Annotated in this window: 209 protein-coding genes and 4 tRNA genes (1 of these 213 only partly in view); 108 read left to right on the top strand and 105 right to left on the bottom strand. The window is 59.4% G+C overall.

Annotated elements, in window-relative coordinates; genetic code table 11:
• The 4 genes from AD669_RS23755 to AD669_RS23740 all read left to right on the top strand — a co-directional run.
• Positions 1 to 1121: the 3' portion of a sigma-54-dependent Fis family transcriptional regulator gene (locus AD669_RS23755; protein WP_053124204.1), read on the top strand. The gene continues 790 nt to the left of window position 1, outside the view; the window shows 1121 of its 1911 coding nt (coding positions 791–1911); the start codon falls outside the window, past its left edge; it ends in the stop codon at positions 1119 to 1121.
• A gap of 196 nt (positions 1122 to 1317) precedes the next feature.
• Entirely contained in the window at positions 1318 to 2667 is a 1350-nt protein-coding gene (mpl, locus tag AD669_RS23750) for a UDP-N-acetylmuramate:L-alanyl-gamma-D-glutamyl-meso-diaminopimelate ligase (protein WP_008083666.1), read from the top strand.
• Complete coding sequence (gene ubiX, locus AD669_RS23745) at positions 2664 to 3311, top strand: flavin prenyltransferase UbiX (RefSeq protein ID WP_053124202.1); 648 nt, start codon at positions 2664 to 2666, stop codon at positions 3309 to 3311. The genes mpl and ubiX overlap by 4 nt, the downstream gene beginning before the upstream one ends.
• Positions 3304 to 3588, top strand: a complete 285-nt coding sequence (locus AD669_RS23740) for a YceK/YidQ family lipoprotein (protein ID WP_053124200.1) — start codon at positions 3304 to 3306, stop codon at positions 3586 to 3588. Before ubiX ends, AD669_RS23740 begins: the two co-directional genes overlap by 8 nt.
• A 127-nt stretch (positions 3589 to 3715) precedes the next feature.
• On the opposite strand, the gene AD669_RS23735 is transcribed toward AD669_RS23740, so the two are convergent.
• The 3 genes from AD669_RS23735 to AD669_RS23725 form a co-directional block, all read right to left on the bottom strand.
• Positions 3716 to 4357 (bottom strand): oxidoreductase, encoded by a 642-nt coding sequence (locus tag AD669_RS23735; protein ID WP_053124198.1) that lies wholly within the window; start codon positions 4355 to 4357, stop codon positions 3716 to 3718.
• Between the two features lie 27 nt (positions 4358 to 4384).
• A complete protein-coding gene (locus AD669_RS23730) occupies positions 4385 to 6112 on the bottom strand; it encodes a C13 family peptidase (protein WP_053124196.1) in 1728 nt (575 codons plus the stop codon).
• Positions 6113 to 6214: 102 nt separating this feature from the next.
• Complete coding sequence (locus AD669_RS23725) at positions 6215 to 6670, bottom strand: MaoC family dehydratase (protein WP_034153755.1); 456 nt, start codon at positions 6668 to 6670, stop codon at positions 6215 to 6217.
• Between the two features lie 191 nt (positions 6671 to 6861).
• On the opposite strand from AD669_RS23725, the gene AD669_RS23720 reads away from it, so the two are divergent.
• The 3 genes from AD669_RS23720 to AD669_RS23710 are packed head-to-tail and all read left to right on the top strand — an operon-like array spanning position 6862 to position 8541.
• Complete coding sequence (locus AD669_RS23720; protein WP_053124194.1) at positions 6862 to 7224, top strand: CidA/LrgA family protein; 363 nt, start codon at positions 6862 to 6864, stop codon at positions 7222 to 7224.
• Positions 7224 to 7940 carry an LrgB family protein gene (locus AD669_RS23715; protein ID WP_053124192.1) on the top strand — a complete coding sequence of 239 codons (717 nt, stop codon included), beginning with the start codon at positions 7224 to 7226 and terminating at the stop codon, positions 7938 to 7940. The genes AD669_RS23720 and AD669_RS23715 overlap by 1 nt, the downstream gene beginning before the upstream one ends.
• A gap of 10 nt (positions 7941 to 7950) precedes the next feature.
• Positions 7951 to 8541, top strand: coding sequence for an LON peptidase substrate-binding domain-containing protein (locus tag AD669_RS23710; protein ID WP_053124190.1), 591 nt, complete (start codon positions 7951 to 7953; stop codon positions 8539 to 8541).
• 7 nt (positions 8542 to 8548) lie between these two features.
• Here AD669_RS23710 and AD669_RS23705 read toward each other — a convergent pair whose 3' ends face one another.
• From AD669_RS23705 to AD669_RS23690, 4 genes are all read right to left on the bottom strand, one after another.
• A complete protein-coding gene (locus AD669_RS23705) occupies positions 8549 to 10243 on the bottom strand; it encodes a hypothetical protein (protein WP_053124188.1) in 1695 nt (564 codons plus the stop codon).
• 29 nt (positions 10244 to 10272) lie between these two features.
• Positions 10273 to 13749: a calcium-binding protein gene (locus AD669_RS23700; protein ID WP_256218935.1), complete on the bottom strand. Its 3477-nt coding sequence runs from the start codon at positions 13747 to 13749 to the stop codon at positions 10273 to 10275.
• A gap of 425 nt (positions 13750 to 14174) precedes the next feature.
• Complete coding sequence (locus AD669_RS23695; RefSeq protein WP_053124184.1) at positions 14175 to 15491, bottom strand: bifunctional DedA family/phosphatase PAP2 family protein; 1317 nt, start codon at positions 15489 to 15491, stop codon at positions 14175 to 14177.
• Between the two features lie 115 nt (positions 15492 to 15606).
• The gene (locus tag AD669_RS23690; RefSeq protein ID WP_053124182.1) at positions 15607 to 16302 is read right to left on the bottom strand and encodes a DNA-3-methyladenine glycosylase; all 696 of its coding nucleotides are present in this window, start codon (positions 16300 to 16302) and stop codon (positions 15607 to 15609) included.
• Between the two features lie 177 nt (positions 16303 to 16479).
• On the opposite strand from AD669_RS23690, the gene AD669_RS23685 reads away from it, so the two are divergent.
• The 13 genes from AD669_RS23685 (at position 16480) to AD669_RS23625 (ending at position 29003) form a co-directional block, all read left to right on the top strand.
• A complete protein-coding gene (locus tag AD669_RS23685) occupies positions 16480 to 17751 on the top strand; it encodes a glutamate-5-semialdehyde dehydrogenase (RefSeq protein WP_053124180.1) in 1272 nt (423 codons plus the stop codon).
• A complete protein-coding gene (gene nadD, locus AD669_RS23680) occupies positions 17720 to 18442 on the top strand; it encodes a nicotinate-nucleotide adenylyltransferase (RefSeq protein ID WP_053124178.1) in 723 nt (240 codons plus the stop codon). Before AD669_RS23685 ends, nadD begins: the two co-directional genes overlap by 32 nt.
• Positions 18443 to 18514: 72 nt before the next feature.
• A complete protein-coding gene (gene rsfS / locus AD669_RS23675; protein WP_053124176.1) occupies positions 18515 to 19009 on the top strand; it encodes a ribosome silencing factor in 495 nt (164 codons plus the stop codon).
• A 9-nt stretch (positions 19010 to 19018) separates the two neighbouring features.
• Complete coding sequence (gene rlmH / locus AD669_RS23670; RefSeq protein ID WP_003185785.1) at positions 19019 to 19486, top strand: 23S rRNA (pseudouridine(1915)-N(3))-methyltransferase RlmH; 468 nt, start codon at positions 19019 to 19021, stop codon at positions 19484 to 19486.
• Positions 19487 to 19496: 10 nt separating this feature from the next.
• Positions 19497 to 21392: a penicillin-binding protein 2 gene (gene mrdA, locus AD669_RS23665; protein ID WP_053124174.1), complete on the top strand. Its 1896-nt coding sequence runs from the start codon at positions 19497 to 19499 to the stop codon at positions 21390 to 21392.
• A gap of 31 nt (positions 21393 to 21423) precedes the next feature.
• Positions 21424 to 22527, top strand: a complete 1104-nt coding sequence (gene rodA / locus AD669_RS23660) for a rod shape-determining protein RodA (RefSeq protein WP_053124173.1) — start codon at positions 21424 to 21426, stop codon at positions 22525 to 22527.
• Positions 22528 to 22544: 17 nt separating this feature from the next.
• Positions 22545 to 23555 (top strand): lytic murein transglycosylase B, encoded by a 1011-nt coding sequence (mltB, locus tag AD669_RS23655; protein ID WP_053124170.1) that lies wholly within the window; start codon positions 22545 to 22547, stop codon positions 23553 to 23555.
• The gene (locus tag AD669_RS23650) at positions 23555 to 24568 is read left to right on the top strand and encodes a septal ring lytic transglycosylase RlpA family protein (RefSeq protein ID WP_053124168.1); all 1014 of its coding nucleotides are present in this window, start codon (positions 23555 to 23557) and stop codon (positions 24566 to 24568) included. Before mltB ends, AD669_RS23650 begins: the two co-directional genes overlap by 1 nt.
• A 190-nt stretch (positions 24569 to 24758) precedes the next feature.
• The gene (locus tag AD669_RS23645) at positions 24759 to 25916 is read left to right on the top strand and encodes a D-alanyl-D-alanine carboxypeptidase family protein (RefSeq protein WP_053124166.1); all 1158 of its coding nucleotides are present in this window, start codon (positions 24759 to 24761) and stop codon (positions 25914 to 25916) included.
• Between the two features lie 85 nt (positions 25917 to 26001).
• Complete coding sequence (locus tag AD669_RS23640; RefSeq protein ID WP_039761816.1) at positions 26002 to 26277, top strand: DUF493 domain-containing protein; 276 nt, start codon at positions 26002 to 26004, stop codon at positions 26275 to 26277.
• Positions 26277 to 26924: a lipoyl(octanoyl) transferase LipB gene (gene lipB, locus AD669_RS23635; protein WP_038361904.1), complete on the top strand. Its 648-nt coding sequence runs from the start codon at positions 26277 to 26279 to the stop codon at positions 26922 to 26924. The genes AD669_RS23640 and lipB overlap by 1 nt, the downstream gene beginning before the upstream one ends.
• 25 nt (positions 26925 to 26949) lie before the next feature.
• Positions 26950 to 27948, top strand: a complete 999-nt coding sequence (gene lipA, locus AD669_RS23630; protein ID WP_161806657.1) for a lipoyl synthase — start codon at positions 26950 to 26952, stop codon at positions 27946 to 27948.
• A 107-nt stretch (positions 27949 to 28055) separates the two neighbouring features.
• Positions 28056 to 29003 (top strand): LD-carboxypeptidase, encoded by a 948-nt coding sequence (locus AD669_RS23625; protein WP_053124162.1) that lies wholly within the window; start codon positions 28056 to 28058, stop codon positions 29001 to 29003.
• 87 nt (positions 29004 to 29090) lie between these two features.
• Here AD669_RS23625 and AD669_RS23620 read toward each other — a convergent pair whose 3' ends face one another.
• The 5 genes from AD669_RS23620 to leuS all read right to left on the bottom strand — a co-directional run bounded on the left by AD669_RS23620 (position 29091) and on the right by leuS (position 35191).
• On the bottom strand, positions 29091 to 30413 hold the full coding sequence (locus tag AD669_RS23620; protein WP_053124160.1) for a lytic murein transglycosylase: 1323 nt from the start codon (positions 30411 to 30413) through the stop codon (positions 29091 to 29093).
• 61 nt (positions 30414 to 30474) lie between these two features.
• Positions 30475 to 30639: an alternative ribosome rescue factor ArfA gene (arfA, locus tag AD669_RS23615; protein ID WP_053124158.1), complete on the bottom strand. Its 165-nt coding sequence runs from the start codon at positions 30637 to 30639 to the stop codon at positions 30475 to 30477.
• 175 nt (positions 30640 to 30814) lie between these two features.
• Positions 30815 to 31852 (bottom strand): DNA polymerase III subunit delta, encoded by a 1038-nt coding sequence (holA, locus tag AD669_RS23610; RefSeq protein WP_053124156.1) that lies wholly within the window; start codon positions 31850 to 31852, stop codon positions 30815 to 30817.
• A gap of 39 nt (positions 31853 to 31891) precedes the next feature.
• Complete coding sequence (gene lptE / locus AD669_RS23605; protein WP_053124154.1) at positions 31892 to 32497, bottom strand: LPS assembly lipoprotein LptE; 606 nt, start codon at positions 32495 to 32497, stop codon at positions 31892 to 31894.
• An 87-nt stretch (positions 32498 to 32584) separates the two neighbouring features.
• Positions 32585 to 35191, bottom strand: a complete 2607-nt coding sequence (gene leuS / locus AD669_RS23600) for a leucine--tRNA ligase (RefSeq protein WP_053124153.1) — start codon at positions 35189 to 35191, stop codon at positions 32585 to 32587.
• A 254-nt stretch (positions 35192 to 35445) separates the two neighbouring features.
• On the opposite strand from leuS, the gene AD669_RS23595 reads away from it, so the two are divergent.
• Complete coding sequence (locus AD669_RS23595; RefSeq protein WP_053124151.1) at positions 35446 to 35769, top strand: hypothetical protein; 324 nt, start codon at positions 35446 to 35448, stop codon at positions 35767 to 35769.
• A gap of 104 nt (positions 35770 to 35873) precedes the next feature.
• Positions 35874 to 36635 carry a YdcF family protein gene (locus AD669_RS23590; protein WP_053124148.1) on the top strand — a complete coding sequence of 254 codons (762 nt, stop codon included), beginning with the start codon at positions 35874 to 35876 and terminating at the stop codon, positions 36633 to 36635.
• Positions 36636 to 36723: 88 nt separating this feature from the next.
• Here the strand turns inward: AD669_RS23590 and lnt are convergent, their stop codons facing one another.
• The 5 genes from lnt to miaB all read right to left on the bottom strand — a co-directional run bounded on the left by lnt (position 36724) and on the right by miaB (position 42208).
• Positions 36724 to 38247, bottom strand: a complete 1524-nt coding sequence (gene lnt, locus AD669_RS23585; RefSeq protein WP_053124146.1) for an apolipoprotein N-acyltransferase — start codon at positions 38245 to 38247, stop codon at positions 36724 to 36726.
• Positions 38248 to 38264: 17 nt separating this feature from the next.
• Complete coding sequence (locus AD669_RS23580) at positions 38265 to 39104, bottom strand: HlyC/CorC family transporter (protein ID WP_007909641.1); 840 nt, start codon at positions 39102 to 39104, stop codon at positions 38265 to 38267.
• Between the two features lie 5 nt (positions 39105 to 39109).
• The gene (gene ybeY, locus AD669_RS23575) at positions 39110 to 39604 is read right to left on the bottom strand and encodes an rRNA maturation RNase YbeY (protein WP_053124144.1); all 495 of its coding nucleotides are present in this window, start codon (positions 39602 to 39604) and stop codon (positions 39110 to 39112) included.
• Positions 39597 to 40595: a PhoH family protein gene (locus AD669_RS23570; protein ID WP_053124142.1), complete on the bottom strand. Its 999-nt coding sequence runs from the start codon at positions 40593 to 40595 to the stop codon at positions 39597 to 39599. Before AD669_RS23570 ends, ybeY begins: the two co-directional genes overlap by 8 nt.
• Before the next feature lie 284 nt (positions 40596 to 40879).
• Positions 40880 to 42208 (bottom strand): tRNA (N6-isopentenyl adenosine(37)-C2)-methylthiotransferase MiaB, encoded by a 1329-nt coding sequence (gene miaB / locus AD669_RS23565; RefSeq protein ID WP_053124140.1) that lies wholly within the window; start codon positions 42206 to 42208, stop codon positions 40880 to 40882.
• Positions 42209 to 42341: 133 nt separating this feature from the next.
• Here miaB and AD669_RS23560 point away from each other — a divergent pair, with 133 nt between their 5' ends.
• Positions 42342 to 42671, top strand: coding sequence for a DUF1820 family protein (locus AD669_RS23560; RefSeq protein WP_003185742.1), 330 nt, complete (start codon positions 42342 to 42344; stop codon positions 42669 to 42671).
• A gap of 176 nt (positions 42672 to 42847) precedes the next feature.
• Here AD669_RS23560 and AD669_RS23555 read toward each other — a convergent pair whose 3' ends face one another.
• From AD669_RS23555 to AD669_RS23540, 4 genes are all read right to left on the bottom strand, one after another.
• Positions 42848 to 43402, bottom strand: coding sequence for a tetratricopeptide repeat protein (locus AD669_RS23555; RefSeq protein ID WP_003228518.1), 555 nt, complete (start codon positions 43400 to 43402; stop codon positions 42848 to 42850).
• 225 nt (positions 43403 to 43627) lie between these two features.
• The gene (gene hemL, locus AD669_RS23550) at positions 43628 to 44911 is read right to left on the bottom strand and encodes a glutamate-1-semialdehyde 2,1-aminomutase (protein WP_053124138.1); all 1284 of its coding nucleotides are present in this window, start codon (positions 44909 to 44911) and stop codon (positions 43628 to 43630) included.
• A gap of 17 nt (positions 44912 to 44928) precedes the next feature.
• Positions 44929 to 45552, bottom strand: coding sequence for a thiamine phosphate synthase (gene thiE, locus AD669_RS23545; protein WP_008081079.1), 624 nt, complete (start codon positions 45550 to 45552; stop codon positions 44929 to 44931).
• 18 nt (positions 45553 to 45570) lie between these two features.
• Positions 45571 to 46368: a hydroxymethylpyrimidine/phosphomethylpyrimidine kinase gene (locus AD669_RS23540; RefSeq protein WP_007909650.1), complete on the bottom strand. Its 798-nt coding sequence runs from the start codon at positions 46366 to 46368 to the stop codon at positions 45571 to 45573.
• 345 nt (positions 46369 to 46713) lie between these two features.
• Between AD669_RS23540 and AD669_RS23535 the strand changes: the two genes are divergently transcribed.
• The 4 genes from AD669_RS23535 (at position 46714) to AD669_RS23520 (ending at position 53192) form a co-directional block, all read left to right on the top strand.
• A complete protein-coding gene (locus AD669_RS23535; protein WP_053124136.1) occupies positions 46714 to 49068 on the top strand; it encodes a hybrid sensor histidine kinase/response regulator in 2355 nt (784 codons plus the stop codon).
• Between the two features lie 95 nt (positions 49069 to 49163).
• Positions 49164 to 50813 carry an acyl-CoA dehydrogenase family protein gene (locus tag AD669_RS23530; RefSeq protein ID WP_053124134.1) on the top strand — a complete coding sequence of 550 codons (1650 nt, stop codon included), beginning with the start codon at positions 49164 to 49166 and terminating at the stop codon, positions 50811 to 50813.
• A 170-nt stretch (positions 50814 to 50983) separates the two neighbouring features.
• Positions 50984 to 52483, top strand: coding sequence for an AMP nucleosidase (gene amn, locus AD669_RS23525; RefSeq protein WP_162130776.1), 1500 nt, complete (start codon positions 50984 to 50986; stop codon positions 52481 to 52483).
• A 73-nt stretch (positions 52484 to 52556) separates the two neighbouring features.
• Positions 52557 to 53192, top strand: a complete 636-nt coding sequence (locus tag AD669_RS23520; RefSeq protein ID WP_053124132.1) for a pseudouridine synthase — start codon at positions 52557 to 52559, stop codon at positions 53190 to 53192.
• Here AD669_RS23520 and AD669_RS23515 read toward each other — a convergent pair.
• Both AD669_RS23515 and AD669_RS23510 read right to left on the bottom strand, forming a co-directional pair.
• Entirely contained in the window at positions 53187 to 53396 is a 210-nt protein-coding gene (locus tag AD669_RS23515; RefSeq protein WP_003228500.1) for a DUF2788 domain-containing protein, read from the bottom strand. The two genes, AD669_RS23520 and AD669_RS23515, sit on opposite strands and share 6 nt — an antisense overlap.
• Positions 53397 to 53662: 266 nt before the next feature.
• Positions 53663 to 54142: an Lrp/AsnC family transcriptional regulator gene (locus tag AD669_RS23510; protein WP_008081091.1), complete on the bottom strand. Its 480-nt coding sequence runs from the start codon at positions 54140 to 54142 to the stop codon at positions 53663 to 53665.
• Between the two features lie 447 nt (positions 54143 to 54589).
• Between AD669_RS23510 and AD669_RS23505 the strand changes: the two genes are divergently transcribed.
• Positions 54590 to 55705 carry a DUF6515 family protein gene (locus tag AD669_RS23505; protein WP_053124130.1) on the top strand — a complete coding sequence of 372 codons (1116 nt, stop codon included), beginning with the start codon at positions 54590 to 54592 and terminating at the stop codon, positions 55703 to 55705.
• 27 nt (positions 55706 to 55732) lie between these two features.
• Here the strand turns inward: AD669_RS23505 and AD669_RS23500 are convergent, their stop codons facing one another.
• Both AD669_RS23500 and AD669_RS23495 read right to left on the bottom strand, forming a co-directional pair.
• On the bottom strand, positions 55733 to 56641 hold the full coding sequence (locus AD669_RS23500; RefSeq protein ID WP_053124129.1) for a cation diffusion facilitator family transporter: 909 nt from the start codon (positions 56639 to 56641) through the stop codon (positions 55733 to 55735).
• 12 nt (positions 56642 to 56653) lie between these two features.
• On the bottom strand, positions 56654 to 57073 hold the full coding sequence (locus AD669_RS23495; protein WP_008081098.1) for a hypothetical protein: 420 nt from the start codon (positions 57071 to 57073) through the stop codon (positions 56654 to 56656).
• A gap of 362 nt (positions 57074 to 57435) precedes the next feature.
• Between AD669_RS23495 and hrpB the strand changes: the two genes are divergently transcribed.
• On the top strand, positions 57436 to 59955 hold the full coding sequence (hrpB, locus tag AD669_RS23490) for an ATP-dependent helicase HrpB (RefSeq protein WP_053124123.1): 2520 nt from the start codon (positions 57436 to 57438) through the stop codon (positions 59953 to 59955).
• A gap of 25 nt (positions 59956 to 59980) precedes the next feature.
• Here the strand turns inward: hrpB and AD669_RS23485 are convergent, their stop codons facing one another.
• The 9 genes from AD669_RS23485 to AD669_RS23445 form a co-directional block, all read right to left on the bottom strand.
• Positions 59981 to 61174 carry a hypothetical protein gene (locus AD669_RS23485; protein WP_053124121.1) on the bottom strand — a complete coding sequence of 398 codons (1194 nt, stop codon included), beginning with the start codon at positions 61172 to 61174 and terminating at the stop codon, positions 59981 to 59983.
• Positions 61175 to 61287: 113 nt separating this feature from the next.
• Positions 61288 to 62574: an aminotransferase class V-fold PLP-dependent enzyme gene (locus tag AD669_RS23480; protein WP_082341491.1), complete on the bottom strand. Its 1287-nt coding sequence runs from the start codon at positions 62572 to 62574 to the stop codon at positions 61288 to 61290.
• Between the two features lie 80 nt (positions 62575 to 62654).
• A complete protein-coding gene (locus AD669_RS23475; protein WP_053124120.1) occupies positions 62655 to 63551 on the bottom strand; it encodes an EamA family transporter in 897 nt (298 codons plus the stop codon).
• A 31-nt stretch (positions 63552 to 63582) separates the two neighbouring features.
• Complete coding sequence (locus tag AD669_RS23470) at positions 63583 to 64812, bottom strand: acetyl-CoA carboxylase biotin carboxylase subunit family protein (protein ID WP_053124118.1); 1230 nt, start codon at positions 64810 to 64812, stop codon at positions 63583 to 63585.
• 31 nt (positions 64813 to 64843) lie between these two features.
• Positions 64844 to 66175, bottom strand: coding sequence for an acetyl-CoA carboxylase biotin carboxylase subunit family protein (locus tag AD669_RS23465; RefSeq protein WP_053124116.1), 1332 nt, complete (start codon positions 66173 to 66175; stop codon positions 64844 to 64846).
• A gap of 59 nt (positions 66176 to 66234) precedes the next feature.
• Entirely contained in the window at positions 66235 to 67587 is a 1353-nt protein-coding gene (locus tag AD669_RS23460; protein WP_053124113.1) for an acetyl-CoA carboxylase biotin carboxylase subunit family protein, read from the bottom strand.
• 15 nt (positions 67588 to 67602) lie between these two features.
• Complete coding sequence (locus AD669_RS23455; protein ID WP_053124111.1) at positions 67603 to 68355, bottom strand: hypothetical protein; 753 nt, start codon at positions 68353 to 68355, stop codon at positions 67603 to 67605.
• 88 nt (positions 68356 to 68443) lie between these two features.
• Positions 68444 to 68740 (bottom strand): 2Fe-2S iron-sulfur cluster-binding protein, encoded by a 297-nt coding sequence (locus AD669_RS23450; RefSeq protein ID WP_053124109.1) that lies wholly within the window; start codon positions 68738 to 68740, stop codon positions 68444 to 68446.
• A 94-nt stretch (positions 68741 to 68834) separates the two neighbouring features.
• The gene (locus tag AD669_RS23445; protein ID WP_053124107.1) at positions 68835 to 70097 is read right to left on the bottom strand and encodes an MFS transporter; all 1263 of its coding nucleotides are present in this window, start codon (positions 70095 to 70097) and stop codon (positions 68835 to 68837) included.
• Between the two features lie 149 nt (positions 70098 to 70246).
• Between AD669_RS23445 and AD669_RS23440 the strand changes: the two genes are divergently transcribed.
• The gene (locus tag AD669_RS23440; RefSeq protein ID WP_053124106.1) at positions 70247 to 70702 is read left to right on the top strand and encodes a helix-turn-helix domain-containing protein; all 456 of its coding nucleotides are present in this window, start codon (positions 70247 to 70249) and stop codon (positions 70700 to 70702) included.
• Positions 70703 to 70723: 21 nt separating this feature from the next.
• Here AD669_RS23440 and AD669_RS23435 read toward each other — a convergent pair whose 3' ends face one another.
• Positions 70724 to 71638, bottom strand: a complete 915-nt coding sequence (locus AD669_RS23435) for a LysR family transcriptional regulator (RefSeq protein WP_053124104.1) — start codon at positions 71636 to 71638, stop codon at positions 70724 to 70726.
• Positions 71639 to 71859: 221 nt separating this feature from the next.
• Between AD669_RS23435 and AD669_RS23430 the strand changes: the two genes are divergently transcribed.
• From AD669_RS23430 to AD669_RS23415, 4 genes are all read left to right on the top strand, one after another.
• On the top strand, positions 71860 to 73350 hold the full coding sequence (locus AD669_RS23430) for an aldehyde dehydrogenase (RefSeq protein WP_053124102.1): 1491 nt from the start codon (positions 71860 to 71862) through the stop codon (positions 73348 to 73350).
• 351 nt (positions 73351 to 73701) lie between these two features.
• Positions 73702 to 74688 carry an ABC transporter substrate-binding protein gene (locus tag AD669_RS23425; RefSeq protein WP_053124101.1) on the top strand — a complete coding sequence of 329 codons (987 nt, stop codon included), beginning with the start codon at positions 73702 to 73704 and terminating at the stop codon, positions 74686 to 74688.
• Between the two features lie 10 nt (positions 74689 to 74698).
• Positions 74699 to 75502 carry an ABC transporter permease gene (locus AD669_RS23420; RefSeq protein ID WP_008081110.1) on the top strand — a complete coding sequence of 268 codons (804 nt, stop codon included), beginning with the start codon at positions 74699 to 74701 and terminating at the stop codon, positions 75500 to 75502.
• Positions 75490 to 76326: an ABC transporter ATP-binding protein gene (locus AD669_RS23415; protein WP_034153794.1), complete on the top strand. Its 837-nt coding sequence runs from the start codon at positions 75490 to 75492 to the stop codon at positions 76324 to 76326. The genes AD669_RS23420 and AD669_RS23415 overlap by 13 nt, the downstream gene beginning before the upstream one ends.
• Positions 76327 to 76424: 98 nt before the next feature.
• On the opposite strand, the gene AD669_RS23410 is transcribed toward AD669_RS23415, so the two are convergent.
• Positions 76425 to 77504 (bottom strand): endonuclease/exonuclease/phosphatase family protein, encoded by a 1080-nt coding sequence (locus tag AD669_RS23410; RefSeq protein ID WP_053124099.1) that lies wholly within the window; start codon positions 77502 to 77504, stop codon positions 76425 to 76427.
• 75 nt (positions 77505 to 77579) lie between these two features.
• Entirely contained in the window at positions 77580 to 78254 is a 675-nt protein-coding gene (locus AD669_RS23405; RefSeq protein ID WP_053124097.1) for a YciC family protein, read from the bottom strand.
• 178 nt (positions 78255 to 78432) lie between these two features.
• Between AD669_RS23405 and AD669_RS23400 the strand changes: the two genes are divergently transcribed.
• The 5 genes from AD669_RS23400 (at position 78433) to AD669_RS23380 (ending at position 83108) form a co-directional block, all read left to right on the top strand.
• Positions 78433 to 79179 (top strand): DUF2076 domain-containing protein, encoded by a 747-nt coding sequence (locus AD669_RS23400; protein ID WP_053124095.1) that lies wholly within the window; start codon positions 78433 to 78435, stop codon positions 79177 to 79179.
• A 263-nt stretch (positions 79180 to 79442) separates the two neighbouring features.
• On the top strand, positions 79443 to 79922 hold the full coding sequence (locus AD669_RS23395; protein WP_053124094.1) for an NYN domain-containing protein: 480 nt from the start codon (positions 79443 to 79445) through the stop codon (positions 79920 to 79922).
• A gap of 22 nt (positions 79923 to 79944) precedes the next feature.
• A complete protein-coding gene (locus AD669_RS23390) occupies positions 79945 to 80550 on the top strand; it encodes a PolC-type DNA polymerase III (protein WP_053124223.1) in 606 nt (201 codons plus the stop codon).
• 232 nt (positions 80551 to 80782) lie between these two features.
• On the top strand, positions 80783 to 81718 hold the full coding sequence (gene yedA, locus AD669_RS23385; protein ID WP_053124092.1) for a drug/metabolite exporter YedA: 936 nt from the start codon (positions 80783 to 80785) through the stop codon (positions 81716 to 81718).
• Between the two features lie 52 nt (positions 81719 to 81770).
• Positions 81771 to 83108 carry a DEAD/DEAH box helicase gene (locus tag AD669_RS23380; protein ID WP_053124090.1) on the top strand — a complete coding sequence of 446 codons (1338 nt, stop codon included), beginning with the start codon at positions 81771 to 81773 and terminating at the stop codon, positions 83106 to 83108.
• A gap of 86 nt (positions 83109 to 83194) precedes the next feature.
• Here the strand turns inward: AD669_RS23380 and AD669_RS23375 are convergent, their stop codons facing one another.
• Both AD669_RS23375 and AD669_RS23370 read right to left on the bottom strand, forming a co-directional pair.
• Entirely contained in the window at positions 83195 to 84442 is a 1248-nt protein-coding gene (locus tag AD669_RS23375) for a TIGR03862 family flavoprotein (protein ID WP_053124221.1), read from the bottom strand.
• A 293-nt stretch (positions 84443 to 84735) separates the two neighbouring features.
• A complete protein-coding gene (locus AD669_RS23370) occupies positions 84736 to 85656 on the bottom strand; it encodes a histone deacetylase (protein ID WP_053124086.1) in 921 nt (306 codons plus the stop codon).
• Between the two features lie 83 nt (positions 85657 to 85739).
• On the opposite strand from AD669_RS23370, the gene AD669_RS23365 reads away from it, so the two are divergent.
• The 3 genes from AD669_RS23365 (at position 85740) to AD669_RS23355 (ending at position 87874) form a co-directional block, all read left to right on the top strand.
• A complete protein-coding gene (locus tag AD669_RS23365) occupies positions 85740 to 86309 on the top strand; it encodes a GNAT family N-acetyltransferase (protein ID WP_053124084.1) in 570 nt (189 codons plus the stop codon).
• Between the two features lie 105 nt (positions 86310 to 86414).
• Positions 86415 to 87284, top strand: coding sequence for an acyl-CoA thioesterase II (gene tesB, locus AD669_RS23360; protein ID WP_053124082.1), 870 nt, complete (start codon positions 86415 to 86417; stop codon positions 87282 to 87284).
• Complete coding sequence (locus AD669_RS23355; RefSeq protein WP_053124080.1) at positions 87281 to 87874, top strand: HAD family hydrolase; 594 nt, start codon at positions 87281 to 87283, stop codon at positions 87872 to 87874. Before tesB ends, AD669_RS23355 begins: the two co-directional genes overlap by 4 nt.
• Before the next feature lie 79 nt (positions 87875 to 87953).
• Here the strand turns inward: AD669_RS23355 and AD669_RS23350 are convergent, their stop codons facing one another.
• The 5 genes from AD669_RS23350 to AD669_RS23330 all read right to left on the bottom strand — a co-directional run bounded on the left by AD669_RS23350 (position 87954) and on the right by AD669_RS23330 (position 93467).
• Positions 87954 to 88904, bottom strand: coding sequence for an alpha/beta hydrolase (locus AD669_RS23350; protein WP_053124078.1), 951 nt, complete (start codon positions 88902 to 88904; stop codon positions 87954 to 87956).
• Positions 88905 to 89795 (bottom strand): neutral zinc metallopeptidase, encoded by an 891-nt coding sequence (locus AD669_RS23345; protein ID WP_053124076.1) that lies wholly within the window; start codon positions 89793 to 89795, stop codon positions 88905 to 88907.
• Positions 89796 to 89915: 120 nt separating this feature from the next.
• Positions 89916 to 90764, bottom strand: a complete 849-nt coding sequence (locus AD669_RS23340) for a neutral zinc metallopeptidase (RefSeq protein ID WP_053124074.1) — start codon at positions 90762 to 90764, stop codon at positions 89916 to 89918.
• A gap of 146 nt (positions 90765 to 90910) precedes the next feature.
• Positions 90911 to 91744 (bottom strand): aldo/keto reductase, encoded by an 834-nt coding sequence (locus AD669_RS23335; RefSeq protein ID WP_053124072.1) that lies wholly within the window; start codon positions 91742 to 91744, stop codon positions 90911 to 90913.
• Positions 91728 to 93467 carry an FAD-dependent oxidoreductase gene (locus AD669_RS23330; RefSeq protein WP_053124070.1) on the bottom strand — a complete coding sequence of 580 codons (1740 nt, stop codon included), beginning with the start codon at positions 93465 to 93467 and terminating at the stop codon, positions 91728 to 91730. The genes AD669_RS23335 and AD669_RS23330 overlap by 17 nt, the downstream gene beginning before the upstream one ends.
• 177 nt (positions 93468 to 93644) lie before the next feature.
• On the opposite strand from AD669_RS23330, the gene AD669_RS23325 reads away from it, so the two are divergent.
• The 4 genes from AD669_RS23325 to AD669_RS23310 all read left to right on the top strand — a co-directional run bounded on the left by AD669_RS23325 (position 93645) and on the right by AD669_RS23310 (position 97525).
• Positions 93645 to 94421 (top strand): IclR family transcriptional regulator, encoded by a 777-nt coding sequence (locus tag AD669_RS23325; protein ID WP_053124068.1) that lies wholly within the window; start codon positions 93645 to 93647, stop codon positions 94419 to 94421.
• A 227-nt stretch (positions 94422 to 94648) separates the two neighbouring features.
• Positions 94649 to 95710 carry a Gfo/Idh/MocA family protein gene (locus AD669_RS23320; protein ID WP_053124066.1) on the top strand — a complete coding sequence of 354 codons (1062 nt, stop codon included), beginning with the start codon at positions 94649 to 94651 and terminating at the stop codon, positions 95708 to 95710.
• 2 nt (positions 95711 to 95712) lie between these two features.
• Entirely contained in the window at positions 95713 to 96528 is an 816-nt protein-coding gene (locus AD669_RS23315; RefSeq protein ID WP_053124064.1) for a sugar phosphate isomerase/epimerase, read from the top strand.
• Positions 96529 to 96646: 118 nt separating this feature from the next.
• Entirely contained in the window at positions 96647 to 97525 is an 879-nt protein-coding gene (locus AD669_RS23310) for a DMT family transporter (protein WP_053124062.1), read from the top strand.
• Positions 97526 to 97652: 127 nt separating this feature from the next.
• On the opposite strand, the gene AD669_RS23305 is transcribed toward AD669_RS23310, so the two are convergent.
• On the bottom strand, positions 97653 to 98990 hold the full coding sequence (locus AD669_RS23305; protein WP_053124060.1) for an MFS transporter: 1338 nt from the start codon (positions 98988 to 98990) through the stop codon (positions 97653 to 97655).
• Between the two features lie 359 nt (positions 98991 to 99349).
• Between AD669_RS23305 and quiC the strand changes: the two genes are divergently transcribed.
• Positions 99350 to 101251, top strand: a complete 1902-nt coding sequence (quiC, locus tag AD669_RS23300; protein ID WP_053124058.1) for a 3-dehydroshikimate dehydratase QuiC — start codon at positions 99350 to 99352, stop codon at positions 101249 to 101251.
• A 101-nt stretch (positions 101252 to 101352) separates the two neighbouring features.
• Positions 101353 to 102030 (top strand): TetR/AcrR family transcriptional regulator, encoded by a 678-nt coding sequence (locus tag AD669_RS23295; protein ID WP_053124056.1) that lies wholly within the window; start codon positions 101353 to 101355, stop codon positions 102028 to 102030.
• Positions 102031 to 102108: 78 nt separating this feature from the next.
• Here AD669_RS23295 and AD669_RS23290 read toward each other — a convergent pair whose 3' ends face one another.
• The 4 genes from AD669_RS23290 to AD669_RS23275 all read right to left on the bottom strand — a co-directional run bounded on the left by AD669_RS23290 (position 102109) and on the right by AD669_RS23275 (position 106050).
• Positions 102109 to 102963: a shikimate dehydrogenase gene (locus AD669_RS23290; protein ID WP_053124054.1), complete on the bottom strand. Its 855-nt coding sequence runs from the start codon at positions 102961 to 102963 to the stop codon at positions 102109 to 102111.
• A 5-nt stretch (positions 102964 to 102968) separates the two neighbouring features.
• On the bottom strand, positions 102969 to 103409 hold the full coding sequence (gene aroQ / locus AD669_RS23285; protein WP_008084592.1) for a type II 3-dehydroquinate dehydratase: 441 nt from the start codon (positions 103407 to 103409) through the stop codon (positions 102969 to 102971).
• Positions 103410 to 103678: 269 nt separating this feature from the next.
• Complete coding sequence (trmA, locus tag AD669_RS23280) at positions 103679 to 104758, bottom strand: tRNA (uridine(54)-C5)-methyltransferase TrmA (RefSeq protein ID WP_053124052.1); 1080 nt, start codon at positions 104756 to 104758, stop codon at positions 103679 to 103681.
• Positions 104755 to 106050, bottom strand: a complete 1296-nt coding sequence (locus tag AD669_RS23275; protein ID WP_053124049.1) for an NCS2 family permease — start codon at positions 106048 to 106050, stop codon at positions 104755 to 104757. The genes trmA and AD669_RS23275 overlap by 4 nt, the downstream gene beginning before the upstream one ends.
• Before the next feature lie 260 nt (positions 106051 to 106310).
• On the opposite strand from AD669_RS23275, the gene AD669_RS23270 reads away from it, so the two are divergent.
• Both AD669_RS23270 and AD669_RS23265 read left to right on the top strand, forming a co-directional pair.
• Positions 106311 to 106715, top strand: a complete 405-nt coding sequence (locus AD669_RS23270) for a DUF4879 domain-containing protein (RefSeq protein ID WP_256218938.1) — start codon at positions 106311 to 106313, stop codon at positions 106713 to 106715.
• A 66-nt stretch (positions 106716 to 106781) separates the two neighbouring features.
• Positions 106782 to 107333 (top strand): DJ-1 family glyoxalase III, encoded by a 552-nt coding sequence (locus AD669_RS23265; protein WP_053124046.1) that lies wholly within the window; start codon positions 106782 to 106784, stop codon positions 107331 to 107333.
• Positions 107334 to 107338: 5 nt separating this feature from the next.
• Here AD669_RS23265 and AD669_RS23260 read toward each other — a convergent pair whose 3' ends face one another.
• A complete protein-coding gene (locus tag AD669_RS23260) occupies positions 107339 to 107626 on the bottom strand; it encodes a HigA family addiction module antitoxin (RefSeq protein ID WP_053124043.1) in 288 nt (95 codons plus the stop codon).
• A 136-nt stretch (positions 107627 to 107762) separates the two neighbouring features.
• The gene (locus AD669_RS23255) at positions 107763 to 109001 is read right to left on the bottom strand and encodes an MFS transporter (RefSeq protein ID WP_053124041.1); all 1239 of its coding nucleotides are present in this window, start codon (positions 108999 to 109001) and stop codon (positions 107763 to 107765) included.
• Positions 109002 to 109603: 602 nt separating this feature from the next.
• Between AD669_RS23255 and AD669_RS23250 the strand changes: the two genes are divergently transcribed.
• From AD669_RS23250 to AD669_RS28285, 3 genes are all read left to right on the top strand, one after another.
• Positions 109604 to 111049, top strand: coding sequence for a cytochrome ubiquinol oxidase subunit I (locus AD669_RS23250; protein WP_053124039.1), 1446 nt, complete (start codon positions 109604 to 109606; stop codon positions 111047 to 111049).
• A 3-nt stretch (positions 111050 to 111052) separates the two neighbouring features.
• Entirely contained in the window at positions 111053 to 112060 is a 1008-nt protein-coding gene (gene cydB / locus AD669_RS23245) for a cytochrome d ubiquinol oxidase subunit II (RefSeq protein WP_053124037.1), read from the top strand.
• A gap of 76 nt (positions 112061 to 112136) precedes the next feature.
• On the top strand, positions 112137 to 112304 hold the full coding sequence (locus AD669_RS28285) for a DUF2474 domain-containing protein (RefSeq protein ID WP_082341490.1): 168 nt from the start codon (positions 112137 to 112139) through the stop codon (positions 112302 to 112304).
• 79 nt (positions 112305 to 112383) lie between these two features.
• Here the strand turns inward: AD669_RS28285 and AD669_RS23240 are convergent, their stop codons facing one another.
• Together AD669_RS23240 and AD669_RS23235 are read right to left on the bottom strand one after the other, a co-directional pair.
• A complete protein-coding gene (locus AD669_RS23240) occupies positions 112384 to 113508 on the bottom strand; it encodes a class I SAM-dependent methyltransferase (protein WP_053124035.1) in 1125 nt (374 codons plus the stop codon).
• A 175-nt stretch (positions 113509 to 113683) separates the two neighbouring features.
• Positions 113684 to 114394: a LuxR family transcriptional regulator gene (locus AD669_RS23235; RefSeq protein ID WP_053124034.1), complete on the bottom strand. Its 711-nt coding sequence runs from the start codon at positions 114392 to 114394 to the stop codon at positions 113684 to 113686.
• Between the two features lie 320 nt (positions 114395 to 114714).
• On the opposite strand from AD669_RS23235, the gene AD669_RS23230 reads away from it, so the two are divergent.
• Positions 114715 to 115491, top strand: a complete 777-nt coding sequence (locus AD669_RS23230; RefSeq protein ID WP_053124031.1) for a ferredoxin--NADP reductase — start codon at positions 114715 to 114717, stop codon at positions 115489 to 115491.
• Between the two features lie 43 nt (positions 115492 to 115534).
• Here the strand turns inward: AD669_RS23230 and mscL are convergent, their stop codons facing one another.
• Entirely contained in the window at positions 115535 to 115951 is a 417-nt protein-coding gene (mscL, locus tag AD669_RS23225) for a large-conductance mechanosensitive channel protein MscL (protein ID WP_053124026.1), read from the bottom strand.
• A gap of 286 nt (positions 115952 to 116237) precedes the next feature.
• Between mscL and radA the strand changes: the two genes are divergently transcribed.
• Complete coding sequence (gene radA, locus AD669_RS23220) at positions 116238 to 117605, top strand: DNA repair protein RadA (protein WP_053124219.1); 1368 nt, start codon at positions 116238 to 116240, stop codon at positions 117603 to 117605.
• Positions 117606 to 117706: 101 nt separating this feature from the next.
• On the opposite strand, the gene AD669_RS23215 is transcribed toward radA, so the two are convergent.
• Positions 117707 to 118075, bottom strand: coding sequence for a PilZ domain-containing protein (locus AD669_RS23215; protein ID WP_053124024.1), 369 nt, complete (start codon positions 118073 to 118075; stop codon positions 117707 to 117709).
• Between the two features lie 160 nt (positions 118076 to 118235).
• Between AD669_RS23215 and AD669_RS23210 the strand changes: the two genes are divergently transcribed.
• From AD669_RS23210 to yjiA, 3 genes are all read left to right on the top strand, one after another.
• Complete coding sequence (locus AD669_RS23210) at positions 118236 to 120302, top strand: carbon starvation CstA family protein (protein ID WP_053124022.1); 2067 nt, start codon at positions 118236 to 118238, stop codon at positions 120300 to 120302.
• Between the two features lie 15 nt (positions 120303 to 120317).
• On the top strand, positions 120318 to 120515 hold the full coding sequence (locus tag AD669_RS23205; RefSeq protein WP_003228401.1) for a YbdD/YjiX family protein: 198 nt from the start codon (positions 120318 to 120320) through the stop codon (positions 120513 to 120515).
• A 124-nt stretch (positions 120516 to 120639) separates the two neighbouring features.
• Entirely contained in the window at positions 120640 to 121611 is a 972-nt protein-coding gene (gene yjiA, locus AD669_RS23200) for a GTPase (protein ID WP_053124020.1), read from the top strand.
• Between the two features lie 101 nt (positions 121612 to 121712).
• Here the strand turns inward: yjiA and AD669_RS23195 are convergent, their stop codons facing one another.
• The 6 genes from AD669_RS23195 to morA all read right to left on the bottom strand — a co-directional run bounded on the left by AD669_RS23195 (position 121713) and on the right by morA (position 130850).
• A complete protein-coding gene (locus tag AD669_RS23195; protein ID WP_053124017.1) occupies positions 121713 to 122423 on the bottom strand; it encodes a GntR family transcriptional regulator in 711 nt (236 codons plus the stop codon).
• Positions 122424 to 122442: 19 nt separating this feature from the next.
• Positions 122443 to 123147 carry a FadR/GntR family transcriptional regulator gene (locus tag AD669_RS23190; RefSeq protein WP_053124015.1) on the bottom strand — a complete coding sequence of 235 codons (705 nt, stop codon included), beginning with the start codon at positions 123145 to 123147 and terminating at the stop codon, positions 122443 to 122445.
• Positions 123148 to 123232: 85 nt separating this feature from the next.
• Complete coding sequence (locus tag AD669_RS23185; protein ID WP_053124013.1) at positions 123233 to 124546, bottom strand: C4-dicarboxylate transporter DctA; 1314 nt, start codon at positions 124544 to 124546, stop codon at positions 123233 to 123235.
• 329 nt (positions 124547 to 124875) lie between these two features.
• On the bottom strand, positions 124876 to 126129 hold the full coding sequence (glyA, locus tag AD669_RS23180) for a serine hydroxymethyltransferase (protein WP_053124011.1): 1254 nt from the start codon (positions 126127 to 126129) through the stop codon (positions 124876 to 124878).
• Positions 126130 to 126339: 210 nt separating this feature from the next.
• The gene (locus AD669_RS23175; protein WP_053124009.1) at positions 126340 to 126822 is read right to left on the bottom strand and encodes a hypothetical protein; all 483 of its coding nucleotides are present in this window, start codon (positions 126820 to 126822) and stop codon (positions 126340 to 126342) included.
• Between the two features lie 179 nt (positions 126823 to 127001).
• On the bottom strand, positions 127002 to 130850 hold the full coding sequence (morA, locus tag AD669_RS23170) for a cyclic di-GMP receptor MorA (RefSeq protein ID WP_053124007.1): 3849 nt from the start codon (positions 130848 to 130850) through the stop codon (positions 127002 to 127004).
• Positions 130851 to 131135: 285 nt separating this feature from the next.
• Between morA and ettA the strand changes: the two genes are divergently transcribed.
• Together ettA and gdhA are read left to right on the top strand one after the other, a co-directional pair.
• The gene (gene ettA / locus AD669_RS23165) at positions 131136 to 132800 is read left to right on the top strand and encodes an energy-dependent translational throttle protein EttA (protein WP_008078577.1); all 1665 of its coding nucleotides are present in this window, start codon (positions 131136 to 131138) and stop codon (positions 132798 to 132800) included.
• Between the two features lie 349 nt (positions 132801 to 133149).
• Positions 133150 to 134487 (top strand): NADP-specific glutamate dehydrogenase, encoded by a 1338-nt coding sequence (gene gdhA, locus AD669_RS23160; RefSeq protein WP_053124004.1) that lies wholly within the window; start codon positions 133150 to 133152, stop codon positions 134485 to 134487.
• On the opposite strand, the gene AD669_RS23155 is transcribed toward gdhA, so the two are convergent.
• From AD669_RS23155 to AD669_RS23140, 4 genes are all read right to left on the bottom strand, one after another.
• The gene (locus AD669_RS23155; protein WP_053124002.1) at positions 134484 to 134978 is read right to left on the bottom strand and encodes a GreA/GreB family elongation factor; all 495 of its coding nucleotides are present in this window, start codon (positions 134976 to 134978) and stop codon (positions 134484 to 134486) included. The genes gdhA and AD669_RS23155 overlap by 4 nt on opposite strands.
• Before the next feature lie 70 nt (positions 134979 to 135048).
• Positions 135049 to 135405, bottom strand: a complete 357-nt coding sequence (locus AD669_RS23150) for a hypothetical protein (protein ID WP_053124000.1) — start codon at positions 135403 to 135405, stop codon at positions 135049 to 135051.
• A gap of 213 nt (positions 135406 to 135618) precedes the next feature.
• Entirely contained in the window at positions 135619 to 137472 is a 1854-nt protein-coding gene (locus tag AD669_RS23145; protein WP_053123998.1) for a DUF4105 domain-containing protein, read from the bottom strand.
• 264 nt (positions 137473 to 137736) lie between these two features.
• The gene (locus AD669_RS23140) at positions 137737 to 138225 is read right to left on the bottom strand and encodes a DUF3015 domain-containing protein (RefSeq protein ID WP_007909797.1); all 489 of its coding nucleotides are present in this window, start codon (positions 138223 to 138225) and stop codon (positions 137737 to 137739) included.
• 300 nt (positions 138226 to 138525) lie between these two features.
• Here AD669_RS23140 and AD669_RS23135 point away from each other — a divergent pair, with 300 nt between their 5' ends.
• Both AD669_RS23135 and AD669_RS23125 read left to right on the top strand, forming a co-directional pair.
• The gene (locus tag AD669_RS23135; protein WP_053123997.1) at positions 138526 to 140964 is read left to right on the top strand and encodes a Lon protease family protein; all 2439 of its coding nucleotides are present in this window, start codon (positions 138526 to 138528) and stop codon (positions 140962 to 140964) included.
• Between the two features lie 325 nt (positions 140965 to 141289).
• Positions 141290 to 141604, top strand: a complete 315-nt coding sequence (locus AD669_RS23125) for a hypothetical protein (RefSeq protein ID WP_053123993.1) — start codon at positions 141290 to 141292, stop codon at positions 141602 to 141604.
• A 36-nt stretch (positions 141605 to 141640) separates the two neighbouring features.
• Here AD669_RS23125 and AD669_RS23120 read toward each other — a convergent pair whose 3' ends face one another.
• Positions 141641 to 143470 carry a hypothetical protein gene (locus AD669_RS23120; RefSeq protein WP_053123991.1) on the bottom strand — a complete coding sequence of 610 codons (1830 nt, stop codon included), beginning with the start codon at positions 143468 to 143470 and terminating at the stop codon, positions 141641 to 141643.
• A gap of 159 nt (positions 143471 to 143629) precedes the next feature.
• Here AD669_RS23120 and AD669_RS23115 point away from each other — a divergent pair, with 159 nt between their 5' ends.
• The 3 genes from AD669_RS23115 (at position 143630) to AD669_RS23105 (ending at position 145298) form a co-directional block, all read left to right on the top strand.
• Positions 143630 to 144118, top strand: a complete 489-nt coding sequence (locus AD669_RS23115) for a TIGR00645 family protein (protein WP_053123989.1) — start codon at positions 143630 to 143632, stop codon at positions 144116 to 144118.
• A gap of 134 nt (positions 144119 to 144252) precedes the next feature.
• Positions 144253 to 144558: a DUF6482 family protein gene (locus AD669_RS23110; RefSeq protein WP_053123987.1), complete on the top strand. Its 306-nt coding sequence runs from the start codon at positions 144253 to 144255 to the stop codon at positions 144556 to 144558.
• A 122-nt stretch (positions 144559 to 144680) separates the two neighbouring features.
• A complete protein-coding gene (locus AD669_RS23105; protein WP_008078561.1) occupies positions 144681 to 145298 on the top strand; it encodes an FKBP-type peptidyl-prolyl cis-trans isomerase in 618 nt (205 codons plus the stop codon).
• Positions 145299 to 145417: 119 nt separating this feature from the next.
• On the opposite strand, the gene AD669_RS23100 is transcribed toward AD669_RS23105, so the two are convergent.
• The 3 genes from AD669_RS23100 to AD669_RS23090 form a co-directional block, all read right to left on the bottom strand.
• Positions 145418 to 145675: a hypothetical protein gene (locus tag AD669_RS23100; RefSeq protein ID WP_053123985.1), complete on the bottom strand. Its 258-nt coding sequence runs from the start codon at positions 145673 to 145675 to the stop codon at positions 145418 to 145420.
• A gap of 208 nt (positions 145676 to 145883) precedes the next feature.
• Positions 145884 to 146225 (bottom strand): zinc ribbon domain-containing protein YjdM, encoded by a 342-nt coding sequence (locus AD669_RS23095; protein WP_053123983.1) that lies wholly within the window; start codon positions 146223 to 146225, stop codon positions 145884 to 145886.
• 144 nt (positions 146226 to 146369) lie between these two features.
• Positions 146370 to 147338 carry a polyprenyl synthetase family protein gene (locus AD669_RS23090; protein WP_053123982.1) on the bottom strand — a complete coding sequence of 323 codons (969 nt, stop codon included), beginning with the start codon at positions 147336 to 147338 and terminating at the stop codon, positions 146370 to 146372.
• Between the two features lie 240 nt (positions 147339 to 147578).
• Between AD669_RS23090 and rplU the strand changes: the two genes are divergently transcribed.
• The 5 genes from rplU to AD669_RS23065 all read left to right on the top strand — a co-directional run bounded on the left by rplU (position 147579) and on the right by AD669_RS23065 (position 151336).
• Positions 147579 to 147893: a 50S ribosomal protein L21 gene (rplU, locus tag AD669_RS23085; RefSeq protein WP_003176051.1), complete on the top strand. Its 315-nt coding sequence runs from the start codon at positions 147579 to 147581 to the stop codon at positions 147891 to 147893.
• A 34-nt stretch (positions 147894 to 147927) separates the two neighbouring features.
• Positions 147928 to 148185 carry a 50S ribosomal protein L27 gene (gene rpmA, locus AD669_RS23080; protein ID WP_003176049.1) on the top strand — a complete coding sequence of 86 codons (258 nt, stop codon included), beginning with the start codon at positions 147928 to 147930 and terminating at the stop codon, positions 148183 to 148185.
• Positions 148186 to 148378: 193 nt separating this feature from the next.
• On the top strand, positions 148379 to 149602 hold the full coding sequence (gene cgtA / locus AD669_RS23075) for an Obg family GTPase CgtA (RefSeq protein ID WP_053123980.1): 1224 nt from the start codon (positions 148379 to 148381) through the stop codon (positions 149600 to 149602).
• A gap of 137 nt (positions 149603 to 149739) precedes the next feature.
• Positions 149740 to 150858: a glutamate 5-kinase gene (proB, locus tag AD669_RS23070; protein WP_053123978.1), complete on the top strand. Its 1119-nt coding sequence runs from the start codon at positions 149740 to 149742 to the stop codon at positions 150856 to 150858.
• A gap of 10 nt (positions 150859 to 150868) precedes the next feature.
• Positions 150869 to 151336 (top strand): CreA family protein, encoded by a 468-nt coding sequence (locus AD669_RS23065; protein ID WP_053123976.1) that lies wholly within the window; start codon positions 150869 to 150871, stop codon positions 151334 to 151336.
• A 181-nt stretch (positions 151337 to 151517) separates the two neighbouring features.
• Here the strand turns inward: AD669_RS23065 and rpsT are convergent, their stop codons facing one another.
• Positions 151518 to 151790: a 30S ribosomal protein S20 gene (gene rpsT / locus AD669_RS23060; RefSeq protein WP_003228351.1), complete on the bottom strand. Its 273-nt coding sequence runs from the start codon at positions 151788 to 151790 to the stop codon at positions 151518 to 151520.
• A 252-nt stretch (positions 151791 to 152042) separates the two neighbouring features.
• On the opposite strand from rpsT, the gene murJ reads away from it, so the two are divergent.
• The 6 genes from murJ (at position 152043) to ispH (ending at position 159615) form a co-directional block, all read left to right on the top strand.
• A complete protein-coding gene (murJ, locus tag AD669_RS23055; RefSeq protein ID WP_053123974.1) occupies positions 152043 to 153581 on the top strand; it encodes a murein biosynthesis integral membrane protein MurJ in 1539 nt (512 codons plus the stop codon).
• 129 nt (positions 153582 to 153710) lie between these two features.
• Entirely contained in the window at positions 153711 to 154649 is a 939-nt protein-coding gene (ribF, locus tag AD669_RS23050) for a bifunctional riboflavin kinase/FAD synthetase (protein ID WP_053123972.1), read from the top strand.
• Between the two features lie 13 nt (positions 154650 to 154662).
• The gene (gene ileS / locus AD669_RS23045) at positions 154663 to 157494 is read left to right on the top strand and encodes an isoleucine--tRNA ligase (RefSeq protein ID WP_053123970.1); all 2832 of its coding nucleotides are present in this window, start codon (positions 154663 to 154665) and stop codon (positions 157492 to 157494) included.
• Positions 157487 to 157999 carry a signal peptidase II gene (gene lspA, locus AD669_RS23040; protein ID WP_053123968.1) on the top strand — a complete coding sequence of 171 codons (513 nt, stop codon included), beginning with the start codon at positions 157487 to 157489 and terminating at the stop codon, positions 157997 to 157999. The genes ileS and lspA overlap by 8 nt, the downstream gene beginning before the upstream one ends.
• A 7-nt stretch (positions 158000 to 158006) precedes the next feature.
• The gene (fkpB, locus tag AD669_RS23035; protein WP_172680162.1) at positions 158007 to 158444 is read left to right on the top strand and encodes an FKBP-type peptidyl-prolyl cis-trans isomerase; all 438 of its coding nucleotides are present in this window, start codon (positions 158007 to 158009) and stop codon (positions 158442 to 158444) included.
• 226 nt (positions 158445 to 158670) lie between these two features.
• Entirely contained in the window at positions 158671 to 159615 is a 945-nt protein-coding gene (gene ispH / locus AD669_RS23030; RefSeq protein ID WP_038361699.1) for a 4-hydroxy-3-methylbut-2-enyl diphosphate reductase, read from the top strand.
• On the opposite strand, the gene AD669_RS23025 is transcribed toward ispH, so the two are convergent.
• The gene (locus AD669_RS23025; protein WP_053123964.1) at positions 159572 to 160141 is read right to left on the bottom strand and encodes a GspH/FimT family protein; all 570 of its coding nucleotides are present in this window, start codon (positions 160139 to 160141) and stop codon (positions 159572 to 159574) included. The two genes, ispH and AD669_RS23025, sit on opposite strands and share 44 nt — an antisense overlap.
• Positions 160142 to 160271: 130 nt before the next feature.
• Here AD669_RS23025 and AD669_RS23020 point away from each other — a divergent pair, with 130 nt between their 5' ends.
• From AD669_RS23020 to thiO, 7 genes are read left to right on the top strand one after another with little or no spacing between them, the layout of a single operon-like run.
• Positions 160272 to 160745: a GspH/FimT family pseudopilin gene (locus AD669_RS23020; RefSeq protein ID WP_053123962.1), complete on the top strand. Its 474-nt coding sequence runs from the start codon at positions 160272 to 160274 to the stop codon at positions 160743 to 160745.
• Positions 160742 to 161191: a type IV pilus modification protein PilV gene (gene pilV, locus AD669_RS23015; protein ID WP_053123960.1), complete on the top strand. Its 450-nt coding sequence runs from the start codon at positions 160742 to 160744 to the stop codon at positions 161189 to 161191. The genes AD669_RS23020 and pilV overlap by 4 nt, the downstream gene beginning before the upstream one ends.
• Entirely contained in the window at positions 161188 to 161901 is a 714-nt protein-coding gene (locus AD669_RS23010) for a PilW family protein (protein WP_053123958.1), read from the top strand. The genes pilV and AD669_RS23010 overlap by 4 nt, the downstream gene beginning before the upstream one ends.
• An 11-nt stretch (positions 161902 to 161912) precedes the next feature.
• Positions 161913 to 162392, top strand: coding sequence for a PilX N-terminal domain-containing pilus assembly protein (locus AD669_RS23005; RefSeq protein WP_053123956.1), 480 nt, complete (start codon positions 161913 to 161915; stop codon positions 162390 to 162392).
• Positions 162379 to 165462 carry a pilus assembly protein gene (locus tag AD669_RS23000; protein WP_053123954.1) on the top strand — a complete coding sequence of 1028 codons (3084 nt, stop codon included), beginning with the start codon at positions 162379 to 162381 and terminating at the stop codon, positions 165460 to 165462. Before AD669_RS23005 ends, AD669_RS23000 begins: the two co-directional genes overlap by 14 nt.
• A 15-nt stretch (positions 165463 to 165477) precedes the next feature.
• Positions 165478 to 165879 (top strand): type IV pilin protein, encoded by a 402-nt coding sequence (locus AD669_RS22995; RefSeq protein WP_053123953.1) that lies wholly within the window; start codon positions 165478 to 165480, stop codon positions 165877 to 165879.
• Between the two features lie 57 nt (positions 165880 to 165936).
• On the top strand, positions 165937 to 167037 hold the full coding sequence (thiO, locus tag AD669_RS22990; protein ID WP_053123951.1) for a glycine oxidase ThiO: 1101 nt from the start codon (positions 165937 to 165939) through the stop codon (positions 167035 to 167037).
• A gap of 89 nt (positions 167038 to 167126) precedes the next feature.
• On the opposite strand, the gene AD669_RS22985 is transcribed toward thiO, so the two are convergent.
• From AD669_RS22985 to AD669_RS22970, 4 genes are all read right to left on the bottom strand, one after another.
• Positions 167127 to 168473, bottom strand: coding sequence for a sigma-54 dependent transcriptional regulator (locus tag AD669_RS22985; RefSeq protein WP_053123950.1), 1347 nt, complete (start codon positions 168471 to 168473; stop codon positions 167127 to 167129).
• On the bottom strand, positions 168470 to 170056 hold the full coding sequence (locus tag AD669_RS22980; RefSeq protein ID WP_053123947.1) for a PAS domain-containing sensor histidine kinase: 1587 nt from the start codon (positions 170054 to 170056) through the stop codon (positions 168470 to 168472). Before AD669_RS22980 ends, AD669_RS22985 begins: the two co-directional genes overlap by 4 nt.
• Entirely contained in the window at positions 170046 to 170285 is a 240-nt protein-coding gene (locus AD669_RS22975; protein WP_053123945.1) for a PP0621 family protein, read from the bottom strand. The genes AD669_RS22980 and AD669_RS22975 overlap by 11 nt, the downstream gene beginning before the upstream one ends.
• 127 nt (positions 170286 to 170412) lie before the next feature.
• Positions 170413 to 171429 carry an outer membrane protein assembly factor BamD gene (locus AD669_RS22970; RefSeq protein ID WP_053123943.1) on the bottom strand — a complete coding sequence of 339 codons (1017 nt, stop codon included), beginning with the start codon at positions 171427 to 171429 and terminating at the stop codon, positions 170413 to 170415.
• A gap of 151 nt (positions 171430 to 171580) precedes the next feature.
• Between AD669_RS22970 and rluD the strand changes: the two genes are divergently transcribed.
• From rluD to AD669_RS22935, 7 genes are all read left to right on the top strand, one after another.
• Positions 171581 to 172543, top strand: coding sequence for a 23S rRNA pseudouridine(1911/1915/1917) synthase RluD (gene rluD / locus AD669_RS22965; protein ID WP_034153865.1), 963 nt, complete (start codon positions 171581 to 171583; stop codon positions 172541 to 172543).
• Entirely contained in the window at positions 172540 to 173262 is a 723-nt protein-coding gene (pgeF, locus tag AD669_RS22960; RefSeq protein WP_053123940.1) for a peptidoglycan editing factor PgeF, read from the top strand. The genes rluD and pgeF overlap by 4 nt, the downstream gene beginning before the upstream one ends.
• 130 nt (positions 173263 to 173392) lie before the next feature.
• A complete protein-coding gene (clpB, locus tag AD669_RS22955) occupies positions 173393 to 175957 on the top strand; it encodes an ATP-dependent chaperone ClpB (RefSeq protein WP_053123937.1) in 2565 nt (854 codons plus the stop codon).
• A 297-nt stretch (positions 175958 to 176254) separates the two neighbouring features.
• A tRNA-Asn gene (locus tag AD669_RS22950) sits at positions 176255 to 176330 on the top strand.
• Between the two features lie 9 nt (positions 176331 to 176339).
• Positions 176340 to 176416, top strand: a tRNA-Pro gene (locus AD669_RS22945).
• Between the two features lie 5 nt (positions 176417 to 176421).
• Positions 176422 to 176497 (top strand) — tRNA-Lys (locus AD669_RS22940).
• Between the two features lie 94 nt (positions 176498 to 176591).
• A tRNA-Pro gene (locus AD669_RS22935) sits at positions 176592 to 176668 on the top strand.
• Positions 176669 to 177059: 391 nt separating this feature from the next.
• Here the strand turns inward: AD669_RS22935 and AD669_RS22930 are convergent.
• The 4 genes from AD669_RS22930 to AD669_RS22915 form a co-directional block, all read right to left on the bottom strand.
• Complete coding sequence (locus AD669_RS22930) at positions 177060 to 178358, bottom strand: NAD(P)/FAD-dependent oxidoreductase (RefSeq protein WP_053123935.1); 1299 nt, start codon at positions 178356 to 178358, stop codon at positions 177060 to 177062.
• A gap of 63 nt (positions 178359 to 178421) precedes the next feature.
• Positions 178422 to 178595, bottom strand: a complete 174-nt coding sequence (locus AD669_RS22925; RefSeq protein ID WP_007909875.1) for a DUF3094 domain-containing protein — start codon at positions 178593 to 178595, stop codon at positions 178422 to 178424.
• Between the two features lie 51 nt (positions 178596 to 178646).
• The gene (locus AD669_RS22920) at positions 178647 to 179174 is read right to left on the bottom strand and encodes an MOSC domain-containing protein (RefSeq protein ID WP_053123933.1); all 528 of its coding nucleotides are present in this window, start codon (positions 179172 to 179174) and stop codon (positions 178647 to 178649) included.
• The gene (locus AD669_RS22915; RefSeq protein ID WP_008078503.1) at positions 179171 to 179797 is read right to left on the bottom strand and encodes a DUF1780 domain-containing protein; all 627 of its coding nucleotides are present in this window, start codon (positions 179795 to 179797) and stop codon (positions 179171 to 179173) included. Before AD669_RS22915 ends, AD669_RS22920 begins: the two co-directional genes overlap by 4 nt.
• Before the next feature lie 180 nt (positions 179798 to 179977).
• On the opposite strand from AD669_RS22915, the gene AD669_RS22910 reads away from it, so the two are divergent.
• Positions 179978 to 180667, top strand: a complete 690-nt coding sequence (locus AD669_RS22910) for an energy-coupling factor ABC transporter permease (RefSeq protein ID WP_053123931.1) — start codon at positions 179978 to 179980, stop codon at positions 180665 to 180667.
• Positions 180668 to 180694: 27 nt separating this feature from the next.
• On the opposite strand, the gene yacG is transcribed toward AD669_RS22910, so the two are convergent.
• Genes yacG through pilB form a run of 5 tightly spaced genes read right to left on the bottom strand, consistent with a single transcriptional unit; the run spans position 180695 to position 185303 of the window.
• The gene (gene yacG / locus AD669_RS22905) at positions 180695 to 180895 is read right to left on the bottom strand and encodes a DNA gyrase inhibitor YacG (protein WP_053123929.1); all 201 of its coding nucleotides are present in this window, start codon (positions 180893 to 180895) and stop codon (positions 180695 to 180697) included.
• Complete coding sequence (gene coaE / locus AD669_RS22900) at positions 180892 to 181515, bottom strand: dephospho-CoA kinase (protein WP_053123927.1); 624 nt, start codon at positions 181513 to 181515, stop codon at positions 180892 to 180894. Before coaE ends, yacG begins: the two co-directional genes overlap by 4 nt.
• On the bottom strand, positions 181512 to 182384 hold the full coding sequence (locus AD669_RS22895; protein WP_053123925.1) for an A24 family peptidase: 873 nt from the start codon (positions 182382 to 182384) through the stop codon (positions 181512 to 181514). The genes coaE and AD669_RS22895 overlap by 4 nt, the downstream gene beginning before the upstream one ends.
• 1 nt (position 182385) lies before the next feature.
• A complete protein-coding gene (locus AD669_RS22890) occupies positions 182386 to 183603 on the bottom strand; it encodes a type II secretion system F family protein (protein ID WP_053123923.1) in 1218 nt (405 codons plus the stop codon).
• 2 nt (positions 183604 to 183605) lie between these two features.
• Complete coding sequence (gene pilB / locus AD669_RS22885; RefSeq protein WP_053123921.1) at positions 183606 to 185303, bottom strand: type IV-A pilus assembly ATPase PilB; 1698 nt, start codon at positions 185301 to 185303, stop codon at positions 183606 to 183608.
• A gap of 226 nt (positions 185304 to 185529) precedes the next feature.
• On the opposite strand from pilB, the gene AD669_RS22880 reads away from it, so the two are divergent.
• Together AD669_RS22880 and AD669_RS22875 are read left to right on the top strand one after the other, a co-directional pair.
• A complete protein-coding gene (locus AD669_RS22880; RefSeq protein WP_053123919.1) occupies positions 185530 to 185973 on the top strand; it encodes a pilin in 444 nt (147 codons plus the stop codon).
• Between the two features lie 385 nt (positions 185974 to 186358).
• A complete protein-coding gene (locus AD669_RS22875) occupies positions 186359 to 186709 on the top strand; it encodes a BON domain-containing protein (RefSeq protein ID WP_053123917.1) in 351 nt (116 codons plus the stop codon).
• A gap of 238 nt (positions 186710 to 186947) precedes the next feature.
• On the opposite strand, the gene AD669_RS22870 is transcribed toward AD669_RS22875, so the two are convergent.
• From AD669_RS22870 to dksA, 15 genes are all read right to left on the bottom strand, one after another.
• Positions 186948 to 187244, bottom strand: a complete 297-nt coding sequence (locus tag AD669_RS22870) for a DUF2845 domain-containing protein (protein WP_053123914.1) — start codon at positions 187242 to 187244, stop codon at positions 186948 to 186950.
• On the bottom strand, positions 187244 to 190195 hold the full coding sequence (locus tag AD669_RS22865) for a DUF748 domain-containing protein (protein ID WP_053123912.1): 2952 nt from the start codon (positions 190193 to 190195) through the stop codon (positions 187244 to 187246). The genes AD669_RS22870 and AD669_RS22865 overlap by 1 nt, the downstream gene beginning before the upstream one ends.
• Positions 190196 to 190395: 200 nt before the next feature.
• A complete protein-coding gene (locus AD669_RS22860) occupies positions 190396 to 191412 on the bottom strand; it encodes a class I SAM-dependent rRNA methyltransferase (RefSeq protein ID WP_053123910.1) in 1017 nt (338 codons plus the stop codon).
• Between the two features lie 162 nt (positions 191413 to 191574).
• Entirely contained in the window at positions 191575 to 192444 is an 870-nt protein-coding gene (locus AD669_RS22855) for an oxygenase MpaB family protein (protein WP_053123908.1), read from the bottom strand.
• Positions 192445 to 192495: 51 nt separating this feature from the next.
• Positions 192496 to 194433: an acetate--CoA ligase gene (acs, locus tag AD669_RS22850; protein WP_053123906.1), complete on the bottom strand. Its 1938-nt coding sequence runs from the start codon at positions 194431 to 194433 to the stop codon at positions 192496 to 192498.
• Between the two features lie 230 nt (positions 194434 to 194663).
• Complete coding sequence (gene pgi / locus AD669_RS22845) at positions 194664 to 196328, bottom strand: glucose-6-phosphate isomerase (protein ID WP_053123903.1); 1665 nt, start codon at positions 196326 to 196328, stop codon at positions 194664 to 194666.
• Between the two features lie 437 nt (positions 196329 to 196765).
• Positions 196766 to 197626: a pantoate--beta-alanine ligase gene (gene panC, locus AD669_RS22840; protein ID WP_053123902.1), complete on the bottom strand. Its 861-nt coding sequence runs from the start codon at positions 197624 to 197626 to the stop codon at positions 196766 to 196768.
• On the bottom strand, positions 197623 to 198423 hold the full coding sequence (gene panB, locus AD669_RS22835) for a 3-methyl-2-oxobutanoate hydroxymethyltransferase (RefSeq protein ID WP_053123900.1): 801 nt from the start codon (positions 198421 to 198423) through the stop codon (positions 197623 to 197625). Before panB ends, panC begins: the two co-directional genes overlap by 4 nt.
• 445 nt (positions 198424 to 198868) lie before the next feature.
• The gene (gene folK / locus AD669_RS22830) at positions 198869 to 199354 is read right to left on the bottom strand and encodes a 2-amino-4-hydroxy-6-hydroxymethyldihydropteridine diphosphokinase (RefSeq protein ID WP_053123898.1); all 486 of its coding nucleotides are present in this window, start codon (positions 199352 to 199354) and stop codon (positions 198869 to 198871) included.
• 4 nt (positions 199355 to 199358) lie between these two features.
• Positions 199359 to 200762, bottom strand: a complete 1404-nt coding sequence (locus AD669_RS22825; protein WP_053123896.1) for a polynucleotide adenylyltransferase PcnB — start codon at positions 200760 to 200762, stop codon at positions 199359 to 199361.
• A 735-nt stretch (positions 200763 to 201497) separates the two neighbouring features.
• Positions 201498 to 202934: a sigma-54 dependent transcriptional regulator gene (locus AD669_RS22820; protein ID WP_053123894.1), complete on the bottom strand. Its 1437-nt coding sequence runs from the start codon at positions 202932 to 202934 to the stop codon at positions 201498 to 201500.
• A 22-nt stretch (positions 202935 to 202956) separates the two neighbouring features.
• Positions 202957 to 205911 (bottom strand): sensor histidine kinase, encoded by a 2955-nt coding sequence (locus tag AD669_RS22815; RefSeq protein ID WP_172680160.1) that lies wholly within the window; start codon positions 205909 to 205911, stop codon positions 202957 to 202959.
• Entirely contained in the window at positions 205895 to 206071 is a 177-nt protein-coding gene (locus AD669_RS28500) for a hypothetical protein (RefSeq protein ID WP_003176118.1), read from the bottom strand. The genes AD669_RS22815 and AD669_RS28500 overlap by 17 nt, the downstream gene beginning before the upstream one ends.
• A 77-nt stretch (positions 206072 to 206148) precedes the next feature.
• A complete protein-coding gene (gene gluQRS, locus AD669_RS22805; RefSeq protein ID WP_053123890.1) occupies positions 206149 to 207045 on the bottom strand; it encodes a tRNA glutamyl-Q(34) synthetase GluQRS in 897 nt (298 codons plus the stop codon).
• Between the two features lie 213 nt (positions 207046 to 207258).
• Entirely contained in the window at positions 207259 to 207702 is a 444-nt protein-coding gene (gene dksA, locus AD669_RS22800; protein ID WP_053123888.1) for an RNA polymerase-binding protein DksA, read from the bottom strand.
• Positions 207703 to 208037: 335 nt separating this feature from the next.
• Here dksA and AD669_RS22795 point away from each other — a divergent pair, with 335 nt between their 5' ends.
• Positions 208038 to 209210, top strand: coding sequence for a pyridoxal phosphate-dependent aminotransferase (locus AD669_RS22795; RefSeq protein WP_053123886.1), 1173 nt, complete (start codon positions 208038 to 208040; stop codon positions 209208 to 209210).
• Positions 209210 to 209923, top strand: a complete 714-nt coding sequence (gene sfsA / locus AD669_RS22790; RefSeq protein ID WP_053123883.1) for a DNA/RNA nuclease SfsA — start codon at positions 209210 to 209212, stop codon at positions 209921 to 209923. The genes AD669_RS22795 and sfsA overlap by 1 nt, the downstream gene beginning before the upstream one ends.
• On the opposite strand, the gene AD669_RS22785 is transcribed toward sfsA, so the two are convergent.
• Entirely contained in the window at positions 209920 to 210237 is a 318-nt protein-coding gene (locus tag AD669_RS22785) for a Rieske (2Fe-2S) protein (protein WP_053123881.1), read from the bottom strand. The genes sfsA and AD669_RS22785 overlap by 4 nt on opposite strands.
• Positions 210238 to 210402: 165 nt before the next feature.
• On the opposite strand from AD669_RS22785, the gene AD669_RS22780 reads away from it, so the two are divergent.
• The 4 genes from AD669_RS22780 to AD669_RS22765 are packed head-to-tail and all read left to right on the top strand — an operon-like array spanning position 210403 to position 213949.
• Complete coding sequence (locus AD669_RS22780) at positions 210403 to 211275, top strand: hemin ABC transporter substrate-binding protein (protein WP_053123879.1); 873 nt, start codon at positions 210403 to 210405, stop codon at positions 211273 to 211275.
• A 50-nt stretch (positions 211276 to 211325) separates the two neighbouring features.
• A complete protein-coding gene (locus AD669_RS22775) occupies positions 211326 to 212309 on the top strand; it encodes an iron ABC transporter permease (protein WP_172680161.1) in 984 nt (327 codons plus the stop codon).
• Positions 212309 to 213076: a heme ABC transporter ATP-binding protein gene (locus AD669_RS22770; RefSeq protein WP_053123876.1), complete on the top strand. Its 768-nt coding sequence runs from the start codon at positions 212309 to 212311 to the stop codon at positions 213074 to 213076. Before AD669_RS22775 ends, AD669_RS22770 begins: the two co-directional genes overlap by 1 nt.
• Positions 213077 to 213097: 21 nt before the next feature.
• Positions 213098 to 213949, top strand: coding sequence for a ChaN family lipoprotein (locus AD669_RS22765; RefSeq protein ID WP_053123874.1), 852 nt, complete (start codon positions 213098 to 213100; stop codon positions 213947 to 213949).
• A 233-nt stretch (positions 213950 to 214182) separates the two neighbouring features.
• Here AD669_RS22765 and AD669_RS22760 read toward each other — a convergent pair whose 3' ends face one another.
• The 4 genes from AD669_RS22760 to AD669_RS22745 form a co-directional block, all read right to left on the bottom strand.
• A complete protein-coding gene (locus AD669_RS22760; protein WP_053123872.1) occupies positions 214183 to 214977 on the bottom strand; it encodes a Crp/Fnr family transcriptional regulator in 795 nt (264 codons plus the stop codon).
• A gap of 5 nt (positions 214978 to 214982) precedes the next feature.
• Complete coding sequence (locus AD669_RS22755; RefSeq protein ID WP_053123870.1) at positions 214983 to 215255, bottom strand: TfoX/Sxy family protein; 273 nt, start codon at positions 215253 to 215255, stop codon at positions 214983 to 214985.
• Between the two features lie 284 nt (positions 215256 to 215539).
• On the bottom strand, positions 215540 to 215884 hold the full coding sequence (locus AD669_RS22750) for a pentapeptide repeat-containing protein (RefSeq protein ID WP_053123868.1): 345 nt from the start codon (positions 215882 to 215884) through the stop codon (positions 215540 to 215542).
• Positions 215885 to 215975: 91 nt separating this feature from the next.
• A complete protein-coding gene (locus tag AD669_RS22745) occupies positions 215976 to 217532 on the bottom strand; it encodes a bifunctional aminoglycoside phosphotransferase/ATP-binding protein (protein ID WP_053123866.1) in 1557 nt (518 codons plus the stop codon).
• Between the two features lie 117 nt (positions 217533 to 217649).
• On the opposite strand from AD669_RS22745, the gene mrcB reads away from it, so the two are divergent.
• The 3 genes from mrcB to AD669_RS22730 are packed head-to-tail and all read left to right on the top strand — an operon-like array spanning position 217650 to position 221075.
• Positions 217650 to 219974, top strand: coding sequence for a penicillin-binding protein 1B (gene mrcB / locus AD669_RS22740; RefSeq protein WP_053123865.1), 2325 nt, complete (start codon positions 217650 to 217652; stop codon positions 219972 to 219974).
• 16 nt (positions 219975 to 219990) lie between these two features.
• The gene (locus AD669_RS22735) at positions 219991 to 220740 is read left to right on the top strand and encodes a hypothetical protein (RefSeq protein ID WP_053123863.1); all 750 of its coding nucleotides are present in this window, start codon (positions 219991 to 219993) and stop codon (positions 220738 to 220740) included.
• On the top strand, positions 220740 to 221075 hold the full coding sequence (locus AD669_RS22730; RefSeq protein WP_053123861.1) for a YqcC family protein: 336 nt from the start codon (positions 220740 to 220742) through the stop codon (positions 221073 to 221075). Before AD669_RS22735 ends, AD669_RS22730 begins: the two co-directional genes overlap by 1 nt.
• 157 nt (positions 221076 to 221232) lie before the next feature.
• Here AD669_RS22730 and AD669_RS22725 read toward each other — a convergent pair whose 3' ends face one another.
• Entirely contained in the window at positions 221233 to 221649 is a 417-nt protein-coding gene (locus AD669_RS22725) for a DUF4124 domain-containing protein (protein WP_053123859.1), read from the bottom strand.
• Between the two features lie 398 nt (positions 221650 to 222047).
• Here AD669_RS22725 and AD669_RS22720 point away from each other — a divergent pair, with 398 nt between their 5' ends.
• The 6 genes from AD669_RS22720 (at position 222048) to msrQ (ending at position 228036) form a co-directional block, all read left to right on the top strand.
• On the top strand, positions 222048 to 223772 hold the full coding sequence (locus tag AD669_RS22720) for an acetolactate synthase 3 large subunit (RefSeq protein ID WP_053124217.1): 1725 nt from the start codon (positions 222048 to 222050) through the stop codon (positions 223770 to 223772).
• Positions 223773 to 223774: 2 nt separating this feature from the next.
• A complete protein-coding gene (gene ilvN / locus AD669_RS22715) occupies positions 223775 to 224266 on the top strand; it encodes an acetolactate synthase small subunit (protein WP_003176102.1) in 492 nt (163 codons plus the stop codon).
• A 48-nt stretch (positions 224267 to 224314) separates the two neighbouring features.
• A complete protein-coding gene (gene ilvC / locus AD669_RS22710; RefSeq protein WP_053123857.1) occupies positions 224315 to 225331 on the top strand; it encodes a ketol-acid reductoisomerase in 1017 nt (338 codons plus the stop codon).
• Between the two features lie 147 nt (positions 225332 to 225478).
• The gene (gene pssA, locus AD669_RS22705; protein WP_053123855.1) at positions 225479 to 226336 is read left to right on the top strand and encodes a CDP-diacylglycerol--serine O-phosphatidyltransferase; all 858 of its coding nucleotides are present in this window, start codon (positions 225479 to 225481) and stop codon (positions 226334 to 226336) included.
• A gap of 63 nt (positions 226337 to 226399) precedes the next feature.
• Entirely contained in the window at positions 226400 to 227413 is a 1014-nt protein-coding gene (gene msrP / locus AD669_RS22700; RefSeq protein WP_053123853.1) for a protein-methionine-sulfoxide reductase catalytic subunit MsrP, read from the top strand.
• The gene (gene msrQ / locus AD669_RS22695) at positions 227413 to 228036 is read left to right on the top strand and encodes a protein-methionine-sulfoxide reductase heme-binding subunit MsrQ (protein WP_053123851.1); all 624 of its coding nucleotides are present in this window, start codon (positions 227413 to 227415) and stop codon (positions 228034 to 228036) included. Before msrP ends, msrQ begins: the two co-directional genes overlap by 1 nt.
• Positions 228037 to 228579: the final 543 nt, after the last annotated feature.

The raw sequence follows: 228579 nt of genomic DNA, 5'->3' as shown, positions 1-228579 counted from the left end.
GGCTATTGGGGAAACCGGTCGAGGCGTTTTTCGATTGTTCGCTGGATGAGTTGCTTGGCCGCGCCAGCGCGAATGCCAGCGCCAGTTGGCCGCTGCGCACCCGTGACGGGCGCCATCTGTTTGCTGTGTTGCGCGGTGAATCGCGTAAACCCGCGCCGCTCATGCCGCTGGCAAAAATTATCGAAGCGCCGCGCCTGTCCGGGATTTGTCTGGGTGACGCCGCGCTGCAAGCGGATTTTCGCAAAGCACTGCGCGTGTTCGAGCGGGATGTGCCGCTGCTGATCAATGGCGAAACCGGCTCGGGTAAAGAAGCCTTTGCCAAAGCTGTACATCAAGCCAGTCAGCGCTCGGACAAAGCTTTTGTCGCGCTCAACTGTGCGGCGATTCCTGAAAGTCTGATTGAAAGCGAGCTGTTCGGTTATCGCGGCGGCAGCTTTACCGGCGCAAGAAAGGATGGCATGCGCGGCAAGTTGCAGCAGGCCGATGGCGGCACGTTGTTCCTCGATGAGATTGGCGATATGCCGTTGGCCTTGCAGACGCGTTTGTTGCGGGTGCTGGAGGATCGGCAGGTGGTGCCGATCGGTGGCGAACCGGAATCGGTCAACGTGCGCATCATCAGCGCGACGCACCGCAATCTGTTGGCGCGGGTTGAGGACGGCAGCTTTCGCGAGGATTTGTATTACCGCTTGAACGGGCTGGAAGTGGCGCTGCCGGCGCTGCGTGAACGCAGTGATAAATCGCAGTTGCTGGATTTTCTGCTGGCCGAAGAGGCGGGCGGCGAACCGATTCTGATCGAAGAGCCGGCGCGACAGGCGTTGCTGGCGTTCAACTGGCCGGGGAACGTGCGGCAGTTGCGTAATGTACTGCGCACGTTGGCGGCGTTGTGTGATGAAGGGCGGATCGGGGTGGACGATTTGCCGGCGATGATTCGGCAGGTGCGCCCACCAGTGGTGGAGTCCGCTCTGTCCGAGCAACCACTTGAAGATGCCGAACGATTGGCGTTGCTCAGTACACTGGAGCGCACGCGCTGGCATATGACCCACACCGCCGAGCAACTCGGCGTGAGTCGCAACACCCTCTACAGAAAGCTGCGCAAACACGGCATCGTCCGAACTGCATAAATCCCCCTGTAGGAGCTGCCGAAGGCTGCGATCTTTTGATCTTGTTATTTTCAAGATCAAAAGATCGCAGCCTCGTTGCACTCGTCAGCTCCTACAGGTGGGGTAGTGATCGTGGTGGTGGGTGATGGTGATCACCTAAAGAGTGCGATTTCCCCCTCCCTACGCTAACCTGCGGCCATGTTTTACGAGGTCGACTATGCACATTCATATTCTGGGTATCTGCGGGACTTTCATGGGCTCGATGGCGGTTCTGGCCAAAGAGCTGGGCCATCACGTGACCGGCTCCGACGCCAACGTCTATCCGCCGATGAGCACGCAGCTTGAAGCCCAAGGCATTCAACTGACGCAAGGTTACGACCCGGCGCAACTCGATCCGGCACCGGATCTGGTGGTTATCGGCAATGCCATGTCGCGCGGCAATCCGGCGGTGGAATATGTGCTGAACAAAGGCCTGCCGTACGTTTCCGGCCCGCAGTGGCTGGCTGATCACGTGCTGCAAGGTCGCTGGGTGCTGGCGGTTGCCGGCACGCACGGCAAAACCACCACCAGCAGCATGCTCGCCTGGGTGCTGGAACACGCCGGCATGAGCCCGGGTTTCCTCATCGGTGGTGTGCCGCAGAATTTCTCGGTGTCGGCGCGACTGGGCGGCACGCCGTTCTTCGTGATCGAGGCTGACGAGTACGACAGCGCGTTCTTCGACAAGCGCTCGAAATTCGTTCACTACCGTCCGCGCACCGCGATCCTCAATAACCTTGAGTTCGATCACGCCGACATCTTCCCGGATCTGCCGGCGATCGAGCGGCAATTCCATCACTTGGTGCGCACCATTCCGAGTGAAGGCCTGGTCATCCATCCGACCACCGAGCCTGCCTTGCAGCGGGTGATCGAAATGGGTTGCTGGACGCCGGTGCAGACCACCGGTGCTGGCGGCCAGTGGCAGGTCAAACTGCTGAGTGAAGATGGCTCGGCATTCGAAGTAATGTTCGAAGGCGTGTCGCAAGGCACTGTCGAGTGGGAACTGACCGGCCAGCACAACGTTGCCAACGCCTTGGCAGCTTTGGCAGCGGCGCGGCATGTTGGCGTGGTGCCATCGATGGGCATCGCCGGTTTGAGCGCGTTCAAAAACGTCAAACGTCGTATGGAGAAAGTCGCCGAAGTGCGCGGCATCACCATTTACGACGACTTCGCTCACCACCCGACCGCCATCGCCACGACCCTCGACGGCCTGCGCAAACGCATCGGCGATGCTCCACTGATCGCGATCATCGAACCGCGCTCCAACTCGATGAAGCTCGGCGCCCACCGTGACGGCTTGCCGGCCAGCGTGGTCGATGCCGACCAAGTGATCTGGTACGCCCCGGCCAACCTCGGCTGGGATCTGGCTGGCACCGCCGCGTTGTGCACCGTGCCGTCGATTGTCAGCGATTCGCTGGAAGGCATCATCGAACGCGTGAAGAGCCAGGCCCAGCCCGGCACGCACGTGGTGATCATGAGCAACGGCGGCTTCGGCGGCCTGCACGGCAAACTCGCCGAGGCGCTGCAATGAACACTTTTTCGCAGGGCAACGGCCCGGAGCGCATCACGCTGGCGATGACCGGCGCCTCGGGCGCGCAGTACGGTTTGCGTCTGCTCGATTGTCTGGTGCGCGAAGATCGCGAAGTGCACTTCCTGATCTCCAAGGCTGCGCAGTTGGTGATGGCCACCGAGACTGATGTCACGCTACCGCCGAAACCGCAGATGATGCAGGCGTTCCTCACCGAATACACCGGGGCGGCCGCCGGGCAGATCCGTGTGTATGGTAAGGAAGACTGGATGTCGCCGGTGGCTTCGGGCTCTGGCGCACCGGCGGCGATGGTCGTGGTGCCGTGCTCGACGGGCACGTTGTCGGCGATTGCCACGGGCGCCTGCAACAATTTGATCGAACGCGCTGCGGATGTGACGTTGAAGGAGCGTCGCCAGTTGATTCTGGTGCCGCGTGAAGCGCCGTATTCGAGCATTCATCTGGAGCACATGCTCAAACTGTCGAACATGGGCGTGACCATTCTGCCGGCGTCGCCGGGTTTCTATCACCAGCCGCAGACGATTGATGATTTGATCGATTTCGTTGTAGCGCGGATTCTCAATCTGCTCGGTATTCCACAGGACATGCTGCCGCGTTGGGGTGAGCATCATTTGAGCAGCGATGAATAAGCTGCTGCTGATCGGGCTGGTGGTGTTGCTGACCGGGTGCGCCACGGCGCGCACCTTGGATGCGGCGAAACCGGGCGCGCCGGTGGTGTACTCCGGGACGCGGCTGGATTTGTACGCGATGAATGGCGGGTGCTGCGCGATGGATCGGTTCGGGGCTGAAGCGCCGAGCTATCCGGGGGTGGATCTGCCGGGGAGTGCGTTGCTCGATACGCTGTTGTTGCCGTTGTCGCTTCTTACCGTGATCGGCGTGAGTTTTCAGGCAACAGGCGGATTGTAGTTAGACAGATCGTTCCCACGCTCCGCGTGGTAACGCCTCCGGTGACGCTCTGCGTCACGCTTTGGGACGCAGAGCGTCCGTGGCTGCATTCCCACGCAGAGCGTGGGAACGATCATGCGGCGGAAGATTATTTGCCTAACTTGCGCAAATCATCCGACTCAATCACCCGAACCCCGTCCTGTTCTTCCAGCGCCAATCGCCACATCGCCCGCGCCAGTTGGCACGCTTCGATGCCGCGATATTTACCCGGAATCAGCTTCGACAACGGCCCGGCCAACTGCTCGGCCAGACGCGGCTCCGTGCGTTCGCCAAGCAACAGCGAAGGCCGGCAAATGGTCAGCTGCGGCCAGTCCTGCGCGCGCAGTGCCTGCTCCATTTCGCCTTTGACGCGGTTATAGAACACCGATGACTTCGGATCCGCGCCAATCGCGCTGATCACGATCAGATGCCGCGCGCCCATCTCCCGCGCGCGCTTGGCAAACGCCACGACCATGTCCAGATCGACCGCGCGAAACGCCGCTTCGGAGCCTGCCTGTTTGATCGTCGTACCGAGGCAGCAATAGGCGATATCGACGCGGCCGCTGAGCTGCGGCAGAAACGCCTGTGGATCGCCGACCGGGTTTTCCAGGTGCGGATGTTCCGCCAATGGCCGGCGCGACGGGGCGAGCACGCGAGAAATCGTTGGCTCGTTGAGCAAACGGTCGAGTAGATGTTCACCGGTCAAACCGGTGGCTCCGGCAAGCAATACGTGCTGAGGCGTCAAGTACATAGTGTCTCTCCCTTGATACTGTTCAGCTTAGTTGCTCTTTGTCGCTCCGTCGTTCAACGCAGCACTTTGCAAAGCTTTTCTTGCTTGTTGTTTGCGCAGCGTTTGCCAGTGCGACAGCACGGTTTTCGGCGCCCAGATCTGCGGCTCCGAGGCTTCGAAATTGTCCGCCAGTTCACGTTCGGCGACGGTGGCCTTGGCCAGTTTGAAGGCTTGCTCCAGATCATCGGTCTGGTTCAGTGCCTGGGCGAACAGTGCATCGCCGAAGTAGGTGAAATTGGCCTCTTCCGAGCAACCGAAGGACACCCGATCGGCGCGCGAGGCGGTCATGATCAGCGTGCGTTCGTCTTTCAGCGCCGGGATGAAACCGCCGGAGTAGCACGAGGAAATCACGATGATTTTGTCGCGGTTTTTCAGCGGCGCGAGCACAGCGGCGAGTTCGTCAGCGGGCAAGTCGGCCAGTTCCATGCGCGGCTGGTCGAGCACCAGTTCATGTTCGGCGGTGCCGTGGCTGGTCAGGTAGATAAACAGCAGATCTTCCGGGCCAGTACGTTCAGCGAGGGTTTGCGCGGCACGACGCAGGTTCTCGCGGGTGGCCATCGGTCGGTCGGCGAGGTGGTCGCGATGGTTGACCAGACGGATCTGGCCATAAGCACCGAACCGCGTGCGGAGCATATTGGCGACGAAGTCCGATTCGCGCAGGAACACGCTTTGCTTGCCGTCGCCGCCGAGAGTCAGCGTGTACAACTCGACTGCTGGCGTCGACGCCGGGATGGCGGCCAACGCTTCATCGAGCAAACGGCCCTGAGCGAGCAAACCGAGTTCGAGGGTGTCGGGCAACAGCTTGCCATCGGCGTCACGCACGCGCTGGCCGTTGATCCAGGTGCCGCTCATGACGCTGCCATCGGTCAGCACCAACGTGCCGCGCCCTGCGTAGCTGTCGTTGTCGAAACCGCCGATGTAGAAACTGCCATCAGACAGATTCAAACGGCCCGGCCCGCTGAAGCGCCAATCGCTGAACGAGCCGATGTAATGGCTGCCGTCGGCGCCGATCAGTTCGCCCTTGCCGGTCAGCGCGCCTTCTTTGAACTGGCCGAGCCAGACATCGCCGTCAGCGTTTTCGTAGCGGCCCTTGCCGTGCAATTGATTGTTCTTGAAGCCGCCGACGTAGATGTCACCGTCAGCGCTGTTGAACGTGCCGTTGCCTTCCAGCTGACCGTTGACGAAATGCCCGCTGAACGTGTTGCCGCTGGAGTCGCCGCGCTGGCCTTCGCCGTTGGGTTTGCCGTGGGCGAACTGGCCTTGATAGGAGCTGCCGTCGTCCATTTCCAGACGACCGAGTCCGGAATACTGGTCTGCCTTGAACTCGCCACGGTAGGTCATGGCGTTTTCTTTCAGAGTGCCTTCACCGTCGCGTCGGCCCTGTTTGAAACCACCGGTGTAGCTGCTGGCGTTGGTGGTCAGGCTGCCCTGACCGTCGAACAGCCCTTGCTGGAACTGGCCGCGATAGACCTCGCCATTGCTGCCGTGCCATTCGCCCTGACCATGCCACTGACCTTTGTCGAATTGCCCGGCGTACCAACTGCCATTGGGATAATCGACGCGCCCCTGACCTTGCAGCAAGCCATCGACCAGTTCGCCACGATAGCGTCCGCCGTCCGGCAGGCGCGCATCCGGGGGCAACAGCGATTCGCCGTCGCCGCACGCGGTGAGCATCAGGGTCAAGGCAATGGGTGCGAGGGAAGCGAGTGAGCGCATAGCGGGATCCGGGCAATTAGGCGACCGAGTATGCCGCAGCTATGCGTCGCATATATAGAGACGTGACGCGAAACAGCGTGCGCTGCTTCGCATCCGGAACGCTTAGACGAAGCAGAGCGACAGTGGCTCAGCGATATAGGCCGGTTTGTCCGAGCCTTCTATCTCCAGCGTTGCCGTTGCTTTGAGCAGCCATTGGCCGGGTTTTTTCTCGGTCACTTCGCCCAGATCGACCTTGAGCCGAACTTTCGAATTGACCTTCACTGGCTGGATGAAACGCACGCTGTCCAGACCGTAGTTGACGACCATCTTCACGCCTTGCGGCAGGACGAGGATGTCTTCCATCAATTTCGGGATCAGCGACAACGACAGGAAACCGTGGGCAATGGTGCTGCCAAATGGCGTTTGCGCGGCTTTGACCGGGTCGACGTGAATGAACTGATAATCCCCGGTGGCTTCGGCGAACAGGTTGATGCGCTCCTGATCGATGGTGAGCCATTCGGAACGTCCGAGTTCCTTGCCGACATAATCTTTGAGCTCTGCAACTGGAACGTAGGGCATTGAGACTCTCCTTGGGTTCATCGGTTTTATAGTTTTTCAGGTGGGGGATTTGACCGCCCTGCGAACCACTGTAGATCAACATGGCAATTTGCTCCGGTCAACTGACCATGCTTTTGGCGAATGCCGATCCATAGCGCAGGCGTGCTTATAATGCCGGCGATGAACGGGAGAGAGACGGGGAGAGAAGTCGGATGTTGTTACGTGGCCTGACCATGCTGGTGCTGTTTCAATTGCTCGGCACGGCACTCAATCATTTGCTGTTGCCGGTGCTGCCGGGGCCGATTATCGGCCTGCTGCTGTTGCTGATCTTCCTGATCATTCGCGGTGAAGTCGGCGAACCGCTGAACCTCGCGGCCGGCAGTCTGCTGCGTTATCTGCCGTTGCTGCTGGTGCCGCCAGCGGTGGGGGTGATGGTGTATGCGAGCGACATTGCCGCTGATTTTTGGGCAATCGCCGGTGCGCTGGTGTTGTCGCTGGTGTTGTCGATGGCCTTCGCCGGTGTGCTGATGCAGCGCATGGTCAAGCGTCACACGCCGCCGTCGGAGGAGTCCTGATGCTCTTCGATTGGCAAGGTGCCTGGGCCTCCGTAATCCATCATCCATTGTTCGGCATCGGCATCACCCTCGGCGCCTATCAACTGGTGCTGGCGGCGTTCGAGAAAACCCGCTGGATCTTTCTGCAACCGGTGCTGGTCTCCATGCTGTTGGTGATTGGCGTATTGGTCGGCTGCGGCCTGACCTACGCCGAATACCGCAAGAGCACCGAGATCCTCAGCATTCTGCTCGGCCCAGCGACCGTGGCACTGGCGGTGCCGCTGTATCTCAACCTGCGGCGCATTCGCCAATTGTTCTGGCCGATTTTTACTACGCTGGTGATAGGCGGGGTTGTCGCTACGGGCATGGGCGTGCTGTTGGGCTGGTGGTTCGGCGCTGAGCACATGATCTTGATGACCATGGCGCCGAAGTCGGTGACCTCGCCGATCGCCATGCTGGTCGCCGAACAGATCGGCGGCGTCGCGGCGCTGGCGGCGGTGTTTGTGTTGATCACCGGGGTGATCGGAGCGATCTTCGGCCCGGCGCTGTTGACCCGTCTGGGCGTACACAGCCCCGAAGCGCGCGGCATGGCGCTGGGCATGACCGCCCACGCGGTCGGCACCTCGGTGGCGTTGCAGGAAAGTGATGAGTGCGGCGCGTTTGCGGCGCTGGCGATGAGTCTGATGGGCGTGGCCACGGCGGTGTTCCTGCCGTTGGCGGTGTCGATGGTGGTGTAAGGAAATGTCTATGAGTCTGCCGCTTTTCCCGCTGAACACAGTGCTGTTTCCCGGCTGCAACCTCGACTTGCAGATCTTCGAGGCGCGCTACCTCGATATGATCGGCCGCTGCATGAAGCAGGGCGGCGGTTTCGGCGTGGTGTGCATTCTGCAGGGCAGCGAAGTCGGGCTGGCGCCGGAGGGCTATGCGCTGGTCGGTTGCGAGGCGCGCATCACCGATTTCCAGCAACAGGACAACGGCTTGCTGGGGATTCGCGTGCAGGGCGGGCGGCGTTTCAACGTGTTGCGCACTGAAGTGCAGCGCGATCAGTTGATTCTTGCCGACGTCGAATGGCTCGACGATGAACCCGAGCAACCGCTGCAGGACGAGGACGCCGATCTGGTCGCGCTGCTCAAAGCGCTGGCCGAACACCCGATGGTCGAAGCGCTGAACATGGGCACTGACGCGCTCGGTCAGCAGTCGTTGGCCAATCAGCTGGCGTATCTGCTGCCGTTCGCCGAAGAAGACAAGATCGATCTGCTGCAACTCGACGATCCGCAACAGCGACTGGATGCGATCCAGGCGCTGCTTGATGAGTTGCAGGGCGAGTTGTTTGCCTGACGTTCGATTATTCCGGCCAGACAATATCGTTGGCGAACCAGTCTTTCCCGGCAGACAAGATCAGCACGGGCTTACCAGCCTTCGCAACGGCGTCAATCAGTGCATCGTATTCGCGCTGGTTGTTAACCCCGCTGTGGGTACGCGCTTCAATCTCGCTGCCCCAATCGCTGCTCTGGGCTTCGGCAGCCACGTCGTCTACCTTGGCCGCGCGAGTGAACGTCGAATCGAGTAGCCAGAGCCGTTGCGATGGAATACCGCTTTTGGAGGTTGAGATCAGTGCCTCCAACTCGTCGTCAGGAAACCAGGCGCCCTTGTCCAGTGCCGCCCGATTGAGTAAGTGGTTTTCTTCATTGAGAACCACTTCCATCCCTCGCGTATCGATAATGTAAGAGAACACGAATTGCTGATCGTGACGTTTCGTTTCGTAGTTGCGCTCCGAGTCCAGATCCACGTCTGATGCGTCGGACCAATCGTCATCGGATTGACCGGAGTCGTTATCGGACTCGCCCGGTTTCTTTCCTGGATACTTATTCTTCTGATTGTTGTAGCGCAGGTATTCCGGATCAGGAGCATCGGTGCCTTTACCCGCATATGTCTTGACTGACTCCAGGCTGACCGTTGCACTGATTGGTTTGGCCGTCGTGGCCCCGCGTGGATGTTTCAAGCGCGGCAGCATTCGCCCGTCGTTATAGAACTCAAAGGACGTGCGCTCATCGGCCCTGAATAAAGCGGGGATGTCGGTTCGATACAGGCAGTCGTTTGCATTGCGCAAATAGCCGGTTTTGGCGAGAAAGGCGTCGAGAAACGCAGGGCTGACACTTTTATCAAAGTCCACCAGATGGCTATGCGATGATCCGTTTCTCACGGACAGAAGCAGGGGTTCGATTTCTGCATACAACGGGTCTAACCGGTTCGGAGCAGTTGTATCCATCGAGCGCAACTTGTGCTGGTTGGCCCAACTTGGCATCTCACCGGGATTGAGGTTCAAGTCGTCGTGTAACCGCACATGTTGTCCGGGCGAAAGATTGTAAGAGCGCAGATGTTCGACGCGCTGGCCGTGAGTCATGTGCGGGTACAAGCCAACCAGAAAGTTGCCTGTCAGTCGGGAGGTTGCCTCATTCACCGACACCGGCGAGTCGCGTAGTTTTTTATTCGGTACTGTTGAATCGCTGTCGTCGACAACGGGAACGGGATGTTTCGATGGCTTTGATGACTCAACGGGTGCGGCCAGTCGCCAGGTGGCTTCGCCGCTATTTTTGACCAGTACCGGGCCGGGTGGCAGCTTCTTGTAGAGATCCATTACCCGATACTCACCCGTGGCGCTATCAAGCGTCACGTGCACGGTGCCTATGCCCTCGATGTCGGCGAATCCACGCCCGACCACATAGCGAATGCCCTGGTCATCGGCAGCGCCCATGTTGCGCAGCAAGGCCGGGTTCAACAGGTAACGGTGCAGTTCATGGGAGAGGGCGGGTTGAGCGCTGTGAATATCGGTGATTTCAACACTCGATGGGCCTGGGCCATTATCGGCAACACTCATCTGAGGCTGGCGGTCGCCATCGGGTCTACGGATGCCGGTCAATTGTGGCTGATGGAGCAATGGCGGATTGGCGTCCGCGCGGACTCGGTTAGATCCCGGATCAAATTGCGTCGGTACTCTTGTTTTCGGGCTGTTGGGGGGCGCAGGGGGTTTCGGTCGCATGGGGTCATTCCTTGACAATTGAATAGCGCTCAGGCGCGTGATTGCTTTTCGGCTAACGACAAATCCTGAATGATCAGGTGTGCAGCGGTGATAAGGCGTGCCGGATCGCTGCTGATCTGCCAGCGGCGAGTGTCAGCGTTGTAAACAATCTGTCCTGGTGTGGAATCCGTCAGTCGAATGTTCTCAATGTGCACTTCATCACTCTCGAGATCATCCTGCTGTTTGTGCTCTTCGATCAGCGCAACAATTGCCTGAGGCGATACACAAGCCAATGCATTGATGGTGTGCAGACCGATAACTTCAAACAAGGCGTTGATCCGATAACGATGTCCGGCAGAAACAAACACATCAACACTCTCCAGGGGTAGTGCCGGGTCGCTGCTGTCTGGCAGATGAATATGGATACTGCCGATCTTCAACAGGTTGTTGCTGATGCTCAGTTGGCCGCGGGTGATCTTTTCTGGCAATTGCTGTGTGTGGATCTCCCAGGTCGAAGACCCCGTCAGCCTGGCATCGACCGCCTTGGTCGATAACCGAATGGACATGTTGCTCGCCGGGTAGATTGCGTAGTGCGCTGACCTGCCTTCCAGTGCATAAACGGCGGTGTGCGGTGCGGATCGGAAGTCGATACGTTGCGCGCTGTTCTTCAGCGTTCGCTGGTCGAGTGCTGGTTGGACGAAGGTGTATTTCCCGGCACGCTTACGCAGCGATTCGCGTGTTTGAATCGTGTGGTAACCGGCTTTTTTTGCATCTTCCCGATAATTGTTATGAGGGTAATCGAGGTGGTAGGAAACGCCGTCGCGCATGACCAAAATGAACGTGTGATCAAGCTGCCAAGGCGAGGCCAGAATGCCGGCACCCATGTCGACTGTCTTGTTGGTCTGTTCACTCATCGCGCCGAACAGCGAGAGCAGCCCGCCTCCTTGAGTAAAGGTAAGGGTGAAGTGCAGGCTTTCATAACTCAGTAATGTGTAGGCGCCTCGCTTCGTTGTCTCCACGATGTAACTGGCCCTGACTTCATCTATTTCCGTACTGTCGTAGTCGACATACAGCGTGCTGTGAGCAATTGCGGGGCGTTTGCTTGCCCGCAGGGTGGTGTGACGGGTATCGCGTGAAACGTAGTAGTACGAATGCGGACTGTTCGAGACAGTCTGTTGGCGGTCGTGTAACAGGAATGGCGATGTTTTGCTGACACCTGCGTTAATGACGACGGCGTCGAGTGTGTGCTCCATCAGATCCTCGGTATCGACTGGCCAGTCCGGTTGCAGGTGGTAGCCCTCCTGTGTGACGAAAAGCCATTTGTCGTTGAGCAGCCTGCGCTTGCCATTGATCGTCTGGAACACCGCTTCGATCGTCAGAGTGCGCTGCGACACTTGCGGGTCTTCGTCACGCAGGCTCTCGATCACCAGCGAATTGCCACGGACGTACCAGCGCTGGATCGCCTCCAGTTGCACGCCGAGGTACACGGTGCTTTGTTCCTGATCGTCATCGGTGATCGACACATCGAGGCTCATCGGGTCGATGTGATAGATGTCGGCTCCGCTACCGCCGTTGACACTGGCGTGGGTGCCCCGGATTGAAATCTGATCATCGCCGGCACCAGCATCGATATGGTCTGCACCGTTGGCAGTAATGATGTCTGGTTTGTCCGAGCCGGTTACCCGGTTGGCTGCGCCGGCCAGGGTTTCGACTCTTTCTATGGAGTCGAAAGTCGAGTGTGGAACGGGTTCGGCTGCCTTGTCGGATGAGCGCAAGCCGAGCTTGCCGTTCTTCAGGTCGAAGTCGTAACCGATGTAGTCCGGGGCACCAGGCTTGGGCTCCTGGTGGATGTGTTTGCCTTGTAGCCACAGAAGATCAGTGCCGTCGCCGCCGCTCAAGTGGTTGACCCGGTTCGGGGCCGAGGTCAGTCCTGCAGAACCCGCCTGAAAGAGAAATGAATCATCTTTGTCACCGCCGCTGAGGCGTTTTTCACCGGCGCCAAAGTTAAAGTGATTGGACTTGTTTCGCACGCCGTAAACCCGGTCGTCACCTCCCCCCAGGTTCCACAGCACGCCTTTGGCCGGGTCGCTCTGCACACTGATAATGTTGGCGTCGGCGGATGGCAGACCGTCCCTGGCATCGTAGATATCGTCGATTTCATGTATGACTGGCGTATTGACGGTCAGGTAGGCCGATTCACCGCTGTCCTCGTCCCACTGGTGTTTATAGACACGGGTCGGCTGCAGATGAACTTCGAACCGGCCAATCACCACTGAATCGACACTTTCTTTCAGTTCGTTTTTGAGCCAACTGAGGCTGCTGCTCTTGAGTGCCTTTTCGTAGTCGCTGTAAGTCTTGGCCGCGGTAAAACGATCCATGACCTCTGCGTCCTGTTCTTGCCCGGTAAAGGCGAACCAGCCGGCGCGCCAGCGTTCATTGAGCGTCAACTCGATGTAGTCGTCCATGTCATCGACCACTCGGGCCGCGCCGTAGATACGCGCGCCGACAATCAGGATCGCGGCAGCGGCAAGGCCGACCGGGCCAGCGCTTTGAAAACCCATCAGCGCAGCGGCGCCGAGCATGAGTGAGAGCCCGGCACTGAATACACTCAAGCCACCGGTGACGTACAAATCCTGAGCTTCTTTGCCCTCGGCTTTGGCTGCATCGCTGAAAGACTTGATGGCCGTATACAGGTCAAAAGGCAGCGTCAGCACGCTGGCGATCAGCCCCGCGCCGCGACACAGCCATTTGCCCATGCTGGTCTTGCCGAATTGTTCAAAGGCCAGGGCGCCTTGGCGCAGCATCTTGTCGCCGGTTTTGGTCAGGGCATATTCCAGGCCCAGTGAGCCTATCTCCGCAACGCCGCCGCCGATATTGATCAGCACCTCAGCGGTATCACCTTTCTTCAGAGCGTCGATGCTGCCGATGTAGGCACTGTACAGGCCATAGGCTTGCAGGCCCGCGCCCATGCTGGTCATGCCGCGACTTTTGGTTTTGTTGACCCAGGTTGGCAAGTGCTCGGGTAACGGGCTGCGGTGGATATCCAGGCGTTGGGTCGCGGTTAGCAGATTGCTGATTTTGCGGAGTGGGTCGGTAGCGGTGCTCGAGGGAAGATCTCGCAGCAGTGGCGCCGCATCTGAGGAGCGCTGCGTGACGATTTCATAAAGCAATTGCGGTATTCGCTGGCGGTCTTGCGCATCGACGGATTTGATTCGTTGCTCGATCTGAACCGAGTCGAGTTCCAGAGCGTCGGTAAAAGTCTGGGAGGGCTCGGAAAAATAGGTGTCAGCCGCTGTAATGAGCTCGCCGCTGACTCGTGCTCCAAGCGCCTGAAGTTCCTGGCGGCTGACGGTCAACTCTCCAAATCGAAGCGGTCCGAACAATTGATCCAGATCTCTCAGGCTGGGTTGATTGCCAAGATAGGCGCCCGCCTGCGCAGTCGATGGCGTCGCTTCAGTGTCGATGTCGGAAATGGTTATTGGCGCTGCATGACTAGTTTCAGCGCGGGTTGTAAAGGGTTCGGCCAAAATCGATACTCTGTTGTGATGTGTCGATGGAATCTGACACGAAGAGCAGCAGGCTTCATTGGTAATTGTTTTTCTGGTTGTATTGTTGAATCTTGTATTGTGTTTGAAGTGGTTTGTTTAGTGTTTTTCAATTAGTTTGAAGTTTGGCTTGCTCGGCGCAAGTTTTTATCGATGGTGAAAGTAAGTTGATGTTTTATAACAATGAGAAGGTGTCTTGCAGTTGTATTGCAAAAAGTTTGATGGCGATGTGTGAATCTTGATTTGACGGCGGATAACACGGGAGGAAAGTTGCATTCCTGATTTATTTGAATGATAGATAAGCCTGTCTTTAAGCTGCGATCAAACGACGCCGGGCACTATGCTTGCAAACCTGTGCCCGTGTCGTTTGTTTTTGGTACTTGGCTGTTGTTGACGTCTTCTGCCATTTAGTACGAATAACGCAGCAATGTATGTGGCAAATGCCGCAATACAAAGAAACCGAACAAAGCGAGCATCGCCGGCAGAACCAGCCACCAGACCTTGAACGGCATGGCATTCAGCGGCTCTTTACGCTGGCTCAACCACAACCCCGCCGCACACACGCACGCCGCGAGCATCGCGCCGGCGAGAATGTCCGTCGGCCAATGCGCCCCTAGATAAACCCGCGACAAGGCAATCGACAGAGCCGGAATGCAACCGACAAAGAGCCAGGTCAGGCGCATGCGTGGCGGTTGGCCGCGACCAGCCAACACCGCGAGCACCAGAAACAGCGCGAACGACCCCGACGCGTGGCCGCTCGGCATGCTGTAACTGGTCAGCGGATCACTCAGTACTTCCGGACGCACCCGGGCAAAAAACATCTTGGTGCCGGTATTGAGCATCGCTGTGCAGAGCAACACGCCGCCGGCAAAGATTGCCTGGCGCCATTGCCGGCACAGCAGCAACAGACCGGTGAGCAGGGCGCTGAACATCAGCATGTTGCGGAATTCGCCGATCAGGGTGAACGTCACCGCGATCTCATCGAGCAGCGGCTGGCGGTGTTCCTGCACCAGCGTCATCACGCCTTGGTCGAGCGCCGTCAGGTACGGGTAACCAATGAACAGGCCAATCAGAATCAACAGGCTCATGCTGCTGATCCAGATCGTCGCGCGGCGATGGCGGCGCAGGCTGCTGTTGACGCTGAGGCCGACCATGACCGCAATGCTTGCCGCGACTATCCCGGCCTGTAGCCAGAAACCTTCCGGCAGCGGCAGACGAATCGCCGCGCCAGTGGCCCAGCCTGGCAGCAGATAGGCGACGCTCCAGCCGGCGGCGGCCAGCAGGCTGACAGCGGCAAAGCGCGGGAACGGCATGTCGCACATGCCGGCGACCATTGGCAGCATTGGTCGCAACGGGCCGATAAAGCGACCGACCAGCAGACTGGCGATGCCATAACGCTGGAAATAGCTTTCTGCGCCCGCCATCCATTCCGGGTGATGGCGCAAGCCCGGCAGACGGCGGATGTTCTGGTGGAAGTGGCGACCGAGGAAATACGAAATCGCATCGCCGAGAATCCCGCCGAGGAAACCCAGCAGCAAGGTTTCGCTCAACGACAGCGCACCGCTGCCGGCCAGTACGGCCACGGCAAACAACAACACCGTGCCGGGCACGATCAATCCGGCAATCGCCAGGCATTCCACGCAGGCAACAATGAACACCGCTACGGCCAGCCACTGCGGATTGGCCGCCAGCCAACCGGTCACGCTATCGAGCCATGGGCCCATACCAAAAAACTCCAAACCATTGATGATCCCCTGTAGGAGCTGCCGAAGGCTGCGATCTTTGTTTTTAAAAGATTAAAAGATCGCAGCCTTCGGCAGCTCCTACAGGGGTTTGTGTTTACAGCAAAAAATAATCCCGGCCTTCGACCTGACCGCGGCGCAGCGGGTTCCGCGTGCACCATTGCGCATAAGCGGCGTCGACAAAGCGGTACATCAGGTGTTCGTCACGGCCATGGGGGATGCCCAGTCGCGTGGTTTGAATAATCTGCGAGGGCGCCGGGCCGGTGTCTTCGACCAGAATCAGTTCATGATCGAAACGCTTGGCGTCCCACATCGGCACCTTCAACCCCAGCGCCTTGCACAGCAAAGTCTGCCCGGCACAGAGCTTCTGCGACGGTCGCGCACGCCCTTGAGCGTCAGGATTGTTCAGCAGCATCTGCGCCAGGCTCGCCGGCCCGCTGACTTCATCGACCCACGGATAGGCCGATTTGATCAGCACCGCATTGCCCGGCCCTTGCGCGCTGAAGTTCAGCGAGTCGCCACCACGGGCGTAATACATATAGATGTGTCCGCCATCCAGAAACAAAGCCTTACGCTTTTCCGTGTAGCCGAGCGAGGCATGGCTGCCTTTTTCCGCGCAGTAATAGGCTTCGGTTTCGATGATCCGCGCGCTCAGCCACAGACCGCTAACGCGATGGCGAATGACTTTGCCGAGCAGATCCTTGGCGAGGACTTGTGCGTCACGGTCGAAAAAAGCGTCGGCAAGCCCCGCAGGCTGGCGCTCGGCGCTGGCGCGAACAGTCAGGTTGGACATGGCAAGCGATGTTTATCCGGGCTGATGAGGTCGTGATGATAACAATTCAATGCTTAATTACGGCTGAACGTCGGCAAATTGCAGTCCATTTCGACCATCCGCCTGTCACCGCTGTTAGTCCCGGGACGCGACAGCTATAATCTGCCGCTTTCCTCTTTGCCAAGACCCCAGCAGACCATGACTGAGTCCGTTCTTGACTACATGACCCGATTGGGTCGCGCCGCCCGCGAAGCTTCCCGGGTCATCGGCCGTGCCAGCACCGCGCAGAAAAACCGCGCCCTGCAGGCTGCTGCCAATGCCTTGGACGCCGCTCGCGCCGAGCTTGCTGCAGCCAATGAGCAGGATCTGGCCGCCGGTCGCGCCAATGGTCTGGAACCGGCACTGCTGGAACGTCTGGAACTGACCCCGGCGCGCATCGACGGCATGATCGTCGGTCTGCGTCAGGTGGCAGCGCTGCCGGATCCGGTCGGCGCGGTCCGTGACATGAGTTTTCGCCCGTCGGGCATTCAAGTCGGCAAGATGCGCGTGCCGCTGGGCGTGATCGGGATCATCTACGAGTCCCGGCCCAACGTGACCATCGATGCCGCCAGTCTGTGCCTGAAGTCCGGGAATGCGACGATTCTGCGTGGTGGCTCCGAAGCGATTCACTCCAACCGGGCGATTGCCACGTGCATTCAGCGCGGTCTGGCCGAGGCCGAACTGCCCGCCGCCGTGGTGCAAGTGGTCGAAACCACCGACCGTGCCGCCGTTGGCGCGATGATCGCCATGCCCGAGTACGTCGACGTGATCGTGCCGCGCGGTGGCCGTGGCCTGATCGAACGCATCAGCCGCGATGCCCGTGTGCCGGTGATCAAACACCTGGACGGCATCTGCCATGTTTACGTGAGTGCCCACGCCGATCTGGCGAAAGCCCAGCGCATTGCCTTCAACGCCAAGACTTATCGTTACGGTATTTGCGGTGCGATGGAGACGTTGCTGGTCGATCAAACTGTTGCGAAGGATTTCCTGCCAGCGATGGCTGCCCAGTTCCGCGAAAAAGGCGTCGAGCTGCGTGGCTGCGAGCGCACCCGGGCAATCATCGAAGCGGTCGCGGCCAGCGAAGAAGACTGGAATACCGAATATCTGGCGCCGATTTTGTCGATCTGCGTGGTCGACGGGCTGGATCAGGCAATTGAACACATCAACCATTACGGCTCGCATCACACCGACTCGATCGTCAGCGAAAACCTCGCCGACACCCGCCGGTTTGTGGCGGAAGTCGACTCGGCGTCGGTGATGATCAACACCCCGACGTGCTTCGCCGATGGATTTGAATACGGATTGGGTGCCGAGATCGGCATTTCTACTGATAAGCTGCACGCCCGCGGCCCGGTGGGCCTCGAAGGACTGACCTGCGAGAAGTACATCGTGGTCGGTGATGGCCAGTTGCGCGGCCAGGCGACGGTCTGAGTTGACCGACCTCGACCTGACCACGGTGCCCGCCGGCAGCGACGTTCGACCTCAACGCATTGGCGTTCTGGGCGGTACGTTCGACCCGGTGCACATCGGCCATTTGCGCGGTGGGCTGGAAGTCGCCGAAGCGCTGGCGCTCGACGAGTTGCGCTTGATGCCGAACGCGCGGCCACCGCATCGCGGCATGCCGCAGGTGTCGGCGCAGGATCGGCTGGCCATGGTTGAATGCGCAGTGGCCGGCGTGCCGCCACTGGTGGTGGACGCCCGTGAGTTACAGCGGGACAAGCCGTCCTGGACTATTGATACCCTGGAGTTGATGCGCGCCGAAATGCCCGCCGAGACCCAGGTTTTTCTGCTTTTGGGCTGGGACGCATTTTGCGGCCTGCCCACTTGGCATCGCTGGGAAGAGTTGCTCCAGCATTGCCACATCCTGGTGCTACAGCGCCCGGACGCCGACAGCGAACCGCCGGATGCCTTGCGCAACCTGCTGGCAGCGCGTTCGGTGAGCGACCCGCTGGCCCTGAAAGGGCCGAGCGGACAGATTGCATTCGTCTGGCAGACACCGCTCGCGGTTTCCGCCACCCAGATCCGTCAACTGCTGGCCAGCGGTAAGTCGGTACGTTTCCTGGTGCCCGACGCGGTCCTGGCCTACATCGATGCGCACGGTCTATACCGTGCGTCGAACTGAACAAGGCGTGCTTCACTGATACGAATCACCGTGTCCCCAAGCCGCCGAATACACGAGCAAAACGAGTTTTATATGACTGACAAAGACGTAAGCAAAGTTAAGCGCAAAGGCACGTTCAAGAGCGCACCGCTGCCGGTCGAAGTAAAAACCGGCCCAGAGCTGGCTGGCGAAGAGCTGGTAAAAGTCGCTGTCGCTGCCCTTGAAGACGTCAAGGCGCAAGACATCCAGATCCTGGATGTTCGCGACAAGCAAAGCATCACCGACTTCATGATCATCGCCACCGGTACCTCCAACCGCCAGATCGGCGCGATGCTGGACAAGGTTCGCGAAGCGGTCAAAGCCCAGGGCGTCAAGCCATTGGGTGAAGAAGGCAAGGGCGACAGCGACTGGGTTCTGCTGGATATGGACGACGTGATCGTGCACATGATGACCGCCTCGGCGCGTCAGTTCTACGACCTGGAGCGTCTGTGGGCCGGCGCCGAGCAAAGCCGTGCGGCGGATGCCAAGCACCACAGCCCGGAAAACACCCACGAGCATTTCACCAAGCTCAACAAAGACCAGCTGTAAGGGATTGCTGTGCGACTGCGCCTGATCGCCGTCGGTTCACGCATGCCTAAATGGGTGGAAGAAGGCTGGCATGAATATGCCAAGCGTCTTCCTTCCGAGCTGGCGCTGGAACTGGTGGAAATTCCGCTCAACACCCGTGGCAAGAATGCCGACGTGGCCCGCTTCATCCGTCAGGAAGGCGAAGCCATGCTGGCCAAGGTCGGGCCGAATGAGCGAATTGTGACCCTCGAAGTCCATGGCAAGCCCTGGAGCACCGAGCAGCTTGCGGTCGAACTCGATCGTTGGCGGCTGGATTCGCGCACGGTCAATTTCATGGTCGGTGGCCCGGAAGGGCTGGCGCCGGAAGTCTGTGCCCGCGCTGATCAACGCTGGTCGTTGTCGCCGCTGACGTTGCCGCACCCGCTGGTGCGGATTCTGATCGGCGAACAGTTGTACCGTGCCTGGACCGTGCTGTCCGGTCACCCTTACCACAAGTAATCCTGCCCTCATGTCTCAGCCGATCCGCATCAAGGACCACGAAAAGGACGCACGCCTGGTGCGTAGCCGCGTCGTGTTCGGGGCCGTGGCGATTGTGCTGTTGATTGGCGTGTTGATCGCGCGGCTGTATTACTTGCAGGTGATCCAGTACGACTATCACTCGACGCTCTCGGAAAACAACCGCGTCCATGTGCAGCCCATTCCGCCTACGCGCGGGTTGATTTTCGACCGCAATGGCGTGGTGGTGGCGGACAACCGTCCGAGCTTCAGCCTGAGCATGACGCGCGAGCGTTCCGGCGACTGGCAGCAGGTGCTCGACGTCATCGTCGAAGTGCTTGAGCTGACGCCGGAAGACCGGGTGATTTTCGAGAAGCGCATGCGTCAGGGGCGCCGGCCGTTCGAGCCAGTGCCGATCCTGTTCGAGCTGAGCGAAGAACAGATCGCCCGTATCGCGGTGAATCAGTTCCGTCTGCCCGGCGTCGAAGTGGTGGCGCAATTGGTCCGTCACTATCCGCAGGGCGCGCATTTTGCGCACTCGGTGGGTTACATGGGGCGGATCAACGAGAAAGAGCTGAAGAGCCTCGATCCGGTCAACTACAGCGGCACCCACCACATCGGCAAAACCGGCATCGAGCGTTTCTACGAGCCGGAATTGCACGGTCAGGTCGGTTACGAAGAAGTGGAAACCAACGCCCGTGGCCGCGTGTTGCGCGTGCTCAAGCGTACCGATCCGATTCCCGGCAAAGACATCGTTCTGAGCCTGGACATCAAACTGCAGGAAGCCGCCGAAGCTGCACTGGGCGGTCGTCGTGGCGCGGTGGTGGCGCTCGATCCGAAGACCGGCGAAGTGCTGGCGATGGTCAGTCAGCCGAGCTTCGACCCGAACCTGTTCGTCACCGGCATCAGCTTCAAGGCTTACGCCGAGTTGCGCGATTCCATCGACCGGCCGCTGTTCAACCGCGTACTGCGTGGTCTGTACCCGCCGGGCTCGACGATCAAACCGGCGGTGGCGATTGCCGGCCTCGATTCCGGTGTGATTACGGCGTCGAGCCGAGTGTTCGACCCGGGTTATTACATGCTGCCCAACTACGATCACAAATACCGTAACTGGAACCGCACCGGTGACGGCTTCGTCGACCTCGACACGGCGATCATGCGTTCCAACGACACCTACTTCTATGACCTGGCGCACAAGCTCGGCATCGATCGGTTGTCGGCTTACATGAACAAGTTCGGCATTGGCCAGAAGGTCTCGCTGGACATGTTCGAAGAATCCCCCGGCCTGATGCCATCGCGCGAATGGAAACGAGCGACGCGCAAGCAGGCCTGGTTCCCGGGCGAAACCCTGATTCTCGGGATCGGCCAGGGCTACATGCAATCGACCCCGCTGCAACTGGCGCAAGCCACCGCGCTGGTCGCCAACAAAGGCATCTGGAACCGTCCGCACCTGGCCAAATCCCTCGAAGGGCAGAAACCGGTGGACGAAAACCCGATGCCAGACATTGTTCTGCGCGATCCGTCGGACTGGAACAAGGTCAACCACGGCATGCAGCAGGTGATGCATGGCGCGCGGGGGACTGCGCGTAAAGCCGCGATCGGCGCGCAATACCGCATTGCCGGCAAGTCCGGTACCGCGCAAGTTGTGGCGATCAAGCAGGGTGAAAAATACGACCGCTCCAAGGTTCAGGAGCGCCACCGCGACCACGCCTTGTTCGTCGGTTTCGCCCCGGCTGACGATCCGCGAATCGTTGTTTCGGTGATGGTCGAGAACGGCGAGTCCGGTTCCGGCGTTGCCGCGCCCGTGGTGCGTCAGGTCATGGACGCCTGGCTGCTCGATCCCGAAGGTCGATTGAAGGCCGAATACGCCAGCCCAATCAGTGCGGAGGCTACGGCCCGTGATGAATAATTTTGATCGCATGCTCTCTAGCGAGGATGTGATGCGTCGTCGTGCGACGTTGCTGCAACGTCTGCACATCGATGGCCCGTTGTTGATTCTGTTGCTGATCCTCGCCGCCGGCAGCCTGTTCGTGCTGTATTCAGCGAGTGGCAAGAGCTGGGATCTGCTGGCCAAACAAGCCACCTCGTTTGGCATCGGCCTGGTGTCGATGATCGTCATCGCCCAGCTCGAACCGAGGTTCATGGCGCGTTGGGTGCCGCTCGGTTATGTGGTCGGGGTGGTGCTGCTGATGGTCGTGGACATCATGGGCCACAACGCCATGGGCGCAACGCGCTGGATCAACATCCCCGGGGTGATCCGCTTCCAGCCCTCGGAGTTCATGAAGATCCTGATGCCGGCGACCATTGCCTGGTACCTGTCCAAACGCACGTTGCCACCGCAACTCAAACACGTCGGTATCAGTTTGATGCTGATCGGTGTGCCGTTTGTGCTGATCGTCCGCCAGCCTGACCTGGGGACTTCGCTGCTGATTCTCGCCGGCGGCGCTTTCGTACTGTTCATGGGTGGCTTGCGCTGGCGCTGGATTCTCAGCGTGCTGGCGGCGGCGATTCCGGTGTCGGTGGCGATGTGGTTTTTCATCATGCACGACTACCAGAAGCAACGGATCCTGACGTTCCTCGACCCGGAAAGCGATCCGTTGGGCACCGGCTGGAACATCATTCAGTCGAAAGCGGCGATCGGTTCCGGCGGCGTGTTCGGCAAAGGCTGGCTGCTCGGTACCCAGTCGCACTTGGATTTTCTGCCGGAAAGCCACACCGACTTCATCATTGCCGTACTGGGCGAAGAGTTCGGCCTGGTGGGCATCTGCGCGTTGTTGCTGATCTATTTATTGCTGATTGGCCGGGGGCTGGTGATCACCGCTCAGGCGCAAACGCTGTTCGGTAAATTGCTTGCCGGTTCGTTGACCATGACGTTTTTTGTTTACGTTTTCGTCAACATCGGTATGGTCAGTGGCCTGTTGCCGGTTGTAGGGGTGCCGTTGCCGTTCATTAGCTACGGAGGAACTTCGCTGGTGACGCTGCTGTCAGCGTTTGGGGTTTTGATGTCGATCCATACCCATCGCAAGTGGATCGCACAGGTTTGAATAAGGTGAAGAGTTCAATGCAAGTAATGCGTGGCTGGGCGACTCGATGCGCGCCGTGGGTTGGCCTGGTTGGCCTCCTTGGGAGCGTGCAGGAAGCGCTGGCCGGCGAATACGAAGGCTCACCTCAGGTGGCCGAGTTCGTCGGTGAAATGACCCGCGATTATGGTTTCGCCGGTGAACAACTGATGGGTGTGTTCCGCGAGGCGCAGCGCAAACAGTCGATTCTCGACGCCATCTCCCGACCTGCCGAGCGGGTCAAACAGTGGAAAGAATATCGCCCGATGTTCATCACCGACGCGCGCATCGCCCGTGGTGTGGACTTCTGGCGTCAGCACGAGGCTACGCTGGCCCGTGCCGAGCAGGAATACGGCGTGCCGGCACAAGTCATCGTGTCGATCATCGGCGTCGAGACCTTTTTCGGACGTAATACCGGTAATTTCCGGGTGATCGATGCCTTGTCGACGCTCGGTTTCGACTATCCTCCCCGTGCCGAATTTTTCCGCAAGGAACTGCGTGAATTCCTGCTGCTGGCGCGTGAGGAACAGGTCGATCCATTGACCCTCAAAGGCTCGTATGCCGGGGCGATGGGCTTGCCGCAGTTCATGCCGAGCAGCTTCCGCGCCTACGCGGTGGATTTTGACGGTGACGGCCACATCAATATCTGGAACAACCCGGATGATGCGATCGGCAGCGTTGCCAGCTATTTCAAGCGTCACGGCTGGGTCGCGGGTGAGCCCGTGGTCAGCCGCGCCGATGTGCGGGGCGAGCAGGTCGATGAAGGCCTGACCACCGGCATCGAGCCGACAAAAACGGTCGGAGAGTTGCGGGCGCTGGGCTGGTCAAGTCATGATGCGCTGCGCGATGATATGCCGGTTACTGCATTTCGCCTCGAAGGCGAGAACGGCCCTGAATACTGGATGGGCCTGAAGAATTTCTACGCGATCACGCGTTATAACCGCAGCGTGATGTACGCCATGGCCGTACATCAACTGTCTGAACAGCTGGTACAAGCACGGGGCGTCAAGTAATGCAGGCATTGCCTAACAATATACCCCTGAAGCTGGTGGCCTTCGCTGCGTTGGCAGTATTGGTCGCCAGTTGCACGACCAGCCGTTCGCCGACGCCGAAAACAACCTCATCCACTGCTGTGCGTGCGCAGCCGGGTCTGGACATCAACCGTGCGCACAAAGACGGCGCACCGTGGTGGGACGTCGATGTCTCGCGCATTCCCGACGCCACACCGACCCTGCACACCGGCCCGTACAAGGCCAACCCGTACACCGTACTGGGCAAAACCTACTTCCCGTTGCAGGAATCCAAGACCTACGTCGCGTCTGGCACGGCGTCCTGGTACGGCACCAAGTTTCACGGTCAGAACACCGCCAACGGCGAGGTCTACGACCTGTACGGCATGAGTGCCGCCCACAAGACATTGCCACTGCCAAGTTACGTTCGGGTGACCAACCTGGACAATAACCGCACGGTGATTCTGCGGGTCAATGACCGTGGGCCGTTCTATTCCGATCGCATCATCGACTTGTCCTACGCCGCCGCGAAAAAACTCGGTTACGCCGAAACCGGCACTGCGCGCGTCAAGGTCGAAGGCATTGATCCGCAGCAATACTGGGCCGCCAAAGGCCGTCCGGCACCGCTGATGCTCAACGAGCCGCAGGTCGCGCAGAACAGCGCGCCGGTGATCACGGCCTCGGCCGGCACCGTCGAGCAATGGACGCCGCCACCACAGCAACATGCCTCCGACACCGTACCTGTGCCGATGAGTGCAAAAAAAAACGCTTCTGCAACAGCAACTGGCCAGTATCTGCAGGTGGGCGCGTTCGCCAACCCGGACGCTGCAGAACTCCTGAGGTCGAAGCTCAGCGGGATGGTGAGCGCTCCGGTGTTTATCAGCTCGATCGTGCGCAATCAGCAGACCCTGCATCGGGTTCGCCTGGGGCCGATCGGCTCGCCGGGTGAAATTGCCCAGGTGCAGAACAGCGTGCGCCTGGCCAACCTTGGTTCGCCAAGTGTGGTCACTGAATAAGTAGCAACGTAGAACTTGATTGACGGTTCACCAGCGATTGGGGGGTGAACCAGGTTGTTGGCTCGTCGAAGAACAAAAGCCCGGCAAGGGTGACTGGAGTGAGCAACTGAACCCGCGATGGCCCGTTAGAAAGCCATCTGATTAAATTTTGTCCGCAAGGGCAGTTTCCATTAGCGATTTCGAGAGACGGATGAACATCACCACCTTTGCCAAACGCCTGTGTCTGCTAGTCCCGCTGCTCCTCTCGCCAGCCGCCTTCGCGGCCGAGATGATGCCGTCGCCACCACAACTGGCCGCCAAAGCCTACGTTCTGATGGACGCCAGCAGCGGCAACGTGCTGGTAGAGAACAATGGTGACCAGCGTCTGCCACCGGCCAGCCTGACCAAACTGATGACCGCGTACATCGCGACCCTGGAAATCCGTCGCGGCCAGATCGGTGAAAACGATCCGGTGACCGTCAGCGAAAACGCCTGGCGCACCGGCGGTTCGCGGATGTTCATCAAGGTTGGCTCGCAGGTGACTGTCAGCGACCTGCTGCACGGCATCATCATCCAGTCCGGTAACGACGCTAGCGTCGCACTGTCCGAGCACATCGCCGGCAGCGAAGATGCATTCGCTGACCTGATGAACAAGACGGTCACCGATCTGGGCATGACCAATACCCACTTCATGAACCCGACCGGTCTGCCAAACCCTGAGCACTATTCGTCGGCTCACGACATGGCGATTCTGGCCCGCGCGATCATCCACGAAGACCCGGCTCACTACGCGATCTACTCGCAGAAAGAGTTCTTCTGGAACGGCATCAAGCAGCCTAACCGCAACCTGCTGCTGTGGCGCGACAAGACCGTTGACGGTCTGAAAACCGGTCACACCGACGAAGCCGGCTACTGCATGGTGTCCTCGGCTGTACGTGACGGCCAACGCCTGATCGCCGTGGTGTTCGGCACCAACAGCGAAGTGGCTCGCGCCGCTGAAACCCAGAAGCTGCTGACCTACGGCTTCCGCTTCTTCGAAACCCAGACCTTCTATCAGAAGGGCACCGAACTGGCTCAAGCCCCGGTGTGGAAAGGCACCACCAATCAAGTCAAGGCCGGCCTGGCTGAAGACCTGACCATGACCCTGCCAAAAGGCCAGCTGAAGAAGCTCGCTGCGAGCATGACCATGAACCCGCAACTGATCGCGCCAATCGCCAAGGGCGACGTGATCGGTAAAGTCGAAGTCAAACTGGAAGACAAGGTCGTGCACAGCGCTGACCTGATCGCTCTGGATGGCGTCGAGGAGGGTGGTATCTTCCGCCGCATGTGGGATAGCATCCGTCTATTCTTCTTCGGCTTGTTCAACTGATTTGTGTTGACCTGCATGGCCCCGCCCCGATCCGGTGCGGGGCCATGCGCGTTAACACGGCTTGCGCTCTAGAGGCCGTTACGCCATGACCGATACCGAAGTAAAGGCGCCAAAGATCGAATTCCCTGTAACGGATTATCCCGTTAAGGTGATCAGCGATACCGGTGTGGGCAACAAAGACAAGATCATCGACATCGTCAAAAAACACGCGACCATCAATGATGAGCGCATCGACGAGCGTCAAAGCACCAACGGCAAATACACCACCATCCAGTTGCACATCGTGGCGACCGATCAGGATCAGCTGTACAACATCAACAGCGAACTGCGGGCAACCGGTTTCGTGCACATGGTGCTGTGATGTCCGGCACGCTGGGCTTTCGTGAGCTCGGCCAGATGGCGTACGAGCCGGTCTGGCATGCCATGCAACGCTTTACCAACGAACGCGGCAGTGATGCCGCCGACGAAATCTGGCTCGTCGAACACCCGCCGGTGTTCACTCAGGGCCAGGCTGGCAAGGCCGAACACTTGTTGCTGCCGGGTGATATCCCGGTGGTGCAGGTCGATCGCGGCGGGCAAGTGACTTATCATGGCCCCGGCCAATTGGTCGCTTACCTGTTGCTGGATGTACGCAAGCTGGGTTTCGGCGTGCGTGATCTGGTCAGCCGCATGGAGCTTTGCCTGATCGAACTGCTGGCCAGCTACGGGGTAACCGCAGCGGCCAAGCCAGATGCTCCCGGCGTCTACGTCGACGGAGCGAAAATCGCTTCTCTGGGTTTGCGGATTCGCCACGGTTGTTCCTTTCATGGCCTGGCCCTGAACGTGGATATGAACCTGGAACCGTTTCGACGGATTAATCCCTGCGGCTATGCCGGGCTGGCGATGACCCAGCTGAGCGACCACGCAGGATCGATTGAATTTGCCGAGGTAAGTGCCCGGCTGCGCGCGCAGCTCGTCAAACACCTCGACTATGCTGAGCAGACGACCCTGACGGGCGGAATCGACTGATATGACTACTGATGCAGTGCAAACCATGATCCCGACGCTCGACGTGACCGAGCGCCCGGCCCCGCGTCCCAAGGTAGAAGCGGGCGTCAAGCTGCGCGGCGCCGAGAAGGTTGCACGCATCCCGGTAAAGATCATTCCGACCACCGAACTGCCGAAGAAACCTGACTGGATTCGTGTGCGCATCCCGGTTTCGCCGGAAGTCGACCGGATCAAGAGCCTGCTGCGCAAACACAAGCTGCACAGCGTTTGCGAAGAAGCGTCCTGCCCGAACCTCGGCGAGTGTTTCTCCGGCGGCACCGCGACTTTCATGATCATGGGCGACATCTGCACCCGTCGCTGCCCGTTCTGCGACGTCGGCCACGGTCGTCCGAAGCCACTGGACGTCAACGAGCCGGAAAGCCTGGCCATCGCCATCGCCGACCTCAAGCTCAAGTACGTGGTGATCACCTCGGTTGACCGCGACGACCTGCGTGACGGCGGTGCCCAGCACTTTGCCGACTGCATCCGCGAAATCCGCAAGCTGTCGCCGAACGTGCAACTCGAGACTCTGGTTCCGGATTATCGTGGCCGCATGGACGTCGCGCTGGAAATCACCGCCGCCGAGCCGCCAGATGTGTTCAACCACAACCTGGAAACCGTGCCGCGCCTGTACAAGGCTGCGCGTCCGGGTTCGGATTACCAGTGGTCGCTGACCCTGCTGCAACGCTTCAAGCAGATGATGCCGCACATCCCGACCAAATCCGGCCTGATGCTGGGTCTGGGCGAGACCGACGAAGAAGTCATCGAAGTCATGAAGCGCATGCGCGAACACGACATCGACATGCTGACCCTCGGCCAGTACCTGCAACCGTCGCGCAGCCACTTGCCGGTGCAGCGTTTCGTGCACCCGGACACCTTCGCCTGGTTCGCCGAAGAAGGTTACAAGATGGGCTTCAAAAACGTTGCGTCGGGCCCGCTGGTGCGTTCTTCGTATCACGCTGACGAGCAAGCGAAGCTGGTCAAGGCTGAGTTGATGGGTTCCTGATTCAGCGCTGAATAAAATGCCCGCCGTGGCTTTAAGTCCGGCGGGCTTTTTTTTGCCTGCTTTCCTGACTACTGTGTGCGCATGACTTCACACTGGGAGCCCCATGGATGACCGTTCGACCGACCCACAGCCTTTTTCCGCATAAACCCGTGCCGGCGCTGCCGTCAGAGGGCGTGATCGGCGTTATCGCGCCTGCCGGGCCGGGTGCGCTGGACAGCGACAAGGCTGTGCAGTGGATGCGCGCTCGCGGTTATGCGTTGAAGGTGTTTCCCGGCGTCTATGAAAAGGATGGCTATCTGGCTGGCAGCGATGAGGTGCGGCTTAACGATTTGCACGCAGCGTTCGCCGATGCCGAGGTCGATGCAATCATTTGCCTGCGCGGCGGCTACGGCACGCCGCGCCTGCTGGATCGGATCGACTACGACCTGCTCAGCCGAAACGCTAAACCCTTTGTCGGTTACAGCGACATCACCGCGCTGCACCTCGCGATCAGTCGTTACGCCGGGTTTGTGACCTTTCACGGGCCGCTGCTCAACGCTGACCTGCTTGGTGACAAAGAACCACCGACCGTGACGTCATTCTTCGCCATGCTGCGCGGTCAGTTGAAAGCGGGGAGTGTGCTCAGCCACCCGGTGGCTTACCCCTTGACCACGGTTGAGCCCGGCATTGCCCATGGGCGTTTGCTCGGTGGCAATCTGGCGATGATCGCTTCGACATTGGGCACGCCTTACGAAATTGATGTCGAAGGGGTGATTCTGCTGATCGAAGACATCAACGAGCCGCTGTATCGCATCGATCGCTTGCTGACGCAGATGCGCCTTGCCGGGAAGCTGGCGAGGTTGCGTGGGGTGTTGGTGGGGGATGTGGCGGGGGTGGATGTCGAGGCGTTGAACCGTTTGCTCAAGCAGACGTTCGAGCCTTTACGGATCCCGGTGTTGTCGGGGTGGCGCAGCGGGCATTGTGATCCGAACCTGACGTTGCCGATGGGCGCGCTGGTGCGGCTGGATGCCGGGAAGAAGGAATTGATGCTGGAGCAGGATGTGGTGACCCGATAAAGCAAAAGATCGCAGCCTTCGGCAGCTCCTACGGGGAACGCATTCCAATGTAGGAGCTGCCGAAGGCTGCGATCTTTTGATCTTGCTTTACTGTGTACGCAAGCTCTCAAGCAGCTTATGCGTCGGATACCCATCCGCCGGCCAGCCAAACGACTGCTGCGCACTGCGGATCGCCTTACGCGTGTTAGCGCCGATAATCCCGTCCGCCGTGCCCGCATCAAAGTTGCGCGCGCTCAACAGGTTCTGCAGTTCAATGCGCTCGCTGCGGCTGAGCGGCATGTCGTCTTTCGGCCAGGTGCCGTTGATCAAACCACCGCCACTGAAGCGCTCAGACAACAAACCGACCGCCAACGCATACGACGAAGAGTTGTTGTATTTGAGGATCGCGCGGAAGTTATCCAGCACCAGGAACGCCGGGCCACGATAACCGGCCGGCAGCAGCAGTGCGGCGGACAATTGCTCGGAGCCCGCCGGAGCCTGACCGCCATTCGGCAGAATCACACCCAGTTGGCGCCATTCAGCGACGGTTTTACGCATCGCACCGTCAGCCAGTGTGTAGTTGAAACCGTTCGGCAGTTGCACCTCGAAACCCCACGGCTGACCCCGCTGCCAGCCGGAGCTTTGCAGGTAGTGCGCGGTCGAGGCCAGCGCATCGGCCGGGCTGCCCCAGATGTCGCGGCGACCATCACCGTCAAAATCCACGGCGTGCGTGTTGTAGGTAGTCGGAATGAACTGGGTCTGACCCATCGCGCCAGCCCAGGAGCCAAGCATCTTCTCCGGCGTGATATCGCCCTGTTGCAGGATCTGCAGCGCGGCAATCAATTGCGCATGGGCAAAGCCAGGACGGCGACCTTCGTAGGCGAGGGTGGCCAGCGAATTGATCACTGACTTTGTGCCCTGGAACTGGCCGAAGTTACTTTCCATGCCCCACACCGACACCAGCGCCTGACGGTCGACGCCGTAACGCTGTTCGATGCTTTGCAGAATGTCGGCGTACTGATTGATCAGCGCCTGACCTCTGCGTACGCGCAACGGCGACAGCGCGCCATCGAGGTATTCCCACACCGGGCGGGAGAACTCAGGCTGGCTGCGGTCAGCGCGGATGATGCTCGCGTCGAAGCTGACGTTGGCAAATGCGCGATCGAACAGCTCAGGGCTAATGCCGGCGGCCAAGGCATCCTTACGGAAGCCTGCTTGCCATTCGGCAAAGGTCTGGGTCGGCTGAAGATCGAGAGGGTCGGCGGACGGCACTACCGGCGGGATAATCGCTGGGGCCGTGGCGACAGTGGCAGCTTGAAGAGGTTGCGCATCGGCGGCGGTGGGTTTTTCCGCGCAGGCGACAAGCAGGATGAAGCTGGAGGCAGCGATCAATTGGCGAACAGGCCAACGATGGGAAAGACTTAGGGGCATGCACAGTTCCAGGGGAAACGAGTCAAGTGCAGACCTTAACATGAGCAGGGGGTACTGCGCTTTAAGCAGCCAGAAAGTAAGAAGCCTCCCAGCTGTCAGACTGGAAGGCTTCGCGGCGGTAGCTGCCTTTACCCTTGGTTGGTCGTTCCTGGCGACTGCGGAACAGGGGCTGGGCGACGATGGATTTGGCCTTGTTGGGGCCATGCTTTGCTGGCTTTTTGCTCATGAGGGTTCTCTCATTGGGGTGGGTTTTGCGGGGGAAATAATCTGCCGATGTTGGGCGTCTGTCTATAGGGCAAATGTGGGCGCGCATTGTAGGAAACAAGAGCAAAAGATCGCAGCGTGCCGCAGCTCCTACAAGGATCGGTGTAGGAGCTGCAGAAGGCTGCGATCTTTTGCTCTTATTCAGCAGGCAGTGTCAGACGCTGTCCAGCCATCAACAATGCCAACCGGCTCAAGCTCATCCACGGCGAACCCGCCGCCTGGCCCTTGATCTGCGCATCAATGCGCTGAGCTTCCAGCAGCAACTGCGCCCAGCGTTGCGCCGTGTAGCGTTGCAGGGCTTTGCTCATCAGCGGTTTGCGCTTGTCCCAGACCGGCGGTTTCGCCTGACTGAAACATTTGTCCAGCGGCGTGCCCTGACTGTACTGCAGCGAGATATTGGCCAGCAGGCGCAATTCCCGCGCCAGTGCCCAGAGAATCACCGGCGGCTCGACACCTTCACCGCGCAAGCCTTCGAGCATGCGCAGCGCATGTGCCGGTTCGCCGTTGAGCACAGCGTCGGTCAGGCCGAACACGTCAAACCGCGCACTGTCGGCCACAGCGGCCTGCACGGTTTCAACGGTGATCTGTCCGCCTTCCGCCATCAGCTTGAGCTTTTCGATTTCCTGCGCGGCGGCGAGCAAGTTGCCCTCGACACGCGCGGCAATCAATTCGACCGCATCCTGACTGGCCGACAAACCGGCCTGCGACAGACGCTGACGAATCCAGCTCGGCAACTGACTGGCATCCACCGGCCAGATCTGAATGAACTGGGTCTGCTGGCCTTCGACCAGCGCCTTGCCCCACTTGGTTTTCTGCGCGCTGCCATCGAGCTTGGGCAAGCTGATCAGCAGCACCGTGTCTTCAGCGGGGCGCGAGCAATATTCGATGAAAGCGGCAGCGCCTTTGTCACCGGGTTTGCCCGACGGCAGACGCAGTTCCAGCAGGCGTTTTTCCGCGAACAACGACATGCTGGCACCGGCCTGCAACAGCGTACCCCAATCGAAATTGGCGTCGGCGGCAAAGACCTGGCGTTCGTCGAAACCTTGCTCGCGGGCAGCACGGCGGATGGCGTCGGCAGCTTCCTGACACAGCAGCGGGTCATCGCCACTGATGATGTAGACCGGCGCGAGGGCGCCTTGCAGGTGTTTACCGAGTTGGGCGGGGGCGAGCTTCATAAGAAAGGTCGAACGGGGCGCCTGAGCGCCCCGAACATCTTACTGCTGCGGTACTTCGAGCGGCGACTGACGCGGGGTTTCCGCTTCAGCTTTCTGCGCCGCTTCCAGGGCCTGGGCTTCTGCCTTGGCGCGGGCATCGGCGGTCGCCTGCAGTTGATCCAGTTGCGCCGGAGTCAGCTGTTGCAGGCGCAGCATCATGCGCTGTACCAGTTCGCGACGGGTTTCGCGACGGGCGTCGTTGGCTTCCTGATCGGAACCGACGAGGTTGTTGCCGTCGTGAATGAACACCTTCTGCACTTCAAGCTTGTCGCTCAGCAGGTTCAGATTGTTGGCGCCGAGAATGTCGTAGCTGAGCACGGTGCTCACCTGATACTCGCCGGTGGTGCCGTTACCCGAGTAGCTGAGGATGCGCTGGTTTTCCTGCTCGTTGGACAGGAACAGCTTGTACGGCGCGCCGGAAACTACTTTCACGCCGCTGGATTCCAGTACCTGGCGCAGTTGCGTCACGGTCTCGCCGTAAGCGTTACGGGCGCTCAGATCGAGTTCCTTGATCGCCAGTTCGTTGGTGCCGGTGCCGCGCAGCTGGAAACCGCAGGCGCTCAACAGAACGGCGAGGCCCATCACCAGCAGATTGCGTTTGATCATTGTGTTGCTCCCCTTGAAACCAGGTGGGCCGACCGTGCGGCCCGAAAGGTTTTACTTGGCGTCAGGCGAACCTGACGCCCGATCCAATTAGCTGGCGACGATGTTGACCAGTTTCCCCGGCACAACGATCACTTTACGAATAGTCAGACCGTCGACGAAACGCAAAACGTTTTCGTTGCCACGGGCTGCCGCTTCAACTTCTTCACGGGTGGCGCTGGCCGGCATTTCGATCTGGCCGCGCAGCTTGCCGTTGACCTGGATCACCAGGGTCAGGCTGTCCTGCACCAGCGCGCTTTCGTCCACGGCTGGCCAACCGGCGTCGATCACTGCATCGGCGTGACCCAGTTGATTCCACACTTCGTGGCTGATGTGCGGGGTGATTGGCGCCAGCAACAGCGTTACGGCTTCCAGACCTTCGTGAACCAGAGCGCGATCCTGTTCGGTGCCTTGGGCGGCTTTTTCCAGCACGTTCATCAGCGTCATCACCTGAGCGATGGCGGTGTTGAATTTGTGGTTCTGGCCGACGTCGTGGCTGGCTTGTTTGATGGCCACATGGATCGAACGGCGAACGGCTTTCTGCTCGTCATTCAGGCTGGCGATGTCGAGCTTGCCCGGCAGGCCCTGACCAACGTGGGCTTGCGCCAGACGCCAGACGCGCTTGAGGAAACGGTGCGAACCTTCAACGCCGGAGTCCGACCATTCGGCGCTCATGTCAGGCGGCGAGGCGAACATCATGAACAGGCGGCAGGTGTCGGCGCCGAACTGATCGATCATCGACTGAGGGTCGACGCCGTTGTTTTTCGACTTGGCCATTTTCTCGGTGCCACCGATTTCCACCGGCAGACCGTCGGATTTCAGCTTGGCGCTGATGACCTTGGCTTTGCTGTCACGTTCGAGTTCTACATCCGCCGGGTTGAACCAGGTGTAAGCACCGTTGGCTTCGCGACGATAGTAGGTTTCGGCGATCACCATGCCTTGGGTCAGCAGGTTCTTGAACGGCTCATTGGAACTCACCAGACCTTCGTCGCGCATCAGCTTGTGGAAGAAGCGCGCGTACAGCAGGTGCAGAATCGCGTGTTCGATACCGCCGATGTACTGATCGACCGGCAGCCAGTGATCAGCTGCGGATTTCTCCACCAGACCGCCTTCAAAGTGCGGCGAGGCGTAACGGGCGTAGTACCACGACGACTCGACGAAGGTGTCCATGGTGTCGGTTTCACGCTTGGCAGGCTGGCCGCATTTCGGGCAGCTGCATTCGTAAAACTCTGGCATGCGCGCCAGCGGCGAACCAGCGCCGTCCGGCACCACGTCTTCCGGCAGAACGACAGGCAGTTGATCTTCCGGCACCGGCACGTCACCGCACGCATCGCAGTGGATGATCGGGATCGGGCAGCCCCAGTAGCGCTGACGGCTGATGCCCCAGTCGCGCAGGCGGAACTGAGTGCGCGAGGCGCCCAGTTCTTTCTTGATCAGGGCGACTTCCATGGCGTCGAACGCGCCAGCGAAGTCGAGACCGTCGAACTCAGCGGAATTGATCAGCGTGCCGTGCTCGCCATAGGCGTCTTGCCACGGCGCAGGGTTGCTGTCGCCAGAGCTGGTACGCACGACCGATTTAACCGGCAGGTTGTACTTGTGGGCGAATTCGAAATCGCGCTCGTCGTGCGCCGGTACCGCCATCACAGCGCCGTCGCCGTAGTGCATCAGCACATAGTTGGCGACCCACACCGGCAGTTTCTCGCCAGTCAGCGGGTGCTCGACGAACAGGCCGGTCGGCAGGCCTTTCTTTTCCTGCGTGGCGACGTCGGCTTCAGCGACGCTGCCGCCCTTGCATTCAGCGATGAACGCTTGCAGCTCAGGGTTGTTTTTCGCGGCCAGGGTGGCCAGCGGGTGCTCTGCGGCCACGGCGACATAGGTCGCGCCCATCAGGGTGTCCGGACGGGTAGTGAAGACTTTGAGGGTGCCGGCTTCGCCGATCGAATCGACGTTGTACGGGAACTGCACTTCCATGCCGCGGGATTTGCCGATCCAGTTGCGCTGCATGGTCTTGACCTGTTCAGGCCAGCCAGTCAGTTCGTCGAGGCTCTCCAGCAGCTCATCCGCGTAGGCGGTGATCTTGAAGTAGTACATCGGGATTTCGCGCTTTTCGATCAGCGCACCGGAACGCCAGCCGCGACCGTCGATCACCTGTTCGTTAGCGAGAACGGTCTGGTCGATCGGATCCCAGTTCACGGTGCCGTTTTTACGGTAGATCACACCTTTTTCGAACAGGCGAGTGAACAGCCATTGTTCCCAACGGTAGTAATCCGGCTTGCAGGTGGTGACTTCGCGCGACCAGTCGACCGCCAGACCCAGGCTGCGCAGCTGGGTTTTCATGTAGGCGATGTTTTCGTAGGTCCACTTGGCCGGGGCTACGTTGTTCTTCATTGCGGCGTTTTCTGCCGGCATGCCGAAAGCGTCCCAACCCATCGGTTGCAGAACGTTCTTGCCGAGCATGCGCTGGTAGCGGGAGATCACGTCGCCGATGGTGTAGTTGCGCACGTGCCCCATGTGTAGCTTGCCGCTGGGGTAAGGGAACATCGACAGGCAGTAGAACGTCTCCTTGCCTGGCTGTTCACTGACTTCAAAGGACTTTTGCTCATCCCAGAACGACTGGGCGGCGGCTTCAATTTCACGGGGCTGATATTGTTCGTGCATGGCTACTTTTGTACTGGATAGGGGTGGCCTAATCCTCTTCAACGCAGGTTCCGGGGTTGGCCCGGACGAGCTGGAAGTGGAATTACAGGAAGCGCCGTAGCATACATGACCGCGCTTGGCCTAGGGAAACCCTGATTACAGCTACATGTCCCGCAATACTTGCGTCGGGGCCGTTGGTCGCGGCGTACAGCCGGTTTGTGCAGCGAAGCTAAGCTCTAACTGGGGAGTGAGTCTTATCTTCAATGAGGTGAGGGATGGTGGAGCAACGGCAAAAAAACGTGAATAAACCCGAGTTGTACGAGAGGTTGATCGACCGTCTGGGTATGGCCCTGGACGCAGTAAAAACCGCTGACCGGCTGCGCGACGAGCGCCCCCTGGAACTGGAATTGCGTGGCTTGAGCCCCGCTGAGTTCAAACTGGTCAAGGCCTATCTGGATCGCAGTGAGCGTGAAACGCACGGCTGCCTGTCACAAGCAGTGAAGCAGCTCGATGCAGCACATTCGGCCAAGGTCATCTGGCTCAAGGACAAGGCGCCCGGCAGAGACACCGTCAAAGTACGGGCTATGCAGGCCAAGTAAGCGCATGGCAGGTCAAGAAACGGATCTTTTTCAACGGGATCCCACCTACTGGTTGTAACGCGTTATTAACACTCTTAGGCTTCGGGCATCTTTGGAGATGCCCGATGCCCTTTCGCTATTTCATCAAACAACTTCTATTGCCGCCCGGCATTCTTTTGCTGCTGTTGCTGGCTGCGTGGTGGCTGCGCCGCTCGCGACCGCGATTGGCCGGATTGTGTTTTGCCATTGGTTTTGGCGGGTTCTGGCTGATGAGCCTGCCGGTGGTTGTGCAATGGGGCGCGAAGGCGCTGGAGCGTGAGCCGCCGCTGGCGCGTGAGGAATGGGCGACGCTGGCGCAACGGGCTGACGCGATTGTGGTGTTGGGCTCCGGACGTGAGCGTGGCGATCTGGCCTGGGGTGAAGACCAGCCAACCGGCGTCGGGCTTGAACGTCAGCGTTATGCGGCGCGCCTGGCCAAGGCCTCGGGCTTGCCGATTTTGACTTCGGGCGGCCTGCATTACGGCACGCCGCCGACCGAGGCGAAGTTGATGGCCGATTCGCTGCGTGATGACTTTGGCGTCACCGTACGTTGGCAGGAAGGGGAAAGCCGTACGACGTGGGAGAACGCAAAACTAAGTGCTGACATTCTATTGCCGCAAGGGATCAAGCGCGTGGTCGTGGTGACGCAGGCGTGGCACATGCCGCGCTCGGTATGGAGTTTTGAACAGGCAGGATTTGAAGTGGTGCCGGCGCCGGTGGGCTTTTTGGGCACTGATAACGCGAGGCCGTTTGGTGGCTGGTTGCCGGAATTCAAATCGATCTGGCAGAGCGGGCAGTTGCTGAATGAAGCGGTGGGGCAGGTGGGGTATTCGCTGTTTTACCGCTGAAGATCAAAAGATCGCAGCCTTCGGCAGCTCCTACAAGGGTTGAATACAAATCCCCTGTAGGAGCTGCCGAAGGCTGCGATCTTTTGCTTTAAAGGGTTTTTGAGATCCGGCTAGCCATCAGTGCCCAGCCAAACAGCAGCAAACACAAAATCATCAGCGGCCACGAGCGGTATTGCAGATACGGCGTCAGGTTGTGCATCGGCACCACTTCGCCGTACAGCACACCCTGTTCAAACTGCGGAATCTGCTCGGTGATCTGCCCGAACGGGTTGATCAAACCGGTCACGCCATTGTTGGTCGCGCGGATCATCCAGCGACCCGCTTCCAGTGCGCGCATCTGCGCCATCTGCAAATGTTGCAGCGGGCCGATTGAGGTGCCGAACCAAGTGTCGTTGCTGATCGTCAGCAGCAAATCACTGCGCGCCGACAGGCCGGCAGCGAAGTCCGGGTACACCACTTCGTAGCAGATAAACGGCGCAATCTGATACCCCTTGGCTTGCAGCAACGCCTGGTCGGCCGGGCCACGGGCGAAGTCAGACATCGGCAAATCAAAGAACGCGATCAACCCACGCAGGACATCCTGCAATGGCACGTACTCGCCGAACGGCACCAGTTTCTGCTTCAGGTAAGTGCCATCACCTTCGCCGACCACGGTGATGCCGTTGAAGAAGCGTTTTTCGTGACGAACCATCTCGCGGATCGGCACGCCGGTAATCAATGCGGATTTACGCTCGGCGGCGAAGTTGCCTATCATGCTCAGGTAGCCTTCGGCAGATTCCTTGAGCACCGGCACGGCGGTTTCCGGCCAGATCAGCAGATCCACCGGTTTCGAGCGGAAACTCAGATCACGGTACAACGCCAACTGTGCGTTGAGCTCGGCCGGATCCCATTTCATGCTTTGCGCGACGTTGCCCTGAATCGCAGCAACGCTCAAAGGCGCGCCCGACGGACTCGTCCAGGCGTGACCCTTAAGCGCGAAACCCGCCACCCAAGGCCCGACCAACAGCACCAGACCGGCGACAACAAAAGCTTTGCGGCGGCTTTGCAGCAAACGCGGCGCGTTGTAGATCAGCGCAGCGGTCAGTGCCAGCACGAACCCCACCAGCCACATGCCACCGACCGGCGCGAGCCCCGCTAGCGGGCCGTCGAGCTGGCTGTAACCCGAGTACAACCACGGGAAACCAGTCAGGAACCAGCCACGAAACATTTCCTGACCAACCCACAGCGCAGCAAACGCGAGGGCGTCGGCCAGCGGTGCTTCGTTGCGACGCAACCAGCGTGCCCAAATCCAGGCGGGCAGGGCGAAGAACCAGGCAATCGCGGCGGTAAACAGCAGCATCAGGAACCCGGCCAGCAGCACCGAAGCGCCGCCGAAATGGTGGATGCTGTAATAGATCCAACTGGTGCCGGCGCCGAACAGGCCGAAACCGAAGCACCAGCCACGGCCCAGCGCCTGACGTGGGCTTAGCTCGCGCAGACCGGCGTAGAACAAGCCGACTGCGAGCAGGGCCAGCGGCCAGATGTTGAAAGGCGCCAGAGCGAAGGTGGTGATTGCACCGGCCGCCACGGCCAGCAGGTTACCGGGCCAGCCGGGGCGGGTTGTCCAGCGCATTTCAATCCTTAGAGGTATTACCGGGCGATTGGCGTGAGTCGCAGCAAATGAATCCGACGGCTGTCGGCGTTCAGGATGCGGAAACGATAGGCGCCGATTTCAGTGATTTCGTTGCGTTTTGGCAAGTGCCCGAACGCGCTCATCACCAGACCGCCGACAGTGTCGAACTCGTCGTCGGAGAATTCGCTGTCGAAGAACTCGTTGAAGTTCTCGATCGGCGTCAGGGCCTTGATCAGGAAATCACCACTTGGCAGCGGCTTGATGTAGCTGTCTTCTTCGACGTCGTGCTCGTCTTCGATGTCGCCGACGATCTGTTCCAGCACGTCTTCGATGGTCACCAGGCCCGCCACACCGCCGTATTCGTCGATGACGATGGCCATGTGGTTGTGGTTGGCGCGGAATTCACGCAGCAACACATTCAGACGCTTGGACTCCGGCACGAACGTGGCCGGGCGCAGCAGATCCTTGATGTTGAAGCTGTCGCCGTTTTCCTTGAGGATCAGCGGCAGCAGATCCTTGGCCAGCAGCACGCCCATCACGTCGTCATGGCTTTCGCCGATGACCGGGTAGCGCGAGTGGGCCGAGTCGACCACGGCCGGGAGGAATTCACGGGGTGTCTGGGTCGCCTTGATGCTGATCATCTGCGAGCGCGGCACCATGATGTCGCGTACTTGCAGGTCAGCCACCTGAATGGCGCCTTCGACGATGGCCAGCGCTTCGCTGTCCAGCAGTTTGTTCTGATGTGCATCACGCAGCAGCTCGAGGAGCTCCTGACGGTTCTTCGGCTCGTGGGCAAAAGCCTGGGTGAGTTTACCCAGCCATGACTTCTGCCCGTTGCTCGATCGATCTTCGCTCATAGCGATTACTCTGAATCCTTTGTTGTAACGATAGGGGATGTTTCGGTTTCGTCGTCCGCGTACGGATCGGGATAGCCCAATTCGGCAAGCAACTCGCGTTCCAGTGCTTCCATTTCTTCGGCTTCGTCGTCATCTATATGGTCGTAACCAAGCAGATGCAAGCAGCCGTGAATGACCAGATGCGCCCAGTGGGCCTTTAGTTCCTTGCCTTGCTCGGCGGCTTCGCGCTCAACCACGGCCACGCAGATCACCAGATCGCCGAGCAACGGTATGTCGAGAAACTCGTCGGGCACGTCAGCAGGGAACGACAGGACGTTGGTCGCGTAATCCTTTTGGCGCCAGGTGTGGTTGAGCTCGCGGCCTTCTTCCTCGTCGACCAGACGAATGGTCATTTCCGAGTCAGCGGTGCGCTGGCGCAGGGCCAGTTCGCACCACAGACGGAAGTCGGCTTCACTCGGCGCGTTCGCTTCAGTCGCGATTTGCAGGTCTAGCTCAAGCATTTCGCGAGGTGTCCTTGGGTGCTTCGTCACGGTTTTCGAAGCGCTCGTAGGCTTCGACAATCCGCTGTACCAAAGGATGGCGCACGACGTCTTTCGGCTGGAAGTGCGTGAAGCTGATGCCTGGCACGTCTTTGAGCACTTCGATCACATGGTGCAGACCCGATTTGGTGCCTTTCGGCAGGTCGACCTGGGTGATGTCACCGGTGATGACCGCTGTAGAACCAAAGCCGATCCGCGTGAGGAACATTTTCATCTGTTCAACGGTGGTGTTCTGGCTCTCGTCGAGAATGATGAAACTGTTGTTCAGCGTACGACCGCGCATGTACGCCAGCGGCGCAACTTCAATCACCTGACGTTCGATCAGCTTGGCGACGTATTCGAAGCCGAGCATCTCGTAGAGCGCGTCGTAGAGCGGGCGCAAATACGGGTCGATCTTCTGCGAGAGGTCGCCGGGCAGGAAGCCGAGTTTTTCACCCGCTTCAACCGCCGGACGCACCAGCAGGATGCGGCGGATCTGCTCACGTTCCAGTGCATCGACAGCGCAAGCCACGGCCAGATAGGTCTTGCCGGTACCGGCCGGGCCAATGCCGAAGTTGATGTCGTTACCGAGGATTTCCTTCACGTAGCGCAGCTGATTCAAGCCGCGCGGGCGAATCATGCCTTTCTTGGTGCGCAGGGCAACGGAGGCTTCGGCGGGGGTGTGATTGTCCAACTCGACCACGGCCGATTCCTGCAGGAACAGGTGAACCGTATCTGGCGACAGCTCTGAACCTTTGGTTTCCCGGTACAGGCGACGAATCAGATTTTCCGCAGACGTGGTGTGTTTGGGGTCGCCGATCAGCTCGAACTGGTTTCCGCGGTTGCGGATCTCGATCGTCAGGCGCTGTTCGATCAAGCGCAAATGCTCGTCGAATTGCCCGCACAGATTGGCGAAGCGGCGAGCCTCAAAGGGCTCGAGGATAAAACGATGTGGTTCTATGGGTGCGTTCAAGGTCGTATTTAGCCGCCCTGGGGCAATTAAGATGAAATCAAGGATAACGCCAGAGGCTTGGGTGCGAAAGCTCTTAAATATGGATGCTGCTTTCGAACCCATTCTCGGCGGCTGGCGGGGCCTTTTGTGGTGAGGGGATTTATCCCCGATGGGGCGCGAAGCGGCCCTGAAACCATTATCCGAGGTGTATCAGATTCACCCGGATTGCAGGTTTTGGGTCGGCTGCGCCAACCATCGGGGATAAATCCCCTCACCACAGAAGTCCCATCCACAATGCGATGGTGTTACTGAATCAACGAGCCGCGCAGCGAGTGCGGTTGGGCCGCGTCGATGTGCACATCAGCAAACTGGCCGATCAGGGTTGGATTGTCGCAGCGGAAGTTGACGATACGATTATTCTCGGTGCGCCCTTGCAGCTCGCCCGGGTCTTTCTTCGAATAATCGGTCACCAGAATCCGTTGCGTCGAGCCGACCATTTGTCGGCTGATCTCGAAACCTTGCTGGTTCAGGCGATGTTGCAGCGCGTTCAAGCGCTCCTTTTTCAACTCTTCCGGCGTCTCGTCGGCCAGATCGGCAGCCGGGGTGCCCGGGCGCTGGCTGTAAACGAACGAGTAGGAAAAGTCGAAACCGACGTCGGCAATCAGCTTCATGGTCTGTTCGAAATCTTTCTCGGTCTCGCCGGGGAAACCAACGATGAAGTCCGAGCTGATGCAGATCCCCGGCACCGCCGCACGCAATTTGCGCAGCTTGGATTTGTACTCCAGCGCGGTGTGGTTGCGCTTCATCGCCGCGAGAATCCGGTCGGAGCCCGATTGCACCGGCAAGTGCAGATGCTTCACCAATTCCGGCACGTCGGCGTGGGCCTGGATCAGGCTGTCGGAGAATTCCAGCGGGTGCGAAGTGGTGTAGCGAATGCGGTCGATGCCATCAATCGCGGCGACGACGCGGATCAGTTCAGCCAGATCAGCCAGACGACCATCATGGGTCGTGCCGCGATAACCGTTAACGTTCTGCCCCAGCAGCGTCACTTCACGCACGCCGTTTTCGGCGAGGTGGATGACCTCAGCGATCACGTCATCGAACGGCCGGCTGACTTCTTCGCCACGGGTGTACGGCACCACGCAGAACGTGCAGTACTTGCTGCAGCCTTCCATCACCGACACGTAAGCGCTCGGGCCATCGATGCGCGGCTCGGGCAAATGGTCGAATTTTTCGATTTCCGGGAACGACACGTCGACTTGCGGCAGCTTGGTGATGCGCGCGGCGTCGATCATCTCCGGCAGGCGGTGCAGGGTCTGTGGGCCGAAGACCACATCAACGTACGGCGCGCGATCGCGGATCGCCGCGCCTTCCTGGCTGGCCACGCAACCGCCGACGGCGATCACCATGTCCGGGTTGGCCAGTTTCAGTTCGCGCCAGCGGCCGAGCTGCGAGTACACGCGATCTTGCGCGCGCTCGCGGATCGAGCAGGTGTTGAGCAGAATCACGTCGGCGTCTTCCGCACGCGCGGTGACTTCCAGGGCCTGATGTTCACCCAGCAGATCGACCATGCGCGAGCTGTCGTACTCGTTCATCTGGCAACCGTGGGTTTCGATGTAAAGCTTCTTGGCCATGGATTAGTGTCGTCACGTGATTCAAAGAACCCGGCATTATAGGGAACAAGCCCTCAGGTTCCTACCGCTGTGCGTCCGGAGGCTATGCTATAGTTTGCGCCCTCATTTTTATCCCCGATGTTATCCCCCCGCCATGACCAAACGCGAAGCTCCAATCTATAAGGTGATTTTCCTCAACCAGGGCCAGGTGTTCGAAATGTACGCCAAGCAGATCTATCAAAGTGATCTGTGGGGTTTTCTGGAAGTGGAAGAGTTCGTCTTTGGCGAGCGCACGCAAGTGGTCGTCGATCCGAGCGAAGAAAAGCTCAAGGCGCAGTTCGAAGGCGTGGTACGCAGCTTTGTGCCGATGCATTCGATTGTGCGCATCGACGAAGTGGAACGTCTGGGCACCCCGAAAATCAGCGAAGCCCGCGGCGCGGTCGGCAATGTGATGCCGTTCCCGATGCCGATGCCTGAGAAGTAACAACAGATCCTGGATTGGAATGAATTTGTGGCGAGGGGATTTATCCCCGATGGGCTGCGAAGCGGCCCCAAAACCTGCAATCAGGTTCTTCCTGACACACTTCATTGAATGGATTTGCGACTGCTGCGCAGCCGGTCGGGGATAAATCCCCTCACCACAAGTTAATCACCACCCATTTAGGGAAGAGGTGAGAAAGGCGTACGCCCATCGGCGCTCTGCAGTTCCATCAGGTATTTACGGAAAATTTGCCCAAGCACCTGCGTGGCCGTCTCAAGGTCTTCGCGGGACATCTTTTCGGACACTTCGTCGGCCGTATCCAGCGCATCTTCCGCGCCGTTGACCGCAGCCATCTTCAAAACGATATACGCCTGAATGTTGTTGGCCTGCACGCCTTCACCGTGGAAGAACATCGTGCCGAGTTTGAACTGCGCCTGAGCGTGGCCTTGCAACGAGGCTTTTTCGAAATAGCTCAGGGCTTGATTGAGGTCGCGCGGCGCATTTTTGCCGTCGTAGTAGAACTCACCCAACTCGTATTGCGCTTGCGCATCCCCTTCGTCCGCCGCTTTCTGGCAGGCGGCCAGTGCCTGCGTGACGTCTTGCGGCTGAGTATTGAGGGTGCAACGACCCATCGCCGGGATCAACAACGAGTTGCCGCCTGCTTGTGCATGCGCGAGCAGGGGCTGAAGGAGCAACAGGCAGCCCAAGGCAAGGGTGCGGCCGGTGCGGTTCATGGGAATCGACTTACCTCTGAAGGGCACGCGGACCCATCGAGGGATCCAATAAGCGCGCATTATGAAATAAGCAGGGCCAACCTTACAAAGTCTTTACTCGTTTTTCTGCTGCGCGGGGAATATATCGCCCACTTTAGGGGAGATTTTTAGCAGGAGCATCGGAAAAACAGCGCGGATGTAGGTGAATGCTGACGCTGGCGATAGCCAACGTCAGCGGTACGGCAATTACTTCAGTGCAGCGAAGGCGCGTTCGGCAGCGTCCAGCGTCAATTGCAACTCGGCTTCGCCGTGAGCGATCGAGGTGAAACCGGCTTCGAAGGCGCTCGGTGCGAGGTACACGCCACCTTCCAGCATCAGGTGGAAGAAGCGACCGAACAGTGCCGCGTCGCTAGCCATCACGTCTTCAAAAGTGACGATGTCGTCGGCGCCGCTGAAGTACAGACCGAACATGCCGCCGGCCTGAGTGGTCACGAACGGAATACCCGCAGCATCGGCACGCTGTTGCAGACCGTCGAGCAGACGCGTGGTGTAGTCGGTCAGCTCGGCGTGGAAACCCGGACGGCTGATCAAACGCAGGGTGGTCAAACCGGCGGCCATGGCCAGCGGGTTACCCGACAGCGTACCGGCCTGATACACCGGGCCCAGCGGCGCGATGCGTTCCATGATTTCGCGCTTGCCGCCGAAGCAACCGACCGGCATGCCGCCACCGATGATCTTGCCGAAAGTAGTCAGGTCAGGGTTTACGCCGTAGTAAGCCTGAGCACCGCCGAGGGCAACGCGGAAACCGGTCATCACTTCGTCGAAAATCAGCACCACGCCATGTTTGTCGCACAGCGAACGCAGGCCTTCGAGGAAGCCCGGCGCTGGCGGCACGCAGTTCATGTTGCCGGCTACCGGCTCAACGATGATGCATGCCACTTCGTCGCCCACTTCCGCCAACATCTTTTCAACCGCGTCGATGTCGTTGAACGGCAGGGTCAGGGTGTGTTTGGCGAACGCCGCCGGCACACCGGCCGAGCTTGGAACGCCTTGGGTCAGTGCACCCGAACCGGCCTTGACCAGCAGGCTGTCGGAGTGGCCGTGGTAGCAGCCTTCGAACTTGATAATGCTGTCGCGGCCGGTGTAACCACGGGCCAGACGGATTGCGCTCATGGTCGCTTCGGTGCCGGAACTGACCATGCGCACCATGTCCATCGATGGCACCAGCGAGCAGACCAGGTCGGCCATCTCGGTTTCCATCGCGGTCGGCGCGCCGTAGGACAAGCCGTGTTGCAGCTGATTGCGCACCGCGTCGAGCACGTCCGGGTGGCTGTGGCCGAGGATCATCGGGCCCCACGAACCGACGTAATCGACATAACGCTTGTCGTCTTCATCAGTGACGTAAGCGCCTTCAGCGTGCTTGAAGAACAGCGGCGTGCCGCCCACGCTCTTGAATGCGCGGACTGGCGAGTTCACGCCACCGGGAATGTGTTTCTGGGCGTTGGCAAACAGGGTTTCGGAACGAGACATGATCGGGCTCTCAATCTTCAGGATTTGAACAATTCGTTGAACGCGCGGGCGCGGCGGGTCACTTCGGCGGTACTCTCGGCACCGAACAAACCGTGAACCACGGCAAGCAGGTCGACCCCGTGGGCCACCAGCGGCGCAGCGTTGTCGAGGCTGATGCCGCCAATCGCGCAGATCGGCAGGTGCAGCGTGCGTTTGGCTTCGTCGAGCAGATCGAGGCTGCAGGTCGGCGCGCCGGGCTTGGTGTTGGAATTGAAGAAGCGGCCGAAGGCGACGTAACTCGCGCCTTCTTTGGCGGCTTGTTCGGCCAGCGCGATTTGCGCGTGGCAGGTCGAACCGATGATGGCTTTTGAACCGAGCAGGGCGCGGGTCGGCGACAGCGGGCCGTCGGTCTGGCCGAGGTGCACGCCGACGTTGAGGCGCGCGGCCAGTTCGGCGTCATCGTTGATGATCAGTTGCGTCTTGTAGCGCTCGCACAGATCACGCAGCGCTTCGGCCTCGCGCAGGCGGCGGGCCTCGTCGTTGCTCTTGTCGCGGTATTGCAGCAGGGTGACGCCACCTTCCAGCGCCGCCTCCACATAAGAGAGAAACTTGCCGGCCAGCAACTCGCTGTCGGTAATGGCATACAGGCCACGTAGTTTCATCGGGCAGACCTCACGACGTTACGAGCAGAAATCCAGCGGCAGGCGACGCGGGACGAACTGGCCTTTGCCCAGTTGTTCGGCATCGCGCAGGGTGCGCCAGGTGTAATCGAGTGCACTGCGCACGGCGCTGGCGAGGTGTTCGCCTTGCGCCAGTCGGCCGGCCAATGCGCTGGCCAATGTGCAACCGGAACCGTGATAGCTGCCCGGCAGACGCTGGCAGATAAAGGTTTCACGCAGGCCGTCGCGGCTGTACACGCGGTTGTGGATTTCAGTTTCGTCGCCATGGCCGCCGGTGATCAGCAGGTTTTTGACGAACGGCAGGAGTTTTTCAGCGCACTCGTCCGCGGTGCCTTCGGGCAGTTCGGCGAGGATGCGCGCTTCAGGAAGGTTAGGCGTGGCAATGATCGACAGCGGCAGCAGACGCTCGCGCATCGCATAGCCGACTTCGTCCTTGCCCAGGCGTCCGCCGCCACCGGCGCGCAGCACCGGGTCGCAGACCACCGGCAAGTGCGGGTGCGCCGAGAGCAGTTCGACAACGGTGTCGACCATTTCCAGTGAACCGAGCATGCCCAGTTTGACCGCGGCGACTTCGGAATCGTTGAGCACGGCATTGGCTTGAGCCAGTACCCACTCACGGTCGAGGACGCGGAAGTCAGTGACGTTGACGGTGTCTTGCACGGTCAGGGCGGTGACGGCCGGAGCCGCATGGCAACCCTGCGCGAGCAGGGCTTCGATATCTGCCTGCAAGCCGGCGCCACCACTTGGGTCGTGGCCGGAGAGACAGAGGACAACGGGGCGGGAGCTGTAGATATTCATGGTGCGCGAGCTTACCACCAAAGCTGATTTACGGGTGTGGCTGGCGGAGCAAGATCAAAAGATCGCAGCCTTCGGCAGCTCTACAGGAAAATCCAGATCAATGTAGGAGCTGCCGCAGGCTGCGATCTTTTGATCTACCTGACCAACCCAACAGCTCTAGTCCGCTGCTTTGCTCTGAAACGCCCGTTCTAGAGCCTTTGTAGGAAAAATTTCGATGGTGCTCAATGGCCAGCAGCGGCTATGCTAGTCTGGATCCAAACCAATAACAGGTAATACCGGTTTTACGTCTACTCAAGGAATGGGGGGGCTTCCTGACATAACCGGACGAGCCACGCTGGGGCTTCAATGCGCTATTTGCTGATGTTGCTGTTTTGCTTGCCCCTCATGGCGAGCGCCGTCGAATTCGACGAATTCACCCAGAACCTGCCTTTGGGCCGGTCGCTGCAAGTGTTCGAAGACCCAAGTGGTCAGGCGAGCATTGCCGACGTCCGCGCGCAGGCCGCTGCCGGCAATTTCAAAGCCCATGACAAAGCCACGCTCAATGCCGGTTATTCGCGCTCGGCGTTCTGGCTGAAAATCGATCTGCATTACCGCCCGAGCAACCCCGCCGCCCAGCGCACCTGGTTGCTAGAGCTGGCTTATCCGCCGCTCGACCATCTTGATCTGTACTTGCCCGACGCCAATGGCGACTATCAGCTGATCCGTCAGACCGGCGACGCCTTGCCGTTTGCCAGCCGTGAAATCCGCCAGAACAACTACCTGTTCGATCTCGCCTTCGAGCCCGACCAACAACAAACCGTATACCTGCGACTGGCCAGCCAAGGCTCGATCCAGGCACCGGTAACGTTGTGGTCGAGCACCGCGTACCTCGAAGATCAACCCGTGCGCCTTTATGTGCTGGGCATCATTTATGGCGTGCTGCTGGGGATGGTGGTTTACAACCTGTTCATCTACCTCAGCGTGCGCGACACAAGCTACCTCTATTACATCTTCTACATTGCCTCGTTTGGCCTCTATCAACTGTCGGTCAATGGCGCGGCGGTCGAGTACTTCTGGCCGAACAATCCGTGGTGGGCCAACGCCGCGACCCCGTTCTTCATCGGTTGCGCCGGCCTGTTCGGCAGCCAGTTCGCCCGAAGTTTCCTGCAAACCAAAACCCATAGCCGTGGACTCGATCGCGTCTTGATCGGCCTGATCGCGTTCGGTGCGCTGGTCATCGGACTGTCCTTGATGACCAGTTACGCCCTGGCCCTGCGCCTGGCGACGACGCTGGCGCTGACCTTCACCGTGGTGATTTTTGCCGCCGGGATTCTGGCCTGGTGGCGCGGTTTGCGCGTGGCGCGGTATTTCATCATTGCCTGGTCGGCGTTTCTTTTGGGCGGCATCGTCAACACGCTGATGGTGCTGGGCCTGCTGCCCAACGTGTTCCTGACCATGTACGCCAGCCAGATCGGTTCGGCCATCGAAGTGGCGCTGCTGTCGCTGGCGCTGGCCGACCGCATCAACGCGATGCGCGAGCAACAGGCGCAGACCCTGTACGACGCCGGGCAGAAACTCGAAGTGCTCAACCAGCAACTGGCCCACAGCAACAAGCTCAAAGATGAATTTCTGGCGACCCTGACCCACGAACTGCGCACACCGATGAACGGGGTGATCGGTTCGCTGGAATTGATGCAGACCGTCGAGATGGATCCGGAGCTGGAGCAATATCAGCAAACCGCCGCCGGTTCCGCGCGGGACATGATGCGTATGGTCAACGGCATCCTCACCCTCACCGAATTGCAGGCCGGCAAGCTCAAGGCCTCGCCGGGCAGTTTCAGTTTGCGTGGCGTGGTCGAATCGTTGCGCGCGCAGTTCGACGGCAACGCGGCGAGCAAGTCGCTGGACTTCAAGGTCGACGTGCTGCCAACCCTGCCTGATCGTCTGCACGGCGACAGCGCCAAACTTGCGCAATGCCTCGAATGCCTGCTGGATAACGCGATCAAGTTCACCCGCGTGGGCGGGCTGGCGCTGCGGGTTACCGGCAAACCGTCGACGGGCAATCGTCTGGCGCTGTCGTTCGCGGTGATCGACACCGGTATCGGTTTCACCGATCTGGGCGAGGCGACGATGTACCAGCGCTTCTTCCAGCTCGACGGTTCGATGACTCGCGAATACGGTGGCCTCGGCGTCGGTCTGGCGATCTGCCGACAATTGGTGGAACTGCTCGGCGGCAAACTCACGCACCGTTCCGAGCCGGGCAGCGGCAGCCGTTTTCAGCTGGATGTCGAGTTTGAATTGCCGGTGGTTGAGCCTGCGCCGAATTCTGCGCCTGGCGGTGATTGCATTCGCGCGCCGCAGGACTGCACGGTGTTGCTGGTCGACGACAACAGCGTCAACCAACTGGTGATGCGCGGCATGCTGCTCAAGCTCGGTTTCCGCGTGCGCACCGCCGACAGCGGCGCGACGGCGCTGGACTGCCTGCGGCGAGAAACCTTCGACGCGGTGCTGATCGATTGTCAGTTGCCCAGCCACGAAGGCGCGTCATTGTGCTGCCAGATTCACGCGCTTCCGGGTTGTGCGAACTTGCCGGTGTTCATGCTCGCATTGGGTGCCGATCGAGAGGTCTGTGCCACGGGCGTCGCGGTCGATTACCTGAACAAACCAGTGAAATTCGAGGATTTGCAGTCGGCGCTGGAGCGTCGGGTGTTGTCCTGCTGACAGGGTAAAAGCGCCGCGAATTCGGCGCCTATGACACTTTGATCGACAGGGAGCCGGTGCTTAACTGAGCTTTCTGGAGAGCCAAGGAGCCCGTCATGAACCTGCATCAGTTCGCCGAAACCCACGAAGTCACCAACCAGCCGCCGTCGCTGGACGGCACCAACCTGTACCGCATCGACCTGCCGTTGCAGGAGTGGTCGCGCAGGTTCGGCGCCGGTTGGGCCGAGTCGCGGATCGATGCTTACGGCGCGCTGGCCGGCGGGCCGTTGATGGAAGCCGGGTTCCTCGCTAACCAAAACAAACCCATATTTGTCAGCCATGATCGCTACGGCCATCGTATCGATCTGGTGGAATTTCATCCGGCTTATCACGAGCTGATGCGCACGGCGATCGAGCATGGTTTGCACTCGATGCCGTGGACGCATCCACAGGACGGCGCCCACGTCGCCCGCGCCGCGATGAGTTATCTGCACAGCCAGGCTGAGGCCGGCAGCGGTTGCCCGCTGACCATGACTTTTGCCAGCGTGCCGGCCCTGCGTCTGCAACCGAATCTGGCTGAGCAATGGTTGCCGAAAGTCCTCGCCACGGAATACGACCCGCGCAACGTCGGCATGGCGCACAAGGCTGGCGTGACCATCGGCATGGCCATGACCGAGAAGCAGGGCGGCACCGACGTGCGCGCCAACACCACCAAGGCGTATCCGGTCGGCGCCAGCGGCCCGGGCGAGGCGTATGAGTTGGTCGGGCACAAATGGTTTTGCTCGGCGCCGATGTGCGATGCATTCCTGACTTTGGCGCAGACCGACAAGGGTTTGAGCTGCTTCCTGCTGCCGCGCCATCGCCCGGACGACACACGCAATCAGTTCTACATTCAGCGCTTGAAAAACAAGCTCGGCAACCAGTCCAACGCCTCCAGCGAAGTGGAGTTTCGTGGCGCGCTGGCGTGGATGGTCGGCGAAGAAGGGCGCGGCGTACCGACCATTATCGAGATGGTCGCGATGACCCGTTTCGATTGCATGGTCGGTTCAAGCTCGTTGATGCGTCAGGCGCTGACCCAGGCCAGCCATCACTGCGCGCACCGCAAGGTTGGCGGCAAACTGCTCAGCGAACAGCCATTGATGCAAAACGTGCTGGCCGATCTGGCCCTGGAAAGCGAAGCCGCGCTGGCGCTGAGCTTGCGCATGGGCAAGGCGCTGGATCATCTCGACGATCGCCACGAAGCGCAATTTGCGCGGCTGGTGACAGCGGTGGGCAAGTATTGGATCTGCAAACGCGCGCCGGGAATGATCAACGAAGCGGCGGAATGCATGGGCGGCGCCGGGTATGTCGAAGAGAGCATCCTGCCGCGTCTGTACCGCGAAGCACCGGTGAACTCGACGTGGGAAGGTTCGGGGAATGTGCAATGCCTCGACGTGCTGCGCGCGTTGTCGAAAGAGCCGGGTGTGCTGGATGTGTTGTTCAGCGAGCTCGGTGATGGCCACGGCGACAAACGCCTGGCCGCGCATATTCAACAGTTGCAGGCGCAGTTCAAGGACACCAGTGACATTCAGTATCGGGCGCGGCAACTGACTGAAGACATCGCGCTCGGTTTGCAGGCCAAGCTATTGCTGGAGGCCGGGAACTCAGCCGTCAGCGATGCCTTTATTGCCAGCCGGCTGAGCGGTGGTGGCCGCGCCTACGGCGCCTTGCCACGCGGCCTCGACATCGAGTCCCTCGTCGCCCGCTCAACCCCCCACATCCTCTGACCCCCCACAAATCCCCTGTAGGAGCTGCCGAAGGCTGCGATCTTTTGATCTTATAAACAACAAGATCAAAAGATCGCAGCTTTCGGCAGCTCCTACAGGGATTGGGGTGGCCCATATATTGTGCGGTTGCCAACATGCCACTGTTCCCGTGACGCCACGATGCAGGCAAGATGAAGCTCTGCAAGTCAGAACACAGGAAGCTGATCGTGACCGAAGCGTTTATTGTTGTTCAAACCGCCGAACAAGCCGTGGATCGTCTGGCCGAGTTGCATGAGCGGGCCACCACTGCGCTGAACTCGGCGCTCAAGCGTTACCTGAAAGATCGCGTCGAACCCGACGCTGCGCAGCGTGCTCTGTTTCGTTATCCCGAACTGCGTCTGACCTACCATTGCCAGGGCGAAGTGCCGCAGACCACCCGCGCTTACGCCAAGGTGCAATTGCCGGGCACTTACAGTGTCACCGTCACCCACCCGGCGGCGTTTCGCAAATACCTGCTCGAACAACTGGTGCCGTTGATGCACGATTTCACGGTGACCGTGGAAGTCGGCGTCAGCCAGCAAAACATTCCTTATCCGTACGTGGTCGAGCAGGGCGATGAACTGGCCGGTTCCGGCGTCACCGCTGCCGTGCTGGCGCGGGTGTTCCCGAGTACCGACCTGTCCGCCGCCACCGATGGCATCGCCGACGGTCTCTACGATTGGGAAAACACCGATCCGCTGCCGCTGGCGCTGTTCGATGCGGCGCGCGTGGATTTCTCCCTGCGTCGGCTGGTGCATTACACCGGTAGCGACTGGCGACATGTGCAACCGTGGATTCTGCTGACCAACTATCACCGTTACGTCGACCAGTTCATCGTCCATGGTCTGGAGCAATTGCGCAGCGATCCGCGTTTCGTGCGCATGGTCTTGCCGGGCAACGTGATCATCGAAAAGAGCATGGATCACGGCGAAGCCTCGGCAATCGCCGCCGGTGTGGTTTGGCACCGTTACCAGATGCCGGCCTATCACCTGATCGCCAACGATGGCCACGGCGTGACGCTGGTGAACATCGGTGTCGGCCCGTCCAACGCCAAGAACATCACCGACCACTTGGCGGTGCTGCGTCCGCATTGCTGGCTGATGATCGGTCACTGCGGCGGGCTGCGTCAGTCGCAGACCATTGGCGACTACGTGCTGGCCCACGCTTATATGCGTCGCGATGGCATTCTCGACCGCGTCGTGCCGCCGAATATTCCGATCCCGGCGCTGGCCGAAGTGCAAATGGCGCTGCAACAGGCAGCGGCGAATGTCACCGGCGAGAAGGGCGACGATCTGAAAAAACGCCTGCGCACCGGCACCGTGCTGACCTACGACGACCGTAACTGGGAATTGCGTTGGGCGCAGGAACGACCGTTGATCAACCTGTCCCGCGCCGTCGCGGTGGACATGGAAAGCGGCACGATTGCCGCGCAGGGTTACCGCTTGCGCGTACCGTACGGCACGTTGCTCTGCGTTTCCGACAAACCGCTGCACAGTGAAATCAAACTGCCGGGTTCGGCCAACGCGTTTTACGAGCGCGCGGTCAGCCAGCACTTGAAGATCGGCATCGAAGCGGTCGATCTGCTGCGCACCGAACTCAACTCGCTGCACTCACGCAAACTGCGCAGCTTCGACGAACCGCCGTTCCGTTAACGGTTAGTCGTGGTCATTTGGCGGTCAGGGCACTAGCATTGTCAGCCCTGATCGCTAAATGTTTGCTCTCCCTATGTCTCGTCCCCCGCGTCCACCTTCCCGCCGCCCTGGCGCGAAGCCTCAGTCGTCTTCGCCACGCCGTGTTGCCAAGGCACCTCCGGCCGAGCCGAAACTGATCCTGTTCAACAAACCGTTCGATGTGCTGACGCAATTCAGCGATGGCGAAGGGCGGGCGACGCTCAAGGATTACATTGATGTGCCCGGCATTTACCCGGCCGGACGTCTGGATCGCGACAGTGAGGGATTGCTGTTGCTGACCAATGACGGCCAGTTGCAGGCGCGCATCGCTGATCCGAAACATAAACTGGCGAAGACTTATTGGGTGCAGGTTGAAGGCGTGCCGAGCGCCGAGCAGTTGCAGCGTCTGCGTGACGGCGTTGAGTTGAACGACGGCATGACCTTGCCCGCTGAAGCGCGGCAGCTGGACGAGCCTGAGCTGTGGCCGCGCAACCCGCCGGTGCGTTTTCGCGCGTCCATACCGACGTCGTGGCTGGAGTTGGTGATTCGCGAAGGGCGCAACCGTCAGGTGCGCCGCATGACCGCGGCGGTCGGGTTGCCGACGTTGCGGCTGGTGCGGGTGAAGATTGGTGACTGGACGATCGAAGGGCTCGATCAGGGCCAGTGGAAGGAAGTGCCGGCGCGCTTATAGAGCGCCGGATTCGATCAGGCCGATCACCACACTTTTGATGATGAATGCGGCCACGCCCAGGCCCAGCACGAAGAACAAAATGAACGAACCAAAGCGCCCGGCCTTGGACTTCTTCGCCAGATCCCAGACGATAAAACCCATGAAAATGATCAGGATGCTGACCAGGCCGGTCATCATCCACTCTTCAAATACGGCTGGATCCATTGGGGTTCTCCGGCATGGGCGCGGCTAAAAGGGCGCGGCGAGTATACGCCAAGGGCGGATGGCGGGGCATTGACCTGCGTCGGTGTGCCGCAGTCATTGGTCTGCAACACCAATCCTGCCAGTGCTGCGCACTGGAACGGGGATAAATCCCCTCGCCACAAAAGCGATCTGTAGGAGCTGCCGAAGGCTGCGATCTTTTGATCTGGATTTGAAAGATAAAAAGATCGCAGCCTCGTTTCACTCGTCAGCTCCTACAGGGGGCGGTATCAATTGCGCAGGTGGGTCAGCGGCAGTTCGGTGCTGTTGAGCACCTGATTCAGCACAAAGCTCGAGCGCACGCTGGTCACGCCTTCAATGCGTGTGAGGTGCCCCAGCAACAACTTCTGATAGTGATCCATATCCGGCACCACCACTTTCAACTGGTAATCCGCATCCACACCCGTCACCAGGCTGCACTCCAACACCTGCGGCAATGTGCGAATCGCCGCTTCGAAATTCTCGAAACGCTCCGGCGTATGCCGATCCATGCCGATCAGCACATAGGCAGTCAAACTCAGCCCAAGCATCTTGCGATCCAGCAACGCGACCTGACGCGAGATATAGCCGTCGTCTTCCAGTTGCTTGACCCGGCGCGAGCAAGGCGAGGGTGACAGACCGATGCGCTCGGCCAACTCCTGGTTGGAGATGCGGGCGTCGCGCTGCAATTCCGCCAAAATGCTCAGGTCGTAACGGTCGAGTTTGCTCATCAATCTGTCCTTGGTTGTAACTATTGCGGCGGATTATCTATCCAGGGTTAAAAATTGCGCAAGTGGTGTTTATTTCAGCAATCTTCGCAATCCTCTGTCGCAGCCTCAGGCCTATTCTTATTACCAGAATCACTGCTCGGTAACACAGTCCACGCGGCCCGCCCTATAAGGCCTGCCGCGGCCGCCACCCCCACCGGGGTTGTGCTGGCCCCCGAGCTGCACACTGTCCAGAAGACGGCGTGAGGTGAGCCGACGTCATAAGCGTCGAGCCAGGACGAAGTTCTCTAAAGGGAGGCCGACGGGTCTCCCTTTTTTCTTGCCTGCGATTTCATCTTGCGGCGCTCAATAAATAAGTTGCGCGACTGATAACCTGTTGCAGAACCGGATGTTCCCGACCCGGTCTTAGTTACAGGCCGCCTTTAATTACAGGCCTCAGTGAGGAAAAGCATGAAGTCGCGCATCTGGCGTCTGGCCGGTGTTGGTGTGTTGTGTGTGAGTGTCAGTGTGCAAGCGCTGGCCGATGATCCAGAGAGCCGCAGCCCGAATGGCGGGCAGCACGGGCAGGGGCATCAAGGCAATAACCAAGGGCATGGCGGCGAAAATCAGCCGCGTCCGCAGAACAATCCGCAGCAAAACCAGGCGCGTCCGCAAAACCAGCCGCCGCAGAATCAACCGCGCCCGCAGAACAACGAAGTCATTCGTGGCGACAACAGCCGCCAGTTCGAACACAACGGCCAGCCGCACAATAACAATGGTCAATGGCAAAACCATGACCAGAACCGGCCGGGCTACAACCCCAACCCGGTGCGCCAGCCACCACCGCCGCCGCAAATGCCGGCCAACAGTTTGCCGATCCAGTCGCGGCCCGACACCGTGCGCCAGACTCAGGAACCGCGTCAGGGTTACTACCGCGACGAGCGTCCGCAAAATGGTTACAACAATAACAACCCACATTGGCAGACTAACAACCGGCCCAATGACTATCGGCCCAACGACAATCGCTGGCCGGGACGTCCGGACGGGCATGGCAACGGTTGGGGCCCGGGCCCGCAATATCGGCCGGGGCATGTGATCGACCGTTTCCCGGATCGTGACTATCGCGTGCCGTATCGCGGACAGGATTACTTCTATTCCGGTGGCTACTGGTATCGCCCGCAAGGCCCGCGCTACATCGTCGTGCAGCCGCCGCGCGGGATCCGCATTCAATACTTGCCGGACTATTCGCGAGAAGTGTGGATCGGTGGTTCGCTACTGTTTCTCGCCGCCGGTTCCTACTACGCCTATCAAGAAGCGACGCAGGACTACGTAGTCGTCGAGCCGCCGGTGCAGCAACAGCCGCAACCACAGCCGCAATCCCAGGGCTATGACGTCGAGGCCTATCCGGCCAACGGTCAGTCGCCGGAGCAAGTGCAGCAGGACGGTTATCAGTGCTATCAGTACGCAGTGCAGCAAAGCGGTTTCGACCCGCGCACCGCGACCTATCAACCGGCGCCCGAAGTGGTTCAGGCGTACCGTCAGGCTCAGGGCAATTGCCTGAGCAGTCGCGGTTATCAGGTTCAGTAAAAGCAGCTGCGAGCTGCACGTTTCGAGCTACAAGCTTGAAGCTTGCGGCTCGCGACTTGTAGCTGCTTTTATCGGATCGGCGTGCACCAGCACTTCGGCGCGCGGGTAGGCTTGGTGGATGGCATCGGCGGCTTGATCGCTGATGCCGTGGGCCACTGACAGGGTCAACTCTCCCGGCAATTCCAGGTGCAACTGCACGAACCAGTGGTTGCCGGAGATTCGTGTGCGCAAGTCATGCGCGCCCAACACGCCTGGCACGCTGCACGCGAGTTCGAGCATGTGCTGACTGACGTCCGTCGGCAGCTCTTCATCCATCAACACCGAAAAACTTTCCCGGGCGATCTGGATCGCGCTCCACAGAATGTACGCAGCAATCCCCAAACCGAACCACGCATCCAGTTGATCAAAACCAAACCCGGCCAAAATCAGCGCAATCAGAATGCTGCCGTTGAGCAACATGTCCGAACGATAGTGCAGCGAATCCGCGCGCACGGCATTAGAGCCAGTCTGCTTGATCACCCGATGCTGCAACACCAGCAGCGCCGCCGTCAGCAGCAGCGAAAAAACAATCACGCCGATGCTCAGCCATGGCGCGCCAAGCGGCTGCGGATCGTGCAGTCGTTCGTACGCCTGAAACGCGATCAACACCGCACTGCCACCGATGAACAGCGCCTGCGCCATGCCCGCCAGCGACTCTGCCTTGCCGTGGCCATAACGGTGATCGTCATCCGCCGGACGCAGTGCGTAATGCACCGCCAGCAGATTGAGCATCGAGGTGATGCCATCCAGCGCCGAGTCGGTGAGCCCGGCGAGCATGGCCACCGAACCGCTCAGCCACCAGGCGATGGCTTTGGCGACGATCAGCGTGCAGGCGACCGCCACCGAGGCGCGGGTCGCCAGCCTTAGCAGGCGAGCGTGTTCGGGGCTGGAGGTCATTGCGTTTCCTTTTTAAGCGGCAGGTTGCAGGCCGAACATCGCCAGTTGCTGCGTGCTGCCCTTGTGTTGAATCAGGCGCGGGTCATCCAGAGGGAAATCCTTGCCCAACTCGCTTTCGAGAATAGCCTGCAACTTGTGATTATCGACCTGACCGTCCGGGCCGATGGCTTGTTTGAGTTTGGCCGGATCGATCTGCGCGGTGTGGCCCGGTTCGAAATAAATCGCGCCAGTGGCGAAGTCGACGGCAAACGCGATCAGCCCGGGGATGATGTAGAAGAGCAGGCCCACGGCATCGAGCACGGCAATCGCCGGGTCAACCTTGCCGTCGATCTGACCGCGACGGTCCGGGTAGAAAATCGAACCGCACGCCGTGATTTGCGTGAGCAGGGTGGCGACCAATACACCGCCGATCAGGCGAAAAGGTAAGCGCATGGGAAATCTCCTGATTGATCTAAGAACGAAGAGTCGTCGAGTGAAGTTAAGACCCTGACGAATGCCTTGCAGTTCGCCGTTATACTCGGCCTGGCAGGGCGTGCCCACAGTAAATTGCGGCCTCGTCTCACCCCTACCGAAATACGTTGAGGATTGAAGTTGTTTTCTCCAGATCGACACCGCGTGAAGGCTAATGAATCCTATCGGGGTTCGGCCCTCCGGGCTAAAGCTGTGAGCGCGCCATGCTGCGTTGCGGGACTTGGCAAGGAAACGACCCTTACCTGCGTCCCGCGCCTTGCCTGGCACGCTCACAGCATTAACGCGACTCGCAATTTACTGTGGGCACGCCCTGGGGAGCCAGCATGAATTCTTTGCCGATCGATGAAGTTTTACCCGCCCTGCGTGAAGCCTTGGCGACTCGCCATGAAGCCGTGCTCGAAGCACCGCCCGGCGCCGGTAAAACCACCCGCGTGCCGTTGGCCTTGCTCAATGAAGCATGGCTGGCCGGGCAGACCATTCTGATGCTCGAACCGCGCCGCCTCGCCGCGCGTGCCGCCGCAGAACGGCTGGCCAGCGAGTTGGGCGAGAAGGTCGGTGAAACCGTCGGTTATCGCATTCGACTCGACAGCAAGGTTGGTCCCAACACACGCATCGAAGTGGTCACCGAAGGCATTCTCACCCGGCGCTTGCAGGATGATCCGGCGCTGGAAGGCGTAGGTCTGCTGATCTTCGACGAATTCCACGAACGCAGCCTTGATGCCGATCTGGCGCTGGCCTTGAGTCTGAACGGTCGTGAGCTGTTTCGAGCTGAACAGCCGCTGAAGATTCTGCTGATGTCGGCCACCCTCGAAGGCGAGCGCCTGGCCGGGTTGCTCGATGACGCGCCGATCCTGCGCAGCGAAGGCCGCATGTACCCGGTGACGATGCGCTGGGGGCGGCCGTTTCAGCCTGGCGAATACATTGATCAGCGCGTTACGCAAACCGTGCTCGAAGCGCTGCACGATGAAACCGGCAGCGTCTTGGTCTTTCTGCCGGGGCAGGCGGAAATTCGTCGCGTGCATCAACAATTGGTTGACGCGATGGGTGAGCGCAGCGATGTGTTGCTCTGCCCGCTGCACGGTGAACTCGACCTCAATGCGCAACGCGCGGCGATCGACCCGGCGCCGCCCGGTCAGCGCAAAGTGGTGCTGGCGACCAACATTGCCGAAACCAGTTTGACCATCAACGGCGTGCGCGTGGTGATCGATGCCGGGCTGGCGCGGGTGCCGCGTTTCGATCCGGGCAGCGGCATGACGCGCCTCGACACTCAGCGGATTTCCAAGGCCAGCGCCACTCAGCGTGCGGGCCGGGCAGGGCGTCTGGAACCGGGTGTTTGTTATCGCTTGTGGTCGCAGGATCAACACGAACAGCTCGCGGCTTATGGCAGTGCGGAAATTCTTTCGGCGGATCTCGCCAGCCTCGCGCTGCAACTGGGACGTTGGGGCGTGACGCCGGGCGAACTGGTGTGGCTCGACGTTCCGCCAGCGGCGGCATATGCACAGGCACAGGATTTGCTGCAACGGCTCGGCGCGCTGGAAGGCGAGGCGCTGACGACCCACGGTCAGGCCATGGCTGAGTTGCCGGCGCATCCGCGCATCGGTCATTTGTTGTTGCGCGGTCAGGCGTTGGGTTTGGCCAACATGGCGTGCGATGTGGCTGCGTTGCTCGGCGAGCGCGATATCTTGCGCGGCGCCGGCGCGGATTTGCACAGTCGTCTGGTGTTGCTGTCCGGCGAAGAACGCGCCGCCCGTGGTGCTCAGGGCGGTGTGCAGCGTGCCCGGCAATTGGCGCGGCAATATCGCGGATATTTGCGCGGCAAGGCGAGTGAGCCGGTCAGCGATCCCGATCATCCACGCTGGCTCGGTGCGTTGCTGGCGCTGGCCTATCCCGATCGCGTCGCGCAACAACGGCGTGCCGGTGGCGCCGAATATCGTCTGGCCAATGGTCGTGCGGCGCTGTTTGCGGAAGCCGACAGCCTGATGAAAGAACCGTGGATCGTCATCGCCGACCTCGGCAGCCGGCAGGGCCAGCGTGAAGAACGTATTTATCTGGCAGCGGATTTTGATCCGGCGCTGTTCGATTCCGTGCTCGCCGAACAAGTGCGCAACGTCGATCAACTGGACTGGGACGAGCGCGAAGGCGTGCTGCGCGCCGAGCGTCAGCGCAAGGTCGGCGAGCTGATTCTCAGCCGTGAACCGCTGACCGGTCTCGACGAAAATGCACGCAGTCAGGCGCTGGTCAATCTGGTGCGACGCAAAGGTCTGGAGCTGCTGCCGTGGACGCCGGAGCTGCGTCAGTGGCAGGCGCGAGTGGCGCTGTTGCGGCAACTTGATCTGACTAATCAGAACGACAGTCTGTGGCCAGACGTCAGCGATGCAACCTTGCTCAACACCCTCGAAGATTGGCTGATGCCTTATCTGGGAAAGGTCTCGCGGCTCAGCCATTTTGCCAATCTGGATCTGTCGAGCATCGTGCGTAATCTGCTGCCGTGGCCGCTGCCGCAAAAACTCGATGAGCTGGCGCCGCATCATCTGAGCGTGCCGTCGGGGTCGTCGATTCGGCTGGATTACAGCGAGTCTCCGCCAATTCTTGCGGTGCGTTTGCAGGAGTTGTTCGGGCTCGCCGATACGCCACGGATCGCCGGCGGGCGCCAGGTGGTCAAGTTGCATCTGCTGTCGCCAGCAAGACGTCCGGTGCAGGTGACGCAGGATCTCGCCAACTTCTGGCGCAGCACTTATGCCGAGGTGAAGAAGGATTTGAAGGGGCGGTATCCGAAGCATTACTGGCCGGATGATCCGTTGGTGGCGGAGGCGACTGCGCGGGCGAAGCCCCGGGGCACCTGACCCGGGGCTGCGCGGCGCGCCGGTTTCAGACGCTGACAACCTCGCCGCGCGAATGGCCTTGGGCAAAGCGCGTCGCCGAGGTTTGCAATAACAGCCCGACGCTCAAGGTCACCAACAAGAACGGCAGCAGCCAGGCATTCTCGATCATTGCCAGTTGCAGGCTGAGGATCAGCAGCAGCACCGGCGTGGCCAAAGCATTCGCCCGGCTGACATACAAACCGACGGCCGCTTCACTGTAGCGGCAGGCAATGGCCACGCGGATGTGCACCCGTGCGCCACCGAACGCCATACCGAGAATCAACAGGCTCAGCGCCTTGAGCAGTAGCGTGTCTGGCATCAGCAGCCACATCGAGGTGGAAATCACCGCCAGTGCGATCAGGCCGGACAAGTACGCCATCAGGTTGCGCCCGGTATTGGCGATGATCACCAACACACCGATCAGCGCCATCCCCATGCCGAATACCGCATCCAGCACGCCCAGCTCAAACAGCGCCCAGCCATGGTTCGACACATACACCGGCAGCATGAAGTTGAATGCGCCGAGGATCGGCCAGATCAGGACCATCGGAATAAACAGCGTCAGCGGCAGTTTGGCCGGTGCGACGACCTGGTCTGTTTCGGTCACCACCGTCGGCAGGCTGGCGCGGGTGAAGCAAATCGCCGCGACCATGAAAAAACCGCCGCTGAGCACCAGCGAAAAGCCCATCCCGGGCAGGATCGGCATCAATCCCGCCGCCAGCAATGGACCGATCATCAGCGCCGCCTGACTGGTGGCAGTGGTTGCACCGCTGATGCGTCGCACTCTGGTTTCGTCCATGCCCCGTTGCAGTTGGGTGAACCACATGTCCAGGCTGGCCTCGAGCGACATGATCATCAGCCATACGAACAGATTGGTGATCAGCAAACCAACAGTGAAGTCACGCGACACACCGGAAACCAGCGCCAGGCCGGTCAGCCCGAATACAAACCAACTGCTCATCTGGCGGCCGTTCATGCGAATCGCCAGGCGTTTAATGATTGCCGGCGTGATAAATGCGGGGATGAACGAGCAGAAAATCGCTAGCGCCAGCGGCCAGTATCCGCCCTCGTTCTGGTTGAGGATCGTCCACGTCAACGAGACGAGCAACGCCCCGGAAAACAACCGATAAACCGTCGAGCAGAACAGGAACATTGCCAGCTCTTTGGCGGCACTATGAGTGACAGCGGGGTTTTTATTCATGTCATCGATCCTTGCCCTTGAAGACGCGGCGATTGTTCAATTAAACAACGGACACCCGCGACTGCACCGGCGGTGAGCCAGTGCATGAAGCAGACGTTGATTCGGTCTGGGTGTCAGACCAGCGAGCGCATGACTTTGAGGGTCTTGTCGATGTCTTCGGGCGTGTTGATGATCCCGGCGGAGAAGCGCACCGTCGAATGGCGGTAGGGCGTGGCGCTGGCGATGATCTTCTGCTCTTTGAGCCGCGCGACGATCTCCCTGGGGTCGCGATTCTTCACATCACAGCAGACGAATCCGGCAGAGAACTGCTCGGCCTGTGGCGTATGCAAGTAAACGGCGGGCAGCTTGGCCAGGCCTTCCTTGAGCTGGCCATTGAGTTCAGACACGCGCTCGGCAATGCGCTTGCGGCCGATCTGTTGAATGAACTCGAAGGCGGCGATCATCGCCCACTGGTTTTCGAACGCGAGGAAGCCACCGGGGCTGACCCAGGCCGCTTGCGTCTGGCCCTGCGGATCCCGTTGCTGGCGCCAGGCATTGGCCGGTTCGGCGGCCATGATCGTCGGAATGGTCGGTGTGATTTGTGCCCACTGACCTTCACGGGCCCAGACCAGCCCCGTGCCGTGCGGACCCAAGATCCACTTGTGAGTGCCCGCGCTGAAAAAGTCGCAGCCCAGACTCGCCACTTGCGCCTCGGAACAGCCGAAGCCGTGCACGCCGTCGATCACGTAGATGATCCGGTCGGCCTCGGCGCGATCACGATTGATGCTCGCCACCAGAGTACCGATCTCACGCACCGGCAAGCGCACGCCAGTGCCTGAATGTACCCAGGTCATGGCAAGAATACGGGTGGCAGGTTTGATGGCTTGTTCAATGCGCGTGACGATGGAATCCGTGCTGACATCCTCGGGACCTTCGTACAGATCGATCCGGCGAATACTGCCGCCCCATTTGACCACCGCCAGGCGCATCGCCTCGTCGTGGGTGTACCACTCGTGATGAGTGGTGAGAATTTCCTGGTGCGCAGCGAGTTTCAAACCGTTGTAGACCATCGCCAGACCCTGGGTGGTGCTGGTCGTCAGGGCGATGTCTTCAGGGCGTCCGCCGGTGTACTCGGCTGCTGCCGCACAGACCCTGCGCCAGACCATGTCCTCCGGTTTGGCAAACATGTTGTCTTCGAGGTAGGTGTACGGGTTTTCATCGAAGGCCTGGCGGTGGCGGGCCATCGCATCGCGCACCGGTTTCGGGTTGGAGGCGAGGAAAAAGTTGGAGAGGTGCACGAACTCCGGCGACAGGTTGAACTGCGCCCGCACTGAAGCCCAATCGTTGGGGTTCAGGGGTGTTACCGCGTCTTTGTGAACAGGCGAATTGCTCGCCTGTGCATTTGCCACACTTGCAATCATGCTGCCTCCAGCCAGGGTCGCGCCCACGGCGGCCCCCACGAATTCACGTCTTCCCAGACCCATACGGACTCCCTGTCGATTCATATTGAACTGCGCGCAGGACGCGCAAACATAGCATTGAAAATACGCTGGCCATAGAGACCGACCGCCAGGCCGAGCACGATCAGAATCACCGCGAGGACTTTGCTCGCCGGTACGCTTTCGTGAAAGATCAGCACTGAACCGAGCATGCCGAAGATGGGTACCAGCAACGACAGCGGCGCGACGGTCGATACCGGATAAGTCTTGAGCAACGAGTTCCAGATCCAGTAGGCGAATAGCGTGTTGGGGTAAACCTGAAACAGGATCGACAGCACAGCGGTCGTATCAACCTGACTGACGAACGTGGTGTAGCCGGCGCTGCCGTTAACCGCGTAGTCGAGGGCGAATAACGGAATCGGCGCGAAGGCGCTGGACCAGACGAGGAAAGCAAAAACCTCCTTGGTGCTGGCCTTCTTGTTGATGATATTGGCGATGCTCCACGACACGGCACCCAGCAGCACCAGCAGCACGCCGGGCAGACTCACCGAACCATCGCTGATCAGGATGATGCACAGCAAACCGCCGAGCGCGATCAGCATGCCCAGCACCTGAAACCGCGTCAGCGCTTCCTTGAACACCCAACCACCGAGGAGGATGGTGAAGAAGGCGCTGAATTGCAGAACCAGCGAAGCAATCCCCGCCGACAGCCCGGCCTTGATACCGAGGTTGACGATGCCCCACAGACCGATGCCGAACACCAGTCCGTAACCGATGATGTAGCGCCACGGCACATTCGGTTTGCGGATGAAAAAGATCGCCGGTAACGCACAAAGGCTGAAGCGAATCCCCGCGAGGATGAACGGGTCTACGGTGGCCAGTCCCAGTTTGATCACCGAGAAATTAACCCCCCAGATTGCCGTGATCAGTACAGCCAATACGACGTGCAGTGGTTTCATAAAAGAATCGTCTTGATAAGGGTGGGCGGTGTCACGCGACGGATGTCAGGTGTTCGGCGAGGCTCACTCGGGCAAACAGCGTTTGCATCCAGGCGCGGGTCTGTTGCGGGTCGGCGGTCTTGACGATCCCGGCCAGCGGTGCCTCGAACGCCGAATAGGTCACGTGTTCCGGCAGCAGCGCGCCCGGCTGCAGTTCGTTCCACTGCACCACGACGGGACTGGCGCGCAGTTCTTCTGCGCCGTTGAGGCCTTGGTAGTTGCGCTCGGACAGCGTGTGTCCGGGGAACACAAACCAGCCAAAACCCAGGTCGGGTGCCTGAAGGTTCAGGTGTTCGAGATCGAGTGCGCCTTCAATATGGATACGCAGCTCCAGCGACGGCAAATGAATGCCGGTGGCCAACTCGTAGGTCGCGACGACATCAGCGCCGCCGACCCGGTTGCCGACCTCGAGAAACACCGGCTCATCACCCTCCATGATGGCTTCAAGATGGAATGCACCGTTGCGAATCTGCACCGCTGCCAGCGCAGCACTGACCCACGCCTTCATGGTCGCCGTGGTTTCAAGATGCCAAGAGCCCAACGGCTGACCACGCTCCATGTAGTCCAGACAGGTGCCGACGTATTCACTGGAGAGCAGGGTGAGGATTTGTCCGTCCTGCACCAGACCGTCAAAATGCCGGATCGGGCCGCTGATGAATTCTTCGACCTGAAATTCTTCGATGCGCAACGACAGCTGGCTGACCTTGTGGCGAATTTCATCGAAGGCGCAGGCCGGTTGCTGGTGGATGCTGACATCAAGACTCGACGCGCCACTGTGCGGCTTGAGCACGGTCGCCCCGCGCCATGGCACGTGGCCCTGCAATGCCAGATAGCGTTCCAGCGACATGAAGCTTGGCACGCGCAATTTGCGCGCCTGCACGGCGGCCTTCATGTCGAGCTTGTTGCGTGCCAGATTGACCGCCGCCAGCGATGCGCCTTCGACATTCAATGCTTCGCGCAGGCGTGCGGCGTCGAGCAGTTCGTATTCGGACATCGAGATGATCCGCTCAAAACGTTGCAGATCATTCGCAAGCAATGCCATGGCTTCATCGTAGGCGCTGGCCAGCCCCGGCCGGACGATCCGGGTGCAGCGCAGTTGCGGTGGCAGCGTATCGATCGCCGACTGTTTGCCCAGATAGGTGACCTCGTGCAGATCATGATCGATGCCACGGTGGTACTCGATGCGCGGATAGGGCACTCGATGCAGAATCAGAATTTTCATGCGCGTACTCTCGAAACGTTATAGACGGAAGTCAGGACGCCACTTTGAACAGCAGCTCGACGCTCAGAGAGCGATCAAGCACCTGCAGCCACTGCTCGCGCAGGACTCGCACCAGATCACGGATGTCCACAGACGGGTTGTGCAGCGCGACACAGGCATGAGCGACGAAGTCGCTGTTGTCACGCGGTGTCGCATGGATCAGCCGCGACTCGCCGGCCACCCACGCGCTCTCGAGCAGGGCAATGTCGGCGCGCGCCAGGTTCAGGGTCTCTGCCGCCAGCGCCAGCGTTTCAGCGATCAGGCCTGCCAGGTCACCGAGTTCAGCGACTTCGAGCGTGACGTCGCGCGGCACCCCGAACATCACCGTGGCGGCACTGCAGGTAGCGGCAGGCAGCTGGTCTGCAACTTGTCCGGCAAACACCGAATCGACCCAGGCCGCATACAGGTCAAGCCCGTACACGGCTTGCGCCAGCGTCCAGATTTTCATTCCCCCTGGGCGTCGGTTCGGTTCAATCACCGCAGTGTTCTTGCCGTCGTCGCTGAGCTTGATCTCGTTATGAAACGGGCCGATACGCTGGCCGACCAAACGGTTGACCTGCTCGCCCGCGACGTGAATCGCCAGCCGTTCCTGCTCGCTCAGACGCGCTGGCAGGATCTGTGCGACTTCGACCGGATAGCGGCCGGTGGCGCTGACTTTCTCGGTGATGAACCACAGCTTGCCGAGGCCATCGTATGAGTATTCACGGGTGAACGAGATGAACGCTTCGGCCAACACACCGCCGTGCAGATAGGGGGCGACTTCGGCAAACGCCTGCTCGCAATCACCGCCCGGCGCGACCATCACGACCCCGCGATTGTTGCCTTCGCACGCAGGCTTGATGACGAAGCCGCGCTCCTGGCGGCCGGCAAAATGACGCACATCGTCGATGCAGCCGATCTGTGCGAAATCCGGCAGGTTCACACCCAACTGGTTCAGCGCCGGGCGCAGGCGATTTTCGGCGATGCGGTATGCCAGTTTGTCGAACGCGCCGAGTGCCAGGCGCGCACAGTCCACCGCCAGGCCGAGACGCTCGAGCAGCCCGGCACCACTGGCCACCGCGTTGTCGGAAAAGACGATGCCGGCGCTGACCCGCGCAGCGTCATCGCCCAATTGATTCAATACGAGGTTGACGAAATCGGCGGCCAGAGGATCGGCATCGATCACCCGGTCGCTGATGCCTTGATCGTGGGCCTGTGGGTTGGCCCTGACGAGCCAGGTCTGTGCGCCCCATTGTTGGCGCGCATGGTCACGCAGGTGGCGGACGTCGGCGATCCGGCTCAGGTTGTAGTCCACAATCAGCAATACAGGCGCTCGCAGCGACATGTTGTTCTTCCTCATCCATGGGGTGTGGCATCGACAGCGGTGATGTTCCAGGCGATTGCTCAGCGATGTTCTAGGGCGCTATCGGCCTCGTAGCGGATATCCAGCGCAGTGGCGGAAATGTGCGCCAGGCGTTGCAGTTCGGCGACGCGATCAGCGCGCTTGAACGTCCACAACAATTGCCCCAGAAACACTTCACGCGCATGGGCCGGAATCACATCGCCGGCTTTCAGCAGGATGTGCTGCACCACCGGATCCAGCGGTAACGCGTTGAGCGTCACTGAACTCAGGGTTCCCGGGTGAGCGAAGTACACCCGAAAGAAGGTCGCCAGGGTTTGCTCGCAGCTGCCATCGGCCTGCCATTCAAACGCCGCCAGATGTTGGAGCAGTGCCTCGCGTGGCTGGCTCTCGTCCTGACTGGCCAGCAGCAGATCCAGCCACAGCGAAAGCATGCTGTGGCCGTTCGTCACCGCCGCGACACTGTGCGAGATCAGGCTGCCACCCACGCGTGGATTGATTTCGATCAGATCCCAGTGCTTGCCAGTGAAACGGGCTTCGATGTGATAGCAGCCCCATTTCAGTTGCATGCAATCGAGTACCTGTTTCAGCCAATCCAGGCCGGCAGCGATCTGTGCCTGGTCAAGGCTGGCAGGGGGCGTGGTGCAGCTGTCTTCAAGTACCGTTTCGGCGGTCTCGGTGACTTCGTGTTTTTCATGGATGGCCACGACGTGCACCTGACCATCCACTAACAGAGTCTCGAAGCTGAACTCGTGGCCGGGAATGTAGTTCTCCGCCATGAATGTCAGCCCATCGTTGAATGCCGAGGCGTACACCGTGTCCTCGGCAGAGGCCAGACGCAGCGCCTCCAGTGCATCCCAAGTGGTGTCCTGGCGCAGCGCAAATGCTGCGTAGGAAGCAATACCGTAAATTGGTTTGATGAAATACCGCTGATCCTGTGCCTGCAAGGTTTCCAGCACCGCAGCCGTCAGCGCAAATGCGTTGGCTTGCGACAGACCCGCTTCAGCCAGTCGGTTACGCACGTTGAGCTTGTTGCGCAGAGCCAGCGCCTGCCCCGGATCAATGTCATAAGTACCGAGCGACGCATTGGCTGTGGCCATCAAGTGGCGATAGCCTTCCCATACGCTGATGCAGCAAGTCACCTGTTCGCCCGACTTGCGCAGGGCCTCCAGTGCGTTTTGCACATCCCCCGGCTTCAACTGATGGTTGTCAGTGGTGTATAGCCGGTCCGCCCAGGCGTGAATCTGTTCGAGGCGAGCCGGTACATGTTCCGGAAGCGGCAATGAAGACAGCACGAAACACCGGAGCTGGCGGCGCTGCAGCTCCTCCTTCAGATCTTCGAGAAAAGAAAAGCCGCAGTGGCTCAGGATCAAAACACCGGGTTGGTTCGAATTCATTGCCTGCTCCATGGCTTAAGCGGCCTTGTCTTGCGGCTTGGCCAGGGTGTTGATGTACAGCTCGCTGAAGTACATCGCGAGGATTTTCTGGTGCTCCTCGAGGTAGCGTTTCAGCGCGGCAATGTCCTGCTCGCCTTTGATCAGGAAGCGCAGGGCTGCCCAGACTTCACCCGGGTGGTCATCGTTGATGTCGGTATGCGAATGGGACACCTGGCCAACAATCTTGGTCTCGCCCACCGATGCCTTGAGTGCTTCGAGCTTGCGCGGTTCAAGCTTCACGTTGACGTATTCAACCAGGTAGGAATAGGCGATTACCCCGAGCGGGCCTTCATGGTCGAGCAGGTAGGAGAAGAAACCGGCCAGCAGCTTCGTCGACAGGTACGGTTCGGTGGCGAGGAACTCTTCGCGGCTGACACCGACACGCTTCAGGTCATCGATGAACAGTTCGTCATGGAGCATCTCTTCCTGTTCGTAGTGCGCCCAGATCTGCGCGGCGGCAGGGCTGACCTTGGCCACTTCGACCAGTGCCTTGGCTTCGGCAACGCGCAGCAGACGGATGCGCCATGCGGTTTCGATCAAGTGACGCTTGTAGTACTCGCTGTTAACGTCCTTGCCTTCCAGATGCGCGGCCTGGGGGACGGTGGCGTACCACTGCTCGACTTGCACGTCGATGATCTTGTCGATCTCGGCGCGCAGATTGACCGAGCCAGCAGCGTTGAGGAAAGGGGTGGTATCACCATAGCCAACATTCTTTACACGGTTAAGCATCATCAAGTCCTTTTTAGTTTATGGATAACGGTTTAAACAATGACCAAACTTTCAGTGTTACTTGCACAACGATTTCAACAGCGTTACATCAGCCAATGATGTCAATGGCCACTTCACCTCTCAGCAGGCACTGGCATGCCAGGCGGTATTCTTCACCGCTGTAACCCAGTACTTCGATAAATGCTTCTTCATCTTCATCCCGAGGATTCAACGCCTCGATACCTGACGTCACCTTGATCAGACAGGCCCCGCACGCCCCGACCCGACAGCCCAGCGGGATCAGATTCTTCCCGCCGGCTTCGTATTCGATATCGGTAAAGGGCGCGTTAGTCGGTAACTGAAATTCAAGTTGGTGCGCATTAATGGTTAATGTGTGCAGCGCCATACATGCCCCTATCAATAGTAAAGTTCGTGTGGCAGGCACACAGTTTCACGCCGGACTGTGTCGGCTATGAACGTTACTTGTCGCGATGGAAAAGTTATCGAGAGGTCAGCTCGAGGTACATCCAGTAGAGCAAAGCAATGCCGCTGAAAGTTGCACCTAATATACAAACAGCCACCCAGCCCCAATGCGCATAGGTGTAAGTGGCTGCAATTGCACCGGCACCACTGCCCACCGAGTAGAAACACATATAGGCGCCCACCAGACGGCTTTGCGCGTCGGGCCGTGCGGCAAAAATCAGGCTCTGGTTGGTCACGTGTACCGCTTGCACGGCGAAGTCCAGCAGCACCACACCGACCACCATGGCGAGCAACGAGCTTTCAACAAATGCAGTCGGCAACCAGGACAGCGTCAACAGTGCCAGGGCAATGCCGGTGGTGCGATTGCCCAGACCCTGGTCGGCCAGACGTCCGGCGCGTGCCGCCGCCAGCGCACCCGCCACGCCGGCCAGACCGAACAGACCGATCTGCGTGTGTGAAAGTGACAATGGCGGCGCGCTCAGTGGCAAGACCATGGCGGTCCACAACACGCTGAAGGCGGCGAAGATCAGCAGAGCAAACGTGCCGCGGACGCGCAGCGTGGGTTCGCTGAGATATAACTGGAACACCGAGCCGAGCAGGCGCCAGTAGCTGCCTTTGGTGGGCGGCGTGGTCGAGGCCGGCATCGTTCGATACAGCACCAGCGCCATGCCGACCATCAAGGCCGCCGACACGAAGTAGACGCCGCGCCAGCCGGCGAGGTCAGCTACTGCGCCAGAAACGAAGCGCGCGAGCAGAATGCCCAGCACCACACCGCTGGTCACGGTGCCGATGGCCTGACCACGTTGATCCGGGCTGGCGAGAGTCGCGGTGTAGGCGACCACCACTTGCACCACAACCGCCATCAAACCGACCAGCACCATCGCGCCGAGCAGCATGCCCCAGTCCTGAGCCAGCCCGACCGCACACAGCGCCACGGCACTCAGCAACATCTGCGTGAGGATCAGGCCTTTTCGGTTGAGCAAGTCGCCCAGCGGCACGATGAACAACAGACCCACTGCGTAACCAGCCTGTGTCGCTGTGACCACGATACCAATCGTGCTCGGAGCGACCGAAAGGCTGGCAGCCATCGACTCCAGCAACGGTTGAGCGAAGTAGACGTTGGCCACGGCCATGGCGCAGGTAATGGCGAAGAGAAATGTCTGGTAACGACTTAAACCGGCACGATCTGGACTGTGTAAAGGCGCGCAAGCGGCGGCTCCGGCGCCCGTGTTTTCGGCTTCGACGTCCATCTTCGAAGGCTTTTGAGGGTTCAGCGACATCATTCCATCCTTGGGAATAACTGGTTTCTAAACGAAACCGATGCGTTGATTTTTAGCAAAACTGGTTTTAATCTACAACTAGTTTTTCAAAATATTTTTGTCTGACGTTAGAACTCTTTTGCAACGCACTTCCCTTAAATTGGAGAAACATGGCCAGACAGCAGCTACTGGCACAAAGCGAATGTCCTGTGGCCCGCACGCTTGAGGCTATCGGCGATCGCTGGGTGTTGATGATCATCCGTGACGCGTTTGATGATGTGCGGCGCTTCAGTGAATTCCAGAAGCGTCTGGGCCTGGCGAAGAACATCCTCACGGTGAAACTCAAGAGGCTGGTCGAGCTGGGTGTGTTCGACATCCAGCCCGCTTCCGACGGCACGGCCTACAAGGAATACGTGCTGACCGAGATGGGCCGTGCGGTGTTTCCCATCGTGATCAGCATGCGTCAGTGGGGGGAGCGTTACCTGTTCAGCAAGGGCGAGAGCTATTCAGTGCTTCTGGACAATGATCACGCGGAGCCGGTCGAGACCATTGCTGTGCGTTCCAGGGCGGGCAAGGTGCTGAGCCCGGCGGATTGCCACCGTCGCGTAGTCAAGCGCCGCACTTGAAGTCTGCGCGGGCTTGGGGCTTCAGCCCGCGGCTTTGGCCGTCAGGTGTTCGCGGCAATAATCGGCAAACAACTGCGCCGGTTTAGTCAGTTGCCCACGCTTGAGCCACGCGGCCACCAGACCCGACCCGGTGACGTCCTCGGCAATCTCCACGCACACCACTTTCTTGCCATCGTAGGTGCATTCGGAGTGAGGTTTGGTCACCAGAATCGAAAAACCAAACCCCTGACCGACCATCCCGCGCACCATCTCGATCGACGGCGAGCTGAATTCGATGCGCGGCGTCAGACCCAACTCTTCAAACAGGCTGACGAAGTAGGTTCGACTCGGTTGTACGTCCAGCAAAATCATCGGTTCCAGGCATAAATCTCTCAGCGAAACCTGCTTGTATTCGGCGAAGCGGTGGTCGGCGGGCAGCAGCGCGTAAGGCCGTTGCGCCGGCATCAACGGCTCTGTCTGAATAGTTGCATCGAGGTCGTGTTCGTAGAGGATGGCCAGATCAAACGCACCGGCGGTCAGACCTTGCACCAGCTCTTGCTGCTCACCATCACGAATGCGGATTTTCACTCCGGGATACAGTGAGGAAAACCCGGCGATCAATTGCGGCAGGTAGAGCGGCGCGACGGTTTCGAAGCAGCCGATATCGATTTGTCCCGCGACAATGTCGTTGTCGGCCAGTGCGTTCTGCTCGAACTCCTTGGCCATGCGCAGCAGTTCTTGTGCCTTGCGGAAAAAACGCGCGCCGCTGGGCGTCAGTGACACGCCTTGGGCGTGATGACGGATCAGCAGTTGCACGCCGAAGCTGTCTTCCAGACCTTTGATCGCGGTGGAAATCGCCGGTTGCGCGATGTACAGCTTGCGCGAGGCTTCGGCAACGCTGCCGCATTCGACGGTGGTGATGAAATATTTCAACTGACGCAAATTGTAGGCGGCCACGGCAAACCTCAGGACGAGCGGACTCGACTTCAAAGCAATTTGTGCGCCGCCACGTCCGTTGCGCGACGATGTTTTTATCCTTCAACCATAGCCACCTGCGCAGCGATTGGGGGAAGTCATTGCCCAGTGTTTTTATTGCCTGCGAAGATATTTTTACTATTTTTAGCCCGCGCGGGCCTGAGCGACCATCGATTCACAATAACGTCTCAGGAGCATCCGTCGTGTTCGAGCTTGCAGAGTGGCAGCGCCGTGCCGTTGCGTTGAAATTTCCCGATCAAGCCGTGATCGACGGCCAACATTGCGCCGCGCAGTCGGGGCAGACCTTCGCCGCAATCAATCCGGCGACCGGGCAGTGCCTTGCGAATGTCGCTGCGTGTGGCGAGGCAGATGTCGATGCGGCCGTGCGCAATGCGCGGCAAGTGTTTGAGGCGGGCACCTGGTCGCAACGCCCGCCCGCCGAGCGCAAGCAAGTGTTGCTGCGCTTGGCGGATTTGCTGATGAGCCATCGCGAAGAACTGGCCTTGCTCGATTCGCTGAACATGGGCAAATCGGTGATGGATGCCTACAACATCGACGTGCCGGGCGCCGCCGGGGTGTTCCGTTGGTACGCCGAAGCCATCGACAAGCTCTACGACCAAGTCGCGCCCAGTGCGCCGAATGTATTGGCGACGATTACTCGCGAAGCGCTCGGTGTGGTTGCGGCGGTAGTGCCGTGGAATTTCCCGTTGGACATGGCCGCGTGGAAACTCGCCCCGGCGTTGGCAGCGGGTAATTCGGTGATCTTAAAACCGGCGGAGCAGTCGCCGTTTTCGGCGTTGCGCCTTGCCGAACTGGCGCTGGAAGCAGGGTTGCCGGCGGGTGTGCTCAACGTGTTACCGGGGCTCGGCGAGCAGACGGGCAAGGCGTTGGGTTTGCACGCGGATGTCGATTGTCTGGTGTTCACCGGCTCGACCCAGGTCGGCAAATATTTCATGGAATATTCCGCGCAGTCGAACCTCAAGCAGGTGTGGCTGGAGTGCGGCGGCAAGAGCGCCAATCTGGTGTTCGCCGATTGCCAGGATCTCGATCTGGCGGCGGAAAAAGCCGCGTTCGGGATCTTCTTCAATCAGGGCGAAGTCTGCTCGGCCAACTCGCGGTTGCTGGTGGAGCGTTCGATTCATGATGAGTTTGTTGAGCGGCTGAAAGCGCAGGCTGAACGCTGGTTGCCGGGCGATCCGCTGGATCCGCAGAGCAGCGCGGGGGCGATTGTCGATAGCAAGCAAACGGCGAGCATCATGGGTTTTATTCGCAGTGCCGAGGAGTCTGGGGCGACGCGGATTTGTGGCGGGCAGCAGCGGCGGTTTAACGGGTCGGACAATTTTATTGAACCGACGATTTTTACCGGTGTGACGGCGGATATGCCGCTGTTTCGTGAAGAGGTATTTGGCCCGGTGTTGGCGGTGGTGCCGTTTGACACTGAGGAAGAGGCGCTGCGCTTGGCCAATGACAGTGTTTACGGTCTGGCGGCTTCGTTGTGGACGGATGACCTCAACCGCGCACATCGCGTGGCGCGGCAGTTGCGCGCGGGTACGGTGTCGGTGAACACCGTTGATGCGCTGGATGTGACGGTGCCGTTTGGCGGCGGTAAACAGTCGGGGTTTGGTCGCGATTTGTCGCTGCATTCCTTCGATAAGTACACCCAACTGAAAACCACCTGGTTTCAGTTGCGCTGATTGTTGCTGCCTTGAGAAAAGATCGCAGCCTTCGGCAGCTCCTACAGGTTTAGTGGTGTTCACACGAACCCCGTAGGAGCTGCCGAAGGCTGCGATCTTTTGCATTTCAGACGCTTGCACCACTCTGGTTCGCGCTGCTCTTTCACAGTGCGCACTACCCAGTTTTTTCATCATTTGCAGCCAACAATTTCCTGATTTTCCTCTCCGCGCACATGGGCCACCATCGATCTTGCCCGCCAGCCGAATGTTGTCCGCCCAAGCGTCCGCGAGAGACCAACGGCAGCAACTGCACAACGGCCGGCGACCGTACTGCCCATGACAAAACTAAATCAACAGCGTCGGGAGTGCTCCATGATCAAGTCCTTGTGTCTCCGTCTCACTCACCCTCTGGCAATCACCGCCCTTGCCGCTACGGTCGCAACCAGCGCGCAGGCCGGCACCCTGTCCATCGGCCATACCACGTGGGTCGGCTACGGCACGCTCTATCTGGCTCAGGATCTGGGCTACTTCAAGGAAAACGGTTTGACCGTCGAATTGCCAGTGGTCGAAGAGGCGTCGATGTACATGGCCGCGCAAGCGTCCGGGCAATTGTCCGGTTCGGCGTCGACCATCGATGAAGTGCTCAAGTACCGTCCGCAGTTTTGCTTCAAAGCGGTCGCGGCGCTGGATGACAGCCATGGCGGCGACGGCGTGCTGGTCGGCAAAGACGTGAAGAGCCTGCAAGAACTCAAGGGCAAATCCGTGGCGGTCAACGAAGGTTCGACTTCGCAGTTCTGGCTCTCGTACTTGCTGAAAAAGAACGGCATGAGCATGAGCGACATCACCGTGCAGAACATGACCGCTGACGATGCCGCCACCGCGTTCATCGCCGGTCGAGTGCCCGCCGCCGTGACCTGGGAACCGCACCTGTCGATGGTGCGCGACAAACAGCAAGGCAAAGTGCTGATCGACAGCAGCAGCACCCCCGGCGTGATCGTCGATGTGGTCGCGCTCAATTGCAGCGTCATCGAGAAGCAACCGGAAGACGTCAAGGCGCTGGTCGCCGGTTTGTACAAAGCCGTGCAATACACCAAGGATCATCCGGAAGACGCGTACAAAATCATGGCCAAAGGCGTCGGCGGTTACCTCTCCGATCCGAAGGAACTGGCCGCCGCTGCGCAAGGCGTGCGTTTCTACGATCAGGCGATGAGCGAGAAACTGCTCGGCTCACCGGGCAAACCGGGCGACAGCGCCGCGCTGATCAAACTGGCCAACGAAACCGCCAGCGAATTGCAGGGTAAACCGTACAACGTCAGCAACGACGAGCTGGTCGACAACCGCTTCGTCACCCCGCTCTAGGAGGCCTGCAATGTTCAAGCGCAATTCGTGGCTGAGCCGCAGCCTCACGCCGAAAACCGCATTGCCGGTGCAAGTGGTGTGGAGCGCCAGCGCTCTGGCCTGGGTGTTGTTGGTCGGTCTATGGGCCGGACTTTCTTATGGCGGCATCGTGCCGGGAATGTTTTTGCCGACACCGGGCGCGGTGGTTGAAGCCGCCGTGCGCCTGAGCCGCGATGGCACGCTCGGCACACATGTGTGGGCGAGTGTCGAAGTGGTGATGGTCGGCTTCATCGTATCGTCGTTGGTGGCGGTGCCGTTGGGGTTGCTGATGGGCAGCTTCCGCATCGTCCAGGCATTCCTTGAGCCGCTGGTGAACTTCATTCGTTACCTGCCGGTGACCTCGTTCGTGCCGCTGTTTATTTTGTGGATCGGCATCGGTCTGGAGCAGCGGGTTTCGGTGATTATCTTCGGCGTGTTCTTTCAGCAACTGGTGATGATCGCTGATGTGTCGAAGGGCATTTCCAAGGATCTGATCAACGCGTCCTACACCTTGGGCTCCAGCCGCCGCGATGCGGTGTTGCATGTGATCGCGCCGGCCTCGGTGCCGGGCGTGCTCGACACTTTGCGCGTAACCATGGGCTGGGCCTGGACGTATCTGGTGGTGGCGGAACTGGTCGCCGCGTCCAGCGGTTTGGGTTACCTGAGCCTGAAAGCCATGCGCGGTTTTCAGGTGGACGTGATTTTCCTCGCCATCGCGATCATTGGCCTGCTCGGTCTGGTCACCGATCAACTGTTCCGTTTTCTCCGACTGAGGGTTGCCGCATGGGCTCAGTGACTGCTGCCAATCATCGTTTTATCGAACCCGTTGCCACCCCTGCGCAAGCCGCGCCGCGTTTGCAGGTGGACAAGGTCAGCCTGCGTTACAAGAAGCCCGACGGCGGCACATTTACCGCGCTGGAAGAGGTCTCGTTCGAAGTGCCGGATCAGCAGTTTGCGGTGCTGGTCGGGCCATCGGGTTGCGGTAAATCCAGCCTGCTGTATTTGACCGCAGGCCTGGCCGAACCGACCTCCGGCGAAATCTATGTTGGCGGCCAGCAAGTGCAGGGGCCGGGCGCCGATCGCGGCATGGTCTTTCAGAGTTACACGCTGTTCCCGTGGCTGACGGTGCGGCAGAACGTCGAGTTCGGGTTGAAGCGTCGCGGCATGCCGGCGGCGCGGCGCAAGGAGATTGTTGATTACTACGTCAACGAAGTCGGTCTCGCCGGGTTCGCCGACAACTACGCCAAACAGCTGTCAGGCGGGATGATGCAGCGCGTGGCGATTGCCCGTGCACTGGCCAATGATCCGCAGATTCTGTTGATGGATGAACCGTTTGGTGCGCTGGACAGCCAGACGCGTTTGCAGATGCAGCAGTTGTTGCTGCGGGTCTGGGGCAACAGCAAGAAGACTGTGTTGTTCGTCACCCATGACATCGACGAAGCGATTTTGCTGGGGGATCGGGTCTATGTGATGGGCGCGAAACCGGGGCGGATCAAACAGATTCTCGACGTGCCGATCGAACGCCCGCGTTCACTGGACATGGTGATGGAGCGCTCGTTTATCGACATGAAACGGCAGATCTTCGGGTTGCTGCATGACGACCTCGAAGAAGTCCACTGACTCCCTGTAGGAGCTGCCGCAGGCTGCGATCTTTTGATGTTGTTTTTGAAGATCAAAAGATCGCAGCCTGCGGCAGCTCCTACACGGGAATGTGTTGGTTATGGAGTGGCGGGGAGCAGGAAGCGCGCAATCACTGGCAGGTGATCGGAGATGCGCAACGTATCGTCCTGCCGCACCGTCGCTTCCACCCGTTTGATTTTCGGGCTGTAGAACAGGTAATCGACCGTGCGATCCGGGCCTCTGAGGCCAGGGTCGTTGGGGTAGTGGGTCAGCCACTGCGCGCGGTCGATGCCGCTGGCTTCGTTGTTGTTCGGGATCATCGGGTACTTGTCCCACAGCAGATGCAGTTCGCTGTCGGCGGAGTAGGGCGTGCGTTGCTCGGCGGGCAGGCGCCGGTATTGTCCGAGCGGCAACAGATTGAAGTCGCCGCCGATGACCCACGGCAAACCCTGACTTTCGTACTTGTCGAGCACCTTGGTCATCGCTGTCACCTGCGCCTGCAAGGTTTCGTCCGGTTGGCTGGCGCGTTCCAGATGGGTATTGAATACCGTCAGTTGCCCGCCATCGCTGAGCGGCAGTTTGGTCGCGAGCAAGGCATCTTTCGGTTGAAACTGACGGCTGATGAAGTTGGCCGGGGCCACTGGCAGTTGCAGGCGTTCGGCGTGTTCGATGCGGTAGCGGCTCAGGGTCGCCAGTTGCCGGCCAACGCTGCCAAAGATGTGCGGATCGGGGACGAAATCGGCCTTCCAGTCAAAGGCATGGGCGCTGCACGGGTACAGGTCGGCGACGCGCTCCTGCAACAGCTTGAGCTGGTTCTGATAGTCGCTGGCCTTGGCGCCGTCATCGAGTTCCTGCAACAGCACCACATCGGGTTGCTCGTCGCGAATCACCCGCGCCACTTCGTCGAGGCTGAAGGCCATGTCTTCCGTGGTCGGCGCTTCATCATTGCCTTGCGCCAGATCATTCCAGAACACGTAACGCTTGCCGGCCAGGTATTGCACGTTCCAGGTCATGACCTTCAAGGCTTGGCCCGGCACCAGCGTCGGCGGCGTTCCGGTGCAACTGACCGGCAAGGTTTCGCGGGCGTCGGGGCGCCAGGTCAGGCTGTAGATCAGCCCGCCGATCAGGACGAGGGCGAGCAGGGCAAGCGCAACGGTGTAGCGCAGTAGGCGGGTCATGGCTCGGCTTATAGCGTTACAGAAAGTGGCCCCGAGCATACCTGACGGCAGGCGCGAAGCCCAAGGGCTGCCGTGTCAGACCGCTCTGTCACGTTTGTCAGGCGATTCGCTGATCAGCATGAAAAGCCGGAACAAGACCACACTGGTGAACAGTTGCAGGAAGCTGTGAGCGCTGTCGATCAACACGGCGATCGCCGGGTTCTGCGGCTCCGGATACACCGCCAGCGTCGCGCCTTTGAGCAGCCACAACGGCGTCATCACACAGAGAATGCACAACAGAATCCGCCAGAAATGCCCACGGGTCAGGCGCAGGCTTTCTTTCATCGCCTGCAACGGGCCGAGGCCGCGCAGCACCAGCAGGTACTCGCCGAACGCGAGCATCACCATCAACATCAGGCCCGGCAGGAAATACAGCGACAGGCCGAGCAGGATCAGCAAGGTGTTGAGTGCCGTGAGCAGGGCGAAACGCGGCCACAGACGCGCCGACATCGCTAGCAGATCCAGGGTGCGCGGCGACTCGCCACGGGTGCGCGCATCGAGAAACAAAATCAGGGCTGCGGTGTACAGCGGATAAACCAGCAGGCCGACGACCACGCTGACCGAGGAAAAACTGTCCGGATCGGTGTTGTGATCGACCACTTGTTGCAGCAGCGCTTCGAAGATCACCAACGGCAGGCACAGCTGCACGATGCTGGCCAAATGGCGTTTGAAGAAATACAGGGAGTCGCGCAGCACTTCGAAGGCATTCATCAGTCGGTATCGCAGGTCGAAAACAGTGGCTCACTTTAACCGATGCGGCGCGGGGCGACACAAACGTAAACATTCGGTAAAGGTCGTTGAAACATCCTGTCACTGTCTCCATTACAGGAGAGCACCTTGTCCACCGTGGACGAGGGCAACGTTATCCCCGGCAATCTACGAGGTCGCCATGAACAGCGAAGAGCAAACCCTGATCGATGGACTGTTTTCCCGGCTGCAACAGGCCGAAACGGAGGCAGCCCCGCGCGACGCCCAGGCTGAAACGCGGATCAAGGAACACCTGACACGCCAACCGGCGGCGGGTTATTTCATGACCCAGGCGATTCTGGTGCAAGAGGCTGCGCTGAAGAGCCTTGATGAGCAGAACAAGCAACTGACCCAGCAAGTCCAGCGCTTGCAGGCTGAATTGCAATCGGCCAAGGCGCAGAGTGCTGCGCCTGCTTCGAGCGGTGGCGGTGGTTTTCTGTCGAGCATCTTTGGTGGCAGCCCGCGTCCGGCGCCGACCCAGAGTGCAGCCCCATCGTCGACTGGCGGCTGGCGCGAACCGGCACCGCAGCAGAATTATGCGGCGCCCGCGCCACAACAGAATGTCGGTGCACCACCACCAAACTACGCGCAACAAGCGGCCCCGGCGGCCGGCAGCAGCTTCCTCGGCGGCGCCATGAAAACCGCCGCCGGTGTGGCGGGTGGCGTGATGCTGGCGCAAGGCATCAGCAGCCTGTTCCACCACAACCAGCAGCCGGAAGAAATCGTTGAAGTGATCAAGGAAGAGCCGGCGCAGGTGGCCGACCAGAGCAACAGTAGCTGGGGCGATGATCAGCGCATGGCCGGCAACGATCAGGGCGGATTCACCGACACCGATTACAGCAGCGACGACAGCTCATCGTTCTTCGATGACGACGATTCCTTCGTCTGACACCTACATTTCTCAGATTTGACACCAAACCTGTGGTGAGGGGATTTATCCCCGATGGGCTGCGGAGCAGTCCCAAAAAACTGGGGCCGCTCCACAGCCCATCGGGGAAAAATCCCCTCACCACATTCACCACTCGTCAGCAGCACCTCGGCGCCTGCCGGTGATTATTCGCTGAACCTTCCTCTTGGCTGGCATACTGAGCGCCTTTTTCGGGCCCCGCGCCTGATCCCGCTTCGTGCGCTTGCGCGCCCACAGGAACTCCGGTGAATAAAATCGCAGTGTTCGCCGACGTGCAGAACCTCTACTACACCGTACGTCAGGCCTATGGTTGCCATTTCAACTATGCCGCGCTGTGGGCCGATATCAGCAAGGACGGGCAGATCGTCGAGGCCTACGCCTACGCGATCGACCGTGGCGACAGCAAACAGCAGCAGTTCCAGCAGATCCTGCGCAACCTCGGTTTCACCGTGAAGCTCAAGCCCTACATCCAGCGCAGCGATGGCTCGGCCAAAGGCGATTGGGACGTCGGTATCACCCTCGACATCATGGACGCCGCCGACCACGTCGACGAAATCGTCCTGGCCTCGGGTGACGGTGATTTCGACATGCTGCTCGAACGCATCATCAGCAAACACGGCGTGCAAGCGGTCGCCTATGGTGTGCCCGGCCTGACCGCCAATTCGCTGATCCGCGCCGCCAGCCGTTACGTGCCGATCGAAGGCGCACTGTTGCTCAAGAATTGATTTGAACGGAGTTGAACCCGGTTTGGAACGCATTGCAGTCATCGACTTTGAAACCACTGGCCTCTCGCCGAACAGCAGCTGTCGCGCCACGGAAATCGCCGTGGTCATGCTGGAAAACGGCCGCATCGTCGAGCGTTACCAGAGCCTGATGAACGCCGGCGTACGCGTCCCCGCGTTCATCGAACAACTGACCGGCATCAGCAACGCCATGCTGCGCACCGCGCCGCCGGCCGAACAGGTGATGAACGAGGTCAACGAGTTCGTCGGCTGCACGCCGCTGGTGGCGCACAACGCCTCGTTTGACCAGAAGTTCTGGGACTTCGAACTGGGGCGAATCAAGCGCACGCGGTTGCAGAATTTTGCCTGCTCGTTGCTCTTGGCCCGTCGCTTGATGCCGGCAGCGCCGAATCACAAGCTCGGCACGCTCACCACCTTCGCGCGCCTGCCGCACACGGGCCAGGCTCACCGGGCCATGGCCGATGCCGAGATGGCGGCCAACCTGATGGCGCATCTGGCTGAAGAATTGCGCGGTAAGCACGGCGTGCGCGAGCTATCGCACGACCTACTGTGCAAACTGCAGAAAGTCCCCGCCGCGAAAGTCAGCGAACACCTGCAGCGCTACCGCTAATCCCCAGCCCAACACAAACCCCCTGTGGGAGCGGGCTTGCTCGCGAATGCGGTTTTTCATTCAACATTGATGTTGCCTGACCCACCGCATTCGCGAGCAAGCCCGCTCCCACATTGATTCGGTGTCGGCTTCTGAAAAGTGTACTGGCGTGTTTCGCTGGTTTTGTAACTTATTTTTGCCCGCCAGCCTTTCTAGAATATCCAATCCCAAGACTCTGACTGTCGAGCTGCTCATGCCTGCCCTGCGCCGTTTTTCCCTACCGCTGATCGCCGCTTTTTTTGCGCTGTACGTGATCTGGGGATCGACCTATCTGGTGATCCGCATCGGCGTTGAATACTGGCCGCCGTTGATGCTCGGTGGTGTGCGCTTTGTGATTGCCGGCACATTGATGTACGCATTCCTGCGTTGGCGCGGGGCACCGGCGCCAACCTGGGCGCAGTGGAAAGCGGCGGGGATCATCGGGGTTTTGCTGCTCAGTTTTGGTAACGGCGCGGTGAGTGTGGCCGAACACACCGGTGTGGCTTCGGGCGTGGCGGCATTGGCGGTGGCGACGGTGCCGTTGTTCACTTTGCTGTTTGGTTATTTCTGGGGCGCACGCAATACGCGTCTGGAGTGGGCCGGGGTCGCGTTGGGGATTATCGGCATCGCCATGCTCAACATGGGCTCCAACCTGCAATCGAGTCCACTGGGGGCGGCGCTGCTGATTTTTGCGGCGGCGACCTGGGCGTTCGGTTCTGTGTGGAGCAGACATTTGCCGTTGCCGCAGGGCGCGATGGCCAGTGCGGTGGAGATGTTGGTCGGCGGCGTGGTGCTGCTGATCGGTAGCGCGATGACCGGTGAACGCCTGCAAGCCGTGCCGCCGATGGAAGGCTGGCTGGCGCTGGCGTACTTGATTTTCTTCGGCTCGATCATCGCCTTCAATTCTTATATGTACCTGCTCAAGCACGTGCGTCCGGCGGCGGCGACCAGTTATGCCTACGTCAACCCGGCGGTGGCGGTGTTGCTCGGGATCGTGTTTGTCGGCGAGACAATCGGCATCGAAGAAGCGTTGGCGATGCTGGTGATCATCAGCGCCGTGGTGTTGATTGGCCTGCCGCAGTGGCGTCGTCCGGTGCAGCCGCCAGTCGTGGCGCCGACAGCCGTTCCCACAGAAACGCGTACGAATTAGGGTAAACTGCGCGGCATTGCATGCCTGCGTTATTTTTTCCTACGGTACTTCCATGACTTTCGCCACCCTTGGCCTGATCGAACCCTTGCTGCGCTCCCTCGAGAAGCTCGGCTACCAGACCCCGACGCCGGTTCAGGCGCAAGCCATTCCGGCCGTGCTGGCCGGTCGTGACCTGATGGCAGCGGCCCAGACCGGCACCGGCAAAACCGCCGGTTTCGCCTTGCCACTGCTGCAGTTGCTGGCCATGGAAGGGCCGAAAGTCGCCGCCAACTCGGTGCGCGCACTGATTCTGGTGCCGACCCGCGAACTGGCCGAGCAGGTTCACGAAGCCGTGCGCCAGTACGCCGAAAACCTGCCGCTGCGCACCTACGCGGTGTACGGCGGCGTCAGCATCAATCCGCAAATGATGAAGCTGCGCGGCGGTGTTGACCTGCTGGTGGCGACGCCGGGCCGTCTGCTCGACCTGTTCCGTCAGAAGGCGCTGAAATTCAATCAGCTGCAAACCCTGGTGCTCGACGAAGCCGATCGCATGCTCGACCTCGGTTTCTCCGAAGAACTGTCGAACATCTACCGCGCACTGCCGAAGAAGCGTCAGACGCTGCTGTTCTCCGCGACTTTCTCCGACGACATCCGCCTGCTCGCCGGGCAGATGCTCGATGATCCGCTGACCGTGGAAGTCAGCCCGCGCAATGTCGCCGCCAACACCGTCAAGCAGTGGATCGTTACGGTCGACAAGAAGCGCAAGGCCGAACTGTTCGTGCACCTGATGCGCAAGAACAAGTGGAAGCAGGTGCTGGTGTTCGCCAAGACCCGTAATGGTGTTGATGCGCTGGTGGAGAAACTCCAAGGCCTGGGCGTGAATGCCGACGGTATCCACGGCGACAAGCCGCAGGCGACCCGCCAGCGTGCGCTGGATCGTTTCAAACTCAGTGAAGTGCAGATTCTGGTCGCGACCGACGTTGCTGCGCGGGGGCTGGATATTGAAGATTTGCCGTTGGTGATCAACTTCGATCTGCCGATCGTGGCTGAGGATTATATTCACCGTATTGGCCGGACTGGCCGTGCAGGTGCGACCGGTGAGGCGATCTCGCTGGTGTGCGCGGATGAAGTGAACATGTTGTCGGCGATTGAAATGCTCACGCGCCAGACCTTGACGCGTCAGAACGAGCCGGATTTTGAGCCTGAACACCGTGTGCCGGACACCGATGCCAGCGGTCAGGTGATCAAGAAGCCGAAGAAACCGAAGAAGCCGAAAGCTTCGGGTGGTGGCGGCAAACGTAATCTGGGCAAGTGGGTGGACAGCGGCGAGACGCAGGCGCCGGAGCCTTCGGTCAAGCCTGTGCGCAAGGTGCCGGTGTTTAACACTGGGCCGCGTAAGCGTAAACCGTAACTCCTGTAGGAGCTGCGGCACGCTGCGATCTTTTGATCTTGCTTTTGAAGATCAAAAGATCGCAGCCTCGTTTCACTCGTCAGCTCCTACAGAGGTAGGGGGTGTTTGAGCCATTGCAGTATCCCCAACCCCGCCGCCCGCCCGCTGGCAAAACAGCCGGTCAGCAAATAGCCCCCCGTCGGCGCTTCCCAATCGAGCATCTCCCCCGCGCAGAACACCCCCGGCAACGCCTTTAGCATCAAGCGCTCATCCATCGCTTCAAACGTCACGCCCCCCGCACTGCTGATCGCTTCGTCCAACGGCCGCGTTTTCACCAATGTCAGCGGCAACGCCTTGATCGCCCGCGCCAACAACGCCGGATCTGCGAACGTCGTCGCATCCGTCAGCTCCCGCAGCAACGCCGCTTTCACCCCATCAATCCCGACCTGACTGTGCAGATGCTTGGCCATCGAGCGCGAGCCGCGTGGTTTGCTCAACGCCGCCTGTAATTTATCCACAGGTCGGCCGGGCAGCAGATCGATGTGGATAACCGCCGCGCCGTATTGATTGATCGCCTCACGAATCGGCGCCGACAGCGCATAAATCAGACTGCCTTCAATCCCGGTCGCGGTGATCACGCATTCGCCCAAGCGCGGAATGTCGTCGTTCAAACCAATGGCGATATTTTTCAGCGGCGCGCCGGCGAATTTGCTGACCATCAATTCGCTCCAGGCCTGCACCTCAAAGCCACAATTACTCGGCTGCAACGGCGCCAGTCCTACACCGCGTTGCTCCAGCGCCAGCATCCACGCCCCATCGGAACCGAGGCGCGACCAGCTGCCGCCGCCGAGGGCGAGCAGGGTGGCATCGGGTTTGACGGTGATTTCGCCTTCCGGGCTGTCGATGCGCAGCGCACCGTGTTCATCCCAACCGAGCCAGCGATGGCGGGTGTGGATAACCACGCCGCTGTCGCGCAGGCGTTTGAGCCAGGCGCGTAGCAGCGGCGCGGCTTTCATGTCGGTGGGGAACACGCGGCCGGAGCTGCCGATAAAGGTTTCGATGCCCAGATCGTGAATCCATGTGCACAACGCGTCGGCGTCGAAGCCGCGCAGCAGCGGGGCGATTTGCGGCGCGCGTTCGGCGTAGCGCGAGAGGAACGCCGGGTAGGCTTCGGAGTGGGTAATGTTCATGCCGCCGACGCCGGCGAGCAGGAATTTGCGGCCCACCGAGGGCATGCCGTCGTAGAGATCGACGCGGATTCCGGCCTGGCTCAGCACTTCGGCGGCCATCAGGCCGGCAGGGCCACCGCCGATGATGGCGACGTGAGCGGGGGAGGAGGCGGAATTCTGGGTCATGGCGTGCGCTGCGGTATGGCGGGATAAGGCGCGCATTCTAACAGCGCAAACCAATGTGGGAGATCCTTGTGGGAGCGAGCTTGCTCGCGAAAGCGGTGGGTCAGTTAATTAAATGTTGAGTGCACCGATGCCTTCGCGAGCAAGCTCGCTCCCACAGGGGATTTTCGTTTGATTCAGTATGTGGTTAAAAAATAGTCAGTGCGCTGTGAGCCCCGGACGGTATGGGCTGTAGGCTCTTTCACGCAGGTTATCCACAGGCAGTTCCACAGCGATTGTGGGTAACGCAGCACAGCTCAATGACAACCGTGTGACTGCCAGACTCGTTGCGCACTGTGATGCAGGATGCCGTGGCGGCGGGCGAGGGCGTGGCGATCCTTGCTGTAGCCGCCGCCAATCACGCCCATCACCGGAATGTCGCGACCCAGGCAATGGCGCATCACACTTTCATCACGGGCGGCGACGCCTGCGTCGGTCAGTTGCAGATAACCGAGGGCGTCGTCCTTGTGCACGTCGACACCGGCGTCGTACAGCACCAGATCCGGTTGATACAGCGGCAGCAAATAGTTGAGCGTGTCATCGACCACCTTCAAATAATCGGCATCGCCCATGCCTTTCGGCAGCGGTATGTCCCAGTCACTTTCCGCTTTGCGTGCAGGAAAATTCTTCTCGCAGTGCAGGGAGACGGTAATCGCCTCCGGCGTGTCGTGAAGAATCCGTGCCGTGCCGTCGCCCTGATGCACGTCGCAATCGAAGATCAGCACGCGATTCACCCGGCCACTTTGCAGCAGGTAATGGCTGATGATCGCCAGGTCATTGAAGATGCAGAACCCTGCCGGGTAATCGTAATGCGCGTGATGCGTGCCGCCAGCCAGATGACAAGCCAGACCATGTTCCAGGGCTTTTTCCGCCGCCAGAATCGAACCGCCAACCGCGCGCACCGTGCGTCGCGCCAAGGCTTCGTTCCATGGCAGACCGAGGCGCCGTTGGTCTTCGCGGGACAACTCGCCGCTCATGTAGCGTTCGATATACGCACGGTCATGGGCGAGGGCGAGGATGTCGTTGGGGCAGATGTCCGGGCGCAGCAGGTCGGCGTCGCGGGTCAGCCCGCTGTCGACCAAGTGATCCCGCAGCAAGCGAAACTTGTCCATCGGAAAGCGGTGATCCGCCGGAAACTCGGGGCTGTAGTCTTCGTGGTAGATCAGCGGCAGTGGCATGGCGTATTCATGTAGGAAATGTTGGAAAGAGTGAAGGATCCTACCAGCGATGTAGACTTGCGGCATGGAAACGGAGGGGCACGATGGAGCCGATACTGGAACTGCAAAGCGCACGCTTGTTGATGCGCCAGTGGCAGGACGAAGATTTGCCGGCATTTGCGGCGATGTGTGCCGATCCTCAGGTCATGCGTTATTTTCCGGCAGCGTTGAGCCGACTCGAAAGCGCCTCGCTGATCGGGCGTATTCGCGGGCATTTTGCCGAGCACGGTTTCGGCCTGTGGGCGCTGGAGCGCAAGGACAGCGGCGAATTTATCGGTTTCACCGGGCTCGGCGTGGTCGGTTTCGACGCGCCGTTTACTCCGGCGGTGGAAATCGGCTGGCGTCTGGCCAAGGAACATTGGGGGCTGGGCTATGCCAGTGAAGCGGCGTGGACGGCTCTGCGCTGCGGCTTTGACCGGATGGCCCTGAAAGAAATCGTCTCGTTCACCGCGCAAATCAATCTGCCGTCGGAGAAAGTCATGCAGGCGATTGGCATGCATCACGCCCCTGACGATGATTTCGATCACCCCAAGCTCGCCGTCGATCACCCGCTGCGCCGCCACGTGCTGTACCGCATCACGCGGGAGCAGTGGCTGGAAACCTTGCATGGATAAGCAGACACAGACGTTTACAATGGCGCGATAGTGGCTCGCGCCAGAACCTGAATCGACCGTTGCAGCCAAGACTGCACGGCATTGCTTTGTGTGAGGAGAGTCTGAATGAGCCAAGTGTTGGAAGATCTGGTCGACCTGCTGACCCTGGAACCGATCGAAGAAAACCTCTTCCGTGGCCGCAGCCAGGACTTGGGTTTCCGTCAGTTGTTCGGTGGTCAGGTGCTCGGTCAGTCGTTGTCGGCGGCCAGTCAGACGGTTGAAGAAGCGCGCCACGTGCATTCGATGCACGGTTATTTCCTGCGTCCGGGCGACGCCAAGTTGCCGGTGGTGTATTCGGTTGATCGCGTGCGCGACGGCGGCAGTTTCAGTACGCGCCGGGTGACCGCGATCCAGAAGGGCCATCCGATTTTCACCTGCAGCGCGTCGTTTCAGTACGACGAAGAAGGTTTTCAACACCAGAGCCAGATGCCCGTGGTGGTCGGCCCGGAAAATTTGCCGTCGGAACTGGAATTGTTCCAGCAACGTGCGCAACTGATCCCCGAGCACATGCGTGAAAAGCTGCTGTGCCCGAAACCGATCGAAGTGCGCCCGGTCACCGAAAAAGATCCCTACAACCCGCAACCGGCCGATCCGGTGAAGTACGTGTGGTTCCGTGCTGACGGTGCGTTGGCCGATATTCCGGCGCTGCACAAATACTTGCTGGCCTACGCGTCCGACTTCGGTCTGCTGACCACTTCGATGCTGCCCCACGGCAAATCGGTTTGGCAGAAAGACATGCAGGTCGCCAGCCTCGATCACGCGCTGTGGTTCCACAATGATCTGCGTGCCGATGACTGGCTGCTCTACGCGATGGACAGTCCGTGGGCCGGTAATTCCCGTGGGTTCTCCCGTGGCAGCGTGTACAACCGCGCCGGCCAATTGGTCGCTTCGGTGACGCAGGAAGGCTTGATTCGTCATCGCAAGGATTGGGCATGAGCCTGAAAGAGGTGAAGCACTGGGTGTTCGACATGGACGGCACGCTGACCGTGGCCGTGCATGATTTTGCGGCGATTCGCGTGGCGCTGGCGATTCCGCCGGAGGACGACATCCTCACGCATCTTGCGGCGCTACCGGCGGATGAAGCGGCGGCGAAACACGCGTGGTTGCTGGAGCATGAACGCGATCTGGCGCTGGGTTCGACCCCGGCCGCTGGCGCTATTGAGCTGGTGCGTGATCTGCATGCGCGCGGTTATCGCCTCGGCATTCTGACCCGCAATGCGCGGGAGCTGGCGCATGTGACGCTGGAAGCGATTGGCCTGGCTGACTGCTTTGCCGTCGAAGACGTTTTGGGCCGCGACGAAGCGCCGCCTAAGCCGCACCCGGGTGGGTTGCTGAAACTGGCAGACGCCTGGGACGTGCCGGCCAGCGAGATGGTGATGGTCGGTGATTATCGCTTTGATCTGGATTGCGGAAGAGCGGCAGGGGCGCGGACGGTGTTGGTGAATTTGCCGGATAACCCGTGGCCGGAGTTGGCGGATTGGCATGCGCGCGATTGTGTTGAGTTACGGCGGATGTTGGTGGATTAAGATCAAAAGATCGCAGCCTGCGGCAGCTCCTACACGGGATCCATGTAGGAGCTGCCGCAGGCTGCGATCTTTTGCTTCTCTAATCAAACAGGGCTTTCTGCCCCTCCGGCGACGTCAGCATCCCATCGCCGTTATGCCCAACCCCCGGCACTTCAACCAGCCGCTGATTGACCCCTTCCGGATGTCGGCGCAGCAGATAGCCGAAGTAAGATTTCCCACGCTCAAGACGGAACGCACCCTGCGCTTGCGCCGCGCAACTCTTGTCCAGCGCCGGGTGCTGCGGATCAATATCCTGCTGCCCGAGCAGATAGATCACCTCGCGTTTGACGTAACTGCTTTCAAGCTGCAGCGGCGTTTGCCCACCGGCGTAAACCGGCATGTCTGCCAGCCCGTACTTCCAGCGATTGAAACCCGGGCACTTGGCGTGATCGAACGCCGCCGGCCGCTGTTCATTGAAATACGCATACGACGACGGATTCGCCACCACATAGCGCAGACGAATGCCGTTGGCCTTCAGCGCCGGCTGATCCTTGGCCAGCAGGGCATAGCGCTGCACCACCTGGCCGCCGCCGGAGTGGCCGAAAATCACGATCTGCTTCACGTCGGGAAACTGTTTGCGATCGGTGATCCGCGCGACGATTTCATCCAGCGCCGCGTAGGAACTCAACGGATTCGGCCCTGTGGATAAGCCGCCGCCCATCCATTCATTGCCTTGCCAACGCAGCAACGTGGCGGGCAACGAGTACAGGGCGACATCGCTTTCATTGAGAAACTGCGGGGCGATCACCAGCGTGTGTGCGGTCTGTCCGGCCAGTTCGACGGCGCTTTCGGCGCTTTTGCGATAGGTCTCGGCGTTGCGCAAACGGCCATGAATGACGATCAGCACACGCTCAATTTTTTCCGGCGCCGGGCCAATGCCCACCGCCATTTCCCCGGCCTTGAGTTGCAAGCGACCGGGGCTGATCGCATCGACACCTGCGGCGTGCGCGGTGCTGCCAACGATCAGTAACGCCAAAAGCCATTTATGCATTTACAGGTTTTTCGCCGCGAAGGTGTCGCACTGGCCGACCTGGCCCTGCGCGAATCCGGTTTTAAACCAGCGCACCCTTTGCGCCGACGTGCCGTGGGTAAACGAGTCCGGCACCACACGGCCCTGACCCTGTTGTTGCAGGCGATCATCACCGATGGCGTTGGCCGCATTCAAGGCTTCTTCGATGTCGCCCGGTTCCAGCCAGTTCAAACGCTTCTGCGCACTGTAAGCCCAGACACCGGCGAGGCAATCGGCCTGCAATTCCTGACGCACCAGCAAACCACCGTCGCCTTCCATCTGCCGACCTTGCTGGCGGGCTGTCTGAATTTTCGCCGAGACGCCGAGAAGCGTCTGCACATGGTGTCCGACTTCGTGCGCAATCACGTAGGCCTGAGCGAAATCGCCGGCCGCCTTGAAGCGTTGCGACATTTCCTGGAAGAACGCCATGTCCAGATAGACCTTCTGGTCAGCCGGGCAATAGAACGGGCCGGTGGCGGAGGTCGCCAGACCGCACGCCGAATTGACCCGGTTGCTGAACAGCACCAGGGTCGGATCCTTATATTGGCGACCGGCCTGCTGGAAAATCGAACCCCAGGTGTCTTCGGTATCACCGAGGATCGAGCGAACGAATTCAGCCTGCTCATCGTTGGCCGGCGGCGCCTGACGGGTTTGCGAGGTCGGTGCGGTCTGCGGGCTCGATTGCCCGGCGAGCTGGCCGAGGATCTGCATCGGATCCTGCCCGGTGATCCAGCCGATCCCGACGATCAGCAGAATCGCCCCCAGGCTCAGGCCTTTGCCGCCACCAAAGCGCATGCCGCCACCGCCACCGCCTGCATCATCACCCCGGGCGTCGACGACGTTGTCACTGCGTCGGCCTTTTTTCCATAGCATGTGGGAATCCTCTGTTGTACGTGGTGATGAGTGTTGCTGGTGCACGACGGTGGCGCCAGTCCGGTCGTCAGACCATCGTGATCGACGCCGGTTCTAAAGCAGATGCCGATATTGCCAAGCTTACAACTGCGCGGCGTTGAAGGTATCGCACGCTTCGACGCGGCCGCTACCGAATCCTGCGCTGAACCAGGCACTGCGCTGTTGTGATGTGCCGTGGCTGAAGGTCTCGGAACGTACTGTCTGGTTTCGCGCACGTTGCAGCGCATCATCGCCGAGCACGCTGGCAGCGTTCAGTGCTTCGTCGATGTCGCCCGGTTCCAGCCACGCATGGCGTTGTTGCGCATGGTGAGCCCAGACCCCGGCCAGACAATCGGCCTGCAGTTCGACGCGCACCTCCAGTCCTGAGTCGCCGGTCACAGGCTGCCTGGCGGACAGCGCGCTTTCAAACGGTGCGGAAATACCTAAGGCAATTTGCACGTGATGGCCGACTTCGTGGGCGAGGATGTAAGCCTGAGCGAAGTCACCGACCACCGAAAAGCGCTCGGCCATCTGTTCGAAGAACGCCGGATCCATGTAGATGTTTTGGTTGGTGGGGCAATAAAAGGGGCCGCTTGACGCACCGGCAAAGCCGCAGCCCGACGCGATGCCATCGCTGAACAGGGTCAATGTGGGCGCCGGGTAGTGTTGCCCGGTACTGGCAAATACCTGTTCCCAGGTGTCTTCGGTGTCGCCGAGTATCGATTCGATGAATTTGAGTTGGGGGTCGTCGACCGGCGCGATCTCCTGACTGATGTAGTCCTCAGCGGCAGGCGCCTGTGGCGCGGTGTTGTAGCTCGAATAGAGCGCCACGCCTGTCAGCGCGGCGGCGGCCAGCCCGGCGCCGAGTTTTTTCCCTGTCAGTGTGCGGGCGTCCTTGCCCTCTCGCGTGTCATTGACGTTGTCGCTGCGTCTTGCCTTGTTCCATAGCATGGTGCGGTCTCTCATAGGTTGATGGGGCGTTTTCGCCTCGCCTATGAATAACCGCACAGCTCAGGTTGTGCAGGGCAGATGTGTAAGAGCGCGTAAGACCGATCCTGCAACTGGCGTTTCGAACCGGGCAAACGCTGTTTTCCTACTCACTGATCAAACGCGTCCCACACCGGCGCGAAGTCCGGACTGACCTGACGTTCGCGCTTCGACAGGCTGGTAATCAGCGCCCGGTCTTCATCGTCGAGATTGACCTCAAGTGCCGCGAGATTGGCCAGTTGATTGGCTTTGCTGCTCGCCTTGGGAATCGCTGCAACGTTGTCTTGATCAAGCAGCCATTTCAGCGCGACCTGTGTCGGCAGCACGCCATGCTTGGCGGCGATCTGCTGGATCTCGGCAATGTGTGAAACCTTGTTACGCGCCAGCGGTGTGTAAGCTGTCAGCGCCAGATTGTGTTGGCGAGCGTAGTCGAGCAGGGCGTTTTGTCCGAGCAGGACGTGGTACTCGACCTGAATCGCTGACAGATCAATGCCGTATTCCTCGATGACTGTGCGCAGCAGCGGCAGCGGAAAATTCGCCACGCCGATATTGCGCGCCAGGCCTTGCTCCTTGAACGAAGCCAAGGTTTCGAGCGTGCGCGGCAAGTCCCAATCGGTGGTGGGCCAGTGCAACATGAACAGGTCGACGTAATCGCTGCGCAAGGCCTTGAGGCTGCGATCCAGGGAGTGGCGCATGGCGTCGGGTTGCAACTGATCCCACCAGACCTTGGTGGTGACGTGAATCTGCTCGCGCGGTGTCGGCGTATTCGACAAGGCTTGTCCGACCGCGTCCTCATTGTTGTAGGCCGCAGCCGTGTCGATGTGTCGATAACCGAGTTCCAGCGCTTGCTCCACGGCCTGGGTGCATTCTTCGCCGAGCATCGGCCACGTGCCGAGACCGAGTTTCGGCATGTTCAAACCCTGGGCATTAACGATGTGCTGCATGGTCGATCTCCTGTTCGAAAGCAGTGATGCCGGCGATATGCCGAGCGGCGATGTAGCCGAACGTCAGCGCCGGGCCGAGGTTGATTCCGCCCGCCGGGTAGTGGCCGCCCATGATGCTGGCCATGTCGCCGCCCGCTGCATACAGCCCGGCGATAGGGTGTTGGTTGGCGTCGAGCACTTGCGCGTGTGGGTTGACCTTGAGCCCGGCAAAAGTGCCGAAGCATCCCGGTTGTACTTTCACGGCGTAGAACGGGCCGGTTTCTATTGGGGCAACGCAGGGGTTGGGAAGGTTCGCCGGATCGCCCTGTTTGCGGTTGTAGGGCGTTGCGCCGCGCCCGAATTGCGGATCTTCGCCGTTGTGGGCATGGCGGTTGTAGTCGTCGAGGGTTTGGCGCAAACCGTTCGAGTCGATGGCGCAAGCGTTGGCTAATTCCTCAACGGTGTTACCGGTTTTCAGATAACCGCTGCGGATAAATTCTGACAACGGAACCGGAAACGGCCGTGACATGCCGAGGCCATAACGGCGCTGAAAGGCGTGGGTGCAGATCAGCCATGAGGCGACTTCTTCACCTGGTGGCGCCGCGTTAACCATGGCGCTGACGTAGTCGAAATAGCCGTTGGCTTCGTTGACGAAACGCTGGCCGTTGCTCAGTACGCCGATGATGCCGGGTTTGCCGCGCTCGATGATGTGTGGGAAATGGCCGATGCTGCCGTCGGAATGAGGCACTTGCGAGACGGGTGCCCACGCAACAGGTGACGCGACGTCGGTGTTGACCCGCGCGCCGACGCTTTCGCCCAGCCGCAAGCCATCGCCATTCACGGCCAGCGGCGGCAACGCCCAATGTTCGTGGCCGGTGGGCGTGCGTGGGAACAGGGCTTTGCGCCGTTCGATGTCGTTGGCGAAACCACCTGCTGCGAGCACCACGGCTTTGCGTGCGTGGATGCGGATCGGGCCTTTTATGCTGTTGATCACTGCACCGCAAACGCGGTTTTCGTCACGCAGCAACTCAGTCACCGGCGCCGATTCCCACAGCAACACGCCGAGGTCTTCAGCCGATTTCGCCAGTCGCGCGACCAGTGCCACGCCGTTGACCAGTTGCAGCGCACGGCCATGCGTCGCGAGGTCAAACAGGTGCCGGGTGAAACGTCGCGTCACGTGCCAGGCAGCTTTCAATGAGCGGGTCAGATTGAGGAATGCCGAGAGATCCGCGCCCGCCATGATCGGCATACCCATGAAGGACGTTTCGCGCATGGTCGTACGAAGTCGCTTGAGCAAGCGTCCGACCTCGCGCCCGTTGTAGGGCGCGGCAATCACTGAGCGTCCGCCGGTGCCCGCGCCCGGGGTGTCGCCATGGATGTCGGCAATCGCGTTGCCGTCGGCGAATTGCAGTGCGGTGTGTTGCTCGAAAAACGCCACCATATTTGGCCCGGCCTCGAGGAAGGCATCGATCATCGCCGGGTCAAAATGCTCGCCCAGTTCATGGCGCAAATAGGTGCGCGGTTGTTCGACGTCTTCGATGATGCCGGCACGACGGGCCAGCGGATTGCACGGCACCCACGCCCAGCCACCCGACCATGCGGTGGCGCCGCCGAATACCGAGTCCTTTTCGACGACGATGACCTTCAGGCCATGCCACGCAGCAGTGACGGCTGCCGACAATCCGGCGGCGCCGGAGCCGACGATCAAAACGTCGCAGTCGATAGCGGGAAGTTCGGCAGGCATCAAACATGGCTCCAGCGCTGAATTATTTTTGGAATTTGATTCCAGAAAATAACCATTGCTGCCGTCGGCCTACAAGCCTTGATACGACAAACCGGGCGGTTATCGAACAACCAGTTCCAGATTTCGCTTTGCGGCTGATGTCTTCTAGAATCGGCGAAATTTCATTTGGATTTCCCCATGGCCGGCAGTCAGATTGAACGGGTTTTCAGCGTGCTGGAAAGTCTCACCAGTGATCCGCGCGGGCTGCCGATGCAGACGCTTGCCGAGCAATTGGACATTCCGAAAAGCGCGACTCACCGCTTGCTCGCCGAGCTGATTCGTCTTGGTTACGTGCGGCAGAATCCCGAGACCTTGCGCTATCACCTGTCGACAAAACTCGTCGCGATGGGCTTTCAATACCTGTCGAGCAGTGGCGCCGATATTGTTCAGCCCGTGCTGGATCGGCTGGCGCAGGAAACCGGCGAACTGGTGCGTCTCGGTGTGATCGATGGCGAGCGACAGACCTGGATTGCCAAGGCGCAGGGTGCACGTACCGGTCTGCGTTATGACCCGGACATGGGCCGCGATGCGCCGTTGTTTTACACCGCGTCGGGGCATGCGTGGCTGGCGTGCATGAGCGATGCCGAGGCGTTGTCACTGGTTGAGCGACAGGCGGCGGAGGTGCCGGTGGGTGTCGGGCCGAATGCGCCGCGCTCTAATATTGAACTGCTGGAACGCCTGCGTCTGGCCCGTGAGCAAGGCTATGCTTGGGTCGAGGAAAGCTCGGCGGTCGGTACGTCGGCAATTGCGGCGGTGGTGAAACATCCGGCGGATGGTCGGGTGATTGGTGTGCTCAGCATTGCCGGGCCGAGTGCGCGGATGCCGGGGGCGCGGTTGCATGAGTTGGCGCCGTTGTTGTTGAGGTTTGCTGACGAGTTATCAGCGGCGAGCCTGGCCTCTGAATTGTTTATCTGACACTCCACAAATCCCCTGTAGGAGCTGCCGAAGGCTGCGATCTTTTGACTTTGTTTTTTAAGATCAAAAGATCGCAGCCTTCGGCAGCTCCTACAGCGGATTTTGGTGATTCAGAAAGGGTGCGGTGTTCGCACGGTTTTGCGCTTGATGGGTGTTTGATTCTGGAACTCGGTTCTAAATTGTTGCTGGAGTGTTTTTTCCGACAACAATCACAAAAGGATCGCGCCTTGAATTCGCCCCTTCGAATCGCTCTGATCGGCGCTGGCAATATGGGTCAGCAACATTACCGGCACCTGCAAACCCTCAGCGAAGCCCGCCTGTGCGCAGTGGCTGATCCCGGGCCGCAAGCCGCCACTCTTGCGGCTGAGTGGGGTGTCAGACATTTCGCCGATCACCGTCAGATGCTTGATCAGATCAAGCCAGACGCAGTCATCGTCGCCAATCCTAATAACCAACACGTCAGTACGGCGCTCGATTGTCTGGCGGCCGGTGTACCGGTGCTGCTGGAAAAGCCTGTCGGCGTGCATCTGGATGAAGTGCGCGAACTGGTCGCGGCGGTTAAACGCAGCGGCGTGCCGGTGTTGGTCGGCCATCATCGACGCCACAATCCGCTGATCGTCCGTGCCCATGAGCTGGTGCAAAGCGGTGCGCTCGGGCGTTTGACCACGGTCACCGCGTTGTTCCAGGTGCGTAAACCGGACAGCTATTTCGAGATCCCGTGGCGCCGTGAAGCAGGGGCGGGGATGTTGCTGACCAACCTGATTCACGACCTCGATTTGTTGCGTCACCTGTGCGGTGAAGTGCGTTCGGTGCAAGCGTTCACCGACAACTCGGTGCGCGGTTTCGCCAACGAGGACAGCGCGGCGGTGTTGCTGCAGTTTGCCGGCGGCACACTGGGCACGTTGAGCGGCTCCGATGCGGTGGCGGCACCGTGGAGTTGGGAGCTGGCCTCCGGTGAAAACCCGGCGTATCCGCGTCAGGCGGATCAACCGTGTTATCTGCTGGCGGGTACCGCCGGGGCGTTGAGTATTCCGCAGCTCAAGCGCTGGCATTACGCCGCTGATCAGGTGGACGCCGGTTGGCATGAACCGTTGTTGAGTGTGGAAGAGTCCTACGGCGGTGAGGAAGCTTTACGCTTGCAGTTAGAGCATTTCGTCCGCGTGGCTCGGCGCGAAGTCGAGCCGTTGGTCAGTGCTGCTGATGCCGCGCGCAACCTCGCGCTGATCGAAGCCATTCGCGAAGCCGCCGCCACGGGCCGCGCTTGCGCCCCTGCAATGATCGAGGCTTGAACATGAGCGAACGAATTCTCTCCCTGGCCAGCCTGACCGTGCTGGAGTTGTCGCCACCGCAAATGGTCGAAGTCGCTGCTCGCGCCGGATACAGCCATGTCGGATTGCGTCTGGAACCGGCAACGCCCGAGGAATATCACTTCCCACTGGTAGCCGATAACGATTTGCGGCGTAGGACGATGGAGCGATTGCGCGACACTGGCATCCGCGTGCTCGACGTGGAAATCCTGCGTCTGAAACCGCAGACCGTTGTTGCCGGTTTCGAGAAGCTTCTTACGGTCGGCGCGGAGTTTGGTGCGACTGAATTGCTCGTCGCCGGTAACGATCCTGACGAGCAGCGACTCACGGATAACTTTGCCGCGTTGTGCGATTTGGCGGCGCCGCTCGGGTTGCATCCGCATCTGGAGTTCATGCCCTGGACGGATGCGCGCAACCTTGAGCAAGCGCTGCGGATTGTGGAAAACGCTAGTCGGGAAAATGCGGCGGTGTTGGTCGATGCCTTCCACTTTGATCGTTCGACGTCAAAGCTTGAGGATCTTGCGAAGGTGCCATCGTCGCGACTGCGTTATGCGCAGTTATGTGATGTCGCAGGGCCGCGACCGTCAGACATGGCCGAGATCTTGCGTCAGGCGCGCAACGAGCGACGGTTTCCCGGCGAGGGTGATTGCGATTTGCTCGGGTTGCTGAAAGCGCTGCCGGCTAATATCCCACTGAGCCTGGAAATTCCTACGGTTAAACTGCTGGAGCAGGGCGTGAGTGGATTGGATCGGGCGCAGATGGCGATCAACAAGACTCGGGAATTGTTGGCGCGGCTTTAAGCGGTGCTGCGCACCTGTTCGCGAGCAAGCTTTGCTCCTACGGGGTTTACGCAAACCGTGTGGGAGCAAGGCTTGCCCGCGAAGCTTTTGATCTTTTTTGGCACCACAAGGAAACCCAATGACCGTCAGCACCCCGCTCTCCGGTGTCAACCAACCCTTCAAAGGGATCCTGCTGATTGTCGTGGCGACTTTCCTGTTCTCCAGCCACGACGCGCTGTCGAAATACCTCTCCGGGTTCTATCCGATCGTGATGGTGGTGTGGGCGCGTTATTTGGTGCACACCTTACTGATGGCGGGAATTTTTCTGCCGCAGTCCGGACTGCGCGTCCTACGTACCAAGAAGCCGTTGTGGCAGTTGGTTCGAGCACTTTGCCTACTCGGCACCAGCCTGTTTTTCACCACGGCGCTGTTGTACATCCCGTTGGCGGAAGCCACGGCGGTCAACTTTCTTGCACCGGTTTTGGTCACCGCGTTGTCAGTGCCATTGCTTAAAGAACGGGTGACACGCGGTCAATGGATCGCAGTGATTTGCGGCTTTATCGGCGTGCTGATCATCGTCCACCCGGGCGGTGAACTGTTCACGCCAGCGGTGCTGTTGCCGTTCTGCTCGGCGCTGTTTTTCTGCTTCTATCAATTGCTCACGCGCAAACTCGCGGAGATCGACAGTCCGACCACCAGCAACTTCTTCGCCGGGTTGTGCAACACGTTGGTGATGAGTGCGCTGGTGCCGTTCTTCTGGCAGGTGCCGACGCTGACCCACGCCGGGTTGATGCTGGCGCTGGGCAGTTGCGGGATGACCGCGCATTTGTTCCTGACCCAGGCGTTCCGCCATGCCGCGCCGGCGCTGCTGGCGCCGTTCGGGTATTGCCAGATCGTGTTTGCGGGGTTGTTGGGCTGGCTGCTGTTCAATCACACGCCGAGTGTGTTGACGGTGATCGGTATCGCGGTGATCTGCTGCAGCGGACTGGCAGCAGCGTGGCAACAAAGCCGCCGCTGAAAAAAACGCAATCCCTTGTGGGAGCGGGCTTGCTCGCGAAGGCGTCAAATCAGCCGATAGAAATGTCGACTGACCCACCGCATTCGCGAGCAAGCCCGCTCCCACAGGGTTGAGGTGTATCAGTGATTTATTCGGTGACGGTCGGGATCTTGCGCGGGGCCATGAAGTACATCCACGTCAGCGCAAGGAAATACATCGCCGGAATCAGGGTGAACAACACGGTGTAGTTGTTGTTGGTCACGGTCAGGATATGGCCGACGATCTGGGTCATGAACATCCCGCCGATCGCCGCGCACATGCCGCCGAAACCGAACACCGTGCTCATCATGTGCTTGGGCGTGTAGTCCATCACCAGGCTCCAGATGTTCGCCGTCCACGCCTGATGCGCGCCGATCGCCAGAGAAATCGCCGCCACCGCGACCCACAGATTGGCCGAGCCAGCCGCCATGACCACGCCGATGATGCAGCAGGCGAACAGCAACATCGACAGCAGCCGCGCCTTGATCGAGTTCATGCCGCGACCGATCAGGAACGAAGACAGAATCCCGCCACCGACACTGCCGAAGTCAGCCGTCACGTAGATGATGATCAGCGGAATACCCATCTGGGTGACGTTGATGCCCAGGTTGTATTGCTGATTGAGGAACGGCGGCAGCCAGTACAGGTAGAACCAGAACACCGGCGCGGTCAGCGCATAAGCGATGGCGAAGGCCCAGGTGCCGCGCATCCGCAGGATTCTCGAGAACGGCACGCGGGCCTGTTCCGGTTCAACTTCCTGCTGGATGTAGTCCAGTTCGGACTGTTTCACGGTCGGGTGATCTTCCGGATTGAAGTACTTCAATCCCCAGAACAGCAACCAGATCCCGCCGAGTGCCGACATGCACAGGAACGCCGCTTGCCAGCCCCAGACGTGCAGGACCAGCGGCAGCAACATTGGCGTGAACATCGCGCCGACGTTGGTGCCGGCGTTGAAGATGCCAGTGGCGACTGCACGTTCGCCAGCGGGGAACCACAGGCGCGTGGTTTTCACGCAGGCCGGGTAGTTCGCCGCTTCGGTGAGGCCGAGGATAAATCGGCAGACCATGAAACCGACCGCCGATGTCGCCAGGCCGTGGGCGCCGGTGGCCAGGCTCCAGAGCAGCACGGCGCAGAAGAACACGCGTTTGACACCGACCCGGTCGATCAGTCGACCTTGCAGGACGAAACCGATCGCGTAGCCGACCTGAAACCAGAAGTTGATGTTGGCGTAATCCATCGCCGTCCAGCTCATTTCCTTGGCGAGGATTGGCTGCATGACGCCGAGGGCGGCGCGGTCGATGTAGTTCAGGGTGGTGGCGAAAAACACCAGCGCCAGCATGCCCCAGCGGGTTTTGCCGACCGCCATGGCGCCGCGGATCTTGTCGCCGATGCCACCTGAGGCAGTACTCATGGCCGGAGCCATGCGGGAAGTCTGTGAAGGAATCATGTGTTCCACCCGTTTTTGGATTTGTTATTTGGTGTGCTGTGTTGCTTGCACGCTGCGACCGGTGGTTCATATCCGGACTCAATGTGCGGTCGATGGTGGGCAGTGGACGAAAAATCGTCAATTCGCCAAACCGCCATTGTGTTCGATAATCGCACGCAAAACTAACCGGGTAGTACACTTTAAATTGCTGCCGCGTTCAATGCAGCCAATAATTTCCCCACTATAAAAACCCATCCCATGTAGGAGCTGCCGAAGGCTGCGATCTGTTGATTTTGCTCTCCACGAATAAAGATCAAACGATCGCAGCCTTCGGCGGCTCCTACAGTAAAGATCAAGCGGCGCAGTCCGGGAGTTGAAACATGCAGCGTTCCATTGCCACCGTTTCCTTGAGCGGCACCCTGCCGGAAAAACTCGAAGCCATTGCCGCCGCCGGGTTCGACGGGGTGGAGATCTTCGAAAACGACCTCCTGTACTACGACGGCAGTCCGCGAGAAATTAAACAGATGTGCGCCGATCTCGGCATCGCCATCACTCTGTTTCAGCCGTTCCGCGATTTCGAAGGCTGCCGCCGCGATCGCCTGGCGCGCAATCTTGAGCGCGCCGAACGCAAGTTCGACCTGATGCAGGAACTCGGCACCGACCTGGTGCTGGTCTGCAGCAACGCCTCGGCCGACAGCGTCGGCGATCAACAAATTCTAGTCGATGACCTGCGCTTGCTGGCCGAACACGCCGGCGCGCGCGGCTTGCGTATTGGTTACGAAGCGCTGGCCTGGGGCCGTCACGTCAACACGTATCAACAGGTCTGGGACATCGTTCGCCAGGCTGATCATCCGAGCCTCGGCGTGCTGCTCGACAGCTTTCACACGCTGTCGCTGAAGGGCGATCCGCGCGCCATTGCCGACATTCCCGGCGACAAAATCTTCTTCGTGCAAATGGCCGACGCGCCGATTCTGCAGATGGACGTGCTGGAGTGGAGCCGGCATTTCCGCTGCTTCCCGGGGCAGGGCGAATTCGATCTACCGGGGTTCCTTGCACCGATCATTCAGAGCGGTTACACCGGGCCGCTGTCGCTGGAAATTTTCAACGACGGCTTCCGCGCCGCGCCGCCACGGGCCAATGCTGCCGACGGTTTGCGTTCGCTGCTGTACCTGGAGGAGAAGACTCGCCAGCGTCTGGAGCAGGAAGCGACGCCTGTGGCCAACCGCGAAATTCTTTTCGAAACGCCGCAGGCCAGCGAGTACAACGGCATCGAGTTTCTTGAGTTCGCCGTGGATGAAAGCCTTGGCGCCAAGCTGTCGAACTGGCTGGAGCGCTTGGGTTTCGTCAAGGCCGGGCAGCACCGTTCCAAGAGCGTGAGCCTGTTGCGTCAGGGCGACATCAACCTGATTCTCAACTCCGAACCTTACTCTTTCGCCCACAGCTTTTTCGAAGCCCACGGCCCGTCGTTGTGCGCCACCGCCGTGCGGGTCAAGGACAGCGCCAGTGCTTTGGCCCGTGCCGTGGCTTACAAAGGTCAGCCGTATCGCGGACTGGTCGGCCCTAATGAGCTGGAACTGGCGGCAGTGCGCGCGCCGGACGGCAGTCTGATTTATCTGGTCGATGAACAGGCCGATGTCTACGGCACCGATTTCAACCTGCTGGCCGACGCGCCGGCCCGTGGCGGCCTCAAGCGCATCGACCACATGGCCATGGCGCTGCCGGCCGACAGCCTCGACAGTTGGGTGCTGTTCTACAAGAGCCTGCTGGATTTCGAAGCGGACGATGAAGTGGTGCTGCCCGACCCGTACGGTCTGGTGAAGAGCCGCGCACTGCGCAGTCGCGACAGCTCGATCCGCTTGCCGCTGAATATTTCAGAGAACCGCAACACCGCGATCTCCCATGCGTTGTCGAGTTACCGCGGCTCCGGTGTGCATCACATCGCCTTCGATTGTGACGACATCTTCGCCGAAGTCAGTCGCGCGAAAGAGGCCGGCGTGCCGCTGCTGGATATCCCGCTCAACTATTACGACGACCTCGCCGCACGCTTCGATTTCGACGACGAATTCCTCAGTGAACTGGCGTATTACAACGTGCTGTATGACCGGGACGCGCAGGGCGGCGAGCTGTTTCACGTCTACACCGAGCCGTTCGAAGGACGCTTCTTCTTCGAGATCATCCAGCGCAAAAACGGTTATGCCGGTTACGGCGCAGCGAATGTCGCGGTGCGTTTGGCGGCGATGGCCAAATCACGCAGTGGCGCCGTTCGCCAGGCGAAGTTGTAGGAAATTCGTAAACGCGGGATTAAACACGGCTCGCGCGGCTTCCTTCACTGTGCGGCGCGGCCCATAATCGCCGCCTGTGCAGTGATGGCCGTGAGCCCGCAATGACGATAAATTCAGAACTTTCCGCAGCTACTGTCGTGCCCGTCGTAGAGCCGCGCAAGAGTCGCAAAAACAACCCGGAAAAGACCCGCGAGAACATCCTGCAGGAGGCGATCGTCGAGTTCGTCCAGCAAGGCTTGTCCGGTGCTCGCGTTGACGCGATCGCCGAGCGCATCCACACCTCCAAACGCATGATCTATTACTACTTCGGCAGTAAGGAGCAGCTGTACGTCGAGGTGCTGGAGAAGCTTTACGGCGATATCCGCAACACCGAAAACCGGCTGCACCTGGCCGAGTTGCCGCCGGTGGAGGCGATTCGTCGATTGGTTGAATTTACGTTTGATCACCACGATCGCAACGTCGATTTCGTGCGCATCGTCAGCATCGAAAATATCCACAACGCTGAATTCGTGAAGCGTTCCGATGCGATCAAGGCGATGAACAACACCATCCTCGATTCGCTCGGCGAGATTCTGCGTCGCGGTGCTGATGAAGGTGTGTTCCGTGCGGGGCTGGATGCGCTGGATGTGCATTTGTTGATCAGTTCGTTCTGCTTCTATCGCGTGTCGAACCGGCACACGTTTGGCGAGATCTTCCAGATTGACCTGCCGGATGAAAGCATCAAGCAGCGTCATCGCGAGATGATCTGCGAATCGGTGCTGCGCTACCTGCAAGCCTGACAATCAAAAGATCGCAGCCTTCGGCAGCTCCTACACCGATCCCTGTAGGAGCTGCCGCAGGCTGCGATCTTTTGATCTTCAACCATTCATGCTTTGAAAATGCGCCAGCATCCGCTGCGCATCCGGCACCACGCCGCTGAACAATTCAAACGCCTTCACTGCCTGAAACACCGCCATGTTGCCGCCATCCAACGTGCGGCAACCCAATGCGCGAGCATTGCGCAGCAGCTCGGTTTCCAGCGGGAAATACACAATCTCCGCCACCCACAATTCCTTGCGCAGCAACTCGACTGGCACCGGCATGCCCGGCAGTTTGGCCATGCCCATCGGCGTGGTGTTGACCAGACCATCAGCCAGATTCAGCGTACTCGGCAAATCCCGACCCGCCACCGCACGACCGAAGCCGAAATGCTGATTCAAGTTGTTCGCCAGACTTTCCGCACGCTCACTGTCGACGTCGAAAATGCTCAACTGCCGGACACCTTCGCTCAACAACGCGTGGGCCACTGCCGCGCCCGCACCACCTGCGCCCATCTGGACGACACGTTCGCGGGCAGCGTCCTGCAAACCACGGCGAAAACCCTCGGCGAAACCCAGACAATCGGTGTTGTGACCGACGCGCTTGCCGTCCCTCAGCACCACGGTATTCACCGCACCGATGCCTCGGGCTTCCGGCGACAACTCATCGAGCAGCGGAATGATCGCCTGCTTGCACGGAAAGGTAATGTTCAGCCCGGTGTAGTTCATCCGCTCAGCGGCCAGCAGCAGATCGGGCAGGGCGGTGCTGTCCATTTGCAGTTGATCGAGATCGATCAATCGATACAGATAACGCATGCCCTGCGCATCGCCTTCGTGCTCATGCAGCGCCGGTGTGCGCGAAGCCTGAATACCGGCACCGATCAACCCGGCGAGAATTACGTTGGAGTGCGACATGCGATTCACCCCTTCAGCCGCTGACTGAAATGTTCCAGCGCCAGGCGATAGCCATGACTGCCAAACCCGGCCATCACCGCCGTGGCAATTGCCGAGACAAACGAGTGATGACGAAACGGTTCGCGGGCGTGGACGTTGGACAGATGCACTTCAATCACCGGCAATTCACTGGCCACCAGCGCATCGCGTATCGCCACCGACGTGTGCGTCCACGCTGCCGGGTTGATCACGATCCCGGCGCAACGACCGCGCGCCGCGTGAATCCAGTCGAGCAATTCGCCTTCGTGATTGGTCTGGCGAAATTCCACGGCCAGGCCGAATTCTTCAGCCGCGCGACCGCACAGTGCCGAAATATCCGCCAGGGTTTCGTGACCATAAGTCGCCGGCTCGCGGGTGCCAAGCAGGTTCAGGTTCGGGCCGTTGAGCACCAGAACGATAGGGGGCATGAGGGGTAACTCCACTTATTGTTTTTGGCTTTGGCCAGACTTTCGGCCTGTGGAGATAAAATGTACTAGATGGTTACCATGGTCAATTGAACAAAAATGCACGTGGCGTTTTATGTTCGGTGATCGCACAGATCAAAAGATCGCAGCCTTCGGCAGCTCCTACGTAGGAATGCATTTCCCTGTAGGAGCTGCCGAAGGCTGCGATCTTTTCGAGTACCCACAAAAAAGCCGTCAATCAAGACGGCTTCCTCGTAACAGCTATCCCGCAATCAACGCCGGGTCAGCAACACACCCGATTCCATGTGGTGCGTCCACGGGAACTGGTCGAACAACGCGCACTGGGTGATGCGGTGCGTGTCGTGCAACTGGGCGATGTTCGCCGCCAGGGTTTCCGGGTTGCAGGAGATATACAGAATGTTGTCGAAACGCCGGGTCAGTTCGCAGGTGTCCGGATCCATGCCGGCGCGTGGCGGGTCGACGAAGACGCTGCCGAACTCGTAGCTCTTCAGGTCGATGCCTTGCAGGCGACGGAACGGGCGCACTTCGTTGAGCGCTTCGGTCAGTTCTTCGGCGGACAAACGCACCAGGGTGACGTTATCCACAGCGTTTTCGCTGAGGTTGCTCAGTGCCGCGTTGACCGAGGTCTTGCTGATTTCGGTGGCCAGCACTTTGCGCACGCGGGTGGCGAGCGGCAGGGTGAAGTTGCCGTTGCCGCAGTACAACTCCAGCAAGTCGTCAATGCGATCACCGAGCGCTTCGTATGCCCAGTTGAGCATCTTCTGGTTCACGGTGCCGTTCGGCTGGGTGAACGCCCCTTCCGGTTGGCGATAGCTGAAGGTGCGACCGCCGACTTCGAGTTTCTCGACCACGTAATCGAGGCCGAGCACTTCGCGTTTGCCTTTCGAGCGACCGATGATGCTGACGCCGAGATCCGCCGCCAGTTTGGTCGCCGCCGCGTGCCAGTGCTCGTCCAGCGGACGGTGATAGCACAGGGTGATCATCGCGTCGCCGGACAGCGTGGTCAGAAACTCGACCTGAAACAACTTGTGGCTCAGCGCCGAACTGGCCTGCCACGCCGCTTTCAGCTGCGGCATCAACTGATTGATGCGCAGGCTGGCGATCGGGAACTCTTCGATGAGGATCGGCGTGCGTTTGTCGTCCTGAGCGAACATCGCGTAATGCCGATCGCCGCCCTCGCGCCACAGGCGGAATTCGGCGCGCAGACGGAAGTTCTGCAGCGGCGAGTCGAACACGGTCGGCTCGGGGGCATCGAACGGCGTCAGCAGGTCACGCAAGCGCGTGACCTTGGCTTCGAGTTGCTCGGCGTAAGCCTGGGAATCAAATGTCATGCGTTGAACCAACCCAACTTGATCACGAACAGAATCGACAGAATCACCAGCGCCGGGTTCAGCTCACGGGCGCGACCGGACAGCAACTTGATCACCGTCCAGGAGATGAAACCGAAGGCGATGCCGTTGGCGATCGAGTAAGTGAACGGCATGGCCAGCGCGGTCACCACAACCGGCGCGGCGACGGTGATGTCGTCCCAGTCTATTTCCGCCAGGCCCGAAGTCATCAACACGGCGACGAACAGCAGTGCCGGTGCAGTGGCGAACGCCGGAACGCTGGCTGCCAGTGGCGAGAAGAACAGCGCCAGCAGGAACAGAATCGCCACGACGATGGCGGTCAAACCGGTACGGCCGCCAGCACTGACGCCAGCCGCGGATTCGATGTAGCTTGTGGTGGTCGACGTACCCAGCAGCGAACCGGCCATGGCCGCGGTGCTGTCGGCGATCAGTGCGCGACCCATTTTCGGCATGTGGCCGTCCTTGCCCATCAGGCCGGCGCGCTTGGCGACGCCGATCAGGGTGCCGGAGTTGTCGAACAGGTCGACGAACAGGAAGGCGAAAATCACGCTGACCAGACCGATGTCCAGTGCGCCTTTGATGTCCAGTTGCAGGAAGGTCGGCGCCAGCGAAGGTGGCATCGACGTCACGCCGCCGAACGGGGTGAAACCCATCACGATGGAGGTGATGGTCACCGCGAGAATGCCGATCAGCACCGCACCGCGCACTTTCAGCGCTTCGAGGGCAACGATCAAGGCGAAGCCGAGGGTGGCGAGAATCGGTGCCGGTTGTTTCAGGTCACCGAGGCCGACCATGGTCGCCGGGTTGCTGACCACGATGCCGGCGTTGTGCAGGGCGATCAGCGCCAGGAACAGGCCGATACCGGCGGCAATCGCCGAACGCAGCGGCAGCGGGATGCTGTTGATGATCCATTCACGGATGCGGAAGATCGACAGCAGGAAGAACAGCACCGCCGAAATGAATACCGCGCCCAGCGCCACTTGCCACGTGTGGCCCATGTGCAGAACAACGGTGTAGGTGAAGAAGGCGTTCAGGCCCATGCCCGGCGCGAGGGCGATCGGGTAGTTGGCGATCAGGCCCATGACCGTCGAACCGATCGCGGCGGCCAGACAGGTGGCGACGAACACCGCACCCTTGTCCATGCCGGTCTCGCCGAGAATGCTCGGGTTGACGAACAGAATGTAGGCCATGGCCAAGAAAGTCGTGATGCCCGCCAGAATCTCGGTGCGCACGTTGGTGTTGTGTGCCTTGAGTTGAAACAGCCTTTCCAGCATGTCTGCTCCCCGTGGCGCGCGTAGCGCCGTGAATGTATCGACCTCAACAGCAAAGCACAGACCGTCGCAAGCGCCTGAGAAATTGTGATGGGCCGGAAAAAGCCGCGCATCATACCAGCAGCATGGGGGATTGGCTGCGATCGTCGGCGATGTTTTGCAGTCAGGCGAAGTGAGCCATACTGCGCGCCTGTTTTGGGGGGAGGGTCATGATGGGCGTCAAGCGCAATTTCGTTCGATCGTTGGGGCTGTTTTGCACGTTTATGGCCGGTGTGCCAGCCGTTATGGCGGCATCGGCGCCACCGTTGACCAGTGTGCAGGTGCTCAAGGTGCAGTCGGCGGCCTGCGGCATCGAAAATATTTCTGATGGGCAGGACAAGACGGCCTGCGACCACGGCGGTGCCAACATCAAGGTGTATGTGCTGGAAATGGGTTACGGCCGAGTTCCCAATGCCGCGCTGGACGGTTTCGAACTGGACGGAATGAAAACCCAGGTCTGCGCCTACGGCAACGGCAACCTCACGCAATGCACCGGCGCCGCGTCGAAGGTCGTCGGCACGCTGTACATCTTTGATCTGGATGGCAAGCAGGAAGGCACGTTCACCTACAGCAACACTTCTATTAACGCGCCGGGCAACAAGGTTTCAACGCAGCTTTACATCAAGTAACGGCTGGCGCTGCGCGATCCAGGCGAAGCTGACTACGCTTAAAGGATCACCCAGCGGACACAGCCTATGACCTTTAGAGCCCTGATTACCCTCGCCGAGGGCATCGATGATCTGCAAAGCGTGACCCTCATCGACGTGCTACGCCGTGCCGGCATCGAAGTCGTCGCGGCCAGCATCGAAGGCCGACGCATGCTCACCTGCGCGCGCGGCACCCGCCTGACCGCCGACGCCATGCTCGTCGATGTGCTGGCGCAAACCTTCGACCTGATCGCTTTACCCGGCGGCGCCGTCGGTGCCCAACACTTGGCCGCACACCAACCTCTGCAACAAATACTTAAGGATCAATCCAGCGCAGGACGCCTGTTCGCCGCCATCGCCGAATCCCCGGCCGTCGCCCTGCAAGCTGCTGGCGTGCTGCGCCAACGCCGCATGACCTGCTTGCCCAGCGCCAGTCATCAACTGTCGGGCTGTACGTTTGTTGATCAACCGGTAGTGGTCGACGGCAACTGCATCACCGCGCAGGGCTCTGGTGCGGTGCTGGAGTTTGCCTTGGCGCTGGTTGAACAACTGGGGGGCAAGGCGCTCAGGGCGAAAGTGGCGGGGGAGTTGTTGGTCTGAGTCGATCAGACGTGTGCAGCGATCGGTTGAATTGGCGGCTGCTCGCGATGTTCTGCTTGCCACAGATCGTAATCAGTTTGAACACCCAGCCAAACGCGAGCCTTACCAATGCCCGCACGCTCCAGGCGTACAGCCAGATCCGGGCTGATCGGCGCATGACCGTGCAATACACGGGAAAGATGTGGGCGCGCAAAACCCAGATGCCGTGCCAGTTCGGTAACACTGATGCCCAACTCGGGCAGAACATCCCTCAACAGTGTTTCGCCGGGGTGTGGTGGGTTGTGTATGGGCATGAGCCTGCTTGCTATTTGTGCTGAAAGGATTTGATCATGGGGCGAGTGTAAGGCGATACATTACACTCAGTGCGGTATCTATGTACCGCACATTTTCATCTGATGTGTGTTTGGCCTGCCGATTTTGCCGATGAACTCAAACCTTCTTCTCTTCCACCGGCACATGCATCCGGTCCCGATTCGCCAGCGTCGGAAACAACTTGATCCACGTCCCCGTCACCACCAGCGTGCCGATCCCGCCCATGACCACGGCGGGCACGGTGCCGAACCAGTGGGCGGTGACGCCGGATTCGAATTCGCCCAGCTGATTGGAAGCGCCGATGAACAGGCCGTTGACCGCGCTGACGCGGCCACGCATTTCGTCCGGGGTTTCCAGTTGCACGAAGGAGGCGCGGATGACCATGCTGATCATGTCTGCCGCGCCGAGTACCACCAGCACTGCCAGCGAGAACCAGAACGAGGTCGACAGGCCGAAGGCGATGGTCGCGACGCCGAAGATGCCGACCGCAGTGAACATCACCCGACCGACGTTACGTTCCACGGCAAATCGTGCGAGGAACAGTGACATCCCCAGCGCACCGACCGCTGGCGCCGAACGCAGCAGGCCCAGACCCCACGGGCCGGTCAGCAGAATGTCCTTGGCGAACACCGGCAGCAGCGCCGTCGCACCGCCGAGCAGTACCGCAAACAGATCCAGCGAAATCGCCCCGAGAATATCCGGGCGGCTGCGAATGAAGCGGATCCCCGCCAGCAACGAATCCAGTGTGGCTTTGCCTTTATTCAACGGTGTTTGCCGTGCGGGCAGGTTGAGCATCAGCGTGCAGGCGATCACGTAGAGCAGCACGGTCGGGCCATACACCCAGACGCTGCCGAACGCGTAGAGCAAACCGCCAAGGGCCGGGGCGACGATGGTCGCTGACTGTTGCGCCGATTGCGCTGCCGCGACGGCTCGGGGGAACAGGGCGCTGGGCACGATGCTCGGCAGCAATGCCTGAGTGGTCGGCATCTCGAAGGAGCGCGCCGCACCGAGCAGGAAGGCGAGGATGAAGATCATCTCGCGGGTGACGTGATCGGTGGCGCTACCAATGGCCAGCGCGAGGGCGATCATGGCCTGCAACGACTGGCAGATCGCTGCGACTTTGCGTCGGTCATAGCGGTCGGCGACATGCCCGGTGTGCAGCATGAACAGCACGCGCGGGGCGAATTCGACCAGACCGACCAAACCCAGGTCGAGGACGTTGCCGGTCAGTTGATAGAGGTTCCAGCCAATCGCCACGGTGAGCATCTGAAAACCGCTGGCAGTGAAAATCCGCGCCATCCAGAACGCGAGAAAGGGACGATGGTGACGTAACAGCAACGGCTCTTGGCTGGGCATCTGAGGGCAGGTCTGGTTCGAGGGGAACCGCGAGGTTATCACCAGTCTGTAACAGGAAGTTGCTATGACAAAAAATTTAGTTAGCCAGACATCGATTTTTTTTGCGGTGCAGATTTGCTTGTGTGGCGAGGGGATTTAGCGAAACGTCGCACCGCCCCGATGGGCTGCGAAGCGGCCCCAAATCCATTCAGACATGCTTTTTCAGATAAACCGTGTTGCCGGGTGTGGCGACTGCTGCGCAGCCGGTCGGGGATAAATCCCCTCACCACAGAGGTTTGTGCAGGCCTGGGGATCTGTACTGTTTTCCTCCCTGCCAGCGTTCTGTGGATTTGTTGCAAAGTTTTGCCGCAGTTATGAGGCAACTTGTCACGCGGCAAACGACCACGCGGTTCATCGGCAAAAATGGGACTACTCTTTCAACGTTGCTTGATCCAGATCAAGACCCCAAACGGAATTGATCAGACGGCCAGTTGGCCAGACTCCCTGCGTTGCGATGGTTTCAAAAAGAACGAATCCGAATTCGCCGCACTCCATATCCGTGGGGGCAGTAGTGCAAGGGGCCACAAGCCCCGCCGCCGGTATTACCTGACAGAGGAAGCCATATGTTCGGTTTAGAGGCACTAGATCTCGCCCGAATTCAATTCGCGTTCACCATCTCGTTCCACATCCTGTTCCCGGCCATCACCATCGGTCTGGCGAGTTACCTCGCCGTTCTCGAAGGCCTGTGGCTGAAAACCCATAACGACACGTACCGTGACCTCTACCATTTCTGGTCGAAGATCTTTGCCGTCAACTTCGGCATGGGCGTGGTCTCGGGGTTGGTCATGGCCTACCAGTTCGGCACCAACTGGAGCCGTTTCTCGGACTTCGCCGGTGCCGTCACCGGGCCGTTGCTGACCTATGAAGTGCTCACGGCATTCTTCCTTGAGGCCGGTTTCCTCGGGGTCATGCTGTTCGGCTGGAACAAGGTCGGGCGCGGATTGCACTTCTTCTCCACGGTGATGGTGGCCATCGGCACGCTGATTTCGACCTTCTGGATTCTCGCCTCCAACAGCTGGATGCAGACCCCGCAAGGCTTTGAGATCATCAACGGTCAGGTGATTCCGACCGATTGGTTTGCGATCATTTTTAACCCGTCGTTCCCGTACCGCTTGATGCACATGGCGACTGCGGCGTTTGTGGCCACAGCGTTTTTCGTCGGTTCCTCGGCGGCCTGGCATTTGCTGCGCGGCAAGGACAACCCGGCGATCCGCACCATGCTCTCGATGGCAATGTGGATGGCGTTGATCGTCGCGCCGATCCAAGCAGTCATCGGCGACTTCCATGGCCTCAATACCCTCAAGCATCAGCCGGCGAAAATCGCCGCAATCGAGGGCCACTGGGAAAACAAGGGCGACGAAGCCACGCCGCTGATCCTGTTCGGCTGGCCGGACATGAAAGAAGAGCGCACCAAGTTCGCCGTCGAGATTCCGTACCTCGGCAGCCTGATCCTCACGCACTCGCTGGACAAACAAGTGCCGGCGCTCAAGGAATTCCCACCGGAAGACCGGCCGAATTCGACCATCGTGTTCTGGTCGTTCCGGATCATGGTCGGCCTCGGTTTCCTGATGATCTTCACCGGTCTGTGGAGTCTGTGGCTGCGTAAACGCGACACGCTCTACACCTCGCGTCCGTTCCTGTACCTGGCGTTGTGGATGGGGCCGTCCGGTCTGATCGCGATTCTGGCGGGCTGGTTCACCACTGAAATCGGCCGTCAGCCGTGGGTGGTCTACGGGCTGATGCGCACGGCGGACGCGTCTTCCAACCACAGCTTTATGCAGATGAGCATCACGCTGATCATGTTTGTCGTGGTGTATTTCGCGCTGTTCGGTGCCGGTCTCGGCTACATGATGCGCCTGGTGCGCAAAGGGCCGAAGATCAGCGAAGGCACAGATACGCCGGACGGTGGCCCTGGCAAAAAACGTACACCGGCCCGTCCGTTGTCCGCTGCCGACGATTCGTCCGATGCCGATCACGGCGACGACGTTCGCCTGACCAAGGAGATTTGACTCATGGGTATTGATCTTCCGCTGATCTGGGCCGTGATCATCATCTTCGGCATCATGATGTACGTGGTCATGGACGGCTTCGACCTGGGCATCGGGATTCTCTTCCCGTTCATCCCCGGCAAAGTCGACCGTGACGTAATGATGAACACCGTCGCCCCGGTCTGGGACGGTAACGAAACTTGGCTGGTATTGGGCGGCGCGGCGTTGTTTGGTGCGTTTCCGCTGGCGTATTCGGTGGTGTTGTCGGCGCTGTATCTGCCGCTGATCTTCATGCTGATCGGCTTGATCTTTCGCGGTGTGGCGTTTGAATTTCGCTTCAAGGCCAAGGACGACAAACGTCACTTGTGGGACAAGGCGTTCATCGGCGGTTCGGTGGCGGCGACGTTCTTTCAGGGCGTGGCGCTCGGTGCGTTCATTGACGGCTTGCCGGTGGTCAATCGGCAATACGCCGGCGGTTCACTCGACTGGCTGACACCATTCACGCTGTTCTGCGGCGCGGCACTGGTGGTGGCGTACGCCTTGCTCGGCTGCACCTGGTTGATCATGAAGACCGAAGGCAAGCTGCAAGAGCAGATGCACAATCTGGCGCGGCCACTGGCATTTGTGCTGCTGGCGGTGATCGGTGTCGTCAGTCTGTGGACACCGCTGGCCCACCCGGAAATCGCCACGCGCTGGTTCAGCATGCCGAATCTGGTCTGGTTCATGCCGGTGCCGATTCTGGTGTTGGTCACCCTGTACGGGTTGATTCGTGCAGTGGCGCGTAACGCCCACTACACGCCGTTCCTGCTGACGCTGGTGCTGATCTTCCTCGGCTACAGCGGCTTGGGCATCAGCCTGTGGCCGAACATTGTGCCGCCGTCGATCTCGATCTGGGACGCTGCATCGCCGCCGCAGAGTCAGGGCTTCATGCTGGTGGGGACGCTGTTCATCATCCCGTTCATTCTGGGTTACACCTTCTGGAGCTACTACGTGTTCCGCGGCAAGGTCACCCACGAAGACGGCTACCACTAAGCGAAACCCTGTGGGAGCGAGCCTGCTCGCGATGGCGTCGGCAGCGACGCCATCGATCTAACTGAGGATCGAAACAATGCCCGGCAAACATTCCCTGCACGACATTGAACAAGCCGAAAAAAAACCGCTGTGGCAGCGGCTCGGCTGGCTGGCCCTGATCTGGGCCGGCAGTGTTGGCGTGTTGTTCATCGCCGCCAGCCTGATGCGCATGTTCATGAACGCGGCAGGCCTGACCACGCACTGAATCTGAATCATCCCCGTCCCGGCGCCTTCGGGTACGGTTTTGTAACCCTCCGCATGGAGGGTTTTTTTTGCCCTGAAGATTATTTTCGGGCTTTGAGAATCACGAACTTCGGCGTCGCCGCGACTTGCTCGACACCCCGGAACAGCCGCGCCAGTTTGCTGTGATAACCCAAGTGTCGGTTGCCGACGATGTACAACGCGCCGCCCACCACCAGCGCCTCACGCGCCTGCTGAAACATGCGCCAGGCGAGGAAGTCGCCGACCACTTGCTGCTGATGGAATGGCGGATTGCACAGCACCACGTCCAGTGATTGCGGCTCTTGCCCAGCCAGACCGTCGCCAGCGCGAACAATCACTTCACGATCACCCAGCGCCGCGCGCCAGTTTTCAGCGGCCGATTGCACGGCCATGAACGATTCATCGACCAGCGTGTACTGCGCGTCAGGGTTGTGCAGCGCACTGGCAATCGCCAACACGCCGTTGCCACATCCGAGGTCGGCGACGCGTGCGCTGCCGAGGTTTTTCGGCAGGTGCGGCAGGAAGGCGCGAGTGCCGATGTCCAGGCCTTCACGGCAGAACACGTTGGCGTGGTTGAGCAGTTCGATGGCCGGTTCGTCGAGGCTGTAACGGCTCGGGTAGGGCGAAATAGCCGGGGCTTTCGCTTCCGGCGTGGCGATCAACAGTCGCGCCTTTTTCACGGCGAGCGATGCTTGCACCGGGCCGATGTAGCGCTCCAGCAGATCACCGGCAGCGCGTGGCAAATGTTTGACCATCGCCGCTGCGATGACTTCGGCGCCGGGAGCGAGTTGCCCTTGCAGGCGAATCAATTGTTCTTCGAGTAGCGCGAGTGTCTTCGGTACACGGATCAACACGCGATCGAACGGCCCGACCAATGGCTCACTCGCCGGAATCGGCCGAATGGCATCGAAGGCCTGACCGTTGCGCAGCAAATTCTTTTCCAGTCCCTGAAAACCCAGAAACGAGTCGCCGCTGCTGCTCACTTCAACCTTGCCCAGCAAACTGGCTGCTAACGCGCCGAAGCTGTCATTGAGCACCAGCACCCGCGTGCTCGCCGCAGGCTGTTGCGCGGCGAGATGATTGAGCAGGTATTCGTCGGCGGCATCGAAAGCTTGCAGCGGTTCGTTCTGCTGTTCGGGCTGGCGAATCAAGTCGAGTTGGGCGAAAGGTGTATCGAGCAAAGGCATGGGGCGGGGACTCAGGGTAATCGAGGGATGTCCCGCAGCCCTGGCATTGTGCGGCGGAACCGACCGAGTGGACTGCAACGCGGGTAGATGGCGTTAACACTCAGGAAGGCCACAAATGGTACGTTTTTTTCTATTCAATTACCCGCACGTTTTCTGTTTGTGCGAGGCCGGCCGTTTAGATATACCCGGCCCGGGCGGCGGCAATGACCGCAGAGATCTTGTTGCACACCTTGAATTTCTCGATCAGGTGCTGGACGTGATAATTCACGGTTCGCTCGCTGAGGCTGAGAATCTTCGAGATTTCATACGCCGTTTTGCCTTGGGCGGACAATTGCACCACTTCCAGTTCGCGCGGCGACAAATGCGGTTGTCGGGCCAGGGCGGGCTTGGGCAACGATTGAGCGAACAAATCCGTCATGTGACTGGTGATGTAAAACAGGCAGCCAAAATGCTCGTAAAGCTCAATCGAATTGACCGGCCCATCGCTTCTGGCCAGGCTGAGGGTGCTACAGACACCAAACTCTTCGCGATGAAATGATTGCGACCAGCCGTGCCGCAGTCCTTCGTGTTGCAGGGCGCGCCAGCGCTTTGGGGCTTTGTCGTAGGCAGTCTTGCTCCATACGAAGGGCAACATTGAACCGTGGCAGTGCGTGGTGACGGGATCAATCTCATCGCTCGGCTCCTGTTCATGGCGTTGTTTCCAGTCGTCGGAAAAGTTATTGATCTCCAGCGTATTGAAGTGCGCCTCACGATAAGTAGAGGCCACGTTGATCGCGCAAAAATCAAAGCCGATGTTTTCCGCGAAGCTCAGCAGAATCGGGTAAGCGCTATCTATGTTTTTTGCGAACGTCAGTTGCCTTAACTGCGACTCCTTCCACTTTTCCATTACAAACGCTCCGTGTACTTGTTACTTGAGGGTGCGTTGGATCCAATGCGCACGAAACCGAGTGTAGGACGTTTCCCACGTCGCGCTGCGATTTTTTTGCTCTTTGTGCTGATGATTATTTGTATAAAACGTTATTAGTAAGTTGTTAATTTAATATGAAGGTCGACATGTTAGTTAACTTAATGTCCTATTCAGTTAATGCCGCTGTTAGTACAACTTGTTGTGGTTAAGGCAGTCGATGCGTAATACCACTACAAATTGGCGGTTTTAACGTACGGCGCTTTGCGAGAGACTACGAACATCGTCGAATGGAGCGCCACATGACCGCCAGCGCAGAAAAATTCACCCGCCAGACTCTGCTTGATGTGCAGCCGCTGACCGCGAATCTGTTCACCTTGCGTACCACTCGTGATGCAGGCTTCAGGTTTCGTGCAGGGCAATTTGCCAGACTCGGCGTCACCAAGGCTGACGGCAGTACGGTTTGGCGTGCTTATTCGATGGTGTCCTCACCGTTTGACGAATTTCTCGAATTCTTCTCGATCGTGGTGCCCGGCGGCGAATTCACCAGTGAACTGAGCCGGCTTGAAGCGGGCGATACCTTGCTGGTCGACCGTCAGGCCTTTGGTTATCTGACGCTGGATCGTTTTGTCGACGGTCGCGACCTCTGGCTGTTATCCACAGGCACCGGCGTGGCGCCGTTCTTGTCGATCCTGCAGGACTTCGAAGTCTGGGAGAAATTCGAGCGGATCATTCTGGTCTACAGCGTGCGCGAGGCCCGCGAACTGGCGTATCAACAGTTGATTGCGGAATTGGCGCAGCGTGACTATCTGGCCGAGCATGCCCACAAGCTGCAATTTATCCCCACCGTGACCCGTGAATCTCATCCCGGCGCACTGAATGGGCGTATCACGACGCTGATCGAAAACGGTGAGCTGGAGCGGGCGGCGGGCGTTGAGCTGACGGCTGAGCACTCGCGCGTCATGTTGTGCGGCAATCCGCAGATGATCGACGACACCCGCGCGTTGCTCAAACAGCGGCACATGAGCCTGAGCCTGACGCGCAGGCCCGGTCAGGTCGCGGTGGAAAACTACTGGTAAAAAAAACGGCGCCTCGAAAGCGCCGTTTTTTGTGCCCGCAGGATTACTCCGGCCGGCTGTTCTGCGCCTTGAGCAGGTCGCGGATCTCGCCCAGCAGTTCCTCTTCTTTGGTCGGAACCGGTGGCAGCGTTGGGGCCACAGCCTCTTCACGCTTCAGGCGGTTGATGGCTTTAACACCCATGAAGATCGCGAAAGCGACGATGATGAAATCCAGAACGGTCTGCAGGAATTTGCCGTAGGCAAGCACCACCGCAGGGGCGGCGCCATCAGCGGCTTTAAGCGTGACGGCTAAATCACTGAAGTCCACGCCTCCGATCAGCAGGCCGATCGGCGGCATGATCACGTCACCGACAAATGACGAGACAATCTTGCCGAAAGCGGCGCCGATGATGATACCGACGGCCATGTCGACCACATTGCCTTTGACCGCGAAGGCCTTGAACTCACTTAGCACGCCCATAGGTTATTTCCTTGTTACAGATGAGATTGGTGTACGCAGTGTAAATCAGCAAAACGCGTCCTGCGCGAAACACCTTCTTACAATGCACATTTTTTATCGACACGCTCTTTGCCGAATAGTTTGAAAAGTGCCATTGAATTGCCCTCGAAACTTGTACGTGCAAGTGCAAAGTCCACAACTTCTGTACAGGTTTAATATTGATACAGTCGCAGGCAAGCGAAATGCCTTGGTCAAAGACAATGCCGATGTATGCGTTATCATCGCGGTTTTTGCCCCGGGGGTTCTGATGGCCAAGGCCAAGCGCATGTACGGCTGCACCGAGTGCGGCGCAACCTTTCCCAAGTGGGCCGGGCAGTGTGGCGAATGCGGTGCCTGGAACACCCTCACCGAAACCATGATCGAAAGCGGCGGTGCCACGGCGCCAAGCGGTCGCACCGGTTGGACCGGCCAGCAGGCACAGATCAAAACCCTTGCCGAAGTCAGCGTCGAAGAGATTCCGCGTTTTTCCACGGCATCCAGTGAACTGGATCGCGTGCTCGGCGGCGGTCTGGTCGACGGCTCGGTGGTGCTGATCGGCGGCGATCCGGGCATCGGCAAATCGACGATTCTGTTGCAGACCTTGTGCAACCTCGCCAAGAGCATGCCGGCCCTCTACGTCACCGGCGAAGAATCCCAGCAGCAGGTGGCCATGCGCGCCCGTCGTCTCGGCTTGCCGCAGGATCAACTGCGGGTGATGACTGAAACCTGCATCGAAACCATCATCGCCACCGCCCGCCAGGAAAAGCCCAAGGTGATGGTGATCGATTCGATCCAGACGATCTTCACCGAACAACTGCAATCGGCGCCCGGTGGCGTGTCCCAGGTGCGTGAGAGTGCGGCACTGCTGGTGCGTTATGCCAAACAGAGCGGCACGGCGATTTTCCTTGTCGGCCACGTCACCAAGGAAGGCGCGCTGGCCGGCCCGCGTGTTCTCGAACACATGGTCGACACCGTGCTGTATTTCGAAGGTGAGTCCGATGGTCGTTTGCGTTTGCTGCGCGCGGTGAAAAACCGTTTTGGCGCCGTCAACGAACTGGGCGTGTTCGGCATGACGGACAAGGGTTTGAAAGAAGTCTCCAACCCTTCGGCGATTTTTCTCACACGGGCGCAGGAAGAAGTCCCAGGCAGTGTGGTGATGGCAACGTGGGAAGGCACCCGGCCGATGCTGGTGGAAGTGCAGGCGCTGGTCGATGACAGTCATCTGGCCAACCCGCGACGGGTAACGTTGGGGCTGGATCAGAACCGCTTGGCGATGTTGTTGGCCGTGTTGCATCGCCATGGCGGGATTCCCACGCACGATCAGGACGTGTTTCTCAACGTGGTCGGCGGGGTGAAGGTGCTGGAGACTGCATCTGACCTGGCGTTGATGGCGGCGGTGATGTCGAGTTTGCGCAATCGGCCGTTGCCGCATGATTTGTTGGTGTTTGGAGAGGTTGGGTTGTCTGGCGAAGTGCGTCCTGTGCCCAGTGGCCAGGAGCGCTTGAAGGAAGCCGCGAAGCATGGCTTCAAGCGCGCCATCGTGCCCAAAGGCAATGCGCCAAAAGAGTCCCCGCCGGGTTTGCAGATCATCGCCGTAACGCGCCTCGAACAGGCGCTCGAGGCACTCTTCGAATAACCAGAGAATCCCTGTAGGAGCTGCCGAAGGCTGCGATCTTTTGATTTTGGTTTTCAAGATCAAAAGATCGCAGCCTCCGGCAGCTCCTACAGGGGCAACCATCAGATTTCGATCAACGCACCCAACTCGCGCTCCAACTCCTGCGGATCGGCCAGGTTCAGCTCGATCAAGCGCCGCAACCGCTGGATCGACTCCAGACTGATATGCCGACAAACAAACCCCAGCTGGCCGTTCTCTTCGTGCGCCAACTGCACGTCCATCTCGATATCAATCTCATCGCTCAGATGAATGTCGACGAAGAAATCCTTCTCGGCATCCCCCAGCCAAGGCTCTGGCCGCTCGATCAGCAAGCCTTTAAGCGACAGGTCTATCAGCTTGACCGGCCAGATGTACTCGCCCTGACTCAGCTCGGTTCTGGCATCGAACGCAATACGTTTGAAGCGACGACGATTGGCTGGGTGCTCGCTCATGGCGCAATCCTCCGGAAGTTCGCTGACTATAGACCCGCATTGTCTAAGCGTACCAGCGCAGACGGGCCACTCAGACCAACGTCGGGGTATGGCCTTTGGCGCCGTAAGCGCTAAACTCGGGGTGGCTGTCTTTCTTGTCCACCCTGGCTGGAATAATAAAATGAAAAATAATAATAGCCTGCTACGCCACTTACCCTGGCTATTGCTGGCAATCGTAGGAGCGTGCGCCCTGGGCGTAGTGGCATTGCGCCGAGGCGAGGCCATCAATGCCTTGTGGATTGTGGTCGCCGCTGTGGCCATTTATCTGGTTGCGTACCGTTACTACAGTCTGTTCATCGCAAACAATGTGATGCAACTTGACCCGCGTCGGGCCACCCCCGCCGTGCTCAACAACGATGGTCTGGACTACGTGCCGACCAACAAACACATTCTTTTCGGTCACCACTTCGCGGCCATCGCTGGCGCGGGGCCGCTGGTTGGTCCGGTATTGGCGGCGCAGATGGGTTATCTGCCCGGCACGCTGTGGCTGATTGCCGGTGTGGTGCTGGCGGGCGCGGTGCAGGACTTTATGGTTCTGTTCATGTCGACCCGTCGCAACGGCCGTTCCCTGGGCGACATGGTGCGTGAAGAAATGGGCCGGATTCCCGGCACCATCGCACTGTTCGGCTGCTTCCTGATCATGATCATCATCCTCGCGGTGCTGGCGCTGATCGTGGTGAAAGCACTGGCCGAGAGCCCGTGGGGCATCTTCACGGTGATGGCGACCATCCCGATCGCGATGTTCATGGGCATTTATATGCGCTACATCCGCCCGGGCCGCATCGGCGAAATCTCCGTGGTCGGCGTGTTGCTGCTGCTCGGTTCGATCTGGCTGGGCGGGCAGATTGCTGCTGATCCAGTGTGGGCAAAGGCCTTCACCTTCACCGGCGTGCAGATTACCTGGATGCTGGTCGGTTACGGTTTCGTCGCGGCATCGCTGCCGGTGTGGCTGATTCTGGCACCGCGTGATTACCTCTCCACGTTCCTCAAAATCGGTACCATCATCGCCCTGGCGATCGGCATTCTGGTGACCATGCCCGAGCTGAAAATGCCGGCGCTGACCCAGTTCGTCGACGGCACCGGTCCGGTGTGGAAGGGCGGTCTGTTCCCGTTCCTGTTCATCACCATCGCTTGCGGTGCGGTATCGGGTTTCCACGCACTGATTTCTTCGGGCACCACGCCGAAGCTGCTGGATAACGAAACCAACGCCCGTTACATCGGTTACGGCGGCATGCTGATGGAATCGTTCGTCGCGATCATGGCCATGGTTGCCGCTTCGGTGATCGAGCCTGGCGTGTACTTCGCCATGAACAGCCCGGCCGCTGTGGTCGGCAGTGATGTCGCTTCGGTTGCGCAAGTGGTCTCCAGCTGGGGCTTTGCGATCACGCCGGAAGCGCTGCAAGCCGTGGCGCATGACATTGGCGAAACCACCATTCTCGCCCGTGCCGGTGGTGCGCCGACCCTGGCGGTCGGTATCGCGCAGATCCTGCACAGTGTCCTGCCGGGTGAAAACACCATGGCGTTCTGGTACCACTTCGCGATCCTGTTTGAAGCGCTGTTTATCCTGACCGCTGTCGACGCCGGTACTCGTGCCGGACGTTTCATGCTGCAGGATTTGCTCGGCTCCTTCGTGCCAGCGCTGAAACGCACTGAATCGTGGACGGCCAACCTGATCGCCACCGCCGGCTGTGTGGCGATGTGGGGCTGGTTGCTGTATCAGGGCGTGGTCGATCCACTGGGCGGCATCAACACCTTGTGGCCACTGTTCGGTATCTCCAACCAGATGCTGGCCGGTATCGCGCTGATGCTCGGCACCGTGGTGCTGATCAAAATGAAGCGTCAGCGCTACATTTGGGTCACCCTGCTGCCAGCCACTTGGCTGTTGATTTGCACCACGACGGCGGGCTTCATCAAGCTGTTCGATGCCAACCCGGCAATCGGCTTCCTGTCGCTGGCCAAGAAGTACAGCGACGCGCTGGCCAGTGGTCAGATTCTGGCCCCGGCGAAAAGCGTCGAGCAGATGCAGCACGTGATCTTCAACGCTTACACCAACGCAACGCTCACCGCGCTGTTCCTGTTCGTGGTCTTCAGCATCCTGTTCTATGCGCTCAAAGTCGGCATCGCCGCCTGGGGCGAAAAAGAGCGTACGGATAAAGAATCGCCATTCCAGGCTCTGCCGGATGCGTAACCAGAGGATTGCAGCATGTTCAATGACCTGAGTCGCCTCGGTAAATACCTCGGTCAGGCCGCGCGCCTGATGGTCGGCATGCCCGACTACGACACCTACGTCGAGCATATGCAAACCAAACACCCGGACAAACCGGTGATGAGCTACGAGATGTTCTTCCGCGAACGTCAGGAAGCCCGTTACGGTGGCAAGGGTGGGCCGAAGTGCTGTTGAGGCACATGATGGTTAAGGCAACACAAGCACTGTAGGAGCACAGCTTGCTGGCGAAGGCGATCTTGATGACGCCTTCGCTGGCAAGCCAGGCTCCTACAGTTTTTTTGCGTGAGGGAGATTTAATTTGTCAGCCCCAATCCCGGTCACGGTACTCAGCGGTTTCCTCGGTGCCGGCAAGACCACCTTGCTGCGCCACATTCTGAAAGCCGAGCACGGCCTGAAAATCGCCGTGATCGAAAACGAATTCAGCGACGCCGGCATCGACACTCAGTTGCTCGGCGACGAACCGGTGCAAGTCATGACCCTGGCCAACGGCTGCGTCTGCTGCACCATTCACACCGACCTGACCAAAGCGCTGTACCTGCTGCTCGAGCGTCTGGACAGCGGCGAAATTGCCTTCGATCGTCTGGTCATCGAATGCACCGGCCTGGCCGATCCAGCGCCAGTCGCCCAGACCTTTTTCATCGACGAGGAATTGCGCGAGCGTTACCTGCTCGACGGCATCATCACCCTGGTCGATGCCGCACACGCGGACGTGCATCTGAGCCAGACCATCGCCCAGGCGCAGATCGGTTTTGCCGACCGCTTGCTGGTGAGCAAGACCGACCTAGTCGACGAGGCCACGTTCACCGCGTTGAGCGAACGCCTGACGCGAATCAACCGTCGCGCGCCGATTCGTGTGGTTGATCACGGCAACATCGATCTGGCTGAGCTGCTCGATGTACGCGGCTTCAACCTCAACGCCGATCTGGGCGGCGGCTTGAGTTTGCGTCCGGTGAGTAAGGCGCCGTCGATCGATCGTATTTCCAGCCTGGTGCTGCGCACCGATCAACCGCTGGATATCGATCAGCTCAGCGAGTTCATGAATGAATTGCTGGAAGAGCACGGCAAGCAATTGCTGCGTTACAAAGGTGTGCTGAGCATTGCTGGCGAGGATCGTCGCTTGGTGTTTCAGGGCGTGTTGAAACTCTATGGTTTCGACTGGGACACCGAATGGGCCGAGGGTGAGGCGCGGGACAGCGTGATCGTGTTTATTGCTGATGATTTGCCGGAAGAGAAGATTCGGGCGGGGTTTGCCAAAGTCGTTTCTGCCTGATGGATCTTCTGGGTCAGGGCTGACGCCATCGCGGGCAAGCCTTGCTCCTACAGAGTTATGGGTATGACTTTGTAGGAGCAAGGCTTGCCCGCGATGGCAATCTACCCGGCAACAGAATTTTCAAGGTCTGAACCCAATAGTGTCTGCTCAAGATGATCCAAATGCCGATTCATCAACATCCCGGCCCTGGAAGCATCCCCACATTCAACCGCCTCAACCAGCGCCAAATGCTCCCGCCAAGCGCAACAGCTGTGCGCAGAACCCTCACACCGCGCAATCGCCAACGAAGTAAGCGGTACCAGACTGCCCAAAAAATGCGCCAACGGCACATTCCCCGCCATCCTCGCCAACGTCAGATGAAACTCCCCCGACAAGCGAATCGCCGCCCCGCGCCGATCCTGCTCAACCGCCAGCCGCTCACGCTCGATCAACCCACGCAAGCGTTTCAAACCCTCAGCCTGCGGACGCTGACACGCCAGCCGCACCAACGTGTTCTCGGCCAATCGCCGCGCATGCAAGGTCTGCCGCGTTTGCTCGCGATCCGGCGCCGCCACACGCGGACGATGATTGGCGCGCAGCACAACAACTTGCTCATGGCTCAGTTGCGTCAGCACCCGCCGCACGTCCGCGCGAGTGACGCCGAACATGTCTTTCAAACTGTCTTCGGTGAAACGGCTGTCCGCATCAAGGCGCTGTTCCAGAATCGCATCGAACAGTCGCGGGTAAAGATCCTCCGCCGGCGCGCGCAAACGAGAGAAGGGCAGGGGCGTCGTGCTCTCGCGAGTGTGCGACGCTGAAGCGAAACTGTTCATGGCCTGTCTCCTGTAGGAATCAGCGACTCAGGTTGTCATCCGGAATATTCAGCTCAATGCCCATGCGCTGACCTTCTTGCAGAATGTGTCGACGCATTTCCGCGCTGGCCTGCGCGCTGTTCTTGCTGCGGATCGCGCGTACCACGGCTTCGTTTTCTTCGAGGCGTTCGGCCAGATGTTCCGGGGAGTTGCGCAACACTTCGGCGCTTTGCTTGAGGGCATTGCTGGTTTGCTGCACCACGCTCTGGAAAATCGGGTTTGACGTCAGGGTGAACAGCTCTTCGTGGAAGGCGATGTAAGCGCTGACGCCGGCTTCACTGTCGCCGGCCTCAAGGGCTTCGCGCATGTCCATCAAGGTCAGGCGCAATTGGCCGACTTCCTTGCTGCTGATCGACTGCGCCACCAGACCGACTATGAATGGCTCAAGGGTGTAGCGCAGTTGCAGCACATCTTCGAGGCTGGCACCGGCGACCGCGCTGTCGTGGCTTTGGCTGTCGCTGAGTTGTGCATCGAGGACGACCACGCCTTTGCCCGGCATCGAACGGACGAGGCCGAGGGTTTCCAGAACGATCACCGCTTCACGCAGGCTCGGGCGGCTGATGCCCAGTTGTTCGGCGAGTTCGCGCTGGCCCGGCAGCATGTCGCCCGAGCGCCATTGGCCACGGGCGAGGGCTGCGCGGAGTTTTTCGACGACTGAGTTGACTACGGTTGATGTGGTTATCAAGGGTCTCGCTCCATTTGCCTGTGGGGCAGCGCCGCAAACTCAAGATCAAAAGATCGCAGCCTGCGGCAGCTCCTACAGGGTTAAATCAGAACTCCTGCTGGTGCGCGGGAGTTGCTGGTTTACGCGGTTGAAAGGTGTAGCCCTGCTGACCGCTGAGTACTTTGTTGGCGCGTTGTACGTCGATGTCTTTTTCCCAACGGGCGATCGCAACCGTGGCGACGCAGTTGCCGATCAGGTTGGTCAGCGCGCGGCCGATGCCCATGAACCAGTCCACGGCCAACACCAATACCAGGCCGACCACCGGGATCGCTGGAATCGCGGTCAGTGTCGCCGCCAGAATCACCAGTGCCGAACCGGGAATGCCGTGGGCGCCTTTCGAGGTGATCAGCGACACCAGCAGAATCGTCAGCAAATCGGTCATCGCTAGCGGCGTACCGGTGGCGTTGGCGATGAACACGATGGCCAGCGTCAGGTAGATCGAAAAACCATCGAGGTTGAATGAGTAGCCGGTTGGAATCACCAGCCCTACCGTCGAGCTGCCGATGCCGAGGTGTTCGAGTTTGCGCATGATCTGCGGCAACACGGCGTCAGACGAAGCGGTGCCCATGACGATCAGCAATTCTTCACGCAGGTATTTGAGCAGCGGCCACATGCGCAGGCCGGACAAGCGCATGACAGTGCCAAGGATCAGCGCGACGAAAGCCATGCAGGTCAGGTAAAACAAACCGACCAGGCTGCCCAGATGCTGCAGCGAGTCGAGGCCATATTTGCTGGTGGTGAAGGCGATGGCACCAAACACGCCGATCGGCGCCAGACGCACGATCATGCCCATGATGCGGAAGATCACATGGCTCAATTCGTTGATCAGTCGCGAGATCCCGGACGCCGCTTCGCCGACCAGATTCAACGCGCTGCCGAACAGCACCGAGAACAGCAGCACTTGCAGAATGTTGTTGTCGGCGAAGGCGCCGATCACCGAAGTCGGAATCAGATCCATCAGGAACTGCGTGGTGGTGTGCATGTGCTGGCCGCGCTGGGCGATGTCGCCCATGTCGGCGGCGGACAACTGCTCCAAATGGATATTCGCACCGCTGCCGATGCCGGTGCTGAAGGCGAAGACCAGACCGATCACCAAGGCGATGGTGGTAAGGATTTCAAAGTAGATGACCGATTTGAGGCCTATGCGCCCGACCTTCTTCAGATCGCCCGCGCCGCTGATGCCGCTGACCACTACGCAGAACACGATCAGGCCGATGAGCATCTTGATCAGTTTGATGAAACCGTCGCCGAGCGGTTTGAGCTGGGCCGAATATTCAGGAAGGGTCAGCCCGCAGACGATGCCGAGCACCAGTCCGAGAACCACTTGGAGGAAGATTGAACGCGAGCACCATCTGAGCATGGGAGGAATCCTGGTCGGTGTCCTGGCTGCCGTGCGCTTGAACGCATCAGATTCAGGACTTAATTATTGTGGTCTTACCGGTATGTCCAGTGCAGGCGCAGTCTACGCTGGGGTTTTTCTTGAATACAAGGGGGAATCGCGAAATTGGCATGACCGGTCTGACCGGTGGTTAAGATCAAAAGATCGCAGCCTTCGGCAACTCCTACATTTGGAATGCGTTCACCTGTAGGAGCTGCCGAAGGCTGCGATCTTTTGATCTTTTTTCAGGCGAAAAAAAACCGGCCAATCACACTTGGCCGGTTTTTCATGCTGCGGATTTAACGTCGCAATTAAGCGCCGTATACCGGCAGTTTCTTGCAGATGGCTTTGACTTTCTCACGAACGGCGTCGATCACCGCTTCGTTGTTCAGGTCAGCCAGGATGTCGCAGATCCAGCCGGCCAGCTCTTTGCACTCGGCTTGCTTGAAGCCGCGAGTGGTCACAGCCGGAGTACCGAAGCGCAGGCCGGAAGTAACGAACGGCGAGCGTGGATCGTTTGGCACGGAGTTCTTGTTCACGGTGATGAAGGCTTTGCCCAGAGCGGCGTCAGCATCTTTACCGGAGATGTCCTGCTTGATCAGCGACAGCAGGAACAGGTGGTTCTTGGTACCGCCCGAAACCACGTCGAAACCGCGCTCGATGAACACTTCGGCCATGGCCTGGGCGTTCTTCACCACTTGTTCCTGGTAAGTCTTGAACTCAGGCTGCAGCGCTTCCTTGAAGCAGATCGCTTTAGCGGCGATCACGTGTTCCAGCGGGCCACCCTGGGCGCCCGGGAATACCGCGGAGTTCAGCTTCTTCTCGATGTCGGCGTTGGCGCGCGCCAGGATCAGGCCGCCACGTGGGCCGCGCAGGGTTTTGTGCGTGGTGGTGGTCACGACGTCAGCGAAAGGCACCGGGTTCGGGTAGACGCCCGCGGCGACCAGACCGGCCACGTGAGCCATGTCGACGAACAGGTAAGCGCCGACTTTGTCAGCGATGGCGCGGAAGCGTGGGAAATCGAGAATCTGCGAGTAGGCAGAGAAACCGGCCACGATCATTTTTGGCTTGTGCTCAACTGCCAGACGCTCGACTTCGTCGTAGTCAATCAGGCCGTTGGCGTCGATGCCGTATTGAACCGCGTTGTAAAGCTTGCCGGAGGAGGACACGCTGGCGCCGTGGGTCAGGTGACCGCCGTGGGCCAGGCTCATGCCCAGAATGGTGTCGCCACCTTGCAGCAGAGCCAGGTAAACAGCCGCGTTGGCTTGCGAACCGGCGTGCGGTTGAACGTTGGCGTAATCGGCGCCGAACAGCTCTTTGGCGCGGTCAATGGCCAGTTGCTCAACGATGTCGACGTACTCGCAACCACCGTAGTAACGCTTGCCTGGGTAGCCTTCAGCGTACTTGTTGGTCAGCACCGAGCCTTGAGCTTCCATCACCGCTGGGCTGGTGTAGTTTTCCGAAGCGATCAGCTCGATGTGTTCTTCCTGGCGCTGAGCTTCTTGCTCCATGGCGGCAAAAAGGTCGGCGTCGTACTTGGCAATAGTCAAATCACGGCTGAACATGGCGGTCCTCAAGGATCGGGGGGCAGAAAAGGGAGGCATTCTAACCCAACGGGTTTTAGATGGCATATGAAACGGCATCATGTCGCAGACAAGTGGCGTTCATGACAGATGTGCGGTGCATTTGCCGATCCTAAGCGTCGCAGCCTGCGGTGGCGTCGATGTCCTGATCCGTGGGAGAGCTGCCGCAGGCTGCGATGTACTCAGTAGTAATTAAAGACGCTCAATTACGTTTAATGTAAACACAGCGATAGGTTTTGTTGGCTCGGTTGTGAAGTAAATTTTCTGTTCCCGTTGGCCAGTCGAAACAATCACGCCCGCCCCCGTTTTTATATCCAGTGTAATAGGCTGTCCGGGTTTAACGAGTATCGGAAGTTTGGTGGAGTCGCCTTGTAATAACTCCGGTGAAAAACCACTGAAATCGAATTCAGTATTGGTCGCTTCACTAGCCGGGCTGACGGCGATTTCGCCATGGTTATTTAGATGAACCAACTGGCTATCTTGCGAGCTACCGCGTACCGACAGGCGATAGGCGTCGTTCTCCCAGCGGAACTCAAAGATTGTCGGGCGTTTATGTGCATTGACGACCAGCCGTTGGAAGCCTCCGCGACCTTCTGCGAAGAGCCGCTCGACGCAAATCGGTTCTCCGTTATAACTCAATGTGCCGATGAAAGATTTCTGGCAATCCGTGCTCATATTAATGCTCCTGTGTTGAATAGATTGGGTAATGACGCATCGTCATTAATCTAAACTTAACATAAGCAATAAGTTTCGCGAGGGTGAGTATGTTTCGATATGTGGTTCTTGCAGCGGGTATTAGTCGGGCTGGCTCTAGCTGGTTTGTAACTTTATACGGATCTTTGTAGAAGACTCTATTAGTCAAACATGAACAACGCATCATTGCTGAACTGCGCCTCAAACCGGCTCGCCGGCATCGGCCGCCCGAATAGATAACCCTGAACTTCGTCGCAACCATGTTCACGCAGGAAATCCAGTTGCTCGTGGGTTTCCACACCCTCTGCAATCACCGCCAGATTCAGGCTGTGCGCCATCGCGATGATCGCCCGGGCAATCTGCGCGTCCTGCTCACCGGATGGCAAACCGTCGACAAATGTGCGGTCGATCTTCAGCACATCGATCGGGAATTGCTTGAGGTAGTTCAGCGATGAATAACCGGTGCCGAAGTCATCGACCGCGATGCTCAGACCAAGGTTTTTCAGCCCCGCGAGAATCTGCATCGCCTCGCTGACTTCGCGCATCAGAATACTTTCGGTCAGCTCCAGTTCCAGGCACGCCGGCGGCAGGCCGGTTTCGCGCAGGATCGTGGCGATCCGCGTGCCGAGTTGGCCGTCGGAGAACTGCCGCGCGGAAATGTTCACCGACACCTTCGGCACGCGCACACGGTTCTGGTGCCAGGTCTTCAGTTGGCGGCAGGCTTCGCTGATCACCCAATCGCCAACGTCGACCACCAGACCGAGCTCTTCCAGCACCGGAATGAAATCCCCCGGCGGCACCAGTCCACGACGCGGGTGACGCCAGCGCAGCAGGGCTTCGGCGCCGGTCAGGCGTTTGCCGTCGCCGCTGAATTGCGGCTGGTAATACAAGACGAATTCGTCTTGTTCCAAGGCGTGGCGCAAATCGCTTTCCAGCTCCAGACGCTCCAGCGCACTGGCGTTCATGTCGGCCTGATAGAACTGGAAGTTGTTCTTGCCACGTTCCTTGGCGTGGTACATCGCGGTGTCGGCGTTCTTCATCAACTGGCTGAGTTCGTTGCCATCCTGCGGACTCAGGGCGATGCCGATACTCGCAGTGACAAAAAACTCGCGGCCTTCCAGCACAAACGGTCGCACCAGGCTGGCAAGAATCTGCTCGGCCACATGAATCGCCCGGTTCAGCGCCAGTTCGCGGCTGGAACGGTGTTGCAGGAGCAAGGTGAATTCATCGCCGCCCATGCGCGCGACGGTGTCGTCGTTGTCGACGCAGGCCAGCAGGCGCGTGGCCATGTCTTTCAACATGCGGTCGCCGGCGGCGTGGCCGAGGGAGTCGTTGATCGGTTTGAATCGGTCGAGGTCGAGGAACATCAGCACCACCCACGACTTCTGTCGTTCGGCCGATTGCAGCGCCGTGTGCAAGCGATCCTGGAACAGCGTGCGGTTCGGCAAGTGGGTCAGGGCGTCGTAATAAGCGAGGCGGTGGATGCGCTGTTCGCTGGCCTTGCGCTCGCTGATGTCGCTGAAGAAACACACGTAACTGGCCAGATCGCCTTCGTCGTCGAGCACTGCGGTGATGCCGACCCACGCCGGATAATGCTCGCCATTGCGGCGCTTCATCCAGACTTCGCCTTCCCAGGTGCTGTGCTGATGCAATTGCTTGAGCACGTAACGCAGATGCGCGTCCTGCTGTTCGTCGACCGTGAGCATGTTCGGCAACTGGTCGAGCACTTCGCTCACCGCGTAACCGCTGACGCGACTGAACGCTTCGTTGGCCTGAACGATGTAACCGGCCGGATCGGTGATCAGGATCGCCGAGGTCGAGTGTTCGAATACGGTGGCAGCCATGCGCAGGTCTTTTTCGGCGCGGCGCTGCTGGCTGATGTCGCGACCGACCCCGAGCACGCCTTCAAAACCGCCATGCTCATCCCACACCAAGACCAGACGCAGTTCGATTGGAATCTTGCGGCCATCGGCGCGCAGACAGTCGAACAGGAACAATTGCGTCTGCACCTGACCGCGCAACAGCGCCAGTTGCTCGGGTTTATTCAGCGACTTGCTGACCCGATCCATCAGCGTGTAGATGCCGCTCAGTTGCTGCGGGTTGGCAATGATCGATTGCCAGCCATTCTGGAAAATCCACTCGGCATCAAAGCCCAGCACAGCCTGCACCGACGGGCTGACGTAGTTCAGCGAGAGCTTGCTGTCGGTGGAGAAAATCACGTCGCTGATGCTCTCGGCGAGCATGCGATAACGCTGCTCGCTGTCGCGCAGGGACTCGCTGGCCTCGATCTGCTCGGTAATGTCCTTGGCCACGCCGATGATCCGCGTGACCTGATCGTGCTTGTCGCGCGCCAGTGCCTGTTCGCGAATATCGAAACGCCGCCAGTTACCGTCGCGATGGCGGAAGCGCAGTTGGCATTGCAGTAATTGACTGTAACCGGCATGGCGCTGGGATTGGCGCGAGCGGTGGTAATAATCGGCGTCTTCCGGGTGCAGAAGGATTTCCCAGAAATACTCGCCCATCTGGTGCAGCTCGGTGCGGTTGTAGCCGAGGGTCTGGCCGAGGTGGTGGTTGCTGAAAATCATCCGCTGGCTGATCACGTCCTGCACATACAGATGATCCGGCACGGTGCGCACCACGTCCGACCAGAACCCTTCGCGCTCCAGCAACGACAGCTCGACCAGTTTGCGGCTGGTGATGTCGTTGATGCTGAGGATCACCGCCGTGTAATCGTGCTGCTCGGTCGGCAGGCGCAAAACCATCCACAGGTGTTGATCGCGGCCATTGACGTCCGCCTGTTTGATTTCCAGTTCCAGCTGCTTTTGCTGTTGCAGCACGGCGTCGAGGATTTGATTGCCGATCGCGCACTGACGGTGCGGATGACCGTCGATCAACAGTTGCCACGCTTGTTCGCAGGAATTGACGTTGAGCAGTTGCAACGCGACCTGGTTGACCTCGGTGACACGCAACTCTTGCAGCAATTGCTGGCGTTGCGCCGGTTGGTCGAGCCAGGCCTTGAGCTGGTCGCTGGTCTGGATCTGCGCTTTCTCGAAAACCTGTTTCAGGCCAGAGAGATCGAGCACACACAACGCAACGCCGGTGCCTTCGAAAATATCCTGATAGCGCCGGCGACCTTCATGCAACTGGCGCTGACGGCGGCGCATGTTCAACAGCGCGATCACCGGCAGCAGCGAGAAAGCCAGACCGAGCAGGCATTTGCCGATAAACGCCGGGAGCAATTCTTCGAGCACGCGCTGACGGTCGAACAAACCGCGCAACTGCCAGTCGCTGCTGCTCAGCGGCACAGTCAGCACCGTGTCGGCCAGATCGTCAGGGGAAAGCACGCTGGGCTTGGCCGAGGGCAACGCTTTATCGCGACTGACGATCTGATGGTTGATGCGGTTTTCCACCAGCCACAAAGGGCGCAGGCCGGTTTCGCCCTGTTTGGTCAGCGAATCGAAAAACGTCGGCGTCAGGCGCAGCGCCCAATAACCGCGCGAACTGCCGCTGGCCTGATGCAGCAACAGATGCACCACCGAGCCGTCATCGGCGTTACTGAAGTAATGCGCCTGAGCACGACTGCGCCGAACCAGTTCGGTGAGGTAATCGGCGTCGTGACTGTCGGCGGCGCTGTCGCTGAGGATTCGCCCGGAAGGACTGAGCAACGCCATGCTGCGCAGATCCGGCAGCGATTGCTGAAGTTTGCGCAGCAGCGCCTGCTGTTCGTCGGCGGTTTGCGGTTGCTCGACGATCGGTAGCAGGTTGAGAGCGATTTGCGCGTTCAGCGCCATGTTCAGGCTGACTTGTGAAGCGAGGTCGGCGGTGTAATCGATGGTGTACTGGCGCTGGTTTTTCTGGGTCTCGCGCAGTTGATCGAGCAGTTGCCAGAACAGCAACGCCAGCAGCAACAGCACCAAAGTCGCCAGCGCACCCTTTAATGTCCCGCGCAGGGGTGAGCCGGGCGCCGGAGGGGTGCTGCTCACAGAGGCTGGCGGAGTGACATTGGACAAGCTGTAATCCTGCGGTCTGGCTGGACTGGCGCGACGTGCACTATAAGCCGGACGCCCAAAGGGCGGCTAGCATGCCTTGAGTTGTGGCGAAGTGCCAGCCCCGCTCGGCTGGACTGCCTTCCGTCATTCAGGTAGCTTTGCCGGTTACGCGGGAGCGTTCCAGCTCCTAGACTCAGACTTTTTCAGCGCGCACGCATTGATAACCATCAAGTGAACGACGCGCATGGTCTGGCCGGGCATCGCCCGCGCTGCAATCATTCATCTGTCACTGACCCAAGGTTCTCCATGGCTCAATACGTCTTCACCATGCATCGGCTGGGCAAAGTTGTTCCGCCGAAGCGGGAAATCCTCAAAAACATTTCGCTGTCGTTCTTCCCCGGCGCCAAGATCGGCGTGCTCGGCCTCAACGGTTCGGGTAAGTCCACGCTGCTGAAAATCATGGCTGGCGTCGACACCGAGTTCGAAGGCGAAGCGCGCCCGATGCCGGAACTGAACATCGGTTATCTGCCGCAAGAGCCGCAACTTGACCCCACCAAGACCGTGCGTGAAGTGGTCGAGGAAGCGGTCAGCGTGATCAAGAACGCCCAGGCCCGCCTGGACGAGGTCTACGCGGCTTACGCTGAAGAAGATGCCGACTTCGACAAACTGGCAGCTGAACAGGCCAAGCTCGAAGCGATCCTGCAAGCCAGCGACGGTCACAACCTTGATCGCCAACTGGAAGTCGCTGCCGACGCACTGCGTCTGCCGGCGTGGGACGCCAAGGTCGAATTCCTCTCCGGTGGTGAAAAGCGTCGTGTGGCCCTGTGCCGCCTGCTGCTGTCCGCGCCGGACATGCTGCTCCTCGACGAACCAACCAACCACTTGGACGCCGATTCCGTTGCGTGGCTGGAGCATTTCCTCCACGACTTCCCGGGCACTGTGGTAGCGATCACGCACGACCGTTACTTCCTCGACAACGTCGCCGGCTGGATTCTGGAACTCGACCGCGGCGCGGGCATTCCATACGAAGGCAACTACTCGGGTTGGCTTGAAGCCAAGTCCGATCGTCTGGCCGCTGAATCCAAGCAGCAGTCGGCGCACGAAAAAGCCATGAAGGAAGAACTGGAGTGGGTGCGCAAAGGCGCGAAAGCCCGCCAGTCGAAATCCAAGGCTCGTCTGCAACGCTTCGAAGAAATGCAATCGCAGGAATTCCAGAAGCGCAGCGAAACCAACGAGATCTACATCCCGGCCGGCCCGCGTCTGGGCGACAAGGTCATCGAATTCAAGAACGTCACCAAGGGCTACGGCGATCGCGTGTTGATCGACAACCTGTCGTTCTCGATGCCGAAGGGCGCGATCGTCGGTGTGATCGGCGGTAACGGTGCTGGTAAATCGACTCTGTTCCGCATGCTGATGGGCAAGGAGCAGCCGGATTCGGGCAGCATCGAAGTCGGCGAAACCGTGCAACTGGCTTGCGTCGATCAGAGCCGCGACGACCTCGACGGCAGCAAGACTGTGTTCCAGCAGATTTCCGACGGTTCCGACCAGATCCGCATCGGCAACTACGAGATCCCGTCGCGCACCTACGTCGGTCGCTTCAACTTCAAGGGCGGCGATCAGCAGAAGTTCGTCAAGGATCTGTCCGGTGGTGAGCGCGGTCGTCTGCACCTCGCGCTGACCCTGAAGGAGGGCGGTAACGTCCTGCTGCTCGACGAACCGTCCAACGACCTCGACGTTGAAACCCTGCGTTCTCTGGAAGAAGCCCTGCTGGACTTCCCGGGCGCTGCAATTGTGATCTCTCACGATCGGTGGTTCCTTGACCGCGTGGCGACACACATCCTCGCGTACGAAGACGACTCGCAAGCGATCTTCTTCGAAGGCAACTACACCGAGTACGAAGCGGATCGCAAGAAACGCCTCGGCGAAGCGGCTGCCCAGCCACACCGGGTACGTCACAAGAAACTGGCCTGATTCGGGTTGGTTGCATAAAAGCGGAGCCTTCGGGCTCCGTTTTTTTTTGCCGGAGTTTTTTCAGATGAACCGAGTCGCGGCATTCGCGAGCAAGCTCGCTCCCACAGGGGTAACGCATTTTAAATGTGGGAGCGAGCTTGCTCGCGAAGGCTGCCTTCCTGTTGGTGCAAAGCTTGTTTTGTGAATCACCATTCAGGTGCGATATCTGTCTAAAAAGGCTTCAGATTTATATCCTGTGCACCATTTAATTTCATATCCGCGACATTTCGCTCTATTCCTGTGCGCAATTCGTTTGTTACAGTCCGGCCCAATCTCTTCCAACGATAATAAATTTGCCGAGACTTTCCCCATGATCGAATCCGTCGAATCCTTCCTTGCCCGCCTGAAACAACGCGACCCGGATCAGCCCGAATTTCACCAGGCCGTTGAAGAAGTCCTGCGCAGTCTGTGGCCGTTTCTCGAAGCCAATCCGCACTACCTGACTTCGGGAATTCTGGAACGCCTCTGCGAGCCGGAGCGTGCCGTGGTGTTCCGCGTGTCGTGGGTCGACGATCAGGGCAAGGTTCAGGTTAATCGCGGTTTCCGCATCCAGATGAACAGCGCCATCGGCCCGTACAAGGGCGGTTTGCGTTTCCATCCGTCGGTGAACATGGGCGTGCTGAAATTCCTCGCCTTCGAACAGACCTTCAAAAACTCTCTGACCTCGTTGCCCATGGGCGGCGGCAAGGGCGGCGCTGACTTCGATCCGAAGGGCAAGAGCGACGCTGAAGTCATGCGTTTCTGCCAGGCATTCATGAGCGAGTTGTACCGCCACATCGGCGCCGACGTTGACGTGCCGGCCGGTGACATCGGCGTTGGTGCGCGCGAGATCGGTTTCCTCTTCGGCCAGTACAAACGCCTGAGCAACCAGTTCACCAGCGTCCTCACCGGCAAAGGCATGACCTACGGCGGCAGCCTGATTCGTCCGGAAGCCACCGGTTTCGGTTGTGTGTACTTCGCGGAAGAAATGCTCAAACGTCGCGAGCAAACCGTGGAAGGCAAACGCGTGGCGATCTCCGGTTCCGGCAACGTCGCGCAATACGCCGCACGCAAAGTGATGGATCTGGGCGGCAAGGTGATTTCGCTGTCCGACTCCGAAGGCACGCTGTATTGCGAGGCGGGCCTGAGCGAAGAACAGTGGTCGGCGCTGCTGCAGCTGAAAAACGTCAAACGCGGGCGCATCAGCGAATTGGCCTCAGCATTCGGTCTGGAATTCCGCGCCGGTCAGTTGCCGTGGTCGCTGCCATGCGATATCGCATTGCCGTGCGCCACGCAGAACGAACTCGACGCCGAAGCCGCGCGCACGCTGCTGCGCAATGGCTGCGTATGCGTCGCTGAGGGCGCGAACATGCCGACCACGCTGGAGGCTGTGGATATCTTTATCGAGGCCGGCATTCTCTTCGCGCCGGGCAAGGCCTCCAATGCCGGCGGTGTCGCGGTGAGTGGTCTGGAGATGTCGCAGAACGCCATGCGTCTGCTGTGGACGGCGGGTGAAGTGGACAGCAAGCTGCACAACATCATGCAATCGATCCACCACGCCTGCGTGCACTACGGCGAAGAGAACGGCCGGATCAATTACGTCAAAGGCGCGAACATCGCCGGTTTCGTCAAAGTTGCCGACGCGATGCTGGCGCAGGGCGTGGTTTAAGCCGGTTCGATGCGGATCACTTCGATCACTTGATCGCCGGCGGGGCGCTGCCACAGCACCTCGTCGTTGAGCCGGGCACCGAGCAGCGCCCGGCCCAGCGGTGAACCCCAATTGATCAGGCCCTTCGCGGCATCGGCCTGATCTTCACCGACCAGTTGCACGCGGCGTTCTGTGTCGTGCTCATCCGCGTAGGTGACCCAACTGCCGATCTGCACTTTGTCTCTGGACGTTGCCGGCACAGCCACTTGCGCACTGCTCAAGCGCTGATTGAAATAACGCAAATCTCTTTGCAGGTCGGCCAGCCGTTGTTTGTCGGCCTGCTCACCTTTGGCCGACTGCTCGGCGTGTTGGGTTTGCAGTTCGGCGACTTTCGCCTGCAACTGCGCCAAGCCTTGTGACGTGACGTAATTGGGCTGCTCGCTGACCTGCCGTTCAACCGGTTGATCGGCTTGTGCGGCGGCGTTGTCTTCGTTGACGAAAGCACGGCTCATGGGTTCCTCCTCGTATGAGGTTTGGGCCATGCTCGCAGGCATTTGGTTTCACTGGATGTCTGGGAGCGACCTAGGGCGAGCGATAGGCTCGCGCGGCGTCCTGATCTTTTTGCTGCTGCCAGGCGCGCTCGCGTTCGTCCCAATGCTCGTTGCGGTACTCGTCGCGATCCTTGTTTTCGAGCATCGCCTGACATTGGCGGAAGCCGTCAGTCCAGCCTTCGGCGTATTGCTTGTCTTTGAGATAGCGCGGGACGTTTTTGCGGAATTCGCCGCTGATCGAACCGGCAGCCTGGCGACCACTGACGCAACCGTCATCGAAACCGTCGGCAAAGGCCGGTGGGTAGCCTTTGGCGATCAAATCATCGTGGGTGGTCTGGCAACCGCTCACGAACAGCAAAACCCCCAGCAAACCCGCACACCGCCACATCGCACTCTCCTGAGCCGGTTGTCCGGCTTATAAGGAGAGTCTAGAAGCAGATTCGTCGGGCGTTGGTGAAAGGCATGTGAGTAATTCGTTGAACAGCGCATTTCTCTTGTAGGAGTGAGCCTGCTCGCGATGGCGGTGTATCAGTCACAGCAACAGTGACTGATGAATTGCTATCGCGAGCAGGCTCACTCCTACAGGGGGCCAGGTTCGGGTTCAGTAGTGATACCACTTCACTTCGAGCATGACTTCCGTTTCCGGCGTGGCGATGTGGCTGAACTCGCGCTGCGCACTCAAGCGCAAACCAAGATTGCGCGACAGTTCCCACTGCTGATTCAGACTCAAACTGCGCCGCACTTCGCCATTGGTGAAGTAATCACCCTTGGCCTCCAGGCTCATATTTCCCAGAGGATTGCGCCACAGCACGCCGGTATTGAACCCACCGGCCGGCGAAACAAATTCAGCAAAGTCATTGTTGTGCTCAACCCGCACGGTGCCCAGCGCAAATCCCAGCACATCATCACCCAGCGCCCACGTGCCGCCACCGCCACCATTCACATGACTGACCAGCGTCTCGTCATCATGCTTGCCCGGCACGCGCTCAAGACCACCGGTGACTTGCCACGACAATGGCTGCAACAACTCATTACGCGGCGTCAGCGAGCGAATCGTCGCCAGATCCAGTTGCTGGAACTGCCAGTGATTGCCCTCGTACTGACGCAGCTTCATTTGCAGGATTTCAATCTGCGCGCCGAGCGGGAAGCTTTCGGCGTTGTCGTTGAGATCGTGATAAGCCATGCGCAAACCGTACTCGCCGAACGCACGATCGCCGCGCGTGCCGAGGCCGGCCTGCCAGGTGCGCGATTCGTGGCCGTCTTCCGGCAAGCCCGGTTGCGGAATCTGCAGATCGGGTGCCGGGTTTTTATTGATCGCTCGCAGCAGTTCGAAACTGCGTTGCGCCCGTTGCGGATCACGTTCCTGGCCGTTGGCTCGGTAGCGTTCGAGGCGATACGCCGCGTCGATGATCAGTGCCTGACGATCGCGGGGCAGGGCTTTGAAGGTCGGCTCTTGCAACACTTGTTGATCGGCGCTGACTTTCAGCACCCAATCCTGTTCTTCACCCGTCAACGGCTCAGCGCGGCTCAGCAGTTCGCGCTCACGCGACGGACGATATTCAATACTTTCCACCAGCCCGGCTTCTTTCACCGCTTTGACGGTGTCGGTCGGAATTGCGGTCAGCGGGAATTGCTCGGTCAGGCGCAGACTTGGGCGGGCCACTTGCAGCAACTCCAGCAAGCGGTACGAGCAGTTTTCATCGAAGAAGAAATAGTCGAACTGGATCTGCTTCAACTCCCACACATGTTCGACCATGCGTGCGGTTTCTTCTTGCGTCAGATTGAGTCGGTATTCCCACAGATCACGATTTTCCAGGCTGCGGTATTCGGAGAGTTTTTCCTGATACGGCACCAGCGCGAACAGGCCCGGATAGCCGCCCATCAAACCTTTCCAGGCGTAAAGGATGCTGTTGTCCGACCCTTCGATATAGGCGCCGAAGTTGATCGCGTAGCTGAGCAGCGAGGTCTTGTCGGCCTGCACGTCAGCTTGGTCGATGCGCAGCAAGGTGTGGCCGAACATCGATGACGGACTGTTCAAATACGCCGCCGGGAAGATCATCACCGCGCTGTGCGGCGAGACGTCCTTCATCCATTTTTTGTACTCGGCGCAATCAGGTGCCGGCAGATCTTTCAGATTGAGCTGCGCTTTCAGCCAGCGAGTGCGCGCCGGGTAAACGCACTGCGCGTGCTTTTCACCGAGACTGGCCGGGGCGTACAACGCTTGCACGGTCGCCGCCAATTCGTGATCGGGATGTTCATTGCCATCAGGCGCGAGAAAGAATTTCTTGTCGCTGACATAGCTGCGCCAGCCGCCGAGTTTGGCGGTTTCGTAATGACCGAGGGAAATCCAGAAGCGGTCGTTGGCCAGTTGCTGCAAACGTTGAGGGTCGACATGGGGCGCGGCGGACAGCGGGGCGCAGACACAGAGCGCCAGCCAGGCAAGGCGTTTGAGCATAAGTGGCAACTTAAGTCGAAAGAAAATAAAACCCGAATCGGGGGTTAACACTCCACCCTTGTGGCGAGGGGATTTATCCCCGTTGGGCAGCGAAGCGGCCCCAAAACCTATATCCCCAATGCACCAGTTATACCGCATGCACAGGTTCACGACTGCTGCGCAGCCGATCGGGGATAAATCCCCTCACCACAGGTTCAGCGTCACGGTGGAATCACTGCATAAAAAATAAAACCCGCTCCCCGAAGGAAGCGGGCGGGGTCGAGCTTAAGCCTGCGTTGCGTACTTGGCCAGACGAGGATCCGATTTCAGTACGGCCAGGGTGTTGGTATGCACGTCTTCAGCGGTCACGTCAGCTTTGCTGAAGATCTGCTGGAAGTGCTCGTGAGTCACAGCAGCGAAGTGCGCACGATCTTCCGGCGCCACGCCCAGTACCACGGCATAAGTCGTCAGCGCTTCGCCGTTGCCTTTGGCCATGTCTTCGGACAGCTCGTTCATCATGCCATTCATGGCAAACCAGGATTTGCCGCCGTAGGTCAGCGACGCATTGGTCGAGCAACCGTTGGTGCCGGAAGTCATACCAAACGTAGCGTTACCGGAAGTGCCGTTAGTGGTGGAAGCGAGGAAGTGAGCAGGGGTGCCACGCTGACCTTCGAACAGCATGTTGCCCCAACCGCAATCCGGGCCGCCTGGAGCTTGCGCCATTGCGTTGATGGATACAGCGGTGAAGAGAGTACCGAGAAGAATCCGTTTCATAGCTTTGTTCTCTTTGTGTGCATACCAATGGACAGGGTTCTGGCCCCCAAGCGCTGTACAAGACAGACCCAAACGAAGCCAGTGGGCCGGTATTAGTTCCAGCCGCGCAGTTTGGAGTTTAGGCACGTTCCTGCGGTTCCGTGATTTTTTACAAAAGATTCGGTAATAACCCCGGTTTCAGGGGAGCCGGTGCGCAGAGATCCGGTTGTCTATGCTTTGTCGCATGGCGCGCCTTGCCAGTGGGGCACGGGCAGCGCCAGAATGCGGCTATCTGCCCCGCCTGATTGTTAAGGAAGCCCGATGCCTGATCCTGTTGCTGCCAGCTTGCGTCTTGCGCCCGAAGCGCTGACCCGTCCGTTTTCCGCTGAACAGTTCAGCTTCACTACCACCAATGATCTGGAGCCCTTTCGCGGTGTGCTCGGCCAGGAACGCGCGGTCGAAGCCTTGCAGTTCGGTGTGGCCATGCCACGCCCCGGTTACAACGTGTTTGTCATGGGCGAGCCCGGCACCGGCCGTTTCTCGTTCGTCAAACGCTACCTTAAGGCCGAAGGCAAACGCCTGCAGACCCCGGCGGACTGGGTCTACGTGAACAATTTCGATGAGCCGCGCGAACCCCGCGCACTGGAGTTGCCATCCGGCACCGCCGCTTCGTTCATCGGTGACATCAACGGTTTGATCGACAACCTGCTGGCGACGTTTCCAGCAGTCTTCGAGCACCCGTCCTACCAGCAAAAGAAAAGCGCCATCGACCGCGCCTTCAACCAGCGCTACGACAAAGCTCTCGACATCATCGAGCGGCTGGCCCTGGAAAAAGACGTCGCCCTCTATCGCGACAGCAGCAACATCGCCTTCACGCCGATGCTCGACGGCAAGGCGCTGGACGAAGCCGAATTCGCCCAATTGCCAGAAGCTGATCGCGAGCGTTTTCACGATGATATTTCCGGGCTTGAAGAACGCCTGAACGAAGAACTCGCCAGCCTGCCGCAATGGAAGCGCGAGTCGAACAATCAGCTGCGTTCGCTCAACGAAGAAACCATCACGTTGGCGCTGCAGCCGTTGCTGTCGCCGCTGTCGGAGAAGTACGCCGAGAACGCGGCGGTCTGCGGTTACCTGCAAGCGATGCAGGTGTACCTGCTGAAAACCGTGGTCGAACAACTGGTCGACGACAGCAAGACCGACGCCGTGGCGCGCAAGCTGCTCGAAGAGCAATACGCGCCGAGTCTGGTCGTCGGTCATCCAGTCAGCGGCGGTGCGCCGGTGGTATTCGAACCGCACCCGACTTACGAAAACCTCTTCGGGCGTATCGAATACACCACCGATCAGGGCGCGCTCTACACCACTTATCGTCAGTTGCGCCCGGGTGCCTTGCACCGTGCCAACGGCGGTTTCCTGATTCTTGAAGCGGAAAAAATGCTCAGCGAGCCGTTCGTGTGGGATGCGCTGAAACGCGCCCTGCAATCGCGCAAGCTGAAAATGGAATCGCCGCTGGGCGAGATGGGCCGTTTCGCCACGGTCACGCTCAACCCGCAGCACATTCCGTTGCAGGTCAAAGTCATCATCATCGGTGCGCGGTCGCTGTATTACACGCTGCAAGACCTCGATCCGGACTTCCAGGAGATGTTCCGCGTTCTGGTCGACTTCGACGAAGACATCCCGATGGTCGACGAGAGCCTGGAGCAATTCGCCCAGCTGTTGAAAACCCGCACCTCGGAAGAAGGCATGGCGCCGCTGACCGCCGACGCGGTGGCGCGTCTGGCAACGTACAGCGCACGGCTGGCCGAGCATCAAGGGCGTTTGTCGGCGCGTATCGGCGATCTGTTCCAACTGGTCAGCGAGGCGGATTTCATCCGGCATCTGGCCGGCGATGAAATGACCGATGCGGGGCACATCGAACGTGCCTTGAAAGCCAAAGCCACGCGCACTGGACGTGTGTCCGCGCGGATTCTCGACGACATGCTCGCCGGGATCATCCTGATCGACACCGATGGTGCAGCGGTCGGCAAGTGCAACGGCCTGACCGTGCTCGAAGTCGGCGACTCGGCGTTCGGTGTGCCGGCGCGGATTTCCGCCACGGTGTACCCCGGCGGCAGCGGCATCGTCGACATTGAGCGTGAGGTTAATCTCGGCCAGCCGATCCACTCCAAAGGTGTGATGATCCTCACCGGGTATCTGGGCAGCCGTTACGCTCAGGAATTCCCGTTGGCGATTTCTGCGAGCATCGCGCTGGAGCAATCCTACGGTTACGTCGATGGCGACAGTGCGTCGCTGGGCGAGGCGTGCACGCTGATTTCGGCGCTGTCGAAAACCCCGCTCAAGCAGTGCTTCGCGATCACCGGCTCGATCAACCAGTTCGGTGAAGTGCAGGCGGTCGGTGGGGTCAACGAGAAGATCGAAGGCTTCTTCCGTCTCTGCGAAGCACGCGGGCTGACGGGCGAGCAGGGCGCGATCATTCCGCAGGCCAACGTGGCGACGTTGATGCTCGATGAGAAAGTGCTGGCGGCGGTGCGTGCCGGGCAGTTCCACGTTTACGCGGTGCGTCAGGCGGATGAAGCGTTGAGCCTGCTGGTCGGCGAACCGGCCGGTGAGCCGAACGCCGACGGCGAATTTCCGGAAGGCAGCATCAATGCACGGGTGGTCGAGCGCTTGCGCGACATCGCTGAAATGATCAGCGAAGAAGACCTCAAGGAAGCGGAAAAGGAACTGGCCCAAGAGGCGTTAGCCGAAGCAAAACCGGCTTAACAGGCTTGCAATGAACCCTGTGGGAGCGAGCTTGCTCGCGAAAGCGGTGTATCAGCCGACGAATCAGTTGCCTGACACTCCGCATTCGCGAGCAAGCTCGCTCCCACAGTTGTTTTTCCAGATTGATTTTCGTGGGGATCTTCTGGAAATTCGCCACTACTCTGACGTCAAACTTCACACAATGACCATTCGGCGCCTGCTGGTTCTATCTGGCTTGCGCAGCGGACTTTTCTTCTATTCTCAGCTCAAGGATATCGACAGTATCACTGGATCGAGCCAGTCCTCCCGTGGGGGCTGAATACCGGCTTCACCGAGGGTCGCCGCCATGTCGCGCAACCTCTGCCTCACCCGTCAATGCCTGGGTCTCGTGACCCGCATCGAATGCGCCATCAAGCCGTTGGCCGGCGATAACGGCATGTGGACGCTACTCTTCGCCGCCGGTATGGCCGGCGAACAACCTTCCGCCATCAAAGCCCAGGGGCCGTTTCACGGGCCGATCGCGGCCGAGTCGATTCTCGACACCATCGTTGAGAGCCTGACGCTGCACGGCTACGAACTGGCCGACGATCCGCAAATCTGGAGCCTGCACCTGCAAGCCCAACTGCGCCAGATCAACGGAGGCCGCAGCCGCGCCCTGTAGGAGCTGCCGCAGGCTGCGATCTTTTGATCCTGTTCCTCAAGGCGCCGCGTCGGACGTCTGCGCCCTGTCGAGTTTGACCTCAAAACCAAATTGCACGGTGGCGAGGTCGGTGCGCTGATAGGTTTCCACGTGAGTCGGGCGACCATAAAAATAATGCACGCCAACTAACGCCGGGCCTTCTGCACTGGCGTCGTGGCTGACCGAGAGGATTTCCTTCAAATAATTACCGCTGTCGTCTTTCACGAAGTAGCGATATTCGTTGGCCGGAAACAATTTCAGATCCACCAGCAGCGTGTTGTTCTTGATCTCCAGCCCTTTGGGCAACGATTTTTCGTCGTAGGCCTGCTTGGCCACGGTCGCCAGAAACAACGGCATCGAACCAACGGCAATCGCCGGGGTTTCCGGAAACAGATTCAAATCGTAAGTAATCGTCGCGCGCAACGGATCGACCTGGTACGCCTCGGGCGGCAGTTCGATCGGCTCGTCGAGTTTGCCGTTGTGCTTCTCGGTAAAGAACGTCACCGGGCTTTCGCCGGGGTTGAAATCGTCACCGAGCAATTCATCGTTGAACGTGCGGCGGTGGGAGAACTCGATGCGTGCGGCGCTCGGTTCTTCGACGGATTGATGGATGCGCACACCGGCCTTCAATTGCTCTTCGGTCAGGCTCGCGCCCTTGAGCCAGCTCACCGTCTGATCGTCGTAAACCGTCACCGGCAGATCCAACGGCTGAATGGCTTTTTCCGTGGTGTGCTGTTTGAAGGCGCGGATCGGCAAGTCCAGCGCTTTACGCGATACGGTCACCGAAGAGAAATCCAGCACACTGACTTCCAGGGTTTCGATCGGGCCGTTGAAGTAGACCTTGTTGTAGCGCTTTGGATGTTTTTCCTCGAACGCCTGTTGCTCGGCGGTGAGCTGTTTGTCCAGCGCATCGCTCCAGGCTTTCTGCTGTTGCAGGTTCGTCAGTTGTTTTTCGTAGAACGCCACTTGCTCCGGGCTCTCGTTGATCGAGCCGGCACGCACCAGGTATTGACCGCTGGCATCGCGGGCCTGAACGATCATCGGATTGAGCTGCGCCTCAGCCACTTCCGGGGCCAATGGCAGGGTGTTGCTGAATTCGACTTCGGCGGAATTCTTTTCAAGCTTCAGCAGTTTCACGCTGAGGTTGTCGTTGGTGCGGGTCTGGCCAACGTCTTTCTGCGTCAGGTCGAAGCTGTACAGGCGACGCGGCGCGATGACTTCGAGCTTGCCTTGCAGGCTGACCGGTTGCGGCAGGCTCTTCTTGTCGACGTTCAGACCGTCGATGAACGGGTAGGTCACGGTCAGGTCATCGGGGTTGGTGACGTTGGAGCTGGAAGGGCTGAGCTGAATGCCCGGATCGGTTTCCGACCATTCCGGCTGGTAGCCAATGACGCGTTTGTTACTCAGCGTGACCGACTGCCATTCCACGCCGTGAGGAAAGAGGAAGCCGCCGGGAATATTGAGGTTGAAAGGGAACACCGGTTGCAGGTCGGTGAGGTAGTCGGAGCTGGAATCCTTGTGCAACACAAACAGACCGTTGATAAAAGTGTCGACCAATGCCTGCGGGGTCGGGTAGTGCTTGAGCACGCCGAGGGCGTCTTCGCCGTATTCGGTTTTCGCCGGGTTGCTGTCGAGTTTCTGTTTTGCGCGCTGGAGCAACAGCAATGAGCCGCCGAGTTCGCTGACGGCGTCCTTGAGTTTCGGATCGGTGATGGTGTCCAGTGACTGTTCGAACTTGGCGGTTTTCTCTTCAAGGCTTGTCGCGTGCTTCTCATCGCCGGGCGAGCAACCGCTCATCAGCAGCGCGAAGCAAATTCCGGCAGTTGTTATCGGCAATCGCACATCCATTTCCACGCATCCTGTCCAACGTCACTGGGCTTTCATAGGTTTGGACACTAGCAGAAATTCTTTGTCATACGTGCGCAAACGGCGGATTCAGGACGGTTTCTGGCGGTCATGGCGGGCTGGTATACTCGCCGCCATTTCCAGCCCCCAGTGTGAGATTCAATGGAACGCTTTATCGAAAACGCAATGTACGCCACGCGCTGGCTGCTGGCGCCGATCTACATCGGCTTGTCCCTCGGTCTGCTCGCGTTGGCACTGAAATTCTTCCAGGAAATCGTCCATATCCTGCCCAACGTGTTTGCGATGGCCGAGTCGGATCTGATTCTGGTACTGCTGTCGCTGATCGACATGGCGCTGGTCGGCGGCCTGTTGGTGATGGTGATGATTTCCGGGTACGAGAACTTCGTCTCGCAACTGGACATCGACGAGGGCAAGGAGAAGCTCAGCTGGCTGGGCACCATGGACTCGTCTTCGCTGAAGATGAAAGTCGCGGCGTCGATCGTGGCGATCTCTTCGATCCACTTGCTGCGCATCTTCATGGACGCCAAGAACGTCGATCCCGAGCACCTGATGTGGTACGTGATCATTCACATGACCTTCGTGATCTCGGCCTTCGCCATGGGTTACCTGGACAAGCTCACCAAGCACTGATCGTTTTTTGAACGCTGCAAAACACCGCCCGTCTGTTGCGAAACAGACGGGCGGTGTCGTTTGTGGCTTGTGCTTTGGGGCGCGCGGGCATATCCCTGTAGACGTCCTGATTCGCCACCGCGAGAGGTGCGCACATGAACCTGCAAGAGTTGAATGCGTTTGCCATTGCCAGGAAGGTCGATGAGCTGAATCTGATCTCCATGGAGGGCGGGATTTATCTGCTCGAAGCGCGCATGCATGGCGCGGCGTATCCGCTGAGTGATCCCAAGGGCAACATGCTGACGCTGCGTTCGGTGGAGCATGCGCGAGATTTGCTGCATGCCTTTCCGGTGCTGCCGTTCAACCTCGTACACACCTCGGTACATGATGAAATGTGTGGCCTGGGCGCCAGTGGCGAGGAAAGTCTGAAGGTACCGCTGGCCTGGCGTTCCGCCCTGTAGGCGCTGCGTCCCATCGCCGAAGCATCTGTGCTAGTCTGCTCGCCCTTTTGGTTCCGGGCGCGCCGGGACGCGCTGTGCACGCACGGCAAGTCTTGTGGCCGTCCGCACAGCGGAGCAGTGTCATGTCCGAAGTAAATCTGTCCACCGACGAAACCCGCGTCAGCTACGGCATCGGCCGTCAGCTGGGTGACCAGCTGCGCGACAACCCGCCACCGGGCGTTAGTCTGGACGCAATCCTGGCCGGTCTGACCGACGCTTTCGCCGGTAAGGAAAGCCGTGTTGGTCAGGAAGAAATGTCCGCCAGCTTCAAGGTTATCCGCGAAATCATGCAAGCCGAAGCGGCTGCCAAAGCTGAAGCCGCTGCTGGCGAAGGTCTGGCATTCCTGGCTGAAAACGCCAAGCGTGACGGCATCACCACTCTGGCTTCCGGCCTGCAATTCGAAGTGCTGACTCAGGGCGAAGGCGCCAAGCCAACCCGTGAAGACCAGGTGCGTACTCACTACCACGGCACGCTGATCGACGGCACTGTGTTCGACAGCTCCTACGAGCGCGGCCAGCCAGCAGAATTCCCGGTTGGCGGCGTGATCGCCGGCTGGACCGAAGCCCTGCAACTGATGAATGCCGGCAGCAAATGGCGTCTGTACGTGCCGAGCGAACTGGCTTACGGCGCGCAAGGCGTTGGTAGCATCCCGCCGCACAGCGTTCTGGTATTCGACGTCGAGCTGCTGGACGTTCTGTAATCCCGTGACCTTGTAGGAGCAAGGCTTGCCCGCGAAGGCGTCCGGTCAATCGACATAAATGTTGAATGAAAGACCGCTTTCGCGAGCAAGCTCTGCTCCTACAGGGTTTGTGGCGTGTTTCATATTTCGATCTTGTGATGCAGTTCATGGGTCGGGCGCAACGCCCGGGCATAGCAGAACAGGAACAGATTGCGCACCAGTTCCTTGAGCACCATCGGCTCGCTGGAACTCAGGCTGCTGACATCCAGATCCCCTTGATCCTGCAGCTCATGCAAGGCTTCCTCTTCAAGCACCGCACAGACCTCGCCGGTTTCCCGATGGAGGATCCTGAGGTAAGGGTGTGGGCGATCCAGCCAGGCGTCGATCAAATAAGTCATGGTTCTCATCTCCATTGAAGGTGTTTGATGAGAATAATTCTTATTATCGAAATAGCAAGCGCCTATTGGCGGATTCTGATTTTTTCCGGGTAAAGATTGCGTAAGGTCAAAACGGCTGGCGTTTGGCTATTGCGTGGATTTATTGAGGTACGGCGGGGGGAGGGTGAAGCTCCATCCCACGGCTGGCGCGGGATGGATGACAGCGCAATCAGACTTTTCTGACGAACTCGGATTTGAGTTTCATCGGGCCGATGCCGTCGATCTTGCAGTCGATGTCGTGGTCGCCATCGCACAGGCGGATGTTCTTGACCTTGGTGCCGACCTTGACCACCAGCGAGGTGCCCTTGACCTTCAGATCCTTGATCACAGTGATGGTGTCGCCGTCCTGCAGGACGTTGCCGACCGAATCTTTCTTCACGGTGTCATCGGAGGCTGCTTCGGCTTCGCCGCTGGCAGACCACTCGTGGGCGCACTCCGGGCACACCAGTTGGGTACCGTCTTCGTAGGTGTATTCGGAATTGCATTTCGGGCAGGGTGGCAACGTGCTCACTAAGGCTCCTTGGGAGGGATCGCTAAAAGTCGCACATTGTATAGGGTTTTAGCTGTTCAGGCAGTCAAAAGCAAAAATCGCAGCCCCGGCAACCCCTGTAGGAGCTGCCGAAGGCTGCGATCTTTTGATCTTGCTACAGCGATATCAGTGCGTGCGGGCGACCGCAAACTCACTCAGTTCAACCAGTGCATCGCGATACTCGCTTGCTGGCAGCGCTTCGAGGCACTTGATCGCACGGGCCACGTAATCGCGGGCCAGTTGCGCGGTGTATTCCAGCGAACCGGAGGCTTCCACGGCAATGCGGATGCTTTCCAGGTCTTCGATCCCGCCTTTCTGAATCGCCTGACGCACCAGTGCAGCCTGTTCCGGCGTGCCTTCGCGCATGGTGTAGATCAGCGGCAGGGTCGGCTTGCCTTCGGCCAGATCGTCACCGACGTTCTTGCCCAGAGTCTCGGCGTCGCCCTTGTAGTCGAGCAGGTCGTCGACCAGTTGGAACGCCACACCGAGGTGATCGCCGAAAGTGCGCAGGGCTTCGCTCTGCTCAGCTGTGGCACCGGCCAGCGCCGCAGCGCTGTGGGTCGAAGCCTCGAAAAGCATCGCGGTTTTGCCGCGGATGACTTCCATGTAGGTTTCTTCGGTGGTGCTGGCGTCGCGAACCTTGGACAGCTGCAACACTTCGCCTTCAGCGATGATGCGCGTGGCCTGGGACAGGATCTTCATCACCGGCATCGAACCCAGTTCGACCATCATTTCGAACGAGCGCGAATACAGGAAGTCGCCGACCAGTACGCTCGGAGCGTTGCCCCACATGGCATTGGCGGTCGAGCGGCCACGGCGCATGCCGGACATGTCGACAACGTCGTCATGCAGCAGGGTCGCGGTGTGCAGGAATTCGATGGTGGCGGCGAGCAGACGCATGTCGTCGCCTTCGCGACCCAATGCCTTGCCACACAGCAACACTAATAAAGGACGCAGGCGTTTACCGCCGGCCGACGTGATGTAATCGCCGATTTTCGATACCAGCGGTACTCGGGAAGTCAGCTGCTTCTTGATGATGCCGTCGACGGCGTTAAAATCGTCCGCCACCGCGCGGTAGAAAGCTTGGGGTTGCATCAGAGACAGTTGCTCCAGAAGGGTTGCGCGGCATGCTAGGACCCCCACCCGGACCTGTCAAGGCGCGATGGACGGCCTCTTGCAACACTTCAACAGCTTGCGTACAATCGCGCACCCTGAACTTCCTGGGCAGCACCTGCCTTACGCAATTGCAATCAGGCCTTCCAGCCTTATGCAGCCATGCCAGCCAATACCTCTTCTTATAAAGAGCTGGGTGAGCAGGATTATCGGAGAAATACCATGTCGTACGCAGTAATTGTTACTGGTGGCAAGCAATACAAAGTCGCCCCAGGTGAATACCTGAAGATCGAAAAACTGGAAATCGCTACCGGCGAATCCGTTACTTTTGATCGCGTTCTGTTGGTCGCCAATGGCGATGACGTGAACATCGGCGCTCCAGTTGTTGCTGGCGCTACCGTTGTGGCTGAAGTGATCTCCCAAGGTCGTCACGATAAAGTCCGCATCATCAAGTTCCGTCGTCGTAAGCACCACATGAAGCGTATGGGCCACCGCCAGTGGTACACCGAGATCAAAATCACCGGTATTCAGGCTTAATTTCAGCCTAATTCCTCACTAGGAGAATTGACTCATGGCACACAAAAAAGCTGGTGGTAGTACCCGTAACGGTCGCGACTCAGAAGCCAAACGCCTTGGCGTTAAGATGTATGGCGGCCAGAAAATCATTCCGGGCAACATCATCGTGCGTCAGCGCGGCACCCAATTCCACGCTGGCTACGGCGTTGGCATGGGTAAAGATCACACCCTCTTCGCGAAAATCGAAGGCGTGATCAAGTTTGAAGTAAAGGGCGCGTTCAACCGCCGTTACGTGAGCGTTGTCGCAGCTTAATTGCGCAATCGCTGGAAAAGCCCTGTCTCGCGACGGGGCTTTTTCGTTTGTGGGGTGAGTCTCTTGCAAAACTGTTTGTATGGGCTGTCGGCGTGCGATGCAGGTCGTGTTTTGGGGTCGCTGCGCTCATTTTTGCAAGAGTCTTATGTCTTGATTGTTTTTCGGCTCGTCCGTACGGCGAGAGGCGTTGGTTATGAAGTTTGTTGATGAAGTATCGATTCGCGTAAAGGCTGGTGACGGTGGCAACGGTGCCATGAGTTTCCGTCGGGAAAAATTCATCGAAAACGGTGGCCCGAACGGTGGTGATGGCGGTGACGGCGGTTCCATCTACATGATGGCTGACGAAAACCTCAACACCCTGGTCGACTACCGTTACACCCGGCACTTCGATGCCGAGCGCGGTTCCAACGGTGGCAGCACTGACTGCACCGGCAAGAAGGGCGAAGACCTGATCCTGCGTGTGCCGGTTGGCACCACAGTGATCGACTCCGCCACTCAGGAAGTCATCGGCGACCTGACCAAGGCTGGTCAGAAATTGATGGTTGTGCAGGGCGGCTGGCACGGTCTGGGCAACACTCGTTTCAAATCCAGTACCAACCGTGCGCCGCGTCAAACCACGCCGGGTAAGCCGGGTGAGCAGCGCGACCTGAAACTGGAAATGAAAGTACTGGCTGACGTAGGCCTGCTGGGTTTGCCGAACGCCGGTAAGAGTACTTTTATCCGTTCGGTATCGGCGGCCAAGCCGAAAGTCGCCGACTACCCGTTCACCACGCTGGTGCCAAACCTCGGTGTGGTCAGCGTCGATCGCTGGAAGAGCTTCGTTGTTGCGGACATTCCGGGCCTGATCGAAGGCGCTTCCGACGGTGCCGGTCTGGGTATTCGCTTCCTCAAGCACTTGGCGCGTACGCGTCTGCTGCTGCACCTCGTCGACATGGCGCCGCTGGATGATGCCAGCGCTCCTGACGCGGCAGAAGTGATCGTCAACGAGCTGATCAAGTTCAGCCCGTCCCTGGCCGAGCGTGATCGCTGGCTGGTGCTGAACAAGTGCGACCAGATCCTTGAAGAAGAGCACGAAGAGCGCGTCAAGGAGATCGTTGATCGTCTGGAATGGACTGGCCCGGTTTACGTGATTTCGGCTATCGCCAAGATCGGTACCGAGCGTCTGTGCCACGACATCATGCGTTACATGGAAGATCGTGCTGATCGCCTTGCTGCCGATCCGGCTTACAAGGAAGAGCTGGCCGACCTCGATCAGCGCATCGAAGACGAAGCCCGCGCCCAGTTGCAGGCCCTGGACGACAAGCGTGCCCTGCGTCGCAGCGGCGTGAAGTCGGTTCACGACATCGGCGACGATGATTGGGACGAAGAAGATGTAGATGACGAAGACGGTCCGGAAATCATTTACGTGCGTGACTGATCCGTTGCGATAAACTTGAACGCCGCTCAATCGAGCGGCGTTTTAGTATCTGGAAATCGATCGTTGGTAAGGCATAGCCACGAATAACGTCACGGGCGGCGCTGGGTCGCGCTGCCCTCAAGCTAAGGTTGAAGATGATGCGGAGCAAGGTGACAGGTGCGCAGCGCTGGGTCGTGAAGATCGGCAGCGCTTTGCTGACAGCAGATGGCAAAGGGCTGGATCGCGCGGCTATGAGTGTCTGGGTTGAGCAAATGGTGGCGCTGCATGAGGCGGGCGTCGAGCTGGTGCTGGTGTCCTCCGGGGCAGTGGCGGCCGGTATGAGCCGTTTGGGCTGGACCGCGCGACCCAGCGCGATGCACGAGCTCCAGGCGGCCGCCGCGATCGGTCAGATGGGTTTGGTGCAGGCGTGGGAATCAAGCTTCGCCGAGCATGGCCGGCACACGGCGCAAATTCTCCTGACTCACGACGACTTGTCCGACCGCAAGCGCTACCTCAATGCCCGTAGCACCTTGCGCGCTCTGGTCGAGCTGAAAGTCATTCCGGTGATCAACGAAAACGACACCGTGGTGACTGACGAAATCCGTTTTGGCGACAACGACACGCTGGCGGCGCTGGTGGCCAACCTGGTCGAAGCGGATCTGCTGGTGATCCTCACCGATCGCGACGGCATGTTCGACGCCGATCCGCGCAACAATCCGGATGCGCAGCTGATTTACGAAGCGCGCGCCGATGATCCGAGTCTCGACGCGGTTGCCGGTGGTACCGGCGGTGCGTTGGGGCGTGGCGGCATGCAGACCAAGCTGCGTGCGGCGCGTCTGGCGGCGCGCTCCGGTGCACACACCATCATCGTTGGCGGGCGTCTCGAGCGCGTGCTTGATCGCCTGAAAGCGGGCGAGCGCATCGGCACCTTGCTGTCGCCTGAGCGCGGCATGCTCGCGGCGCGTAAACAGTGGCTGGCCGGCCATCTACAAACGCGCGGCACCCTGGTGCTGGACGATGGTGCGGTGTCGGCGTTGTCCAAAGGCAACAAAAGCCTGCTGCCGGTCGGCGTGAAACTGGTGCAGGGTAGCTTCCGTCGCGGTGAGATGGTGGTGTGCGTGGCGCCGGACGGTCGTGAGATCGCCCGTGGCCTGGCCAACTACAGCGCGCTGGAAGCACAAAAAATCATCGGTCAGTCGTCGGATGCGATTGTCGGTTTGCTCGGTTACATGGCGGAGCCAGAACTGGTTCACCGTGACAACCTGATCCTGGTGTAAGGAAAACTCGATGCGTTTAGCAAAAGGATTGTTGGGCCTGCTGATGGCGATGCCATTGCTGGCCTCGGCCGAGGAAATCGGTCAGGTGTCGACAGTGTTCAAATTCGTCGGCCCGAACGACCGGATCGTGGTCGAGGCGTTTGATGATCCGAAGGTCGAAGGCGTGACCTGCTACCTGTCGCGCGCCAAGACGGGCGGGGTGAAGGGTGGTTTGGGTCTGGCTGAAGATCGTGCGGAAGCATCGATCGCCTGTCGTCAGGTGGGGCCGATCAAGTTCAATGGCGATCTGAAGGATGGCGATGAGGTGTTCAAGGAGCGCACGTCGCTGGTGTTCAAGACCATGCAGGTGGTGCGTTTCCTCGACAAGAAACGCAATACGCTGGTGTACCTGGTCTACAGCGATCGCCTGATCGAAGGCAGTCCACAGAATGCTGTTACAGCGATCCCGATCCTGCCATGGGTGCCCGTCCAGCAATAACCCCGCAAACCAACTGTAGGAGTGAGCCTGCTCGCGATAGCGGTGTAACAGTCAATAATTGCATCGACTGACACATCGCTATCGCGAGCAGGCTCACTCCTACATTTTTTTGCGCTGGATTTGTTAAATCACAGGCAATAAAAAACCGACCCTAAGGTCGGTTTTTTAATGACTACGTCGATTAAGCAGCTTCTTTCAGCGCTTTAACGTGGCCATTCAGACGGCTCTTATGACGAGCAGCCTTGTTCTTGTGGATGATGCCTTTATCGGCCATACGGTCGATAACTGGCACAGCCAGAACGTATGCAGCTTGAGCTTTTTCAGCGTCTTTTGCGTCAATGGCTTTAACTACATTCTTGATGTAGGTGCGAACCATGGAACGCAGGCTGGCGTTGTGGCTGCGACGCTTCTCAGCCTGTTTTGCACGTTTTTTGGCGGAAGGTGAGTTGGCCACCGTCGAGCTCCTCGAAAGACTTTTTAGGAAATAGCAAACAAAATAGGCCGCGAATCATGCCGATGAAGAGAAGTCTTGTCAAGGGCACTTGAATCGTTCCGCTAAGTGGTAGGTATAAAGAGGCGGGATATTTATTTCCGGCGCTTGACCTGTAAACTCGCGAGCTTTGGCTCTGTGCTGCTGCGGCGCGGAGTATCGCATAAGTAGGCGCTTAATTCGCCTGCTGTTTATCGACAGGCACAAATTCCCTCAATGAATCTGCTCAAATCGTTGGCCGCCGTCAGCTCTATCACGATGCTTTCCCGGATTCTGGGTTTTGTTCGTGACACGCTCATCGCCCGCACATTCGGCGCCGGGATGGCGACAGACGCCTTCTTTATCGCCTTCAAACTGCCCAATCTGCTGCGAAGAATTTTTGCCGAGGGCGCTTTCTCCCAGGCATTCGTACCGATTCTGGCCGAATACAAAAGTCAGCAGGGCGAAGAGGCGACCCGTACCTTCATTGCCTACGTATCGGGCTTGCTGACGCTGGTACTGGCGATCGTCACCGCACTGGGCATGATCGCGGCGCCTTGGGTGATCTGGGCCACGGCGCCCGGTTTTACCGATACACCGGAAAAATTCCAGCTCACCTCTGATCTGTTGCGGGTGACGTTCCCCTATATATTGCTGATCTCGCTGTCATCGCTGGCCGGCGCGATCCTCAATACCTGGAACCGTTTCTCGGTGCCCGCATTTGTGCCGACCTTGCTTAACGTCAGCATGATCGTGTTCTCGCTGTTCCTCACACCGTACTTCGATCCACCAGTCATGGCCCTTGGCTGGGCGGTATTGGTCGGTGGTCTGGCGCAGCTGCTCTATCAACTGCCGCACCTGAAAAAGATCGGCATGCTGGTGCTGCCGCGTTTGAACCTGCGCGATACCGGCGTGTGGCGCGTGATGAAGCAGATGCTGCCGGCGATCCTCGGTGTCTCGGTCAGCCAGATTTCGCTGATCATCAACACTATCTTCGCCTCGTTTCTGGTCGCAGGTTCGGTGTCGTGGATGTACTACGCCGACCGTTTGATGGAGTTGCCATCCGGTGTGCTTGGCGTGGCGTTGGGCACGATTTTGCTGCCGACATTGGCAAAAACCTATGCGAGCAAGGATCGTCACGAGTATTCGCGGATCCTCGATTGGGGCCTGCGTCTGTGCTTTGTGCTGGTGCTGCCGTGCTCGCTGGCGTTGGGGATTCTCGCCGAGCCGCTGACCGTGTCGCTGTTCCAGTACGGTCAGTTCAGTGGCTTCGACGCAGAAATGACTCAACGTGCGCTGATTGCTTATTCTGTCGGCCTGCTCGGGATTATTGTGATTAAAGTGTTGGCGCCGGGCTTTTATGCGCAACAGAACATCCGAACCCCGGTGAAAATCGCAATTTTCACTTTGGTGGTTACCCAGCTGTTCAACCTGGTATTGATCGGCCCACTGGCTCACGCCGGTCTGGCCTTGGCCATCAGTGCGGGTGCCTGCCTCAACGCCGGGCTGCTGTTCTATCAACTGCGCAAACAGCAGATGTATCAGCCGCAGCCGGGTTGGGCCAAGTTCGGTTTCAAACTGGTGGTCGCGGTGGCGGTGATGTCCGTGGTGCTGTTGATCGGCATGCATTTCATGCCGCCATGGGATCAAGGACACATGCTTGAGCGCTTCCTGCGTCTGGGCGCCTTGGTCGCGGCGGGCGTGGTGTCCTATTTCGGTATGTTGCTGCTGCTCGGTTTCCGCCTGCGCGACTTCAATCGCAAGGCCTTGAGCTAAGGTTTTTCTCTTTATGGAGGGGCGCGGGCCGGCAGTTTTGTCGGCTCGTTCACTTTGCGTTACGGTGTTGCCTGTCGTCGGCCGTCGGGTGTGGTTATAATCGACCACTTTATGAGCAAGAAGCGCGTTATGCAGCTGGTTCGAGGCCTCCACAACTTGCGCCCCCAGCATCGGGGCTGCGTCGCCACTATTGGCAACTTTGACGGTGTTCACCGTGGTCACCAGGCTATCCTGGCCCGACTGCGTGAGCGTGCGCTCGAGTTGGGCGTACCCAGCTGCGTGGTGATTTTCGAGCCGCAGCCACGGGAATTCTTTGCCCCCGAGACCGCGCCGGCACGTCTGGCCCGGTTGCGCGACAAGCTACAACTGTTGGCCGCCGAAGGCGTCGACCGGGTGTTGTGTCTGGCGTTCAACCAGCGCTTGAGCAAACTCAGCGCCAGTGAGTTCGTCGACACCATCCTCGTCGATGGCCTCGGCGTGCAGCATCTGGAAGTCGGTGACGATTTCCGCTTTGGCTGCGACCGCCTCGGTGATTTCGATTTCCTGATGCAGGCCGGGCAGGTTCACGGTTTTACCGTCGAAGCGGCGCAAACCGTCGAGCTGGACGGCATTCGCGTCAGCAGCACGCAAGTGCGCAATGCCTTGGCCGCCGCCGATTTTGCCTTGGCCGAAAGTTTGCTCGGTCGCCCGTACCGGATCGCCGGTCGTGTGCTGCACGGCCAGAAACTGGCCCGGCAATTGGGCACGCCCACTGCCAACATTCAACTCAAGCGTCGTCGCGTACCGTTCACCGGGGTCTATCTGGTGGATGTCGATATCGACGGCAAGACCTGGCCCGGCGTCGCCAATATCGGCGTGCGGCCCACGGTACAAGGTGATGGCAAGGCCCACCTTGAAGTCCATCTTTTAGATTTTGCCGGCGATCTGTATGACCGGCGTTTGACGGTGGTTTTCCACCAAAAGCTGCGTGAAGAGCAGCGCTTCGCCTCCCTGGAGGCATTGAAAACGGCGATCAATGCGGATGTCGCCACCGCCCGTGCACTAGCCGCACCTAGCGCCCATCGCTAATGAAGAGCCTTAAATGACCGACTATAAAGCCACGCTTAACCTTCCGGACACCGCCTTCCCAATGAAGGCCGGCCTGCCACAGCGCGAACCGCAGATTCTGCAGCGCTGGGACAGTATTGGCCTGTACGGAAAGTTGCGCGAGATTGGCAAGGATCGTCCGAAGTTCGTTCTGCATGACGGCCCTCCGTATGCCAACGGCACGATCCACATCGGTCACGCACTGAACAAGATTCTCAAGGACATGATCATCCGCTCGAAGACCCTGTCGGGCTTCGACGCGCCGTATGTTCCGGGTTGGGACTGCCACGGTCTGCCGATCGAGCACAAGGTTGAAGTGACCCACGGCAAAAATCTGGGCGCGGACAAGACCCGCGAACTGTGCCGTGCCTACGCCACCGAGCAGATCGAAGGGCAGAAGTCCGAATTCATCCGTCTCGGCGTGCTGGGCGACTGGGCCAACCCGTACAAGACCATGGATTTCAAGAACGAGGCCGGTGAAATCCGTGCCCTCGCGGAAATCGTCAAGGGCGGTTTCGTGTTCAAGGGCCTCAAGCCTGTGAACTGGTGCTTCGACTGCGGTTCGGCCTTGGCCGAAGCGGAAGTCGAGTACGAGAACAAAAAGTCCTCGACCATCGACGTTGCGTTCCCGATTGCTGACGAAGCCAAACTGGCTGCCGCGTTCGGTCTGCCATCGTTGAGCAAACCTGCCTCGATCGTGATCTGGACCACCACCCCGTGGACCATCCCGGCCAACCAGGCACTGAACGTTCACCCGGAATTCAACTACGCACTGGTGGATGTCGGCGACAAGCTGCTGGTGCTGGCTGAAGAGCTGGTTGAAGCCTGCCTGGCGCGCTACGGCATCGAAGGTTCGGTCATCGCGACCACCACCGGTAAAGAGCTGGAGCTGATCAACTTCCGTCACCCGTTCTACGACCGTCTGTCGCCGGTGTACCTGGCTGACTACGTTGAACTGGGCGCTGGCACCGGCGTGGTTCACTCCGCTCCGGCTTACGGCGTAGACGACTTCGTGACCTGCAAAAAATACGGCATGGTCAACGACGACATCCTCAATCCAGTACAAAGCAACGGCGTTTACGTGCCGTCGCTGGAATTCTTCGGCGGCCAGTTCATCTGGAAGGCCAACCCGGCCATCGTCGACAAGCTGACCGAAGTCGGTGCGCTGATGCACACCACCGTCATCGAACACAGCTACATGCACTGCTGGCGCCACAAGACTCCGCTGATCTACCGCGCCACCGCGCAGTGGTTCATCGGCATGGACAAAGAGCCAACCAGCGGCGACACCCTGCGTGTACGTTCGCTCAAAGCCATCGAAAACACCAAGTTCGTGCCGGCCTGGGGCCAGGCGCGTCTGCACTCGATGATCGCCAACCGTCCGGACTGGTGCATCTCGCGTCAACGTAACTGGGGCGTGCCGATCCCGTTCTTCCTGAACAAGGAAAGCGGCGAGCTGCACCCACGCACCGTCGAGTTGATGGAAGAAGTCGCCAAACGCGTTGAAGTCGAAGGCATCGAAGCCTGGTTCAAGATGGACGCTGCCGAGCTGCTCGGCGACGAAGCGCCGCTGTACGACAAGATCAGCGACACCCTCGACGTCTGGTTCGATTCGGGCACCACGCACTGGCACGTCCTGCGCGGTTCGCACCCGATGGGTCACGAGACCGGCCCGCGCGCCGATCTGTACCTGGAAGGTTCCGACCAACACCGTGGCTGGTTCCACTCGTCGCTGCTGACCGGTTGCGCCATCGACAATCACGCGCCGTACCGCGAACTGCTGACTCACGGTTTCACCGTCGACGAAGCCGGCCGCAAGATGTCCAAATCGCTGGGCAACGTAATCGCGCCACAGAAAGTCAACGACACCCTGGGCGCCGACATCATGCGTCTGTGGGTCGCGTCGACCGACTACTCGGGTGAAATGGCGGTTTCCGACCAGATCCTGCAACGCAGTGCGGACGCCTATCGTCGTATCCGTAACACCGCGCGCTTCCTGCTCTCGAACCTGAGCGGTTTCAACCCGGCCACCGACATTCTGCCGGCTGAAGAAATGCTCGCGCTGGATCGTTGGGCGGTCGACCGCACCTTGCTGCTGCAACGCGAGCTGCAAGAACACTACGGCGAATACCGTTTCTGGAACGTCTACTCGAAGATCCACAACTTCTGCGTGCAGGAGCTGGGCGGTTTCTACCTCGACATCATCAAGGACCGTCAGTACACCACTGGCGCCAACAGCAAGGCTCGCCGTTCGGCGCAAACCGCGCTGTTCCACATCTCCGAAGCGCTGGTGCGCTGGATCGCGCCGATCCTCGCTTTCACCGCCGACGAACTGTGGGAATACCTGCCGGGCGAGCGTAACGAATCGGTCATGCTCAACACCTGGTACGAAGGCCTGACCGAGCTGCCAGCTGACGTTGAACTGGGCCGCGACTACTGGGAACGCGTAATGGCGGTCAAAGTAGCGGTCAACAAAGAAATGGAAATCCAGCGCGCGGCCAAAGCCGTCGGTGGCAACCTGCAAGCCGAAGTGACGCTGTACGCCGAAGACGCCCTGAGCGCCGATCTGGCCAAGCTGAGCAACGAACTGCGCTTTGTCCTGATCACTTCGACGGCCAGCGTTGCGCCTTTTGTCAGCGCACCTGAAGACGCGGTCGTGACTGAAGTCAGCGGCCTTAAGCTGAAGATCGTCAAATCGGCCTTCCCGAAGTGCGCCCGTTGCTGGCACTGCCGTGAAGACGTTGGCGTGAACCCGGAGCATCCGGAAATCTGCGGTCGTTGCGTCGACAACATCAGCGGCGCTGGCGAGGTTCGTCACTATGCCTAATGCCGTTGGCCGTTTCGGACGGTTGAGCTGGCTCTGGTTGAGTTTGCTGGTTCTGGTCATTGACCAGGCCAGCAAGTTTTACTTCGAAGGCAAGCTCGAAATGTTCCAGCAGATCGTGATCATTCCTGATTACTTCAGCTGGACGCTGGCGTACAACACCGGCGCTGCCTTCAGCTTCCTCGCTGACAGCTCCGGCTGGCAGCGCTGGCTGTTTGCCCTGATCGCCATTGTGGTCAGTGCGGTGCTGGTCGTCTGGCTCAAGCGCCTGGGTCGCAACGAAACCTGGCTGGCCGTCGCTTTGGCGCTGGTGCTGGGTGGCGCGCTGGGCAATCTGTACGACCGCATTGCCCTGGGTCATGTGATCGATTTCATTCTGGTGCACTGGCAGAACCGCTGGTACTTCCCGGCGTTCAACTTCGCCGACAGCGCGATTACCGTTGGCGCGGTGATGCTGGCACTGGACATGTTCAAAACCAAGAAAACCGAAGAGGCCGTTCATGACTGAACAGGTATTGGCTGAGCAACGCATCGGCCAGAACACGGAAGTCACTTTGCACTTTGCATTGCGCCTGGAGAACGGCGACACCGTCGACAGCACGTTCGACAAAGCCCCGGCGACCTTCAAGGTCGGCGACGGCAACCTGCTGCCGGGTTTCGAAGCGGCGCTGTTCGGCTTCAAGGCCGGCGACAAGCGCACGCTGAGCGTCGAGCCGGAAAACGCTTTCGGCCAGCCGAACCCGCAGAACGTGCAGATCATCCCGCGCTCGCAGTTCGTCGACATGGAGCTGTCGCCGGGTTTGCTGGTGATCTTCAACGATGCGGCCAATACTGAGCTGCCGGGCGTGGTGAAAGAATTCGACGACACGCAAGTGACCATCGACTTCAACCACCCGCTGGCAGGCAAGACGCTGACCTTTGACGTCGAGATCATCAACGTCAAAGCGCTGTAAGTAACACCGCTAAAACCATTGCGGGAGCGGGCTTTTGTGGTGAGGGGATTTATCCCCGATGGGGGCAAAGCCCCCCAAACCCTGACGGCGCGGTTCCAGTTGAGGCGCGTTGACTGGATTGGGGGCGCTTCGCACCCCATCGGGGATAAATCCCCTCGCCACAAAGCTTTGCTCCTACAAGGGCTGTATTGATCTAATTTCTTGCGCGCAAGACACGAGGCATAGCATGCAAATCAAACTCGCCAATCCCCGTGGCTTCTGCGCCGGTGTGGACCGGGCGATCGAAATCGTCAATCGCGCCCTGGAAGTCTTCGGGCCACCGATCTACGTGCGTCATGAAGTGGTGCACAACAAGTTCGTCGTTGAAGACCTGCGCAGTCGTGGCGCGATTTTCGTCGAAGAACTGGATCAGGTGCCGGACGACGTCATCGTCATTTTCAGTGCCCACGGCGTTTCCCAGGCCGTGCGTACCGAAGCGGCCGGCCGTGGTCTGAAAGTCTTCGACGCCACGTGTCCGCTGGTGACCAAGGTGCACATCGAAGTCGCGAAATACAGCCGCGATGGTCGTGAGTGCATCCTGATCGGCCACGCCGGTCACCCGGAAGTCGAAGGCACCATGGGCCAGTACGACGCCAGCAATGGCGGCGCGATCTACCTCGTTGAAGACGAAAAAGACGTTGCCGAATTGCAGGTTCACAACCCGGAAAAACTGGCTTTCGTCACCCAGACCACGCTGTCGATGGACGACACCAGTCGCGTCATTGATGCCTTGCGCACACGTTTCCCGGCCATCGGCGGCCCGCGCAAGGACGACATCTGTTACGCCACGCAAAACCGTCAGGACGCGGTCAAGCAACTGGCCGACGAATGCGATGTGGTGTTGGTGGTCGGCAGCCCGAACAGCTCCAACTCCAACCGCTTGCGCGAACTGGCCGAGCGCATGGCCACCCCGGCCTACCTGATCGACGGCGCCGAAGACCTGCAAAAGAGCTGGTTCGACGGTGTCGAGCGTATCGGCATCACCGCTGGCGCCTCCGCACCGGAAGTGCTGGTGCGTGGCGTGATTCAGCAACTGCAAGCCTGGGGCGCGACCGGCGCCGATGAGCTGGCCGGGCGCGAAGAGAACATCACGTTCTCGATGCCGAAAGAGTTGCGCGTTCGTTCGATCTGACGTTTTTGGCTTTCTGACACAACGCCTGTTCAGCGCTTTTGCTGCTCAGGCGCACGCGACCGGTCGCCGCCAGCACCACCTGGCGCTGGCTGACCGGCTCGTGAGTCGAGCAAATATGTAATGTCCCTGCCTGAAACGCCCGCCCGGGCATTAGCGGTTGTCCCAGACTGCTGAAGCGCACGTATCGACTCACTGATCGATTACCGACAATCGGCACCTTTGCGTCACTCGCATGTTCTACCAACAAGGGATTGCTGCTGTCCGCAGATCCTTTGCCGCTGATATCCACAATGATCCGCCAGCCCTGACTCCAGTCATCGTTGATGCCATGAATCACCACGCTCTGATTGCGCGTGATGGCCAGGCTGCGTGCGTTGCGAATACCGTCGAGCAGCGACTGCGCGGCGAGATCCCGCTGGTTCGATTCGCGCAGCGTTGCGAACGCCGGATTGACCAACAGCAGAACAATTGCGCCGATCGCCAGTCCCATAAGCAGTTCTATCAGGCTGAAACCGTGTTGCGTCATGAAAACTCCCTCCGTGGAGTGTGATGAGCGGCGCGATCCTTACGCCGCGCAGGGCAAATCAACCGACGCGGGTCGGTTGAATGTTCTAGCGTGTAGAAGCAGGTATAGCCGACGGCAACGGAGGGCATCGATGGATCTTCGTACAAAAGGTTTCACGCTGATCGAGTTGCTGGTGGCGATGGCGATCTTCGTGGTGCTCATCACACTTGCCGTGCCGGCGTTCACCAAGTCGATCCAGAGCAGTAAGGCCGATACCGAAATGGGCGATCTGCAACGGGCAATCAATTTTGCCCGGCTTGAAGCGATTGATCGTGGCGTGACCACTCGCTTGCGCCCGAGCGCCGGCGGCAGCGTCTGGACGGGTGAATTGGCGGTTTACGACAGTACTGGCACGCCGGCGAATGTATTGCGGGTTGTTCCAGCGATGAGCAGCGGCGCCGCTCTGACGCTACCCTTAGGAGTGACCGCACTGGATTTCAACAATCTCGGCGGTCTGGCCGCACCGTCTACGGCGGTGGTCATCAGTTACACGCTGGGCACGCAAAGCAGGACGCTGAACGTGTGTTTGAACGGACGAATTCAATTGGGTGGAATTTGCGGATGAGGGCAGGGAGTCAACACGCACAGGAGGGCATGACGCTGATCGAAGTGCTGGTCGCGTTGCTGATTCTGACCGTCGGGTTATTGGGCGCGGCGGCGGTGCAACTGAATGCGCTGAAGTACACCGACAGCTCGCGGATGACCAGTCAGGCCAGTTTTATCGCCTACGACATGATGGATCGCATTCGCGCCAACTCCGGCGCCGACTACACCGTGACGCCGCCGACCTCGGGCAATCTCAGCGTCGCTCGCGATCAGGATCTCTACGATTTCACCACCAACATCATTGCTTTCGGCGGGCCGACCGCCACTGGCAGCATCACGCTCAATCAGCGGGTGTACACCATCACCATCAACTGGAGTGACGCGCGGGCCGCCAACACCGCCAGCGCGCCGCGCAGTTTCGTCCTCAGCAGCCGTGCGGCGGTTGATCCGGTGGCCACGCCATGAGGCGCGATAATCGGGGTTTCGGCCTGATCGAATTGCTCGTGGCTCTCGCGCTGGGTCTGATCATCGTGCTGGGTGTCGTGCAGATTTTCATCGCGGCGAAAAATACCTATGTCAGTCAGAACAGCGCCGCCGCGATGCAGGAAGACGCGCGTTTTGTGCTGAGCAAAATGATTCAGGAAATCCGCATGGTCGGCATGTTCGGTTGCCTCGGCACGATTACCGATTCGAGCACGGCCGGGGATTTCAATGCCGCGCAGATCGCTCCGATCGGCTGGGATAACGCCAACCTCAAACTGACGCTGGTCACCGCCGATATCGGCAGCGGTGGTGGCACGCCGACCTGGACGGTGCTCTCCGATTGCCGCAACAGCGCCACGGCGTATACCGGTTTACGAACGGCGGCGACCGGACAGATCGCCTTTCCGATTCGCCGATTGATCTACAGCTTCAGCAACAACCAGATACTCATGGGCACCGGCAGCGGCACGCCGACCCAGCAGGTGCTGGTGAACAACGTCAGTGCTTTCACCGTCACCTTCGGCCTGGCGAGTTCTGCGACCGATGTGGCCGCTTCAACTTACAGCGCCAACCCCAGCGATCCGGCACGCATCCGCAGTGTGCGCCTGAGCCTGACCCTGCTCGACCCCAACAGCCGGGTCGCCCCACAAACCTTCAACGTGGTTGCCGCTTTGCGCAACCGCTTGCAGTGAGGGCCAGGGTGATGCGAATTTCTCTGCACAACAGGAAGGCCCAGCGCGGCATGGCGTTGCTGGTCAGTCTGGTGTTTTTGTTGTTACTGACGCTGATTGGTTTGTCGTCGATGCAGAGCGCCAACCTGCAGGAAAAAATGGCCGGTAGTGTGAGTTTGCGTAATCAGTCGTTTCAGACTGCGGAAGCGGCGTTGCGGGTGGGGGAAAGCGCGGTGCAGCTCGATACTTACACCTTGGCGGTGTGCAGCGGCACGACGCAATGCGCGCCGCCGGCGGAATCTTCGGTGGTCAGTGCGGCAGGGCTCAATTCCACCTCGGGCGTGACGTGGATCGCGGCCGGAAATGGTTTCTATGGTGTGCAAAACATTGGCACCACACTCACGGCGGTGAACGTACCGAGCAATACCTCGGCAACGTTGTATCGAGTGACCGCCGTCGGCATCGCCGGCACTTCGCGCAGCGTGGTGGAGAGTGTTTATGCGAAGTATTGAGCGCTATGGATCGCTGCTGCTCGGCCTGTTGCTGAGCTTTTATCGGATGGCACCGGCCTATGCGTTCACGCCATCGGATTCGCCGTTGTTGAGCGCTGCAGCGGTTCCGCCAAACGTGATGCTGTTGATCGATGATTCGGGGAGCATGAACAGCATCATTTATGCGTCCGGTTTCAACCCCGCCGACAATCCCACACCCGCACGACAATGCAACGCCTTGCTCGGCTTGTGTCTGAGTTCGACAGCGATCACCGGTGACACGATCTTTCTGTCGAGCCTGCCGACATCCGGCTGTTCCGGTGGCGCCTATGCGTTCTACAACAACAGCATCGCGCCGCTGTGCCTGAAACTGCCGGATCCCGTGGGCAGCGGCAACACGCGTTATTCGGGCGATTACATTTCTTACGTGGTCAGTCTGGCCATCAATAACGGCACCCGCGATTTCACCACCGGGGCGATACCCAACGATTACCGGATCAACGTGGCGCGCAACGTGTCGACGGCACTGGTGACCAGCAACCGCACCTTGCGAATGGGGCTGTCGACCTTCAATCCGGCCACCAGCAACAACTCCGGCAATGGCGGGTACATCGCGCGATCGATCAGCGATCTGGCACCGGTCTCCGGCAGCGTGACTCAGGCCCAGGCGGATACCAACTACAACGCGCTGATCTCATCGATCAACGCTTTGAGCGCCGTGGCCAATACGCCGTTGGCGGAAACCTACTACGAGATCACCCGCTACATGCGCGGCATGGCGCCGTACTACAACAGCACGCCAACGACCTACACCAGCCCGATTCAGTATCGCTGCCAGAAAAACTACGGCGTGGTGATCACCGATGGTTTGCCGACGTTCGACCGAACCTTTCCGACCAACGACCCGCTGGGCGGCAGTCGATTGCCGAACTGGGATGGCGTCAATAATGATGGCAATAACCTCAATGGCGACAATGAGGGCGACACGCTGTATCTGGACGACATCGCCAAATTCGCCTTCGACATCGACATGCGTTCGACCGGCACCGACGCGGCGGGCAAGAGCTGGAACGCGGTGGATTTTCCCAAGCAGAACATGAACACCTACACCGTGGGTTTCACGGCGGCCAACGACATGTTGTCGGATGCGGCCAGTTATGGGCAGGGCAAGTATTATCAGGCGACGGACAGCACGGGGCTGAATGCGGCACTGTCGTCGGCGTTGAGTGATATCACTTCCAAGGCGGGCTCCGGCGGCAGCGGCGTCGCCAGCGGCACCACGCTGGCGAGCGGCACCAGCTATTTCCAGACCAGTTACGACCCCAAGGATTGGCGCGGCACCATCAAGTCTTTCGGCTTCACATCTTCCGGGGCGGTGAATACGTCGACCACGCTTTGGACGACTGATACGACCATCGTGCCCGGAACGACTGCGCCGACTTATCAATCCTGGAACACCGCAAGCAATGCCGCCGTAACACTGGCTTACGGCAACTTTTCCCCAGCGCAACAAACCACGCTCAGTCAGAGTCTACCCACCGGAATCACCGGCAATGATCTGGTGGAGTGGAGCAAAGGCACCAACAAAACCGGGCTCAAGGTACGCAGCGTATTACTCGGCGACATCATCAATTCGCCATTGGTGCTGGCGGCGCCCTCGGACAAGACCGCTGCCGACTTGTCCGGCGATAGCACTTATAGCGCTTATCTAACGACCAAAGCCGCGAACATGAACGCCAATCTGGTGGTGAATGCCAACGACGGTTTCGTCAACATCATCAACTCGGCCAATGGCACCCGGCGCTACGCCTACATGCCGTCCAGTGTGTTGCCGTCGCTACGGCTGATTGCTGATCCGACCTACATCAATGGCGTCAGCCACAAGTTTCTCGTCGACGGGCAAGTCGGAGTGTTCGACGCGCAGTCCGGCACGGCCTGGAAAACCCTGGCCATTGGTGGCACGGGGGCCGGAGGGAAAACGTTCTACGGGCTGCAGTTGTTTGATGCATCGGCGGGCAATGTGATCAAGGCCTTGTGGGAGGTCAGTGCGCCGACCACCGCCAACAGCGCCAACGCTTTTAATGATCTGGGTTACGCCTACGCCCGGCCGGAAGTGGCACGCTTGGCCGACGGTCGTTGGGCAGCATTCATCTCCAACGGTTACGGCAGCAACTCCGGTGTGGCCGCGCTTTATGTGCTGGATGTACGCGACGGCTCGCTGATCAAGAAGATCGTCATCGACAGCACGGAAACCACCAACGGTTTGTCCTCGGTGAAGCTCAAGGTCAACTCTTCCAATGTCGTGCAGGCCGCGTACGGCGGTGACTTGAAAGGGCGCCTGTGGAAATTCGACCTGAGTGCGACGTCGACCGACAGTTGGGGCGTGGCGTTTTCCGGCAAACCGTTGTTCACCACGGCGGGCGGGGCGACTCAGCCGATCACCGCGCAACCGTTACTGGCGGACAACTCAGTCGGCGGCAAACAGATTTTCATCGGCACCGGAAAATTCAACGAAACGGCCGACAAAACCAACAAGGATTTGCAGGCGTTCTACTCGGTGTGGGATGCCGATGGCGGTTCCGGACAATTGACTGTCAGCAGTTTGCAGGCGCAGGCAGTCACGGGTGTGTTCTCTGGCAGCACCGGGCAATTCGTGACCACCTCGCAGAATGACACGACGTACCCGGCGGAGAAGGGCTGGTATTTGCCCTTGGTGTATAACAGCGCGCTGACCGGCGAGCGGGTGATCAATCAGGCCAGTCTGGTGCTGGGGCGAATCATTTTTACCACCGCCAGCGTCGATACCACTGATCCCTGCTCCAGTTTCGGCACCGGCAAACTGGTCGAACTCGATGCGTTCAGCGGTAAGATGCTCAACTACGCGGTGCTCGATACCAACGCCGATGGCGTGGTCGACAGCAACGACACAATTTCCAGTGGCGTGGTGTTCACCGGCGGTATTCCGACCCTGAACGCCATCGTCAACGGCGCAACCCGCAAGATCGTGAACGACTCCAGTGGCGGCATTACCACACTGGTGGAAAAACCCGGCGGCGGCAGCCGTCGTATCATGTGGCGACAAATACAGTAAGTGAGAGTTTGAGGCATGCGCAGATCCAACCGCGGATTCACCCTGATCGAAATCATGATCGTGATTGCGATTATCGGGATCGTCATCACCATCGCCGCACCGAGCTACACCGAGTACCTGAAAAAGGGCCGCCGCGCCGAAGTGGTGTCGTTGCTCTCGGAGCAGGCGCAGTCCCTCGAACGCTTCTACACCAAGAACAATGTCTACACCGGCATCACCGGGCTCAGCACGGGCAATGATTTCTACACCATCACCCCGACCATCGCTGATCAGACTTTCCTGCTGACCGCGACCCGTAAAACCGGTACGACCATGGCCACCGACAAGTGCGGGGATTTCACCCTGGCCAACACCGGTGTCAGAAGCATGAACAACGCGACCACTGGGTTGACCACCAAGGATTGCTGGGGCCGCTGAGGCGCTTTCTTTCGGGCGCCTTTTGCGCCCACTGTCTTTTTTACGGTTGGATCAAACATGACCAGGCAACAGCAAGTGGTGATAGTCGGTGGCGGAGTGATTGGCCTGCTGACCGCCTACAACCTCGCCTCCGAAGTGCGCAGCGTGGTGCTGCTCGATCGTTCGAACCTCGGCCAGGAATCGTCCTGGGCGGGCGGCGGTATCGTTTCGCCGTTGTATCCGTGGCGCTACAGCCCGGCAGTCACCGCGCTGGCGCACTGGTCGCAGGATTTTTATCCACAGCTCGGCGAGCGTCTGTTTGCTGATACCGGGGTTGATCCTGAAGTCCACACCACCGGCCTGTACTGGCTGGATCTTGACGATGAAGCCGCAGCGCTGGCCTGGGCGAAGCGTGAAAACCGGCCGCTGCGGGCTGTGGATATCTCGGCGGCGCACGACGCGGTACCGGTGCTCGGCGGTGGATTCTCCCGCGCGATCTACATGGCTGACGTTGCCAACGTACGTAATCCGCGCTTGGTGAAGTCGTTGAAAGCGGCGCTGCAAGCGATGCCGAACGTGACGATTCATGAGCAGTGCGAAGTCAGCGGATTTGTTCGTGAAGGTGGGCAGGTCATCGGCGTCGAAACCTCCGGCGGCGTGATCAAGGGTGATCAGGTCGTGCTGACGGCGGGTGCGTGGAGCGGTGATCTGCTCAAGACGCTGGATCTGACACTGCCGGTTGAACCGGTGAAAGGGCAGATGATTCTCTACAAGTGCGCGGCGGATTTCTTGCCGAGCATGGTGCTGGCCAAGGGGCGTTACGCGATTCCGCGGCGTGACGGGCATATTCTGATTGGCAGTACGCTGGAGCATGAAGGCTACAACAAAACGCCGACCGATGTGGCGCTGGAGAGCCTCAAGGCTTCAGCGGTCGAGCTGATTCCGGCGTTGGCGGATGCCGAAGTGGTCGGGCATTGGGCGGGGTTGCGTCCGGGTTCGCCGGAAGGGATTCCGTACATTGGCCGGGTGCCGGGGTATGAAGGCTTGTGGCTGAACTGCGGGCATTACCGTAACGGATTGGTGCTGGCGCCGGCGTCGTGTCAGTTGTTTGCGGATGTGATGTTGGGAAGGGCGCCGATTATTGATCCGGCGCCTTATGCGCCAGCGGGCCGCATTTAAAGCAAGATCAAAAGATCGCAGCCTTCGGCAGCTCCTACCTTGGAATGGGTTTCCTGTAGGAGCTGCCGAAGGCTGCAATCTTTTGCGATCTAATCCAGACCGAGTTTTTTCAGTCTGTACCGCATCGACCGAAACGAAAGACTCAAGCGCTGCGCCGCCGCCGTGCGATTCCAGCGCGTTTCCTCCAGCGCCTGCAGAATCAGTTTCCGCTCAACGTTCTCCAGATAATCCTCAAGATTGTCGATCTGCGTCAGATCCGCAATCCCGCCTTCCGCCGCGCAATTACCCTCGCTCAGGCGTAAATCCCCAGCCTCGATCGTGCGGTTCTCGCACAAGGTGTGCGCGCGTTCGAGCACGTTTTCCAGCTCGCGCACATTCCCCGGAAAGCGATAATTCTTCAGCGCTTCCAGCGCCTGCGCATGCAAGCGTGCCGCCGGTTGCCCGGTGTCCTTGGCCAGACGCTTGAGCATGTGCGCCGCCAACACTTCAATGTCATCGCGCCGTTCACGCAGGGACGGCACGCGCAATTCAATCACGTTGAGCCGGTAATACAGATCCTGCCGAAACCGCTCGGCAGCCACTTCCGCATCAAGATCCTTGTGCGTGGCGCAAAGAATCCGCACATCGACCACGGTTTCCTGCTGCCCACCGACGCTACGCACGGCTTTTTCCTGAATGGCGCGCAGCAGTTTCACCTGCATCGACAGCGGCAAGTCCGCCACTTCATCGAGAAACAAGGTGCCGCCATTCGCCGCCTGAAACAGCCCCGGCTTGTCTTCAACTGCGCCAGTAAAACTGCCTTTGCGATGGCCGAAAAACTCGCTTTCCATCAGTTCCGACGGAATCGCACCACAGTTCACCGGTACAAACGGCTGACTCGCGCGTGGCCCTTGTTCGTGGATCAGTCGCGCCACCAGCTCTTTACCGCTGCCGGACTCACCGCTGATGTACACCGGGGCCTGACTGCGGGCGAGTTTGTCGATTTGCTTGCGCAAGCTACGCATCGGCAGGGAGTCACCGAGCAAACGTCGATCAATCGACGTGCACACGGCGCCTGCCACCGGCATGCGCAGCGCGGTGGCGACCAGTTCGCGCAAGCGGGTGAGATCCACCGGTTTGGTGAGGAAGTCGAACGCCCCGGCCTTCAGCGCATTGATCGCCGTTTCAAGGCTGCCGTAAGCGGTGATCATCGCCACCGGCAGTTGTGGATAACGTTGTTGAATGTGCTGCACCAGATCCAGCCCCGTGCCGTCGGGCAGGCGCATGTCGGTCAGACACAGATCGAATTGCTCGCGCTGTAACAGCGCTTGGGCTTCAGCCAGATTACGCGCGCTGAAGGTATCGAGTTTCATCCGTCCCAGGGTGATTTCCAGGAGTTCGCGGATATCCGGTTCGTCGTCGACGATGAGAATTTTTTGCCGTGGGCTCGTGTTCAACTTTGTTTCCGTCCGTGAGCAAAGGTGATGCGAAAGCAGCCGCCGCCTTGGCGTGGTTTGAAGTCTAGGCGCGCTTGGTTGCTTTCGCACAGCTCACGGGACAGATAAAGCCCAAGGCCGGTGCCCTGGCTGCTGGTGGTGAAGAACGGTTCGAACAGATGCGCCTGCTCATCGACGGGCACGCCGGGGCCGTTGTCCTGCACTTCGAGCACTGCCAGTTGGCTTTCGGTGTCGACAAACAACGCCAGCCAGACCTCGGCCTGCTCGTGCAGCAGGGCGCTGTGGCGCCAGCCATTACGCAGCAGATTGTCGAGAATTTGCGTGAGCTGCGCAGGATCCATCAGCGTGGTGAAATCCCCAGAATTGATCCGCAGATGAATCTGTTGCTGTTCGTTCGCCTGCTCGCGGCTTTCGTTGACGAAGCTTTCCAGCCACGGCTTGAGATCCAGCCGTTGCGGTGCGCTTTGCTGGCGGCGGGACAGTTGCAGGACGTTTTCGATGACTCGATTCATGCGTTTGGAGTGATCTTGAATGATCTGCGTCAGACGCCGGTCGGCGCCATCGAGTTCCTCGGATTCACCCAATAGCTGCGCGGCATGACTGATGGCGCCCAATGGATTGCGGATTTCGTGGGAGATGCCGGCGGTCAGTCGCCCGAGCGCGGCGAGTTTGAGTTGCTGCGCTTGTTGAGCGATTTGCGCGAGGTCTTCGAGAAACACCAGGGTTTGCTGGTTCGGGCTCTGTTCGAGAGCGATAAAACTCGGCTGCAACTCCAGACCGTTACCGGGAATCTTCAGGCTTTGTGGGCGCAAGGTCGGGTTGTTCAGCCACAGTTGCAGGCGATCGACGAGGGCGGGCGAATAGTCGTCGATCAAATGGCCCTGAAGGTGTGTGCGCGCCAGCAAGGTCTGCGCGCTGTGATTGGCCAGTTGCACGCGGCGTTGCTCGTCGAGTACCAGAATGCCGGTGCGCATGCGTTGCAGGATCAGCGCATTGAGCGCCTCAAGACCGACGACTTCGCTGGCGCGTTGTTCGGCCAGGGTCTCGCTGACTTCAAGCCGACGAATCAACCCTTGCACCAGCAAAGCGGCGGCAAAGCACAGTGCGCCGAGGGTGCCGGCCTGCAGATAATCGTTGGCCGTGAGGGGATGGCTGAAACTCAGCAAAAAGCTCGAGCCGACGATGCCGAGCGCGCCTATGGCAGCGATCAGCAAACCGATGCGCCGGCGCAGCAAGGTGTTGCAGATCGCCACGGAAACGATCAGCAAGTTGCCGATGGCGCTGGCAACCCCGCCGGCGGCGTAGAACAAACCGCACAGCAGCAACACGTCGACCAGCGCCAGGCTGAACAACTGCGCCGGGCGCCGGGTGCTCTCTAGGAACACCACCAGCAGGATATTCAGCACCAGGTACAGCCAACTGCCGCTGCGCAGCAAATCGTCGTCGATCGACGTCAGCAGGCGGTTGTCCATATTGCTGGAGATCAGCAGCACCAGCATGATGCCGACGCTTAAACGGTAGAGGTGATAAAGGCGCAGCAGGCGCTGAGCCTGTTTGCTGTCGGCGTTGGCCTCAGCGATCACGGGGGCCCGGGCCTTGCTCAAGGTGAGCCTGGCTGCAATACCACTGTTGTTGAACGCTCAATGCACGGTCGCGCGGCAGGTGCACGCCGCAGTGGGCACAACGCACCATCGGCGCGGCGTCCTGTTCGCGAGGGGCGCGATTGGATTGATTGGCGGCGGGCGCCTTGAATTTACGCCACAGCCAGACAGCGGCGAAAATCAGGACGATCCAGAACAATAAACGAAGCATGATGAGCGGCTTTCCGACTAATGATCCGGCAGTTTAGCCAAGCTCCCGACAAGCGCACAGCCTATTAACGCGCGGCAATAAAAAAGGGAGATCCTGAGATCTCCCTTTTTTTGTCCATCCGGTGTGATCAGTCGAACACGCCGAAGGTCATGTAGCTGAACCACGAACGGTCAGTGTCGCTCGACTCTGGCTCCGGCTCTTCGATCACGTCGCCGTTTTCATCTTTAGGCTTCAGCTCGTTCGGGATCGCATCTTTCGCGTCCTGGTACTGCTTCTGCACGTCCTGGTTGGCGCGGGTTTCGCCCGGCGGCAGCGGTGGACGCGACTCGATCAGACCGAGGGTCGCCTTGCTCAGGAACGAACGGTTGTCCGCTTCAGCCACCGAAGGCACGAACTGGCCGTCTTGCAGGCTAGGGTGGTTCGGGTAGTTGAGCTTCAGGGTTTCCAGGCTGGTGTTGGCCAGTTCGTCCAGGTGCAGACGCTGGTAAGCCTCGGTCATCACCGCCAGGCCGTCACCGACCGATGGGGTTTCCTGGAAGTTTTCCACCACGTAACGACCACGGTTGGCAGCGGCTACATAAGCCTGACGGGTCAGGTAGTAGTCGGCCACGTGGATTTCGTAGGCTGCCAGCAGGTTGCGCAGATAAATCATGCGCTGCTTGGCGTCCGGCGCGTAGCGGCTGTTCGGGTAGCGGCTGGTCAGCTGAGCGAACTCGTTGTACGAGTCGCGGGCAGCGCCCGGGTCACGCTTGGTCATGTCCAGCGGCAGGAAGCGCGCCAGCAGGCCGACGTCCTGGTCGAAAGAAGTCAGACCTTTGAGGTAATACGCGTAATCCACGTTCGGGTGCTGCGGATGCAAACGAATAAAACGCTCGGCGGCGGATTTTGCAGCTTCCGGCTCGGCGTTCTTATAGTTGGCGTAGATCAGCTCCAGCTGTGCCTGATCGGCGTAGCGACCGAACGGATAACGCGACTCCAGAGCCTTCAGCTTGGCTGTGGCGCTGGTGTAGCTGTTGTTGTCCAGGTCAGTCTGAGCCTGCTGATACAGCTCGGCTTCGCTGAGGTTTTCGTCTACGACTTCCTTCGATGAGCAAGCAGCGGTCAATGCGAGGATGGCGATCAGCAGCAGGTGTTTCACTTGCATGGCGGCTTGCGTCCCTATGACGGCCGCTGTCTTGGGCGGGGCCGTCCTGTTATGATGAGCGCCCCGTTGAAAAGCCTCGGGGCAAAAGACGCCGTATTTAACCACAAGCGCGCAGCCGAAACCAAAAGCTGTGCCGACGCACAGTCAGAGCATGTCCGATAAAATTGAACTTCGCGCAGAGGTGCCGTCCGAATTGGGCGGCCAACGCCTCGATCAAGTCGCTGCCCAACTCTTCGCTGAGCACTCTCGCTCGCGCCTTTCCGCCTGGATCAAAGAAGGTCGCCTGACTGTGGACGGGGCGGTTATCCGCCCTCGCGACATCGTGCACGGCGGTGCCATCCTTGAGCTGACTGCCGAGCAGGAAGCCCAGGGCGAGTGGATCGCCCAGGACATCGAGCTCGACATCGTCTATGAAGACGACGACATCCTGGTCATCAACAAGCCTGCGGGCCTGGTGGTGCACCCGGCTGCCGGTCACGCCGATGGCACGCTGCTCAACGCCTTGCTGCACCACGTGCCGGACATCATCAATGTCCCGCGCGCCGGTATCGTGCATCGTCTGGACAAGGACACCACCGGTTTGATGGTGGTGGCCAAGACCATTCAGGCGCAGACAAAGCTTGTTACTCAATTGCAGAGTCGCAGCGTCAGCCGCATCTATGAGTGCATCGTGATTGGCGTGGTAACGGCCGGTGGCAAGATCAACGCCCCGATCGGTCGCCATGGCCAGCAGCGCCAGCGCATGGCGGTGATGGAAGGCGGCAAGCCTGCCGTCAGCCACTACCGCGTGCTGGAGCGCTTCCGTTCCCATACCCACGTACGGGTAAAACTGGAAACCGGTCGTACTCACCAGATTCGCGTACATATGTCGCACATCAACTTCCCGTTGGTCGGCGATCCGGCGTACGGCGGTCGTTTCCGCATTCCGCCAGCGGCCAACCCGACGATGGTGGAATCGCTCAAGCATTTCCCGCGTCAGGCCCTGCACGCGCGCTTCCTTGAGCTGGATCATCCGACGACCGGTGAGCGCATGAGCTGGGAATCGCCGCTGCCAGAAGATTTCGTCTGGCTGCTGACCCTGCTCAAGCAGGATCGTGAGGCCTTCATCGGATGAATTGGCTGACGCCGGACTGGCCCGCGCCGGCCAGCGTCAAAGCCTGCGTCACCACCCGCGAGGGCGGTGTCAGCGAGGCGCCGTTCGACAGCCTCAATCTGGGCGATCACGTTGATGATCGTCCTGAGGCAGTTGCCGAAAACCGTCGCCGTCTCACCGAACACTTCTCTATACAGCCTGCCTGGTTGCAGCAAGTTCACGGGATTACCGTGGCGCATGCTGATCCGGGCATTGTTGCGACCGCTGATGCGAGCTGGACGGCAACGCCCGGTATTGCCTGCGCGGCGATGACGGCGGATTGCTTGCCGGCATTGTTCTGCGATCGCGCTGGCACTCGCGTGGCGGCGGCCCATGCCGGTTGGCGTGGTCTGGCGGCGGGTGTCCTTGAAACGACGCTTGATAGCCTCGATATTCCGGCTAATGACGTTCTGGTCTGGCTCGGCCCGGCGATTGGCCCGAAAGCCTTTGAAGTCGGCCCGGAAGTTCGTGAAGTCTTCATCAGTCAGTTGCCGGAAGCGGCAAACGCCTTCGTGCCGAGCGCCAATGCCGGCAAGTTCATGGCGGACATCTATCTGCTGGCGCGCCTGCGTCTGGCAGCCCGTGGAGTTACAGCTGTTTATGGTGGCGGTTTCTGCACCGTGACCGATCCGCGCTTCTTCTCCTATCGCCGTGCTTCGCGCACCGGACGCTTCGCCTCCTTAGTTTGGCTCACCCGCTAGACTGTCTGATCTGCATCAACTCTCTGACGCTTGAATCTTCCAGAATCGACCGCATCTATAGGGGTATCTGGCAGGTTTCTTTATTCAGGATGGTTTCTTAGGTCCGGCCTGCTCAAAAGGAAGGTGACTTATGCGAATAGACCGTTTAACCAGTAAATTACAGTTGGCCTTGTCCGACGCTCAGTCGTTGGCAGTCGGCCACGATCATCCGGCGATTGAGCCGGCGCACTTGATGCAAGCCATGCTTGAACAGCAGGGTGGTTCGATCAAACCTCTGCTGATGCAGGTGGGCTTCGACGTCAACAGCTTGCGCAAAGAGCTGACCAAAGAGCTCGACCAATTGCCGAAAATCCAGAACCCGACTGGCGACGTGAACATGTCGCAGGATCTGGCACGCCTGCTCAATCAGGCTGATCGTCTGGCTCAGCAGAAGGGCGACCAGTTCATTTCCAGCGAACTGGTGTTGCTGGCGGCAATGGACGAGAACAGCAAGCTCGGCAAGTTGCTGCTCGGCCAGGGCGTGAGCAAAAAAGCTCTGGAAAACGCCATCACTAACCTGCGTGGCGGCGAAGCGGTGAATGACGCCAACCACGAGGAGTCGCGTCAGGCGCTGGATAAATACACCGTTGACCTGACCAAGCGCGCCGAAGACGGCAAGCTCGATCCGGTGATCGGCCGTGACGACGAAATTCGTCGCACCATTCAGGTTCTGCAACGCCGCACCAAGAACAACCCGGTGCTGATCGGTGAACCTGGCGTGGGTAAAACCGCGATTGCCGAAGGTCTGGCCCAGCGCATCATCAATGGCGAAGTTCCGGACGGCCTTAAAGGCAAGCGTCTGCTTTCGCTGGACATGGGCGCGCTGATCGCCGGTGCCAAGTATCGCGGTGAGTTCGAAGAACGCCTGAAATCGCTGCTCAATGAGCTGTCGAAGCAGGAAGGGCAGATCATTCTGTTTATCGACGAACTGCACACCATGGTCGGCGCCGGTAAGGGCGAAGGTTCGATGGACGCCGGCAACATGCTCAAACCTGCGTTGGCTCGCGGTGAGTTGCACTGCGTTGGCGCGACCACGCTTAACGAGTACCGCCAATATATAGAGAAGGACGCGGCGCTCGAACGACGCTTCCAGAAAGTCCTGGTGGATGAGCCGAGCGAAGAAGACACCATCGCGATCCTGCGCGGCCTTAAAGAGCGTTACGAGGTTCACCACAAGGTGGCGATCACCGACGGTGCGATCATTGCGGCGGCGAAGCTCAGCCATCGCTACATCACTGACCGGCAGTTACCGGACAAAGCCATCGACTTGATCGACGAGGCCGCGAGCCGTATCCGCATGGAAATCGATTCCAAGCCGGAAGTGCTCGATCGTCTGGAACGTCGCCTGATTCAGTTGAAGGTCGAATCGCAGGCGCTGAAGAAAGAAAGCGACGAAGCGGCGATGAAACGTCTGGAGAAACTCCAGGAAGAAATCGTTCGCCTCGAACGCGAGTATTCCGATCTGGAAGAAATCTGGAACTCGGAAAAAGCCGAGGTCCAGGGTTCCGCACAGATTCAGCAGAAGATCGAACAGTCGCGTCAGGAACTGGAAGCGGCACGCCGTAAAGGCGACCTGAACCGCATGGCCGAGTTGCAGTACGGGGTGATCCCGGATCTGGAACGCAGCCTGCAAATGGTCGATCAGCACGGCAAGAGCGAGAACCAGTTGCTGCGCAGCAAGGTGACTGAGGAAGAGATCGCTGAGGTTGTGTCGAAATGGACCGGCATCCCCGTGTCGAAAATGCTCGAAGGCGAGCGCGACAAGTTGATGAAGATGGAAAGCCTGTTGCACAAACGGGTGATTGGTCAGGAAGAAGCCGTGGTCGCCGTGGCCAACGCCGTGCGGCGTTCGCGAGCCGGGTTGTCTGACCCGAATCGTCCAAGCGGCTCGTTCATGTTCCTCGGCCCGACCGGTGTCGGTAAAACCGAGCTGTGCAAGGCGCTGGCCGAATTCCTCTTTGATACTGAAGAGGCGATGGTGCGGATCGACATGTCCGAGTTCATGGAGAAACATTCCGTGGCTCGCTTGATCGGTGCGCCACCAGGATATGTCGGCTACGAAGAGGGCGGTTACCTGACCGAGGCTGTGCGTCGCAAGCCTTATTCGGTGATCCTGCTGGACGAAGTCGAGAAGGCGCACCCGGATGTGTTCAACATCCTCCTGCAGGTGCTTGAGGATGGTCGCCTGACCGACAGCCACGGCCGTACGGTGGACTTCCGCAACACGGTGATCGTGATGACCTCCAACCTTGGCTCTGTACAGATCCAGGAACTGGTCGGTGATCGTGAGGCACAGCGTGCAGCTGTAATGGACGCGCTGACGTCGCACTTCCGGCCGGAGTTCATCAACCGGGTCGACGAAGTGGTGATCTTTGAGCCTCTGGCACGGGATCAGATCGCGGGCATCACCGAGATCCAGTTGGGTCGCCTGCGTACGCGTCTGGCTGAGCGTGAGCTGAAGCTGGAACTGAGCCCGGAAGCGATGGATAAGCTGATTGCGGTGGGCTACGACCCGGTCTATGGCGCACGTCCGTTGAAACGTGCGATTCAGCGCTGGATCGAAAACCCGCTGGCGCAGCTGATCCTGTCGGGGCATTTCCTGCCAGGTGACACGGCAACCGGCGTGGTTGAGAACGACGAAATCGTTTTCAACTAAGTCCAAACGCCAATGAAAATTGGCAGGCCCCACATTGTGGGGCCTTTTTTTTCGTTAGGCTGTTGAACTCAAAGGAAAAGGCTTGTAAAGTGCGCCCCGCAGTCAGTCGCCAAGACGGTTTCAACTCACTGAGCTGAAATCTGAAATAAGTTGCAAATCATTAACTTGAAAGCAATTTAGGGGGTTGACAGAGGTGTTCTAGGTTGTAGAATAGCGCGCCTCAGACACACGAACGCAGCGATGCGAACGAGTGACTGAAAGCAGTAAGTTTCACCGTTGTAAATTGAAATATGTAGTTCCGTGATAGCTCAGTCGGTAGAGCAAATGACTGTTAATCATTGGGTCCCAGGTTCGAGTCCTGGTCACGGAGCCAATTTCAAGCCGGGGTATAGCGCAGTCCGGTAGCGCGCCTGCTTTGGGAGCAGGATGTCAGGAGTTCGAATCCCCTTACCCCGACCATTTTTGGGTCGTTAGCTCAGTTGGTAGAGCAGTTGGCTTTTAACCAATTGGTCGTAGGTTCGAATCCCACACGACCCACCATTTTTGAAACCAGTTAACGCTGGAATCGAATCTTAAGATCAGAGGCCAAAAGCACTGATCGAAGAAGGCGACTGAAAGGTCGCCTTTTTTTTACCGGGGTATAGCGCAGTCCGGTAGCGCGCCTGCTTTGGGAGCAGGATGTCAGGAGTTCGAATCCCCTTACCCCGACCATATTAAAAATCCTCGTATCGAAAGATACGGGGATTTTTTTTGTCCGCGAAAAACCTCAGCCACCTTCAGCAATCTCGAGGAGAAGAATTGTCTGTGTGTAACCCAGATCCACTGTAGGAGCTGCCGCAGGCTGCGATCTTTGGCTTTTAAGGGTTACAGCAGTTCAAAGCTCTGCTGCGTTAAGTCCAGTGAACCCAGGCCGATCAGAGCGAGATCAAAAGATCGCAGCCTTCGGCAGCTCCTACATTGATTGCGGTTGTCTGGCGGTTTTATGGGCAGCGTAAAAAAAAGTGGGAGCCAGCCTGCTGGCGATGGCGGTAGCACAGTCGAAATCAATGTCGACTGACACATCGCTTTCGCGAGCAGGCTCACTCCCACAGTTTTTAGATCATCAATGCAGCTTCAGGCGTGGCTCCGTGCCGCGACCAATCTTGCTGCCGAGCATCAGCATCGCCGTTCGGAACGCCCCGTACAGCGCCATCTGGTGCATGCGGTAGAGCGAGACGTAAAACATCCGCGCCAGCCAGCCTTCGAGCATCACGCTGCCTGTCAGGTTGCCCATCAAGTTACCCACAGCCGAGAAACGCGACAGCGAGATCAGCGAGCCGTAGTCGGTGTACTTGTACTCCGGCAGGGTTTTGCCTTCGATGCGCAGCTTCAGCGATTTAGCCAGCAACGACGCCTGTTGGTGCGCCGCTTGAGCACGCGGCGGTACGTTGCGATCCGAACCCGGTTGTGGGCAGGCCGCGCAGTCACCGAAGGCGAAGATGTTTTCATCGCGGGTGGTTTGCAGGGTCGGCAGCACTTGCAGTTGATTGATGCGGTTGGTTTCCAGGCCATCGATGTCCTTGAGGAAACCCGGCGCGCGAATCCCGGCGGCCCAGACTTTCAGACTGGCCTTGATCTCGTTGCCGTCGGCAGTGATCAGGCTGTCCGCCGTCACTTCGCTGACCGAGGCGTTGGTCATCACATTGACGCCGAGTTTCTCCAGGGTCTTGTGCACCGGCCCGCTGATGCGCTCCGGCAGGGCAGGCAGCACCCGTGGCCCGGCTTCGATCAGGGTGATGTGCATGTTTTCCGGTTTGATCCGATCCAGCCCATACGCCGCCAGTTCATGCGCCGCGTTGTGCAGTTCAGCGGCCAGCTCGACCCCAGTTGCGCCAGCACCCACGATCGCCACGCTGATCTGCTCGACCACATCGGTTTGCCCGGCATGTGCGCGCAGATAGTGGTTAAGCAATTGCTGATGGAAACGTTCGGCCTGTTTGCGGGTATCGAGGAACAGGCAGTGCTGCGCCGCGCCCTGAGTGCCGAAATCGTTGGTGGTGCTGCCGACGCTGATGACCAGCGAGTCGTACTGCACTTCTCGCGCCGGCACCAGTTCGACGCCTTTTTCGTCGTAAGTCGCGGCCAGCTGGATTTTCTTCTGCGCGCGATCGAGCCCGCTCATGCGCCCCAGCTGGAACTCGAAGTGGTTCCATTTGGCCTGGGCAACATAGTTGAGTTCGTCTTCGGAGGAGTTCAGCGATCCGGCGGCCACTTCGTGCAGCAACGGTTTCCAGATGTGCGTGAGGTTGGCGTCGACCAGCATCACGCTGGCGGTGCCGCGTTTGCCCAGAGTCTTACCCAGACGGGTAGCCAACTCCAGACCGCCGGCGCCGCCGCCGACAATAACAATACGATGGGACATAGGGATAACTCGCAAGGTTTTTAAAGGAAATCGGTGCGGTTACCCAAGCGAGCGCCAAGCTGCTCATAGCGTCAGGTAACTGATAAATCGGCTCAACAGGCCCAGACCAATGGTCACTGCCAGCACCAGCACGAGGAGCATCCACGGCCGGAAAGGTCGGCGCTCGACTCGGTGTTGGGACAGTTGCAGGTACTCTTCGACATGTTTCTGGTCTTCGGGGTTCAGGCGGCTGGTCATAAATGCCTCGTCAGGTAGACGTTGCTGAATGGGCAGAAGCTACAGCGGTTTTTATCCGGGGTTGAACGCAGCATAGCCGCTGTCCGGAACCGGCTCGACAGACACGCCATCATCGAGGCGAATGATCCCGCTTTGTAACACCCGCGCGGTAATTCCGCCATGCCCGCGCACGGCTTGAAAGGTGCCGGGGCCGAGGTTGTTTTGCAGGCGTGCACAAGGCTGACACCAACCGGTGGTTTCGAAGATGGCCTGACCGATGCGAAAGCGCCGACCCTTCAGGCTAAACAAATTGATACCGCTGATAACGAGATTGCGCCGCAGATCTTCAGGCTTGACCGGTTGATCGTCGGGACGGCCCATCAACGCGTTGATCACCGCCAGATGCTCCCACTGAATCAGCGTTACCTGCCGCGCATTACGCACGCCGGGCCGGGCGTGGTCGCCGGTCAGCCCGGCCTCAAGTCGTGCCTCGACGGCATCCAGCTCGATCATCGGCCCACGGGATTCGGGGCGCACACCGATCCAGCGCACACGTCCGGTTTGCGGCACATCGGCGATCAACTGCTGAAGCGGCGTCACAGGCTGATTCCTACATCAAAAACGATACTGCGACCAAGGTTACTGCGCAGAAAATCCGGCGCATCCGGATGGGCGAACAGTACGCGGGCGAAGGTCGGGCCGACCAGCGACAGCGAGCGCCAGCCCTGACGCAGATACTCGGTGGGCGGCGGGAAGTGGCTGTTCAAGTCGAGCACTTCGCGCTTGAGGCTGGCGAAGGCAATGATGTCCAGCTCACCCAGATCCATGCCGCGTTCTTTGTAGTTGTGGGCTTTTTTACGCAAAGTCGGCGCCAGTCGCATAAGGAATTCATTGGCCGGGATGCGCTTGGGCTTGGCTTCGCGGCGCACCAGTTGGCTGAGCGAAAAAGCGCTGCGCCGACGCTGCAGTTCATCGCGCCATTCATCGTTGAGGCGACGGCCTTCATCAAGGACGAAGAACACTTCGAAATTGGCATCGCGAAACAACACGTCCGGCGGTTCACCGGCCGGGGCGAACTCGTCGGCGCGATAGGGGATATTCAAGCCTTGCAGCAGGCGCTGGCAGACCCAACGCTCACGCTCCCATTTGCGGGCATTGGACAGGAACGCGTTGGCTTGCTCGGCCGCGATGGTCAGCAGGCGTAAATAATCTGAGTCATCCATAGGCCCAAGCTTAGCGTTCAAATGCGACAAGCAGAAAGCTTTGCTTTAACCGCCCGTTCACCTCGCCCTTGTAGGAGCTGCCGAAGGCTGCGATCTTTTGACTGTAAAAAGAACAAGATCAAAAGATCGCAGCCTGCGGCAGCGCCTACGAGGGGATGTGCGCAGAAAGGTGAGGGAGTCATGATTGGAGCTGAACTGCTGTCGACGGCAAGCCTGACGCTCGGCTGGCTGATTTACCTGCCGGTGCTGCTCTGGGCGATCGTGCGTGCGCCGTGGGTCGAGTTGTTCAGTGACAGCCGCCGTCAGCATTTGCTGTTCGGCACGGTGTTCGCGTTATTTCTGTTGTGGCTGGTGCGCAGGGATTTCGACACCGGCGTGTCGTATCACTTTATAGGCATGACCGCAGTGACCTTGCTGCTGGACTGGCCGCTGGCGATTGTCGGCGGGCTGGTGGCGCAGATCGGTCTGGTGTTGCTCGGGCGTCAGGATCTCGCGGCGATGGGGGTCAACGGCTCGCTGTTTATTCTGCTGCCGGTGCTGATCACCGAGTGCGTGGCAATTCTGGTCGAGCGCGCGCAACCGCGTAATCCCTTCGTGTATATCTTCTGTTCAGGGTTTCTGGCTGCTGCGCTGTCGGCGTTGGTTTGTCTGCTGCTGAGTCTGACGCTGCTGTGGTACGACGGCGTCTTCGCCATGCCGGAATGGCTGGAAGATTTCATCGGTTACCTGTGGCTGATCATTTTCCCCGAGGCGTTTATCAACGGCATGGTCATCAGCGCGCTGGTGGTCTTCAGCCCGGAATGGCTGGAGACCTTCAACCGCACACGCTACCTTTCGGCGCCGTGGAAGGACGACGATCCCAAGCGTTGATCCCCAGCCGATCTGCCCTCATCGCGATCAGTGACGAGGATCGAAATCGCCGGAAAACAGTTCGTCTTCAGCGTCCGGCGCGACCGGAATCTTGTGTTCTTCCGATGCCCAGGCGCCGAGGTCGATCAGTTTGCAGCGATCGGAACAGAACGGGCGATACTTGTTTTCAGGGGTGAATTCGACGGGTGCGCCGCAGGTTGGGCATTCAACGGTAGGAATCTGGCTCATGCTTGGCCTCCGGATAAAGTCAGGTAAAAGTGATGCAGACGCTCGACTTCGCTGTGCAGCCAGGCGAGATCGCGGTCGTTGACCACCACGTCGTCGGCGCGGCTCACGCGGTCTTCACGGCTCGATTGCGCCTTGAGGATCGCCTGAACCTGCTGTTCGCTGGTCTGGTCTCGCTGCAAGGTGCGTTCGATCTGCAGTTGTTGCGGGGCGTCGATCACCAGAATTCGCTGGGTCATCGCGTATTGCCCGGATTCGATCAACAGCGGCGACACCAGAATCGCGTAAGGCGATTTTGCCAGCGCCAGATGATGAGCGATTTCCTCGCCGATCAACGGATGCAGCAAAGCTTCGAGCCAGCGCCGCTGTTCTGGAATCTCGAAGATCAGTTTGCGCAGGGCCGCACGATCCAGCGTGCCGTCCGCTTGTAGCACGCCGCGGCCGAAATGCTCGGCAATCTTGGCCAGCGCCGGCCGGCCCGGTTCGACCACCCAGCGCGCGGCGTGATCCGCGTCGACGACATGAATGCCGAGGTCGATAAAGTGCTGGGCAGCGGCACTTTTGCCGCTGCCGATGCCGCCGGTCAGGCCGAGAATCCAGGGTTTTTCCACAGGGGTATTCATTTCAAACCGACAAACTGCCAATAGAAGTCGGTTATTTGACCACCCCAGAGCAAGGCAATCCAGCCGGCAATTGCCAGATAGGGGCCGAAGGGGATCGGTGTCGAGGTTTCCTGCTGGCGCAGGCGCAGCAAAATCACGCCGATGATCGCGCCGACCAGCGATGACAACAGAATGGTCAGCGGCAGAATCTGCCAGCCGCCCCACGCGCCGAGCAGCGCCAATAACTTGAAATCACCGTGGCCGATGCCGTCCTTGCCGGTGAGCAATTTGAACAGCCAGAACACCGACCACAGCAGCAGATAACCAGCCACCGCGCCCCACAGCGCAGCGTGCAATGGCACGAACAAGCCGAAACTGTTGACGATCAACCCCAGCCACAACAAGGGCAGCACCAACACATCGGGCAGCAATTGATGCTCGGTGTCGATCAGGCTCATCGCCAACAGACCCCAGGTCAGGAAGATCAGCAGACAAGCCTGCCAGCCAAAGCCGAAGTGCCAGGCGATAAATGCCGAGAGCAGGCCGCAGGCCAGTTCGGTCAGCGGATAGCGTTTGCTGATCGGCGCTGCACACGCGGAACAGCGGCCGCGCAGCCACAGGTAACTGAGCAGCGGAATATTTTCCCACGCCCGAATTCGATGCGCGCAATGCGGGCATTGCGAGTGCGGCAGCATCAGGTTGTAGGTAGGCAGCGGCGTTTCGCCGGGCAGGCCGAGTACGTCCTGGGCCTGCTGGCGCCAATCGCGTTCAAGCATCTTCGGCAGACGCCAGATCAGCACGTTAAGGAAGCTGCCGACCACCAGCCCGAGCAATAGCGCGGTGATGACAAAGGCCAGCGGATACAGAGCAAACAGTTCGTCGATGGGCATATCAGATCGCTGAGCCGAGTTGAAAGATCGGCAAGTACATCGCCACCACCAGACCGCCAACAATCACCCCGAGTACCACCATGATGAACGGCTCCATCAGGCTGGTGAGGTTGTCGACCATGTTGTCGACTTCCTCTTCATAGAAACCCGCAACCTTGTCGAGCATCTCGTCGAGCGCACCGGACTCTTCACCAATCGCGGTCATCTGCACGGCCATGTTGGGAAAAATGCCTGTGGTGCGCATTGAGAAATTCAGCTGCATGCCGGTAGAAACATCCTGACGAATACGCAGAATCGCGCGCTTGAACACCACGTTGCCGGCGGCGCCAGCCACCGAGTCCAGCGCTTCAACCAGTGGCACGCCGGCGGCAAATGTTGTCGACAGCGTTCGGGCGAAACGCGCGACGGCGGACTTGTACATCATTGTGCCCACCAGCGGCAGTTTCAGCAGCCAGGTGTCGCGCCGATCACGCAACGCCTGAGATTTTTTCAGCGCATGACGGGTGCCGAAAAACGCAGCGATCAGTAAGCCGAGAATCGCCCACCACCATTGCTGCATGAATTCTGAAAGGCTGATCACCATCAGCGTAAAGGGCGGCAGCTCAGCACCGAAACCGGAGAACACTGACTGAAATTGCGGCACCACTTTGACCAGCAGAATCCCGGTGACCACCGCAGCGACCAGCACCACGGCGGTCGGGTAGGTCATGGCTTTCTTGATCTTGGCTTTGAGCGCTTCGCTTTTTTCCTTATAGGTCGCGACGCGCTCCAGCAAGGTGTCGAGCGCACCGGACTGCTCGCCGGCGTCGACCAGGTTGCAATACAACTCGTCGAAATACTGCGGCTTTTTGCGCAGCGCGGCGGCGAAGCTGTTACCTGCAGCAACTTCCTGCTTCACCTCGTCGACCAGTTTGCGCATGGCTGGGTTATCGAAGCCTTCACCAATGATGTCGAACGACTGCAACAGCGGCACGCCGGCCTTCATCATCGTTGCCATTTGCCGGGTGAACAGGGCGATGTCCTGCGCCTTGATGCGTTTGCCCAGACTCAGCCACGACACGGATTTCTTGCGCACCTTGCCCGGGTTGATCCCTTGTTTGCGCAGTTGCGCCTTGACCAGCGCCGGATTCTGCCCGCTCAACTCGCCGGTGACTTTGCTGCCTTTGCGATCCGTGCCTTCCCAGGCATAGATGCTGATTTTCGCTGCCTTGACCGCCATGTTCAGTCCTTGGTGACCCGATTGATTTCTTCAAGGCTGGTGATGCCTTGCATGGCCTTGTGCAGACCCGAGGTGCGCAGGTCATCGAAGCCGTCGCGGCGCATTTGAATATCGATTTCCAGTGAGTTGCCTTCGGCCATGATCAACCGTTGCAGCTCGGGTGTGTTTTTCACCACTTCATAAATCCCCACACGGCCTTTATACCCGCCGTTGCAATGATCGCAACCGACCGGCTCGTAGATCGTGAAATGACCGATGCGTTCCTCGGGGAAACCTTCCTTGATCAGGGTTTCACGGGGGATCTCGATGGGTTTCTTGCAGTGGCTGCACAATTTGCGCGCCAAGCGTTGGGCAATGATCAGGCTCACCGACGTGGCGATGTTGAAGCCAGGAATGCCCATGTTGTGCAGGCGCGTGAGGGTTTCCGCGGCGCTGTTGGTGTGCAGGGTCGAGAGCACCAAGTGACCGGTCTGCGCGGCTTTGATCGCGATCTCGGCGGTCTCCAGATCGCGGATCTCACCGACCATGATCACGTCCGGATCCTGACGTAGAAACGAGCGCAATGCCTGAGCGAAGTCGAGGCCTTGGCGCGGATTGACGTTGACCTGATTGATGCCTTCCATGTTGATCTCCACCGGGTCTTCAGCGGTGGAGATATTGATGTCGACGGTGTTGAGAATATTCAGCCCGGTGTACAGCGACACGGTTTTCCCCGAACCGGTAGGGCCGGTGACCAGGATCATCCCCTGTGGCTGCTTGAGTGCGGCCATGTACAAGTCTTTCTGCGCTGGCTCATAGCCGAGCGCGTCGATACCGATCTGCGCGCTGGACGGGTCGAGAATCCGGATCACCACTTTTTCGCCCCAAAGGGTCGGCAGCGTGTTTACGCGGAAGTCGATCGACTTGCTCTTCGACAGGCGCATCTTGATCCGCCCGTCCTGCGGTTTGCGCCGCTCGGAGATGTCGAGGCTGGCCATGACTTTCAGGCGCGCAGCGATGCGCCCGGCCAACTGGATCGGTGGTTTCGCCACTTCGCGCAGAATGCCGTCGGTGCGCACGCGCACGCGGTAGTTTTTTTCGTAGGGTTCGAAGTGCAGGTCGGAGGAGCCGCTTTTGATCGCGTCGAGCAGCATCTTGTGCACGAAACGCACGACCGGCGCATCGTCGGCATCCGGGCCCATGCTCTCCTGTTTAGCATCGTCGATGGCCTCGACATCGAGGCCGTCGAGGTCGACGTCGGCCATGTCTTCGAGCCCCGAGGCGTGGGTGTCGAAGAATTTTTCGATGGCATCGGCGAGCTTGTCGTCCTCCACCAGAATGGCTTCGGTGTTCAGCCCGGTGCTGAACTGAATATCGTTGATCGCCTGATGATTGCTCGGGTCGGAAATGCCCACGAACAGTTTGTTGCCACGCCGCCACAAGGGCAGGGCGTGATGCTGGCGCACCAGTTTTTCGCTGACCAGGCCTTTGGGCTGGGTTTCTTTGTCCAGACAGTTGAGGTCGAGGAACGCCATGCCGAAGTGTTCCGAGGCGATCTCGGCGACCTGCCAGCTCTTCACCAGTTTGTTCTGCACCAGGTAGCTGACCAGCGATAGCCGATTGCGCTGGGCCTGTTGCCAGGCTTGCTGGGCGCTTTTTTCCGTGAGCAGTTCGGCCTGCACCAATTGCTTGGCCAGACCGCTCAGAGCGATGTCATTCATGGGGATTCCGCACGCTTGCCGTTCATGACTTATAGCCTAGTCAACCGGCAGCGCCAAACATGCCGGGCGCAGGTGACAAAAAGTGTCAGATAGTGCGGTCAGAGGTTGTAGGAAACGGCGTCGCGACCGCTGTGCGCCCAGCGTGCGGGGTCTAGCGGGCGTTGGCATGGGCTATGCTGCGTCCCTTGCAGATCATGAGATTTCGACTCATGCATGGAGCGTGTCTATGAAAAAACAACAAGGTTTTACGCTGATCGAACTGCTGATCGTAGTGGCGATCATCGGGATTCTGGCGACCATTGCCCTGCCGCAGTACACCAAGTATCAAGCGCGGGCGAAGGTCACGGCGGGTCTGGCGGAAATCAGCGCGCTGAAGATTCCGTTTGAAGATACGATTAATCAAGGGACTGATCCAACCATCACGTTGGTCTCCGGTAGTGCCGCGTACTCAACGACTAACTGCAGCAGCGTGACGGCTTCGGGTACGGCTTCGACCGGGGCCGGGACAATCGTGTGCACGCTGACCAACGCTCCTGCGCCGGTGCTGGGTAAAACCATCACCCTGACCCGCTCTGGCGGTGCAACAGGCGCTACGGCCGGGGTCTGGAGCTGCGCATCGACTGTCAATCCGGACTACGCGCCTAAAGGCTGCCCAGGTAGCGGTACTTAAATAGACATCTGTAGGAGCTGCCGAAGGCTGCGATTTTTTGATTGTGTTTTTAAAGGCAAGATTAAAAGATCGCAGCCTTCGGCAGCTCCTACATTGACCTTCGACTGAAACATGCCCCGTTTACGGGGCATTTTCTTTGGCCGGGGCTAAATAAAAGCTTCAATAATTTCAGCGTCTTAGGAACTTTCCAAAAAACCGCAACTTGCATGCGATTAATCTGCAAGTCATGCAAATTGCATGAATCCGGGAATTTACATTTTTACTAAACTATTGATTTATAAGGTTTTTATGTCGTCGAAAAAGTTGGCACAGCGTTCGCAATGTATATGGCAACCCTGCTGACAAGACACGCAGCAGACTTTCCAGAAAAACAGGAGTTACTCGTATGAAGAAGTTCGCTATCACTGCCGCTGCTGCTACCGCGCTGACCCTGACCATGGCTTCCGGCGCATTCGCCCAAACCACTCAGACTGCTCCAATGACTTTGGCTGCTGGTGAAGTTACCCAAGCTAAAGAAGCTACTTCCGATACCTGGATCACCACCAAAGTCAAAAGCGACCTGGTTACCGAAAAAGGCATCCCAGGCACTGACATCAAAGTAGAAACCAACAAAGGCGTCGTTTCGCTGTCGTCGACTGTAGCTGTGACTGAATCGCAGAAAGCTACCGCTGTTGCGATCACCAAGAAAATCAAAGGCGTCAAAGCGGTCTCCGCTGACGGCCTGAAAGCCGAGTAAGGCTAAGGCTTCTCGCCTGAACCGGGAGAAGACGCGACAGGCGGGCCGAGCAATACGTCTGCCGCACCTTTAGAGTTCATGCGAACGGCCACACGGATGTGGTCATTACGGGCCCCGACACTTGTGTCGGGGCCCGTTCTATTTCAGGCGCAAAAAAAGATCGCAGCCTTCGGCAGCTCCTACAGGGAAATGCATTCCAAAGTAGGAGCTGCCGAAGGCTGCGATCTCTTGATGTGTTTTAGTTACCGCGTTTGCTGGTGATCTGCCGCAGGCGATTGCCTTCAAAACGCAGGTATTGGTACATGCCGTTGTTCGGCCCGTACGTCCATTCCTCGACCTGAAACTCTTCACGCCGATTGGCGCTGCGCTTGTAACCCAGCGGATCGCGACCAACCGGTTCGCCGCACTTCTGCAGCACTTCGCTGACGCGGTCGCCGAGGCTGACCAGTTGACTGCCGCAGCGCAACGTATCCGACGCCCAGACGGGGCTGGCAGCCAGCGTCAAGGCGATCGCCGCCAGCCACTTGCCGGTCATTACTCGGCGTCCAGATGCAGCGGCGTGATCACCCGACCATCGCTTTCAGCCTGACCGAGATTGGCGTCGATGAAGTACACGCGGTCATCGGCCAGTTGGCCTTTGTCGACCAGATAATCCTTGATGCTGCTGGCGCGATCCTGGCCCAACTGACGCAGCAACACATCGCTGCCACTCCAGAACTTGATCACGCCTTCACGCATTTTCGCCGTGCGTTCTTCCTTGCCCAGATCCTTCCATTCAGCCGGCGGCTGGGTTTTCAGACGGGTGCGATAAATGCCTTCGAGCAGCGGGCCTTTTTCGCCCTCGGGTACTTCGATCAAAGATGCTTGAGCTGGGACTTTATCGCCACGGCGCTGGAGCATCTTGTAGTAGTTGTACTGATATTCACGTTCCAGACGCTGCTCGGCGATCAACGGACCATCGCTGCTTTGCGCGGCGGTGCCTTCGATTTCCAGACGCAGGGCAGGGCGTTCTTTCAGCGCTTGCGACAGTTTCACCAGCGCGCCTTCGGCGTCTTTGCTCAACTCGCTGGAGCCCGGCGCGAATGACACGGTGCCAAGATCTTCGGAACCGCCACCGCTGACCAAACCGCCAATCAGCTTGAACGGCGCCGCTGCGGCTTTGACGATCAGGTTGCGCAGGGTCTGCCAGACAATCGGCATCACGCTGAACTGCGGGTTGTTGAGGTCGCCGGTCACCGGCAATTCGATGGAGATTTTGCCGTCGACGTCCTTGAGCAACGCGATCGCCAGTTTCAGCGGCAGGCTCACGGCATCCGGGCTGTCGACCTTCTCACCGAGCTGCAATTGTTCGACCACCACTTTGTTCTCGGCTTTCAGTTGGCCTTTGGTGATCAAGTAATGCAGGTCGAGATTCAGTCGGCCCTTGCGGATGCGGTAACCAGCGAATTTGCCGGAGTATGGCGTCAGCGTGGTCAGCTCGACGCGTTTGAAACTGGTGGCGATGTCGAGGCTGGCCATCGGGTCGAACGGATTGACCGCGCCCTTGATGGTCACCGGTGCATAGCGGTCGACCTTGCCCTTGATGTCGACGCTGGCCGGTTTCGCCTGACGGCTGTCGATGGTGCCGATCTGACCGTTCAGTTGTTGGATCGCAGTGGCGAAGTTTGGCGTCAGGCTGAAGTCGGCGAAGTTGGCCGAGCCGTCATTGATCGCAATGCCGCCGATATGAATGCCCAGCGGTTTGTCCTTGCTGGCCGGTTTCGCCGCAGTGGATTTCGCGCCACTGTCGGCCGGTTGCGGGATCAGCAGATCGTCGATGTTGGTGGTGCGATCATCGTTTATCATGAAGCGCGCGTACGGCTGGAACAGGTTGACCTTGTCGATGGACAGGCTGTCACCGTGCTGATAATTCAGGCCTTCGACCACCACCTGCTGCCATTTGAGGAAGTCGCGGGTTTTCAGGGTGTCGAGGGTGTGCAGTTGATCGATCTGCGCGCGGCCGGTCACGCTGAGGGCCAGCGGCTCGGTGCTCTTGAGGTTGACCTTGAGGTCACTGCCGAGCATGCCGCTGCGCAGTTCCAGACGAATAAACGGGTTGATGTAAGACTGTGCGACACGCAGGTCGATGTCCTGGGTTTTCACATTGAGCTGGGCGTTGACCGGCGCCAGATTGACCGTGCCGTCGGCGCTGAGCTTGCCTGATTTGCCCACGCCGCTGTCGAGTTTGACCTTGAAGGGCGAGCCGTTGAGGCTGTCGAAATCCTGCAGATCAATGTTCAGCGGCGTGATATCCAGCGCCACCGCAGGCGTGGCGGAACGGTCGGCGAGGTGAACGGTGTAGTCGCGCAGTTGCACGTCTTTGAGCAGCACTTGCCATGGCTTGCTTGGCGCCGTCGGTTCAGCTTTCGGCGAATCGGCAGCGGCCGGTGTGCTGGCCGGTTCGGCGGCGGCTTTGGCGGCGGGTTTTGACGGTTGGCTGGCGAACAGTTTTTGCCAGTCGAGCTGGCCGTCAGCTTCGAGGGCGGCCCAGGTTTCCAGTTTCTGGCTGCGGATCTTGCCGACCACCACGTGTTGCTTGGCCAGATCGATGCTGGTGTCGCTGACGTCGAGGCGCTCAAGCTTGGCCAGCGGGCGGCCATCCGGAGCGCTGATCGCGAACGGCGCGATGCTGACGTTGACGTTGTTCAGCAGCAGTTCGGTTTCTTTCGACAGATTGAGTTTGTATTCGGTGCTGAGGCTGACCACGCCGTCGTTGAGTACCAAAGGCACCGAGTCACGCACGTAAGGCCAGAAGGCTTTCATCTTTCCGTCGGTGACTTTCAGGGTGCCTTCGGAAGTGAACGGGATCAGGCTGAAATTGCCGCTCCAGTCGATTCGTCCGCCGGCCGGGCCGATCGCGACGAGGGTCATGTCGGCGCTGTCTTCGGGCAGGGTGCTGAGGTTTTTCAGTTCGAAGCTGAGGTCGTCGTAAAGGAATTCGATCGGCTCGCTCGGACGCACGTCCTGAAAGTGCACGACGCCGCTGGCCAGTTTGATGTTGTCGATGCGCAGCGGGAACGGTTTGGCGTCGGGATCGGCCGGAACCGGTTCGCTGGCCGGCACGTTGAACAGGCCAAGCAGATTGAGCTTGCCGTCTTTGGCGAAGAGGATTTCGGTCTTCGGCTTGTCCAGTTCGATGTTCGCCAGATGCAGGGCTTTGGTCCACAGACTGTCGATTTGCAGGTCGGCGTACAGGCGTTCGAAGCCCACCTGCTCTTTGCCCGGTTCACCAATAACCAGGCCCCACAAGTTGACCTCAAGGCTGAACGGGTTGAGTTCGATGCGCTGGATATGCGCCGGCACCGTGGCGTAATTGGCCAGTTGCTGGTTGGCCACTCGCAGGGCAATGCCCGGCAAAATCAGAAACCCCAGCAGGCTGTAGAGGGCCAGCGCAGTCAACAAGGCGCCAATCGCGCGAATCAATCCTTTGGTCATGTGCGGCTTCATCTGTCTGAATCGAAGTGCCTTGGAGTATGGCACGCGAATCTGGTTCCGAAGTACATCGCATGGGTCAGGATTGTTCAGATTTGTCTGGAAATATGCACGACTGTGTAGGAGCTGCCGAAGGCTGCGATCTTTTGATCTTGTTTTAAAAAAAAGACAAAATCAAAAGATCGCAGCCTTCGGCAGCTCCTACAGGGATCTTCTTATAGCTGCAGGATCAGGGTTTTCAGTGGCGGTTGCTGATCCATGGACGGGAAGTCTGCCCCCGGGGTCATCACACTCCACTCACGCACCGGGCGGCCGGCCTTTTCGGCGCAGCGCAGGACTTGTTCGCGCCAGTCGTCCATGCTGACTTTTGCCAGATTGTTGCAGCAAATGAGTACGCCGTTGTCGGCGGTGGTCAGCAGCGCGGGTTTGAGCAGGCTTTGATAATCGCGCAGCAGGTCAACGGTGCCGAACGCGCTCTTGGCCCAGGCCGGCGGATCGAGCAGCACCAGATCGTACTGACGCTGTTCGAGGCGCTGGTAGCTTGGCAGTTTCTGCCCGCGACGCTGGCTGATCGGCAGGCCGGCGAGTTGGCGGATCGCCGGAAAATAATCCGACTGAATGAATTCCATCTCCGGCAACTGTGGATTGAGCAAACCGTTTTCGCGACCGACCGCCAAGTTACCTTCGGCGAAATCCAGATTGCACACTTCACGGGCGCCACCGGCTGCGGCACTGAGGCCGACGCCGCAGGTGTAGGCGAACAGGTTGAGCACGGATTTGCCTTTGGCGTGCTCCTTGACCCAGCCACGCGTGTTACGCAGGTCGAGGAACAGCAGCGGATCCTGCCCGGCGTGACGTCCGCGCACGCGGTAATTGAGGCCCCATTCGTGACCGACCAGATCAACCAGTGCGGCGTCTTCGGCTTTGTAGACGCTGTCTTCACGGTCGATGCGCGAGTTGCCACGGGAGCGGTCGTTGTAGACCAGCAGGGTTTCCAGGCCCAGGGTTTGATTGACCATCGCGTGCAGTTGCAGCAGGTCATCGCGCTCCAGCGTCTGGTGAAAACTCTGCACCAGCAGTTGCGGGCCGTAGCGGTCGATGGTCAGACCGCCGGCGCCTTCCTGGCTGCCGTGGAACAGCCGATAGCAATCGGTGCCCTGGCTGTGCAGCACAGCGAGCAAGTCCTGGCGTTGATCGAGGGCGGCGCGCAGCGCCTGATTCAAGGAAGACATGCATGCGCCTTGCTGGAGAGAATTGGGGCGCGGGAGTTTAACAGCTTGGCAGGGAACCGAGTTGCTGCCTTCGCGAGCAAGCTCGCTCCCACAGGGGATCTATGCTGCAAATCATATCTCCTGTGGGAGCGAGCTTGCTCGCGAAGGCGTCCTACGAAGTTTTCAGCTCAAGCCCATCCTGCGTTTCGCTCGTTGCACCGAACCATTGCGCATCGCCCAGCGCAGCATCGGTGCGCTGCGTTTGACGCTGGCGCGAATCAACTGGCGTTGCAGCGAACTCTGCCGCACCTCGAGCATGTCGCTGGCCCAGTCCGGCAAAAGATCAATGCCCGCCTTCATCATCAAATCGCCAAACGGTCGCGCCAGAACACTCGGCGCCGGTGCGGCCAGCAGTAAACGCAAAACCTCGCGGCTGCGTTCATCGCACAGCAATTGCGGGCGCAGGCGTTGCAGATAATCGGCCACGGCCTGCCGCGACTTGGGCACATCGCGTGCGCCTAGGCGTTCGGCGACCACGGCGATCTCGGCGTAATAACGATCCTGATCAGCCAGCGACAACTGCGGATTGCGATAGCGCAAATGCGCCGCCAGAAAGTTGCTGACCTCGGCCACATGCACCCACGTCAGCAAATCCGGATCACTGGCCGCATAAGGCCGGCCGTCCGGTGCGGTGCCCACCACTTGCAGGTGAATGGTGCGGACTTTCTCGATCAACCAGTCGGCATCCCGCCGGGAGCCAAACGTGGTGCCGGAGACAAACTGGCTGGTACGCCGCAAGCGCCCAAGCATGTCCTGACGAAAATTCGAATGATCCCAAACCCCGGCCAGCGCCAGTGGATGCAGGGCTTGCAGCAACAACGCGCTGATGCCGCCGATCAACATGCTGCTGAAATCACCGTGCACCTGCCAACTGACCGAATCGGGGCCGAACAGGCCGGGATCGCCCTTGGGGTTTTCCAGATCGAGTTGGCCGAGGGATAACCCGGTCAGGCTCATGAGTTGGTTTTCGATGCGACTGCGGATGAATTCCATGACCACTCAGTGAAGAAGGGCGGGCGCGGCCGGTTGTCCGCGCCCGACGTGTTACTGATTGAGGCGCTTGTCGATCAGGCCTTGCACCACGCTCGGGTCGGCCAGGGTCGAAGTGTCGCCGAGGCTGTCGAGTTCGTTGCAGGCAATCTTGCGCAGGATGCGGCGCATGATCTTGCCTGAGCGAGTTTTCGGCAAGGCCGGCGCCCACTGGATCTGATCCGGTTTGGCGAAGCTGCCGATTTCCTTGCTGACGTGGGCGAGCAATTCTTTCTTCAGTTCGTCGTTGGGCTCGGTGCCGTTCATGGGCGTGACGAAGGCATAGATGCCCTGACCTTTGACGTCGTGCGGGTAACCGACCACGGCGGCCTCGGCGATGCTGTCGTGCAACACCAAGGCACTTTCCACTTCAGCGGTGCCAATGCGGTGGCCGGACACATTGATCACGTCATCGATGCGCCCGGTGATCCAGTAATCGCCGTCCTCATCGCGCCGCGCGCCGTCGCCGGTGAAGTAATAGCCGGGGTAAGGTTTGAAATAGGTGTCGACCATCCGTTGTGGGTCGCCATAGACGCTGCGAATCTGCGCCGGCCAACTGGATTTGATCGCCAGCACGCCGCTGCCGGCGCCTTGGATTTCCTTGCCTTGCTCGTCGAGCAACACCGGTTGCACGCCGAACATTGGCTGTGTGGCGCAGCCCGGTTTGATCCGCTGCGCACTGACCAGCGGGCTGAGCATGATGCCGCCGGTTTCGGTCTGCCACCAGGTATCGACAATCGGGCAGCGCTGTTCGCCGACCACGTTGAAATACCATTCCCACGCTTCCGGGTTAATCGGCTCACCGACGCTGCCGAGTAATCTGAGGCTGGCGCGCGACGTTTCCTGCAACGGTTCGGTACCTTCGCGCATCAATGCGCGCAGGGCGGTGGGCGCGGTGTAGAAAATGTTGACCTTGTGTTTATCGATGACCTGCCAGAAACGTGAACTGCTCGGGTAGCTCGGCACGCCTTCGAACATTAATGTGGTCGCGCCATTGGCCAATGGGCCATAGACGATGTAGCTGTGGCCGGTGACCCAGCCGACGTCGGCGGTGCACCAGAACACTTCGCCGTCACGGTAATCGAGCACGTATTTGAAGGTCATCGCCGCTTGCAGCAAGTAGCCACCGGTGGTGTGCAGCACGCCTTTGGGTTTGCCGGTGCTGCCGGAGGTGTAGAGGATGAACAGCGGATCTTCGGCGTCCATCGGTTCCGGCGGGCAATCGTCGCTGACGTCGCGCACGGCCTGGTGATACCAGAGATCGCGGCCTTCGACCCAGTCGACCTTGCCTTGAGAGCGTTCAACCACCACGACGGTGCTGACGTCCGGGCAACTTTGCAGGGCTTTGTCGACGTTCTGCTTCAGCGGCACAAACTTGCCACCGCGCACACCTTCGTCGGCGGTGATCACGGTGCGGCAGTCGGCATCGAGAATGCGGTCACGCAGGGAGTCGGGGGAGAAGCCACCAAACACCACCGAATGCACCGCGCCAATCCTCGTGCAGGCGAGCATCGCGTAAGCGGCTTCGGGGATCATCGGCATGTAAATGCACACCCGGTCGCCTTTTTTTACGCCACGGCTTTTCAGCACGTTGGCCAGGCGGCAGACATGGTGGTGAAGTTTTTTGTAAGTGATTTGTGCCGATTCGGCGGGGTCGTCACCTTCCCAGAGCAGGGCGGTCTGCTCGCCGCGTTGTTCGAGATGGCGGTCGATGCAGTTGTAGCTGACGTTCAGTTGGCCCCCGGCAAACCAGGCGGCTTCACCGGTTTTCAGGTCACAGCGCTGAACGGTTTGCCACGGCGTGCTCCAGTCGAGGAAGCGCGTGGCTTGCTCGGCCCAGAAGGTGTCGGGGTGTTCAATGGATTCGCGGTACAGGCGCCGATAGTCATCCTGACTCAATTGCGCAGCCCGGCGGACGGCATCGGCTTTGGGGAACGTGCTGATATCGAACATGACGGTTCCTTATTCTTGTTGTGCGACAAGAGGGGAGCTGTACGACCCTCGTAGGAGCTGCCGAAGGCTGCGATCTTTTGATCTTGTTTTTTAAGGTCAAGATCAAAAGATCGCAGCCTTCGGCAGCTCCTACAGGGATCGTGTACGCCACCGATTCTGCGATTAGCCCGGTGCCGTGGAACTGTCGATGTTGCAAGCTGTAGGGGCAGGCAAACCGCCCCTTCAGCCTATCACCCGCGGTGACGACCGCGGAAGTAGTTGATCAGGCCTTGGGTGGACGGGTCGTCAGCGGTGGTTTCATCGCTGCCCACCAGACGGTTGTAAACGCCTTTGCCCAGTTCCTTGCCCAACTCCACGCCCCACTGATCGAAGGCATTGATGCCCCAGACCACGCTCTGCACGAACACTTTGTGTTCATACATCGCCACCAGTGCGCCGAGACGACGCGGGCTGATGCGTTCAACCACGAGGGTGTTGCTCGGACGGTTGCCCGGGATCACCTTGTGCGGGGCGAGTTTGTGCACTTGCTCTTCGCTCATGCCTTTTTCGCGCAGCTCGGCTTCTGCTTCCGGCAAAGTCTTGCCGAGCATCAGCGCCTGGCTTTGCGACAGGCAGTTGGCGTACAGCCACTGATGGTGGTCAGCAACCGGGTTGAAGCTGACGATCGGCACGATGAAATCGGCCGGGATCAGTTGCGAACCTTGGTGCAGCAACTGGTGGTAAGCGTGCTGGCCGTTGCAGCCGACGCCGCCCCAGATCACCGGGCCAGTATCGGTCGACACCGGGGTGCCGTCCTGACGCACGCTCTTGCCGTTGGATTCCATGTCCAGTTGTTGCAAGTGCTTGGTGATGTTGCGCAGGTAGTGGTCGTACGGCAGGATCGCGTGGCTTTGCGCGCCCCAGAAGTTGCCGTACCACACACCCAGCAAGCCCAACAGCACCGGCATGTTCTGCTCGAATGGCGCAGTCTGGAAATGCTGATCCATGGTGTAAGCACCGGACAGCAGTTCCTTGAAGTTGGACATGCCGATGGCCAGGGCAATCGGCAAACCGATCGCCGACCACAGCGAGTAACGACCGCCAACCCAGTCCCACATCGGGAAGATGTTTTCTTCGCGGATACCGAACGCCACAGCCGCGGCGTTGTTGCTCGAGACGGCGATGAAGTGGCGATACAGCTCGGCTTCCGAACCGCCCTGCGCCAGATACCAGGCACGTGCGGCCTGAGCGTTCTTAAGGGTTTCGAGGGTGTTGAAGGATTTCGACGAAACGATGAACAGCGTGGTCTCGGCGCGCAGTTTCTGCGTCAGCTCGTGGAATTCGCTGCCGTCGATGTTCGCCAGATAATGGCAACGCACGCCTTTCTGCGCGTACGACAGCAGTGCTTCGGAAACCAGCTCAGGGCCGAGGAACGAGCCACCGATGCCGATGTTGACCACGTCAGTGATCGGCTTCTCGGTGTAACCGCGCCACAGACCGTCGTGGATGCGGCCCACGAGGTCGGTGATCTGGTTCAGTACTTTGTGGACTTCCGGCATCACGTTGACGCCGTTGACCGACAGCTTGTCGCCCACCGGGCGGCGCAGGGCGGTGTGCAGCGCCGGGCGGCCTTCGGAGGTGTTGACGATTTCGCCTTCGAACAGCGCTTTGATCGCGCCCTTCAGATCGACTTCATTGGCCAGACCCACGAGCAGATTGCGGGTCTCGGCGTTGATCAAATTCTTCGAATAATCGAGAAACAGGCCGCAGCTGCTGAGGGTGAACTGATTGAAACGCTGCGGATCGGCGTTGAAGGCCTCGCGCATGCTGAAATCCTGCATGGCTTGGCGGTGATCTTTCAACGCTTGCCAGGCGGGCAGAGCGGTAACGTCTTGAGGAGTGAGGTAATACGCCATCGCTGCGGTTTTCCTTTTTACTTGAACGGCTTCTGAACACGGATCAGACCGGCGCGCCATGTTTGGGTGCGCGGTCAACTGCGTCTACACGATTTATCGACGCAGGGCGAATACAGTAAACCTCGCGCTGCGATCTGTCTTGACTTCTTCTGACCTGATCCCTGTACTTTTTTAACATTTAATACAGGGAGTGGCCGACAAACGGAGGGGGAGGGCGAGGTCGGGCAAGCTGAACCTCCCGGGTTGGAATCGAACGGCGGGCAGTGTGCCCGAAGGCTCTGGGGGCGGCAATACAGCTGATATGCAATCGTTCATGCGCCGAAAACCACTGTGGGAGCGGGCTTGCTCGCGAAGGCGTCGTATCAGTCGACATGTTGGTCAACTGATAGATTGCATTCGCGAGCAAGCCCGCTCCCACAGGGGGGACTGCGGTGTTTTTAAGAGGGGGTGTCGAGATTCAGGTGCAGGTTGTCGATCAATCGCGTAGTACCGAGGAAAGCGGCCAGCAGAATCACCAGATCACGGTCTTCAGCCGTCGCCGGACGCAACGTCAGCGCATGGCGGATTTCCAGGTAATCCGGACGCAGGCCCGCCGCTTCCAGCTGTTGCAGCTGCGCACTGATCAGCGCCGGGAAATCACGCTCGCCTTGTTTGATCGACTCGGCAATAGTGCTCAGCGTGCGATACACCACAGGGGCTACCGCGCGTTGTTCTTCATTAAGGAAGCCGTTGCGCGACGACAGCGCCAGACCGTCCGCAGCGCGTACGGTCGGTTCGCCGATGATCTGGATCGGCATGTTCAGGTCATGCACCAGCGCGCGAATCACCGCCAGTTGCTGGAAGTCCTTCTGACCGAAAATCGCCAGATCCGGCTGCACCATGTTGAACAGCTTGCTTACCACAGTCGCCACACCTTCAAAGTGTCCCGGACGGCTGGCGCCGCACAGGCCTTCGGACAGTTGCGGCACGCTGACCCGGGTCTGTCCGGCCATGCCGTCGGGGTACATCTCTTCGACGGTCGGCGCGAACAGCAGGGAGCAACCGGCTTCAAGCAGTTTTTCCTGATCCGCCGCGAGGGTGCGCGGGTACTTGTCGAGGTCTTCGCCGGCGCCGAATTGCAGCGGGTTGACGAAGATGCTCGCGACCACGAAGTCCACGCGTTGCGTGGCTTTGGTCACCAGGGCGACGTGGCCGCTGTGCAGGTTGCCCATGGTCGGCACGAAGCCGATGCGCTTGCCTTCACTGCGCGCGCGGGCGACGGCGGCGCGCAGTTCGCGTACGGTTTTTACGGTGTTCATGCAGAGAATCCGTGTTCGATGCCAGGGAACGTGGCGGCTTTGACTTCACTGACGTAAGCCTTCAATGCGGACTGGATGTTGTCCTGGTCGTGCATGAAGTTTTTGACGAATTTCGGTACGCGGCCGGTGATCGACAGACCGAGCATGTCGTGCAGCACCAGCACCTGACCGTCGGTATCCGAACCGGCGCCGATGCCGATAACCGGAATCTTCACCGCCTGAGTGATTTCCGCAGCCAGTTCGCTTGGCACGCATTCGAGCAGCAGCATGGACGCGCCAGCCTGCTCCAGCGAGATCGCATCGGCACGCATCTGCCGCGCCTGGTTTTCGTTGCGGCCCTGCACTTTATAGCCACCAAGGATGTTCACCGCTTGCGGGGTCAGGCCCATGTGCGCGCACACCGGCACACCGCGTTCGGCGAGCAGACGGATCGACTCCGCCAGCCACAGCTGACCTTCGACCTTGACCATGTGCGCACCGGCCTGCATCAGCATGGCGCTGTTCATCATGGTTTGTTCGAGGGTGGCGTTGGCCATGAACGGCAAGTCAGCCAGGATCAGGGCGTCGGTGTTACCGCGTTTGACGCACGCGGTGTGGTAGGCCATTTCTGCAGTGGTCACCGGCAAGGTGCTGTCGTGACCTTGCAGCACCATGCCGAGGGAGTCGCCCACCAGCAGCACTTCGACACCGGCCTCGTTGCAGGCGTGGGCGAAGGTCGCGTCATAGCAGGTCAGCATGGTGATCTTTTCACCTTTCTGCTTGAGGCTCTGGAGCGTGGTCAGGGTGATGGCTGGCATGTAAAAAATCCTCGTTCAGGCGCTCTGGAAACTACTGCGAGTAACGCGCGTGATTCTTCATTTACTCAGGCGCACGCTCTTTTGTCGTGCTTATAAGGCCTGGATTGCGCCCGTATGTGCCGGGTTGGCGGCAGCGGGACGCCTATAGTCGTGAGGAGAACCGAGGAAGTCAATTGCGTGTGTTACCGCATTGTTACGAGGCGAGTGTTACCGGCGTTACTGATGCGATTCAGCGGCGCGGCGGGCCTGATTCGAGAAGTTTTTGTCCGACAAAAACGATGTGGGAAATCCGTTTTTTGTGGCGAGGGGATTTATCCCCGATGGGCTGCGAAGCGGCCCCAAAACCGAAGACCGCGACAATTCTGACACAGCGCATTTGCCGGTTTTACGACTGCTGCGCAGCCGATCGGGGATAAATCCCCTCGCCACAAAAGGCTATTGAGTGTCAGGGGTGGGGTAGGCGTTCGAGGCCGATGAACGGGCAGGCGGCGAGCAGGTCGGCCAAGGTGCGGCCATCGGGCAGATGGAGATCCGCCGGCGCCAGTTCGGCGAGCGGATACAGCACGAACGCGCGTTCCTGAATCTGGTAATGCGGGACTTTCAGGCGTGGTTCGTCGATCAAGCGATCACCGAACAGCAGAATATCCAGATCCAGCGTACGCGGGCCCCAGCGTTCCAGACGTTCGCGGCCCTGATCATTCTCAATCGCTTGCAAGGCATCGAGCAACTGAATCGGGGAGAGCGAGCTGTCGAGCGCTGCAACCGCGTTGGTATATCGCGGTTGGCCCGGCAGCAATGAATCGCTTTGATAAAAGGCAGAAACGCCAGCGACCAGGGTTTGCGGCAATTGCCCCAGCGCCTCGACGGCGCTGCGCAATTGTTCGGCGGGGTCAGCGAGGTTGCTGCCCATGCCGATGTAGATGCGTTCCATGCTTTTACTCGCCGGTCGAAGCGCTCGGGGCGCCGGCGCGTTTGCGCTTGGAACCGCCGCTGCGGCGACGTTTGCGTGGTGCGCCGCTGGCGTCGTCACCTTTGCCGCTGAGGTCGCGAATCATGTCGCGACGCTCGCTTTCGTTGGCGTCCTGATAATCCGTCCACCATTCGCCGAGGCCGTCAGTCTCTTCGCCGGCGCTTTCACGCAACAGCAGGAAGTCGTAACCGGCGCGGAAACGCGGATTGTCCAGCAACAGGTCGGCGCGTTTGCCGCTGCGGCGTGGCAAGCGTTCCTGCATGTCCCAGATCTCGCGGATCGGCATGGTGAAACGCTTTGGAATCGCGATGCGCTGGCACTGTTCGGCGATCAGCTCGTGGGCGCCTTCCTGCATCGCAGGGATTGGCGGCATGCCACGTTCTTGCAAGCGCAACACGCGGGCCGGCAGGGCTGGCCACAGCAGCGCGGCAAACAGGAACGCCGGGGTCACCGGTTTGTTCTGCTTGATGCGCAGGTCGGTGTTGGTCAGCGCTTCGCTGATCAGCGTGTGGGTGTATTCCGGGTTGTGTTCCAGTGCATCGGCACTGGCCGGGAACAGCGGGGCGAACAGTTGCAGATCGACCAGCATTTCGAAGGTAATTGCGCCGTGTCCCGAGAGGAACAGCTTGAGCACTTCTTCGAACAGACGCGCCGACGGGATCTCGCGCAGCATCGGCGCCAGCTCGCGGATCGGCTGCACAGTGTGCTTCTCGATGCCGAAGTTGAGCTTGGCGGCGAAACGCACGGCCCGCAGCATGCGCACCGGGTCTTCCTGGTAGCGCTGCTTCGGATCGCCGATCAGACGGATCAGGTGATTGCGGATGTCGTGTACGCCGTTGGCGTAGTCGAGAATGCGCTCGCTGACCGGATCGTAATACAGGGCGTTGATGGTGAAGTCGCGGCGTTGCGCGTCTTCTTCCAGCGTGCCGTAAACGTTGTCGCGCAGAATCCGCCCGCTTTCGTTACGCGAAGACTGATTGCTGTCCTCGTCGTCTTCGTTGACCGGGTGATTGGCGCGGAAGGTCGCGACTTCGATGATTTCGCGACCGAAATGGATATGCACCAGTTTGAAGCGACGGCCAATGATCCGCGCGTTGCGGAATTCGGCACGGACTTGCTCAGGCGTGGCGCTGGTGGCGACGTCGAAATCCTTGGGCGTGATGCCCAGCAGCATGTCACGCACGCAACCACCGACCAGATAAGCCTGGTAACCGGCACCTTGCAGGCGTTCGACAATATTCACCGCATAGCGGCTGAACTGCGTTTTCTGCAGCGAGTGTTGACCGCTGTTGAGCACTTCAGGGGTGCTACGGATGTGTTGCGTACGACGCACGGGAGTTCGGAATGACTGGAACAACTTCTTCAGCATGGGATGCACTGTTTGAAGGAATGTTCGGCCATACCAAAGAATGACCGCATGATGGGCGCAGATTCTAGCATTTAGTCGGGGGATGGTGTAGGAGACAGCAGCTTCGAGCTGAAAGCCGCAAGCTACAAGGGTGAAACGGGGGTAAAACAGGGAGTTTTTTACAGAAGGGAGAAACTACAAGGGGAGCCGAAGCTCCCCAAGAAGTAGTTGCGTGCTCTTTTTATTATTGATTCGGGCTTCTTGTTTTTGTTGAGTGCCCTCGCCACGAAGCTTTTCCTTCGTGACCCTCCCAATCGGGAGCCAAGAGCAAACGGATTGCTTTGGTCGCTGAATTGCAGTGATCTTACGATCCAACCAGTACAGGCTCTGTCTTAGGACAGTTTTTGTTGTTCTCGGCCTGGTCGTGGGGCAAGCCCCAAATACAACGCCTCTCCAAAAGAATCAGTTAGCTGCGCCTCTCGCCGTCTTGTTTTTATTGTGCGTGAGTCGATTCGTCTTATTTTTATTGTCTTGTGCATTGCTTGTTATTGTTCTTGTACCAAACATATAGCAGGGGTCGTGCCAACTTTTGCGAAACCCCGTAAAACAAAGGGTTAGGTCGATATAACCGTTTTCTCGGGGCGAAAAAAAGCCGGGGTTTCGTTACCGATAACCCCGGCTTCTGTTACGTGAAAAGACTGAGGTAACAGTTTTTTCACATCTTCAAGCGTTACCCGCACACTCGACAGGTAACGTTCAGCTCTCGCTGGCGACCCCGGTCTTGCGCCGTGGAATGCCCAGACGCTGACGGCGTTCCCACAGACATTTACGGCTGACGCCCAGTTTGCGCGCCAGTTCGGTCTCGGTCATGTGATCCTGATGCTCAAGGACGAAGTGCTGGAAGTAATCCTCCAGCGACAGGTCTTCGGTCGGCTCATGGCTGCTGTTGCTGGCGTTACCACCGGTTTGCGGTGGCAGGCCGATGAACTCGTCATCGTCCAGATCGCTCAGTTCAATGTCGATGCCCAGCAGTTCCGCAGAGATTTCCGGACTTTCGCTGAGAATCACCGCGCGCTCGACTGCGTTTTCCAGCTCGCGCACGTTACCCGGCCAGGAATAGTGACGAATGGCCTGTTCGGCATCGGCAGCAAATTTCAGGTCGGTACGGTTGATGCGCGCGCTCTGGCGAGCGAGGAAGGCTGTGGCGATTTCGTTGACGTCGGCACCGCGTTCGCGCAGCGCTGGCAATTTCAGGGCAATCACGTGCAGACGGTAATAAAGGTCTTCACGGAACTGGCCGATTTTCGCCAGGCTCTTCAGATCCCGGTGCGTTGCTGCGATCAGGCGTACATCGACCTTCTGCGACTGCACCGAACCAACGCGGCGAATTTCGCCTTCCTGCAACACGCGCAACAGGCGGGCCTGAGCTTCCAGCGGCAGCTCACCGATCTCGTCGAGGAACAACGTGCCGCCGTCCGCCGCTTCGACCAGACCAGCACGCCCGGCGCTGGCGCCGGTAAACGCGCCTTTTTCGTGGCCGAACAGTTCGGACTCGATCAGGCTTTCCGGAATGGCGGCGCAGTTCACCGAGATCATCGGTGCCTTGGCGCGTTTCGACAGGTTGTGCAGCGCACGGGCCACCAGTTCTTTACCGGTGCCGGACTCGCCCTGAATCAACACATTGGAATCGGTCGGCGCGACTTTGCGGATCTTGCTGTACAGATCCTGCATCGGCGGGCACGAGCCGATGATGCCGATTTCGCCGTTGCTGTTGTCAGTGGCGGTTTTGCCGCTGCCATTGGCCGGTTTGCTGGCAAGCGCTTCGCCGGCAGCCGGGGCCGATTGGCGATCACGCAGAATCCGCGCGACGGCCTGGAGCATTTCATCGTGGTCGAAAGGCTTGGCGATGTAATCCACCGCGCCCATCTTCATCGAGTCGACCGCCGAGCGCAGGCTGGCGTAACTGGTCATGATCAGCACCGGCGTGCCCTGGCCGAGCTTGATCAGCTCGGTGCCCGGCGCGCCCGGCAAACGCAGATCGCTGACGATCAGGTCGAACGTAGGAATGGTGAAGCGTTCTTGTGCTTCCTGCACTGAACCGGCTTCGCTGACCTGGTACTGGTTACGTTCCAGCAGGCGGCGCAAGGCGGAGCGGATAATTGTTTCGTCTTCGACGATCAAAATGTGCGGCATTGATTCGATACTCTCGACGGTCTCAGTTCACAGCGGACGTCGCTTCGACATGACGCGGCAATGTCACCCGAATACGGGTGCCGCGTTGGCTTTGTACATCAGCCGGGCTGTCGATGGTGATTTGTCCATAATGCTCTTCAACGATGGAATAGACCAGTGCAAGGCCCAGACCGGTGCCTTCGCCAGGATCCTTGGTGGTGAAGAAGGGTTCGAACAATCTGTCCATGATGTTCTTCGGAATACCGCTGCCTTCGTCTTCGACGATCAGATCGACCGTGTGTTCGCCGGCTTCGCTTTTCACCCGTACCGCACTGTGCGGCGGCGAGGCGTCGCGGGCGTTTGAAAGCAGATTGATCAACACCTGCGCGAGCCGCTGCGGATCGCCTTCGACCCAGTGATCGGGATCGCACAGGTTGTAGAACTGCACTTCGAAATTGCGTCGGTTCAGCGCCAGCAGGCCAATCGCGTCCTGCGCCACTTCCGCCAGACAAACCGGCTCGTCGCTGTGCTGATGGCTGCCGGCGTGGGCGAAACTCATCAGCGACTGGACGATGCGCGATATGCGTTTGGTCTGTTCGAGAATCTGCCCGCTGATTTCCGTCAGTTCGTCGTCTTCTTCGCGCTCTTCGCGCAGGTTTTGCGCGAGACAGGCGATGCCGGTGACCGGGTTGCCGATTTCGTGGGCCACACCTGCTGCGAGACGACCGATGCTCGCCAGCCGTTCGGAGTGCACCAGTTTGTCTTCGAGCATCTGCGTTTCGGTCAAGTCTTCAACCAGTAACACCAGACCACTGTTACCCGGTGCGAGCGGCTCATCGATGGCTGCTTTGTGCAGGTTCAGCCAGCGGGTCTGGCCGTCGAGGGCCAGATGCTGTTTGTGCAAATGCTCGTCGGGCAGATTGATGAAGCCCTGGAGCAATTCTTTCCACGGCTCGCCGATGGTGCTCAGGCGCGAACCGACCACACGTTGCGCGGCGATCCCGGTGAGTTCTTCCATGGCTTTGTTCCACATCAGGATCTCTTGATCCTTGGCCAGCGAGCAGACGCCCATCGGCAATTCCTGCAGGGTCTGGCGGTGGTAACGGCGCAAGGCATCGAGTTCGGCGGCTAAACCTGTGAGGCGCGAGTGGTAATCCTCGAGGCGGCTTTCGATGAAGTGAATGTCTTCGGTGACATAGTTTTCGCCGCCCGCCTTATAAGGCAGGAAGGTTTCGACCATGTCCTGCGCCACGCTCGGGCCCATCAGGCCGGAAAGGTTGGCCTCGATGCGGTCGCGCAAACGGCGCAAGGCGTATGGGCGGCGTTCGTCGAAGGGCAGATAAAGGTCACGCAGCGCTTGTTCGACTTCTTTCTGCGCAGCCTTGGCGCCCAGCGGTTTCGCCAGTTGCGTGGCAAATTCTTGCGGTGAGGCAGCGTGCAGTTCGCGGCGTTGCGGGCGACGCACGTTATCCACAGCGCAGGCTTCGGCGGCGCTGGCTTCTTCGGGGCTGGCGTTAGTGAACAGCGAGATCAGCGTGAACATCAACACGTTGGCCGCCAGCGAGGCAATCGCGGCCATGTGCCAACTGGTGTCGTCGAGCACGTAAATCATGTTCAGCAGCGGGATGTAGAAACCCTGCAGATTGCCGACCAGCGGCAACAGCATGGTCACCACCCAGACCAGAATCCCCGCCAGCAGACCGGCGATAAAACCCCGGTGGTTAGCGGTCGGCCAATACAGCACAGACAGCACGCCCGGGAGGAATTGCAGGGTCGCCACGAAGGCAACAATGCCAAGATTGGCCAGATCCTGCTCGGCGCCGAGCATCAGGTAGAAGCCGAAACCGGCCATGATGATCGCGACGATCAGCGCGCGGCGCGTCCATTTCAACCAACGGTAGATATTGCCTTCGGCCGGCGGCTGATAAAGCGGCAGCACCAGGTGGTTCAGCGCCATGCCCGACAGCGCGAGCGTGGTGACGATGATCAGGCCGCTGGCCGCTGATAAACCACCGACGTAAGCGAGCAACGCCAGCGGCTTGCTGTTGGCGGCGATGCCGATGCCGAGGGTGAAATATTCCGGATTGGTCGTCGCGCCCAGTTTCAGACCGGCCCACAAAATCAGCGGTACCGCCAGGCTCATCAACAGCAGGAACAGCGGCAAACCCCAGCTCGCACTGACCAATGAGCGTGGATTGAGGTTTTCGGTAAACGTCATGTGATACATGTGCGGCATCACGATCGCCGAAGCGAAGAACACCAGCAACAGCGTGCGCCACGGGCCTTCCTGCAATGGCGTGTGCAGCGCGGCGAGGGCGGTCTGGTTTTGCAGCAGCCACACCTCAAGTTGTTGCGGGCCGTCGAACACGCCGTACAGCGCATACAAACCGACGCCGCCGAGGGCAACCAGTTTGATCACCGATTCAAAGGCAATCGCGAACACCAGCCCTTCGTGTTTCTCGCGGGTGGCGATGTGGCGGGAGCCGAAGAAAATCGTGAACAGGATGATCAGCGCACAAAACGCCAGCGCTACGCGGCTCTGCACCGGCTCGCCAGTGAGGATGCCAATGGAATCGGCGACCGCTTGAATCTGCAACGCCAGCAACGGCAACACGCCAATCAGCATGAAGATCGTGGTCAGCGCACCGGCCCAGGTGCTGCGAAAGCGAAAGGCAAACAGATCCGCCAGCGACGACAGTTGATAGGTGCGGGTGATTTTCAGGATCGGATAGAGCAGCACCGGCGCCAGCAGAAACGCGCCGGACACGCCGAGGTAACTCGACAGAAAACCGTAGCCGTACTGATACGCGAGGCCGACCGTGCCGTAGAACGCCCACGCACTGGCGTAAACCCCCAGCGACAAGGTGTACGTCAGCGGGTGACGAATGATCGCGCGCGGGATCATGCCCCGTTCGCTGACCCAGGCAACGCCGAACAGCACCGCCAGGTACGCGGCGCTGATCAGGATCATCTGGGTCAGGCTAAAGCTCATCGGCATCTTTTTGGCTCTGCAGGATGAAGGTCACAACAATCAGGATCAGCCAAAGCAGATAGGGGCGATACCAGGCGCCCGTAGCGTCGATCCACCAATCCATGATGGCGGGGGAAAACAGGTAGATCCCCACGACTAAAAGCAGGACCAAGCGATAGATGTACATCCCGGCCTCTCTTTTTTATGCGCGTGCCCGAAAACGTGCGGCGATGGTAACGGATGGGCGCGCGACTGCAAGTGTCGTCATAGCAGTTGCGCTTCGGGCAGGGTCAGTGTGCGCGGGATCTTCGTCGCATCCCAATGCTTGCTGCCCCAACTGAGCAATTCTTGCGGCGAGGCGTGGGCCAGTTCGGCGCCGGGATTTTGCCCCAAAGCACGCAGGGCCCGCAGCAGCAATGGCGTGGCCTGATCTGCTTCAAGCGGCGGCGAACGGTAGGACTTGCCGAGCTTGTTGCCGTCCGGTTGGGTAATCAGCGGCAGGTGCAGGTAGCGCGGTTGGCGCAGGCCGAGCAGTTCTTGCAGATATAACTGACGTGGCGTCGAGTCGAGCAGGTCGGCACCACGGACGATGTCGGTGATGCCTTGCCACGCATCATCGAGCACCACGGCCAGTTGATAGGCGTAGAGCCCGTCGCGACGGCGGATGACAAAATCGCCGACGTCGCGGCCTAGGTGCTGGCGGTACTCGCCCTGCACACGGTCGATGAAGTGGTATTCCAGCTCCGGCACGCGCAGGCGGATCGCTGCGTCTTGTTGATCATGGCCGGCGTTGCGGCACAGGCCCGGATAAATGCCGTTGTACGCTTCGAGCTGTTTGCGCGAGCAGGTACAGGCGTAGGCCAGACCGTGATTGAACAGGCTGTTGAGCACATCGGCGTAGGCGTCATGCCGATCACTCTGGCGCACCATGTCGCCGTCCCACTCGAACCCGTAGCTTTCCAGCGCCTTGAGAATCGCAGTCTGCGCGCCGGGTTCTTCACGCGGCGGATCGAGATCTTCCATGCGCACCAGCCAGCGACCGCCGACTGAACGGGCATCGAGGTAAGAGGCGAGGGCGGCGACCAGCGAGCCGAAGTGCAGATGGCCACTGGGGGTCGGGGCGAAGCGGCCGATGTAGGCGGGGGATTTTTTGGCAGTCATGGGGGCGATAGTACTTTTTCAGAGCGTGCGCACAACAACTGTGGGAGCGAGCTTGCTCGCGAAAGCGGTGTGTCATTCAGCATTAAGGTGTCTGATCCGGCGCCTTCGCGAGCAAGCTCGCTCCCACAAAGGCAAAAAAGCAAAAAGGCAAAAGACAAAAGACAGAAACAAAAACGGAGCGTTCGCACGCTCCGTTCTTCGTTCAGGTCGAGATTACTTGCCGACCTGCTTTTCCTTGATTTCCGCCAGGGTCTTGCAGTCGACACACATGTCGGCTGTAGGGCGTGCTTCGAGGCGCTTCACACCAATCTCGACGCCGCACGAATCACACCAGCCGTACTCTTCGTCTTCGATCAGTTGCAGCGTCTTGTCGATCTTCTTGATCAACTTGCGCTCGCGGTCGCGGGCGCGCAGCTCAAGAGCGAACTCTTCTTCCTGGCTGGCACGGTCGGCCGGATCCGGGAAATTCGCAGCTTCGTCTTTCATGTGATCAACAGTGCGGTCGACTTCCTGCATCAACTCCTGTTTCCACTTGTTCAGAACCTTGGTGAAGTGCGCGCGCATCGGGGCGCCCATGTACTCTTCACCTTTCGCCGGAACGTAAGGTTCGAAACCGCTGATCGTGGTTTGCTGCTGTTGCTTTGCTTGGGTGGGCATGAAATGGACCGCCTCTACTCTTGTAATCCATTGCGCAGGATTGCTCCATCACCGACACCTGCCGGCCCTGCGGCTGCAAGCGGGCGAACTTACCAGATCAATTCGGCCCGCGCTACTCCCGGATGTCGAGGCCCCGGCGGGTGGCGCTTGTAAAAGTCAGGCAAGCTGTGTCTGGCGGTGGTGGAGACCTGTTCAATCACTGATTTTAGTCAATCCTGGAGCGTACGCTCGTATCGTTACAGTCCAGCGTTCTTGAGGCTGTGACCGCTGCGGGTTCTCGCTCGTTCCGGCAGATGGGTAGAATCGTCTCTTTTTTCCGTTGAAGGAAAGGCCCAATGGCTCAGCCCTACAGTGCGCGCAGTCGTGCGATCGAACCGTTTCATGTCATGGCGTTGCTGGCGCGGGCCAATGAACTGCAGGCGGAAGGCCACGACGTGATTCATCTGGAGATCGGCGAGCCGGACTTCACCACCGCTGAACCGATCATTCGCGCAGGGCAGGCAGCGCTGACCGCGGGGAAAACCCGTTACACCGCCGCGCGCGGCATTCCTGAGCTGCGCGAGGCGATCGCCGGGTTCTATCAATCGCGTTATGGCTTGAACATCGATCCACGGCGGATTCTGATCACGCCGGGCGGTTCCGGGGCGTTACTGCTCGCCAGTGCGTTGCTGGTCGATCCCGGGAAACACTGGCTGTTGGCGGATCCGGGTTACCCGTGCAACCGCCACTTTCTGCGTCTGGTCGAGGGCGCGGCGCAGTTGGTGCCGGTCGGGCCTGACGTGCGTTATCAACTGACCCCGGATCTGGTCGAGCGTCATTGGGATCACGACAGCGTTGGCGCACTGGTCGCCTCACCGGCCAACCCGACTGGCACCATCCTGACCCGCGATGAGCTGGCTGGGTTATCCACAGCCATCAAGGCCAGACACGGGCATCTGGTGGTGGACGAGATCTACCACGGCCTGACCTACGGCACCGATGCGGCCAGCGTTCTTGAGGTCGATGACAGCGCTTTCGTGCTGAATAGTTTCTCGAAATATTTCGGCATGACCGGCTGGCGACTCGGCTGGCTGGTGGCACCGGACGCAGCGGTCAGCGAGTTGGAAAAACTCGCGCAGAACCTCTACATCAGCGCCCCGAGCATGGCCCAGTACGCCGCGCTGGCCTGTTTCGAACCGGACACCATCGCCATTCTCGAAGAACGTCGCGCCGAGTTTGGCCGTCGTCGCGACTTCCTGTTGCCGGCCTTGCGCGAGTTGGGTTTCAACATCGCCGTGGAGCCTGAAGGCGCGTTCTACTTGTATGCCGATATCAGCCAGTTCGGCGGTGATGCCTTCGCGTTCTGTCGACATTTCCTCGAAACCGAGCACGTCGCTTTTACGCCAGGGCTGGATTTCGGTCGCTATCAGGCCAGTCATCATGTGCGTTTTGCCTACACGCAAAACCTCCCTCGCCTACAAGAAGCGGTGGAACGCATCGCGCGTGGCTTGAAGAGTTGGCAAGGCTGATGCGCTTTTATCCAGAGCTTGAAGAAGCGCGACTGATCCGTCGTTACAAACGTTTCCTCGCCGATATCGAAACGGTTAACGGTGAGTTACTGACCATTCACTGCCCGAACACCGGTTCGATGCTCAATTGTCAGGTCGAGGGCGGGCAGGTCTGGTTCAGCCGCTCCAATGACCCCAAGCGCAAGTTGCCCGGTACCTGGGAAATCGGCGAAACCCCGCAAGGCCGCCTGTTTTGCGTGAACACCGCGCGGGCCAACGGCCTGGTCGAGGAAGCCTTGCAGGCTGGGGTGATCACCGAGCTAAACGGCTTTACCGCGTTGAAGCGTGAAGTCGCTTATGGTCAGGAAAAAAGTCGCATCGATTTTCGCCTCGAATACCCGAGCGGCCCGGCTTATGTGGAAGTGAAAAGTGTCACGCTGGGTTTCGACGGTACGCCGGTGGCAGCGTTTCCGGATGCGGTGACCCAGCGCGGCGCCAAGCATCTGCGGGAGCTGGCGCATCTGGCGCGGGACGGAATTCGCGCGGTGCAGTTGTATTGCGTCAATCTCAGCGGGATAGAGGCGGTGCGCCCGGCCAGGGAAATTGATTCAGCGTATGCCGACGCGCTGCATGAAGCGGTCGCGTGTGGCGTCGAGGTGCTGGCGTACGGTGTGCGCTTGAGCCATGAAGAGATGGTCATCGATCGGCGCCTCGATGTGCTGCTCAACGGCTAAACATCGATCCACAGGCCTTGCGCGTCTTCGCGGCAAGGGATGGCGGTGAGTGATTGCCCGGCGCAAGGCCCGGCCACGCATTCACCGTCCTCGATCAGAAACAGTGCGCCGTGGGTGGCGCACTGAATCAGGCTGTTGCTCGGGTCGAGAAACTGGTCGGGTTGCCATTCCAGCCCCACGCCCCGGTGTGGGCAGCGATTCAGGTAGACGTAGGCCTGGCCGCTGCGGCGCACGGCGAACAGCTTGTTGCCGTCGATCTCGAAACCACGGCTTTTCGCTTCGGCCAGCTCGGCGCCTGCGCAGAGAAACTTCATGACTATCCTCTAGTGTCCGCTCGTGTCCGGATATGTCCGAGCTTGACGTTTAAATGCAAACAATTATCAAATGACGGCCTTCGTCCGCAGGGCGGCTGGCAGATGCCGAGGATACTTGGCCTGTCGTCCCGATGCCCGGGAAAACCACGTTCAAGGAAGCTGTGTATGCGCCTGAGTACCCGCGTTGCTGTGCTGTGTGTCGGACTTTTCGTCAGCCACCAGGCTGCAGCGGCTGAGTTGCCGCAACGTTGGGTGAGTGCTGGCGGCGCGCTGTCGGAGTGGGTTTCGGCCTTGGGCGGCGAGTCGAAACTGGTCGGCGTCGACACCACCAGTCAGCATCCGGAATCTTTGAAAGCGCTGCCGAGCATCGGCTATCAGCGCAGCCTTTCCGCCGAGGGCATTCTCAGTTTGCGCCCGGACATTCTGATCGGCACCGAAGAAATGGGCCCGCCGCCGGTACTGTCGCAAGTCAAAGCGGCCAAGGTGCAGGTGGAATTGTTCTCGGCGCAGCCGGATCTGCCGACGGTTGAGAAAAACGTGACCCGTCTCGGTCAATTACTCGGCGCTGAAGCTGAGGCGAAACAACTGCTGGCAAGTTATCAACAGCAACTCGACGCACAAAAAGTGCGGGTTGCCGACGCACAGTCGAAACAGAAAGCCCCGGGTGTGCTGCTGTTGCTCGGCCATGCCGGTGGCAAACCGTTGATCGCCGGCAAGGACACCGCCGCCGACTGGCTGCTGCAACAGGCGGGTGGGCATAACCTCGCGACGCACACCGGTTACAAACCGTTCTCGGTGGAATCCCTTGCCAGTCTTGATCCGGAAGTCCTGGTATTCGCCGACCGTGCGTTGACCGGTGACGCGGCGAAAGCGGCGCTGTTCAAGGAAAACCCGATTCTCAATTCAAGCCGCGCGGCGAAAACCGGGCGGGTGCTGGAGCTGGATCCGACGTTGTTGGTCGGCGGCCTCGGCCCACGTTTGCCGGCGGCGTTGAAAACCCTGTCTGACGGTTTCTACCCGGCCAAGAGCGGCCAATGACCACACTGGTCAAACCCCGTGGCTTATTTATCGGCCTGACCCTCCTGTGTTTGCTGGCGATCTGGCTATCGTTGGCATTGGGGCCGGTCAGCCTGCCGCTGTTCGACACGCTGCGGGCGGCGTTGCGCCTGATCGGTGTGCCGCTGGCGCCGGACGGGCTGGAACAGGCTGAGCTGATTCTCGGGCAGATTCGTCTGCCGCGAACCTTGCTTGGTCTGGCGGTCGGCGGTGTGTTGGCGTTGTCCGGTGTGGCGATGCAGGGTTTGTTTCGCAATCCGCTGGCGGATCCGGGGCTGGTCGGTGTTTCCAGTGGCGCGGCGTTGGGCGCGGCGATTGCGATTGTCGGCGGCTCGTTTTTTGGCGGCATGCCTGAGTGGTTCGGGCCTTACCTGTTGTCGGTGTGCGCGTTTCTCGGCGGCCTCGGTGTGACGGCGCTGGTGTACCGACTCGGTCGGCGTAACGGCCAGACCAATGTCGCCACCATGCTGCTGGCGGGTATTGCCCTGACCGCACTGGCCAGTTCGGCGGTGGGACTGTTCACTTATCTGGCGGACGACGCGACTCTGCGCACGCTGACGTTCTGGAATCTGGGCAGCCTCAATGGTGCGAGTTACGCGCGGTTGTGGCCGTTGCTGATCATCAGCGCCGCTGTCGCCTTGTGGCTGCCGCGTCGAGCGCGGGCGTTGAATGCGTTATTGCTCGGCGAATCGGAAGCCGGGCATTTGGGTATCGATGTCGAGAAGCTCAAGCGTGAGTTGGTGTTCTGCACGGCGCTGGGTGTTGGCGCGGCGGTGGCGGCGGCCGGGATGATCGGTTTTGTCGGACTGGTGGTGCCGCATCTGTTGCGCTTGCTGGCGGGGCCGGATCATCGGGTGTTGTTGCCGGCGTCGGTGCTGGCGGGGGCGAGCCTGTTGTTGCTCGCCGATCTGGTGGCGCGGCTGGCGCTGGCGCCGGCGGAATTGCCGATCGGTATCGTCACCGCGTTTATCGGTGCGCCGTTCTTTCTTTACCTGCTGCTGAGAGGACGTGCCTGATGCTGAGTGCGCACAATCTGCACATCCATCGCGGCCGCAAAACGGTGCTCAGCGAAGTTTCGCTGCAACTCGAACCGGGTGAAGTGCTTGGTGTGCTCGGGCCCAATGGTGCCGGTAAAAGTACGTTGCTCGGCGCCTTGTGCGGTGAATTGAAACCAAGCGAAGGCGAAGTGTCGCTCGACGGCCAGGCGCTGACGCACTGGACGGGCACGCAACGGGCGCAACGTCTGGCCGTACTGCCGCAAGTGTCGACGCTGGATTTTGCGTTTCGCGTTGAAGAAGTGGTCGGCATGGGCCGCTTGCCTTATCAAAGCGGTCGGGTGCGCGATGAGGAAATTATCGCTGCCGCGCTGGCAGCCGCCGATGCCGGGCATTTGAGCGGTCGCAGTTATCTGGCGTTGTCCGGCGGCGAACGTCAGCGGGTGCATCTGGCGCGGGTGTTGGCGCAACTGTGGCCGGGGCAGGCCGGACAAACGTTGTTGCTGGACGAGCCGACGTCGATGCTCGATCCGCTGCATCAACACACCACGTTGCAGGCCGTGCGCGAGTTCGCTGATCGCGGCGCTGCGGTGTTGGTCATCCTGCATGATCTGAATCTGGCGGCGCGCTATTGTGATCGGGTGTTGCTGCTCGAAGGCGGGCGCCCGGTCGCGCTGGATACGCCGGAGCAAGTGCTGCGACCGGACTCGCTTAAAGCGGTGTTCGGTCTGGAAGTATTGGTGCAACCGCACCCGGAGCGTGGGCATCCGCTGATCATCGCCCGCTGAGTTTTTCATCGAGGTGAAGGCATGCGCGCAATCTGGTTGTTGGCGGTGTTGTGGTTGGCGGGGTGTCAGCATGTGGCTGTGGCGCCGCCGCCCGCTGGAGAAATTCGTGATCTGCGCAACGGTGAGGTGCTGACAGCGCAGCAATTGCTGATGCGACTGGCCGAGCCTGAGCGTGTGATCGTCGGCGAGCAACATGACAATGCCGATCATCACGCGGTGCAGTTGTGGTTATTGCAGGCACTCGGCGAGCAACGGCCGCAGGGCAGTCTGTTGCTGGAAATGCTCACGCCGGAGCAGCAATCTAAAGTTGATCAAGTGCGCCATGCCGCTACGCCTCCTGCTGATCTTCCTGCTGCATTGGCCTGGCAGGACGGTTGGGACTGGAATCTCTACGGGCCGATCGTTCGTTTCGCGCTCACGCAACCGTATCCGCTGCTGGCGGCGAATCTGGACACCGCCGAAATCCGCACCTTCTACCGCAATCCGCCGGTTTTGAAGGGTGAGCGTAGCAATGCCGCCTCGGTAAAAAGCACATTGCTTGAGCAGATCGGTGATTCGCACTGTGGCCTGCTTCCGGAATCTCAAATGCCAGCCATGCTGGCGGTGCAGCAACAGCGTGATCGGCGTATGGCTGAGCGTTTGCTGGCGGCATCGACGCCTTCGCTGTTGCTGGCCGGTGCCTGGCATGCGCGCAAGGATGTCGGTGTGCCGGTGCATGTCGAGGATTTGGGCGCCACTGAGGCACCGACGGTTTTGATGTTGGCAGAGCAGGGCAGTGAGGCGACTGCGGCAATGGCCGATTACGTCTGGTTCACCGCCGTCACGCCGAAGCAGGATTACTGCGAGCAAATGCGCAAACAGTTCGGCAAATGACTTTTCCACGGGCAAAAAAAGACCCGGTAAAAACCGGGTCAAATAACCGTGATTAGCCTGATGAGGAGATAATCTGAGAGTCCGAACCAAGGGCTTTTCAGAATATCGACTGATCTCGCGACCAGTTGTGATAATCATAGCGATTCTCATTACCGAGTCAACACCTGATTCCGGATTTATTTGATTTAGTCTGAGAAATGGCCGGAACGCCCCGCAAACAAAGGGCTTGAGCGTTAACCGTTGGTCGACGTCAATTGTGTGATCCGGCTGTTGAGCTGGCCGATGCGCCGCGCCATGCTCTCGATCAGGCTGTGGGCGATCTTTGGATTGCTGCGGGTCATGCTCAAAAATTGATCACCGGGGATCAGCATGATGGTACTCGGTTCGCGGGCGATCACCGTGGCGTTGCGCGGCTCGCGGGTGAACACCGCCATCGCGCCGAAAATTTCATCCCTGGGTACTTCGCCGACTTTCTGCCCATCAACAAACGCTTCGGCGTGCCCGTCGATGATCACGAAAACATGATCAGCGGCGTCACCTTGTTGAATCAGGATTTCGCCAGCGTCGACCCGTTTGAAACCATTGGTGCTACGAAACTCGCGCGGCTTCAGTTCTGCTACGGCGTGGGCCAGTATCGCGGTGTGCCCCAGCAGGTATTCGAGAAATTGCTCGGCCCGAGCGGGCTCTGCATACAAATGCTGAAACAGATCACGGCGCCGATAAGGCAGAAGACGCAGTGCGCCGTCACTGCTCAAGCGGCAATCCATCCAGGCTTCGCCACGTTGCAGACCGATCAAGTCGCCTTCCTGCCAATAGAACAGGGCTCGACCAGCGATACTTCCGCTGATCACGCCCTCGCTGAGCAGAAACAGCTGATCACTCGGCAGTTGCCCCAGCAAATCCTCAGTCGCCTCGACTTCAATCTCCAAACCGCACGGCTCAAGGCCTTGCAGCCATTGCGCGGGCAGACTCTGCAAGCGATTGATCAGCGCATCCACTGGCGCCGATTGTTCCCCCAGCAAATACATAGCGGTCAGTTCTTGTGGCGCGCGGAGATGGCGTCGAGCTGCTTGTTCAACGCGTCTTTGCGCTCGGCGGGAATGTCGTTCCAGTGCACGTCCATCAGCGCGCCTTCGATCGCATACAACAACACCTTCGATGCGCGAAACCCGCGGGTACGCACGGCCCGGTAGGCGTCCACCGCGCCCAGGCGACGCAAGTCCGAGGCGCTGTGGATGCCCACAGCATGCAGCCATTGCGCCGACGTCTTGCCAAGATTCTTCAGGTGTTGCAGTTCATCATTCATCAAGCCTCCTTGCGACGGCCGAACGGTGCGTGGGCGAGCTTCTCAGGAGTGTAGCCATCAGTAGGAAAAGCGTGGTTGTTTGGTCGGATTCGACGCAAAAGCTTCTAAGAAAGGGCGCTTGAAAGGCCTGCGAACGCAGAAAGGAGGGGAAAACACATAAAAGTAGGAGTGAGCCTGCTCGCGATGACGGACATCCAGACAGCACATTTGTTGAATATTGAACCGCTATCGCGAGCAGGCTCACTCCTACAGGAAATGTGCTGTGTCAGGGACTGATGAGTATGTCAGCGAGTGCGATAGCGCAAACGCGTACCAAAATTCATCGACATCAAAATCTCGTCCGCACTCAACTCCGCCGGGAAATACGCCCCGGAAATCTGCGCGTGAGCGAGGCTCGCCCCTTCAAGCGATGCATTACGGAAATCAATCCCGCGCAAATCAGCAGAACGGAAATACGCGTCACGGAAATCCACGCCATCGGCATTCAGCTCGCGCAGATCGAGACCGCGAAAATCGCCGCCGACCATGTCGATCGGGCCGTCCTGCGGGCGTTCCTTGTTGAAACCAGTGATGTCGTCTTTATGCAGCAAGGCATACAGCGGGGTGTCGAGAAGTTTCGGCTGGCTCATGTCACATCACCTGTTGGTTTTATGACGCCAGTATAGTGCCACTATTTGACGGCCGTGAAGCAAGCGAGGGCTTCACGGCCGAAATAGTTTCTTACAGACCTGGCAGGCGCTGACGGATCTGTGCAACCACGGTGTCAAGGGTGCCGGATTCGTTGGTTTGCACGCGTTTGCTGCGCAGAATTTCTTCCGGCGTCAGCGCTTCACGATTGGCTTGTTGCGCTTCAATCACAGCCAGCGTGGCGTCGGACGGATCCTGTTTGTCGGCCTGACGAATCGCCAGCCAGCTCTCGATCACCGCTTGCGGCGCGTTGCAGTCGAGGATCAGGAACGGCGTGCCAGTGGCTTCAGCAATTTTTGCCGCGTTGTCGCGTTGTTCGCGCTTGAGGTAAGTCGCGTCGATAACCACCGGGAAACCGGCGTGCAGGATCACTTCAGCGATTTCATGCAGACGCGCGTAAGTCGCGGTGCTGGCGTCGGCGCTATAAATGCCGGCCTGTACATCATTGGCAACGGTTTGCTCGCCGAACAGGCGCTTGCGCTCAACGTCGGAACGCAGGCGAATGGCGCCCAGTGCTTCAACCAGACGCATGGCCACGTGGCTCTTGCCGACAGCAGAAACGCCGTGAGTGATGGCCATGAAACGCGAAGGAATGGTGCTGTAACTTTCCGCAAGGTTGGCGTAGTTGCGGTACTGACGCAGGGTGGTCGCGCGCTGGACCGGAGTCGCGTCGGCCGGCATGCTGAACAGCGCCACTTTTGCGCGAACCATTGCACGGTAGGCTTTATAGAAGTTCAGCACTTCCAGACCCTGGTAATCGCCGGTCAGCTCCAGGTACTGGCTGATGAAGCGGCGCGCGAGGGATTTCAGGCCACGGTCTTCCAGGTCCATCGCGAGGAAACCGGTGTCGGCCCAGACGTCAGTGAAACGGAAAGGCTCGTTGAATTCGATGCAGTCGAAGATCACCACTTTGCCGTCGATGACGGTAGCGTTGCCGAGGTGGATGTCACCGTGACATTCACGGGTGAAACCGTCGGCCTTGCGCTGGGTGAACAGCGGCTTGAGGCGCTCGAAGCTGCTTTCGGCCCAGGCTTTCAGCGCGTCGAGTTGCAGCAGGTCATTTTTGTCGCTGAGGAACGGCAGGATTTGTTCGAAGTTTTGCGACACCGGCGCCATCACGCTTTCCGGGGTGCCAGCATCGTGTTCGGCCGGGACTTTTGGCGCGCTGAGGTGGAAGTGCGCGATCTGCTGCGCCATCTCATCAATGTGCTGGGTGGTCAGCTCGCCATTCGCTTGCAGGGTGCTGAGCATACCGGTCTGCGGGAACTGGCGCATTTTCAGCAGGTATTCGATGGCCGGGCCGTCACCGCCCAGTTGCGGTGCTTCGACGCTACCGGTGACTGGCAACACTTCCAGATACAAATCATCGGTCAGTCGCTGGTTCAGGCGCAGTTCTTCGGCGCAAAAGTGCGCGCGCGATTCGAGGCCGGTGAAGTCGAGGAAGCCGAAATTCACGGGCTTCTTCACTTTATAAGCAAACGGGCCGGTGAGGATTACCCACGAGATGTGCGTTTCGATGACCTGAAACCCTTCGACAGGGTGCGGGTAGAGGGCCGGGTTTTGCAGGGCAGCGATCAGTGACTGGCTCACGGGCGATCCTTCAGAGAGGGGGGAAATTCGAGGCGGCTATTATGGCCGCTCGCCAGCCTGACGCAAACCTCGGAGCGCTCCTGTTGAGGATGAATAAAGTGCGTATAATCCGCCGCCATGACTCGAACTCGATCTCCCCGTACCAAGAAAAAACCACCTTCCAAGGGCCTTGGCCCGTGGTTGAGCTGGGCCATTAAACTCAGTCTGGTCGGCCTTGTCGTGCTGGCCGGCTTCGCCGTTTACCTCGATGCCGTGGTGCAGGAGAAGTTCTCCGGCAAGCGCTGGACCATCCCGGCCAAGGTTTACGCGCGCCCGCTTGAGCTGTTCGTCGGACAGAAGCTCAGCAAGGACGATTTCCTCACTGAACTCGATGCCCTCGGCTATCGCCGCGAAGCCGTGAGCAACGGCCCCGGTGCTGCTGCGGTCAACGGCAACACGGTTGATCTGAACACTCGTGGCTTCCAGTTCTACGAAGGCCTGGAAAAACCGCAACCCGTGCGCGTGCGCTTCTCCGGCGATTACGTCGCCGAGTTGTCGGCGACCAACGGTTCCAAGTTGTCCGTGGTGCGTCTTGAACCGCTGATGATCGGCGGCATTTATCCGAAAAATCTCGAAGACCGCATACTGATCAAACTTGATCAAGTGCCGCCGTACCTGCTCGAAACCCTGGTGGCTGTCGAAGACCGCGATTTCTACAGCCACTGGGGCGTGTCGCCGAAGTCGATTGCCCGCGCTGTCTGGGTCAACACCTCGGGCGGCAAAATGACTCAGGGCGGCAGTACGCTGACCCAGCAGTTGGTAAAAAACTTCTACCTGACCAGCGAACGCAGTCTGACCCGCAAGCTCACCGAAGCGATGATGGCGATGCTGCTGGAGCTGCATTACGACAAAAAAGAAATTCTTGAGGCCTACCTCAACGAAGTCTTTGTCGGTCAGGACGGTCAGCGTGCGGTGCACGGTTTCGGTCTGGCCAGCCAGTTCTTCTTCGGCCAGCCATTGTCCGAGCTGAAGCTGCATCAGGTTGCGCTGCTGGTCGGCATGGTCAAAGGCCCGTCCTACTACAACCCGCGTCGTAACCCGGAGCGTGCGCTGGAGCGTCGTAACCTGGTGCTCGACGTGCTTGAGCAACAAGGTGTGGCGACCGCCGAGCAAGTCGCAGCGGCGAAGAAAATGCCACTGGGTGTGACCACCCGCGGCAAACTCGCCGACAGTTCCTTCCCGGGCTTTATCGATCTGGTCAAACGTCAGTTGCGTGAAGACTATCGCGACGAAGACTTGACCGAAGAAGGCCTGCGCATCTTCACCAGCTTCGACCCGATTCTGCAGATGAAGGCGGAAGCCTCGGTCAACGACACTTTCAAACGTCTGTCCGGGCGCAAAGGCTCCGACGATGTCGAAGCGGCGATGGTCGTGACCAACCCGGAAACCGGCGAAGTGCAGGCGATGATCGGCAGCCGTCAGGCCAGTTACGCAGGCTTCAACCGCGCGCTCGATGCTGTGCGGCCGGTGGGTTCGTTGATCAAACCGGCGGTGTACCTGACCGCGCTGGAAAAACCGAGCAAGTACACGCTGACCAGTTGGCTGTCGGATGACCCGTTGTCGGTCAAAGGCGCGGACGGTCAGGTGTGGAAACCGCAGAACTACGATCGTCGCTCCCACGGCACGGTGTTCCTCTATCAAGGTCTGGCGCATTCCTACAACCTGTCGACCTCGCGTCTGGGTCTGGAAGTCGGTGTGCCGAACGTGCTGAAAACCCTCGGGCGCCTCGGCGTAACCCGTGAGTTCCCGGCGTTCCCGTCGATGTTGCTGGGTGCCGGCGGCATGACCCCGATCGAAGTGGCAACCATGTACCAGACCCTCGCCAATGGTGGTTTCAACACGCCGATGCGCGGGATTCGCAGCGTATTGACCGCCGAGGGCGAACCGCTCAAGCGTTATCCGTTCCAGATCGAGCAGCGTTTCGATCCGGCGTCGATTTACCTGATCCAGAACGCCATGCAGCGCGTGATGCGTGAAGGTACCGGTAGCTCGGTTTACAACGTCTTGCCGAAAACCCTGACGCTGGCCGGCAAGACCGGTACCAGTAACGATTCGCGGGACAGCTGGTTCGCCGGTTTCAGTCAGGACTTGCTGGCTGTGGTCTGGCTGGGTCGCGACGATAACGGCAAGACGCCGTTCACCGGTGCCACCGGTGCGTTGCAGGTCTGGACCAGTTTCATGCGCAAGGCCGACCCGCTGCCGCTGGACATGCCGCAACCGGACAACATCGTTCAGGCATGGGTGGATTCGCGCACCGGACAAGGCTCCGATGCCAACTGCCCGGGCGCGGTGCAGATGCCGTATATTCGCGGCAGCGAACCACCACCCGGCGCCGCGTGCGCAAGCGAAACGCCTGCTTCCGGCGAGTCGGTGATGGATTGGGTCAAGGGCTGGATGAATTAAGCAAAGAGGGTTTCAAGTGAACAAGTGGTTGATTCCAGCGGTGACCGCCGTGGCTTTGCTCAGCGGCTGCTCTACCGTACAGCGTGGTTCGATTCCGGTGGTTGATTCCGGGACTGCGGTGTCCAACAGCGAACGTATTTCGGCCAATGGCGGTTTCCGTCAAACCACGGTGAAGCGTCCTGCGCAGGGCCAGACTCAGGCCATTCCGCAGGGTGATACCGGCGTGGTGGTGATGGTGCCGGGTGGCGGCGCTGCCGTGTCGACGCCGATCAGCTCTTCGCCAATCGTGCCGGGCCCGGCGTCCGGCGGTATCACGGCGGGGCCTTACAACCCTGCGCCAGTCGAGTCGGCGCCGGTCAATACCGGCACCTACAACATGCCGTCGACGCCGAGCGGGATTCCTTCGGCCAGCAGCGGCGGCGGTTTGTCGGCTGACGAGCAACTGGATGGTCCGGTGCTCGCCTTGCTGACCACTGCGCAACAGCAACAGGCCGGTGGCGACCTCAACGGTGCGTCTTCCAGCCTCGAGCGTGCGCAACGTGTCGCGCCGCGTGAGCCGCAAGTGCTTTATCGCCTCGCGCAGGTACGCATGGCTCAAGGCGATGCACCGCAAGCCGAGCAGTTCGCCCGTCGCGCGTTGACCATGGCCAACGGTCGTCCGGATCTGCAGGCGAGCCTGTGGGAATTGATCGCGCAGTCCCGTGAGAAACAAGGCGATTCCGCCGGCGCCGCTCAGGCCCGTCAGAAGGCCAAGGTTTCGCTGTGATGGATGCACGGTTCCCGAAAATCGCCGATCAGCTGTTGCTGATCGAGCGCGAACTGCGCACACAGGGCTGGTGGGATGAGGTGCAGCCGTCGGCAGAAGCCTTGAGCAGTGTCGAACCGTTTTCGGTCGATACGCTGGACTTCGAACAATGGCTGCAATGGATCTTCCTGCCGCGCATGAAAATGATCCTCGAGCAGGATCTGCCACTGCCGAATGCCTCGGGCATTCAGGAAATGGCCGAGATGGTCTTCGCCCAGCGCAACCTGGGTGGCAAGGATCGTCAGTTGCAGGTGCTGCTCAAAGAGTTTGACCTGCTGATCACCGCCTCACGTTAACCCCCGATCCTTTTCGGGGCGGACACGTTTCCCGGCAACCCCGATCCTGTCGGCGTGTACACCGGAAACTGTAGGAGCTGCCGAAGGCTGCGATCTTTTGATCCTGTTTTAAAAACAACATCAAAAGATCGCAGCCTTCGGCAGCTCCTACACATATCTATTCACAATTCTGTGCAATCTGCTTCTGCGCCTCAGCGATGCGTTCCTGACGCTGCGCATCATCCAGCCGTCGCATCTGTCCCTCCACTTCCTCCCTCAAACGCGGATTGTTCTGCAACTGCGCAAGGTTCGTCCGTGCCTGCTGACAAAACTGCTTGAGCTGCGCCTGCTGATCCGCGACCTGTTTCTTCACCTGGTCATCAATCGCCTTCTGATCGCCGAGCACGCCGCTGCCCGGCATTGGCGCCGGTTTGGGCGGGGGCGAGGAGGGCGTCTGTAGCGTGGTGGATGGCTGGCCCGCTGGCGGCTGCGCATCGAAATGCGTGACACCTTGGGCGTCGACCCATTTGTAGATCTGAGCGGCCATGCACCAGGGGCTGAGGCCGATCAGCAGGGTGAGGAGGAGCGTTCGCATGCTGATTCCTTGGCAAAATTGCGCAATTGACGCTAACAGAGTAGCGGTTTTCAGGTTTTTTCTTGCGTTCTCATGTGCTTACCCACAATTAGTGACATAGACAGCTTGACTTGGAGAGGGCGAAACAGAAGAATCCAAAGTCCGCTGTAGAGGGACTGCCAGAAGCAGACCCACTCGGTAGATCATGAGGCGCACATCCGCGCCGACCTGTTACACCCGCAACGCGTTACCTCGCGCTGGGTGGGAAAGGCCCGCAACACTGGGACGATCCCAATACTTGCTCAGTCAGTGCTGACGTAGTCGGCGACCACCGTCGCTCATGCTCTGCCGAGAAGTAAACCTATTAAGACCCGCCCCTTTTTTGTGGACGGTATTCTGGCGTTTTAGAGGTGAACAACGTGGAGCTTTTATCTGGCGGTGAGATGCTCGTCCGCTTTTTGCGTGACGAAGGCGTCAAATATATCTACGGGTACCCGGGTGGTGCTCTCCTGCATGTTTACGATGCCCTGTTCAAAGAACCGGAAGTGAATCACATCCTGGTTCGTCACGAACAAGCGGCAACCCATATGGCTGACGGCTACGCCCGTGCCACCGGTAAAGCCGGCGTGGTATTGGTGACTTCCGGTCCAGGCGCCACAAACGCCATCACCGGTATCGCCACGGCCTATATGGACTCGATTCCAATGGTGATCATTTCCGGTCAGGTGCCAAGCACCATGGTCGGCACCGACGCGTTCCAGGAAACCGACATGATCGGTATCTCCCGGCCGATCGTGAAGCACAGCTTCATGATCAAGCACGCTTCGGAAATCCCGGAAGTCATGAAGAAGGCCTTTTACCTGGCGCAATCCGGTCGTCCGGGCCCGGTCGTGGTCGATATCCCGAAAGACATGACCAACCCGGCCGAGAAATTCGAATACATCTTCCCCAAGAAAGCCAAGCTGCGTTCCTACAGCCCGGCCGTTCGCGGTCACTCCGGACAAATCCGCAAGGCAGCCGAAATGCTCCTCGCGGCCAAGCGCCCAGTGCTTTATTCCGGTGGCGGCGTGATCCTCGGCAACGGTTCCGCACCGCTGACCGAACTGGCGAAAATGCTCAACCTGCCAGTGACCAACACACTGATGGGCCTGGGCGGTTTCCCGGGGACTGATCGGCAGTTCATCGGCATGCTCGGCATGCACGGCAGCTACACCGCCAACCTGGCGATGCACCATGCTGACGTGATCCTCGCGGTCGGCGCGCGTTTCGACGATCGCGTGATCAACGGCCCGGCGAAGTTCTGCCCGAACGCCAAGATCATCCATATCGACATCGACCCGGCTTCGATTTCCAAGACCATCAAGGCCGACGTGCCTATTGTTGGTCCGGTTGAGAGCGTCCTGACCGAAATGGTCGCGATCCTCAAGGAAATCGGCGAGACCCCGAACAAGGAGTCCGTGGCCAGTTGGTGGAAGCAGGTTGATGAATGGCGCGGTGATCGCGGCCTGTTCCCTTATGAAAAGGGCGACGGCAGCCTGATCAAGCCACAAACTGTGATCGAAACCCTCTGCGAAGTGACCAAGGGCGATGCCTTTATCACTTCCGACGTGGGCCAGCACCAGATGTTCGCGGCGCAGTACTACACGTTCAACAAGCCGAATCGCTGGATCAACTCCGGTGGTCTGGGCACCATGGGCTTCGGTTTCCCGGCGGCCATGGGCATCAAGTTGAGCTTCCCGGATGACGACGTTGCCTGCGTGACCGGCGAAGGCAGCATCCAGATGAACATCCAGGAACTGTCGACCTGCCTGCAATACGGCTTGCCAGTGAAAATCGTCATCCTGAACAACGGTGTTCTGGGAATGGTTCGTCAGTGGCAGGACATGAGCTACGGCAGCCGTCACTCGCACTCCTACATGGAATCGCTGCCTGACTTCGTCAAGCTGGCTGAAGCCTACGGCCACGTCGGCGTACGCATCACCGAATCGAAAGATTTGAAGTCGAAGATGGCAGAAGCGTTCGCCATGAAGGATCGCCTGGTGATCATCGATGTTTCGGTCGACACCAGCGAGCACGTCTATCCGATGCAGATCAAAGACGGCTCCATGCGCGATATGTGGCTGAGCAAGACGGAGCGTACTTAATCATGCGGCACATTATTTCCTTGCTTCTGGAAAACGAACCCGGCGCTTTGTCTCGCGTAGTCGGCCTGTTCTCGCAGCGCAACTACAACATCGAAAGCCTGACCGTGGCCCCGACCGAAGACCCGACCCTGTCGCGTCTGACGCTGACCACCGTTGGCCACGATGAAGTCATCGAGCAGATCACCAAAAACCTGAACAAGCTGATCGAAGTGGTCAAGCTGGTGGACCTGTCGGAAAGTGCTCACATCGAGCGCGAACTGATGCTGGTCAAGGTCAAGGCCACTGGCGCCCAGCGCGCCGAGATCAAACGCACCACCGATATTTACCGTGGACAGATCGTCGACGTCAGCGCCAGCGTGTATACCGTTCAACTGACCGGTACCAGCGACAAGCTCGACAGCTTCATTCAGTCCATCGGCACCGCATCGATTCTGGAAACCGTCCGTAGCGGCGTGACCGGCATTGCCCGCGGCGACAAAGTACTCAGCATCTAAACCAAATTAGCGAATGGCCTGAACGGCCTGGATATATAGGGGAATTTCATGAAAGTTTATTACGAAAAAGACTGCGACCTGTCGATCATCCAGGGCAAGAAAGTTGCCATCATCGGTTACGGTTCCCAGGGCCACGCTCAGGCGTGCAACCTGAAAGATTCCGGCGTTGACGTTACTGTTGGTCTGCGTAAAGGTTCGGCCACTGTTGCCAAAGCTGAAGCTCACGGCCTGAAAGTGACCGACGTTGCTTCCGCTGTTGCGGCTGCCGACCTGGTCATGATCCTGACCCCGGACGAGTTCCAGTCGTCGCTGTACAAGAATGAAATCGAGCCGAACATCAAGAAAGGCGCCACCCTGGCCTTCTCCCACGGCTTCGCGATTCACTACAACCAGGTTGTTCCGCGTGCCGACCTCGACGTGATCATGATCGCGCCGAAAGCGCCAGGTCACACCGTACGTTCCGAGTTCGTGAAAGGCGGCGGTATTCCGGACCTGATCGCGATCTACCAGGACGCCTCGGGCAACGCCAAAAACGTTGCACTGTCCTACGCTGCTGGCGTTGGTGGCGGTCGTACCGGCATCATCGAAACCACCTTCAAGGACGAGACCGAAACCGACCTGTTCGGCGAACAAGCCGTACTGTGTGGCGGTACCGTTGAGCTGGTTAAAGCCGGTTTCGAAACCCTGGTTGAAGCTGGCTACGCGCCGGAAATGGCCTACTTCGAATGCCTGCACGAACTGAAGCTGATCGTTGACCTCATGTACGAAGGCGGCATCGCCAACATGAACTACTCGATCTCCAACAACGCCGAATACGGCGAGTACGTGACTGGCCCGGAAGTGATCAACGCCGAGTCCCGTCAGGCCATGCGCAACGCCCTGAAACGTATTCAGGACGGCGAATACGCCAAAATGTTCATCAGCGAAGGCGCAACCGGCTACCCTTCGATGACCGCCAAGCGTCGTAACAACGCCGCTCACGGTATCGAAATCATCGGCGAGCAACTGCGCTCCATGATGCCGTGGATCGGTGCCAACAAGATCGTCGACAAAGCCAAAAACTAAGTCGTCCTTCTTGTACGGAAAACGCGGCCTCGGCCGCGTTTTTTCGTTTGAGCCGGTGGTTCTGGTATAAAGCTGCAGCGTTTGTGGCCGAACTGTCGTCCTCAAGCACCTGTCGAAATTTCTCCAAACCGTTGCAAGGTAATGTCCATGAGCGAACGTCCCGAAGAGCCGAACAAGGCTTCTGACGCCGAAAGCCTGCTGCCCATCGATGAACATATCGAAGAAGGGCACGACGCAGAAGGTCGTAAAGTCCGGCATCGTGGTATCTATCTGCTGCCGAATCTATTCACCACTGCGAACCTGTTCGCAGGGTTTTACTCCATCATCAACTCGATGAGCGCGCAGGCGGCATTGAGTGCTGGGGATTCCGTCAATGCGAGCAAGTATTTCGCCTTTGCCGCAATTGCGATTTTCGTCGCCATGGTGCTCGACGGCCTCGACGGTCGTGTGGCGCGCATGACCAATACGCAAAGTGCCTTCGGCGCCGAGTACGACTCGCTGTCGGACATGGTCGCGTTCGGTGTCGCACCGGCGCTGCTGGCGTTCGGTTGGGCGTTGGGTGATATGGGCAAGGTCGGCTGGATGGTCGCCTTCATCTATGTCGCGGGCGCGGCATTGCGTCTGGCGCGCTTCAACACCCAGGTCGGCACGGCAGACAAGCGCTATTTCATCGGTCTGGCCAGTCCGGCAGCGGCGGGTGTGGTGGCGGGTATCGTCTGGGCGTTCAGCGATTACGGCATTCAGGGTTCGAAGATGTCGTTCCTCGTTGCGCTGATGGTTGCGGCGGCCGGCATGCTGATGGTCAGCAACATCAAGTACAACAGCTTTAAAGAGCTGGACTTGAAAGGGCGCGTGCCATTCGTGGCGATTCTTGCCGTGGTGCTGGTGTTTGCCGTTGTGTTCAGCGATCCGCCGCGCATTCTGCTGTTGGTGTTCCTCGCCTATGCAGCATCCGGCCCGGTGCAATACTTGTTGCACCTTCGTCGGCACAAAAAAGCCGAGTGATGTAATTTCACGCATACTCCGCAGTCTATGGGTGCATCTGTCCTCCAAAGCTGCGGAGTTGTCATGCTGATCAAAATCCCCAAAGCGTCTGACTGCAACGAGTCGGATGTCACGCCTGAATCCATTTATCTCTCGCGCCGCCAATTGCTCGGTGCCACTGCTGCCGGTATCGCCGTCAGTAGCCTGCCGCGTTGGGCCAATGCCGAGGATGCCGCTCGGTACGCCGATGTCGAACCCGGTAAAGCGCCTGCCTGGTTTAACGAGAAGCTGTCCTCTACTAAATGGGGAGCAGTCAACGTCAAGGATGAGGCGATCACGCCTTTTAAAGACGCCACTCACTACAACAACTTCTACGAGTTCGGCACCGACAAGGGGGATCCGGCGGCAAATGCCGGCTCGCTGAAAACCGAACCGTGGAGTGTGGTGATAGACGGGGAGGTGGGTAAGCCGGGGCGATATGCGCTGGAAGACTTCATGAAACCGTATCAACTGGAAGAGCGAATCTATCGCCTACGCTGTGTAGAGGCGTGGTCGATGGTGATTCCGTGGATCGGTTTTCCAATCTCGGCGTTGCTCAAGCAAGTCGAGCCAAACGCTAATGCCAAGTACATCCGCTTTGAAACTCTGCAGGATCCCAAAACCATGCCGGGGCAGCGCTCCGGTTTTGCCTTGATCGACTGGCCGTATGTAGAAGGCTTGCGTCTGGATGAGGCGATGAATCCGTTGGCGATTCTGGCGGTGGGCATGTATGGCCGCGAGTTACCAAATCAGAACGGCGCGCCCCTGCGTTTGGTGGTGCCGTGGAAGTATGGCTTCAAGAGCGTCAAATCCATCGTGCGTATCAGTCTGGTCAGCGAGCAACCGAAAACCACTTGGCAAAGCATTGCGGCGGATGAGTACGGTTTTTATGCGAATGTGAATCCAACGGTTGATCACCCACGCTGGACGCAGGCGCGCGAGCGACGTTTGCCGAACAGTCTGTTCAAACCGAACGTGCGCGATACGCAGATGTTCAACGGCTACTCGGATGAAGTCGCTTCCTTATATACAGGACTCGACCTGCGGAAGAACTACTGATGCGCTTTCCGTTCTGGCGTATAGGCGTTTTCATTGCGGCAGCGATCTGGCCGATGCTCTGGTTGTATCAAGCGCTTGAGGATTTGCTCGGCCCTGATCCCGGCAAAGTGTTGGTCGATCGGCTGGGGTTGGGAACCTTGGTGTTGTTGCTGATTACCCTGAGCATGACGCCGATGCAGAAACTCACCGGTTGGGCGGGGTGGATTGCGGTTCGCCGGCAGTTGGGGCTTTGGTGTTTCGCCTATGTGGTGTTGCACCTGTGCAGTTATATGGCGTTTATCCTGGGGTTTGATTGGTCGCAGCTGGCGGTCGAGTTGCGCAAGCGGCCTTACATAATAGTAGGGGCGTTGAGTTTTCTAGGATTGTTGGCGTTGGCGGTGACGTCCAATCGCTACAGTCAGCGGCGTTTGGGCTCGCGCTGGAAGAAGCTGCATCGCCTGGCGTACGTAATTCTGGGTTTGGGTTTACTGCATATGCTGTGGATCGTGCGCGCTGATCTTGAGGAATGGGCGATCTATGCCTTTATAGGTGCAGTGCTTCTGATACTGCGTATTCCGCCCGTGACGCGGCGTATCCCGCGTTTGCTGGCCAGAAAGCCGGTTTTGCAAGAAAAGCGAAATTAACGGTTGACGGCAAATCCCAGACGTCTATAATTCGCCCCACTTCCGGCGCAGTCGAAACGGAAAACTCCTTGAAATTCAATGAGTTGCGCAGTTTTCGACAGCAAGTGCTTCAGTTCATCGAAGCCAAAAGGAAGTTGAAAAAGAGGTGTTGACAGCAGCGTGTAACGCTGTAGAATTCGCCTCCCGCTGACGAGAGATCTGAAGCGCAAGTGGTTGAAGTTGTTGAAGAATTCTTCGAAAACTTCTGAAAATAATCACTTGACAGCAAATGAGGCTGCTGTAGAATGCGCGCCTCGGTTGAGACGAAAGATCTTAACCAGCCGCTCTTTAACAACTGAATCAAGCAATTCGTGTGGGTGCTTGTGGAGTCAGACTGGTAGTCAACAAGATTATCAGCATCACAAGTTACTCCGCGAGAAATCAAAGATGTAACCAACGATTGCTGAGCCAAGTTTAGGGTTTCTTAAAAACCCAAAGATGTTTGAACTGAAGAGTTTGATCATGGCTCAGATTGAACGCTGGCGGCAGGCCTAACACATGCAA

The sequence above is a fragment of the Pseudomonas sp. P1.31 genome (assembly GCF_001269815.1).
Lineage (GTDB): Bacteria > Pseudomonadota > Gammaproteobacteria > Pseudomonadales > Pseudomonadaceae > Aquipseudomonas > Aquipseudomonas rustica.
This window is presented reverse-complemented; position numbering and strand designations above follow the sequence as displayed.

Bases quoted from the DNA above. Each gene is read 5' to 3' on its own strand.
- mpl (WP_008083666.1), top strand. From the start codon at position 1,318: ATGCACATTCATATTCTGGGTATCTGCGGGACTTTCATGGGCTCGATG.
- ubiX (WP_053124202.1), top strand. From the start codon at position 2,664: ATGAACACTTTTTCGCAGGGCAACGGCCCGGAGCGCATCACGCTGGCG.
- AD669_RS23740 (WP_053124200.1), top strand. From the start codon at position 3,304: ATGAATAAGCTGCTGCTGATCGGGCTGGTGGTGTTGCTGACCGGGTGC.
- AD669_RS23735 (WP_053124198.1), bottom strand. From the start codon at position 4,357: ATGTACTTGACGCCTCAGCACGTATTGCTTGCCGGAGCCACCGGTTTG.
- AD669_RS23730 (WP_053124196.1), bottom strand. From the start codon at position 6,112: ATGCGCTCACTCGCTTCCCTCGCACCCATTGCCTTGACCCTGATGCTC.
- AD669_RS23725 (WP_034153755.1), bottom strand. From the start codon at position 6,670: ATGCCCTACGTTCCAGTTGCAGAGCTCAAAGATTATGTCGGCAAGGAA.
- AD669_RS23720 (WP_053124194.1), top strand. From the start codon at position 6,862: ATGTTGTTACGTGGCCTGACCATGCTGGTGCTGTTTCAATTGCTCGGC.
- AD669_RS23715 (WP_053124192.1), top strand. From the start codon at position 7,224: ATGCTCTTCGATTGGCAAGGTGCCTGGGCCTCCGTAATCCATCATCCA.
- AD669_RS23710 (WP_053124190.1), top strand. From the start codon at position 7,951: ATGAGTCTGCCGCTTTTCCCGCTGAACACAGTGCTGTTTCCCGGCTGC.
- AD669_RS23705 (WP_053124188.1), bottom strand. From the start codon at position 10,243: ATGCGACCGAAACCCCCTGCGCCCCCCAACAGCCCGAAAACAAGAGTA.
- AD669_RS23695 (WP_053124184.1), bottom strand. From the start codon at position 15,491: ATGGGCCCATGGCTCGATAGCGTGACCGGTTGGCTGGCGGCCAATCCG.
- AD669_RS23690 (WP_053124182.1), bottom strand. From the start codon at position 16,302: ATGTCCAACCTGACTGTTCGCGCCAGCGCCGAGCGCCAGCCTGCGGGG.
- AD669_RS23685 (WP_053124180.1), top strand. From the start codon at position 16,480: ATGACTGAGTCCGTTCTTGACTACATGACCCGATTGGGTCGCGCCGCC.
- nadD (WP_053124178.1), top strand. From the start codon at position 17,720: ATGGCCAGTTGCGCGGCCAGGCGACGGTCTGAGTTGACCGACCTCGAC.
- rsfS (WP_053124176.1), top strand. From the start codon at position 18,515: ATGACTGACAAAGACGTAAGCAAAGTTAAGCGCAAAGGCACGTTCAAG.
- mrdA (WP_053124174.1), top strand. From the start codon at position 19,497: ATGTCTCAGCCGATCCGCATCAAGGACCACGAAAAGGACGCACGCCTG.
- rodA (WP_053124173.1), top strand. From the start codon at position 21,424: ATGCGTCGTCGTGCGACGTTGCTGCAACGTCTGCACATCGATGGCCCG.
- mltB (WP_053124170.1), top strand. From the start codon at position 22,545: ATGCAAGTAATGCGTGGCTGGGCGACTCGATGCGCGCCGTGGGTTGGC.
- AD669_RS23650 (WP_053124168.1), top strand. From the start codon at position 23,555: ATGCAGGCATTGCCTAACAATATACCCCTGAAGCTGGTGGCCTTCGCT.
- AD669_RS23645 (WP_053124166.1), top strand. From the start codon at position 24,759: ATGAACATCACCACCTTTGCCAAACGCCTGTGTCTGCTAGTCCCGCTG.
- AD669_RS23640 (WP_039761816.1), top strand. From the start codon at position 26,002: ATGACCGATACCGAAGTAAAGGCGCCAAAGATCGAATTCCCTGTAACG.
- lipB (WP_038361904.1), top strand. From the start codon at position 26,277: ATGTCCGGCACGCTGGGCTTTCGTGAGCTCGGCCAGATGGCGTACGAG.
- lipA (WP_161806657.1), top strand. From the start codon at position 26,950: ATGATCCCGACGCTCGACGTGACCGAGCGCCCGGCCCCGCGTCCCAAG.
- AD669_RS23625 (WP_053124162.1), top strand. From the start codon at position 28,056: ATGACCGTTCGACCGACCCACAGCCTTTTTCCGCATAAACCCGTGCCG.
- AD669_RS23620 (WP_053124160.1), bottom strand. From the start codon at position 30,413: ATGCCCCTAAGTCTTTCCCATCGTTGGCCTGTTCGCCAATTGATCGCT.
- arfA (WP_053124158.1), bottom strand. From the start codon at position 30,639: ATGAGCAAAAAGCCAGCAAAGCATGGCCCCAACAAGGCCAAATCCATC.
- holA (WP_053124156.1), bottom strand. From the start codon at position 31,852: ATGAAGCTCGCCCCCGCCCAACTCGGTAAACACCTGCAAGGCGCCCTC.
- lptE (WP_053124154.1), bottom strand. From the start codon at position 32,497: ATGATCAAACGCAATCTGCTGGTGATGGGCCTCGCCGTTCTGTTGAGC.
- leuS (WP_053124153.1), bottom strand. From the start codon at position 35,191: ATGCACGAACAATATCAGCCCCGTGAAATTGAAGCCGCCGCCCAGTCG.
- AD669_RS23595 (WP_053124151.1), top strand. From the start codon at position 35,446: ATGGTGGAGCAACGGCAAAAAAACGTGAATAAACCCGAGTTGTACGAG.
- AD669_RS23590 (WP_053124148.1), top strand. From the start codon at position 35,874: ATGCCCTTTCGCTATTTCATCAAACAACTTCTATTGCCGCCCGGCATT.
- lnt (WP_053124146.1), bottom strand. From the start codon at position 38,247: ATGCGCTGGACAACCCGCCCCGGCTGGCCCGGTAACCTGCTGGCCGTG.
- AD669_RS23580 (WP_007909641.1), bottom strand. From the start codon at position 39,104: ATGAGCGAAGATCGATCGAGCAACGGGCAGAAGTCATGGCTGGGTAAA.
- ybeY (WP_053124144.1), bottom strand. From the start codon at position 39,604: ATGCTTGAGCTAGACCTGCAAATCGCGACTGAAGCGAACGCGCCGAGT.
- miaB (WP_053124140.1), bottom strand. From the start codon at position 42,208: ATGGCCAAGAAGCTTTACATCGAAACCCACGGTTGCCAGATGAACGAG.
- AD669_RS23560 (WP_003185742.1), top strand. From the start codon at position 42,342: ATGACCAAACGCGAAGCTCCAATCTATAAGGTGATTTTCCTCAACCAG.
- AD669_RS23555 (WP_003228518.1), bottom strand. From the start codon at position 43,402: ATGAACCGCACCGGCCGCACCCTTGCCTTGGGCTGCCTGTTGCTCCTT.
- hemL (WP_053124138.1), bottom strand. From the start codon at position 44,911: ATGTCTCGTTCCGAAACCCTGTTTGCCAACGCCCAGAAACACATTCCC.
- thiE (WP_008081079.1), bottom strand. From the start codon at position 45,552: ATGAAACTACGTGGCCTGTATGCCATTACCGACAGCGAGTTGCTGGCC.
- AD669_RS23540 (WP_007909650.1), bottom strand. From the start codon at position 46,368: ATGAATATCTACAGCTCCCGCCCCGTTGTCCTCTGTCTCTCCGGCCAC.
- AD669_RS23535 (WP_053124136.1), top strand. From the start codon at position 46,714: ATGCGCTATTTGCTGATGTTGCTGTTTTGCTTGCCCCTCATGGCGAGC.
- AD669_RS23530 (WP_053124134.1), top strand. From the start codon at position 49,164: ATGAACCTGCATCAGTTCGCCGAAACCCACGAAGTCACCAACCAGCCG.
- amn (WP_162130776.1), top strand. From the start codon at position 50,984: ATGAAGCTCTGCAAGTCAGAACACAGGAAGCTGATCGTGACCGAAGCG.
- AD669_RS23520 (WP_053124132.1), top strand. From the start codon at position 52,557: ATGTCTCGTCCCCCGCGTCCACCTTCCCGCCGCCCTGGCGCGAAGCCT.
- AD669_RS23515 (WP_003228500.1), bottom strand. From the start codon at position 53,396: ATGGATCCAGCCGTATTTGAAGAGTGGATGATGACCGGCCTGGTCAGC.
- AD669_RS23510 (WP_008081091.1), bottom strand. From the start codon at position 54,142: ATGAGCAAACTCGACCGTTACGACCTGAGCATTTTGGCGGAATTGCAG.
- AD669_RS23505 (WP_053124130.1), top strand. From the start codon at position 54,590: ATGAAGTCGCGCATCTGGCGTCTGGCCGGTGTTGGTGTGTTGTGTGTG.
- AD669_RS23500 (WP_053124129.1), bottom strand. From the start codon at position 56,641: ATGACCTCCAGCCCCGAACACGCTCGCCTGCTAAGGCTGGCGACCCGC.
- AD669_RS23495 (WP_008081098.1), bottom strand. From the start codon at position 57,073: ATGCGCTTACCTTTTCGCCTGATCGGCGGTGTATTGGTCGCCACCCTG.
- hrpB (WP_053124123.1), top strand. From the start codon at position 57,436: ATGAATTCTTTGCCGATCGATGAAGTTTTACCCGCCCTGCGTGAAGCC.
- AD669_RS23485 (WP_053124121.1), bottom strand. From the start codon at position 61,174: ATGAATAAAAACCCCGCTGTCACTCATAGTGCCGCCAAAGAGCTGGCA.
- AD669_RS23480 (WP_082341491.1), bottom strand. From the start codon at position 62,574: ATGATTGCAAGTGTGGCAAATGCACAGGCGAGCAATTCGCCTGTTCAC.
- AD669_RS23475 (WP_053124120.1), bottom strand. From the start codon at position 63,551: ATGAAACCACTGCACGTCGTATTGGCTGTACTGATCACGGCAATCTGG.
- AD669_RS23470 (WP_053124118.1), bottom strand. From the start codon at position 64,812: ATGAAAATTCTGATTCTGCATCGAGTGCCCTATCCGCGCATCGAGTAC.
- AD669_RS23465 (WP_053124116.1), bottom strand. From the start codon at position 66,175: ATGTCGCTGCGAGCGCCTGTATTGCTGATTGTGGACTACAACCTGAGC.
- AD669_RS23460 (WP_053124113.1), bottom strand. From the start codon at position 67,587: ATGAATTCGAACCAACCCGGTGTTTTGATCCTGAGCCACTGCGGCTTT.
- AD669_RS23455 (WP_053124111.1), bottom strand. From the start codon at position 68,355: ATGCTTAACCGTGTAAAGAATGTTGGCTATGGTGATACCACCCCTTTC.
- AD669_RS23450 (WP_053124109.1), bottom strand. From the start codon at position 68,740: ATGGCGCTGCACACATTAACCATTAATGCGCACCAACTTGAATTTCAG.
- AD669_RS23445 (WP_053124107.1), bottom strand. From the start codon at position 70,097: ATGTCGCTGAACCCTCAAAAGCCTTCGAAGATGGACGTCGAAGCCGAA.
- AD669_RS23440 (WP_053124106.1), top strand. From the start codon at position 70,247: ATGGCCAGACAGCAGCTACTGGCACAAAGCGAATGTCCTGTGGCCCGC.
- AD669_RS23425 (WP_053124101.1), top strand. From the start codon at position 73,702: ATGATCAAGTCCTTGTGTCTCCGTCTCACTCACCCTCTGGCAATCACC.
- AD669_RS23420 (WP_008081110.1), top strand. From the start codon at position 74,699: ATGTTCAAGCGCAATTCGTGGCTGAGCCGCAGCCTCACGCCGAAAACC.
- AD669_RS23415 (WP_034153794.1), top strand. From the start codon at position 75,490: ATGGGCTCAGTGACTGCTGCCAATCATCGTTTTATCGAACCCGTTGCC.
- AD669_RS23410 (WP_053124099.1), bottom strand. From the start codon at position 77,504: ATGACCCGCCTACTGCGCTACACCGTTGCGCTTGCCCTGCTCGCCCTC.
- AD669_RS23405 (WP_053124097.1), bottom strand. From the start codon at position 78,254: ATGAATGCCTTCGAAGTGCTGCGCGACTCCCTGTATTTCTTCAAACGC.
- AD669_RS23400 (WP_053124095.1), top strand. From the start codon at position 78,433: ATGAACAGCGAAGAGCAAACCCTGATCGATGGACTGTTTTCCCGGCTG.
- yedA (WP_053124092.1), top strand. From the start codon at position 80,783: ATGCCTGCCCTGCGCCGTTTTTCCCTACCGCTGATCGCCGCTTTTTTT.
- AD669_RS23380 (WP_053124090.1), top strand. From the start codon at position 81,771: ATGACTTTCGCCACCCTTGGCCTGATCGAACCCTTGCTGCGCTCCCTC.
- AD669_RS23375 (WP_053124221.1), bottom strand. From the start codon at position 84,442: ATGACCCAGAATTCCGCCTCCTCCCCCGCTCACGTCGCCATCATCGGC.
- AD669_RS23370 (WP_053124086.1), bottom strand. From the start codon at position 85,656: ATGCCACTGCCGCTGATCTACCACGAAGACTACAGCCCCGAGTTTCCG.
- AD669_RS23365 (WP_053124084.1), top strand. From the start codon at position 85,740: ATGGAGCCGATACTGGAACTGCAAAGCGCACGCTTGTTGATGCGCCAG.
- tesB (WP_053124082.1), top strand. From the start codon at position 86,415: ATGAGCCAAGTGTTGGAAGATCTGGTCGACCTGCTGACCCTGGAACCG.
- AD669_RS23355 (WP_053124080.1), top strand. From the start codon at position 87,281: ATGAGCCTGAAAGAGGTGAAGCACTGGGTGTTCGACATGGACGGCACG.
- AD669_RS23350 (WP_053124078.1), bottom strand. From the start codon at position 88,904: ATGCATAAATGGCTTTTGGCGTTACTGATCGTTGGCAGCACCGCGCAC.
- AD669_RS23345 (WP_053124076.1), bottom strand. From the start codon at position 89,795: ATGCTATGGAAAAAAGGCCGACGCAGTGACAACGTCGTCGACGCCCGG.
- AD669_RS23340 (WP_053124074.1), bottom strand. From the start codon at position 90,764: ATGCTATGGAACAAGGCAAGACGCAGCGACAACGTCAATGACACGCGA.
- AD669_RS23335 (WP_053124072.1), bottom strand. From the start codon at position 91,744: ATGCAGCACATCGTTAATGCCCAGGGTTTGAACATGCCGAAACTCGGT.
- AD669_RS23330 (WP_053124070.1), bottom strand. From the start codon at position 93,467: ATGCCTGCCGAACTTCCCGCTATCGACTGCGACGTTTTGATCGTCGGC.
- AD669_RS23325 (WP_053124068.1), top strand. From the start codon at position 93,645: ATGGCCGGCAGTCAGATTGAACGGGTTTTCAGCGTGCTGGAAAGTCTC.
- AD669_RS23315 (WP_053124064.1), top strand. From the start codon at position 95,713: ATGAGCGAACGAATTCTCTCCCTGGCCAGCCTGACCGTGCTGGAGTTG.
- AD669_RS23310 (WP_053124062.1), top strand. From the start codon at position 96,647: ATGACCGTCAGCACCCCGCTCTCCGGTGTCAACCAACCCTTCAAAGGG.
- AD669_RS23305 (WP_053124060.1), bottom strand. From the start codon at position 98,990: ATGATTCCTTCACAGACTTCCCGCATGGCTCCGGCCATGAGTACTGCC.
- quiC (WP_053124058.1), top strand. From the start codon at position 99,350: ATGCAGCGTTCCATTGCCACCGTTTCCTTGAGCGGCACCCTGCCGGAA.
- AD669_RS23295 (WP_053124056.1), top strand. From the start codon at position 101,353: ATGACGATAAATTCAGAACTTTCCGCAGCTACTGTCGTGCCCGTCGTA.
- AD669_RS23290 (WP_053124054.1), bottom strand. From the start codon at position 102,963: ATGTCGCACTCCAACGTAATTCTCGCCGGGTTGATCGGTGCCGGTATT.
- aroQ (WP_008084592.1), bottom strand. From the start codon at position 103,409: ATGCCCCCTATCGTTCTGGTGCTCAACGGCCCGAACCTGAACCTGCTT.
- trmA (WP_053124052.1), bottom strand. From the start codon at position 104,758: ATGACATTTGATTCCCAGGCTTACGCCGAGCAACTCGAAGCCAAGGTC.
- AD669_RS23275 (WP_053124049.1), bottom strand. From the start codon at position 106,050: ATGCTGGAAAGGCTGTTTCAACTCAAGGCACACAACACCAACGTGCGC.
- AD669_RS23270 (WP_256218938.1), top strand. From the start codon at position 106,311: ATGGCCGGTGTGCCAGCCGTTATGGCGGCATCGGCGCCACCGTTGACC.
- AD669_RS23265 (WP_053124046.1), top strand. From the start codon at position 106,782: ATGACCTTTAGAGCCCTGATTACCCTCGCCGAGGGCATCGATGATCTG.
- AD669_RS23260 (WP_053124043.1), bottom strand. From the start codon at position 107,626: ATGCCCATACACAACCCACCACACCCCGGCGAAACACTGTTGAGGGAT.
- AD669_RS23255 (WP_053124041.1), bottom strand. From the start codon at position 109,001: ATGCCCAGCCAAGAGCCGTTGCTGTTACGTCACCATCGTCCCTTTCTC.
- AD669_RS23250 (WP_053124039.1), top strand. From the start codon at position 109,604: ATGTTCGGTTTAGAGGCACTAGATCTCGCCCGAATTCAATTCGCGTTC.
- cydB (WP_053124037.1), top strand. From the start codon at position 111,053: ATGGGTATTGATCTTCCGCTGATCTGGGCCGTGATCATCATCTTCGGC.
- AD669_RS28285 (WP_082341490.1), top strand. From the start codon at position 112,137: ATGCCCGGCAAACATTCCCTGCACGACATTGAACAAGCCGAAAAAAAA.
- AD669_RS23240 (WP_053124035.1), bottom strand. From the start codon at position 113,508: ATGCCTTTGCTCGATACACCTTTCGCCCAACTCGACTTGATTCGCCAG.
- AD669_RS23235 (WP_053124034.1), bottom strand. From the start codon at position 114,394: ATGGAAAAGTGGAAGGAGTCGCAGTTAAGGCAACTGACGTTCGCAAAA.
- AD669_RS23230 (WP_053124031.1), top strand. From the start codon at position 114,715: ATGACCGCCAGCGCAGAAAAATTCACCCGCCAGACTCTGCTTGATGTG.
- mscL (WP_053124026.1), bottom strand. From the start codon at position 115,951: ATGGGCGTGCTAAGTGAGTTCAAGGCCTTCGCGGTCAAAGGCAATGTG.
- radA (WP_053124219.1), top strand. From the start codon at position 116,238: ATGGCCAAGGCCAAGCGCATGTACGGCTGCACCGAGTGCGGCGCAACC.
- AD669_RS23215 (WP_053124024.1), bottom strand. From the start codon at position 118,075: ATGAGCGAGCACCCAGCCAATCGTCGTCGCTTCAAACGTATTGCGTTC.
- AD669_RS23210 (WP_053124022.1), top strand. From the start codon at position 118,236: ATGAAAAATAATAATAGCCTGCTACGCCACTTACCCTGGCTATTGCTG.
- AD669_RS23205 (WP_003228401.1), top strand. From the start codon at position 120,318: ATGTTCAATGACCTGAGTCGCCTCGGTAAATACCTCGGTCAGGCCGCG.
- AD669_RS23195 (WP_053124017.1), bottom strand. From the start codon at position 122,423: ATGAACAGTTTCGCTTCAGCGTCGCACACTCGCGAGAGCACGACGCCC.
- AD669_RS23185 (WP_053124013.1), bottom strand. From the start codon at position 124,546: ATGCTCAGATGGTGCTCGCGTTCAATCTTCCTCCAAGTGGTTCTCGGA.
- glyA (WP_053124011.1), bottom strand. From the start codon at position 126,129: ATGTTCAGCCGTGATTTGACTATTGCCAAGTACGACGCCGACCTTTTT.
- AD669_RS23175 (WP_053124009.1), bottom strand. From the start codon at position 126,822: ATGAGCACGGATTGCCAGAAATCTTTCATCGGCACATTGAGTTATAAC.
- ettA (WP_008078577.1), top strand. From the start codon at position 131,136: ATGGCTCAATACGTCTTCACCATGCATCGGCTGGGCAAAGTTGTTCCG.
- gdhA (WP_053124004.1), top strand. From the start codon at position 133,150: ATGATCGAATCCGTCGAATCCTTCCTTGCCCGCCTGAAACAACGCGAC.
- AD669_RS23155 (WP_053124002.1), bottom strand. From the start codon at position 134,978: ATGAGCCGTGCTTTCGTCAACGAAGACAACGCCGCCGCACAAGCCGAT.
- AD669_RS23150 (WP_053124000.1), bottom strand. From the start codon at position 135,405: ATGTGGCGGTGTGCGGGTTTGCTGGGGGTTTTGCTGTTCGTGAGCGGT.
- AD669_RS23145 (WP_053123998.1), bottom strand. From the start codon at position 137,472: ATGCTCAAACGCCTTGCCTGGCTGGCGCTCTGTGTCTGCGCCCCGCTG.
- AD669_RS23140 (WP_007909797.1), bottom strand. From the start codon at position 138,225: ATGAAACGGATTCTTCTCGGTACTCTCTTCACCGCTGTATCCATCAAC.
- AD669_RS23135 (WP_053123997.1), top strand. From the start codon at position 138,526: ATGCCTGATCCTGTTGCTGCCAGCTTGCGTCTTGCGCCCGAAGCGCTG.
- AD669_RS23125 (WP_053123993.1), top strand. From the start codon at position 141,290: ATGTCGCGCAACCTCTGCCTCACCCGTCAATGCCTGGGTCTCGTGACC.
- AD669_RS23120 (WP_053123991.1), bottom strand. From the start codon at position 143,470: ATGGATGTGCGATTGCCGATAACAACTGCCGGAATTTGCTTCGCGCTG.
- AD669_RS23115 (WP_053123989.1), top strand. From the start codon at position 143,630: ATGGAACGCTTTATCGAAAACGCAATGTACGCCACGCGCTGGCTGCTG.
- AD669_RS23110 (WP_053123987.1), top strand. From the start codon at position 144,253: ATGAACCTGCAAGAGTTGAATGCGTTTGCCATTGCCAGGAAGGTCGAT.
- AD669_RS23105 (WP_008078561.1), top strand. From the start codon at position 144,681: ATGTCCGAAGTAAATCTGTCCACCGACGAAACCCGCGTCAGCTACGGC.
- AD669_RS23100 (WP_053123985.1), bottom strand. From the start codon at position 145,675: ATGACTTATTTGATCGACGCCTGGCTGGATCGCCCACACCCTTACCTC.
- AD669_RS23090 (WP_053123982.1), bottom strand. From the start codon at position 147,338: ATGCAACCCCAAGCTTTCTACCGCGCGGTGGCGGACGATTTTAACGCC.
- rplU (WP_003176051.1), top strand. From the start codon at position 147,579: ATGTCGTACGCAGTAATTGTTACTGGTGGCAAGCAATACAAAGTCGCC.
- rpmA (WP_003176049.1), top strand. From the start codon at position 147,928: ATGGCACACAAAAAAGCTGGTGGTAGTACCCGTAACGGTCGCGACTCA.
- cgtA (WP_053123980.1), top strand. From the start codon at position 148,379: ATGAAGTTTGTTGATGAAGTATCGATTCGCGTAAAGGCTGGTGACGGT.
- proB (WP_053123978.1), top strand. From the start codon at position 149,740: ATGCGGAGCAAGGTGACAGGTGCGCAGCGCTGGGTCGTGAAGATCGGC.
- AD669_RS23065 (WP_053123976.1), top strand. From the start codon at position 150,869: ATGCGTTTAGCAAAAGGATTGTTGGGCCTGCTGATGGCGATGCCATTG.
- murJ (WP_053123974.1), top strand. From the start codon at position 152,043: ATGAATCTGCTCAAATCGTTGGCCGCCGTCAGCTCTATCACGATGCTT.
- ribF (WP_053123972.1), top strand. From the start codon at position 153,711: ATGCAGCTGGTTCGAGGCCTCCACAACTTGCGCCCCCAGCATCGGGGC.
- ileS (WP_053123970.1), top strand. From the start codon at position 154,663: ATGACCGACTATAAAGCCACGCTTAACCTTCCGGACACCGCCTTCCCA.
- lspA (WP_053123968.1), top strand. From the start codon at position 157,487: ATGCCTAATGCCGTTGGCCGTTTCGGACGGTTGAGCTGGCTCTGGTTG.
- ispH (WP_038361699.1), top strand. From the start codon at position 158,671: ATGCAAATCAAACTCGCCAATCCCCGTGGCTTCTGCGCCGGTGTGGAC.
- AD669_RS23025 (WP_053123964.1), bottom strand. From the start codon at position 160,141: ATGACGCAACACGGTTTCAGCCTGATAGAACTGCTTATGGGACTGGCG.
- AD669_RS23020 (WP_053123962.1), top strand. From the start codon at position 160,272: ATGGATCTTCGTACAAAAGGTTTCACGCTGATCGAGTTGCTGGTGGCG.
- pilV (WP_053123960.1), top strand. From the start codon at position 160,742: ATGAGGGCAGGGAGTCAACACGCACAGGAGGGCATGACGCTGATCGAA.
- AD669_RS23010 (WP_053123958.1), top strand. From the start codon at position 161,188: ATGAGGCGCGATAATCGGGGTTTCGGCCTGATCGAATTGCTCGTGGCT.
- AD669_RS23005 (WP_053123956.1), top strand. From the start codon at position 161,913: ATGCGAATTTCTCTGCACAACAGGAAGGCCCAGCGCGGCATGGCGTTG.
- AD669_RS23000 (WP_053123954.1), top strand. From the start codon at position 162,379: ATGCGAAGTATTGAGCGCTATGGATCGCTGCTGCTCGGCCTGTTGCTG.
- AD669_RS22995 (WP_053123953.1), top strand. From the start codon at position 165,478: ATGCGCAGATCCAACCGCGGATTCACCCTGATCGAAATCATGATCGTG.
- thiO (WP_053123951.1), top strand. From the start codon at position 165,937: ATGACCAGGCAACAGCAAGTGGTGATAGTCGGTGGCGGAGTGATTGGC.
- AD669_RS22975 (WP_053123945.1), bottom strand. From the start codon at position 170,285: ATGCTTCGTTTATTGTTCTGGATCGTCCTGATTTTCGCCGCTGTCTGG.
- AD669_RS22970 (WP_053123943.1), bottom strand. From the start codon at position 171,429: ATGCAAGTGAAACACCTGCTGCTGATCGCCATCCTCGCATTGACCGCT.
- rluD (WP_034153865.1), top strand. From the start codon at position 171,581: ATGTCCGATAAAATTGAACTTCGCGCAGAGGTGCCGTCCGAATTGGGC.
- pgeF (WP_053123940.1), top strand. From the start codon at position 172,540: ATGAATTGGCTGACGCCGGACTGGCCCGCGCCGGCCAGCGTCAAAGCC.
- clpB (WP_053123937.1), top strand. From the start codon at position 173,393: ATGCGAATAGACCGTTTAACCAGTAAATTACAGTTGGCCTTGTCCGAC.
- AD669_RS22930 (WP_053123935.1), bottom strand. From the start codon at position 178,358: ATGTCCCATCGTATTGTTATTGTCGGCGGCGGCGCCGGCGGTCTGGAG.
- AD669_RS22925 (WP_007909875.1), bottom strand. From the start codon at position 178,595: ATGACCAGCCGCCTGAACCCCGAAGACCAGAAACATGTCGAAGAGTAC.
- AD669_RS22915 (WP_008078503.1), bottom strand. From the start codon at position 179,797: ATGGATGACTCAGATTATTTACGCCTGCTGACCATCGCGGCCGAGCAA.
- AD669_RS22910 (WP_053123931.1), top strand. From the start codon at position 179,978: ATGATTGGAGCTGAACTGCTGTCGACGGCAAGCCTGACGCTCGGCTGG.
- yacG (WP_053123929.1), bottom strand. From the start codon at position 180,895: ATGAGCCAGATTCCTACCGTTGAATGCCCAACCTGCGGCGCACCCGTC.
- coaE (WP_053123927.1), bottom strand. From the start codon at position 181,515: ATGAATACCCCTGTGGAAAAACCCTGGATTCTCGGCCTGACCGGCGGC.
- AD669_RS22895 (WP_053123925.1), bottom strand. From the start codon at position 182,384: ATGCCCATCGACGAACTGTTTGCTCTGTATCCGCTGGCCTTTGTCATC.
- AD669_RS22890 (WP_053123923.1), bottom strand. From the start codon at position 183,603: ATGGCGGTCAAGGCAGCGAAAATCAGCATCTATGCCTGGGAAGGCACG.
- pilB (WP_053123921.1), bottom strand. From the start codon at position 185,303: ATGAATGACATCGCTCTGAGCGGTCTGGCCAAGCAATTGGTGCAGGCC.
- AD669_RS22880 (WP_053123919.1), top strand. From the start codon at position 185,530: ATGAAAAAACAACAAGGTTTTACGCTGATCGAACTGCTGATCGTAGTG.
- AD669_RS22875 (WP_053123917.1), top strand. From the start codon at position 186,359: ATGAAGAAGTTCGCTATCACTGCCGCTGCTGCTACCGCGCTGACCCTG.
- AD669_RS22870 (WP_053123914.1), bottom strand. From the start codon at position 187,244: ATGACCGGCAAGTGGCTGGCGGCGATCGCCTTGACGCTGGCTGCCAGC.
- AD669_RS22865 (WP_053123912.1), bottom strand. From the start codon at position 190,195: ATGAAGCCGCACATGACCAAAGGATTGATTCGCGCGATTGGCGCCTTG.
- AD669_RS22860 (WP_053123910.1), bottom strand. From the start codon at position 191,412: ATGTCTTCCTTGAATCAGGCGCTGCGCGCCGCCCTCGATCAACGCCAG.
- AD669_RS22855 (WP_053123908.1), bottom strand. From the start codon at position 192,444: ATGGAATTCATCCGCAGTCGCATCGAAAACCAACTCATGAGCCTGACC.
- acs (WP_053123906.1), bottom strand. From the start codon at position 194,433: ATGTTCGATATCAGCACGTTCCCCAAAGCCGATGCCGTCCGCCGGGCT.
- pgi (WP_053123903.1), bottom strand. From the start codon at position 196,328: ATGGCGTATTACCTCACTCCTCAAGACGTTACCGCTCTGCCCGCCTGG.
- panC (WP_053123902.1), bottom strand. From the start codon at position 197,626: ATGAACACCGTAAAAACCGTACGCGAACTGCGCGCCGCCGTCGCCCGC.
- panB (WP_053123900.1), bottom strand. From the start codon at position 198,423: ATGCCAGCCATCACCCTGACCACGCTCCAGAGCCTCAAGCAGAAAGGT.
- folK (WP_053123898.1), bottom strand. From the start codon at position 199,354: ATGGAACGCATCTACATCGGCATGGGCAGCAACCTCGCTGACCCCGCC.
- AD669_RS22825 (WP_053123896.1), bottom strand. From the start codon at position 200,762: ATGCTGAAGAAGTTGTTCCAGTCATTCCGAACTCCCGTGCGTCGTACG.
- AD669_RS22820 (WP_053123894.1), bottom strand. From the start codon at position 202,934: ATGCCGCACATTTTGATCGTCGAAGACGAAACAATTATCCGCTCCGCC.
- AD669_RS22815 (WP_172680160.1), bottom strand. From the start codon at position 205,911: ATGCCGATGAGCTTTAGCCTGACCCAGATGATCCTGATCAGCGCCGCG.
- AD669_RS28500 (WP_003176118.1), bottom strand. From the start codon at position 206,071: ATGTACATCTATCGCTTGGTCCTGCTTTTAGTCGTGGGGATCTACCTG.
- gluQRS (WP_053123890.1), bottom strand. From the start codon at position 207,045: ATGACTGCCAAAAAATCCCCCGCCTACATCGGCCGCTTCGCCCCGACC.
- dksA (WP_053123888.1), bottom strand. From the start codon at position 207,702: ATGCCCACCCAAGCAAAGCAACAGCAGCAAACCACGATCAGCGGTTTC.
- AD669_RS22795 (WP_053123886.1), top strand. From the start codon at position 208,038: ATGGCTCAGCCCTACAGTGCGCGCAGTCGTGCGATCGAACCGTTTCAT.
- sfsA (WP_053123883.1), top strand. From the start codon at position 209,210: ATGCGCTTTTATCCAGAGCTTGAAGAAGCGCGACTGATCCGTCGTTAC.
- AD669_RS22785 (WP_053123881.1), bottom strand. From the start codon at position 210,237: ATGAAGTTTCTCTGCGCAGGCGCCGAGCTGGCCGAAGCGAAAAGCCGT.
- AD669_RS22780 (WP_053123879.1), top strand. From the start codon at position 210,403: ATGCGCCTGAGTACCCGCGTTGCTGTGCTGTGTGTCGGACTTTTCGTC.
- AD669_RS22770 (WP_053123876.1), top strand. From the start codon at position 212,309: ATGCTGAGTGCGCACAATCTGCACATCCATCGCGGCCGCAAAACGGTG.
- AD669_RS22765 (WP_053123874.1), top strand. From the start codon at position 213,098: ATGCGCGCAATCTGGTTGTTGGCGGTGTTGTGGTTGGCGGGGTGTCAG.
- AD669_RS22760 (WP_053123872.1), bottom strand. From the start codon at position 214,977: ATGTATTTGCTGGGGGAACAATCGGCGCCAGTGGATGCGCTGATCAAT.
- AD669_RS22755 (WP_053123870.1), bottom strand. From the start codon at position 215,255: ATGAATGATGAACTGCAACACCTGAAGAATCTTGGCAAGACGTCGGCG.
- AD669_RS22750 (WP_053123868.1), bottom strand. From the start codon at position 215,884: ATGAGCCAGCCGAAACTTCTCGACACCCCGCTGTATGCCTTGCTGCAT.
- mrcB (WP_053123865.1), top strand. From the start codon at position 217,650: ATGACTCGAACTCGATCTCCCCGTACCAAGAAAAAACCACCTTCCAAG.
- AD669_RS22730 (WP_053123861.1), top strand. From the start codon at position 220,740: ATGGATGCACGGTTCCCGAAAATCGCCGATCAGCTGTTGCTGATCGAG.
- AD669_RS22725 (WP_053123859.1), bottom strand. From the start codon at position 221,649: ATGCGAACGCTCCTCCTCACCCTGCTGATCGGCCTCAGCCCCTGGTGC.
- ilvN (WP_003176102.1), top strand. From the start codon at position 223,775: ATGCGGCACATTATTTCCTTGCTTCTGGAAAACGAACCCGGCGCTTTG.
- ilvC (WP_053123857.1), top strand. From the start codon at position 224,315: ATGAAAGTTTATTACGAAAAAGACTGCGACCTGTCGATCATCCAGGGC.
- pssA (WP_053123855.1), top strand. From the start codon at position 225,479: ATGAGCGAACGTCCCGAAGAGCCGAACAAGGCTTCTGACGCCGAAAGC.
- msrP (WP_053123853.1), top strand. From the start codon at position 226,400: ATGCTGATCAAAATCCCCAAAGCGTCTGACTGCAACGAGTCGGATGTC.
- msrQ (WP_053123851.1), top strand. From the start codon at position 227,413: ATGCGCTTTCCGTTCTGGCGTATAGGCGTTTTCATTGCGGCAGCGATC.